Below are 222,708 nucleotides of genomic sequence, written 5' to 3' on the forward strand. Positions count from 1 at the left end.
CGGATTTCCCCTATTGATGAAGGAAGCCGTTGAACGAAAGGTGCTTTTCCCGGATTGTTTGGGGTGACTACAACTATTTGCCGCCGGAACGAGGCGCGGCGACCGCGAGGCAGCAGGCACCCCCATATGTCAGGCGACCGCAGCGGAACAAGGATTGACCGAGAGATGCACGAGTACAGCGAGCGGACGCGCCGCGCCGACGATCACCCCGGCCACCGGCCCCTGCCGGCGGGCTGTTTCCGGATGCAGCGGCTCATTCGCTTTTCCCACTGCGACCCGGCCGGCATCGTCTATTTCCCGGTCTATTTCGACATGTTCAACGGGGCGGTGGAGGACTGGTTCACCCAGGGGCTGGACATCGACTATGCGACGATGATCCTGCAGCGCCGCCTGGGCCTGCCCATCGTGCATGCCGAATGCGACTTCGTCATTCCCAGCCGCATGGGCGACACGCTGACGCTGGGCGTCCTCCTGGAGCGGCTGGGCCGCAGCTCGCTCCAGCTGCGCATCAACGGCGAGCATGAGGGGCAGGTCCGGCTGTCGGGCAGCCTGACCGTGGTCACCACCTCGCTGGACGATTTCGCCGCGGTGCCGATCCCGGACGACATCCGCGAGGCCATGAAGCGCTATCAGGCGGGCTGCGAGGGGTAAGGGGGGCTGGGCCTATTCCCCCTCTCCCCCCTGGGGAGAGGGCCGGGGTGAGGGGGATGCACTGCGTGCCTTTCCCGGAAAATTCTGCTACGCGACCCCCTCACCCTAACCCTCTCCCCGGGGGGGAGAGGGGATTATGCGTGCTCTTCCCCCGTGACGGACCATCATGGACGATTTCGACCAGCGGCTGATCGATCTGTTGACGGTGAATGCCCGCACCAGCACGGCGGCGCTCGGCCGGGCGCTGGGGCTGTCGCGCTCGACCGTGCAGGACCGCATCGCCCGGCTGGAGCGGCAGGGCGTGATTTCCGGCTATACCGTGAAGCTGGGCGATCCGGCGCCGCGGCGCGGCGTGTCGGCGCTGGTGATGATCAGCGTGAACGCCCGGCTGGCCGACCGCGCCGTCCATGCCCTGCGCAAGATGCCGGAGGTCCTCCGGCTGCACAGCATCAGCGGGCAGTACGATCTGTGCGCCACCGTCGGCACCGAAACCCATGACGCGATGGACGCCGCACTGGACGCCATCGGCCGCCTGCCGGGGGTGGAGCGGACGATGTCGTCCATCGTGCTGTCGACGAAGATGGAACGGTAAAAGCCAGCGGAGCGGCGGGGGTGCCGCCGCTCCGCAGCATCCTTACGCCTTGCCGTCCATGTGGATGACGCGCAGGTTGTTGGTGGTGCCGGCCTGGGCGAAGGGGATGCCGGCGACGACCACCAGGGTGCCGGTCTTGCCGGCCAGCTCCTCCGTCCGGCCGATGGCGATAGCGCGGTCGACCATCTCCTCGTAGGTGCGGATGTCGTCGGACAGCACGCTGTGGGCGCCCCACAGCAGGCAGAGCCGGCGCGACACCGCCGTGTCGGGGGTGATCGCCAGGATCGGCACCTCCGGCCGCTTGCGGGCGATGCGCGCCGCGGTGGTGCCGCTGGAGGTGAAGGCGACGATGGCCGAGGAATGCAGGGTGTCGGCCAGATCGGCGGCGGCGGCGGCCACCGCGTGGGGCGGCGTGTGCTCCTCGCCCGGATGGGTCGCCTGGATCAGCGAGCGGTAGAGCTTGTGCTGCTCGGTGGAGCGGATGATGCGGTCCATCATGGTGACCGCCTCGACCGGATACTGGCCCGACGCCGATTCGGCCGACAGCATCACCGCGTCGGCGCCGTCATAGATGGCGGTCGCCACGTCCGACGCCTCGGCCCGCGTCGGGGTCGGGGCGGAGACCATCGAATCGAGCATCTGGGTGGCGACGATCACCGGCTTCACCGCCAGACGGCAGGCGCGCACCAGCTCCTTCTGGCGGCCGGGCACGTCCTCGTGCGGGATTTCGACGCCGAGGTCGCCGCGCGCCACCATCACCGCGTCGGACAGGCGGATGATGTCGTCGATCTTCTCCAGCGCCTGCGGCTTCTCGATCTTCGCCATGATGCCGGCGCGGTCACCGATCAGGCCGCGGCCTTCCAGGATGTCGCCCGGCTTCTGCACGAAGGACATGGCGACCCAGTCGACGCCCAGCTCCAGCCCGAAGGCGAGGTCGGCGCGGTCCTTGGCGGTGAGCGGCGACAGGTCGAGCACGGTGCCCGGCAGGTTGACGCCCTTGCGGTTGGAGATGATGCCGCCGACGACGACCTTCGCCTCGATCCAGTCGTCGCCCAGCTCGGTCACCTCGACGCGGACGCGGCCGTCGTCGATCAGCAGATGGTGGCCCGGCATGATGGCGGCGAAGATTTCCGGGTGCGGCAGCGGGATGGACCGCTTGTCGCCGTCGGTCCCCTGGAGCACGAAGCGGATCTGCTCGCCGGTGGATACCGCGATCTTGCCGTCACGGATGGTGCCGACGCGGATCTTCGGACCCTGGAGATCCTGAAGGATGCCGATGGGGCGGCCGACCTCGGCCTCCAGCTCGCGGATGGCGCGGTGGACCTTGGCGTGGTCGTCGTGGGTGCCATGGCTGAAGTTCAGCCGGAAGGTGTCGACACCGGCCAGGAACAGGGTCTTCAGCATCTCGGGCGAGTTGCTGGCCGGTCCGACGGTGGCGACGATCTTGGCGCGGCGATGACGGCGCATGTGGTTCCGGCCGCGGGGGCCGTCCTCTGTTGGCTGGGCCGTCCGGTGCGCCGCCGGGGCGGCCACCATGGGAGGACGGCGTGGTGACTGGTCAGCGGCGCGAACGGCGGCGGCGGGCAACCGTTCGGGGCAGCCCGTCTACCGCTCGCGTGCCATACCAAGGTGTCGCCATTGCCGCCGGAAAGCAAGGCGGCAGGCAGGGGATGGGGGATGAAACGGCGGGCGGCGGCCGCCCTGCGGCACCGCAGCGCGGTTAGCCGCGCGCCCTGGTCAGCAGCCAGCGCAGGGCCGAATCGGTCGGATGGGTCAGGGTGAAGAGGAGCGCCGAGCGGACGATCCGTGCCGCCGACGGCGAAGCGCCGGGCCTGACCCGGATGTCCGCCTCCAGCAGGCCGACGATGCCGACGAGCAGATAGGCGCAGGTGCAAAACCACAGGAACGACATGAGGCCTCCAGTCGGAGAAGTCATGTCACCCCTGTGGTTAAAGAGGCTCTAACAGCGGATTTGCCGGCTGATGCCGGGCGTCAGTCGGCGACGACGAGGCGGTCGCGCCGCTGGGTGCCGATGCGGCCGCCGATCGCGGCGGCCAAGGCGCCGAGCAGCAGGGCGACGGTGCCCCAGATGCCGGCGGCGGACAGGGTGTTGCTGGTCGCCTTGGCGGCGTTGGTCGCCGTCTCGGCCGCCTGCTGCTTGGCCGACCCGACCTGCTGTTCGAGCTGCTGGAGCCGCTGGCGGGCCTGATCCTCGGGGATGCCGGCCTGCTGGGCGACGATGGAGACCGCCTGCTGGCGCGCCTGGTCGGCCTCGGGACCGCCGGCTGCCATCTTGGTCAGGGCGCTGAGCAGTTGCGTGCGGGCGTCCTCGCCGCTGCGCTGCTGGTCGGCCGGGCGCAGCAGATCCTCGGCCTGCCGGCGCAGGTCCTCGGCCGACACGCCGGACGCGCGGGCGACCTCCGGAACCGCCTGCTTCACCGTCTGGGCGACGCCCGAGGTGGCGCTGCCCAGCGCGTTGAACGCGCCGCCGGTGATGCTGCCCAGCGTGGTGGTGACGAGATAGGCGCTGATCAGCAGCGCGAAGGCCCAGGTCAGAAGACCGTGGATCAGGCCGTCGCCGCGGGTCGGCACCCCGGCGAGCCGGGCGGCGACATAGCCGCCGACGCCGAGCGCCGCCATGTAGCTGACCGTCCACCACAGCCCGGCGCTGATTCCGAAGGAACTCGCCTGCGGCAGGGAATCGCGCCCGGCGCCGGGATCGATGGCCGTCATGCCGATGCCCAGCCCGAGCATGCTGAGCAGCAGCTGGATCGCCAGGGCAAGGACAACGCCGGCAAAGACGCCCGCCCAGGAGACGCGGCGATGGACTCCCGGCCTCACCTCCACATCCGTGGCGGCCAGGACTGTGCGGCGTGGTCCCTGGTCGGGCGATGAGTAGGAACCGTGCTGTGTGATCATGCTCAAGGTCCTTAAGCCTGGAGGGGACGCAAAAGACTGGAGTCTCCGATTTCCAGGGTCGCAAATGACCGATCCTGGACTGTGGATATCGAACACTCTTCACGCCTTGAACATCATGCCGGCGGCAAAGGTTCCTCACGGGAACAGCAGGTTCCGGGTGTCTGGGAATGCGACGAGAAACCGGAATTCCTTTGGGAGTACAGTGGTGAAACGCAGCGAATAACGATCATTCTTTTGATGGAAATTATGTTTCCGCATTCTTTCCTGTGCCGGGTGCCTTGCGCAGCCAGCCGAAGGACAGGACCAGCCGTTCGCCGATCCCTTCGGTCACGCGGTGGGGATGGAGGTCCGGGCGGAAATACTTGATGCGGGGCCTGTCGATGATCGCCTCGTCGCACAGGAACAGGCCACCCGACGCCGGCTGGCGCAGGATGATGTTGACGCGGTGGTGTTCGAAGCCGTCCGGCGCCGGGTCGACATGCTCGTCCAGCCCGCTGGTCGTCGGATAACGCAGCAGATAGCAGTCGAAGCGCAGCCGGGCCGAGCGGGCCAGCAGCATCTTGAAATAGTCCCTGCCGCCATTCTCCTGGCGGCCGCGGTCCCACCGCAACCAAGCCATCGCCCCGCTCCCGACCGTAAATCGCGCCTCCGGTGGATGCCATCCGACCGCATCCGGGGCAATAGGCTCACAATTCGCCGAGCCGGTCATGCAGATCCTCGATGGCGCGGATGCGGGCGCGGCCGGCCTCGCCGGTCAGCGGGATCAGTTCGGCGGCGAGCGCGTGGATCACCGCCAGGGCGGCGACATGGGTGTCGAGTGCTGCGAGGCTGCGCGTCTCGCAGCGGAAGGTCAGCGGCGGCGGCGGGGCCTCTAGAACGGAATGGCTGTCGGCGATCAGGATGGTGGGGATGCCGCGCTCCCCCGCGATGCGCAACAGGCGGACGATGGCCGGCGGGCGGCGGCGGATGCCGACCAGGAACAGCAGGTCGCCCGAAGCCAGATTGCCCGAACCCAGATTGCCGGCAGCGAGATCGGCCAGCGTCTCCGCCATCGTCTCGCCGGAGGCCGCCAGCTGGTGGACCTCGCCGCGGACCTGGATGAACTGCCAGCGGGCATAGCCGGCCAGGAAGGCGCTGTTGCGGGCGCCGCAGACCCAGATGCGCCGGGCGTCGGCGAGCGCGCGGGCCGCCCGCGCCAGCATCGCCGGGTCGGTCTGGCGGGCGGTGGCGGCGAGCGCCTCCGCACTGCGCCGGAAATGCGCGTCGAGCGGCGCCGGGTCGCCGTCGGCAACCTCTGACGATGCGGTGGCGGATGTGGGGGCCGGGCCGCCGGGCGGCAGCAGGAACAGCGGCGAGCCCCAGTCGCCGCCGCGCCGGGCGGCCAGACGCGCCGCCTCGAAGCCGGCATAGCCGAGCCGGCGGACCAGACGCGACACCGTCATCTTCGACACGCCGGCCCGGCCGGCCAGCTCGGTCGCCGAATAGCCCGACAGCTCGCCCGGACAGGCGAGGATCACGTCGGCGAGCTGTCGCTCCATAGGGCTGAGGTCGCCGTAGCGGTCGCGGATGCGGGCGGTCAGCGACGGTTCGCCTGCCTCCGGTCCATCCGGGGCCTGTGCGGCGTGAATTGCCTGTTTCATGGGCTGATCGCCTCTCGGCTTCGGCTTTTGCACAAAAAATGGATTCCGGGGCTGCAACCAAAGCGATGTTACATCTGTAACGGCTCCTTGCGCTGGCGGGATAAGCGTAACATTCCCGCGCCTTTGCGGCACACCTGAATTCGTAGGACGAAAGTGGCACATGGTTTGAAAAGGAGGGTCCATCGTCTTTCGGTTCGGAGATCAGGTGCCATGCGGTTCGCGAAGATTCTGGGTGCTCTCGGCCTTGCCACGGCGGTTCTGGCCGGCGGTCTCACCGCCACCGCCCCGACATATGCAAAAGCCGACGCGCTTGAGCGCATCGCCAAGGAGAAGGTGCTGCGCGTCGCCGTCCCGCAGGACTTCCCGCCCTTCGGCTCGGTCGGCACCGACCTGAAGCCGGTCGGCTACGACATCGACGCCGCCACCCTGATCGCCAAGGAGATGGGCGCCAAGGTGGAGCTGGTGCCGGTGACCAGCACCAACCGCATCCCCTACCTGACCACCGGCAAGGTCGATCTGGTGATCTCCAGCCTAGGCAAGAATGCGGAGCGCGAGAAGGTCATCGACTTCTCCACCGCCTACGCCCCCTTCTTCAACGGCGTTTTCGGCCCTGACGACATCAAGGCGGAGAAGGTCGAGGATCTGGACGGCAAGACCGTCGGCGTCACCCGCGGCTCGGTCGAGGACATCGAGCTGTCGAAGATCGTGTCGGACAAGGTCACCGTCCGCCGCTACGAGGACAACAACGGCACCATCTCCGCCTTCCTGTCGGGTCAGGTGCAGCTGGTCGCCACCGGCAACGTGGTCGCCGCCGCCATCTTCGAGCGCAACCCGCCGCGCCAGCCGATCCTGAAGTTCCTGGTCAAGAACTCCCCCTGCTTCGTCGGGCTGAACAAGAACGAGGGTCCGCTCTTGGAGAAGGTCAACGCCATCATCGCCAAGGCGAAGGACGACGGTTCGCTGAACGACATCGCCAAGAAATGGCTGCACGCGCCGCTGCCGAAGGATCTGTGAGGTAAGGCTGCCCTCTCCCCCCTCTCCCCCCCGGGGAGAGGGTCGGGGTGAGGGGGGAGGCATGGGGTGGATTCGGTGGGGAACAGCAAGCGCGCGCTTCTTGAAGATCCTCGCCGCGCGACCCCCTCACCCTAACCCTCTCCCCGGGGGGGAGAGGGGATCCTTTCAGCTTCGCGAGATTCCGGCATCATCAATCCGGCACGGGACATCTTCACATGGCCTACAGTTTCGATTTCTCGTCCCTGCTGGACTATACGCCCGTGCTGGTGGACGGGGTGGCGACCACCGTGGCGCTGACCGCGGTCAGCACGGTGCTGGGGGTGGCGCTCGGCATCGGCGGGGCGGCGGCGCGGACCTCGACGGTGAAGCCGCTGGCGGTCGTCGTCGGCGCCTATGTCGAGCTGATCCGCAACACGCCCTTCCTGGTCCAGCTGTTCTTCATCTTCTTCGGCCTGCCGTCGCTGGGCATAAGGCTGGCGGAATGGCAGGCGGCGGTGCTGGCGATGGTGATCAATCTCGGCGCCTATTCGACCGAGATCATCCGCGCCGGCATCGAGGCGACGCCGAAGGGCCAGATCGAGGCCGGGGCCAGCCTGGGCATGACCGGGCCGCAGATCTTCCGCTATGTCGTGCTGGGGCCCGCGATGGCGAAGATCTGGCCGGCGCTGACCAGCCAGATCGTCATCGTCATGCTGGGCTCGTCGGTCTGTTCGCAGATCGCGGCGGAGGAGCTGAGCTTCGCCGCCAACTTCATCCAGTCCCGCAATTTCCGGCCCTTCGAGGTCTATTTCCTGGCGACCGCGCTGTATCTGGCGCTGGCGGTGGCCCTGCGCTGGATCTTCAGCCTGATGGGGCAGCGGATGTTCGCCAAGGGGGTGTCGCGTGCTTGAGTTCACCCTGTGGGACATCCTGTCCAACCTGCTGCTGGCGGCGCGCTGGACGGTGCTGCTGTCGCTGATCGCCTTCGTCTCCGGCGGGATCGCCGGGCTGCTGCTGCTGGTCGCCCGCGTGTCGCCGGCGCCGCCGCTGCGCGTCGCGGCAAAGCTGTTCATCGAGGTGTTCCAGGGCACGCCGCTGCTGATGCAGCTGTTCATCGTCTTCTTCGCTCTGCCGCTGATCGGCATCGAGACGACCGCCTGGACCTCGGCCGCCGTCGCGCTGACGCTGTTCACCGCCGCCTATCTCGCCGAGATCTGGCGCGGCTGCGTCGAGGCGGTGCCGAAGGGCCAGTGGGAGGCCTCGGCCAGCCTCGCGCTCAATTTCGGCGAGCAGATGCGCCACGTCATCCTGCCGCAGGCCCTGCGCATCGCCGTGCCGCCGACCGTCGGCTTCTCGGTGCAGGTGGTGAAGGGCACGGCGGTGACCTCCATCATCGGCTTCGTCGAGGTGACGAAGGCCGGGACCATGATCACCAACGCCACCTTCCAGCCCTTCCTGGTCTATGGGCTGGTCGGGCTGATCTATTTCGCCCTGTGCTACCCGCTGTCGCTGTCGGCCAAGGCGCTGGAAAGGAAGCTCAATGTCGCCCGTTAAGACGTCCCCCACCGGCCGGCCCCTGGTGAAGCTGTCGGCCATCCGCAAATCCTTCGGCCCGGTGGAGGTGCTGAAGGGCGTCGACATGGCGGTGGAGGAGGGGCAGGTCGTCGCCATGATCGGCCGCAGCGGATCGGGCAAGAGCACGCTTCTGCGCAGCATCAACGGGTTGGAGCGCATCGACGGCGGCGTGATCGAGGTCGACGGCGAATGCGTCGATCCCGGCCAGATCGACCTGCGGGCGCTGCGCCAGAAGGTCGGCATGGTGTTCCAGCAGTTCAACCTGTTCCCCCATCTGAGCGCCGGCGAGAATGTGATGCTGGCGCTGAAGGTGGTGAAGAAGCAGGACAAGGCCGCCACCCGCGCCGCCGCGGAATCGGCGCTGGCGAAGGTCGGGCTGGGCCACAAGTTCGACGCCTATCCGTCGCAGCTGTCGGGCGGCCAGCAGCAGCGCGTCGCCATCGCCCGCTCGCTGGCGATGGCGCCCAAGGTTCTGCTGTGCGACGAGATCACCTCGGCGCTCGACCCCGAGCTGGTGGCCGAGGTGCTGGGGGTGGTGCGCAAGCTGGCCGAGGAGGGCATGACGCTGATCCTGGTGACGCACGAGATGCGCTTCGCCCGCGAGGTCTGCGACCGGCTGGTCTTCATGCATGGCGGCCGCATCGCCGAACAGGGTCCGCCGGCCGAGCTGTTCGACCGGCCGTCCACGCCGGAACTGGCGCAGTTCATCGGCATGGTCGAGGCGCGCTGAGCGGCGCGCCGCCCCCCTTCCCTCCTCTCTCCGTTTTTCCCGACGCCGGGGTCCGGCCGCTGCTGCGGTCCGGCCGCCCGGCGTTCGGCGTTTCCGGACGGCGTGCTCTTGGTGCCTGTTTGGAAACGTCCAGCATGGGCAGACCCTTTTACGATCCGTCATTCCCGCGAAGGCGGGAATCCAGCCGTTCCAGCCGCCCGGACGCGGAGTTTCCTGGATCCCCGCCTTCGCGGGGATGACGATGGAAAAGCGTCGGATGTTCCAGGCAGGACTTTTCAAACAGGACCTGGGCTGGGCCATGGCTGTGACGGCTCACGGTCGCCTGCCGCTGTCCAAAAGGAATATAAACTTATAAAAAATCTCTTAACACTTTGCCCGCAGGCCCCTGTGGCCTCACGGGCATTAACTTTTTTGCGGGTGAAAAAGGTCGTTTGCGAATTTGTCTTACCCCCACGGCTGTAATTCTGCGTGCTAGGTTTCTATCAATCCAGTCCCCGGATGGATCAGTATATGCGGCTTATATCTGGCATCATCCCGCGGGGTTTTTGAAAGAATAATGCGTGAGCATGGTCATGTCCCCGAGTGAATTCGTCTATGTCTTTCGAGATCGACTTTCCAATATGGCGTGATTCACAGTGGATATTGGCTCTTTCAAAAGAAGACTGTGCGCAGGATCGCAAATCCTGTGACCATGATGGGATATAGTTCGCCGACCTGTTGCGGGGGCCTTGAACGGGCTTGTGACGATCTGGGCCAAATTTGCCACAAGGTTCGAGAAAAGTTAACCGGATTTGGAAAGGTTTCGTTAACCATTGGAGCCCCAGCATGGCTTCAACGAAACGGACATAGGATCGAAGTCATGAGCACGACCACCTCGCCGAGCAAGATTGTCGTCAACGCCTACGGCCAGTCCCTGGATGGCGTCACGCCGCATTTCAAGCTGCTGGTGGATGGTCAGGAGGTCGGTTCGGCCAATGCGGCCGACGCCTCGTCGAAGGCATACAGCTTCACCGCCGACCTTGCCGCGAACACGGCGCACAAGATTCAGGTCGTCTACGACAACGACACCGCGACCGACGCCTATCGCGACCTTTACGTCCAGTCGATCGAGGTCAACGGCCACACGCTGAAGCCGACCGACGCCATCTACGAACGCTATGACGATGCCGCCCCGGCGCCGACGCAGGCCGGCCAGGAAGCCATGTGGTGGGACGGCGCGCTGACCTTCAGCACCCCCGCCAACTACTATGGCGGTGCCCAGACCGCCGCCCCGGCCGCTCCCGCCATCCCTGCCGCTCCGGCCGCCGGCACCGCGCAGAACGTCATCACCGTGAACGCCGCCGGCAGCGAGGCGGGCGGCATCGGCGCGCACTTCACCGTGCTGGTCGACGGCAAGGCGATCGGCGAAGGCACGGCGACCGGCGCCGACGCCAAGGATTACAAGTTCACCGCCGACCTGACGCAGGGCGCCGCCCACGCGGTCGAGGTGAAGTACGACAACGACGGCATCGTCGACGGCGCCGACCGCAACCTGTTCGTCCACAGCGTCAGCGTTGACGGCAAGACCGTGGCGGCCACCGATGCCGCCATGTCGGTCCAGCGCACCGCCGATGGTGCCGAGCTGGGGGCGACCACCGACCTCTATTGGAACGCCACGCTGACCGCCAAGCTGGATGCCAGCCACTTCACCGCCTCCACCAGCTCGACGGGCGGCTCCACGGGCGGTTCCACCGATGCCGGCAAGGGCGGCACCGCCACGGGCGGCGCGACCGGCGGGTCCACCGGCGGTGCGACGGGCGGCGACAGCTCGCTGTCGCTGAAGGTCGGCAACGTCACGGTGTCCGATCCGGGCATGGTGCAGAGCAGCAGCTCGATCAACGGCTTCCTGCACACCGACGGCAACCAGATCGTCGACGAGAGCGGCAACAACGTCCGGCTGACCGGCGTTAACTGGTTCGGCGGCGAGGGCTACAACTACGTGCCGTCGGGTCTGTGGGCCGACAGCTACCAGCACCACATCGACAGCATGAAGGACCTGGGCTTCAACGTCATCCGCCTGACCTGGGCCGACGACATGTTCGACAGCACCGCGGTCACCAACGGCATCGACTATTCGAAGAACCCGGACCTGAAGGGCCTGACCCGGCTGGAGGTCTATGACAAGGTCATCGACTATGCCGGCAAGAGCGGCATCAAGGTGATCCTCGACCACCACCGCAACGACGGCGGCGCCGGCACCAACGAGCACGGGCTGTGGTACACCGACAAGAACCCGGAATCGAAGGTCATCGAAGACTGGAAGATGCTGGCCGAGCATTATGCCGGCAACAAGGCGGTGATCGGCGCCGACCTGCACAACGAGCCGAGCGTGTCCGCCACCTGGGGTGACGGCAACCAGGCCACCGACTGGGCCGCGGCGGCCGAGCGCATCGGCAACTCGATCCAGACCGTCAACAAGGACTGGCTGCTGCTGGTCGAGGGCACGGAGTGGAGCAGCACGCTGGCCGGCGTGAAGACTCATCCCATCGAGTTCGACACCCCCAACAAGCTGGTCTATTCGCCGCACGCCTACGGCCAGAGCGTCGGGCAGTTCAGCTGGCTGTCGGACCCGAGCTATCCGGACAACCTGCCGGCCCAGTACGACAGCATGTGGGGCTACATCTACAAGAACAACATCGCCCCGATCCTGGTCGGCGAGTTCGGCGGCCAGATGACCAGCGCCGCCGAGCAGACCTGGGCCAGCACGCTGATCAAGTACATGAACGGCGACTGGAACCTGGACGGCAAGAGCGATCTGGCCGCCGGCCAGCAGGGCATGAACTGGACCTACTGGGCCTGGACGCCGGAATCGGGCGACGTCGGCGGCCTGCTGGAGAACGACTACAAGACCGTCGATCCGACCAAGATGAACATCATCAAGGCGGGCCTCGCCGCCAACTCCGGCAACTCCGGCACCGTCGCCGGCAGCGACGAGGCGGTCTTCACCGTGCAGCTGGCCAAGGCGGTCACCACCGCCACCACCATCGAGTATGCGACCGAGGACGGCACCGCCAAGGCCGGCACCGACTACACCGCCGCCCATGGCAGCCTGACCTTCCAGCCGGGCGAGACCACCAAGACGGTCTCCGTCCACATCAACGGCACCAACACCAACGACGGCACGGAGAACTTCCTGCTGCACCTGACCCACGACAACGCCAACCTGGGCACCGCCACCGGCTTCATCACCGACCACGCGGCGTAAGGCGCAGCTTCTCTACCGCACTACCGGGCCGGTCCGCGTCGTCACTGACGCGGGCCGGCTTTTTTTGTTTGTCAGCTCTGCCGGCCGTCCCGGCCCCGTGTCCGGAAGAAGCCGTTCAGGGCGTCGAACGGCTCGGCCTCGGCCAGCGCGTCGAACCGGCCCTCGTCGGCCAGCATCCGCGCCGCCCGCAGGAAGCCGCCCCAGGCGGCGCGGCTGAGCGCGCTGCCCAGGCTGATCCGCCGCACGCCGAGATCGGCGATCTCCGCCACCGTCAGGCCGATCGGCGCCGAGACCAGCAGGTTGAGCGGCTTCGGTCCCACCGCCTCGACCGCCGCCCGGATGGTTTCCGGCGTGCGCAGGCCCGGCGCATAGAGGACGTCGGCCCCCGCCGCCGCATAGGCCGGCAGCCGGCGCATCGCCTCCTCGATGGCGGCCGGATGGTCGACCAGCACGGCCTCGCAGCGGGCGGTCAGCAGCACGCCGGTTCCGCGCAGGGCCTCCGCCGCCGCGGCGACGCGCTCGACGGCCAGATCGAACTCGTAGAGCGGCCGGGCCGGGTCGCCGGTGGCGTCCTCCACCGACAGGCCGGCGACGCCGGTGTCGGCGCAGAGCCGCAGGTTGCGGGCCAGCCCATCGAGGTCATGGGCATAGCCGGATTCGAAATCGGCATTCACCGGCAGTCCGGTCGCGCCGACGATGCCGGCGATGTGGGACAGCATGTCCGCGCAGGGCACCGCCCAATCGGTGTCGGGAAGCCCGCAGGAGAAAGCGAACCCCGCCGAGGTGGTCGCCAGCGCAGGGAAGCCGAGATGCTCCAGCATCAGGGCGCTGCCGACATCCCACGGGTTGGGGATGACGAAGCAGCCGTCCTTGTGGAGGTCGGCGAAGGCGGTGCGGGCCTGCTGGCGGTCGGTCATCACGGGTTTTCCTCTGAAGCGGCGGCACGGATTCGGTACAGGGTAAGGCGGCGCTCCGGCATCGGACCGCAGGCACCGCCCGTCCCTGCCCCGCCCGCTCCTTCCGCCCCGTCCTCAGGCGGCGAACAGGAAGTTGTCGGCGGTCAACTGGCTTGCCTGGACATTCTGCAGCTTCACTGTATCCGATGCCGAAAGCACGATTGTAAGGTCGTTGCCCTCCGCGACCATCGTCAAATCGGCCATCGAGTGCAGGTCGCCGAACTGCCCTATGGCGAGCCGGTCGCCGCCGGCACCGGCCTGGAAGTCGCCGATGACGTCCCAGCCGTCGCCATGGCCGAAGATGAAGGTGTCGGTGCCGCCGCCGCCCAGCATGTAGTCGTTGCCGCCATAGCCGATGATCAGCTCGTCCCCGATACCTCCGGCGAGGAAATTGTTCTGGTTTGTGCCGACAACCTGTGCGGGGGCATCGTCGTTGCTGATGGCGACGTCGGTCGTCTCCGACGGGTTGACGGTGTAGCCGTCGGACGGATTCTTCAGCGAAACCTGGAAATGCTCCTTGGAGTATTCGCCATTGTCGTCGGCCCACAAAGGCAGCCGGATGACGGCCTTGCTCTGGCCGGCCTCGAAGGTCACCGAACCGGCGAGGGCGCTCTGCCCGCCGACGAAATCACCGGCATCCGCCCGCTGGCGCAGATCGCTGGGGCCTCCGGCGAAGCCGACGGACCACTCTACGGTCGCGCTGCCCGACAGATCGCCGGTGCGGGTGACCGGCACCTCGACCATGGTGGTGCCGCCGCCGCTGCCCTCGACGACGGTCATCGCCGTCTCGTTGAGGTAGATGGCGTTGCCCGACGGGGCGTCGTGTTCCGGCGGATCGAGCAGCAGGCCGTACCAGCCGGAATCCACGCCGGTCTTGAACTGGGACAGGCTCACCCCCTCCAGGCGGATGGAGGAGTCCGGGGCCAGCGTGATGATCGTGTCGCCGCCGTCGGCGGTGGCGCGGGCAAGGACATCCGCGCTGGTCTTGATGTCGGAATAGGCGGTGAGATCGAGCGTGTCCTTCTCGCCGCGCATGTTCCCGTCGAAATCCGCAATGACGTCCCAACCGTCGCCCGGTCGGAACACGAAGATATCGTTTCCGCCATTGCCGACCATGTAGTCGTTGCCGCGCCCGCCGATGATGATGTCGTTGACCTGATAGTAGGTGGCGAATCCATTGCGCCCGGATATATAATCGCCCTCTTCGGAGCCAACGATATAGGGAAGGCCGGCCTTCAGATTATTGATGATCATTTCGTTTCCTCTTATTATGGGCTTCGACGGCATCGTCATGGCCGAGGCAGCGCGACGCTGTGCCCGACTACCGGAGCTTGAGGATCGACTGCGGTTGCATTCTTTTCAAAAGCGTATCGGACTTACCTTGGGGCGTATCGGGGTGTTTGGCACGTTCTGGTGGTGGTCATGCCTTTGCCGACCGGGCATTACGAAAGAGACCGGAACATCCATTCTCCACCTGCGACAGAATACTGCGGTGTCGTCACACCAAACGGCCGACGCCCGGCCATTCCACCGCCGGATGCCCGGCCAGCCGGTCGAGCAGGCGGTCGAGCAGCTCCCAGATCGCCGCGTCGTGGACGCGGTGGTGGGTCAGCAGGCCGATGGGCTCGGCGGGAATGCGGCGCCCTTCCCGGCGGTCTCGCAGTTCGCGGCACAGCAGGTCGAGCAGGGCGTCGAGCGGCACGGCGGAGCGGCTGCCGCGCCAGTCGATCAGGTCGAGGTGGGTGTTGATCCAGGCGATGCCGTCACGGGGCTGCGGCGACGGGCCGAAGGCCGAGACGGCGCGGTAGCCGGAGGCCGACAGGCGGGCCGGCATGTCGGCGGCCATGCGGTTCCAGGGCGGGACGAACAGCGGCAGCAGGCGGTCGCCGAACAGGCCGCGCAGGGTGGACAGGCCGCGCCCGGCTTCGGCCTGCCGGACCTCTGGCGGGCGCTCCGGGCCGAACTCGCACTTCTTCCGGCCGGGGGCGGCATGGTCGACGTGGGACCAGCCATGGACCAGCGGGGTGACGTGCGCGTGACCGGCGAGGGCCTCGGCGAGCGATGGTTCGGCGTCGGCCGGGATGACGGCGAGGCCGAGGGGGATGCCGGCCTGGGCGCAGCGGGTCAGCAATCCGTCGAGCTGCGGGCCGGCGGCAACCGCGTCGTCGTCGCGCAGCCACAGCGGGCAGCGGCGGCCGAGGCCGGTCCAGCGGGCGAGTTCCTCTTCTACGGCGGTCCAGCTTTGGGCGGTCCAGCTCGTCATGATGTCTTCTCCGCCAGCAGGGCTTCGACGATCTCGACGCTGCGCGCCGCCCCGGCCAGCGAAGCGGGGCTGAGCGGCGGGATGCGGACGCCCAGCACGGACTGCAAGGCTCGGGCGAGGCTGTCGGGGGTGAGGTCGGCCTCGCGCAGGGTGGCGATGCCGGGCTGGCGGGCCAGGATGGCGGCGCGGATGGTCTGCTCGACCTCCTTGCCGTCCTCGAAGGGGCAGAAGACGCTGGGCACGCCGGCGGTCAGGCAGTCGAGCGCGGTGTTGTAGCCGCAGCGGCCGACGCTGGCGGAGGCCCGGCCCAGCAGGGCGCGGAAGTCGGGGCGCACCGGCTCCACCAGCAGGCGCTCGGGCGGGGCCAGGGCGCGCAGCCGGTCGGCCAGCGCCGCGTCGCCCTTCGCCACCAGCAGGCGCCAGCGCTGCGGCAGGGCGCCGGAGGCGGCGCCCAGGGCGGCACATCGGGCTGCGGCCTCGAAGACCGGGCGGCCGACCGGGCCGCCGCCGGCGGTGACCAGGATCTCCCCCTGCCCGTCCGTGCCGTCGTCGGGGACGGGCGGCGGCGGCACGACGAAGCCGGTGTAGTGCAGCAGCGGCTTCATCGCTCGCGTCAGCGGCCAGCTGTCCTCCAGCGGGATCAGGGCAGGGTCGGAATGGACCAGCACGCCGTCATAGAGGCGCAGCAGGCGGTCTTCAGTCTCGGCCACCCGCTTGGGCTTGGAGGGCGGGGCCAGGATGTCGCGGACGGAGGCCAGCGTCAGCGGCGGCTGCTGTAGGGCGCGGGCGCGCTCCAGCAGGGCGTCGAACTCGGCGGCCAGCGCGCGGCGGCCGAAGGGGAAGAGTTCGGTGATCAGCACGTCGGGGCGGAGGCTGTCGAGCAGGCCGGTCAGCATCGCCCGCCGGGCGGCGAACAGGCCGGCGTCGGCGGGGGTGCCGTCGGCGCCCAGCAGGGTGGCGAAGTCGGCGCCGTCGCTCGCCAACGCCGGCAACTGGTGCAGGGTGGCGGTGCCGGTTTCGAGATGGGGGGCGGGACGGCCGCCGCTGGCGACATCGACGCGCCAGCCGCGGGCGGTGAAGGCCTCGGCCAGGGCCAGCGCGCGGCTGAGATGGCCGGTACCGAGCAGATGGGTGACGGCGATCAGCAGCCTCATGACAGGCGCAGGCCTTCTTTTGGACCGGTTGGGCGGAGCGTGCCGTCGGCGGCGAGCGTCAGGACGTAGAGGCGGTTGCGCTTGACCGGCACCGGCGGCGGACCGCGGAAGTCCCAGCCCCAGGCGAGCGCCAGCGCGACGCGCATCACGCCGATGTGGGTGACGACGAGGTGGGGACGCTGAATCTCCTTCTCCCCCCCGGGGAGAAGGTTGGGATGAGGGGGTTCGGCAACGCCGAAGAGATCCTCGCCGTGCGTCCCCCTCACCCTAACCCTCTCCCCGGGGGGGAGAGGGGATTGGCCCAGGGATTGGAGGGGCAAATCCATCAACCACCCCATCAACCGCTCCCGCACGTCGGCGGGGCTTTCGCCGTTGGGGGGGCGGAAGTCCCACCCCCAATGCTCCAGGTCGCGGTAGCCGCTGGCGGGGTCGGCGCGGAGGTCGCGGCCATGCAGGCCCTCCCAGGCGCCCCAGTCCATCTCGATCAGGCGCGGGTCAGTGTGGACGGGGCGGCTCTTGCCGGGGAGGTTGGGGCCGAGGAGGGCGGCGGTCTCCACCGCGCGCGACAGCGGGCTGGCGTGCAGGGTGGCGTCGCGCCAGTCCGGCGGCAGGGTCAGGGTGGCAAGCTGTTCGCGGCTTTCCGGGGCCAGCGGGATGTCGGTGCGGCCCTGGATGCGGCCCTCGCGGTTCCAGGCGGTGATGCCGTGGCGCAGGAAAGCGAGGCGGATCATGGCAGAAGACCGGTCAGCAGACCGCGCAGGCGTTCGGCGGCGGCGGTCAGGGCGTGGTGGGCCTCGACATTGGCGCGGGCGCTGCGGCCGAGGGTGCGCAGGGCGGCCGGGTCGGCCAGCAGGGCGGACAGGGCGGCGGCGAAATCCTCCGGGGCCGGGCCGGTCAGCCGGCCGCCGACGCCGTCGCTGATGACGGTGCCGGTGCCGGCATTGTCGATGGCGAGCACCGGCACGCCCTGGGCCTGCGCCTCGAGATAGACCATGCCGAACGCCTCGTTCAGGCCGGGCCAGACCAGCAGGTCGGCGGTGCGGTAATGGCCGGCGAGGCTGTCCGGCGGGCAGGCGCCGTGCAGCGTCACCCGCGGGCCGAAGGGGGCGAAGAGCGCTGCGACCTCCGCCGCCGCCGGGCCGGCGCCGACGATGTCGAGCGTCCAGGGCCGGGCCGCCACGAGGTGGAGGGCGTCGGCCAGCAGGCGGTAGGAGGCCAGCTTGTCGCCCGGCCGCATCATGGCGACGGTGAGCAGGCGGGGCGGCGATCCCGGCTCTCGGGCCTCCGGGGCCGGCGGCAGGTCGAGGAAGGGGGGCAGCATCGCCACCCGCTGGCCGGGCGGGCCATAGGCCTCCACCGCCTGACGGTCGCGGGCGCTGACGCAGAGGACGAGGGCGGCGGCCTCGATGGCGGCCTCGGCGGCGGCGGCGAAGGCGGACCAGGGGCCGGTCAGGCGCTTGCGGGCGCGGGTCGCCTCCACCACGACATAGGGAATACCGAGGCGGCGGGCGATCGCCGGGCCGATCAGGTCGGGCGCCTTGTAATAGACATGGTAGCTGAGCCACAGCGCCGGACGCCGCTCCGGCTCGGCGGCGTAGAGCGACAGCAGCCGGTCGCGTTCGGCGGCGGCGGCGGCGGTCAGGTGGGACTGCGCGGCAGGGTCGCCGGCACCGTCATAGATGCGCAGCCCGCTCGCCACCTCCACCGGGCCGGTTGCCTCCAGCGCCCGCAGGATCAGCCGCGCCATCTGGCGGTCGCCGGAGGGGATGGGGTGGTCCACCGGCTTCAGCGGGGCGTAGAAGGCGATCCGGGGGAAGGCGATGCGCGAGAGGGTGCTTTGAGGGGCGGTCACGCCGCGGCCTCCTCCAACCGGCGGACGAGGCGGTCGATGCCGGCGGTCATGCCGAACTCGGCGCGGAGCCGGCCATAGGCGGCGTCGGCCAGCCGCAGCCGCAGCGCCGGGTCGCTGGCGAGCCGTTCCAGCGCGGCGGCGATGGCGGGCGGGGTGCCGTCGGTCAGCAGGCCGTGGGTGCCGTCGGCGATGAATTCCGGGATGGCGGAAACGGCGGTGGAGAGGATGGCGAGGCGCTGGCTCGCCGCCTCCATTAGCACGTTGGGCAGGCCGTCGCGGTCGCCGTCGCCGGCCACCACGCTGGTCAGCACGAACAGGTCGGCATGGCGCAGCGCCTGGATCACCGTCGCCTGGTCCTGGGCGCCGCGCCACTCGATGCGGTCCGACACCCCCAGCCGCTCGGCCTGGGCGCGCAGGGCCTGCTTGAGGTCGCCGGAGCCGATATGGACCAGCCGCCAGTGCAGCCCGTCCGGCAGCGTCGCCAGCGCGTCGAGCAGCCGGTCATAGCCCTTCTTCTCCACCAGCCGGCCGACCGACAGGATCTCCACCGCGCGGTCGGCGCTGGAACCGTCTCGGGCGGGGGCGTCGCCGCGGTCCGGCGGGGCGGGGAAGCGCGAGAGGTCGAGGCCGTGATAGACGAGGTCGATGCGGGACGGGTCGGCGGCCAGCCCACGCAGATGTGCGGCGCCGACGGCGGTGCAGGTGGCGCCGAAGCGGGCGTCGGCCAGCTTCTCGCGCTTCTCCCACTCCGGTGTCGTCCAGATGTCCTTGGCATGGGCGGAAAAGCCCCAGCCGATGCCGCGGATCGCGGCGGCATAGCGCCCGACCGAGGCCGGCGTGTGCAGGAAATGGGTGTAGAGGAAGGGCACGTCGGCCGGCAGTTCCGCTGCCAGCACCAGCGCCTGCCCGAAGCGGCGTCCGCGGTTGGCGGTGCGGTCGCGCCTGAGGTCGCGCAGCCACCCCGCCGCGGTGCGCAGCAGGCCGGCCGGGTGGCGCAGGATCAGGCAGCCGAGCGCGCGCAGCACGCGGGCCGGCTCGTCGCGCAGATATTCCGGCAGGTAATGGACCGGGGCGGTGATGCGGTCGTGCAGGGCGTGGCGGCGGCTGTCGGTGGGGTGGCGCAGCGACCAGATCGCCAGATCGATGCCGCGCTGCTGGAGGGCCAGAAGCTCCTGCGCGATGAAGGTCTCCGACAGGCGGGGATAGCCCTTCACCACCACGGCGATTTTCAGCGGCACGGCTTTCGAAACCATGGAGGACGACGTCCGGCCGTCCGTTCCCTTGTCGGTCATGCGCGCTTGCCTGCCATGGCGCGGGACAGCCGTTCCGCCGCCCGGCGGATCGGGGTGACGGGGGTGGTGCGCGGGAGCACCGAGTCGGCCGCCAGCACCTCGCGCGTCAGATCGACGATGCGCTCCAACCCGCCGAGCAGGCCGGGAAGCGGGCTGGCCGAGGGCGGCGGCTGGCCCGGCAGGGCGCGGATGGCGTCGGCCATCGCCCGCGGGTCGGCGCCGTCGCGGTCGCTGTCCAGCGTGCGCAGCAGGCCCAGGGCCTCCGCCGCCTCGGCGCGGATGCGCTGTTCCAGCCGGGGGCGGGTGCGCGGGGCCAGCACCGACGGCTTGTCGAAGGACAGGATCTCGCAGAAGGTGTTGTAGCCGCCCATCGCCACCACGCCGACCGCGCCGGCATAAAGATCCTCCATGCGGGAATGGAAGTTGATGGTCTCCACCCTGCCCTTCAGCTGGCGGATGCGGGCGGCGAATTCCTGGCGGCGGGCATCCTCCAGGAAGGGGCCGTAGACGATCAGGGCGCGGGGGGAGAGGTCCGGATCGCTCTCGTAGGCGGCGATGGTCCAGTCGACCAGGGCCGCCCCGTCGCCGCCGCCGCCCGGCGTCACCAGCACGTAGGGGCCCGTCATCGGGCTGTCCGCGGCCTGGACGGCGCCGCCGCCCTCCGTCGGCTCGCGCTTCAGATAGCCGGTGTAGCGCAGCCGCGCCGCGATCTCCGCCGGCAAGTCGAGACCGTCGAGCGGGCGGTAGACCTCCGGCAGGCCGTAGATCCAGAGCTGGTCGTAATAGCGTTCGATGGCGGCGACCGCCTCCTTGCGCTCCCACTCCGGCTGGAGAGCCTCGGGCGCGTCCAGCACGTCGCGCAGGCCCAGCACGATGCGGGTGTTGCCGCTGGCCCGCATCTCGTCCAGCGCCGGCAGGAATTCGCCGTGCAGGCCGGTCGGCTCCTTGTCGACGATGGCCAGCGTCGGGCGGAAGGCGCGGGCGGTGGCCCGGATGATCTCCGCCCGGATCGCGGTGGTCTCCTCGATGGGCAGGCCGAGGTTGCGGGCGGTGTAGCCGCCGTCGGGCTGCTTCACCACGCCGGGCAGCCGCACATGGTCGACCCGCTCCGGAAAGTCGAAGCGGCCGGCGACCGGCGAGCCGGTGAGGATCAGCGCGGAAGCGTCGGGAAAGGCCGACACCAGGGCCTGGGCAATCGTCCGCGACCGCCGCAGATGGCCGAGCCCGAAGGTGTCATGGCTGTAGAGCAGGATGCGCGGCGGCGTCCGGTCGGGATGGAGGGACCGAAGGGGCGGCTGTGGCTGGTGCATGCTCGGACACTCCGCTTCAGCAATGCTTCGGAACCGACAATCCGTCGCGGAACAGATCGCTGTGCTTGTCTTTGGAACCGGTTCGGCGCCGGTGGTTGCGGGGTCGTCCAGGCACCGGCGGCGAAGCTCCAGCCTGGAGAGAACCCCTCACATGGATTTTGCCGCGCATCAATATGACTTCCGACCGGGTAAGAGCAACGCATCTATGCGCTGTGATATATATGAGCGCCGGACAGGCCGCCAGCCGGCGTCCAGCGGCGATGACGGGTCAGTCGCCATGATAGGGATCCAGGGCGTCGCGCAGGCCGTCGCCGAAGAAGTTGAAGGACAAGACTACCAGGATCACCGGCAGCATCGGCAATGACACCCAAGGATAGGTTTCCACCGCCATAAGGTTCTGGGCGTCGTTCAGCATCACCCCCCAGCTGGTGGCCGGCGGGCGCAGGCCCAGCCCCAGGAAGGACAGCGCCGTTTCGCCGAGGATCATCGCCGGGATCGACAGGGTGGCGCTGGCGAGCAGGTGGCTGGCGAAGTTGGGCAGCAGGTGGCGGCGGATGATGCGCGCCGGGCTGGCCCCCATCAGCTCCGCCGCCATGACGAAATCCTCCTCGCGCAGAGCCAGGAAGCGGGAGCGCACGGCGCGGGCCAGCGAGGGCCAGTCGAGCAGGCCGAGGATGACGGAGATGCAGAGGAACACCGTCACCGGAGACCATTGCGCCGGCACCGCGGCGGACAGCGCCAGCCACAGCGGCAGCTCCGGCAGGGATTTCAGGATTTCCGACAGGCGCTGCACCCCGGCGTCGATCCAGCCGCCGAAATAGCCGGCCATGCCGCCCAGCGTGATGCCGATGGCGAAGGACACCGCGATGCCGAGCAGCCCGACGGTCAGCGACAGCTGCGCCCCGATGGCGAGGCGCGAGAGCATGTCGCGGCCCAGCCGGTCGGTGCCCAAGAGATGCAGCGAGGCCCCCAGCGGCGGGCAGACCAGCCGGACCCGCGATTCGACCAGACCGAGGAAGCGGTAGGGCGCGCCGGGGCAGAGGAATTGCAGCGGCATCGGCCGGTTCACGTCGGTCTCGTAGCGCCAGCGATAGTCCTTCAGGTCGGGCCGCCCGGTGGTCGGATAGACGAAGGGGCCGATGAACTGGCCCTCGTGGAACAGGTGGACGCCCTGGGGCGGGGCGTAGAGATGCTCCACGTCGCGCTCGTTGGCGCTGTAGGGCACCAGGAAATCGACGAAGGGCAGGCTGAGATAGGACAGGCCCAGGAACAGCGCCCCCAGCACCGCCAGCCGGTGGCGCAAAAAACGGCGCAGCATCAGCCGCCCGGTCGAGGCGTTGGCGTCGAAGCGGGTGGCCGGCGCGTCGGCCGCGGCCGGATCGGGATAGGGCCGGTCGTCGACGTAATGCTTCCAACTGCCGCCCGTGCCGCCGCCCGTGCCGCCGCCCGTGCCGCCGCCCGTGACCGGAGCCTTCCTGCCCTCGCCGTTCATGCCCCCTTCCTTCATGCCCCTTTCTTTCATGATTGGGCCTTCCTCGCCTTGCCCAGGCGGATGCGGGGGTCGAGCAGGGCGAGCGCGATGTCGGAGACCAGCATGCCGACCAGCACCAAGAGCGAGATGAACATCAGGATGAAGCCGGACAGGAAGATGTCCTGCGCCCGCAGCGCCTCCAGCAGGGCCGGGCCGATGGTCGGCAGGCTGAGCACGACGGAGATCAGCACCGATCCCGACACCAGCGAGGGCAGAAGCGAGCCGATGTCGGAGACGAAGGGGTTCAGCGCCATGCGCAGCGGATAGCGGGTCAGCCGGCGCAGCGGCGGCACGCCCTTGGCCTTGGCGGTGACGACATAGGGCTTGCCCAGCTCGTCCAGCAGGTTGGCGCGCAGGCGCCGCACCATGGCGGCGGTGCCGGACAGGCCGATGACGATGGTCGGGATGATCAGGTGTTCCAGCACCGAGCCGGCCTTGGCCCAACTGAGCGGCTGGTCCTCGTACTGGGCATCCACCAGCCCGCCGATGGGCAGGCCCAGCCATTTCTGGCCGTAATAGAGCAGGATCAGCGCCAGCAGGAAGTTGGGCGTCGCCAGCCCGATATAGCCGACGGCGGCGGCGAGGTAATCGACCCAGCTGTTGGCGCGGATCGCCGCCAGCGCCCCCAGCGGGAAGGACACCAGATAGACGAACAGCACGGCGGCGAGGTTGAGGATGACGGTGAACCACAGCGTCTCCCCCACCACCGCGGCCACCGGCTTGTTGAACTCGAAGGACCAGCCGAGATCGCCCTGGAGCAGGCCGTGGAAGCCGTTCGGCCCCGGCCAGACGCCGATCCAGATCAGGTACTGTTCGGCCAGCGGGCGGTCGAGCGCATATTCGTGGCGCAGGAACTCCGCCTTCGCCAGCCCGGCCTCCTGGCCGGTGGCGCGCAGCTCGGCGATCTGGTTGGACAGGTAATCGCCGGGCGGCAGGTTGATGACGGTGAAGATCAGCATCGACACCACGAACAGCGTCGGCACCATCACCAGCAACCGGTGCAGGATGAAGCGCAGCATGGCCGTCAATCCTCCCCGCGGTGGATGCCGACCGGCTCGGGATCGGCCGGGCGGGCGTCGGTGAAATAGAACTCGTCGGGCCGGTAGACGCCGAGATAGGCGCCGGGATCCCACAGCCACAGCCCCTTGTCGGGGACGTTGCGCAGGCGGTTCGATACCGCGATGGGCTGCGGCGTCTTCGACACCACGCCGATGGCGTAGATCTGGTCGGCATGGATGTCGAGCAGGGCCGACCACAGGGCGCGGCGCTCGGTCTCGTCGGTGGTGTGGCGCCAGCGCCGGGCGATGTCCATCAGCTCCTGCGGGATCGGCATGTCGATGGGTTCGCCGGCGCTGCCGGAGGTCTGGTAATACTGCCCCCATTTCGGCCAGCTGAAATTCTCCTGCGTCATCGGGGCCAGCTCCTCCGGACTGCTGTCGGGGTCGGGGATGCCGTTGTCCCAGCCGCCCCACACCGCCATCATCGTCTGGCCGGCATAGACCCGGTTGCGCAGCACGTCGCGGTCGACCGTGCGCATCAGCAGCCGCACGCCGATGTCGCGCCAGGTCTCCGCGATGATCTGCATCGCGTCGGAGATCTCCGGCTTCTCGCCCGACGTCTCGACGATCACCTCCAGCGGGCGGCCGTCCGGCAGCTCGCGGTACAGCTCGCCGCGTTTGCGCTTCAGCCCGATCTCGTCCAGCAGGGCCGACGCCTGTTTCGGGTCGTAGCCGGTCCACACCCCCTTGCGTTCCGGCTTGAACAGCGGGCTGCCCGGCAGCACGTCGACGCCGCTTTCCTGCGCCAGCCCGAAGAAGAGCGAGCGGTTGACGATGCGGCGGTCGATCGCCATCGACAGGGCGCGGCGGAAGCGCACGTCACGCAGCAGGGTGCGCCAGACCGGGTCGTTGTAGTTCAGGTTGGGGTAGAGGGCGATTTCCGCCGCCTTGCCCTCCGGCCACAGCAGGGTGCGGTAGTCGGCCTGCCTCTCCCCCGACACCAGCACCGGCACCTGCGAGAAGGTCAGCCCCTCGGCCTGGAGGTCGGCCTTGCCGGTGGCGACCTGGGCCGGGATCAGCCCGCCGCCCATCACCGTCACGTCCAGCCCGTCGGCATAGGGAAGCTGTACGCCGCGCCGGTCGAAGCGGTGGTAATAGGGGTTGCGCTGGAACAGCAGGTGGTTGCCGGTGCCCTTCGAGATCGCCATCCAGGGCTGGAGCGTCGGCTGGTCCGGGTTCTCCATCCGGAACATGTCGTCCAGCGCGTTGTGCAGGGCCGCCCAGTTGCGGACCTTGTATTTGGCGAGCAGCGGCGCCAGCTCCGCCTCGCTGGTGTAGCGGGCGTGGTAACGTTTCAGGTAATGGGCCGGCCGGTAGATGAAGGGCGGCCGGGCGGCGGCCAGGGTCGGCAGGAAATAGGGGTTCGGCTCGTCCCAGTGGAAGCGGGCGGTGACGGCGTCGGGGAAGCTGACCTGCGGCGGCTTGCCGTCCACCAGCATGAAGCGCGGCGGGCCGGACGGCGACAGCATCGGGTTGTTGGCGATGTCCTCCCACCAGTAGCGGATGTCGTCGCTGGTGAAGGGGGCGCCGTCGGACCAGCGGTGGCCGGCTCGCAGGGTCAGGGTGAAGTCGCGGCCGTCGACGACCTGCACGTCCTTCAGGATGTCGGGCACGATCTCGCGCTTGGCGGTGTAGCCGACCAGCCGGGCATAGCCGTAGAGCACGGCGATGCGGCTGTTGCGCCGCTGGGTGATGAAGGTGCGGATCCAGCCGCCGGACAGGCCGAGGTCGCGGCCCTTGCCCTCCACATCGACGATCAGCGGCTCGTCCGGCATGCGCTGGCGGACGGGGGGGATGAGGCCGTAGCGCACCTGATCGCGCAGCATCGGCGGATCCTGCGGCGTGAAGGCGGCGGCGGGGGTGGCGAGGAGGAGGAGGAGGGTGACGAGGGTGAGGAGTGCGATCAATCCGGGCTTTTCCCCTCTCCCCCCCGGGGAGAGGGTCAGGGTGAGGGGGATGCATTGCAGGAGCTTTGTGAAAGGGCCGCCGCGCGTCCCCCTCACCCACCCCGCCGCTTTGCGGCGGGGCCCCCCCCTCTCCCCGGGGGGGAGAGGATGATTTTTCTCGGTGGGTTGAAAGAGCGTCCTCATGCCGCCCGCCTCACGAAATGGCCGGGGGCCGCTTCCACCAGGGGGGGCGGGGCGCCGTCGGGGGTGGGGCGGAAGGGTTCGGGCCACAGGTCGGGGCGGCCGGCGCCCAAGGCTACGGTGGCGACGTCGATGGGACGGTTCACGTCCGGCTCCGGCGAGGCGGCGATCAGCGCGCGGGTGTAGGGGTGCAGCGGGGCGGAGAACAGGATGGCGGGCGGCGCCTCCTCCATCACCCGGCCGGCGCGCATCACCGCGACACGGTCGGCCAGCCGCGCCACCACCGCCAGATCGTGCGAGATGAACATCAGGCTGAGGCCAAGACGCTGCTTGATCGATTCCAGAAGGTCGAGCACCTGCGCCTGGACCGACACGTCGAGCGCTGAGGTCGGCTCGTCGCAGATCAGCAGCTGCGGGTCGAGCGCCAGGGCGCGGGCGATGCCGATGCGCTGGCGCTGGCCGCCGGAGAAGGCGTGCGGATAGCGGTTGGCCCAGGCGGGGTCGAGCCCGACCTGCGCCATCAGCGCCCGCACCCGCTCGCGGCCCTCGCCGCGGCCGCAGACGCCGTGGATCGCCAGCGGCTCGGCGATGATCTCGCCGACGCTCATGCGGGGGCTGAGCGAGGCGTAGGGGTCCTGGAACACCATCTGGGCCCGGCGGCGGTAGGCGGTCAGCTCCGGCCCGGCGGCGGAAAGGAGGTCGAGCGGCGGTTCGCCGGCGGATGCCCGGAACAGCAGGCGGCCACCGGGATCCGGCCGCTCCGCCAGCATGGCCAGCCGCGCCAGCGTCGTCTTGCCCGATCCTGACTCGCCGACGATGGCCAGCGTCTCGCCGCGGCCGACCGACAGGTCGACGCCGGCCAGCGCGCGGATGCGGACGTTGCCGCGCTCGTAGGTCTTGGCGACGCCGTGGAATTCCAGGATGGGGTCGTGCACGGCGCCGTTGCCTTGCGCGCAGACCGTCTCCGGGATGGAGGGGGCGGCGGCCATCAGCTTGCGGGTGTAGCCGTGCAGCGGCCGGCCGAGAACGTCGGCGCAGGCCCCCGATTCCATCACCCGGCCGGCGCGCATCACCACCACCGCGTCGGCCATGTTGGCGACGACGCCCAGATCGTGGGTGACCAGCAGCACCGCCATGCCGGTCTCGCCCTGCAACTCCTTGATCAGGGCCAGCACCTGGGCCTGGAGCGTGACGTCGAGCGCGGTGGTCGGCTCGTCGGCGATCAGCAGCTGCGGGCGGGCGACCATCGCCATGGCGATCATCGCGCGCTGGCGCAGGCCGCCCGACAGCTGGAACGGATAGGAGCGGAAGGCGCGGACCGGATCGGGAAAGCCCACCCGCTCGAACATGGCGAGGCAGCGCTCGCGGGCACCGGCCCGGTTGCAGTTGCCGTGCAGCCGCAGCACCTCCATCGTCTGGTCGCCGATGGTGTGCAGCGGCGACAGCGCGCTCATCGGTTCCTGGAAGATCATCGAGATGCGGCTGCCGCGGATGTCGCGCAGGCGGGCCGGCGACAGGCGCAGCAGGTCGACCGCCTCGTCTCCCGCCTCGGCCCCTGGGCCGAACAGGATCGAGCCGCCGATGACCGTCGCCCCGCGCGGCAGGATGCCGAGGATGCTGCGGCAGGTCAGCGTCTTGCCCGATCCGGACTCGCCGACCAGCGCCACGCTCTGCCCGGCGCCGATGGAGAAGCCGACGCCGTCGACCACCGGATGGGGGGCGTTGCGGAAGCGGATCGTCAGGCCCTCAACCTTCAGCATCGGCGCGTCTCCAGGCTCATCGATCCTTGCCTCACCCCTCACCCTTCCCAGGCTCCGCCTGGGCCCCTTCCCTCTCCCGGGGCGGGAGAGGGATTTGGAGAGCCGGAGGCGGGACGGCCGGGGCTTCGCTGGTCAGGCGCTTGCCGATCTGCTGGATCACCCGCATCGGCAGGTCCGGCACCGACGACAGCAGGCGCAGCATGGTCGGCCCGTCCAGCCGCAGCAGCCGCAGGTCGGTGCGGGCGCGGATGGTGGAGAAGCGCCGGACGCCGGCCAGAAGCTCCAGCTCGCCGATCACCTCCGGCGGCTTGATGTAGGCGATGTGCAGCGGCGGCTGGCCATCCGGCATCAGCCGCACCAGCTCCGCCTCGCCTTCCGCCAGGACGAAGGCGAATTCCGACTGTTCGCCGCTGCGGTAGATGAAGTCGCCGGCCGCGACCGTGCGCCATTCCGACGCCGCCAGCAGCCGGCGCAGCACCGTTTCCGGCAGGTCGGAGAAGACGGGAGAGCGCGACAGCAGGCGCAGCGCCGGCTCGTCGGTGCCCTCCCCGTCTCCCGGCGCGGTGTCCTCGTCCTGGTCGGCGCCGTTCTGGCCGCGCCGGACCAGCCGGCCATCCTCCAGGTCGTAGAGCGCGTCGAAGGCGGGGTCGTCGGAAATCCGCTCCTCCAGCACGATCAGCGTCATGGTCGGCAGCAGTTTCTTCATGGCCTGGAAGATGCGCAGCCGCTCTTCCGGATCGTAGCTGTTCAGAGCCTGATAGATGACGAAGATGTCGGGTTTCTTCATCAGGCCGCGGATCAGCTGCACGCGCTGGCGCACGCTGATCGGCAGCAGCGAGCCGCCGATGCCGACCTCGCCCAGCGCCACCAGGATCAGCACGAAGGCCCGCGCGTCGGTCCGTTCCAGCGCCTCGTCCACCAATGCCCGCAGCTTGGTGATGGCGCGCGGATCCTCGGTGGTGATGCGGCCGAACAGAAGGTTGTCCATCACGTTCAGGCGCGGGTGGTAAAGGTCGGGATCGAAGACGGCGACCTTGTCGCGCAGCTCGTGCGGCATGTCGTCCAGCAGGCGGCGGCGGACCGCCATGATCGCCTCGCGCTCCTGCGGCGGGATGTAATCCATGCCGTCGCGCTTGGGCACGATCATCAGGAACATCGTGGCGAACAGCAGCGTGTCGGCCTCCTGATGGCGGCGCTGCGGCCGTTCGGACCGGCGCTTCAGCCGGGTGACCGCCTCCACCAGCTCCTCGAACAGGGCGTCGTCGATGTGCGGATAGCGCATGATCATGACGTCGCCGTCGTCGCTGTCGCGATAGACGCCGACCACCCGCATGGCGAAGCGGCGGCCGGTGCGCACCGCGGCGTCCCACAGCCCGTGCTCCTCCATCAGGCCGCGGACGGTGGGGTTGCAGACCATGCGGGCGACCGTCAGCCGCTTGCCGTCGGGCAGGCCGAACAGCATGTTCTCGGCGAGGCTGGCATAGGGGTTGAAGCGGTCGCGCTCGAAGCGGGCCAGCAGCGTGTCCATCCCGCGTTCGCTGATGGCGTCGCGCAGCCAGTGGCGGGCGCGCAGCAGCGGCTGGGCGACGAAGGGGTAATCGTCGGGGTCGAACACCTCGCGCAGGCCGCGCTGGTAGACCGCGCCCTCGCCGCCGGTGGCGGCCAGGCACTGCATGAACCAGGGGCGCAGGCTGGTCCAGTCGGTGGCGCCGATCATGGCGAAATCGGTCCAGATCCCATCCATGCTGTCGGTGGAATTGCCCGACGCCTCGGCCTCGACGATCTCGCGGCGGCGGGCCGGGGTCATGCTGTCCGGGTCGTCGGCCGGCGGGCGGTGGCGCAGGCCGTAGGTGATGTTCTGCATCATGCTGCCGGTGAACATGCGCGGCTCCGGGCTGGCATAGGCCATGCGGCGGCCCAGCAGATCCAGCGGCAGCTCGTCCAGCGTGCGGTCGCCGATGGCGATCCGGCCGGAGGTCGGCGGCGACAGCCGCACCAGCACCTCGGCCAGGCGGCGCAGCGCCAGCGCGTTCGTGCCGGCGATGCCGACGATGGCGCCCGGCGGCACCTCCAGCGACAGGCGTTGCAGCATGCGGTCGCCGTATTCGTTGGCCCAGGTCACCGCCTCCAGCCGCAGCGGGGCCTTCAGGTCGGTCGGGGTGGCGGGCGTCGGCGTGGCCCAGTCGAACAGGAAGGGGGGAGAGAACTGCTCGGCGATCTGCTCGTACTTGATCTGGGCGTCGATCATGTTCTGGTAATAGTCGAGCAGCTCCTTCCAGGGCGCCGTCAGGTCCTTGAAGGCGGAGAGTGCGGCCACCAGGGCACCGATGGTCATGTTGCCTTGCAGGACCAGATAGCCGCCGATGGAGAACAGGAAGAAGGGCGTGATCTGATTGATGAAGTTGTTCAGAAACTTGACGAAATACTTGCGCTTGTAGATCTCAAGCCTGATCCAGTAGATGCTGCCGAGGAACTGCGAGAATTCGGCCAGCACGTAGCGGACGGTGCCGTTGACGCGGACCTCGCGGATGTTCTCGACGCTTTCGCCGATGCGTTCGGACAGCTGGCGGACCTTGCGCACCCGCTCCTTGCCCAGCAGCTTCACCTTCAGCTGGAGCTTCGGGATGATGTAGGCCTGCACCGGGATGAGGGCGACCGACACCAGACCGATGGTCGGCTGCTGGATGAACAGGAACAGCAGGATGGTGAGCATCGTGCCGCCCTGGTAGAGCGGCTGGGCGAAGGAGTCGCCGATGAAGCCGGCCAGCGGTTCGGTCTCCGACGCGACGGTGGAGATCAGCTCTCCCTGGCTGACCTTGGAGAAATGCGGCAGCGGGAAGCGCAGCATGCGGTCGAGCAGGATGAAGCGCAGGCGCCGCACCTGCCGTTCGCCGACCACGCCCTTGAAGGTGTTGATCCGCATCTTGAAGGCGCCGTTGGCGAGCACCAGCGCCAGGAAGGTGAAGCACAGCACCAGGAGGTAGGTCACCGGCCCCATGGCGACGCCGAGGATCTCGCGTTCCGGCTGGGGGTCCGACAGGGCCCGGTTGATGATGATCTTCGGCAGTTCCAGCGAGGCGTAGAGCACCGGGAAGGAGGCGACCGTCAACAGGGCGAGCAGGATCTGCTGCCGCCCGCTGTGCTTCCAAATGAACTGAAAAATGTTGCGGTTCATCAATGGCCTTCAGCGTCGCGGCCTTCAGCGTCGCAGCCGTCGCCGGCCGCCCCTGTCATGCTGCGGAGGATGAGGGGAAATAAATTGGCGTGGCCCGGTCCGTTTTCCAACGGCGCTTTTGCCATCCTCCCCGCTTCGCTCAGCTTTCCACCCTCCAGGCATGGTAGGTCCAGCGCTCGTCGGGCGGCAGGTCGAGCCGGGTCCAGTTGGGCCGGTCCAGCGGCCGGTCGGACAGCACGACGCCGCCGGGCAGCACCAGCGCATCGATCAGCGGCGCCAGCCACGCCGCCTGCGCGGCGTCATGGTTGCGGTCGGTGCTGCCGAAATCGGCATGGGCCAGCCGGGCGCAGCGGCCGAACCGCTCCGCCGCCGCCGGCATGGTTTCCTTGAAATCGCCGACGAACAGGCGGTCCTCGTCGGGCGTCAGTTCCGGCGGCACGCGGACCCACATGTCGAAGACCAGGATGTCGCGCGGCGGGAACAGGTGGCGCAGATGGTCGAAGGTGCGGCCCTTGCCCAGGCCGACTTCCAGCACCAGACCGTCGCGGCCGGCGACGGCACGCTCCGCCCAGGCCAGCGCGTCGCGCTGCACCGTCATGCGGTCGATCATCCGGTCGAGCAGCGACCGGCTTTCCCCACCATTGCCAACATCGCCATTGCCAACACCGGCCGCCATCGGCCCCACTCCCCTTGCCAAGCGCCCGAATGGCACGGGTGCAGTGTGGAAGTCCGCGCGCGCGCCGTCGAGACAAATTGTCGCGTGATCGGGAGCCGGCGGCGGTCCTGTCGCCCTGCCCTGCTTCAGGGACGGCCCTTTCAGGGACGGTTGGGGTCGAAGCGCTTCGCCAGCCCCTGCCAGCAGCGGTAATAATCGTGCTGCAACTCCGCGGTTTCCAGTGCGTGCCGCGTCGGACGGATCACCGCACGGGTTTCGACCATGAAGGCCATGGTGTCGGCGACCCGCTGCGGCCGGCTGGTGTCGGCGGATGTCGCCTTGGCGAAGGTCTCGGCATCGGGGCCGTGGCCGCTCATGCAGTTGTGCAAGGACGCACCGCCGGGCAGGAAGCCCTCCTCCTTCGCGTCGTAGACGCCATGGATCAGGCCCATGAACTCGCTGGCGACGTTGCGGTGGAACCAGGGCGGACGGAAGGTGTCCTCCTGCACCAGCCAGCGCGGCGGGAAGATGACGAAGTCGATGCTGTCGACGCCGGGGGTGTCGCTGGGCGAGTGCAGCACCAGGAAGATCGACGGGTCGGGATGGTCGAAGCCGATCGAGCCGATGGTGTTGAAGCGGCGCAGATCGTATTTGCAGGGCGCGTGGTTGCCGTGCCACGCCACCACGTCCAGCGGCGAATGGTCGATGCGGGCGGTCCACAGAGCGCCGTCGAACTTCGCCACCAGTTCGAAGTCGCCGTCGACATCCTCGTACCAGGCGTCGGGCGTCAGGAAGTCGCGCGGGTTGGCAAGGCCGTTGGAGCCGATGGGGCCGAGATCCGGCAGGCGGAACGGCGCGCCGAAATTCTCGCAGACATAGCCGCGGCCCTCGCCGTCCAGCAGTTCGACGCGGAACCGGATGCCGCGGGGGATCAGCGCGATCTCCTGCGGCTCGACCTCCAGCACGCCAAGCTCGGTGAACAGGCGCAGGCGGCCCTGCTGCGGCACGATCAGCAGCTCGCCGTCGGCATCGTAGAAGAAGCGGCCCTCCATCGACCGGTTGGCGGTGTAGAGATGGATGCCGCAGCCGGTCTGCGCCTGCGGCCCGCCGTTGCCGCCCATGGTGACGAGGCCGGCGACGAAGTCGGTGGGGGCGTCCGGCATCGGCGGCGGGTTCCAGCGCAGCTGGGTCGGCGGCGCCGGCACCTCGTCGAAGCGGCTGGTCAGGCGGCCGGACTCCAGCGGGCGGAAGGGTTCGTGCACCACCGCCGGGCGGATGCGGTAGAGCCAGGAGCGCCGGTTGTGGGCGCGCGGCGCGGTGAAGGCGGTGCCGCTGATCTGTTCGGCATAGAGGCCGTAGGGCGGGCGCTGCGGCGAGTTGCGGCCGACGGGCAAGGCGCCGGGCAACGCCTCGGTCGCGAATTCGTTGCCGAAGCCGGACCGGTAGGTGAATGCGGAGGACGTCATGCGGGCTGCTCCCTTCTGCGAGGAGCGCCGGCGACAGGCGCCGGGCGCGACCATTTGCCGCTGATATAGTTTCTTTTGAAACTATGCGCCAGGGGAAAATGGGGGGTGCCGCTGCGGACGCCCCCTCCCCTCAGTTCATCGGGCGGTCGGGCAGGTCCAGCAGGAAGTCGCCGCCTTCGTCGTAGCCGGCGGTGCGGATCACGCCGTATTGCGGAGTCTGCGGCGCCTCGCTGGTCACGTCCTGGCGGACCTCCTGATAGAGGGCGTAGCCACTGCTGTCCTTCGGCAGGCCGAGCACCCGCGTCTTCAGCGCCACCGCGAAGGGGGAATTCACCTCGCCGTCGGCGACCGGCTCGTCGCCGCCCGACGACAGGGCCATGACCGAGCGGCGCTGCCGGATCTCCGTCTCGCTGGCGAGGCGGCTGGCATCGACCTTCTGCTCCTTGGTGAAGGCGCCGGAATAGCAGCTGTCGGACACCACCATCACATGCTTGGCCGGCATGCGGCTGAGGAAGCGGCCGATGTCGTTGTTCGACACCCAGTTGCGGGCGCTGGTCGTCTCCGCATCGGCCGGCAGCCAGTAGCCGGTGCCGGTCTCCGCCAGCTCATAGCCGTGGCCGGCGTAATAGACCATCACCTGATCCTGCTCGCCGACCTCGCGGCCGAGCTTGCGCAGCGCCTCGCCGATCTGCGCCTTGGTCGGGTTGCGCAGCACCCGCGTCTCGTAGCCGAGATGGTCGTTCAGCGCCTTGCCCACCGCCTTGATGTCGGCGCCGGGCGTGGCGAGCGCCGGGATGGCGCCGTCGCGGTAGCTGTCGACGGCGATCATCAGGGCGATCTTGCGCGGCTTCGGCGGGGCGGCCGGGTCGGGAGCGGCAGTGGCGCTGTCGATGGCGATGCGCTGCTCCGTCGTCTTGCCGTCCTCGTCGGTCATGGTCAGGGTGGCTTCCTTCGCCCCCGGCTCCACCGGGATGCTGGTGCGGAACTGGCCCTGTTCGTCGATGAAGACCCAGCGGCCGTTCACCCGTGCTTCGGCCAGATTGGCGCTGTCGGCGACGACGCCGCGGAGCGTCATGGTGCCGCCGCGGGTTCGGCCGCCCTGCGCCTGCCGCAGGCTGGGCAGTGCCGAGGCGGCGGACGCGCGGCCGAGCATGTCCGCCGCCGCCGGGTTCGCCACCAGCTGGCGCAGCGCGCCGGAGAAGGCCTGGGTGCGCTGTTCGCGCTCCACCCGCTGCACCATGGCGAGGTAGGTGCGGGCGACCTGGGGCGGCAGGCTGGCCTGCGCCGCCGCGGCGCGCACCTGGGCGTAGCCGCCGGGCTGGCCCGACGCGCTGTTCTGCAGGATGCCGCCGACGCGCGCCGCCACCGGATCGCTGCTGGCGGTCAGCCCGCCGATCAGGGTGGCCACCGGCACGCTGGCCAGCACCGCGCGCTGCTCGGCCAGCGACAGGCCGCCGCTCGCCAGCGCCGACACCGCCTGGACCATGCCGCCGTTGCCGGCCGCCTGGATGAGGGAGACGGCCGCCGCTTGCACCTGCGGGGAGGCCAGAAGCTGCGGCCCCGGCTGCGACAGGGTGGCGCCGGAGGAGTAGGCCGCCGCCGCGTCCGCCGTGAAGGAGACCGAACGGCCGGAGGCGAGCACCACCGTCGCCGGGCCCGGCGGCGGCGGCGGCGAGGCCGGGGCGCCGTTGGACGGGGTGTTGTTGGAGGCGGAACTGCCGCCAGGGGACTGGGTGCCCTGCCCTTCCGCGGTCTGGGACGCGGTTTGGCTGGCCGTGCCCTGGCTGGCCGTGCCCTGTTCCAGCGTCGCCAGCAGGGTCTGCGGCGTGGCCGCGCCCGCTTTGGCTCCGGTGGCCGTGGTGCCAGTCGCGCCGGTGCCGGTCGTTGCCGGGTTCGTGGCGATCTGGGCCACCGTTTGCAGCGCCGCCTGCACGGGGCTGGAGGCGGACGCGGCGGACTGGCTGCCGGCCGTCGCGGTGGTCGTGGTGGTGGTTTCTGTCCCCGGGGGCGCAGCGTCCGTCGTTCCCGTGCCTGTCGGTCCCGTACCCGTGGTGCCGGTCCCGGACGTGTCCGTCCCGGTCCCCGTTGACGGGGTGGTGGTGGTCGGCGTCGTCGGCGTGCTGGTGGACGGCGTATCGGTTCCGCCACCGCTGCCGGTGTCGGTGCCCGGACTGGTGGGCGTCGTCGGCGTTGTCGGCGTCGGGTCCGTCACCGGCGGCGTCACCGGCGGCGGAGGCGGTGGTGGGGGCGGAGGAGGCGGAGGAGGTGGCGGTGGCGGCGGCGGGGGCGGGGGCGGGGGCGGCGCCGGCGTGCTGCTGATCGTCACGGCGCCGTTCCTGTACAGGGCCGAGGCGGTGCCGTGGGGGCCGGCGGTTCCGGCGGTGCCTTGCAGGGTCACCTCTCCGGCGGCGGCGACGATCTGGATGTTGCCGTTGTTCTCGGCGTCCAGCCCGATGCCGGCGACCTCGAAATCGGCCCAGGACGCGCCGCCCTTGCCGGCGATGGAGACGCCGCCGGACGACAGCAGCCCCACCCTGCCCTGGAGCATGACGCCCCAGGACTCGATGGAGTCCGCTTCGCTGGCGTCGCCGTCGATCAGGATGGCGTCGGGGGCGGTGGAGCCCGCCGTGACGGTCGGCCCGCCCTGGTCGTTGCTTTCGATCAGCACGCCGGCGTTGCGCGTGTCGGACTGGGAGGTCGTCTTGCCATGGATGGCGATCTTGCCGGTGGCGGCGCCGATGGTCGAACCGCCGTTGATCAGGACGCCGTGGGTGCCGTTGCTGTACCCCTCGCCCTCGCCGCGGATCGAGATGGAGCCGCGCCCGGTGTAGAGCGAGCTGTTGGCGATCGACACGCCGGCCCAGTCGCCATAGTCGGCCTTGGCCGCCATGCCCGCCGGATCGCTGCCGCCGCCCAGGACGATGTCGCCGCCGGCGGTCGCGATGCTGCTGCTGCCCAGGCTGATGGCGCCGCCATAGCCGCTGCGGTTGCTGTTCAGCGTGACCGGCCGGTCGGCGGCGACGATGTGGCTGTCCATCAGGGAGATGCCGGACCCCGCCCTGAGCGTCACGGCGCCGTCGGAGGTCAGGCTGCTGTCGTAATCCAGCACGAGGTTGCCGCCCGACTCCACCGTGATCGGGGCGTTGCCGTTGCGGATCACGGCGCCGCTCAGCTGGATGTCGCGGCTGGAGTTGGCGCCCGCCCTGATGGCGATGGCTCCGTTGCCCTGCACCGTGATGGAGGAGTCGTCGGTGACGCGGATCGCATCGTTGCCTTGGGAACTCTCGCCATGCCCCTCGGTGCCGGTGATGGAAACGGCGCCCCCCCCGGTCTGGAGCGTGGAGGCGGACAGCAGCACGCCGACATTGTCGCCGTAATACATGCCGTTGCCGCCCTCGCCGTTCAGCGTGATCAAGCCGCTCCCGGTGGTCAGCTGGCTGTCGTACAGCGCGATGCCGTGGTTGCCGTCACCGTTGTTCTCGCCGCCGTTGCCGTTGATCAGGATGGAGCCGGCGCCGGTCGAGACGATTGTGTCGTGGAACTCCACGCCGACCCGGTCGGAGCTGGGCGAAAAGCCGCCGGACATGCCGGTGGCGGGCTTCATCGCCGGGTTGGAACCGCCGCCGACGATGAAGGCGCCGCCATTGGTGGTGATGGCGATGGGCGACGTGCCGGAGGTCCCCGCCATCCGGACGATGCCGTTGCCGGTGCCGGTCGCGGCGTTCAGGGTGAGGTTCAGGGCACCTGCGGTGGACACAATGCTCTGGTTGACGACGATGTTGCGGTGGGCCTTCAGCGTCAGCGACGCGTCCCCGCCCGCTGACTTCGTGATCGCCTGATCGACCGTGATGTCGCCGGCATCGATCCCCGTCGATTCGGTTTGCAGCGTGACGCTGGTTCCGCCGTTCAGCGCGGTCTGGATGGTGTCGGCGGTGATGGTGCCGCCGGTCGCCGATACCGTGATGTCGGTCGGGTCGAGCAGCCAGAAGCCGCCAGCCACTATCCCCTGCCCTGCCCGCGCCCCGGCATCGACGCTGCCGCGCACATGCAGCGACAGCTTGCCCGACGTCTCGACGAAGCCGCCGTTGCCGCCGGCCGCACCGCCGCGGGCGGACACGGCGCCGTCGAAACGGGTGCTGCCCTCGGCCCACACCACCACCTTGCCGCCCTTGCCGTTGTCGGTGGCGTCGGCGGCGATGGTCGCGCCCTGCGCCACCACCGTCTCGATGGACGGCGGCACCGGCTTGCGCGCCGGGCGGATGGTGTAGCCGGCCAGCGCGGCGGCCGCCGCCCTGCCGCCCTGCACGTCGCCGCCGATCAGCACCTCCCCGCCCCCGGCGGGACCGGAAGCGGTGACGCGGGCGGTGGCGGTCAGCGCCGTGCGGTTGCCCGACACGGTGACGGAGCCGCCGGTTTGCCCCTTGCCGTTCTGGCCGGCGCCGCTGCCGCTGGCGTCGAGGCTGCCCGACACCTCCACATCGCCGCCGTCGCCGAGCAGGACGATGTCGCCGCCCTGCAGCTCCACCCGGCGGGCCTGGACGGTGCCGGACATGTTGACGACGCGGTCCATCAGCCCCTTGGCGGCGCTCGCCGTCATCTGCACCCGGCCGCCGTCGGCGAAGATCCTGCCGCTGTTGCTGACCAGCGCGTCCACCGGCTTGCCGTCGGCGCCGACCGGACGGGCGTCGGTTTTGGCGTCCATCGCGATGTTGATCTTCTGGTCGCCGAACAGGTCGACGACGAAGCGGCGGCCCGAGGCCAGCGTCACCTCGCCCATGCGGGCCTGGATGGTGCCGCGGTTGGCGACGCCGGGGGCGACCAGCGCCGCCAGACCGGCCTGGGCCACCGTGATCGTGCCCTCGTTCTCCACCGTCGCGGTGGAGCCGGCGTGGCCCTCGAAGTTGTAACGGCCGGCCATGAAGTCGGCGTTGCGGATGTCGTGGGTGGTGGCGACCAGCCCGCCGACATCGACCCGGGCGTTCGGGCCGAACAGGATGCCGTTGGGGTTGACCAGCCAGACCTGCCCATTCGCCGTCAGCCGCCCCAGGACCGCCGACGGATCGGAGCCGGTGACGCGGTTGAGGGTGATGGCGCCGGCGTCGGGCTGCTGGAAGTTGGTGTGCTCGCCCTCGGCGATGCCGAAGCGCTGCCAGTCGATCACCGCCTTCGGCGTCGACTGGATGATGTCGAGCCGGCCGGGAGCGGTCGCGTGGATGGTGGCCGCACCGTCGGTGACCACGCCGCCTTCCGGGTTGGCGCGTGCGGGGAGGGGCAGGGCGAGGAAGGCGGTCAGGATCGCCAGGCGCGCCGCCCCGGCCAGAGCCGTGCTGTGACACAATGCCGCCCGCCGCCGTGCACCGTCCCGGCGGACCGCCGTCCTGCCGTGCACATCCAACTCCCGCCCCGATCCCCGCATCACCGACCCAACCCCCAATGCCGCCCCCGACTCTTGCGGGAAGGCAATACGCTGTTCAAAACCCTGGAATGCGAAACATTTTAGCGACGGAGGGCAGGTACGGAAATCCCGAAAGTGGTGACAGATTGTTTCGTGCCGGCAACAGAGGCGGTTGGACCGGGGCAGGGGGAAGCGTTACCGGTAACGGAAATGAGGGCGAGGCGTTACCGGTAACGGCTTTGGTGGTACAGAGATCGCCTATTTCCATGGCGCAGGTGCCGCCTTTGCCCTTTCGGGGACCGGGACGATCCGCTAAGAAGAAGGCCATCAGACGACTGGCACGCGATGCAGGGGGAACAGATGGCCGATCCGACCGCCGTCGCCACAAGGAAATCCGCGGGCAAATCCACAGGTAAATCAACCGGCAGGTCGGCAACCCAGGGCGCTGACGGTACGGTAAACAAGGCTGCGCCGCTGCCCGCGCGCTGGGTGGTGTACAGTGCGCCGAAGGGCGGGACCGGCAAGACCACCAGCTGCAAGAACACCGCCGTGGCCGCGGCCAAGGACGGCATGCGGGTGGCGACGCTGGATTTCGATCCGCAGCGCACGCTGGGCCAGTGGCACGAGCTGCGCCGTCCGCACGATGTCGCGTCCATCGACCATTACGAAGGGACGCTGGACGACATCGAGGCGGCGCTCGCCCAGATCGATCCCAGCCGCTACGACGTGGTCTTCGTCGACACGCCGCCGTCGGTGGAGCTGTATCCGGAGGCGACCAAGATCCTGCTGCGCCGCGCCGATCTGGTGCTGGTGCCGACCGGGGTCGGCCGCTTCGACAAGATGAGCGTCATCCCCTGGATGGAGTTCCTGCGCGACTATGGCCGCCCCGCCGCCTTCCTGCTGAACCGGGTCAAGCGCCGGTCGGTCAGCCTGCGCGAGGCGAAGCTGGAGCTGGGCCGGGTTGGCCGGCTGGTGCCGCACGAGGTGCCGGACATCGAGGACATGCACCGGGTCGACGATGTCGGCTGCTCCATCGTCGATGTCGGCGCGGTGAATGGCGCCGACGAATGCCTGGGCGCCTGGTACTTCATCCGGCACGAGCTGGGGATCTGAACCCCAGGGGGGATTTGAACATGGCCAACGTGAAGTCCTTCATGAAGAAGGTGGCGGAGCAGGGCAAGGCCGCCCCGCCGCCGGATGCCAAGACCGAGGTAGCGTCTACCCCAGTGCATGGTGGGGGGCGGTCGGGGGCCGCCGTGGCGCCGTCGAAGGCGGACCGCCGGGCGTCGGACATCAGCGATGCTATCGTGCCCTGCCACACCCGGCAGGAATTCGCCCAGGAAATCCGCTATCACTGGAACCGCAGCCGCAAGGAGTTCCTGTCGATCGGCCGGTACCTGAACCGCGCCAAGGAAATCCTGCCGCACGGCGACTTCGAGGCGATGATCGAGAGCGACATGCCGTTCTCGGTCGAGACCGCCTTCCGCTTCCGCGCGGTGGCGGAGGCGGTGGACACCGGCCGGCTGTCGCTGGACGTTCTGCCGGGGGCGGAAAGCGTCGCCTACCAGATCGTCACCATGACGCCGGACGAGCTGGAACGCGCCAAGGCGCAGGGGCTGATCCGTCCCGACGTGACCCGCCGCCAGTTGATCGACTTCAAGCGCTCGCTGCGCCCGCCGAAGGACGTGACGCCGAACGACCGGCGCCGGCAGCTGCTGGCGGACTATGCCCGGCTGCGCGTCCGCATGGCGGAAATCCGCGACGAGCTGCGGCGCGACCATGGCATCGACCCGGAGCATGACGATCATGTCCGCTCCGGCCGGGCCGGCGTCACCATCGATGTGGAGGCGGAGGATATCGGGGCGGAAGCCGAGGACGACCGGCGGTAAAGCGGGCTGATCAGCCCGTAAATCCGGTTTTCAGTGGTTGTGCGAGGTGTGGGAGGCGGGGCTGTCGTCGCTGCGGCGCGACGGCGGGCTGCCGCTGCCCAGCAGGTTGGTCAGGGACCGGAAATCCCGCTGGAAATTGCTGAAGAAGTCGCCGTCGCCGCCGCGCGACGCCCGCGCGGACGAACCGGCCATGCTGTGGCTTTCCGGGCCGCCAAAGCTGCGGCCGCTGCTGCGGGCGCGGCGGTCCGGGGCTTTCGGCTTGCGTGACGGCGTGACCAGCGGCGGGGGAGGGGCCTCCGGCAGCGCCGCGGTTTCGGGCGCGCGGGCGAAGGCATCGCCGCACAGTCCGCGGTCGGAGGCCTGCTCCAGGCGGCCCGGATCGAGCAGCCAGCAGTCGAAGGCGTCCGTCTGCGGCTTCGACGGGGCGGGGGAGGGCAGGGGGGCGGCGGACTGCTGGTGGACCTCCTGGACCTCCGGTGCCGACAGCAGCGGTTCCGCCGCGGCTGGGACTGCCGCAGGCATGGCGAGCAGGGCCGCAAGTGCCGCCGCCATCACCGCTCCGCTGCCTCTTACCGTCCGGCCTTCGCCCGGCATCCTGCATCCTCTCGGCCGTCGCATCCGCGTCGCTTAACAGATAAACGCAAGAGAGCGCCTGTTCGTCCGCACGAAATGGGGGCGCTGCCCCGGAAGATGCGGTACCCCTTCGGATCAGGCTCTTTCGGCCGTACATCTCCCATTGGCGTGCGACTCAGGGGATGGCCCCCGTGCGCGGCGTTGTCGCAGGGGCGGGTTGGCGCTCTTGTCAGGCGGGCGGCTTGATGGGAGAGTCCGGCCGCTCATTCACCCTGCAAGAACGGACGGCGCGCCGGCGGACATGGCCGATTTCAACTGGAACGACCTGCGCTTTTTCCTGGCGGTGGCCCGGGCCGGCACGCTGACCACGGCGGCTCAGCGGCTGCGCGCCGACCACACCACGGTCAGCCGCCGCATCACCGCGCTGGAGGACGCGTTGCGCGTCACCCTGTTCGAACGGCGGCCCAGCGGCTTTACCCTGACGCCGCAGGGCGAGCGGTTGAAGCAGACGGCGGAGGTGATGGAGAGTGCCGCCCTGCTGGCCCAGGGCATGGTGGCCGACGGCGATCTGGCGCTCGCCGGTGCGGTGCGGATCGGGGCGCCGGACGGCTTCGGCAGCTGTTTCCTGGCGCCGCGCATCGGCGCCTTGTGCGAACGCCATCCGGAACTGGAGGTGCAGCTGGTCGCCATGCCGCGCGTCTTCAGCCTGTCCAAGCGCGAGGCCGACATCGCCATCAGCCTGTCGCGCCCGCAGGAAGGGCGGCTGTTCGCGCGGAAGCTGACCGATTACCGGCTGGGGCTGTACGGGACCGCCGCCTATCTGGAGGCAAGACCGACGATCCGCAGCCGCGGCGACCTGCGCGGCCATTCCTTCATCGGCTATATCGACGATTTGATCTTCGCGCCGGAACTGGACTATGTCGAGACCATCGGCGAGGTGGCGCCGCGGATCAAGAGCAGCAGCCTCGTCGCCCAGCTGAAGGCGACGCTGGCCGGGGCCGGCCTGTGCATGCTGCCCGCCTTCATCGCGGCCGGCGAGCCGGATCTGGTGCCGGTGCTGCCCGACGAGCTGACGATCACCCGGTCCTTCTGGCTGATCGTGCACGAGGATCTGCGCTCGCTGGCGCGGATTTCGATGACCGCCGACTACATCGCCGATCTGGTGCGGCGGGAGCAGGCGCTGTTCCTGCCCCCGCCGGCCAGTTGATTTACCGCATCCTGATTTACCGCGTGGGTCAGCCTTCGCCGCGCAGCATGCGGATGATGCCGGAGAAGTCGGCGCCGCCCTCGCCTTGCGCGTTCATCATGGCGTAGAGCTGCGCCGCCGCGGCGCCCAGCGGGGTGGGAGCACCGGCACTTTGCGCCGCTTCCTGGGCCAGCTTCAGGTCCTTCAGCATCAGGGCCGCCGCGAAGCCGGGCTGGTAATCGCGGTTGGCCGGGCTGGCGGGGACCGGACCGGGGACCGGGCAGTAGCTGGTCAGTGACCAGCACTGGCCCGACGAGGTCGAGGACACGTCGAACAGCGCCTGATGCGACAGGCCGAGCTTCTCCGCCAGCACGAAGGCCTCGCAGACGCCGATCATCGAGATGCCGAGGATCATGTTGTTGCAGATCTTCGCCGCTTGGCCGGCACCGGCGCCGCCGCAATGGACGATCTTCTTGCCCATGGCCTCCAGGATCGGACGGGCGCGCTCGAAGGCGTCCGCCTCGCCGCCGGCCATGAAGGTCAGGGTGCCGGCGGCGGCACCGCCGACGCCGCCCGACACCGGCGCGTCGAGCGAGGCGGCGCCTTTGTCGGCGGCAAGCGCATGCGCCTTTCGGGCGGAGTCCACGTCGATGGTGGAGCAGTCGATCAGCAGCGCGCCCGGCCGGGCCAGCGGCGCGATGTCGCCATAGACGCCCAGCACGTGGCGGCCGCCCGGCAGCATGGTGATGACCACTTCGGCCGCCGCGGCGATGGCGGCGGGCGACTGGCCGATGGTGACGCCGGCTGCCTTGGCCGCCTCGATGGCGGCGGGCACGAGGTCGTAGCCCACCACCTGATGCCCCGCCTTCACGAGGTTCGCGGCCATCGGGCCGCCCATGTTGCCCAATCCGATGAAACCGATCACCGCCATCGTCGCGTCTCCCGTTGGTTTGGTTTTTATGGTGCTTCCCCCTCTCCCCCCCGGGGAGAGGGTCGGGGTGAGGGGGATGCACATGCTGGATTTATCAGGGTGTGAAGGTGCGCGCTTCTTGAAGATCCTCGCCGCGCGACCCCCTCACCCTAACCCTCTCCCCGGGGGGGAGAGGGGACTAAGGGTCGTGTCGGTCAGGCCATCCGCCCGATTTCGCTGCGCGAGACGATCAGGCGCATGATCTCGTTGGTGCCTTCCAGGATCTGGTGGACCCGCAGGTCGCGGACGATCTTCTCCACGCCGTAATCGGCCAGATAGCCGTAGCCGCCGAACAGCTGGAGCGCGTTGTTCGCCACCTCGAAGCCGGTGTCGGTGGCGAAACGCTTCGCCATCGCACACAGGCGTGTGGCGTCCTGGCTCTTCGCATCCAGCGCCGAGGCGGCGCGGTGGACGAAGGTGCGGGCGGCCTCAAGCTCCGTCGCCATGTCGGCGATGCGGAACTGCAGCGCCTGGAAGCGGTCGAGCGTCTGGCCGAAGGCCTTGCGCTCGCTCATGTAGGTCAGCGCCTTGTCCAGCGCCGCCTGGGCGCCGCCGATGGAGCAGGCGGCGATGTTGATCCGGCCGCCGTCCAGACCCTTCATGGCGAACTTGAAGCCCATCCCCTCCTGCCCCAGCAAGGCGGATGCCGGGATGCGGGCGTCCTCCAGGATGACGGCGCGGGTCGGCTGGGCGTTCCAGCCCATCTTGTGCTCGTTGGCGCCAAAGGACAGGCCAGGGGTGTCCCTGGGCACCAGGAAGGCACTGATGCCGCCAGGGCCGTCCTCGCCGGTGCGGGCCATGACGAGGTAGAGATCGGAGCTGCCGGCGCCGGAAATGAACTGCTTGGCGCCGTTCAGGACGTAACTGTCGCCGTCGCGCACGGCTTTGGTCCGCAAGGCCGCGGCGTCGGAACCGGCGTTGGCCTCGGTCAGGCAATAGCTGGCGAGCCATTCCATGCGGGAGAGCTTGGGCAGCCAATGGGCCTTCTGCTCGTCGCTGCCGAAATTGTCCACCATCCCCGCCACCATGTTGTGGATGGAGATGTAGGAAGCGATGGTCGGGCAGCCCTGGCTCAGCGCCTCGAAGATCACCACGGCGTCGAAGCGGCTGAGCGCCGAGCCGCCATGGTCCTCCGACACATAGATGCCGCCCATGCCGAGTTCGCCGGCGGCGCGCAGGGTGTCGACGGGGAAATGCTTCTTCTGGTCCCATTCGACGGCGTTCGGCGCCAGCTCCTCGCGGGCGAAGGACAGCGCCATGTCACGGATGGCGACCTGGTCTTCGGTCAGTTCAAAGGACATGCGTCACCTCCCTCCAAATCTCCCTCTCCCCCCCGGGGAGAGGGTCGGGGTGAGGGGGATGCACAGGATGGATTTTCCGAGAATCCTCGCCGCGCGTCCCCCTCACCCTAACCCTCTCCCCGGGGGGGAGAGGGGATAATATGCTTAACCCATCACTCCATGGTCGGGATGACGAAGCTGGCGCCTTCCTTGACGCCCGAGGGCCAGCGGGAGGTGACGGTCTTGGTCTTGGTGTAGAAGCGCACCGCGTCGGGGCCGTGCTGGTTCAGATCGCCGAAGCCCGACCGCTTCCAGCCGCCGAAGGTGTAGTAGGCGAGCGGAACCGGGATCGGAACGTTGATGCCGACCATGCCGACATCGACACGGCTGGCGAAGTCGCGGGCGGCGTCGCCGTCGCGGGTGAAGATGGCGACGCCGTTGCCGTACTCGTGGTCGTTCGGCAGCGACAGCGCTTCTTCGTAAGAGTCGGCGCGGACGACGGAGAGGACCGGGCCGAAGATCTCCTCCTTGTAGATGCGCATGTCCGGCTTCACCTCGTCGAACAGGCAGCCGCCCATGTAGAAGCCGTTCTCGTAGCCCTGCATCTTGAACTCGCGGCCATCGACCGCCAGCTTGGCGCCTTCCTTGACGCCGAGATCGACGTAGGACTTCACCCGCTCCAGATGCTCGGCGGTCACCAGCGGGCCGAAATCGGCGCTGCTGTCGGTCGAGGGGCCGACCTTCAGGCTTTCCACCCGCGGGATCAGGCGGTCCATCAGGGCGTCGGCGGTCTTCTTGCCAACGGGCACGACGACGGAGATCGCCATGCAGCGCTCGCCCGCCGCACCGAAGCCGGCGCCGATCAGCGCGTCGGTCGCCTGGTCGAGGTCGGCGTCCGGCATCACCAGCGCGTGGTTCTTGGCGCCGCCGAAGCACTGCACGCGCTTACCGGCCGCACAGCCGCGGTTGTAGATGTATTCGGCGATCGGGGTGGAGCCGACGAAGCCCACCGCCTTGATGTCGCGGTCGTCGAGGATGGCGTCCACCGCCACCTTGTCGCCATGGACGACATTCAGGATGCCCGCCGGCAGGCCGGCTTCCAACATGAGCTCAGCCAGCTTGACCGGCACGCCCGGCGTGCGCTCCGACGGCTTCAGGATGAAGGCGTTGCCGCAGGCGATGGCCGGGGCGAACTTCCACATCGGGATCATGGCCGGGAAGTTGAACGGCGTGATGCCGGCGACGACGCCCAGCGGCTGGCGCATCGAATAGATGTCGATGCCGGGGCCGGCGCCGTCGGTGAACTCACCCTTCAGCAGGTGCGGGATGCCGCAGGCGAACTCCACCACCTCCAGACCGCGCTGGATGTCGCCCTTGGCGTCGACGATGGTCTTGCCATGCTCCAGCGACAGCAGCAGCGCCAGCTCGTCGTAATCGCGCTGGACGAGGTCGAGGAAGCGCATCAGCACGCGGGCGCGGCGTTGCGGGTTGGTGGCGGCCCAGCCGCGCTGCGCCTGCTTGGCGTTCTCGACCGCGGCGCGCATCTCCTCGACGCTCGCCAGCGGCACGCGGGCGCGCACCTCGCCGGTCATCGGGGAGTAGACGTCGGCGAACCGCCCCGACGTGCCGGAAACCAGCTTGCCGCCGATCAGGTGCTGAAGTTCGGTGATCATCCTATTGTCCTCCCTCAGGATTGTTTGTCACCATGTGGACCTGAGCGGCCATGCGGATCGACCCGAAACTTTGCGCATCGGTTGTGCAGGAATGCGGCAAGGGGTGTGCAGGATGGCCGGGAGCGCCGTTTCCACGTCCGTCCGACCTGTCCCCAAAGGTGTGTGGAGAGTTGAAACCCCACCGCTTATAGTGCGCCCGCGCAGTCCGGACCGGAATCCGATCCGGGCCGTGCGGGGATTGCCGCAGAAACGGCGAAGCGGAATGGACATGACCAGCCACGAAGACGTCTTCGACACGCCGGAGACACGGCAGCCGACCATCCTGTCGGTCTACAATCAGAAGGGCGGCGTCGGCAAAACGACCACCTCGGTGAACCTCGCGCTCGCGCTGGCGGCGCTGGGCAAGAGCGTCGTGCTGATCGATTTCGACCCGCAGAGCAGCGCCACCAGCAACTTCCTGCTGCGCGACAAGGCCAAGGTCGGCATCAACGACCTGCTGCGCAAGGAAACCTTCGTCGAGGACGCCATCACCCCGACCGCCTTCGACGGGCTGTCGATGATCGTCGGCGCGCGCAAGCTCTACTCGCTGGAGCATGCGCTGGACAGCCGCGGCGGCTCGCAGCGGGGCCTGCGCAAGGCGCTGCATTTCTCGCGCAACCCGCCGGACTATGTCGTCATCGACTGCCCGCCGGCGCTGGGCCATCTGGCGGCCGGCGCGCTGGCGGCGTCGGACCGGCTGATCGTGCCGGTCTTCCCCGGCCGCTATGCGCTGGACGGGCTGCGGCGCACCTTGCAGGTGGTGGAGCATATCCAGAACGGGCTGAACCCCAGCCTGACGCTGGCCGGCATCCTGATGCTGTCGATCACCAACGACGAGGTCGGGCGCGAATCGCTGACGCAGCTGCGCAACGAGTTCCCCGAACAGATGTTCCGCACCGCTTTCCCCTATGACGTGGATGTGGTGAAGGCGACATACCGCCGTATGCCGGCGGCGATCTTCACGCCGGAAGGGCGGACGACCAGCCGCTTCGCGGCGCTGGCCTGGGAGATCGTCCATGGCCGTGGCGCCGCTCCCGACGAATCCCAGCTGAAGCCGGCGCTGGAGCGCATCCACTCCTGGCACGAGGCGACCGACACCTCCTACAGCGCGCGGCGTGCGTCCTCCATCGACGAGGGCGACGAGCCCGGCGGCAGTGCTGGCAATGGCGGGCGGCAGGCGGAGCGGGCGCAGTCCTCCGGCCGCGGCGGGATGGGGGCCGGCATCGTCGGGCTGGCGATCGGGCTGATCGGCGGCTTCGCGCTGGGGGCGGCCATCGGGCAGCCGATCCTGGGCAGGCTGCTTGGGCTGGGGGGCTGAGGCGCTTTTCCCGCCAGACCGCCGGCTAAGCGCCTGTTGGGCGCCTGCGCAGCGCTATGCGCAGCCATGCGGCGACCGGAGGGCGTTTGGCGGCCGGACGGGTTGGTCTGGAGCGGGGCGTGACATACATCTCGCCGATCCGCGGCGGGGCAGGGCAGACGCCTGGTCTTCCTTCTCCCTTGGCTCCCGCCGCCACCGATTAGATCGAGACGGGAATTCGCATGTCCGCTCTGTTCACGCCCTTCACGCTGAAGGACGTCACCCTGCGCAACCGCATCGCGGTTCCGCCAATGTGCCAGTACAGCGCCGTCGACGGCGTCGTCAACGACTGGCATCTCGCCCATTATCCCGGCCTTGCCCGCGGCGGCGCCGGTCTGGTGATCGTCGAGGCGACGGCGGTGTCGCCGGAAGGCCGCATCACGCCGGGCTGCACCGGGCTGTGGACCGACGCCCAGGCGGAAGGGATGGCGCGCATCGCCGCCTCCATCGCCGCCGCCGGTGCCGTCCCCGGCATCCAGATCGGCCATGCCGGCCGCAAGGCCAGCGCCAACCGCCCGTGGGAAGGCGACGACCACATCGCCGAGGGCGATCCGCGCGGCTGGGACACGATTTCACCGTCGGCGGTGCCCTTCGGCCATCACCTGCCCAAGGTGCCGAAGGCGATGACGCTGGACGACATCGCCCGCGTCCGCGCCGATTTCGTGGCCGCCGCCGTCCGCGCCCGCGATGCCGGCTTCAAGTGGCTGGAGCTGCATTTCGCCCATGGCTATCTGGGGCAGAGCTTCTTCTCGGTCCATGCCAACACGCGCACCGACCAGTATGGCGGCGACCTTGTCGGGCGCAGCCGCTTCCTGCTGGAGACGCTGGCGGCGGTGCGCGAGGTGTGGCCGGAAAACCTGCCGCTGACCGCCCGCTTCGGCGTGATCGAGTATGACGGGCGCGATGAGCAGACGCTGGCCGAGTCGATCGAACTCGCCCGCAACTTCCGCGCCGGCGGGCTCGACCTGCTGAGCGTCAGCGTCAGCTTCTCCACCCCCGACGCGCAGGTGCCGTGGGGGCCGGCCTTCCTGGCGCCGGTGGCGGAGCGGGTGCGGCGCGAGGCGGAGTTGCCGGTGGCGGCGGCCTGGGGCATCGACGCGCCGAAGATCGCCGACCGCACCGTCGCCGACGGGCAGCTCGATCTGGTGATGGTCGGCCGCGCCCATCTCGCCAACCCGCATTATCCCTACCGCGCCGCCAAGGAGCTGGGCGTCGAGCGTCCGTCCTGGGTGCTGCCGGCGCCCTACGCCCACTGGCTGGAGCGCTATCGCGCCACCGACACCGTCACGGCGGACTGAGGCCGAGCGACTTCGCGGTGTGAACGCACAGGAGCCCTCTCCCGTCCCGGGAGAGGGCGATTATCGCCACATGCGATGCTCGGTGAATGTTCGGTGAAGATTTGGTGACGGCGGCAACCGTCCCGTGTTCGGCGGGTTAAGCGATGGCCGTGCCGCGGACCGCATCCGGGCGGTTCCGGTGCCGCGATCTGACCCTCTCGAACAGCGAGCACGACCATGTCGGACACCACACTGCCGTCTGGCGCTTCGCCGCCGGTTCGCGGTCCCAATCTTCACCAGAAGCCGCACTCCGCCCTGCCGGTGGCGTTCCTCGTCGTGTTGGCCGCCGGTCTCGGCTATGCGGTCCATGGCTTCGTCACCGACCTGCAGCGGGTCGACCAGCCGCCGCTGGCGACGGGAGCTTTCCTGCTTCTCGGTCTGGCGCTGCTGATCGCGCTGGGCTTCGAGTTCGTCAACGGCTTCCACGACACCGCCAATGCGGTGGCCACCGTCATCTACACCCACAGCATGCCGCCGGTGCTGGCGGTGCTATGGTCCGGCGCCTTCAACTTCCTGGGCGTGCTGCTGTCATCGGGGGCGGTGGCCTACAGCGTCATCACCCTGCTGCCGGTGGAACTGATCCTTCAGGTCGGCAGCAGCGCCGGCTATGCCATGATCTTCGCCCTGCTGATCGCCGCCATCATCTGGAACCTGGGAACCTGGGCGCTCGGGCTGCCCAACAGCTCGTCCCATGCCCTGATCGGCTCGGTCATTGGGGTCGGCCTCGCCAACCAGCTGATGGCGCCGGAGGGCCAGGCGACCTCCGGCGTGGAGTGGGGACAGGCCTTCGGTGTTCTCCAGGCCCTGCTGTTCAGCCCGGTGATGGGCTTCGTGCTGGCCGCGATACTGCTGCTGGTCCTGAAGCGCGCGGTGAGGAACCGGCGCCTGTTCGAACCGGCCGATCCCAGCCGCCCGCCGCCGCTGTGGATCCGCGGGCTGCTGATCCTGACCTGCACCGCCGTGTCCTTCGCCCATGGCGGCAACGACGGCCAGAAGGGCATGGGGCTGATCATGCTGATCCTGATCGGCGCGGTGCCCACCGCCTATGCGCTGAACCGCACCATGCCCGACAGCACCACCCCCGCCTTCATCGAGACCACCCACCGCGCCGAAGCGATCCTGCGCTCGCACGCGGACGGACGCCAGCCGGCATCGGCGGAGGAGGCGAGGCGGATGGTCGGCGACGCCCTGCGGACCAAGGAGCTGAACCGGCCGGAGGTCTATGGCGCGCTCGCCGTGCTGTCCGCCGACATCGCCCAGGGCGTGCAAAGCTACGGCGCCATCAAGCATGTGCCGGCCGAGGCGACGTCCAACATGCGCAACGACATGTATCTGGCCGCCGATGCCGTCCGCCTGCTGCCGAAGGCCGGCGCCAGCCTGCCCGACGAAGAGGCCAAGACGCTGAAATCCTATCAGGAGGCGCTGAACGCCGGCACCCGCTTCATTCCCGACTGGGTGAAGTTCTCGGTCGCGGTGGCGCTCGGGCTCGGCACCATGGTCGGCTGGCGCCGCATCGTCGTCACCGTCGGCGAGCGGATCGGCAAGCAGCATCTGGCCTATGCCCAGGGCGCTTCGGCGGAGATCGTCGCCGCCGGCACCATCGGGCTGGCGGAGATCTACGGCCTGCCGGTGTCGACCACCCACATCCTGTCGAGCGGCGTCGCCGGCACCATGGCGGCGAACGGCTCCGGCCTGCAATGGAGCACGGTGCGCAACATGGCGATGGCCTGGGTGCTGACCCTGCCGGCCGCCATCACGCTGGCCGGCCTGCTGTACTACCTGCTGCGGCACCTGTTCTGAACCCTGGCCGGCGCGCGTCCCGCCGGTCTCCCCGCTGGCCTCAGGGCGTCGCGGGGCCGGCCGGGGCGGCCGGCGGAACAAGGCTCAGGCCCAACCGGCCGCGGGCGAAATTCAAATAACTGACGGCCTGCGCCCGATCACCCCGGCTCCAGTACCATTCGGCGGCGGACAGGGTGGTGCTGATGGTGCCGACCTCCGACGTCGAAGGAACCTTGCTCCGGGCCTCGTTGAGCAGCAGGGGAAAGCGTTGGGCAAGGTCGGTGGCGGCCGGCTGGGCCGCGGCGGCGGTGGACAGGACGATGCCGGCGGCGGCCAGGGCCGGGAAGAGCGTGTTCATGGGGCGTCCTCGATCTTGAGCAACCTGTACCGCCGCTTCGCCGTGAACCATCGGCCGGCGAAGACGGGGCGGTCGGAAAAAGACTCTCAGATCTCTGTTACGCTTCGGCGAACCGACCACCGCCCCGGAAGGACTAAAAGGGGAGGCAAAAGGGGTGGCGGCCCGAGGGTTTCCCCGCAGGCCGCTTTCTCCCGGCCGCTCCCCGTGCGCTCAGCCCGCTTCGGCTGCGGAGGAGGCGCTCCACAGGTTGATGCCAGCGTCGGCGACGGCGTGGGTGTCGATCTCCGCCAGCTCCTCCGGGCTGAAGGACAGGCTGTTCAGCGCGTCGAGCGAGTTGTCGAGCTGGTCGACGTTGCGCGCGCCGATCAGGGCGGAGGTGACGCGCGGGTCGCGCAGGACCCAGGCGATGGCCATCTGCGCCAGCGTCTGGCCGCGCCGCTTGGCGATGGCGTCGAGCGCGCGGATGCGCTCCAGATTCTCCGGCGACAGGAAATTGGCGCGCAGGCTGCCGCCCTTGGCGGCGCGGGCGTCGGTGGGCAGCCCGTTCTGAGTATTCCCGCCGAGGTACTTGTTGGTCAGCATGCCCTGGGCCATCGGCGAGAAGGCGATGCAGCCCATGCCGAGATCCTCCAGCGTGTCGAGCAGGCCGCCCTCCACCCAGCGGTTCAGCATCGAGTAGGAGGGCTGGTGGATCAGGCAGGGGGTGCCCAGCTGCTTCAGGATGCCCACCGCCCGCCGCGTCATCTCCGGCGAGTAGGAGGAGATGCCGACATAGAGCGCCTTGCCCTGGCGGACGATGTGGTCGAGCGCCCCCATCGTCTCCTCCAGCGGGGTGCGCGGATCGACGCGGTGCGAATAGAATATGTCGACGTAGTCCAGGCCCATCCGCGTCAGGCTCTGGTCCAGGCTGGAGACCAGATATTTGCGGGAGCCCCAATTGCCGTAGGGGCCGGGCCACATCTCGTAGCCGGCCTTGGTCGAGATGACCATCTCGTCGCGGTAGGGGCGGAAATCGGTGGCGAGGATGCGGCCGAAATTCTCCTCCGCCGAGCCCGGCGGCGGGCCGTAATTGTTGGCGAGGTCGAAATGGGTGACGCCGCGGTCGAAGGCCCGGCGCAGCACGGCGCGCCCGGTGGCGAACACGTCGGTGCCGCCGAAATTCTGCCAGAGCCCCAGCGAAATGGCCGGCAGGTCGAGTCCGCTGCGGCCGGTGCGGCGGTAGCTCATGCTGCCATAGCGCTGGTCGGCGGCGAGGTAGGGCGGCTGCATGGCGAACTCCCGATGTGATTTTTAGTGATATATCAGCATAGGGCGGCGGTGCGCCGGTGCGCAATGGCGCCGCCGGTCATATCACTCACGGCTTTCCGGCCCGGATGGCGAGGCGCAGACCTTGCGCACGCAGCCGCGCAGCCAGCGGTGGGCCGGGTCGGCGTCGAGGCGGGGGTGCCAGATCAGGGAAACCGTCACCTCCGGGGCGGGGAAGGGCAGGGCGAAGCCGTGGAGGCCGGCGCGCAGCCCCTCGGTGTGCCGTTCGGGGACGCTGACGATCAGGTCGGTGCCGCGCACCAGCGTCAGCGCCGCGGCGAAGCCGCCGACCGTGGCGACCACGTCGCGCCGAAGCCCGAGCCGCTCCAGCGCCTCGTCCACCAACCCGCGGTCATCGCCGCGCCGCGACACCAGCACATGGCGGCCGGCGGCATAACGGGCGGCGGTGATTTCGCCCGCGGCCAGCGGATGACCGGGGCGGACGACGCCGATGAAGCGGTCGTGGAACAGCGCCTGGGTGCGCAGTTCCGGCCCGCTGCCGGCGGAGACCACGCCGGTCTCCAGATCGACCGAGCCGTCGCGGAGCGGGCCGCTGTCCTTGTCCGGCTTGGGCAGAAAGCGGATGCGGACGCCGGGCGCCTCGGCGGCGACCAGGGTGAGCAGGGCCGCGCCATAGCTTTCGACGAAGCCATCGCTGGTCCGCAGGGTGAAGGTGCGGGCCAGCCGGGCGATGTCGAGATTTTCGGCCGGGCGCAGGGCGGCCTCCGCCTCCTGCACCAGCAGGCGGACGCGGTCGCGCAGGTCGAGCGCGCGCGGCGTGGGGACGAGGCCGCGCCCGGCCCGGACCAGCAGCGGGTCGCCGGTCGCCTCGCGCAGCCGCGCCAGCGCCCGGCTCATCGCCGACGGGCTGAGCCGCAGCCGGCGCGCCGCACCGGCGACGCTGCCCTCCGCCAGCAGGGCGTCCAGGGTGACGAGCATGTTGAGGTCGGGTGCGGTCATGCAGCGGAGCCTAGATCGGATCGCGTAAAATCGGACTCGATTTGAAGCGTAAATCCGATCGCCAAACATAAAGCTATAGCGTCGTGCGTTTCACAGCAAACGCACGACGCTATAGCACGGGCCGGCCGCCGCCGCTGCCGGGACATGGCGCCCAATGCACGAATACAGTGCGGATGCTGCGCGTTCCGCCCTGTCACCCCGCGCCCTAGCCTGGATGCCTGTCATTCGGGAAGGAGAGGCGTCATGAGGGAAGCGGTTGCGGAGCAGGCGGCGGGCGGGACGGCGCGAGGGCTGGTCGCGCAGGGGGGATTGGCGGGACTGGCGCTGGCGATGCTGCTGTCCTCGCTCGGCATCAGCATCGCCAATGTCGGATTGCCGGCACTGGCGCTGGCGTTCGACGTGCCGTTCCGCGAGGTGCAGTGGGTGGTGCTGGCCTATCTGCTGGCGATCACCACGCTGATCGTCGGGGTCGGGCGGCTGGGCGACATCGTCGGGCGGCGGCGCCTGCTGCTGGCCGGGATCGCCCTGTTCACGGCGGGCTCCGCCGCCTCCGCCGCCGCGTCCGGCCTGTGGATGCTGGTGGCCGCGCGGGCGGTGCAGGGGCTGGGGGCCGCCGCGATGATGGCGCTCGCCACCGCCTTCGTCGGCGATGCCGTGCCGAAGGAGCGGATCGGCCGGGCGATGGGGCTGATGGGAACGACATCGGCGGTCGGCACCGCGCTCGGCCCGACGCTGGGCGGCCTGCTGATCGCGGCCTTCGGCTGGCCGGCGATCTTCCTGGTCACCGTGCCGCCGGGCGTCGCGGCCTTCCTGCTGGTGCGGCGCTGCCTGCCGGCCGACCGGGGGGTGGAGACTGCAGGCGGAGCAGGGCGGGGGAGCTTCGATTTTCCCGGCACGCTGATCCTGGCCCTGACGCTGGGGACTTATGCGCTGGCGATGACCGGCGGTCGGGGCGGCTTCGGCTGGTCCGACCTGACGCTTGTGCTGGCGGCGGCCGGCGGGGCCGGGCTGTTCCTGGCGGTGGAGTCGCGGACGGCGTCGCCGCTGCTGCGGCTGGAGATGCTGCGCGACCGGACGCTGCGCGGGCGCCTGACGATGAGCATGCTGGTGGCGACGGTGCTGATGGCGACCCTGGTGGTGGGACCGTTCCATCTCGCCCGTGCCCTGGGGCTGGAGACCGGTATGGTCGGTCTCGCCATGTCGGCCGGTCCGCTGGTGTCGGCGCTGACCGGCGTGCCGGCCGGACGGGTCGTCGACCGCTTCGGCGCGGCGCGCATGACCATCCTGGGGCTGGGTGCCACGACGGGCGGCTGCGTGCTGCTGGCGCTGCTGCCGGCGACGTTGGGCGTGGCCGGCTATGTCGGGCCGCTCGTCGTCGTCACCGCCGGCTATGCGCTGTTCCAGACCGCCAACAACACGGCGGTGATGGCGGATGTGGAGAAGGACCGCCGCGGCGTGGTGTCGGGGGTGCTGAACCTGTCGCGCAATCTGGGGCTGATCACCGGCGCCTCGGTGATGGGGACACTCTTCACGCTGGGGGTGGGGACGGAGGTCGCCGTCGCGGCGCCGGAGGCCGTCGCGGCGGGCACCCGGACGACCTTCGCCGTCGCGGCCGGGCTGATCGCCGTGGCGCTCGTCCTCGCCGTCCGGACGGCGGGGCGGCGGTGAAGGTTGGGCCTGGCGCAGCGCGATTGCGCCCCTGTCATCGCTTATCGGTCATCGCTTATCGGTCAGTTGGCAGCGGCTTGCCATGAAGTCCACAAAGGCGCGGACGCGGGCGGGCAGGGGGCCCGGACCTCCGAGATAGACGGCGTGGATGTCCTCGCCGCCGCCGGGGTTCAGTCGGTCCAGCACCGGCACAAGCGCACCGGCGGCGATGTCGGTCTCGACCTGGAAGCGGGCCAGACGCGCCAGCCCGACGCCGCCCAGGGCAAGCAGGCGCGCGGCGTCCCCGTCGCTCGCCCGTGCGGCGATGGGCGGCACATGCTCCTCGATCCGTTGCTCGATCTGTTCTGCGCTTCCGCTTTCGGTCCTGAAAGGCCAGCCGCCGATGGCCCGCGGGAAGGTCCAGCCGATTCCCCTGTGCCGGGCAAGGTCCTCCGGATGTTCCGGCGTCCCATGCCGCGCCAGATAGGCGGGAGAGGCGACCACGACCATGCGCGTGCTGCCCAGCTTGCGGATCATCAGGCTGGAATCGCGCAGCGGGCCGGTCCGGATCGCGACATCGGCCCGCTCCTCCATCAGGTCGACCACCGCATCCGACAGCACGAGGTCGATGGTGACGCCGGGATGGGCGGCCAGGAACTCGGGCACCAGCGGGATCAGGTGGCGCATGCCGAAGGGGACGTTGCTGTTGACGCGCAGGTGTCCGCGCGGCTCCGCACCGGCCGAGGCCTCCCGCTCGGCCTCCTCCATTTCTCCCAGGATCCGCAGCGCGCGGGCGTGGAAGGCCTGACCTTCCGGCGTCAGGCTGAGGCGCCGCGTCGACCGGTGGAGCAGCCGCGTGCCCAGCCGTGTCTCCAGCCGCGTGATGAGCTTGCTGACGCCCGATGGCGTGAGGCCGCAGGCACGGGCCGCCGCGGTGAATCCGCCGAGATCGACGACCCGCGCGAACACCTCCATCTCGGCCGCCCGGTTGACCTCCATCCGCGTCACAATGATGCCCCCACGTCACAAGTCCTGAGACTGGAGGCAGCCTAATTCACAGCTGCTCCGTCGGCTATATCCTTGGCAATCGACCGTCGCCATCGGCGCGGCCGCGACAGCCCCGATCAGGGAAGGACAGGACATGGAGTACCGGACACTCGGCGCATCGGGCCTCAAGGTGCCCGCGCTCAGCTTTGGGACCGGCACCTTCGGCGGCAAGGGGCCGCTGTTCTCGGCTTGGGGGAACAGCGACGTCGGGGATGCCCGTCGGCTGATCGACATCTGCCTCGACGCCGGCGTCACGCTCTTCGACACCGCCGACGTCTATTCGGACGGAGGTTCCGAGGAGGTGCTCGGCGCCGCCATCCGCGGGCGGCGCGACACGCTACTGATCTCGACCAAGACCGGCTTGCCGATGGGAAACGGGCCGAACGACGCGGGTCTTTCCCGTCACCGGCTGATCGGTGCGGTGGAGGCGGCGCTCCGCCGGCTCGGGACGGATTACATCGACCTGCTCCAACTGCATGCCTTCGACGCCTTCACGCCGGTGGAGGAGGTGCTGCACACGCTGGACACGCTCGTCCGTGCCGGGAAGGTGCGTTACATCGGCGCCTCGAACTTCGCGGGCTGGCAGCTGATGAAGGCGCTCGCCGTCGCCGACCGCCATGGCTGGCCGCGCCATGTCGTGCATCAGGTCTATTATTCGCTGACCGGGCGCGACTATGAGTGGGAGCTGATGCCGCTTGGCCTCGACCAGAAGGTCGGCGCGCTGGTCTGGAGCCCGCTCGGCTGGGGCAGGCTGACCGGCAAAATCCGCCGTGGCCAGCCGATCCCCGAGGGCAGCCGCCTCCACGACACCGCCCAGTGGGGGCCGCCCGTCGATGAGGAGCGCCTCTACCGCATCGTCGACGCGCTCGACGTCGTAGCGGCCGAGACCGGGCGCAGCGTTCCCCAGGTCGCCATCGCCTGGCTGCTGGCGCGGCCGACCGTCTCCTCGGTGATCGTCGGCGCCCGCAACGAGGCGCAGCTGCGGGACAATCTGGGGGCCGTCGGCTGGACGCTCGAACCCGGCCAGATCGCGCGTCTCGACGCGGCCAGCGACGTGATGCCCGCCTATCCCTATTACCCGTACCGCACGCAGGAGGGCTTCGCCCGGCTCAATCCGATGCCCGTTTGAGGTCTTGGGATGCTTCTGGCGGCGTCTTCCGTCGGAACGGTGCCGACAAGCACAAGCCCGGCGATGCGCGTCCAGTGCAGAGGATGTCCGGCCGCCAACAGCAGCGCTCCGGTGGTCACCGAAGCCCGCTGTCCAGTCATGGCAGTCAACCGGTGCGTGCTGTACGGACGGCCAATCCGAAGATCTGCCCGCAAGGAATGTGCTGCATCCCTGTTGAGGTTGGCGCGCACTCGCCAACCGCCTTCACCGGAAACAGCCGTCAGGAGCACCCACATGTCCAAGGAAGCACTCAAGGATCTCCTCATCGAGGAGCTTCAGGATGCATACAGTTCCGAGACCCAAATCCTCGAGGCGCTGCCCGCGATGGCGGACGCGGCGTCATCTCCTCAGCTGAAGCAGGCATTCCAGACCCACCTCAAGGAGACGGATGGGCAGGTAAAGCGTCTGGAGCAGATCTTCCAGATCCTCCAGGCCGACCCCACCGGCAACACCTGCGAAGCCACCCAGGGGCTGATCGAGGAAGCCGAGGAGATCATGGAAGAGGGGCTCTCGCCGGAGGTTCTCGATGTCGCCCTGATCATGGCCGCCCAGAAGGTCGAGCATTACGAGATTGCCAGCTACGGCTCCCTCAGGACGCTGGCGGAGACGTGCGGACTGACGGACGTCGCCAAGCTGCTCGATGAGACGCTCAGCGAGGAAAAGGCAACCGACGAGAAGCTGACCCAGCTTGCCGAGGGCGAGGTCAATCAGCGCGCCTTCAAGGCGGCGTGACCGGTCGGCGGCGGCCGTGCCGGGCGCGGTCGCCGCTTGCCCATTACCTGCCAACCTCGGTGCCGAATGCCTTCGCCGTAGGCTGCGGGCAGAAGCGCCATCGTTCTGCTGTTCTTGACCCTGCCTATCGACCGCGCTGGCATGCGACCGGGCTTTGGCATTGACCGCCGACCGGTCGCGGCCCGCTGTTCTATCCGACCCCGCGTCACAAACCGAACGGCGCGGTCTTGCACGGCCATGGCGACGGGCCCAGCTGTGAAGGGCCTGAACCGCGAAAAGGCCCTCGTCATGATCGATCCGCCCCCGCCCTGCACCTGCTGCCAGCCCCCTTCGACGCGCGAGACGACGCGGGCGCGGACGCCGTGCTGACGGGGCTTCCGGATTTCACGGCCTATGGGGCCGCGCTCGCGGGCTTCATCGAAACGCACGCGGACTGGGCGGAGATCATCATCTTCCTGATGGCCTTCGCGGAGGGGCTGACGCTCGTCGGGCTTCTCATCCCCGGCGTCGTCATGCTGACCGCGAGCGGCGCGCTTGTCGCCGCGGGCGTTCTCGACTTCTGGTCGGTCTATCTGGCGATTGCGGGCGGGGCCATCCTGGGGGACGCCACCTCCTACTGGCTGGGCCGGCACTATGGCGAGCGCATGTTCCGGCTGTGGCCCCTCAGCAGGCATCCCGAACTGCGCGGCCGTGGCGAAGCCTTCTTTCTCCGGCATGGCAGCAAGAGCGTGTTCCTGGCGCGCTTCATCGGCCCGCTGCGTGCGGTGGTGCCGACGACGGCCGGCATGATGGCGATGCCCCACCGGAAGTTTCAGGCGTTCAACGTCCTGTCGGCCGTGATCTGGGCGCCGCTGCTGATGTCGCCGGGCCATCTCGCCTGGACCGGGTACGACAGGAGCGGCGTGGGCGACCGCCCCGCACCGGCCGCGGAGGGCGGCATCGGGCAAGGGGCGGCGAAATCCTGCGCGCCCGCTCCGCCCGTCGAGGGATCGCCGGAAACAACCGGCTGCTAGCTGTTTGGGCGGGGCTGACTGTTCGGAGTGACAACTCAATTTCAGGCGGCCGATTGTACCCCTTGTGCCGGTGAACGCTCCGCCGCCCTGTCCAGCCGTCCGCCCGACACCGGTGGAGGCGCCCAAAATTCAGGCGTTTCCTCGGTTCTGCCGCATTGTCCGACTGTCCCGTGCCTTGTCGCATTGTCCCTGTCACCCGGGCCATGCCGGCCTGTGGCCGAAAAGATACATCCGACATCGGAAATGTGATGGTGACAATGTTCCGTTTGACCCCGCCGATTTCGTCTCCATAATCCTGATTGTCTCGATTGTTCGAGCGTTGTGCGCCAGATTATGGAGGATCCGATGCGCCAGACCGATGTGACCCGCAGTTCCGGCCTTTACACGGCAGCCCAGAGCGCCGTTCCGGCCGCCAACCGCGTCACCCGTGTCTCCCGCCGTCCCCTCTGGCGGTTGCTCGACCTGTTGTTTTCCGCAATGGAACGGCGCAAACAACGTCATGCACTCATGGGGCTCGACGACTATCTGCTGAAGGACATCGGAATCAGCCGGTCCGAGGCGGAGCAGGAGGTGTCGAAGCCGTTCTGGCGGGGATGACACGATGGCCGGCAAATCCATTCAGGGCGACAGTGTTCAAATCGACTATGCGGTCGAACCGGAGTTGAGCGCGGACGCGTTCATCGACGTTCTGGAACGCTCCGGGCTGGCGGAACGCCGGCCCGTGGGCGACCGTCCCCGGGTGGAGGCGATGCTGCGCAACGCCGGCCTGATCATCACCGCAAGGCACGAAGGCCGGCTGGTCGGCGTCGCCCGCTCGATCACCGACTTCGTCTATTGCTGCTACCTGTCCGATCTCGCCGTCGACCGTGCCCTTCAGGGGCACGGCATCGGCAAGGAACTGATGCGCCGCACCCGCGACGCGATGGGGCCGGGCACCATGTGCCTGCTGCTGTCCGCGCCCAAGGCCATCAGCTTCTACGAGCAGGCCGGGCTGAAGCGGCACGAGCAGGCCTTCCTGTTCACCGATCTGGAATAGACCCCGGAGCCAAGACACCGGGGGGAGGGGGAGCACCGCCGCCATGCCCGACATCATGAGCAACAGCGCCGCGGCCAGTGGTGGGGCCGACAGCACCATCGACACTGCCGGCCTCGCCATCTCCTATGCCGACGTGGCGGGGGCGGCGGAGCGGATCGCCGGCGTCGCCCACCGCACACCGGTGCTGACCAGCCGCACCGCCGACACGCTGACCGGCGGCGAGCTGCTGTTCAAGTGCGAGAATTTCCAGCGCACCGGCGCCTTCAAGATCCGCGGCGCCTACAACGCGGTGTCGCGCTTCACCCCGGTTCAGCGCGCGCTGGGCGTCGTGGCCTATTCGTCGGGCAACCATGCCCAGGCGCTGGCGCTGGCGGCGTCGATGCTGAAGGTGAAGTCCACCATCGTCATGCCGCAGGACGCCCCGGCGGCCAAGCTGGCGGCGACGCGCGGCTATGGCGCCGACGTGGTGCTGTACGACCGTTATGCCGAGCCGCCGGACGCCGCCGTCGCCCGCGTGCTGGAGGAGCGGGGCGGCGTGCTGATCCCGCCCTTCGACCATCCGCATGTGATGGCCGGCCAGGGCACCGTCGCCAAGGAGCTGATCGAGGAGGCCGGCGGGCCGCTCGACCTGCTGGTGGTGCCGACCGGCGGCGGCGGGCTGCTGTCCGGCTGCGTCATCGCCGCCAAGACGCTGAACCCCGGCTGCCGCGTCGTCGGGGTCGAGCCGGAAGCCGGCAACGACGCCCAGCAGAGCCTGCGCAGCGGCGCCATCGTCCGCATCGACGCGCCCAAGACCATCGCCGACGGCGCCCAGAGCCGCGCGGTCGGCCAGCTGACCTTCCCGGTGATCCAGCGGCTGGTCGACGACATCGTGACCGTCACCGACGACCAGCTGGTCGAGTCCATGCGCTTCTTCGCCAGCCGGATGAAGATGATGGTGGAGCCGACCGGCTGCCTCGCCGCCGCCGCGGTGATGTCCGGCAAATTCGATGTGCGCGGCAAGCGCGTCGGCATCGTCGTCACCGGCGGCAACGTCGACCTCGCCCGCTTCGCCGCGCTGGTCCAGGCGGGCTGAGTTTTCTCTTCTTTCCGGGAACCGAGTTCCCCCAAGACGTAAGGATCCCCATTCATGACCGGGAAAGCCATGCGCCTGCCCATTTATCAGGTCGATGCCTTCACCGACCGCGTCTTCGCCGGCAACCCGGCGGCGGTGGTGCCGCTGGAGTCCTGGCTGCCCGACGCGCAGCTCCAGGCCATCGCGGCGGAGAACAATCTGGCGGAGACCGCCTTCTTCATCCGCAGCGGCACGGACTTCGAACTGCGCTGGTTCACCCCGGCGGTGGAGGTCGAGCTGTGCGGCCATGCCACGCTGGCGACCGCCTTCGTCATCTCCACCATCCTGGAGCCGGGCCGCGCGCGCATGGACTTCGCCACCCGGCAGGCCGGCACGCTGACGGTCACCCGCGACGGCGACCGCTACACGCTGGACTTCCCCAACCGCCCGCCCCAGCCGGCGGAGAGCCCCGACCCCAAGCTGTTGGCGGCACTGGGCGGGCCGGCGCCGGTCGCGATCCTGAGCGGGCGAGACTATCTGGTGGTGTACGAGTCGGCCGACGCGGTGCGGGCGCTGACGCCGGACATGGCGCTGCTGTCGACGCTGGACAAGTGGGCGGTCTGCGTTACGGCGCCGGGTGACGACGGGGTCGATTTCGTGTCGCGGCTGTTCGCCCCGGCCCAGGGCATCCCGGAGGATCCGGTCACCGGCTCCACCCACTGCATGCTGACCCCCTATTGGGCGGAGCGGCTGGGCAAGACCGTGCTGACGGCGCGTCAGGTCTCGGCCCGCGGCGGCGAGCTGCTGTGCGAACTGGCCGGCGACCGGGTGAAGATCGGCGGGCAGGCGGTGCTGTATCTCGAAGGCACGATCCTGCTGTGAGGCTGCAATGACTGTCCAGTTCAACCGGGTGGCGCCGATCCTGCCGGTGCGCGACGTGCGCGCGGCCCTCGCCCATTACTGGAGCCTCGGCTTCACGGTGACCGCCTATGACGAGGCCGCCGCGGATCCTGTCTATGGGTTCCTCGATTGGGGCGGGGTCGGCCTGCATCTGACCCGCGTTCCGGACCTCGATCCCGAACGCTCGGTTGTCGCCTGCTATCTCTATGTCAGCGACGCCGACGCCCTGCACGCGGCGTGGAAGGCGGCAGACGCCGGCGGCCGGCTGACGGCGGTGTCCGACACGCCTTATGGGTTGCGCGAGTTCGCCCACATCGATCCCGACGGCAACCTGCTGCGGGTCGGTTCGGAAGCGGGGAAGGGTGTCGATGGCTGAGGATAGGGTCCTTCTGTTCTCCTACGGCACCTTGCAGCAGGAGAATGTGCAGCTGGCGTCCTTCGGCCGGCTGCTCGCCGGGCGGGCGGACGCCATGCCGGGCTATCGCTGCGACATGCTGGAGATCACCGATCCCGAGGTGATCCGCACCAGCGGCAAGCGCTTCCATCCCGTGGTCAGCGAAAGCGGCGATCCAGCCGACGCGGTCGCCGGGACCCTGTTCGAGATTACCAAGCAAGAACTGGCCGCCGCCGATTCCTACGAGGTCGCGGATTACAGGCGCGTCATGGTCCGGCTGCGGTCGGGGGCGGATGCCTGGGTCTATGTGAAGGCGTGATGGGGCGTCAGGTCTGGCGGGGCCTGACGAAGGATTGCTCGGTCACCTCGGTGCCCCACTGGCTGCCCGGCGATTCGGCGGCAAGGACGAAGCCGGCGGCTTCATAGAGGCGCCGGGCGGCATCCAACCCGCGAAAGGTCCAGAGCCGGGTTTCGGCGACGCCGGTGCGGTCGGCGAAGGCCACCGCTTCATCGAGCAGCCGCCGGCCCAGCCCGCCGCCGCGCCGCCCATCCTCGACGATGAACCAGCGCAGATGGGCAATGCGGGGAGCGGAGCCGGCGCCGGACAGGTCCTCGCCGTCGATGGCGATGGTGCCGACGATGCGGTCGCCGTCCAGCGCCGTCCAGACGGCGTTGCAGGGACGGTCGAGCCGCGGCAGGAATTCCGCCAGCCCGGCGGCGACCCTGCTTTCGAAGACGGCGCCGAAGCCATGGGCACGGGCGTAGAACTGCGCATGCATGTCCACGGCCCGGCCAATCAGTCCGGGCCGGTAGCCAGGTTCGATGCGCAAGGCCGGGGGAGCCCCCGCCTTCGATTCGGTGCCCGGTGTGGCCCGGCGGGCTTGCAGGGCATCCGCGTACAGCCGCAGCCCCGCCACCACCATGGCACGGTCGGCGGCAGGCAGGCAGGCCAGGGCGCCGCCGACCTGTTCATGGGCGAAGGCGTCGATGGCGGCCAGCGTCCGCTTTCCCTGCCCGGTCAGGGTAAGGCGCTTCGACCGTCCGTCCGTATCGCTGCTCACCTCGGCCAGATCCCCACCGTCGATGAGCTTGCGCAGCATCCGGCTGACGCTCGATTTCTCCAGATTCAGCCGGTCGCACAGCTCCGTCGCGGTCAGGCCGCCCCGGTTGCCGATCTCGATCAGCGCATGCACTGCCGAGGCCGGCAGCTCCGTTCCCGCAAGGGTCGGCCTCATGAAGCCGAGTTCGCGCACGATCCGGCGCGACGCGTCGCGGATCGGCAGGATGGCGTCCCTGTGGGCGAGGGGGGCTGAGATGGAGGGCTGGGAAGCCATGGTGGTTCCAGACATAGTTGTATCATGCAACTATGTCTGGGCAGGCAGCGGCTGTAAAGGCGTCAGGCCGGTCTCACATGATCTTTTCGAAGCGGAACATTTCGCCGCCGCCGGGCAAACCGGAGGGTCCGGGCCAATGCGGGTCGGGGTGGTGGGCGCCGAAGAACTCGACGATCCTGAAGCCGCACTTGTTGACGTAGAAGTGGATGTTGCGCTTCTCGAAATAGGGCGTGTGCGTCTGCCAGACCTGGGTCTCGGGATAGCGTTGCTCGATGGCTTTCCAGGCCTTGAAGCCCAATCCCCGGCCATGTTGCGCCGGGGAGAGGAAGAAGAGGTCCAGCGAATTGCGCTGCGTCGCCTCGTCGATCACGACGACGGCGCCGCCGACCCGTTCATTTCCGCACAGGATGTGCAGAAGCTCGGTGCCCGGCGCGCCCATCGACTCGTCGAGATCGCTGCCGCGTGGGATCGAATCGTCGGGAAGGCACCCGAACGCCTCGATGACGGCGACCGCGAAGGACGCCTCCATATCGGCCTTGAAGGCCGGCAGATCGCCCGGCTCGACGGCCGCGAGCGTGACCTGTGTGTCCTCTGCGACTTGGGTATCCTGCATCTTCGTGCGCTCGAGCCGTCAGCGGTCCGGTCCCCGCCTTACGCCTCGCTCTCCATCTTCTGCTCCACCGCGGCGGCCTTGATCGCCTTTTGCAGCTTTTCGAAGGCACGGACCTCGATCTGGCGGACGCGCTCGCGGCTGATGCCGTATTTCTGCGACAGGTCCTCCAGCGTCGTCGGCGCCTCGCGCAGGCGGCGTTCGGTCAGGATGTCGCGTTCGCGGTCGTTCAGCGCGGTCATGGCGTTCGCCAGCAGCTTGCGGCGCTTGCCCAGCTCCTCGCGGTCGGCCAGCGTGATTTCCTGGCTGGCGGTCTCGTCGACCAGGAAATCCTGCCATTCGCCCTCGCTCTCCGCTCGGAGCGGCGCGTTCAGCGAATGGTCGGGGCTGGCCAGCCGCCGGTTCATGTTGACGACGTCCTGCTCCGGCACGTCCAGCTTGGTGGCGATGGCGTGGACCTGCTCGGGCGACAGGTCGCCCTCCTCGATGGCCTGCATCTGGCCCTTCAGCCGGCGCAGGTTGAAGAACAGCTTCTTCTGCGCGGCGGTGGTGCCCATCTTCACCAGCGACCAGCTGTGCAGGATGTATTCCTGGATCGCCGCGCGAATCCACCACATGGCGTAGGTCGCCAGCCGGAAGCCGCGGTCGGGGTCGAAACGCTTCACCGCCTGCATCATGCCGACATTGCCTTCGGAGATCAGCTCCGACAACGGCAGGCCGTAGCCGCGGTAGCCCATGGCGATCTTTGCCACCAGCCGCAGATGGCTGGTGACGAGCTGGTGGGCGGCGCCGGAATCCTCATGCTGCTGCCAGCTCTTGGCGAGCATGTATTCCTGCTGCGGCTCCAGCATCGGGAACTTGCGGATCTCCTGGAGATAGCGGGACAGATTGCTCTCGGACCCGATCGCCGGAAGGTTGGATGCCGTCGCCATGGTAAAACCCCTCTCCTGACAGCCGGCGTTCCCATCCGAAGGATTTCAGGGGCCGCCGCCGCTCTTCAGCGCGGGTTCCATAGGCCCCTCGCAATGAGCGGGCGAAGGAACCTCGCCATTGACGCCGAGTCTAACCAAGAAACATTTCCCGGTGTACCGTTTTAAACCGACTCCAGGGTGACAATTAGTTCATGAATGTCCGCCGGAATTGAGGAGCGGAATGCCACAATTTCGCCACTAATCGGATGCCGGAAGGTCAGGGCCGCGGCATGCAGCGCCTGACGCGGAAACCCAACAAGGCTGGACCGCGCCGGTTCCGGCAGCAGCGAGGCGAATTTGCCGCCCGGCCGCCCCGACCGCCCGCGGCCATAGAGCGGATCGCCGACCAGCGGATGGCCGATGTGGGTCAGGTGGACGCGGATCTGGTGGGTGCGCCCGGTCTCCAGCACGCATTCGACCAGCGAGGCGGCCATGCCGAAGCTCTTGACCACGCGGTATTTGGTGCCGGCCGGTTTCCCGCCGCCGGTGACCACCGCCATCTTCTTGCGGTCGGCGCTGCTGCGGCCGATGTTGCCCTCGATCCGGCCCTGGGTCGGGTTGGGCACGCCCCAGACCAGCGCCAGATAGGTGCGGCTGAGCGTGCGGTCGGCGAACTGGTCCGACAGGCCATGGTGGGCGCGGTCGTTCTTGGCGACCACCATCAGGCCGCTGGTGTCCTTGTCCAGCCGGTGGACGATGCCGGGCCGCCGCACCCCGCCGATGCCGGACAGGCTGTCGCCGCAATGGGCGAGCAGGGCGTTGACCAGCGTGCCGTCCGGGTTGCCGGCGGCCGGATGCACCACCAGCCCGGCCGGCTTGTCGATCACCAGCACGTCGGCGTCCTCGTAGACCACGTCGAGCGGGATGTCCTGCGCCAGCGGTTCGGCGGCCTCCGCGCCGGGAACCTGCACCTCGAAGGTCTGGCCGGGTTTGACCCTCAGGGACGCGTCCGTTATCGTCCGGCCGTCGCCGCGCACGCAGCCCTGTTCCAGCAGGGCCTGCACGCGCGACCGCGACAGGTCCGGCAGGCCCGCTGCCAACGCCTTGTCCAGCCGCTGGCCCGCCGCCTCGTCGGGGATGGTGTGGGCGAGCAGCTGGGGAGCGGCGTAGGCGGGGGTGCCGGCGTCGTCGTCCGCATCGAGGAAATCGTCGGACAGGTCATCTGGCATATCGGCTGGCATCGGCTTCGCGCATCGCGTCCTGTTTCAATCGTCCGGGAGTGGACCCCAAACCGTGCAGATCCTCAAGGCACTCATCGTCATCATGGGCGTTCTCATCCTCGCCGGCTTCACCTTTCTGGGGGTGGAGCTGTACAAGCGGATGTCGGACCCCAACCGCGCCTCGCTGACCGCCACCGCCCCGGCGCCCGTTCCGGCCGAGCGCCCGGCCGAGGTGACGCTGGACGTTCCGGCCGGCGCCCGCATCGGCGAGATGCTGGTGGCCGGCAACCGCGTCCTGTTCAAGGTGACCCTGCCGCAGGGGCCGGACCGCCTGTATCTGATCGACCCGCGCAACGGCGCCGTCACCGCGACGGTGACCGCCGGCAAGTGAGCGTTTTCCCCTATCCGGACACAGATGATGCATGATTTCCGCAGCGACAACGTCGCCGGTGCCGCCCCGCAGGTGATGACGGCGCTGGCCGCCGCGTCCTCCGGCACCGCGTCCCCCTATGGCAACGATCCCTGGACCGCGCGGGTGACCGAGCGGCTGTGCGCGATCTTCGAGACCGAGGTCGCCGTCTTCCCGGTCGCCACCGGCACGGCGGCCAACTCGCTGGCGCTGTCGGCGCTGGTGCCGCCCTATGGCGCGGTGCTGTGCCATGACGAGGCGCACATCACCATCGACGAGTGCGGCGCGCCGGAGTTCTTCACCGGCGGCGCCAAGCTGGTCCCGCTGGCCGGCGCTCATGGCAAGCTGACGCCCGACGCGGTGCAGCACCACATCGCCAAGGCCGGCGTCGGCGTCGTCCACCGCGTCCAGCCCGCCGCCCTCAGCCTGACCCAGGCGACGGAGGCCGGCACCGTCTATACCCCGGCGGAGGTCGAGGCGCTGGTCGAGGTCGCCCATGCCAACGGCATGGCCGTGCATATGGACGGCGCCCGCTTCGCCAACGCCATCGCCCGACTGGGCTGCAAGCCGGCCGAGGTGACGTGGCGCGCCGGGGTCGACGTGCTGACGCTGGGCGGCACCAAGGGCGGCTGCCTCGCCGCCGAGGCGGTGGTGTTCTTCAACCCGGCGATGGCCGAGGATTTCGGCTTCGGCCGCAAGCGCGGCGGCCATCTGGTGTCGAAGATGCGCTTCCTGACGGCGCAGCTCGACGCCTGGCTGGATGACGGGCTGTGGCTGCGTCTGGCCGCCCACGCCAACGCCATGGCCGACCGTCTGGCCGAAGGGCTGGTGGCGCTGCCCGGCGTCGAACTGGCCCACCCGGTGGAGGCCAACGAGCTGTTCGTCCGCCTGCCGGCGGCCTATGCGGAGGCGCTGGAGGCGGCCGGCTACGGCTTCTACCGCTGGGATGATGGCACGGCGCGCTTCGTCACGGCCTTCGACACGCCGGCGGCCGTGGTGGACGGGTTGCTGGGTATTTTGCGCCGACTCTAAGAAAAGGCTTGATCGGCGGGGCTGGCTTGGTTAGAAACCCGCCCACGCCGATGACGTCCCCATCGTCTAGAGGCCTAGGACACCGCCCTCTCACGGCGGTAACAGGGGTTCGACTCCCCTTGGGGACGCCAACCTTCCAGGGTTGGGTCGCGCGGCCGGTGGCAGCCTCCACCGCCGCATGCCATGCATCGGGACCAGACGTCCCCATCGTCTAGAGGCCTAGGACACCGCCCTCTCACGGCGGTAACAGGGGTTCGACTCCCCTTGGGGACGCCATCCACGCGCTGCCATCCAAGCAGTCGGATGCGTTTGTTGAGCGCAGGTTGAAGGTACAACGTCCCCGTCGTCTAGAGGCCTAGGACACCGCCCTTTCACGGCGGCGACACGGGTTCGACTCCCGTCGGGGACGCCACTTCTTCCTAATCCATAGCTTTCATTCTGCATCACGTATGATTTTGCTCCCGGAATGAGATGGGATCCTGGATTTCGTCTGCAAGGCTTGCAATTGATGAGACTATTATCGACAGCTCTTCATATGAAATTTCATGGTTTCTTGTAGAAATTCCGGAATTTGTAAGCCACATTGGTACTGTCTCCGTTTCCGCACAAGAGCCATTCCTTATTTCTCCCCCATAGTGCTTTATCTTGTTAGCGATTGAATAAGCTCTTGCCTCTTTTGAATTGTCTCCTTCGCAAAAGACCTTTTCTCCGTCAAATTCTAAGTTAATCTTGTTAAGAGTGTCGATAAATATCTGAGTGTTCAACAAGCAGGACTCCCAACGCGATAGTGCACGGAAATAAACGCGCACATGCGGAGCGCTAGGTTTTCCTGCTTCTATAAATTCTCTCGTTAATGCTCTTGCTTCATGGTAATCGGAGAACGCGACCTGCGCGCGGTATAAATGATTGATTGCGTATTGTTTAAATTTTCCGGAATAGCTTCCACGCAATATCGAATTAAGGAAGTGGTTTGCAATCCAGTGAGTTGATTGCGGATATTGTCCAGAAATGTCGGGTGCATCGAATTCAGTAAAATCTGCAATGCCTGGGGCAAGATATAAATTTAAGCATTCCCTGCTAAAGCTCGTGCTCATTCTCTATATCTTCCCTGTTTCTATAATGTAAAATTTATAGAATTCCCGACAGGTTTGTTTTTAGAATATAATGGATGGTTTTCACCCCAACACCCCCGTCTGATACAGCGTCACCCGGATCCCCCCGTTCGACACCGACACCCCGCCCTCCTGGAACGGCAGTTCGGTCGCCTTCGCCAGGGCGGCTTCGTTGGTGATGATGCCCACGCGCCAGCCGGCGAAGCGGGTTTTCAGCGTCTGGCCCATGGCGTGGTAGAGCGGGATCAGGGACTTGCCCTCGCCTATGCGGGCGCCGTAGGGCGGGTTGACGATGACGAGGCCGGGGGGACCCTCCGGCGGGGTCAGGTCGCTGATGGCGTGATGGGCGAAGTCGGTCCAGGCGCCGACGCCGGCCCGCTCCGCATTGGCGCGGCTCATCGCGACGGCGCCGGCGTCGCGGTCGCTGCCGTAGAAGCGCACCGCGGGCGGCGTCGCCGTGCCGGTGCTGCCGCGCAGGCTCTGCCAGCGGGCGGGGTCGAACGTGGCGAGCTGCTCGAAGGCGAAGGAGCGGGAGCGGCCGGGCTTCAGGCCGGCGGCGATCTCGGCGGCCTCGATGACGAAGGTGCCGGAGCCGCACATCGGATCCACCACGGGGACCGGCTCGCGCCCGTCATAGCCGCACTGGCGCAGGAACAGGGCCGCCAGCGTCTCGCGCATCGGCGCCTTGTTGACCGCCTCCTTGTGGCCGCGCTTGTGCAGCGACTCGCCGGAGCTGTCGACGCTGATGGTGCAGAGGTCGTCGTCGATCCGCGCCTTGATCTGGACGGCCCGGGTGTCGTCTTCCGGCGCATCCCTGTCGGCGGATTTCCCGGTCTTCTTGGGGGCGGCCTTGACGATGGGGGCGCCGAGTTCCTCGGCGATGGCGCGCTCGATGCGCTGGGCGGCGGCGCCGGCATGGTAGATGCGCGAGGCCTTGCAGGAGGCCTCGACCCGCACCGGCACGTCGGCGCGCAGGATCTCGGCCCAGGGAACGCGGCGGGCGCGCTTGTCCAACTGGGCGAGATGCAGGGCGCGGAAGCTGGCGATGCGCGCCAGAACGCGGGTGGCGCCGCGCAGTTCCAGATTGGCGCGCCAGACCTCCGGCCAGCCGCCGGTGACCGTCACCCCGCCCTTCACCATGGTGGGGTTGGTGAAGCCGCGGTCGCTGGCCTCCGCGCACAGCACGGGTTCCAGGCCGGGGGCGGCCACCAGGAAAATCTCGAAAGGCTGGGCGGGACTGGTCGGGTCGGTGTTCATGCGCCTACATAGCCCGAAGGGCCGGGTTCCATCGACAGGATTCTCGCGGAACGGCCAGCTGTTGACGCCGGACTGCCGGTCCCTATGATCGGATTGGAACACGAACAATCAAGCCGGCTTGCGATTCCGAACATGGACCGGGCCGGATGGCAGGGAGAACGCACACCATGACCGCCACCGACACCAGCCACTTGTCCGCCAACTGGCCCGCCGACCTGCTGGCGCAGGAGTTCCGCGGCAAACGGGTGCTGGTCACCGGCAGCAGCCGCGGCATCGGCGCGGCGGTGGCGGCGGCCTTCGCCCAGCTCGGCGCCCATGTCGCCATCCATGGCCGCGACCGGGCGGCGGTGGAAGCGGTGGCGGCGGCGATGGGAGACGGCGTGATCGGGCTGGCCGGCGACTTCGCTGACAAGGGGCAGACCCGCGCGGTGGTGGAGCAGGCAATCGACCGGCTGGGCGGGCTGGACGTGCTGGTCAACAATGCCGGCACCATGCTGGGCCGGGTGGCGCTGGCCGACATCGACGACGGCTTCCTGCAGGAGCAGTTCGACCTGAACGCCGCCTCGGCGGTCGTCGCCAGCCGCAGCGCCCTGCCGGCGCTGATCGCGTCCAGGGGGGCCATCGTCAACACCGGCTCGATCTCCGGCCGCACCGGGGGCAGCGCCGGCTCGTCGCTCTACAGCGCCGCCAAGGCCTTCCAGGCCAGCCTCGCCCGCTCGCTGGCGACGGAGCTGGCGCCGCACGGCATCCGCGTCAACGCGGTGTCGCCCGGCACCATCGACACCGACTTCCACCAGCGCTATTCGACCGCCGACAAGCTGGCGCAGACCGCGGCGCGCATTCCGCTGAAACGGCTGGGCACGGCGGAGGACTGCGTCGGCGCCTACCTGTTCCTGGCGTCAAACCGGCTGGCTGGATACATCACCGGCCAGACGATAGAGGTGAATGGCGGTCAGTTCTATAACTAATGGGAGAATTTTCGCAATTGCGAAGGTCGAGCTTTGGCAAAATGCAAAGCGATCTCAATGATTTTGGCAAATTGCGAAGGTTGATTGTGTCCCAACTCCAAGAATGGATCGATTTCACAGGATAAAAAAACATCCCAGCGTTAAGGGTGCATTGGCATTGTTCTTGTAGGGTAGCTCGTTGACAACCGATCCCTCGAAAGATCGGGACACCGCCAGCAGTCGGGTCAGAAGACGAGGTCCCCAGTCATGAACGCTCCCAGCCCCAGCACAGGCCCGCAGACCGCAGCCCGGCCGACCAAGGCCGGTCCCTTCGCCAACCTGCGCACGGCGACCAAGATCTACACCGGCTTCGGCGTCACGCTGGCGCTTCTGGTCGGGCTGGGGGCGGTATCGTGGAGCGGCTTGCGGTCCAGCGACGATGCGCTCCGCCGCTATGCGGCGCAGTCGCACGTCGCGATGGCGGTGGCGGAGGCCGATACCAACATCGCCGATGCGCTGGGGGCGGCGGAGGAGTTCGTCTCCAGCGGCTCCGGCGATGTGGCCGGCCGCTTCCGCGGCGAAATCGACAAGTTCCGCCGCAAGCTGGACGACGCCACGGCGCGGATGACCGATGCCGGCGACCGTCAGGCGGCGCAGGAGATCGCCACCCTGCACCAGACGCTGACCGCCGGTTTCGACCGGCTGGTCGCCGCGCGGACGGAGCGCGACTCCATCGTCGCGTCGGTGGTGAACACGCTGGGCGCCGACATCCGCCGCACGCTGAGCGAGACCGTCAAGGCGGAGAAGGACGGCGGCGATCTGGACCGCACGGTGCGGGCCGCCGACGTCAGCGAACAGTTCCTGCTGGTCCGCGTGCTGGTCGCCCGCTTCGTCGCCGAAACCAAGGCGGAGGATCTGGTCCGCATCCGCAAGGATCTGGGCGACCTGACGGGGAAGGCGGACGCGCTGCGCAACGGCATCGCCGACGGCCCGGTCAAGGCCAAGCTGTCGGACGCGGTGGCCAAGCTGCCGGCCTATGGCGCCGGCATCGACCGCATCGCCGTGCTGAGCGACCAGCTGAAGTCGCTGAACAACGAGACCCTGGGCAAGGCCGGCAAGCAGATCAACGACAAGATCGGCCTGATCCGCGACCATTCCACCAGCTTCCTGGCGCAGCTGGAGGTCACCGCCGCCGCCGAGGTGTCGGCGGCGGAAGCGCGCGGCACCGCCGTGACGGTGGTCGCCGTTCTGCTCGGCCTGCTGCTGGCCTGGGCGATCTCGCGGGCGATCACCCGGCCGCTCGGCAACACGACGCGGGAAATGGGCCGGCTGGCCGAGGGCGACCTGACGGTGACCGTCACCGACGACGACCGCCGCGACGAGATCGGCGCGCTGGCCCGCGCGCTCCAGATCTTCAAGACGAACGCGCTGGAGATGGAGCGGATGCGCAGGGCGCAGGAGGAGAGCGAGCGGCAGGCCGCCGCCCAGCGCCGCCAGACGATGATGCAGATGGCCGACACCTTCGAACGGACGGTGAAGGGCATCGTCGACACCGTCGCCACCGCCGCCACCGGCATGCGCGACGCCGCGACGGAGCTGACCGCCACCGCGCATGAGGCGAGCGAGCGCTCGCTGCTCGTCGCCTCGGCCTCCGAACAGGCCTCGGCCAACGTGCAGACCGTCGCCACCGCGACGGAGGAGCTGTCGGCCTCGATCTCAGAGATCGGCCAGCAGGTGGAGAACTCCACCCGCATCGCCACCCAGGCGGTGGCCGACGCCACCGGCGCCGACCGCACCATGCGCGATCTGGTCAGCGCCGCCGAGCAGATCGGCGCGGTGGTCGAGCTGATCAGCGGCATCGCAGCGCAAACCAATCTTCTGGCGCTGAACGCCACCATCGAGGCGGCGCGGGCGGGCGAGGCCGGCAAGGGCTTCGCCGTGGTGGCGAGCGAGGTGAAGGCGCTGGCCAACCAGACCGCCAAGGCCACCGACGAGATCCAGGCCAAGGTGCAGGAAATCCAGCAGACCACCGGCGGTGCCCAGAGGGCCATCGGCAGCATCGGCAAGACCATCGGCCACATGAGCGAGATCACCACCGCCATCGCCGCCGCCATCGAGGAGCAGGCCGCCGCCACCCGCGAAATCGCCTCCAGCGTGACCCAGGCCGCCCAGGGCACCGAAGAGGTGTCGAGCAACATTGCCGGCGTCAGCACGGCGGTGCACGAGACCGGCGACGCCGCCGGCCGCGTCCACGGCACCTCGCAGGAGCTGGCCGTCGAGGCCGAGCGCCTGCGCAAGGAGGTGGGCACCTTCATCGCGACGGTGCGGGCGGCGTAACGCCCGCACCGGGCGCTTGGCTTATCGGGCGAGTGCCTGCCTCGCCCACGCCACCAGCGCCGGCAAGGGCATGGCGCCGGCGGTGCGGGCGATCTCGTGGCCGTGATGGACCAGGATCAGGGACGGGATGCTGCGGATGCCGAAGCGGGCGGCGAGGTCCGGCGAGGCCTCGGTGTCGATCTTGGCGAGGCGGATTTGCGGTTCGAGCTGGGCCGCGGCCTGGGCGAAGGCGGGCGCCATCGCGCGGCAGGGGCCGCACCAGTCGGCCCAGAAATCGATCAGCAGGGGCAGGTCGCCACGCTCGGCATGGGCGGCGAAACGGCGGGCGTCGAGCGCCACCGGCTTTCCTTCGAACAGGGCTTGGCCGCAGCGGCCGCATTTGCCGCCGCCGAGCCGGGCCGGGGGCACACGGTTCAGCGTGTCGCACTGCGGGCAGGCGACGTGAAGGCTGTCGGCGCCGGATTGGGCGCCTGTGGAAGACTGGCCTGACTCTCGGGCGGTGGACGGCATGGCGGGGCTCCTTCCCCTGACAGCGTTTCCACCGTCGATGTATGGGCGCCGTTGCGTCCGCTCAAGATCCGCCTGTGGACGGGCGCGCCTACTCCTGCCGGCCCATCAGGCCTTCCAGCTTTGCGAAATCCACATATTGCGCCGGCCGGTCCTTCAACAGGTCCGGGGACGCCAGGGCATTCTCCCGCGCGCATTCGGCGACGTAGCGGGCCAAGAGATCGCGCATGACCTCGGCCAAAGGCGTCTGCCGCTGGCGCGCGTAATTCTTGGCGACATCTTTGACTCTGCGGTCAACCCGCAAAGAGATCGTCGCCTTCTTTGGATGAAACGGATCTCCGATCATGACGATCCCCCACCAATCTTGCTGATCCACGTTATTTGGATATGCCGGATCGGTGGTGGATACAAGGATCCATGGGAAGACGGGCGATAAAACCTGGGGATGATAGAATGTGAATTTGTGTGGATAAAATTTCTGCCGGTTTTCTTCTCCACAGAATCTGTGGATAGATGTGTGCGCAAACTCCGAACAGAATCTTCCGCATCCTTCCGGCGGGCGCATCCGGCCTGTGGATGAGTGGGTTTGCCTATTTTTTGGGCGTATCGGGGGTGCCGGCGGTTCCCCATCCTCCGACCATCCGCAGCCGTCCGGCAGGCGAGAGGTCGGGCAGCACGAGCAGCACGGTCTGCTCCGTCAATTCGCCGATCAGGCGGCGCTTGGCGCGGGCCGCGGCGATCGCGGCGTTCAGGGAGTCGAAATCCACAGGCTCCGCCTGAAGCAGGCTGCGCACCCGCTGCCCCTCCTCGCGATAATCCTCGGTCAGCGCGTCATAGCGCGGGCGCAGCGGCTCGAAAATGGCGCGCAGGCGGGCGGCGTCGGCGTCGGACATGCCGGCGGCCACATGCTCGACGAAGCGGTCGGGCATCGGCCGGTAGGGCGGGGGCGCCGGCTTGCGGGTGGTGCCGACCAGCATGGCGGCCAGGAACAGGTTCAGCGCCAGCGACAGCAGCGCCAGCCGGCGCAGGCTCATCCCTTGCCGGAGGCGGGCCAGGAGGGAGGGCTGCGGGCGATGGGGGGCAATGAGGCCGCTCATCGGGGCTCTCCGTCGAACAGGGTGACGACCTCGTCGTTCAGCAGGGCCAGCTCCTGGCTGCGCGGCGCTGAGGGGAGCGGGCTGGCGAGATGGCCGGCGAACCAGCCCCCGGTCAGCCAGCCCAGCGCCAGCAGGGCGACGCAGAAGCCGGCCACTCTCCGCCGCGGCATCCGGCCGAGCAGCAGCATGACGACGCCCTCCTGCGGCACGGCCCGCGCCGCGGCGCCGACGGCGGACAGCAGGCGGGCGACGCGGGCGTCCTCTACCGGCGCTGCGGGAACCGTCAGCAGCCGGTCGAAGGCGGCGGCGTCCGCCTGGGCGGCGCGCAGGGCGGGGGATCGGGCGAGCGCCGCTTCGGCCTCCGCGCGCAGCTCCGCCGGCCAGCGCTGCGGCGAGGCGCCGTAATCGTCGAGGTGGCGGAGGAAGTCTTCGTCGGTCATGGCATCCTCCCTCACAGGATCTCGGAGGCGGTGAGCGCCGTCTTCAGCGCGGCGCGGGCGCGGGCCAGCAGCGAGGCGAAGGCGCTTTCGCCCATGGTCAGGATCTCGGCGGCCTGACGCAGGCTGAGCCCCTCCTGATGGAACAGCACGACGGCGGCGCGCTGGCGGTCGGGCAGGGCCGCCAGCGCCCGGTTGACCCGCTCGGCGGTCTGGCGCTCGGCGATGCGGGTCAGCGCGTCGGGGGTCTGGTCGGGCAGGTCGCCGGCATCCTCCAGCGGCGACCAGCCGGGGCGGCGGCCACGGTCGATGGCGAGGTTCATCACGATGCGGTAGAGCCAGGTGGTGAAGGCGGCGCGCCCCCCGTCCCAGCGCCCGGCATGCTGCCAGACCCGCAGGAAGGCTTCCTGCGCGATCTCGTCGGCGTCGGACGGGTTGCCGGTCATCCGCTGGGCCAGCGCCACGGCGCGGCGCATGTGGCGGGCGGCCAGACGGTCGAAGGCGGCGGCGTCGCCGCCGGCCACGCGGCCCATCAACTCGTCGTCCGTGTCGCTCGCCTCGACCACCGGGGCTCCGCTCATGCCGTGGGCGAGAACTATGCCCAAGAGGGCAAGGGGGTGCCAGCGTTGGGATTTCTCCCAACCCGGCGGTATCCCCTTCTCCCCCCTGGGGAGAAGGTCGGGATGAGGGGGTTCGGCCCAGCCGAAGAGATCCATGAAGCGGCTCCCCCTCACCCTAACCCTCTCCCCGGGGGGGAGAGGGGATCTTGGCGGGTGGAGTAGGGTCAGGGCTCCCATCCTGCGCCCCCCTATTCCGCGGGTGCGGCGATGGCGTGGCGGCGGTTGCGCCGCAGGGCCAGCCGTTCCAGCGTCAGATAGACCACCGGCGTCGTGTAGAGCGTCAGCATCTGGCTGACCAGCAGACCGCCGATGATGGCGATGCCGAGCGGGCGGCGGATCTCGCCGCCGGTCCCGAAGTCGAAGGCGAGCGGAACCGCGCCCAGCAGCGCCGCCATCGTCGTCATCATGATCGGGCGGAAACGGACCAGCCCGGCCTCGCGGATCGCCTCCAGCGGCGTCAGGCCGCGCTCGCGCTCCGCCTCCAGGGCGAAGTCGATCATCATGATGGCGTTCTTCTTGACGATGCCGATCAGCAGGATGATGCCGATCAGGGCCACGATCGACAGGTCGTAGCCGGTCAGGATCAGCGCGATCAGCGCTCCCAGCCCGGCCGACGGCAGGGTCGACAGGATGGTCAGCGGGTGGATCAGGCTTTCGTAGAGGACGCCCAGCACGATGTAGATGGTGATCAGCGCCGCCAGGATCAGCAAAGGCTGGCTGGAGGAGGATTGCTGGAAGGCGCGGGCGTCGCCCTGGAAGCCGGCGCGGATGCTGGCCGGCATGCCGATGTCCTCGGCGGCGCGCTGGATCAGCTCGGTCGCCTGGGACAGCGAGACGCCGGGGGCGAGGTCGAAGGTCAGGTTGGCGACCGGGAAACCGCTCTGGTGCTGGATGCTGGCGGCCTGGTTGCCGATAACGACGCGCGACACCGCCGACAGCGGCACCATGCCGCTGCGGCCCGCGACATAGATGCGCTTGAGGTCGTCGGGGCCGAGCGCCTCCGACGGCTCGACCTCCAGCACCACCTTGTGCTGGTTCTGCGCCAGATACATGGTCGAGACCTGCCGCTGGCCGAAGGCGTCGTAGAGCGTCGATTCCAGGGCGCTCAAGGACACGCCGAGCCGGGTGGCGGCGTCGCGGTCGACGATGACGTTGGCCTGGATGCCGCCGTTTTGGCGGTCGTTGGCGACGTCGACCAGCTCCGGCAGGGTGCGCATCTTGTCGACCAGCTTGGGCGCCCATTCGTTCAGCGCGGCGATGTCGGAATCCTGCAGGCTGTAGCGGTACTGGCTGCGGCCCTGGAAGCCGCCGACGCGGATGTCCTGCACCGGCGTCAGGTAGAGCTGCACCCCCGGCACCCGGCCGGCGCGCTGGCGCAGCCGCTGGGTGACGGTGGCGAGGTCGTCGCGCTCCGCCTTCGGTTTCAGGGCGATGAAGATCTGGCCGGAATAGGTGCCGCCCGGACCGCCGCCGCCGACGGTGCCGCCGACGCTCTCCACCGCCGGGTCGCCGGCCACCGCGTCCTGAAGCGCGCGCTGGCGCGTCACCATGGCGCGGAAGGAGATGTCGGGCGGCGGGTCGCTGAAGCCGATCAGCAGGCCGGTGTCCTGCTGCGGCACGAAGCCCTTCGGCACCTGCCCGTAGAGCCAGACGCTGACGCCGATGATGGCGAAGGTCGCCACCAGCATGGTGCGGCGGTGGGCGAGAACCCAGTCCAGCCCGCCGGCATAGAGACCAAACAGCCGGTCGCCGATCCAGGCGAGCGCGCGGGCGAGCCGGCCGGGGGGCCTGCGCTCGGCCTCCGGTTGCAGCAGGTGGGCGCACATCATCGGGGTCAGGGTCAGCGACACCACCGCCGACACGGCGATGGCGACCGACAGCACCACGGCGAACTCGCGGAACAGCCGGCCCTGGATGCCGCCCATGAACAGGATGGGGATGAAGACGGCGATCAGCGACAGGCTGATCGACACCACGGTGAAGGCGACCTGCCGGGCACCCTTCACCGCCGCCTCGAACGGCTTGGCGCCCTTTTCGATGTGGCGGACGATGTTCTCGATGACGACGATGGCGTCGTCCACCACGAAGCCGACCGAGATGGTCAGCGCCATCAGCGAGAAATTGTCCAGGCTGTAGCCGACGATCCACATCACGCCGCAGGTGCCGGCCAGCGACAGCGGCACCGAGGCGGCCGGGATCACCGTCGCCCACAGCCGGCGCAGGAACAGCGCCATCACCATCACCACCAGCGCCACCGTGACCGCCAGCGTCTTCTGCACGTCGTCGATGGAGGCGCGGATGGTCGGCGTGCGGTCGGTGCGCACCGACAGGCTGACCCCCGGCGGCATCCAGCCGCGCAAGGTCGGCAGCTCCGCCCGGATGCGGTCCACCGTATCGACCACGTTGGATCCCGGCTGCTTCTGGATGTTGATCAGGATGGCGCGGTGGCCGTCCTGCCACGCCGCGGTGCGGCTGTTCTCCGGCGCCTCGATCACGTCGGCGACGTCGCCGAGCCGGATGGTGGCGCCGTTCTTCTCGGTCACGATCAGCTTGCGGTAGGCATCGGCGCCGAACAGCTGGTCGCTGGCGCCGATGGACCAGGATTCATGAGTGCCGTCGAAGCTGCCCTTGGCGCCGTTGGCATTCGCCTGGGAGATGACGGTGCGGATCGATTCCAGGCTGACGCCCATGTTGGCCGCGGCGGCGGCGTTGACGCGCACGCGCACCGCCGTCTTCTCCGCCCCGTTGATGGAGACCTGGGCCACCCCCTCGATCTGGCTCAGCCGCTGGCCGATGATGCTGTCGGCCAGATTGTAGAGGTCGGCCGGGGCCAGCGTGGTCGAGGTCATGGCGAGCGTCATCACCGGCGCGTCGGCCGGGTTGATGCGCCGCATCTTGGGCGGGCTCGGCAGGTCGGCCGGCAGGTCGCCGCCGGCGGCGTTGATGGCGGCCTGCACGTCGCGTGAGGCCGCCTCGACATTGCGGTTCAGGTCGAACTGCACGACGACGGTGGTGCTGCCGAGCTTGCTGTTGGAGGTCATCTCCGACACGCCGGCGATGCGGGAGAGCCGGCGCTCCAGCGGGGTGGCGACGGAGGCCGCCATCGTCTCCGGGCTGGCGCCGGGCAGCGCGGCGGTGACGATGATGGTGGGGAATTCGACCTGAGGCAGCGGCGCCACCGGCAGGAAGCGGTAGGCCACGGCACCGAGGATCATCAGCCCGACCATCAGCAGCGCCGTGCCGACCGGCCGCCGGATGAACAGGGCGGAGAGCGAGGCGGCCGAAGCCAGGGGGTTTATGTTGAGGGAGGCCATGGCCGGCTACTCCGCCGCCGCCCGGCCGGGGGAGGTGTCGTTGCCCGGTTCGGCCGCGTCCTTCCGGCGCCAGGGCCGCAGCCAGCGGCCGAGCCGGCTGCCGAGACGGTCCATGTAGAGATAGACGACCGGCGTGGTGTAGAGCGTCAGCACCTGACTGAACAGCAGCCCGCCGACGATGGCGATGCCCATCGGCCGGCGCAGCTCCGAGCCGGTGCCGTTCTCCAGCGCCAGCGGCAGGGCGCCGAGCAGGGCCGCCATGGTGGTCATCATGATCGGGCGGAAGCGCAGCAGCGACGCCTCGTAGATCGAGCGTTCCGGCGCCATGCCCTGGTTGCGCTCCGCCTCCAGGGCGAAGTCGATCATCATGATGGCGTTCTTCTTGACGATGCCGATCAGCAGCACGATGCCGACCAGCGCGATCAGCGACAGGTCGTGGCCGGTCGCCATCAGCGCCAGCAGCGCGCCGATGCCGGCCGACGGCAGGGTCGACAGGATGGTGATCGGGTGGATCGTGCTCTCGTACAGCACGCCCAGCACGATGTAGACCGCGACCACCGCCGCCAGGATCAGCCAGGGCTGGGTGTCGAGCGAGGCGCGGAACTCGGCCGCCGTGCCGGCGAAGCGGGCGGTCGCGGTGTCGGGCATGCCGATGCTGTCGCGCGCCTGCTGGATCGCCGCCACCGCCGCCCCCAGCGAGACGCCGTGCGCCACGTTGAAAGACAGGGTGACCGAGGGGAACTGGCCCTGGTGGGTGATGACCAGGGGTGCGGTCTTGCGCTCCACCGACACGATGGCGTTCAGGGGAACGACCGTGCCGCCGCTGGCCTTCACATAGATCTTGGACAGGGACGCAGGGTCCATCTGGAAGGACGGCTCGACCTCCAGGATCACGCGGTACTGGTTGGTCTGGGTGTAGATGGTCGAGACCTGACGCTGGCCGAAGGCGTCGTAGAGCGTGTCGTCGATGGCCTGGGGCAGCACATGCAGGCGGCTGGCGGCGTCGCGGTCGATGGTGAGATAGACCTGCAAGCCGTCCGGCTGCTGGTCGGTCGCCACGTCGGTCAGTTCCGGCCGGGCGCGCAGGGCATCGAGCAGGCGCGGGGTCCAGCTTTCCAGCTCGCGCGGGTCGGCATCCTGCAACACGTACTGGTACTGGGTGCGGCTGACCCGGCTGTCGATCTGGACGTCCTGCACCGCCTGCATGAACAGCGAGACGCCCTTCAGGTCGCCGGTGGCGGCGCGCAGCCGGGCGATGATCTCCTCCGCCGAGGATCTCCGCTGGTCGCGCGGCTTCAGCGCGATGGTCAGGTTGCCGGTGTTGGTGGTGGCGTTCACCGTGCCGGTGCCGACGAAGCTCGCCACCCCCGCCACGTCGGGGTCGCGCCGGACGATGTCGGCGACCTCGCGCTGGCGCTCCGCCATCGCCTTGACCGAGATGGAGGGGGCGGCATCCGTGACGCCGATGATGACGCCGGTGTCCTGCTGCGGCAGGAAGCCCTTGGGCACCACGTCGTAGAGGTAGAGGGTGGCGGCCAGCGTGGCGATGGTGAAGACCAGCGTCGCCGGCTGGTGGCGCAACACGAAGCGCAGCGAGGCGGCATAGCCGTTCAGCAGCGCGTCGAAGCCGCGCTCGGTCCAGCGGAACAGGCCGTTGGGCTTGGCTTCGGCCTCCGCCTTCAGCAGGCGGGCGCACATCATCGGCGTCAGCGTCAGCGAGATCACCGCGGACACCAGCACGGCGATGGACAGCGTGATGGCGAACTCGCGGAACAGCCGGCCCACCACCCCGCCCATGAACAGCAGCGGGATGAACACCGCGATCAGCGACAGGGTCAGCGAGACGACGGTGAAGCCGATCTGACGGGCGCCCTTGAGGGCCGCCTGCAACGGCTTCTCGCCCTTCTCGATGTAGCGGACGATGTTCTCGATCATCACGATGGCGTCGTCGACGACGAAGCCGGACGCGATGGTCAGCGCCATCAGCGACAGGTTGTCGAGGCTGAAACCGCACAGCGCCATGATGCCGAAGGTGCCGATCAGCGACAGCGGCAGCGCCGCCGCCGGGATCACCGTCGCCCACGCCTTCCGCAGGAACAGGAAGATCACCAGCACCACCAGCCCGGCGGTCAGCACCAGAGTCTTCTGCACATCCACCACCGAGGCGCGGATGGTCTCCGTCCGGTCGGTCAGCACCGCCATGTGGATCTGCGGCGGCAGGCTGGCCTGGAGCGAGGGCAGCAGCTTGTGGATGCGGTCCACCGTGTCGATGATGTTGGCACCGGGCTGGCGCAGCACGTTCAGCAGAACCGCCGGCTTGCCGTCATGCCATGCCGCCAGCCGGGTGTTCTCCACCGAATCGACCACGGTACCGATGTCGGTCAGCCGCACCGGGCCGCCATTCTTGTAGGCGACGATGATCGGGCGGTAGGCGGCGGCATTCTCGATCTGGTCGTTGACGCCGATGGACCAGGACTGGCGCGGGCCGTCGAAGCTGCCCTTCGGCGCGTTGACGTTGGCCTGGGTGATGGTGGTCCGCACATCCTCCAGCGTCAGGCCGAGACCGGCGACGGCGGCCGGGTTGACCTGCACGCGGACGGCGGGGCGCAAGCCCCCCTCGATCCCGACATAGCCGACGCCGTCGACCTGGGACAGCTTCTGCGCCAGCAGCGTGTCGGCGGCGTCGCTGACGGTCTCCAGCCGCAGGCTGTCCGAACTCAGCGCCAGCACCATCACCGGCGTGTCGGCCGGGTTGACCTTGTCGTAGACCGGCGGGTTCGGCAGCCCCTTGGGCAGCGTGCCCGACGCGGCGCTGATCGCCGACTGCACGTCCTGCGAAGCGGCGTCGATGTCGCGGGTCAGGTCGAATTGCAGGGTGATGACCGACAGCCCGAAGGAGCTGGTCGACACCATCGAGGAGATGCCGGCGATCTGGCCGAGCTGGCGTTCCAGGGGTGCCGTGACCGAGGAGGCCATCACGTCGGGGGCGGCGCCCGGCAACTGGGTGGTGACGCGCACCGTCGGGAAATCGACCGTCGGCAGCGAGGAGATCGGCAGGGTGCTGTAGCCCAGCAGGCCCAGCAGCACCACCGCCAGCATCAGCAGGCCGGTGGCGACCGGCCGCAGGATGAAGGGGGCGGAGATGTTCATGAGGGCTGCCGCCCCTCACGCGGGGCGGGCTGGCCGGGAGGGGTGCCGGGAGGGGCGCCGCCGTTGTTCTCGCGCTGCTGCTGCCGTTCGCGCCGCCGTTCCTCGCGCGCGGCCGGGTCACGCGGCTGGCGGTCGGCGGGGGCGGCCTCCGGTGCTGCGGCGGGGGTGGAACCGGCGGGGGCCGCCGAGGCGATGGGCTCGACGATGCGGATCTTGGATCCGGGCTGCAAACGGTACTGGCCGTCCACCACCACCCGCTCGCCGGGGGTCAGCCCCTCCTCGATGATCGCCTTGGTCTCCTCCTGGCGGGCGACCTTGATCGGGCGCTGTTCCACCGTCATGTCGTCCTTGATGACATAGGCGTAGGTGCCCTGCGGCCCGCGCTGCACCACGGTCGCGGGCACGGTGGTGGCGCCGCGGCGGATGGTGGCGAGCAGGCGGACATTGACGAACTGGCCGGGCCACAGCTTCTGCGGGTCGTTCGGCATCTCGGCCTTCAGGCGGATGGTGCCGGTGCCGCTGTCGATCAGATTGTCCACCACCGACAGCTTGCCGGTGTCGAGCACGCGGCGGCCTTCACGGTCCTGCGCCTCCACCGTCACGGGGCCCTGCGCCTGAGCGGCGAGCACTGCCTGGAGCTGTTTCTCTGGCAGGGTGAAGAGGACGGCGATGGGCTGGATTTGCGTGATGGTGGCGATGCCGTTCTGGTCGCTGGCCCGCACCACGTTGCCCTGGTCGACGTTGCGCAGGCCGATGCGGCCGCTGAGCGGGGCGGTGACGGTGGTGTAGTTCAGCTGGACCTGCACCGCCTCGATGGCCGCCTCGTCGGCGCGGATCTGCGCCTCGTACTGGGCGACCAGCGCGCGCTGGGTGTCGACGGTCTGGCGGGAGGCGAACTCCTTCAGGTTCATGTTGCGCTCGAGGTCGCGCCGCGCGTTGGCGAGTTGCGCCTCGTCCTGCGCCTTCTTCGCCTGGGCCTGGGCAAGCTGGGCCTGGAGCGGGCGGGCATCGATGGTCGCCAGCAGGTCGCCGGCCTTGACCAGCTGCCCTTCCTGAAGCGAGACGCGCTGAAGCTCGCCATCGACGCGGGCGCGCACGGTGACCGTGTTGAAGGCCTGGACCGTGCCGATGCCGTCGAACCAGATCGGCACGTCCTCGCGCGCAACGGTGCCGGCCTGGACCGCCACCACGTTGTTGCGCGGGCCGCCCGGACCACCGCTTGGACCGCCGCCGGGAGGGCCGCCCGGCTGTGTCGCCGCCGGAGGGGACAGCTTGTGCTGAACCGCGTAGCCGACGCCGCCGACCAGTCCGGCAAGAACAACGCCGGTGACCACCGGCTTCCAACGAATCGTCATGACCTGTTCCGACGCTTGTCCCGACATCCGACCGGACGGCGTCTTTGGCCGCCCTGGTCTTTCTGTCCGTCCCTGATACGGGGCGGCGGGGCGGATTCGTCGGGAGCGGCGAAGATTTTTTCGGGAGGCCTGCCGCCCTTTCCGGAATGAGGGGAGGGGTGAACAGCATTGTCGCGTCACATACGCGAATAGGTATTGAAGATAAGAATCATTTGCATTATCAGGGCCAATAACTGCGAATGATTCTTATTCGTGCCGGGGGCAATCGACGTGAAGAGACAAGTGGACGGCGGCCGGATGTCGCGCGGGGCGGCGTTCGGCGCCATGGTGTTGAGTGGGCTGATGGTGCCGGCGGTAGCGGGGGCGCAAAGCACCGGCGCCACCACCAGTGGCGCCGCGGTGCAGATGCCGGCGGTGACGGTGACCGGGCAGGGGGAAACGGCGCTGACGCCGGTGACCGGCTATGTCGCCAACCAGCAGGCGACCGGCACCAAGACCGACACCCCGCTGATCGAGACGCCGCAGTCGATCTCCGTCATCCCGGCCGACCAGATCCGCGACCAGAATGCCCAGACGCTGAATCAGGTGGTGCGCTATACCGCCGGTGTCACGGCGGAGACCCGCGGCGCGGTGGCGACCCGCTATGACCAGCTGAAGATCCGCGGCTTCGATGCCGACACCTATCTGAACGGGCTGAGGCTCCAGTCGCTCTATTACGCGGCACCGCAGATCGACCCCTATCTGCTGGAACGGGCGGAGGTGCTGAAGGGCCCGACCTCCGTGCTGTACGGGCAGGCGCAGCCCGGCGGCCTGATCAATCAGGTTTCCAAGCGCCCGACCGCCACCGCGCTGAACGAGGTCGGGATCGAATACGGCACCGACAACCATTGGCGCGGCACCGCCGACTTCTCCGGCCCCATCGACAAGGACGGCAAGTTCCTCTACCGCCTGACCGCCGTCGGCCTCAGCGAGGACGGCCAGATCCGGATGACGGAGAACGAGCGCATCGCCGTCGCGCCGTCCTTCACCTGGAAGCCGGATGCCGAGACCAGCCTGACCCTGCTGGGTTTCTACCAGCACGATCCGAAGGGCAACTCCTATGGCGGCATCCCGCCGCAGGGCACGGTGCTGGCGAACCCGCTGGGCAAAATCCCGGTCGATTTCTATGACGGCGACCCGAATTACGAGAAGTTCGACCGCCGTCAGGCCTCGGTCGGCTACGCCTTCGACAAGAAGATCGGCGACGCCTGGACCGTCCGGCTGAACGGGCGCTGGCTGAACGCCAAGGTCGCCTATGACAGCCTGTACGCCAATGGCCTCGACACCGACAACCGCAGCCTCTTCCGCGGTGTCGCCACCTCGCGGGAGGAGATGAACGCCTACGCCTTCGACAACCAGATCGAAGGGCGCTTCGCCACCGGTCCGGTCGGCCACACCGTGCTGGCCGGCGTCGATCACCAGCGGCTGGACGGCCATTACACCGCCGGCTTCGGGATGGCGCCGTCCATCGACGTGTTCAACCCGGTCTACGGCATCGCCGTCACCCCGCCGGCGGTCTACCGCACCGACATCGACGGCCGCCAGACCGGCGTCTACCTTCAGGACCAGATGAAGCTGGGCGGCTTCGTCCTGACGGTCGCCGGCCGCCGCGACTGGGCGAAGACCACCTCGACCACCGCGTCGGGCAGCAGCACTCAGTCCGATCAGGCCTGGACCGGCCGCGCCGGCCTGACCTACGTCTTCGAGAACGGCATCGCCCCCTATGTCAGCTATGCCGAATCCTTCACGCCCAGCAGCGGCGTCGATTTCGGCGGCAAGCCCTTCAAGCCGGAGGAGGGGACCCAGTACGAGGTCGGCGTGAAGTACCAGCCGCCCGGCCTGAACAGCCTGTTCACCGCGGCAGTGTTCGACCTGACCCGCAGCAACCTGCTGACCAGCGACCCCGTCCACCCCGGCTTCTCCATCCAGAGCGGCGAGGCGCGGTCGCGCGGCGTCGAGCTGGAGGCCAAGGTCGGCGTCACCAAGGAGCTGGAGCTGATCGGTGCCTACACCTACCTCGACACCAAATACACCAAGGACAATGACGGGCTGCAGGGCAAGCGCCTGGCCGCGGTGCCGCGCCATCAGGCGTCGGCCTGGGCGATGTACCACATGCCGGAGGGAACGGCGCTGACCGGCCTCGGCGTCGGCGCCGGCCTGCGCTACACCGGCAGCACGGCCAACACGGCCAACACCTTCAAGGTGCCGTCCTTCACCCTGGTCGACGCCACCGTGTCCTACGATCTGGGCGCGCTGTCGCCGAAGCTCCAGGGGGCGGAGGTCACGGTCAACGGCAAGAACCTGTTCGACAAGGAGTATGTCGCCTCCTGCTACTATGGCGAGTGGTGCGCCTACGGCTATCGGCGGACGGTGACCGCCGGCCTGCGCTATCGCTGGTAAGCCACCGTTGCCGTCCCTCCTCCCCCACTGGCCAAGGAAGCCGTCATGACGCCTGCGAGCCTGCGGGGCTGGCGCCTCGTCCACCGCTGGACCAGCCTGATCTGTTCGGCGAACCTGCTGATCCTCTGCGTGACCGGGCTGATCCTGGTGTTCCACCACGAGATCCAGCATCTGATGGGGGAGGATCTCGACAGCAGCTATACCGAGGGGCAGGCCCGCCTGCCGCTCCAGACGCTGGTCGACATCGCGCAGAAGGCCGACCCGGCGCTGGTGCCGAAGCTGCTGTCCTTCGATCCGGAGGACAAGGCGGTCAATTACATCTATCTGGGCAAGCCGGAGGAACGCGGTTTCGACCTGGGACGCTGGGTGGTGCTGAACGGCTTCACCGGGGCCAACCAGATGCTGAAGCAGCCGGAGGAGACGCTGGTCGGCTTTCTTTTGAAGCTGCATGTCGACCTGTTCACCGGCTTCGCCGGGCAGATGTTCGTCGGGGTGATGGGGCTGCTGTTCGTGGTCAGCACGGTCAGCGGGCTGGTGGTCTACGGCCCCTTCATGAAGAAGCTGGCCTTTGGCATCCTGCGCTGGCGCCGGGGAACGCGGATCGGCAACATCGACCTGCACAATCTGTTCGGCGTCGCGACGCTGGTCTGGGCCTTCGTCGTCGGGCTGACCGGCGCCATCCTGTCCTTCTCGCCGCTGATCACCGGCTATTGGCAGAAGACCGAGCTGGCGGCGATGACCGCCCGCCATCCCGAACCGATGACCGGGCCGGCGGTGCCCATCGACCAAGTGGCCGCGGCCGGGCTGGCCGCCTTCCCCGGCAAGGATCTGGCCTTCATCGCCTATCCCGGCAACGAATATGCCGGCAGCCGCCATTTCAGCGTGCTGGTGCGCGGCCACACCGAACTGACGCAGCGGCTGCTCAGCGTCGCGCTCGTCGATGCCGAGACCGGCGTGGTCGCCGAGGCGGCCGGAACGCCCTGGTACATGACGGTGCTGATGCTGTCGGGGCCGTTCCATTTCGGCGATTACGGCGGGCTGCCGTTGCAGATCATCTGGGCGCTGTTCACCATCGTCACCGGCGTGGTCACGGTGACCGGCTTCGTCGTCTGGCTGAAACGGCCGCGGGCGCGGTCGGCATCCGACAGAAGTGCATCGGGCGCCAAGCTGGGGAGTAAGGCATGAGCGGGATTTGGCGCGTTCCGGCCACGCTGGCCGTGCTGTCCATTTTCGGATTGGCCGCCGCCATCCTGGGCGACGGCATCTGGGACTGGCTGTGCTGGGCGACCCTGTCGGTGCCGCTGGCCGTCTGCGCCGTCAAGCTGTGGCGGCAGCGGCCGGGCGGGCCGGCCATGTGAGGGAGAGGGGCGAAAGGAAAGATTTTCACCTGTCAGTTTTTCTTGACGGTATGTCGGCCCACCTGTAAGTAAATCCTTACTGGTGGGTGGCGGAGCGGACATGACCTGCAGCGGCGACCAATTGCTCGAGATGCTGTCGGCGCTGGCGAACCCGCACCGGCTGCGCATCGTGGCGACGCTGAGCACCATGGGGCGGACCTATGTCAGTCAGCTGGCGCGCGAGATCGGCATCAGCCGTCCGCTTCTGCACCTTCATCTGCGGAAGCTGGAGGAGGCGGGGCTCGTCACCAGCCGGCTCGAGGTCTCTCCGGATGGAAAGGCCCTCAATTTCTTCGAAGTCGCCCCGTTCGCGATCGAGCTGACACCCACGGCGATTGCCGAAGCCGCGCCTTCCCTGACCGCAACCAGCAGACATTCCGACTCCTGAAGGAGCGCCCGATGACCGGCAGAGAATCCTATTTCCTTCTCGTTACGATCCTCGTCCTGGTGACGATCCTCCTGATTTTCGCGATGAAGTATTTTTCGTCGGCCCGTCGGGGCCGGGCACAGACCGCCGGCGAGGCGGCATACCGCGACCTTGCCGAGAAGACGCTCAAGGCGCAGGAGGAACTGACCGCGGCCCTGGTTTCGATCAGGGGCAGCGTCACGCAGATCGAGGGGCGGCTCGCCGGGGTGGAAAAAGTCCTGAAGGACGTCGGGTGATGGAGCCGCAGTCCGATAAGGAGGATCGCAGGCAGATGCTGCGGATGCGGACGGCCTGCCTCGTCGAAGGCGGCACGCTGATCCTCCTGCTCTTCGTGGCCGTGCCGTTGAAGCATCTCGCCGGTTTTCCCGATGCGGTGAAGGCGATGGGGCCAGTCCACGGCCTCGCCTTCCTGACCTATTTCTGGATGCTGACCCGGATGGTGTCGTCCGGCGGCTGGTCGCGGGGCGAGACGATCAAGCTGTTCGCTGCCGCCATGGTGCCCTTCGGCGCCTTCTTCAGCGCACGCACCCTGACCCGGCGGGCGGCGCTCGCCTCCACCCCGTGAGGCGCAGCCATGATCTACCTGTGGCTGAAGGCGTTCCACATCGTCTCGGTGACGGTCTGGATCGGCGGGATGTTCGTCGCGGCCATCGCCGTGGCCGCCCTGTCCGCCCCGAAGAGCCTGCCCGGCGTGCCTGGGCCTGCCGGCATCGCCCAACCTGACATCATCGGGGCGGTGCGGCGTTTGGACCATTGGGCGACCTCGCCGGCGATGCTGCTGGCCTGGCTCTTTGGACTGGCGGTGGCGACCGAAGGCGGCTGGTTCGGCGCACGCTGGCTGATGATGAAGCTGGTGTTCGTCGTCGCCCTGTCCGGCCTGCACGGGATTCTGTCAGGCACGCTCCGCAAACTTGCCCGGCCCGATGGGCGGCCTTCGCCGGCATCGGGCCACGCGCTGCCGGTCATCGTCGGCGCGGTCGTCGTGATCGTGCTTCTCGTGGTCCTGAAACCGCTCTGAGAGGCTGTACTGTATCACGCCCCCATCACGCCCGGATCATGACGACTGCCGATTCGGGTCTGACAGGCTCCTCATCATGTCGATGAAGCCCGACGGCGCGTCGTCGCCGAGGCAGAGCTCCAACATCCGATGGGCGTCCACGGCTTCCAGGGCGGCGCGGGCGAACATCGGCTCCTCATAGGCGGCAAGCGCCGCCTCGACGTCGCCGGGATGCCGAACCAGGGCGTCGGCCAGTTCGGCGCCGTCCAGCATCGCCAGATTGGCACCTTCGCCGGACGGCGGCATCAGGTGCGCGGCATCTCCCAGCAGCGTCACGCCGGGAACCCGCCGCCAGCGGTGTCCGATGGGAAGCGTGTGGACCATGCGGGGAACCGGCGGCGTGTCGCCCCCGGCGATGAGGGCGGTCAGTTCCGGCGCCCAGCCGTCGAACTCCGCCGCGATGAGCTTCTTCGCCGCCGGAGCGGCGAAATCGATCCCGGCGAACCACTCCGCCGGCCGCTTCAGCTCGACATAGACATGCAGCACGTCTCCGGCCTCCCGATGGGCGAAGATGGCTCTGCCCGGCGCGAGGGCGAACATCGCTCCGGCGCCGACCGCCGCCGCGGACCGGGGATGCCGGCTGTCCACATCGTGCAGGTAGGTCTCGATGAAGGTCGCGCCGGCATAGCGGGGCGTGGCATCGGACAGCAGCGGCCGCACCCTGGACCATGCGCCGTCCGCCCCGACGAGAAGGCCGGCGGTCGCGGTGCTTCCATCCGCGAACAGGACCTCGTGCCGCCCATCTCCGAGGGGCGAGACGCCGGCGAGTTTCCTGCCCCACCGCACCGTGCCCTCCGGCAGGGAGTCGAGGAGCAGCCTGCGCAGATCGCCGCGCAGGACTTCGGGACGTCTGTGCTGCCCGTCGTCGGGCATGTCGATGAGCACGCTGCCGGTCCGGTCCAGCACGCGCGTCGCCTCGGCGCCTTCATGGATGATCGACCGGAACGCCTCGGTGAGGCCGGCGGCGGCGAGCGCACGCTGGCCGTTGTGGTCGTGGATGTCGAGCTGGCCGCCCTGGGTCCGGCTTTCCGCCCCGGCCTCCGCCTCGTAGACGATTGAGGGGATGCCGTGGACATGGAGGACGCGGGCCAGCGTCAGTCCACCCAATCCAGCACCGATGATGACGACGGCTTGCTCCATGGCGCTCTCTCCCTGCTCTGGAACGACGTTCCATGACTATTCATTGGAACGTTGTTCCAGGCATGTCAAGATGAGACATGGACCCAAGACCCAAGACTCCCGAGCGGCGGGAGGATGCGCTTTCCAAGGAGCGGATCGTTGCGTCCGCCATCGGGCTTCTCGATGAGGAGGGGGAGCGCGCCCTGACCTTCCGCGCGCTGGCGAACCGGTTGTCGACCGGAAGCGGGGCGATCTACTGGCATATCCCGGACAAGGACGCGCTGCTTTCCGCGGCAACCGAGACCGTGCTGTCGCGTGCGCTGGCCGAAACCGCGGGCGGGTCCGATCCGGCGGACGCCCTGCGCGCCATCGCTCTGAGCGTCTTCGACGCCATCGAGGCGCATCCATGGATGGGGACCCAGCTCGCCCGAGAACCGTGGCAGCCGGCCATGGTGGAGGTTTTCGAGCGCAGTGCCGCGCAGTTCGATCTGCTGGGCGTTCCGCGCGGGTCGCTTTTCCACTGCGTGTCGGCGTTCGTCCAGTATCTGCTGGGCAGCGCCGCGCAGACCGCGGCTGCGGCGCGCCACAAATTCCGCGCGTCGGAGCGGCCGGCCGTCCTTGCTGCAATCGTCGAGCGCTGGACCCGGCGCGATCCTGGGGAATACCCGTTCGTTCACCTGCTGGCGGAGCAGGTGCGGACGCATGACGAGCGGGAGGCGTTCCTCGCCGGCCTTGACCTGATCCTGGCAGGGGCGAAACCCGCGCGGTAGTGCCGTGAAGTCAAAAGTGGAGCGGCGGCGGGGCGGCTTCCTGCCGTCCCCGCCGCCGCTCCATTTTACTGACCGATCTTCACTTCATCGACGGGAAGGCAAACTGGGCGCCTTCGCGGACGCCGCCGGTCGGCCAGCGCTGGGTCACGGTCTTGCGGCGGGTGTAGAAGCGCACGCCGTCCGGACCGTAGGCCGACAGATCGCCGAACAGCGACCGCTTCCAGCCGCCGAAGCTGTGATAGGCGACCGGAACCGGCAGCGGCACGTTGATGCCGACCATGCCGACCTTGATCATGTCGCTGAAATAGCGGGCGGCCTCGCCGTCACGGGTGAACAGGCAGGTGCCGTTGCCGTATTCGTGGGCGTCGATCAGGTCCATGCCCTCCTGCATCGTCTTGACCCGGACGAGGCAGAGCACCGGGCCGAAGATCTCCTCGCGGTAGATGGTCATGTCCGGGGTGACGCGGTCGAACAGGCAGCCGCCGAGGAAATTGCCGTTCTCATGGCCGGGCACCACCAGCCCGCGGCCGTCCACCGCCAGCTCGGCGCCCTCGGCGACGCCCTGGTCGACGTAGGCCTTCACCTTCTCGTAATGGGCGCGGGTGACCAGCGGCCCCATCTCGCAGCCGGCCGAGGTGCCGGCGCCGACCTTGAGGTCGTGGAGCGCCACCGACAGCTTGTCCTTGAGCCGGTCGGCCACCTCGTCGCCCACCGCCACCACGACGGAGATCGCCATGCAGCGCTCGCCGCAGGAGCCGTAGGCCGCCCCCATCAGCGCGCTGACCGCGTTGTCGAGGTCGGCGTCCGGCATGACGATGGCATGGTTCTTGGCCCCGCCCAGCGCCTGTACCCGCTTTCCATGGGCGGTGGCGGTCGCATAGACATATTCGGCGATGGGGGTGGATCCGACGAAGCTGACGCCCTGCACCCGCGGGTCGGTCAGCAGCATGTCCACCGCCTCCTTGTCGCCGTTGACGACGTTCAGCACGCCCGGCGGCAGCCCGGCCTCCAGCGCCAGCTGGGCGATCAGCAGGGCCGAGCTCGGGTCGCGCTCCGACGGCTTGAGGACGAAGGTGTTCCCGCAGGCGATGGCGATCGGGTACATCCACAGCGGGACCATCGCCGGGAAATTGAAGGGCGTGATGCCGGCGACGACGCCCAGCGGCTGGAATTCCGACCAGCTGTCGATGCTGGGGCCGACATTCTTGGAGAACTCGCCCTTCAGAAGCTCCGGCACGCCGCAGGCATATTCGACATTCTCGATGCCACGGGTCAGCTCGCCGAAGGCGTCGTCCAGCACCTTGCCGTGTTCCTGGGTGATGAGCGCGCAGACGCGCTGCGCATTCTCCTCCAGCAGCTGCTTGAAGCGGAACATGACGCGGGCGCGCTTGGCCGGCGGCGTCGCGCGCCAGGCCGGGAAGGCGGCCTCGGCGGCGGATATCGCCTCCTCGACCGTCTTGCGGCTGGCGAGCGCCACCTGACCGGCGATCTCGCCGGTGGCGGGATTGACGATGTCGGCGGTGCGGCTGTCGGCCGGGGCGTCGGTCTTGCCGCCGATCAGGTGCGGAACGATGGGCATGGAGCGCTTCCTGGGGAGAGTTCGATGTGCGGAGTGCGCGGCCTCTCCGGTCCCCCGCCGTGCGGGAGAGGAAGGGCCGCGCCGATGGCGCGCCGTTACGCCGTCGCCTGGATCGCGTCGGCGACGACGTTGAACAGCCGGTCGAGATCCTCGCGCTCGCTGATGAAATGCGGGCCGAACTGGAGGGTGTCGCCGCCGTAGCGCACGTAATAGCCGGCGTCCCAGCACTTCATGGCGATCTCGTAGGGCCGGCGCGCCGGCTCGCCCGGCAGGGCTGCGATGGTGACGGCGCCGGCAAGGCCGCAGTTGCGGATGTCGGCGACGTTCTTCAGCCCCTTCAGCCCGTGGATCAGCCCTTCGAAATGCGGCATCAGTGCCGCCGCCTTGTCGGCCAGCTTCTCGCGCTCGAACAGCTCCAGCGCGGCCAGGCCGGCGGCGCAGGCGACCGGGTGGGCGGAATAGGTGTAGCCGTGCGGGAACTCCACCAGATACTCAGGGCCGCCATTGTCCATGAAGGTCTGGTAGATCTCGTGGCTGGCGACCACCGCACCCATCGGCACGGCGCCGTTGGTCAGGCCCTTGGCGACGTTCATGATGTCGGGGACCACGCCGAAGTAATCGGCGCCGAAGGCGGTGCCCATGCGGCCGAAGCCGGTGATGACCTCGTCGAAGATCAGCAGGATGCCGTGCTTGGTGCAGATCTCGCGCAGGCGCTGGAGATAGCCCTTGGGCGGCGGCAGCACGCCGGCCGACCCGGCCATCGGCTCCACCACCACCGCGGCGATGTTGGAGGCGTCGTGCAGCGCCACCAGATCTTCCAGCGCGTCGGCCAGATGGGCACCCTCGTCCGGCATGCCCTTGGTGAACAGGTTCTGCGGCAGCAGGGTGTGCGGCAGATGGTCGGCATCGACGCCGGTGCCGAACAGCTTGCGGTTGCCGACGATGCCGCCCAGGCTAGTGCCGCCGAAATTGACGCCGTGATAGCCCTTCACCCGGCCGATCAGCTTGGTCTTGGCCGGCTGGCCCTTCATCCGCCAATAGGCCCGCGCCATCTTCAGCGAGGTGTCGGCGGCTTCCGACCCGGAATTGACGAAGAAGACATGGTCGAGCCCGGCCGGCGTCATCGAGGCCAGCTTGTGCGCCAGCTTGAAGGCGGCGGTGTGGCCGTGCTGGAAGGCCGGGCTGTAGTCGAGCGTGGCGATCTGCTGCGCCACCGCGTCGGCGATCTCGCGGCGGCAATGGCCGGCGCCGCTGCACCACAGGCCGGACAGGCTGTCATAGATCTTGCGGCCCTGCGCGTCCCAGTACCAGGCGCCCTCCGCCTTCGTCATGATGCGCGGGTTCTTCTTGAACTCGCGGTTGGCGGTGAAGGGCATCCAGTGCGCGTCAAGCTCCTCGCGCGTCAGTCCGGCAGCCGTGCCGAGGGCATGGGCTTGGTCGTTGTCGAGGGGGGCCATCCGCTGTTCTCCCGGTTCGATTGGGGGGGCGCATTGTCAGGGGCGCGTTCGGCAGCCAGTGTGAGCGGTTCCCGGTTGCCATCAAATCCAAAGTGGAAGAACTTCACGTAACCATCCGCTTAACTTTCCTTAGGCGACAGCATGAGCAAGCCGGCCCGGTCGATGGCCCCGATCAGCGATGCCGACATCCGGCTGCTGCGCGTGTTCCGGACGGTGGTGGAGTGCGGCGGCTTCTCCGCCGCCGAGGTGGAGCTGAACATCAGCCGCGCCGCGATCAGCCAGCATATGGCCGATCTGGAGCGCCGGCTCGGGCTGACGCTGTGCTGGCGCGGGCGGGCTGGCTTCCGGCTGACGGAGGAGGGGCGGCTGGCCTATGAGGCGAGCTTGCGCCTGCTTGCCAGCACCGAGAGCTTCCGCAGCGAGATCAACACGGTCCATCGCCGCCTGCGCGGCGAATTGAACATCGGCATCACCGACAACCTCGTCACCATGCCGCAGATGCGGGTGACCCACGCGCTGCGCGGCCTGAAGCAGCTGGCGCCGGAGGTCCGGGTCAACATCCGCATGATCCCGCCCAACGAGATCGAGCGCGGCGTGCTGGACGGGCAGCTGCATGTCGGCGTCGTCCCGGTCCGCCGGGGGCTGCCGGGGCTGGCCGGCCTGCCGCTCTACAGCGAGGAATCGCTGCTCTATTGCGGTGACGGCCATCCGCTGTTCGACCGTCCCGAGGACGCGGTGACGCGCGAGGATGTCGAGGCGGCCGACGCGGTGGCGCCGACCCAGGCGCAGCTTCCCCACGAGCTGAACAACACCGCGACGGCCACCGACCGCGAGGGGGTGGCGTTCCTGATCCTGACCGGATGCTATGTCGGCTTCCTGCCCATCCATTACGCGCGGCAATGGGTCGAGCGCGGCATGATGCGGGCGCTGCTGCCCGGCACCTACCGCCATGCCCTGGAGTTCCAGGTGGTGACCAAGAAGGGGGCCCAGCCCAATCTGGTGCTGGACCGCTTCCTGGAGGTCCTGCGCGGCAGCGGGACCGGGGAGGGCGTCTAGCTCTTCAGGCGCCGTGCGGCTGCGGGCTTGGCGTCCGGCACGTCCTCGCCCAGCGCGTGCAGGACGGCGCCGGCGGCCAGGGTGCGTTCCTCCTCGCCGATCTGCATCGTCACCGGGTCGCCGGTGGGGGGATCGCCGGTGGCGCCGGTCGCCGTCGCCTCGCGGGCGAAGCGGACCGTCACCTCGCGGTTGGCGAAGCGGATGCCCTCGCGGCGGAACAGGGCGTTGAGTTCCTGATAGACCCGCTTGCGGATCTCCCACTGGTCGCCGGGCCGGGTCATGAACTTGACGCGGAGGATCATCGCGGAATCCTCCATCTGGATGACGCCCTGCGATTTCAGCGGCTGGAGGAATTTCGGGCCCAGATCGGGGTCGTCGAGCAGCATCTGGCCAAGCTGCTTGATGTGCTTGCGCACCTTCTCGACATCGGTGTCGTAGGTGATGCGCAGCGGCAGCTTCATGATCACCCAGTCGCGCGAATAGTTGGTCAGCTGGTGGATCTCGCCAAAGGGCACGGTGTGCAGCGGGCCGCGATGGTGGCGCAGCTGCATCGAACGCACCGAGATCTTCTCCACCGTGCCGCGGATGGCGCCGATCTCGATGTATTCACCCTTGCGGAAGGCGTCATCGATCAGGAAGAAGGCGCCGGAGAAGATGTCGCGGATCAGCGTCTGCGCGCCGAAGCCGATGGCGATGCCGGCCACGCCCGCCCCGGCGAACAGCGGCGCGATGTTGACGCCGAGATCCATCAGGACGCTGAGCAGGATCGCGCCGAGGATCGACAGCAGGATGAAGTTGCGCACCAGCGGCAGCAGCGTCGCCAGCCGGCTGGCCGAGCCGTGGCCGCTGCCCTCGTCGCCGGGAATGACGCCGGGGGTCGGCCCCTCCTCGGCGATCCGGCGGTCGATCCAGATGCGGACGCCGTGATAGGCGACATAGCCGATCAGGCAGACCGTCATGATGCTGATGAGCTTGTCCGCCGCATCGCCGTGCATGCGCGGGATGTTCCACACCGACAGGGTCACCGCCACCCCGGCGGCGGCGGCGAGGATGCCCGCCACCCGCCGGGCCAGCGCCTCGTAGCTGTCGATGGCCGCCGGCCGGGGAGTGTCGGGGAATTGGCCGTCGCCGTCCGGCGCGCCCTCGCGGCCTTCCTCCAGCGGCCGCCACAGGGTGCGGCGATGGTGGAACAGCCATTCGGTGGCATAGGTGACGGTGGCATAGACGGCGAGGATCGCCGCGGCGACGGCATAGGCGCCGAGCAGCAGCGGCAGCTCGGTCGGCCAGCCCAGGATCAGGCGGTTGACCAGCGTCGCCAGGGCATAGGCGAAATAGACCAGGACGGCCGGAAACCACAGGCGCAGGGTCAGCCGCTCCAGCGGCGCCACCGTCGCCGCCGGCCGCCCGGCCAGGAAGGCGCGCTCCACCGTCTGGCGGTTGGCATAGAGCGCGCCGACCGTCGCCAGCACGGTGAGCAGCCCGAACAGCGCGACCAGCACCGCGTGCGGGTCGTAGGGCATGCCCAGCGCCTCCAGCCAGATGGTGCCGATCATCAGGGCGACGCCCACGGCGCCGCTGGCGGTCAGATCGCGCCGCAGCCGGCGCACCGCCGGGGCCACGCCGGCATCCGCCGCCGCCCCGGGCGGCATCACCAGCCGCCAGAACAGGGCGATGGCCCAGACCAGCAGATAGCCGGCCCCGGCGAGGATGACCGTCTTCTCGGTCATCGGCGTCGGTTCCGGCACCAGCGCGGTGGCGAGCCCGAACCCGATCAGCGTGGCAAGCAGCATGCCGACCAGCGTCAGCAGCGCGTGCGCCACCAGACGGGGAAAGCGGGCGGCCAGGATGGAGCCGCCCGGCCTCGGCTCGGCCGGGGGCGGCAGCAGGCGGCGGGCGACCGGCCGCTGATAGACCAGATGCTGCACCCCGTGGCCTGCCGCCATCAGGGCGAAGGTCAAGGCGATGACCTGGAGGAAATAGGCGGGCTCGCCGGTCGGGCTCTGGGCTTTCAGGGTGGCGACGATGGCCGATGGGATCGCCGGTGTGGCGCGCAGCCGCTTGGCGAGCTTGCCGCGGAACCCCGCCATGCGGTCGCGCCCCTCGCTGAGCATCAGCATCATCATGCCGTCGGCCGCAGTGGCGGCTGCGGAGGGCGGGGCGGGTGCGGCTGGGGCGGTAGTGGCGGGGGCCGTGGCCGGCGCCGGCGCAGGTGTGGCAGGCGGCGCCGCGGTCTGGGCCGACGCCTCGGCGAACGCCAAGCCGAGCGACAGCAACCCCAGCAGCATAATCAGCGTCGCCGCCCGGAGCCGTACCGGCCAGCGGAGACGCAAGGGAAAGGCGCGGGCGGGGAACGGAGGGGTCGGCATGGCCTTGCGTCGCGAAGCGTGGCGTTCGATCCGATGAGAGTAGCGTAGATCGCGCTGCCGGGAAGGGTCTCCGAAGGCTCCATCGCAGCAATTGCGACAGGGCGGGGTGGCCTCAGCTGACCAGCCCGGCGGCCAGATTGACGCCCAGCGCCAGCACCGCGGTGTTGAACAGGAAGGAGAGCGCGCCGTGCATCAGCACCAGACGGCGCATGCCGGCGCCGCGGGTGGTCACGTCGGACACCTGCGCGGTCATGCCGACGGTGAAGCTGAAATAGAGGAACTCCAGGTAATCCGGCGCGTCGTTGCCGGGAAAATCCAGGCTGCGTTCCTCGACCGACTTCCCACCCAGCCAATAATCATGGGCGTAATGCTGGGCGAAGAAGACATGCAGGAAGCCCCAGGACAGCAGGACCGTCACCCCCGACAGCACCGCCGCCATCCCTTCGTGCGGGGAGCCCTTGGCCGACACCAGTTCCGCCACGATGGCGACCAGCGCCGCGAGCGAGGCCAGCACCGCCCCGGCCAGCACCCCCCATTTGCCGGGATCGAGCAGTCTGGCCCGCCGGCGCATCGACGCCACCGTGGCCCGGCTCATCAGGATGCCGGCCAGCAGGATGTAGGCGGCGATCCCGCAATCCCAGCCGGTCAGCACCGCGGTGGTGGGGCGCAGCCAGACGGCGGCGAGGCCCCCGGCCAGCAGTGCTACGGCCAGCGCCCCGCTCAGCGACGGGCGGTTGCGCAGATGGGTCAGGCTGCCGCGCATGTGGTCTCCAGCGATGGCGTGCGGCGATGCGCACGCCCGTTCAGTTGGAGGCGGGGTAGAGCGGAAGCAAGGTCTGCTGGCGGCGCTGATAGCGTACCAATTCCAGCGCGGTCAGCGGCTGCGCCCCGGCCGCCCGGCAGGCATCGGCCACCTCGAACATCAGCGCCTGCTGGTGGAACAGGGTGGCGTAGGCGTCGCCCAGCTTGAACTCCGGGTCCCACATGTGGATGGCCTCGGCCCCGGCGCCGTTCACCTCGATGATGCGGAAATCCTCGCCCACCGCCAGCCGCTCCACCGAGGCGAAGCGCACGTCGAAGCGGCCGAAATGGAAGCCCGGCATCTGGTCGGCGATCTCGTCGAAGCGCGCGGTCAGGGTCGCGGTGACATGGCCGCAGGCATCCTTGTAGAGGCCGCCGACACGGCTGCTGCCGACCAGCGACAGCCGCACCGTGCGCCCGGCCTCCGGTACCTCGTCCAGCCGGTCGGCCAGCGCCTCGTGGTGCAGCTCGGATTTCCAGGAGGCGCGCGGATCGGCGGCGATCAGCTGGCGCAGGGTGGAGCGGCCGTCGCCCACCACATGCGGGTAATAGCGGAAGGTCATGGAGAAGATGCGCCCGTGCCGTTCCCCCGGCTTGCGGACGTAGAAGATGCCGGCCTCGCCGGCGTAAGCCACATGCTCCTGCAGGATCAGCTTAACGTCGGCCGGGAAGCCGCGGAGATAGGTGTGGAGATCGGCGGCGTCGCGCACCAGCCGCACGCCGATGCCGCGCCAGCCGATGTCCGGCTTGGCGACCAGCGGGAAGGACAGGCCGGCGCCCGACGCCAGCGACTCCAGTTGCGCCGGGGTCAGCGACGGGCGGTTGACCAGGGCGACGGATTTCGCCGCCCATTGGCGCGCTTGCGGTCCGATCAGGTCCATGCAGGCGATCTTCGACTCGCCGAGCAGCCCGCCCGCCTCGATCGACGGGTTGGCGGCGGTCGGCAGCGACAGGCTGCGGTAGCGGACGCCGAGCGCCAGCCACTGTGCCACCAGCGGGATGTAGAACAGCAGCGGCGGGATGCGCTCCGCCCAGCCGATGGTCGGGGCGCCGGCCGGCACCACCGGCAGGCCGGGCAGGGCGATGGCGCGCGGGGTCGGGCTGCCGTGCAGCGCGTCGCGCAGGGCCTCGGGCAGCAGCGGTTCCAGCACCGCCCGGATGCGGGCGAACAGCGCGCGGACGATGGACTGTGCCCGCTTGGTGCGCAGGATCATCAGCAGCGCGGCGCAGCCGATGCCGATCACCTGCACCTGGATCGCCGCCGCTTCGAGCGACGAGGTCATCAGGGTCAGCAGCAGCCCGACATGCACCCCGGCGGTCGCCAGCGTGATGGCGATGAAGCGCAGGAACGGCACCCGCATCACCCCGCAGGCGAAGTAGGTCGGGAACAAGACGCCGGGAACCAGCCGGCAAGTCACCAGGGTCGGCAACAGGTTCCTCTGCAAGGCTCCGCGGCAGCGTTCAAGCATAGGACCTTCGGTCCGCCGCCGGATCCAATTGATCCGCAGGGACAATAGTCCAAGGACATAAATGAACAAATCGCCGATAACAATCCCACACAGCAGGGTGATGGCGGTCACGCCGATGCTGACGGTGCCGACGCTGACGAGGCTCGCTCCAACCGCAATTGCAACGTCTTCGTGCAGAAGCGTAAGCAAAGCAAGGCCCAGCAACAGGGGAAAACCGGCGAAAGCGGTTATTGGTTGCAATGCAGCAAACACGTGCGGTCTGTCCGTTGGGTAGGGGGCGGTTACGGTGCCGTCGGCAAAATTGCATAGGAAATGGTAAGCTTCACGTTAAAACTTTTATGGAACCGTGCGACATAGCGACTGTTTCTTTTGAGCCATATAGAAAAGTTATGGCTATGATAGAAAATATGTGTTTGCAGCTATGGCGCCGGCGCGGCAGAGTGCGTTTCAATCGATGGCCGGCCGACCGACTGCCCGATGACCAGCCGGTTGGACGGTGGCCCATCGATGACCGGCGGATCAACCGCCCTGTGACACGACCAGGAGACGCACCGTGCAGAGCATCCAGTGGGACGACGCCTTCCTCCTTGAAGCCCAACTGACCGAGGATGAGAAGCTGGTGCGCGACAGCGCCCGTGCCTACTGCCAGGACCGGTTGCAGCCCCGTGTCATCTCCGCCTTCCGCGAGGAGCGGTTCGACCGCGAGATCATGACCGAGATGGGCGAGCTGGGCCTGCTCGGTCCGACCATCCCGGAGGAGTATGGCGGGCCGGGCGTCAGCCACGTCGCCTACGGTCTGGTTGCACGCGAGGTCGAGCGGGTGGACAGCGGCTACCGCTCCGCCATGTCGGTGCAGTCCTCGCTGGTCATGCACCCGATTTATTCGTACGGCAGCGAAGAGCAGAAGAAGAAGTGGCTGCCGCGTCTGGCCACCGGCGAGCTGATCGGCTGCTTCGGCCTGACCGAGCCGGACCACGGCTCCGACCCCGGCGGCATGAAGACCCGCGCCACCAAGGTCGACGGCGGCTATCTGCTGTCGGGCTCCAAGATGTGGATCACCAACTCCCCCATCGCCGACCTCGCCGTCGTCTGGGCGAAGTCGGACGCCCATGACAACAAGATCAAGGGCTTCGTGGTCGAGCGCGGGACCAAGGGCTTCTCCACGCCGAAGATCGAGGGCAAGCTGTCGCTGCGCTCGTCGGTCACCGGCGAGATCGTGCTGGACGAGGCCTTCGTCCCCGACGAGAACCTGCTGCCCAACGTGTCGGGCCTCGGCGGTCCGTTCGGCTGCCTGAACAAGGCGCGCTACGGCATCGCCTGGGGCGTGCTGGGGGCCGCGGAGTTCTGCTGGCACGCCGCCCGCCAGTACACGCTGGACCGCAAGCAGTTCGGCCGTCCGCTGGCCCAGACCCAGCTGGTCCAGAAGAAGCTGGCCGACATGATGACGGAGATCACGCTGGGCCTCCAGGCCTGCCTGCGCGTCGGCCGCATGATGGACGACGGCAGCTGGTCGCCGGAAGCGATCTCGCTGATCAAGCGCAACAACTGCGGCAAGGCGCTCGACATCGCCCGCGTCGCCCGCGACATGCACGGCGGCAACGGCATCTCCGAAGAGTTCCAAGTCATCCGCCACATGGTGAACCTGGAGACGGTGAACACCTACGAAGGCACCCACGACGTCCACGCCCTGATCCTGGGCCGGGCGCAGACGGGCCTCCAGGCGTTCTTCTAAGGCTGTAAGGTCGCAAAACCCCTCCCCCGCCCCGGGAGAGGGAGGGACCCGCCGTGAAACGGCGGGAGGGTGAGGGACGCTCCGAGGATCGGTGTGGTTGCGGGTCGCTCGGAGCGATCCTGTCCTTTCCCGCCCGACAGCGTCGGGTCTTCCCTCCTTCTCCCGGGGCGGGAGAGGGCGTCTTTACGCCGCTCTCACCTCTCCGTTCGCCTGCTGGCGCACCTCGGTCAGGAAGCGCTCCACCTCGGCGGCCAGGGCGCGGGTCTGGCCGGACAGGCCGCGGGCGGCATCCTGGACGCCGAGCGCGGTGCTGCCGGCGCTCTCCGCCGTCTGGGCCAGGGCTGCGATGGTGGCCGACACGTCCTGGGTGCCGAGTGCGGCCATCTCCACCGCCCGCGCGATCTCCTGGGTGGCGGCGTTCTGTTCCTGCACCGACTGGGTGATGGTGCCGGAAATGCCGTCGATCTCGGTGATGGTCGAACCGATGGCGCCGATGGCGTCGGCGGCTTCGCGGGTCACCGACTGCATAGCGTTGACCTGGGCGGCGATCTCGTCGGTGGCCTTGGCGGTCTGGTCGGCCAGACCCTTCACCTCGGTCGCCACCACGGCAAAGCCCTTGCCGGCCTCGCCCGCCCGCGCCGCCTCGATGGTGGCGTTCAGTGCCAGCAGGTTGGTCTGCTTGGCGATGGCGTGGATCAGCCCGATCACCTGACCGATGCGCTCGGCGTTGGCGATCAGCCCCTGGACGGTGGCGTTGGTGCGGTCGGTGTGGGACACCGCCTCGCCGGCGATGCGGGCGGAATGGCCGACCTGATCGGAAATGCCGCCAATGGAGCTGGCGAGTTCGGTCGCCGCCGCCGCGGCGGAGCGGACGTTGGACTGGATGTCGTCGGATTCGCGGGCGACGTTGCGGGTCTGGCTGGTCGCCTCGCCCACCACCGCGGCCATGCGGTCGGCGCTGTCGGCCATGCCGGCGGACGACTCGGCGATGCCCTCGACCAGACGCTTCACCGTGCCCTGGAACCGGTCGGCGAGGTCGAGCAAGGCGGCCCGCTTGGCGGCTTCCGCCTTGGCGTCGGCTTCGGCCTGGGCCGCGTGCATGCGCTCGATGGCGCGGGCGTTGTCGCGGAAGACGGTGACCGAGCCGGCCATGGCGCCGATCTCGTCGGAGCGGCCGTTGCCGGGCACCTCGACCGTCGTGTCGCCGTCGGCCAGCTTCGCCATCGCCGCCGACATGGCGCGCAGCGGGCGGATGACGATGCGGCCGAGCAGGACGTTGAGCAGGGCGATCTGCACCACCAGCGCGATCAGGCAGATGGCGATCTGGTTGCGCATCTGGGTGGCGATGGCGTCGATCTGCTGGTCCAGGCTCCAGGCGATCTGGAGGGCGCCGACCAGCCGGTTGCTCTTGCCGGTCACCACCGGCACCGTCACCACGATGTGGCCGTTGGCCGGGCGGGTCTGCGCGCCCTTGCCGGCCAGCACCGCCTCGATCAGGTCCTGGTCGGCCTTCAGGTCGTATTTGGCGAAGCGCTGGTTGGAGAAGTCGGCGAGCGTGCCGCCGGATGTCGCCGCCCGCAGCGAGGCGAGTTGCACCTCGCTGCTGTCGGCCAGCGGCATGAACTCCGTCTCGATGGAGGCGCCGTCTCCGGCGACGAAGCTGGTCTTGGTGGCGTTGGCCAGCATGTCCGTCTTGACGCGGGCGTCGTGCGTGGCGAGCCGCACCGCGTCGTCATACTGCATCTTGGCCTGAAGCCCCATGATGACGATGAAGCCGCCGACGATGGCGGCGACGAAGGCCGCCGTCACCTTCCGCCCCACGCTCCAGAACCGTCGCGGCCGGGATGCGGCCGCCTTGTCCACTGCCATGCTCTTGCCCCTTCCCGTGCCGCCTCCGCTTCCCGCCCGGCCGCCTGCCACGGAGGCACCCGCAAAGGCACCCATGGAGGCACGACGCAGGGCACGGCGAAGCACCGCCGGCAAGGCCGGCGTCCGCCACAAAAGCGTCAACGAATTGCAAAATTTAAATGATATTGTAACCGCATATCATGGTCTGCACCATGATCTTCTTCTCTGACTTTCGGAAGATTGCCAGTTGTCGCGGCAATCCCAAAGTCTTGGTCCAGCCTGGACAAAGTGAAGGCGCCGCCGTCGCTTGGACGAAGCGGCGCCTTTTCATGCCGGAAATTTCAAAAATCCGGCTTCAGTTCTTTTTATCTGTGCTTTTCCGGAGCGGATTCAGCCGCGGGCCGGGGTGCGCTCACGCCAGCCGAAGGGGCCGGCAGTCTCGTACAACCAAGGATACTGGTTGACCATGCGCCGTGCGATGGCGATGCGGTGTGCGGTCAGCGTGATCAGCCCGATCACCACCGTGTGGACGATAAAGCCCCACAGCGATAGGAGCTGCTCGCCGAACAGGCCCCAGGCGAGGAAGCGGTCGCCCACCCCCAGCAGCAGCGAGTAGGCCAGCACGCTGGAGACCGGCTTCCACCCCTCCGCCAGCGTCTGCCCGGTCAGCACGCCGCAGCCGCCGAACACCAGAAGCGTCAGGAACACGAACACCGGAACGGAGGAGCCAAGGATCGTTTCCATCTCAGTGTCCCCCTTCCAGATAGGCCGCGCGAACCTCCGGGTCGGCCAGAAGCTGCGCCCCCGTCCCCGTCATCGTGATCTTGCCCGTCACCATCACATAGGCCCGGTGCGCCAGCTTCAGCGCATGGAAGGCGTTCTGCTCGACCATGAACACCGTCATCTTCTGTTCCCGGTTGATCTCCTGGATCACCTGGAAGATCTGCTTCACGATCAGCGGCGCCAGTCCCAGCGACGGCTCGTCCAGCAGCAGCAGACGCGGCTGGCTCATCAAGGCCCGGCCGATCGCCAGCATCTGCTGCTCGCCGCCCGACATCGTCCCGGCGCGCTGGTTGATGCGCTCCTTCAGCCGCGGGAACAGCGTCAGCACCCGCTCAAGCTCGCGCTCGAAGCTGCCGGGCTGGGCGACGATGGAGCCCATCTGCAGGTTCTCCAGCACCGTCATGCGCGGGAAGATGCGACGGCCTTCCGGAGACTGGGCGATGCCGCGCCGCACGATCTCGTGGGTGGGCAGGTCGGTGATGTCCTCGCCCTCGAAGAACACCCGGCCCTGGCGCGCCCGCGGACTGCCGCAGATCGTCATCAGCAGCGTCGACTTGCCGGCCCCGTTGGCGCCGATCAGCGAGACGATCTCGCCGGCGCCGATCTCGATGTCGATGCCCTTCAGCGCCTCGATGGCGCCGTAGAAGGTGTGGACGCCCGATACCTTCAACATGGCTCAGGCTCCCTTCTGGCCGGCGGTGGGCGCGATGTTCAGGTCGGCGGCGATCTCCGGCGGCAGGGCTTCGTCCTCGTCCTCGCCCAGATAGGCGCGGATCACCGCCGGGTCGTTCTTCACATGCTCCGGATCGCCGTCGGAAATCTTCCGGCCATAGTCCAGCACCACCACATGGTCGGAAATGCGCATCACCACGCTCATGTCATGCTCGATCAGCAACACGCCGGTGCGGTGGCCCTGCGGCGTCTGCACGTCGCGGATGAAGGTCAGGATCTCGGCCAGCTCCCCCGACTCGCGCGGGTTCAGGCCGGCCGCCGGCTCGTCCAGGCACAGCAGCACCGGCTCGGTGCACATCGCCCGCGCGATCTCCAGCCGGCGCTGGGCGCCGTAGGGCAGGTTGCCGGCTTCCCAGTCGGCGAACTCGGTCAGGCGGACCCGGTCCAGCCAGTATTTCGCCAGCTCCACCGCCTCATGCTCGGCCTTGCGGAAACCGGGCAGGCCGAGCAGGCCGGCGATGGCGAAGCCCGACGCCCGCATCAGCTTGTTGTGCTGGGCGACGATCAAATTCTCCAGGACGCTCATGCCGCTGAACAGCCGGATGTTCTGGAAGGTGCGCGCCACGCCCGCCAGCTGGGCGATGCGGTAGCCCGGCATCCGCTCCAGCAGGAACTCCTTGCCGGCCGGGTGGCGTAGCGTCAGCCGCCCCACGGTCGGGGTGTAGAAGCCGGTGACGCAGTTGAACAGCGTCGTCTTGCCGGCGCCGTTCGGGCCGATCAGCGCGGTGATCTCGCCCGCCCGCGCCTCGAACGACACGTCGTTGTTCGCCACCAGACCGCCGAAACGCATGGTCAGGTGTTCGACGCTCAGCAAGGGCTTATCGGTATTCATCGCGGCGCTCATTTCGCGGCTCCCGCCGGGATCGGCTTCTTGCCCCCATGCAGGAGGATGGTCGGGTCGCGGTGGGCCAGCAGGCCGCGCGGACGCCACAGCATGATCACCACCATGCCGGCACCAAACGCCAGCATGCGGTAGTCGGCCAGCTCGCGGAACGCTTCCGGCAGGCCGATCACCAGCAGGGTGGCGACCACCACGCCGATCTGGCTGCCCATGCCGCCCAGCACCACGATGGCCAGGATGATCGCCGACTCGATGAAGGTGAAGCTCTCCGGGCTGATGAAGCCCTGGCGCGTGGCGAAGAAGGAGCCGGCGAAGCCGCCGAACATCGCCGCAATCGCAAAGGCCGCCAGCTTCATGTTGGTGCGGTTGATGCCCAAGGACGCGCAGGCGATGTCGTCCTCGCGCAGCGCCTCCCAGGCCCGGCCCAGCGGCAGCTTGCGCACCCTGAGCGTGAACAGGTTCACCACCAGCGCCAGCGCCAGGATGAGGTAATAGAGGAAGACGATGCGGTGGAGCGGCGAGAACTCCAGCCCGAACAGCTCGTGGAAGGCGGCCATGCCGTCGGAGGGCGTGCGGGAGAAGTCGGCGATGCCGAAGAAGCTCGGCCGCGGAATGCCGGAGATGCCGTTCGGGCCGCCGGTGAACTGGTACCAGTTGACCAGGATGATGCGGATGATCTCGCCGAAGCCCAAGGTCACGATGGCGAAATAGTCGCCGCGCAGCCGCAGGACCGGGAAGCCGAGCAGCACGCCCGAGCAGGCGGCGAGCAGGCCCGCCAGCGGCAGGCAGAGCCAGAAGCTGAGCCCGAAGTAATGCGCCAGCAGCGCGTAGCTGTAGGCGCCGACGGCGTAGAAGGCGACATAGCCGAGGTCGAGCAGGCCGGCGAGGCCGACCACGATGTTCAGGCCCCAGCCCAGCATGATGTAGGTCAGCAGCAGGATGCCGATGTCCAGCAGCATGCGGTCGGCCAGCGGCGTCATCGGCAGGATGGCGGCGAAGACCACGGCGACCGGGCCGATGTATTTGCTGGCGTGCTGCACCTTGGCGGCGACGCGGTCCATGCGCTTGTCGCGGTCGGCCTGGGACAGCTTGGAACGGCCGGTGGCGACCGTCATGGCGGCGCGCAGCGCGATGACGCCGCCGCCCAGCACCAGCACCAGGCGCAGCACCTGGGTCGGCATCGGCAGCACCAGCCCGACGCCGGCGCAAAGGACCGCCAGGATCAGCACCGGCAGCGCCATGCCCTGGCGGATCAGCCCGAGCCCGAGCCGGCCGAGGAAGACCAGCAGGATGGAGGCGACGACCTCCTCCGGCCGGGCTTCGATGCCCAGCCCGGTGGGGCGGTCCACCGTGCGCAGTCCCACCAGCGGCACGGTCAGCAGCAATGCCACGAAGGCGGCGAGGCCGGCGTCCTTGATCGTGGCGGCCCAGTCGACGCCGCGCGTGGCGCCGCGCCCGGCGGAGAGGGTGTTGGAATGGGTGGTCATGGCGCTTACACCTTCTCGATCTCGGGCCGGCCGAGCAGGCCGGTGGGCCGGAAGATCAGGACGAGGACGAGGATGGAGAAGGTTGCGACGTCCTTCCATTCGGACCCGACATAGCCGGACCAGAAGGCCTCGATCAGGCCGATGACCACGCCGCCGAGCATGGCGCCGGGCAGCGAGCCGACCCCGCCGAGCACGGCGGCGGTGAAGCTTTTCACCCCGGCCAGGAAGCCGATGTAGAAGTCGATGACGCCATAGATCAGCAGCACCATCATGCCGGCGACGGCGGCGAGCGCGGCACCCATGACGAAGGTCAGCGAGATGACGCGGTCGACGTTGACGCCGAGCAGGCCGGCCATCTTCTTGTCCTGCTCGCAGGCGCGCTGGGCGCGTCCCAGCGAGGTGCGGTTGATCAGCATGGTGAAGCCGACCATCAGGACCAGGGTGATGATGATGGTGGCGAGGCGGACGTAGCTGACCGAGACGGCGCCGTCCATCAGGGTGAGGTTGCCGGGCAGGATGGGCTGCAGCGGCTTGGAGCGGGCGCCCTGGAGGATCTGGATGTAGTTCTGCAGGAAGATCGACATGCCGATGGCGGAGATCAGCGGCGCCAGCCTTGGCGAGGAGCGCAGCGGCCGGTAGGCGATGCGCTCGACCGTCCAGCCATAGACGCTGGTGAACAGCATGGAGGCGAGCAGCATGATCAGCAGCGCCAGCGGCACCCAGGTGATGCCGAGCGCGCCGATGGCCAGGAAGGTAATCAGCGCCACGAAGGAGCCGATCATGTAAATCTCGCCATGGGCGAAGTTGATCATCCCGATGATGCCGTACACCATCGTGTAGCCGATCGCGATCAGGCCGTAGATCGCTCCAAGCGACAAGCCGTTGATCAATTGCTGAAGAAAATATTCCATCAGGCAGGCTTCTCCCACTCTCCCAGATCAACGAATAGGCAGGCACGCGAAAACCGGGCAAAAACTGGATTTAAGCCGTGTGCGGCAGCGGAGTTCCGATCCGGATGAACGGGGGAGAACATCCAGGACCGAGGCAGGGGACGCTTGGAACCCCGCCGCCGCACCCGGTTCTTGCCGAAGCCCCGCCGGATGCGGGATCCGGCGGGGCTTCGGGCGAATTCGTTACAGGGGACCGCTGCGGGCCGGCATGCCGGGAGCCGGGACAAGGCCGGCCTTCATCCGGACGGGCGCCCAGGCATGCATCTTCCGGATACGCGACGAGGTCGCGGGGGTGCGGTCATGCACCCGAGCGGCATTCCGTCGTTCGACCATGGTCAACAGCTCCCACTTGCGCGGCACGGGCTTGCAGCCGTGGCGTCCCCACCGGCATCGCTGCCGGACATCCTGCTTGTGAATCGCGGGCCAGTTCGGACGGAATGACCGTCCGGACAGCACCAGTCGGCGAAAGGCGCCGCGCCTTACCCTGTTCAAAACTGTTCTTGGTCTTTGGCCCCGGCACTTAAGCGCCGGTTGCATATGTTACCCTTTTTCTTGTGACAGACAGGTAATGCAACTTGATCCGTAGGCGCAACACTCTCTTTCCAAGGGTTGAAAAAAACAACAATCGTTCCGAAGCGTCGCGCCTTTTCCGTTCAAAATTTCTGTCCTTGGCGGTTCCGAGAAATATCGTTCAGTTTATTGTCAACAGCTGTTCACATTATCCGCCGACCAGTTCGCGCGGGTCGGTGAAGGGCTGTCCCAGGGCTTCGGCGACCGCCGGATAGGTCAGCCGGCCGGCCTGGACGTTCAGCCCGGCCAGCAGGTGCGGATCCTCGGCCAGCGCTCGTTTCCAGCCCTTGCCGGCCAGCGCCTGGACGAAGGGCAGGGTGGCGTGGTTCAGCGCCTCGGTGCTGGTGCGGGCGACCGCGCCCGGCATGTTGGCGACGCAGTAATGCACCACGCCGTCCACCACATAGGTCGGGTCGGAATGGGTGGTGGCGTGGCTGGTCTCGAAGCAGCCGCCCTGGTCGATGGCGACGTCCACCAGGACCGAACCGCGGCGCATGCCGGCCAGCTGGTCGCGGCGCACCAGTTTCGGCGCCGCGGCGCCCGGCACCAGCACGGCGCCGATCACCAGATCGGCATCGGCGACCAGCCGGTCGAGCGTGTCGGCGGAGGCATAGACGGTCTTCAGCCGCGGGCCGAACAAATCGTCCAGCTGGGCCAGCCGCGGCATGGAGCGGTCGGCGATGGTCACGTCGGCGCCCAGCCCCATCGCCATGCGGGCGGCGTTGGCGCCGACCACGCCGCCGCCGATGACCAGAACCTTGCCGGGCAGCACGCCGGGCACGCCGCCCAGCAGGATGCCGGAGCCGCCGTTGCTTTTCTGCAAGGCGACGGCGCCGACCTGGATCGCCATGCGGCCGGCGATTTCCGACATCGGCGCCAGCAGAGGCAGGCGGCCGGCGCGGTCGGTGACTGTTTCATAGGCGATGGCGGTGCAGCCGCTGTCCATCAGCAGCCGGGCCTGTTCGGGATCGGGGGCGAGGTGCAGATAGGTGAAGAGCACCTGATCCGGCCGCAGCCTGCGACATTCCGCCGGCTGCGGCTCCTTGACCTTCACGATAAGCTCGGCCTTTGCAAAGACCTCCTCGGCGGTTTCGGCGATCTCGGCCCCCGCCGCGCGGTAGGCCTCGTCGGAAAAGCCGATCTCGGCGCCGGCGCCGCTCTGCACCAGCAGGGAATGGCCGTCCGCCGTGAGTTCGCGGACAGATGCCGGCGTCAGCCCGACGCGGTATTCGTGGTTCTTGATTTCCTTGGGAACGCCGATGCGCGTGACCATGCGAGATCTCCCCGATCCGAACGCCCGTTTCCGTCAATCCGGCCAATCGAATCCAGCAGAACCATTGGTATCCAAGGAAACCATCGGTGGAGCGGATTGTCTCAGCAATGTCACTATACGGCCGGCGAAGCGGGTGAATCTCTGCAAAGCCTTGCATGAATCCCCCATAGTGTGGTGGTGCTTTCGCACGATCCACCACGTCTTCGAATAAAGTTGCATGCACGCCCTGGACGCTCTGGACCACAAGATCCTGCGCCTTCTCCGCAAGGACGGCCGGATGAGCAACGCCAAGCTGGCGGCGGAGGTCGGGCTGTCGCCCTCGGCCTGCCTGCGCCGCCTGCACATGCTGGAGCATTCCGGCGTCATCCGCGGCTATACCGCCATCATCGAGACGGTGGACGAGGAGCGGTCGGTGACCGTCCTCGTCCAGATCACGCTGGAACGGCAGACCGACGAGTATCTGCGCCGCTTCGACGCCGCCGTCCGCCGCTGTCCGGAAGTGCGGGAGTGCTATCTGTTGTCCGGCAGTTCCGACTATCTGCTGCGGGTGGTGGCACAGGATCCGGGCGATTACGACCGCATCTACAAGGATTCGCTGTCGCGCCTGCCCGGCGTGGTGCGCATCCAGTCGAGCTTCGCCATCCGCAGCATCGTGCGCCCCGGCAGCCTGCCGGCGCTGGAGGATCGGGCGGACTGACCGTTGAGGGAACGTCTTCCTTTTGCCGAAGGAGGCACGTTCGCTCAGGAAGGGCCGCGTGCCACCGCCCGTGCCACCGCCGTGATCGTGTAATCCTTGAATTCCGGAGCGAACCTGTCCAAGTTCGGGGAACCATGACACTGCCGCCCCGCCATATCCGTAACCTCCTGCGTGCAGGCCGCGTTCACGCAGGCTCGCCCGCCCCGGATCTGGTCGCCTGAGGCAAGGCTCCCGGACCGTCCGGGGCCGACATCGTCTCCAAATCCAAGAGAGCCGCTCGAACCGCATCCATGCGGTCGCGGGTTTATCGCGTGCAACCGCCGCATGACCGATGAGGCGCCCACCGGGGGGGCGTCGCCTGGCGGCCGGTTGTGCGCATGCCGAGAAAAGCGAAGGAAGACCTCGATGCGTCCCGCAGACCAGTTTCCGCCCATCGTGCTGACCGCCACCGACCATGACCGCCTCTCGGCTCTGGTAGAGGCGGTTTCCGAGAGGTTGCCCGATGTATACGCGTACCTCACGGTCGAACTGGAGCGCGCTTCGGTGGTCGATGCCGGCGAACTGGTGACGACGGTGGTCAGGATGGGCGCGCGCGTGGCGTTCCGGGATGAGGTGACCGGGCAGGAGCGGACCGTCACCCTGGTTTATCCGGGCGATGCCGACCTCGCGGCCGGTCGGGTGTCGGTGCTGACCCCCATCGGCGCGGCCCTCATTGGCGTCGCGGAAGGACAGTCGATCACATGGTACACGCGCGAGGGCGAGGCGAAGACCCTTACCGTCTTGGCCGTCGAGCCTCCCATTGCGGACGGGCGCGCCGTCGCCGCATGATCCGCGGTCGGAAGAGCGACTGCACGCAAGACGCTTCACAACCGCTTCGTCGGCTGGGCGGCTATGGGAAATACAGCCCTGCGCCAAGGCCGCCGATCTTTCCTGTTCCCTCTCACCCGAACAGGTCGAGTTCCGGGTCGGGGGCGGTTTCCGGGTGGGTCAGGTCGGTGCAGCCGATGCCGATCAGGCGGAAGGCGCGGCCGTCGACCTCGCGTTCCAGGAGCGCGAGGCCGGCCGCCAGGATCGCCTCGGCCGAGCGGGTCGGCTCCACCCGGCGGGAGCGGGTCAGCTGCTGGAAATCCTTGGTCTTCAGCTTCAGCACCACGCTGCGGCCGAGCAGCCCCTCGCGCTCCAGCCGGCGGGCGACCTTGTCGGCCAGCGGGCGCAGCTCCTGCGCCAGGGCGGGCAGGGTGGTCACGTCCCAGTCGAAGGTCTCCTCCGACGAGATGCTCTTGCTCGGCGACTCGGGATGGACCCGGCGGGAATCCTCGCCGCGGGCGTAGCTGTAGAGCACCCGGCCCATGGCGCCGTAGCGCTTGACCAGCCAATGCTCGTCCCTGTCCTGCAGGTCGCCGACACGGGTGATGCCGTCGGCGAACAGCTTGCGCTCCAGCGCCGGGCCGACGCCCCACAGGATGGTGACCCGCTTGGGCGCCAGGAAGGCCGCCGCCTCCGCCCGGCCCAGCGCGGAGAAGCCGCGCGGCTTGTCGAGGTCGGACGCGATCTTCGCCAGCAGCTTGTTGTAGCTGAGGCCGATGGAGGCGGTGATGCGCAGTTCCCGCTCGAAGCGGCGGACGATCTCCACCAGCGCCTGGGCCGGGCTGATGCTGAGGCGGTCTTCCACGCCGGTCAGGTCGAGATAGGCCTCGTCGATGCTGATCGGCTCGACCAGGGGGGTGAAGGCCTCCATGATCTCGCGGGCGCGATGGCCGACCTCTTTGTATTTGGCGATGTTGGGGCGGATGATGGTGGCGTCGGGGCAGCGGTCCAGCGCCTCGCGGATCGTCATGGCCGAGCGCACGCCCGATATCCGCGCGACATAGCAGCAGGCGGCGACCACCCCGCGATGGTCGTCGCCGCCGACGATCACCGGACGGCTGGCCAGCTCCGGCCGGTCGCGCTTCTCAACGGTGGCGTAGAAACTGTCGCAGTCGATGTGGCCGATGGGCAGGCTGTGCAGCTCGGCATGGCGGAACAGCCGCCGGCTGCCGCATTTCGGGCAGCGCGTCATTTCACCCGATCCTGCGCCGGGGAGGGCGGCGGCGCAGTCGCGGCAGACGCTGTGCAGGGCGGTGGTCATGATGGTTGACCCGTGGCCTTCTCGGTCCGGCGGTATGATAAGGCCGAGAGTAGCAAGACGTGGCGGTAGGGGCCAGTCTTTGGGTACGTATGGTGAACGGAACTGACAATCGGTGTCAGGTCAGGGCTTGCCGTCGGCCGGCGGGTGGGACGCCGGCAGATGGTCAAGCGGCAACGCACCGCCGGCCTTGACCGTCTGGATCGCGAAGTTGCTGCGGATGTCGGCGACGCCCGGCAGCTTCAGCAGGGTTCCCAGCAAGAATTTCTCGTAGCCGGCCAGTTCGGGAACGACGACCTGAAGCAGAAAGTCGGACTCCCCCGAGACCAGATGGCAGGAAACGACCTCCGGCAACGCCTTCACCGCTTCGCGGAAGGCGGTCGCCTCGCGGTCGTGGTGGCGCTCCACCTTGATGCCGACGAACACCGTCAGGCCAAGGCCGACGGCCTTCCGGTCGAGCGAGGCCTGGTAACCGGCGATGACGCCGGCTTCCTCCAGCAGACGGACCCGGCGCAGACAGGGGGACGGCGACAATCCGACTTCCTCGGCCAGCTCGACATTGGTCAGCCGGGCGTCACGCTGCAAAGCCGCCAGGATGCGGCGGTCGATGGCATCGAATTTCATGATTGGCACGACCTTCATGTTGATCGCCAGTTTCTTGGCATGATTCACCAGAATGCTGCGCTCTAGCAGCGCAACTCGCAAGGACCTGCCAGCGTTCCCGGAGCTAGACTCGGTCATCGATTTCGGGCGAGGGAGGCGGGAATGCCGGGACTTTCGATCTTCATCGGCGCGCTGGCGGTGGCCTATCTGGTGCCGGGAGCCGACATGCTCCTGCTGTTGCAGACGGGGGCACGGCAGGGGCGGCGGCATGCGTTGGCGACGGCACTGGGGCTGGCGATGGCGCGGGCGGCCCATGTGGCGCTGGCCGCCCTGGGGCTGGCGGCGCTGCTGCGCACCGCGCCCGCGGTCTTCGACCTCGTCCGCATCGCCGGAGCCGCCTATCTGGTATGGCTGGGCATCGGCGTCCTGCGCATGCCACCCCTCAGCCCCGCTGCCGCTGGCGGTGCGGCGGGACCGCAAGCGGGGAGGGGCGCTGCGTCCTACCTTGCGGACATGCTGCGCGGCCTGCTGACCAACCTGCTGAACCCCAAGGCGCTGCTGTTCTGCTCGGTCCTGCTGCCGCAGTTCATCCAGACCGAGGCCGGCGGCGTGTCCGGGCAATTCGCCATGCTGGGTGCGATCCTCGTCGGCGTCGGGATGGCCTTCGACAGCCTCTATGCCCTGGCCGGAGCGGCCCTTGCCGGGCTGGTCGCCCGTCACCGTGTCGTGGAGGCGGTGCAGCGCTGGAGCTTCGCCGCCCTGCTGATCGGCTTCGGCGTGCGGCTCGCCGCCGTTCAGCGGCTGTAGGGCCTATCTCAGCACATCCCCACCCACCGCCAGACGGCCGGCGACGACGGCGGCCTGGGTGCGGCTGACCACGTTCAGTTTGCGCAGGATGCTGGAGACGTGGACCTTCACCGTCTGCTCCGACACGTTGAGATCTCCGGCGATCTGCTTGTTCAGCTTGCCGTCGACGATCATCGTCAGGATGCGCAGCTGCTGCGGCGACAGCGAGGCGAAGCGGCGGGCAGCGTCGGCCTCGTCGGCTTCCGATGACACCGCCGACAGCGGCGGCGCCCAGGTCTCGCCGGACAGGATGGCGCGGATGGCGTCGGCCATCGCCGGCATCGACAGCGATTTCGGGATGTAGCCCGAGGCGCCATAGGCCAGCGCCCGGCGGATGGTGTCGGGATCCTGCAAGGCCGACAGGATGGCGACCGGCACGGTGGGGTGATGGGCCAGCATCAGGAACAGGCCGGCGAAGCCGTGGGTGCCGGGCATGTTCAGGTCGAGCAGGACGAGGTCGATCCCGTCCGGCCGCTGCCCCACCGCGGTCATCACCGACTCGAGGTCCGGGCATTCGATCACCCGCACCTCCGGCATCGCCCTGCCCAGCGCGTCGCGCAGCGCCGCCTGCACCAGCGGATGGTCGTCGCCGATGACGATTGTCGTCTGTCCGGCCACCGTTTGCCCGGCTGCCGTTTCGGCCGCCGTCTGCCCAGCCGTTTCCGATGCGCCTGCTACGCTGTCCTCGCCCATGGCTTCCGCACTCCCCCCATTTGCGGCCGCCCGGCTTTTGTCCGGTTCCAGCCTTAACGCTCGGCCACGGCCGCCGTCTGCAAGGCCGCCCCGTTCAGGAAGCGGCGCAGCGACGCCGGCTTCACCGGTTTGTAGAGCACCCCGCAGCCGCAACGCTCCGCTTCCGCCCGCACCGCTTCGGAACGGTCGGCGGTCAGCAGCAGCCCCTTGACCGGGCGGTCCCACAATTCCCGCAACCGCTCCAGAACCGCAAGCCCCGTCTGGCCGTCCCCCACGTGATAATCGACACAGACCACATCGGGAAGCGCCCCGTCGAAGGGGGTGAGCGCCGCCAGCGCCCCGGCGACGTCCGACGCCGTCGCCACCCGGCAGCCCCATTGGCCGAGAAGGGCGCGCAGGCCGGCGAGGATCGGTTCCTCATTGTCGATGCACAGCACCAGAAGCCCGGCCGACAGGGCGGCGGGGGTGGAGACCGGGCGGGTGACCGGGGTGGCGCGGGCCTGCTCCATCGGCACCTCCACCGCGAAGCCGGTGCCGCGCCCGACGGTGGAGCGCAGGGTGACGGGGTGGTCGAGCAGCCGGGCGATGCGGTCGACGATGGCGAGGCCGAGGCCCAATCCCTTGTCGGCGGGGTTGCCGCCGCCGTTTTCGCCGCCCAGCCGGCGGAACTCCTCGAACACCTCGTGGCGCTTGGCCTCGGGGATGCCGGGGCCGGTGTCCCACACCTCGATGCGCAGCCGGTCGCCGTGAAGAGGGTCGCGGCGGCGCCGGCAGCCGAGCAGGACGCGGCCCTTCGGCGTGTAGCGGATGGCGTTGGACAGGAAATTCTGCAACACCCGGCGCAGAAGCTGCGGGTCGGAGCGCACCACCGCACCGCAGCCCACCACCTTCAAGGTCAGCCCGCGTTCCTGCGCCAGGGCGGAGAACTCCACCCCCAGCCCGCCCAGCAGCTCGTCGATGGCGAAGCTGCGCAGCGTCACGCGGACATTGCCGGCGTCGAGCGAGGAGATGTCGAGCAGCCCGCCCAGCAGCATCTCGGTCGAGCGCAGGGAGGCGGCGGCGTTGTCGATCATGCCGCATTCCGACTCCCGCTGGCCGGGCGTCGGCAGCGGTCCCCGCATGCTCTCCTCCAACGCCGAGACGAACAGGCGGGCGGCGTTCAGCGGTTGCAGCAGATCGTGGCTGGCGGCGGCGAGGAAGCGGGTCTTGCTGGCATTGGCCGCCTCGGCCTCCGCCTTCGCCTGTTGCAGGGCGTCGGTGCGCTCCTGCACGCGGTGCTCCAGGCTCTCGTTGGCCTCGCGCAGGGCCTCGGCGGCGCGGTAGCGCTCGGTCACGTCGGTGTAGGTCGAGACATAGCCGCCTTCCGGCAGCGGATTGGCGACGATCTCCAGCACCGTGCCGTCGGGGCGCCGCCGCTCGTAGCGGTAGGGCCATTGCTGGTTGGCGGTGTCGCGGTTGGTCAGCAGCGCCGTCATGTCGTGGGCGCTGTATTCGCCGCGCCGCTCGTTGAAACGGATCAAATCGGCGAAGGGCACGCCAACCCGCACCATGTCGGCCGGCAGGTCGAGCAGTTCCAGATAGCGGTGGTTCCAGGCGGCGATGCGGTGGTCGGCGTCGATCACGCAGATGCCCTGGCCGATGTTCTCCAGCGTCGCCTGGAGAAGCTTGCGGTTGAAGCGCAGCGCCTCCGACGCCTCGTCCAGCATCGCCATGGCGTCGCCGCGCGACAGCGTGCGGCCCTGGAGCGAGGCGGCCATCACCACCCGCGCCGACGCCGCGCCGATGGCGCCGGCGATCAGCGTCTCGGTGAAGCGGACGGCGTCGAGGTCGGCGGGGCCGGTCTCGCCCTTGCGGCCGGCCGGATGGAGCAGGCCGCCCCTGGCGGCGTACGCATCGAAGGCGGCGTTGCCGCGCTCCGCCCCGACGAAGCGGATGGCGAGCGCCCGCAGGTCGGCCAGCTTGGCCAGCGCCTGGGGGGTGTCGTCCTCGTCCCGGTCGGCGCTGGCGCTGGTGTAGAAGACGGCCTGGGTGCGCTCCACCGCGCTGGGCCGCGCCAGCAGCGAGCCGGCGACGAAGGCGATCAGGTTGGCGAGCAGGCTCCACAGGCTGGCGTGGGAGATGGGGTCCAGCCCCTCGATCCCGAACAGGGCCTGCGGGCGCAGCCAGCCGATGCCCCAGGGGCCGTGATCGAGGAAGGCGTCCGGCACCGGCACGATGCGCGCCATCGACGGCACCAGCAGCGTGTAGACCCACAGCAGGAAGCCGGCGCCCAGCCCGGCCAGCGCCCCCACCCGGTTGGCCCGCCGCCAGTAGAGCCCGCCGAAGAAGGCCGGCCCGAACTGCGCCACCGCGACGAAGGACAGGAGGCCGATGACGGTCAGCGGGTAGTCGTGGTCGACCAGCCGGTGCATGGCATAGGCCAGCAGCAGGATGCCCACCACCGACAGCCGCCGCACCAGCAGGAGCGTGCCGACCATGTCGCGCCGGCCGACGCGGGCGGCGAAGCGCTTGCGCCTGAGCAGCAGCGGCATCACCACGTCGTTGCACAGCATGGTGCTGAGCGACACCGCGGCGACGATGACCATGCCGGTCGCCGCCGACAGGCCGCCGATGAAGGACAGCAGGCTGAAACCGCTCGCCCCCGCCGCGATGGGCAGGGTGATCATGAAGGTGTCGGGATTGATGCCGTCTTCGAAGGTGATCAGCCCGGCGACCGCGATGGGGATCATCAGGGCGCTCAGCGCCACCAGATAGGAGGGGTACATCCAGGCGGCGGCGCGCAGATGGCGGGGATTGTCGTTCTCCACCGTCATCACATGGTACATCTGCGGCAGGCAGAGGAAGGCGATGATCGAGATCGCCGTGTTCGACCACCAGGTCGGGTCGGTGAAGTCGGGCGACAGCAGCGGTTCGGCCTGCGGCCGGGCGATCAGGTCGGTGTAGCCGTCGAACATGCCCCAGACGATGAAGGCGGCCACCGCCAGAAAGACGGTCAGCTTCACCAGGCTCTCGAACGCAATGGCCAGCATCAGGCCGCGGTGATGCTCGCTGGCGTTGATGTGGCGGACGCCGAACAGGATGGTGAAGACCGCCATCGACAGCGCCACGGCGAAGGCGGTGTCGCCCCAGACCGGCGGCGGCAGCGCCGCCGGGGCCGCCAGCGACGGGGCCGTCAGCACGTCGAAGCTGGCGGCGACCGCCTTCAGCTGCAAGGCGATGTAGGGCAGCACGCCGACCAGCGCCGTCAGCGTCACCAGCGCCGCCACCGCCTGGCTCTTGCCGTAGCGGGCGCCGATGAAGTCGGCGATGGAGGTGACGTTCTGCGCCTTGGTGATGGCGATGGTCTTGGTCAGCACCGGGCGGGCCGCCAGCAGCAGGATCATCGGCGCCAGATAGATCGGCAGGAAATCGAACCCGCTGGCCGAGGCCCGGCCGACCGAGCCGTAGAAGCTCCAGCTGGTGTTGTAGATGCACAGCGTCAGCGCAAAGAGGATGCCGGTCGCCCGCGGCGAGGCCGACAGCAGCGCGCCGCCGGCGGTGCGCCGGTCGCCCCACCAAGCGATGGCGAACAGAACCCCCAGATAGGCCGCCGAAACGGCCAGCACCAGCCAACTCTGCACGACCGACGGACCTCTTTGGGGTGGGACGGGGGACCTGTGCGACGACCCTATCGCAATGCTCCCGCCGCCGCCAACGGGCGGGCTGGGAATTGCTCAAGAACTGTGCAGGGCTGAACGAAGGTAGGGGGCGCAAATGGTTTGTTTATCGAACTATTCTGCGCCTGCCGGACGCCGCCGTCCCGGTCGCCGCTGGTGCGACGGCTGGCGTTCCCGCCCCGGTCCCGGGCATCCGCCAAAGGGGCCGGGGACCGCCGAATCGGCCGTTTCCGTCTCCTCCCTCGGACGGGAACGGCCGCTTCCGCGCCCGCCGTCCGGCCCCGCCGGCAATGGGACAAACGGGGGTCCCTGTCGGTTTACTGCGTCGTCATCGCTGGGAAAGCGTCGCGAACGGCCCAATCTATGGCAAGATGGTCCATCGTAAGGGAGCCCGGCCGTCGGTGCCGGCCCCGGTGCGTGGCCTGAAACGGAAGACGGACGCCCAAGAGAATGCTGATCGACGCCTATTTGGGGTTCCGGGTCGGGGACGTGGTCCTGGACCGTGCGGAGCTTGCGGCCGGCACCGCCACCATCAAGGAAATCCACGTCGTTCCCTGTGACTGGGCGCATGGCCTGACCGGCATCGCCGTGATGGAGAACGGCGCCGAGCGTTTCATCGTCCAGCTGAAGAAGGTGCGCCCCACCGAGGAAGAGGTCGAGACCGAAAGCAACGTCCGGCCGCTGCGCCACCGCGCGCGCTGAACCCTGTCTCTGACAGGGCAAGGCCCGCCGCTCCGGATCGGAGCGGCGGGCCTTTGCTTTTTCGGCAGTTGCGGTGGGCGCCGATCATGCTCTTTTCTCGGCCGTCATTCCCGCGAAGGCGGGAATCCAGCCGTTTCAAGCGCTTGACCGGGAAGCCTGGATCCCCGCCTTCGCGGGGATGACAGCCGACAATCGCCCCTAGAGAGACAAGCAGCCCCGTCAGTGACGAAGCTGGACGCGCCCGCCGTTCCTGCGCGCGTCATCGACGCTGGCGATGGCGGGCAGGCCGCGGAGGAAGGCGGCGCCGGTGTCGGTCGCCTCGAACAGGACATGGCCCTGACGGTCCTGGCCGCGGAGCCGGGCCTCGGTCGCCATGCCGGCACTGCGGACGGCGGCCGACAGGTCGGACACGGCCTTCCAGATGCGGGCACGGTGTTCGGCGGCGCTGGAACATCCGGTCGCATCCGCGACGGCCAGCGTTACGGTAAAGGAATGAAGCTCGATCGCCATGGTGGCACCACGGAACTTGGAGTGCGGGGTTTGGAAAACCCGGAACGTTCCGGCCATCGGCCGGATACGGCGCCGGCCCTTGGGATCGAGAAACTCAGTCGTAACGGGGAAGCTTCGACAGGACGATGTCGCTGATGAGGCCGCGGAGCTGGCTGACCGGGAGCTGTTCCACCGGAATGCTGACCGCGCGGGCATAGGTCTCGCAAACGTGCCAGGCGTGGTCGGGTTCGACCAGGATGTGCCGGGCGAGATCATGTTCGTCGGCGTTCGCCCGTCCGGGGAGCGCCTTTTCACAGGCCAGAGCGGTTTGCACCATATCGCTGGCCAGATTGTGCAGGTTCATGGATGGCACCTTCCCATGCTCGGGAAATCGTTGGGGGCACAAACAAACTAGACCTTCGTTCCGGATTCCGCAATGGCGCCTATGACGTTCGGCTGTGACAATTCGACGATGGAGCCACAACCAGCGCCTGGGCGATGCCGCCGCGGACCGGCCGATACCGGGACCAACATAGGTCGCAGCGAATTATTCCGCCTGTGACCGTTTCGCGGGTCTGACGCGGCAAATTTCGGCCGGCTCCGCCGCCACTGCGCTCTTGCGCCGGGATGGCTTTTGCTTATGGGGGCCATAGTCCGTCCCGCTCCCAACACCATTGCGTAGGCCTGCCGGTTGTGGATTGATGAGTGGGTCACAATCAATACCGGAGATCCGCACCATGTCCGCCGACCTTTGGCTCGCCTTCGCCGCCGCCTCCGCCATCATGCTGATGATTCCGGGGCCGACGGTGCTGATCGTCGTGTCCTATGCCTTGGGCCATGGGCGGAAATCGGCCATGGCGACGGTGGCCGGGGTGGCGCTGGGCGACTTCACGGCGATGACAGCCTCCATGCTGGGGCTTGGGGTGCTGCTGTCGACCTCGGCGGCGCTGTTCACCCTGCTGAAATGGGCGGGCGCAGCCTATCTCCTCTATCTCGGCATCAAGCTGTGGCGGGCGCCGGTCAAGGACGCCGAGGCGGTGGCCGACGACTCGGACGTCAAGCCGTGGCGCATGATGCTGCACACCTATGCCGTCACCGCGCTGAACCCCAAGAGCATCGTCTTCTTCGTCGCCTTCCTGCCGCAGTTCCTCGACACCGGCCGGCCGCTGGCCGGGCAGATGGTGGTGATGGAGGCGACCTTCCTGGTGCTGGCGACGCTGAACGCCGCCGGCTATGCCCTGCTGGCCTCGGCGGCGCGGCGCGCGGTCAGGACCCCGTCGGTGCAGCGGACGGTCAACCGGGTCGGCGGCTCGCTGCTGATGGGCGCCGGGCTGCTGACCGTGGCCTGGAAGCGGACGGCCTGAGCCGGTTCATTGACAAATCATTATAACTTCACCGAAAATTGTCTGCGAATGAGGTGGTGCACGCGCCGGTAACCGTCTTGGGGCCGGCGAAAGCGAATCGATCCGCGGGGGCGGTGATGGTCGACGGGGGCAAAGGGGCCGGCATGGCGGACATTCTCCGGCGGGACTCCGCCGGGGATGTCCTGGAATTCGCCGCCGAGGCGGAGGAATCCGCCGACGGCGGGCGGCGCAATCCGCCCTGGCTGATCCTGATCGTCGACGACGACCACGAGGTCCACGCCATCACCCGCGTCGTGCTGGGCGAGATGATGTTCGAGGAGCGGCCGGTCCGCTTCCTGTCCGCCTACACCGCAAGGCAGGCGCGGTCGCTGCTGGCCGAGCATCCGGGCATCGCCGCCATCCTGCTGGACGTGGTGATGGAGACCGACGATGCCGGGCTGAAGCTGGTCCGCCACATCCGCGAGGAGATGGGCAACCGGCAGATCCGCATCATCCTGCGCACCGGCCAGCCGGGTCAGGCGCCCGAACGGCAGGTGATCGCCGCCTACGACATCAACGATTACAAGGCGAAGAGCGAACTGACGGCGCAGAAGCTCTACACCGCCGCCGTCGCCGCATTGCGCTCCTACCAGCACATCGCCACCATCGAGCATGGCCGCCAGGGGCTGGAGCGGGTGATGGAGGCGGCCGACCATCTGGCCGGACTGCGCTCGCGCCCGCAATTCCTGGCCGGGCTGGTCGGGCGGGCGGCGGCGCTGGCGACCGGCGCCCACTCCGCCCTGCTGTGCGCCGCCGGGGAGGACGGGCAGCCGTCCATCGTCGCGGAGGCTGGCTTGCCGGCCGAGCTGCCGGCGGAGGCCGCGGCCACGATCATGGCGGCGCTGGCCGACGGGCACACGCGTTGGAGCGAGCGCTGCGGAGTCGCCGTGCTGCGCGGCCGCGATGCGCCGATGCTGGCGCTCTGCCTGCTGGGCGGCCCCTTCGCCGCTGGCGACCGGCCGCTGGTGGAACTGCTCTGCACCAAGGCGGCGGTCGGGCTGGACAATCTGCGGCTTTACGAGCGGTTGAACCAGGCGCAGATCGCCACCGTCCATGCGCTGGGCAAGCTGGCCGAATACAAGGACGAGGTCACCGGCGACCATGTGAAGCGGCTGGGCCGCTGGGCCACCGCCATCGCCCGCGAACTCCAGGCCCGCAACGCTTTCGCGCACGAGCTGGACGACTGGTTCTGCGACACCATCGGGCTGGCCAGCGTGCTGCACGATGTCGGCAAGGTCGGCATCCCCGACGCCATCCTGCGCAAGCCGGGCCGGCTGGACGAGGCGGAGATGGCGGTGATGCGCGAGCATGCCGCCATCGGCGGCAGCATCCTGCGCGATGCCTGCGGCGGCGACCGCCACGGCTACCTGTCGATGGGCGCGGAGATCGCCGAGAGCCATCACGAGAAGTTCGACGGCAGCGGCTATCCGAAGGGTCTGGCCGGCGACGCCATCCCGCTGGCCGGCCGCATCGTCGCCGTCGCCGACGTGTTCGACGCCCTGCTGCACCGCCGCCCCTACAAGAAGGCGTGGGACATCGCCGAAGTGCTGGACCTGCTGCGGGCGGAGGCCGGCAGCCATTTCGACCCGCGGGTGGTCGACGCTTTCCTGGCGGTGCTGGAACGCGACGGGGCAGGGGCGTAACGCCCGCCGCCCCGCCTTCAGGAGCCGGTTTTCAGACGCCCAGCACGTCGCGCATGCTGTAGAGGCCCGGCGTCTTATCCTGCGCCCACAGGGCGGCGCGGACGGCACCCTTGGCGTAGATCCCGCGGCCCGACGCCTTGTGGGTCAGCTCGACCCGCTCGCCCTCGCTGGCGAAAATCACGGTGTGGTCGCCGATCACGTCGCCGCCGCGTAGCGTGGCGAAGCCGATCTCGCCGCGCGGGCGGGCGCCGGTGTGGCCGTCGCGCACCTTCTGCCAGACATCCTCCAGCGCCACCGCGCGCCCGGCCGCCGCGGCGCGGCCGAGACCCAGCGCGGTGCCCGACGGCGCATCGACCTTGCGGCGGTGGTGCATCTCAAGGATGTCGATGTCGTAGTCGTCGTCCAGCGCGTGGGCGACCTGCTCCACCAGAGCCAGCAGCAAATTGACGCCCAGCGACATGTTGGGCGACTGGACGATGGCGGTGTGGGTGGCCGCGGTGGCGATGGCCGCCTGCTGCGACGGGTTCAGGCCGGTGGTGCCGACGACCAGCACGGTTTCCGACTGGGCGGCGAGCGCGGCGTGCCGCTCCGTCGAGTCCGGGCTGGTGAAGTCGATCACCGCGTCGGCCTCGGCGAAGAGCGCTGCCGGGTCGTCGATGGCGGTCACGCCCAGCGGGTCGATCCCGGCCAGGATGCCCAGATCCTTGCCCAGCGCCGGACCGCCCAGCCGCTCGGTCCCGCCGGCCAGCGTGCAGCCCGCGGTCGCCGCGATCTCGCGCACCAGCATCTGGCCCATGCGCCCCGCGCACCCGACGACACCGATCTTCATGACGCCCATCCTCCGTTCAACGCTTGCGGGCGCACCTTCCCGCCCTCCTGCGGTTTAGCACAGGCCCGGCCGTGGCTTAAGCGCCAAGGCAGCCGCGCAGCGATGCGGCGAGGTTGCGCATCAGAGTGGGATACAGCGCCTCGCCTTCCGGCAGGTCGGCGCCTTCGGGGTCGAGCACGCCGGTTCTGGCATTGGTGCCTTCCACCACCGTGCGGACCAGCGTCGGCTCGAACTGCGGTTCGGCGAAGACGCAGGCGGCGTTCAGCCCGGCGATTTTGGCGCGGATCGCCGACAGGCGCTTGGCCGACGGGCGGCGGTCGGGGCTGACGGTGATGGAACCGACCGCCGAGAGGTCGTAGCGCGCCTCGAAATACTGGTAGGCGTCGTGGAAGACGACGAAGGGCTTGTCCTTCAACGGCGCCAGCGTGGCTTTCAGTTCGGCGTCCAGCGCGTCGATCGCCTGGAGCGTGCGGTCGGCGTTGCTGCGGTAGGCCTCCGCATCGGCCGGATCCCTGGCGGCCAGCGCGTCCGCCGTCGCGGTGACAATGGCGCGGGCGTTGGCGGGATCGAGCCAGATGTGGCTGTTCAGCTCGTCATGGTCGTCATCATGATCCTTGTGGTCGTGGTCCTTGTGGCCGTGCCCGTCATGGCCGCCCTCATGGCCGCCCTCGTGGCCATGGTCATGCGGCTCCCAGGCGCCGCCTTCGCGGGCTTGCAGCAGGGTCATGCCCTTCTGCTCCATCAGGGTCAGCCGTGTCGCCTTCGGCGCGTTGGCCTTCAGCGGCTTTTCCAGGAACCCTTCCAGCTCGGGACCGACCCAGACCACCAGATCGGCAGCCGACAGCGCCTTCGCGTCCGACGGCTTCATCGTGTAGCTGTGCGGCGAGGCGCCGCCGCGGACCAGCAGGACCGGCTCGCCCACCCCATGCATGACCGAGGCGACCAGGGAATGGATCGGCTTGATCGACACCACGACCTTCGGTGCCTCGGCCCAGGCCGGCAGGGCGGCAGTGGCGCCGGCGGTGGCGACAAGAGCGCTCAGGGTGCCGGCCACGAAGCCGGGCAGCGCGAATCGACGCATGGGAGGGATCCTCTCGACTTGCTGGACAGGTCGCTGGTTTCAGCGCATAGGGAAGTCACGCTCAACTGGTGTCACGTTATAACATAACATGTCAACATCCAGCTTCTCCGACGGCCGGTCCCGGGATGCGTCCGCGCTGTTCGCCGGCCCGCTCGCCTGGACCGAGGATCTGACCGTCCGTTTCGGCAGCCGCACAGTGCTGGACCGCGTCAACATCGCCGTCCAGCCGGGCGAAGTGGTGACGCTGATCGGCCCGAACGGTGCCGGCAAGACGACGCTGGTGCGCGCCGTGCTGGGGCTGACGGCGCCCGATGGCGGGCGGGTGCTGCGGCGCCCGAACCTGCGTGTCGGCTACATGCCGCAACGGCTGTCGGTGGACCAGACGCTGCCGCTGACCGTGCGCCGGTTCCTGGCGCTGTGGCGGCCGGTGACCGCCGATCAGGTGGCGGCGGCGCTGGAGGAGGCCGGGGTGACGCGGCTTGCCGACTCGGCGGTGCAGACGATTTCCGGCGGCGAGATGCAGCGGGTGCTGCTGGCCCGCGCCCTGCTGGGCGAGCCGGACCTGCTGGTGCTCGACGAGCCCGACCAGGCGGTGGACGTGCATGGGCAGGCGGAGCTGTTCAACCGCATCGCCCAGGTGCGGCAGCGGCGCGGCTGCGGCGTGCTGCTGGTCAGCCACGACCTGCACACGGTGATGGCGCGTACCGACCGGGTGATCTGCCTGAACGCCCATGTCTGCTGTTCCGGCCGGCCGGAGGATGTCAGCCGGCACCCGGAATATCATGCCCTGTTCGGCGGCCACGCCCGCGACCTCGCCGTCTATGTCCATCACCACGACCATGCCCATGCCGAGGACGGCAAGGTCGTGCACGACCATGACGGGGACTGCTGCCATGGATGAGTTCGTGATCCGCGCCCTGCTGGCCGGCGGCGGCATCGCCCTGCTGGCCGGGCCGCTGGGCTCCTTCGTGGTGTGGCGGCGCATGGCCTATTTCGGCGACACGCTGTCCCATTCTGCCCTGCTGGGGGTGACGCTGGGCTTCCTGCTCGGCGTCAACCCGATGATCGGCGTCATGGTGGTCTGCGTGTCGCTGGCGCTGGCGCTGGTGGCGTTGCAGCGCCGCCGCCATCTGGCGGCCGACACGCTGCTGGGCATCCTGTCGCACGGTTCGCTGTCGCTGGGGCTGGTGGCGCTGGCCTTTCTGGAGACGCTGCGCGTCGATCTGATGGCCTATCTGTTCGGCGACATCCTTTCGGTGACCGACGGCGACCTGATGGCGATCTATGGCGGCGGCGCGGTGGCGCTGACCGGTCTGGCGCTGCTGTGGCGCCGCCTGCTGGCGGTGACGGTGGACGAGGATCTGGCGCGGGTGGAGGGCATGCCGGTCGACGCCCTGCGGCTGGCCTTCATGCTGCTGATCGCGCTGGTGATCGCCATCGCCATGAAGATCGTCGGCATCCTGCTGATCACGTCGCTGCTGATCATCCCGGCGGCATCCGCCCGCCGCTTCGCCCGCACGCCGGAAGGGATGGCGGCGCTGGCCTCGGTCCTGGGCATCCTGGCGGTGATCGCCGGGATCCTGGCTTCGCTGAACTGGGATTTGCCGGGGGGGCCGAGCGTGGTGGTGGCTGCCGCCGCGCTGTTCCTGCTGGGATCGCTGGTGCCGTTGCGGCGCTGAGTGCAATCAGAAAAATATTATACCCGCATGTAATTCCCGTTTTCCGACGTGCTCGCCTGCCCCATAGTCCGCCGGCGGACGCGATGGCGGAAGGGCCGCCATCGCCGCCGTACCAAGGGAGGGCTGGAGGATGGAAAAGATCCTCACTCTCCTGATCCTGGTGCTGGAGATCGTCAAGCGGCTGCTTGACCTTCTGACGCACTAAGATCGGGCGGGCGGGCCGGGGAGTAGCAGTCCTCGGCCTGCCTACCCCCGATATTGGTGTTGCACCCGCCCGCTGTCAACGGGGTGTCCGAAAACACTCATTCGTCGATGTTGCGCGCCAGCACTTCGCGCTTGCCGGAGTGGTTGGGCTTGCTGACCACCCCTTCGGTCTCCATCCGCTCGATCAGGCGGGCGGCGGAGTTGTAGCCGATGCGGAGTTGGCGCTGGATGAAGCTGGTCGAGGCCTTGCGCTCGCGGCAGACCACCGCCACCGCCTTGTCGTAGAGGTCGTCGCCCGATCCGCCGCCGGTGCCGGGCAGGGCGCCGTCGTCGAAGGACTCCTCGCCCTCCTCGTCCTCCAGGATGGCGTCGACATAGTTCGGTTCGCCCTGCGCCTTGAGGAACCGGACGATCTGCTCGACCTCGTGGTCGGAGACGAAGGGACCGTGGACGCGGGTGATGCGGCCGCCGCCGGCCATGTAGAGCATGTCGCCCTGGCCCAGAAGCTGTTCGGCGCCCTGTTCGCCGAGGATGGTGCGGCTGTCGATCTTGCTGGTGACCTGGAAGCTGATGCGGGTCGGGAAGTTGGCCTTGATGGTGCCGGTGATGACGTCGACCGACGGGCGCTGCGTCGCCATGATCAGGTGGATGCCGGCGGCGCGCGCCATCTGGGCGAGGCGCTGGATCGCCGCCTCGATGTCCTTGCCGGCGACCAGCATCAAGTCGGCCATCTCGTCGACGATCACAACGATGTAGGGCAGCTCGGTCAGGTCGAGCGGCTGCTCCTCGAACAGCGGCTTGCCGGTGTCGGGGTCGAAGCCGGTCTGGATCCGGCGGGTCAGCGACTCGCCGCCCTCGCGTGCCTCGCGCAGGCGGGCGTTGTAGCCCTCGATGTTGCGGACGCCCAGCTTGGACATGTTGCGGTAGCGGTCCTCCATCTCCCGCACCGTCCATTTCAGCGCGACCACCGCCTTCTTGGGGTCGGTGACGACCGGTGTCAGCAGATGGGGGATGCCCTCATAGACCGACAGCTCCAGCATCTTGGGGTCGATCATGATGAAGCGGCAGCGCTCCGGCGGCAGGCGGTAGAGCAGCGACAGGATCATGGTGTTGATCGCCACCGACTTGCCCGAGCCGGTGGTGCCGGCGACCAGCAGGTGGGGGAAGCGGGCGAGGTCGGCGACCACCGGCTGGCCGCCGATGTCCTTGCCCAGCGCCAGCGCCAGCTTGCCGCCATGCTTGTCGAAGCCTTCGGCCGCCATCAGCTCGCGCAGCAGAACGGTCTCGCGCTTGGCGTTCGGCAGCTCGACGCCGATGACGTTGCGGCCGGGGACCACGGCGACGCGGACCGACACCGCGCTCATCGAGCGGGCGATGTCGTCGGCAAGGCCGATGACGCGGGAGGATTTGGTGCCGGGGGCCGGTTCCAACTCGTACAGGGTGACGACCGGGCCGGGATGGACCTTCTGGATCTCGCCGCGCACGCCGAAATCGCCCAGCACGCCTTCCAGCTGGCTGGCATTGCGCTGAAGCGCCGCCTCGTCCAGCTGTTCGCCGCGGATGCCGGTGGGCGGCACCTGCAGCAGGTCGAGCGGCGGCAGCTCGTAGCCCGGTGGACCCTCCTCCTCGCCCAGTGGCAGGCGGCTCTGGCGCGGGTCGTTCTTCGCGGCCTCGCGCTCCGATGCGGGGGATTTGGGCGGGGTGACAATGGGGACGGTGCGGGCCGGCTTGTCGGCTGTGCTGGGGGCGTTTGTGCTGGCGGTGGCCGGGCTTGCCGCCGGTCCGGCCGTCGGCGGAATCCGGCCGGCATCGAGGCCGGCGGTGGGACGCGGGGGCACCTGAACGGCTTCGTCGAAACGCGGGATGTCGCGTTTGTCGCCGCGCAGCGAGGCATCAACCGCGACCGAGGCGGCCTGTGCGGCCGTGCGGCCGTGGCGGCGCAGGGAGTCCACGCCGTTGCGGGTCCCCTGGCGGATCAGGCGGACGCCGTTGACCATGCCGCGGCCGAGCGCGCGGAAGCTGGCGATCCATTCGCCGATCGACAGGCCGGCCGCCAGGAACAGCACCAGCCCGCCGCCCACCGCGGCGACGGTCGCCACCATCGGCTCGGCCCCGAACAGGTTGCCGACCCCGCGCAGCAGCACCTGGCCGATGCTGCCGCCCGGAAGCGGAGCCAGCGGGTCGGTGGAGGCGTCGGTCAGGCCGGCCAGCGCCATCGCCACCAGGAACACGCCCCACAGCGCCAGGACGGTGCGGAACAGCGGGTTGCCGAGCTTGCGCTGGGCACCCAGCCGCCAGCCCCAGAACATCGGCACCAGCGCGATGACGAAGGCGGCCCAGCCCAGCGACTGGATCAGCAGGTCGGCGGCATAGGCGCCGGGGATGCCGAACAGGTTGTGCGTGCCTCCCGCCGTGGCGGGGACCGAGTTCAGCGAGGCGTCATGCGGGTCGTAGCTGCCCAGCAGCACCATCAGCAGCAGGCCGAACAGCCCCAGCACGAAGCCCATCGCCTCGCGCGCGCGGGCGACGACGAAGGCGCGCATGGCCGGCGAGAAGAAGGGCGGCTTTTCCTGCCGGTTGCGGCCGGAGCGGATGCGGTCCTTCCCCGGCTCCTTCGCGGCCTCGCGGGGGGCTCCCTTGCGCGGGCTGGGGGCGGGCCGTCCCAGGCTGGGCCGGGGGCGCGCGGAGGAGGGGCCGGCGGGTCGGGCCATGGGACGGAAACCTCGTGCTGTAGAAACCGAAAAAGGGGCTGACCGGAACCGGGTGCCGGAACCGCTCAGCCGAGAATGCGGACGATGGACGCGCAGGCCTGGGCGACGGTGTCGGTGTCCTGCACCAGGGCGACGCGGATGAAGGCCTCGCCGGGGTTCGGCTCGCCGGGGTTGCTGCGCGACAGATAGGCGCCGGGCAGGACGCGGACCGCGCCCTCCGCCCACAGCCGCTTGGCGGCCTCCTCGCCGTTGCCGACCTCCAGCCAGAGGAAGAAGCCGCCGGCCGGGCGCCGATAGCCGTAGCGGCCGCCCAGCTCCGCCTCCGCCGCCGCGAACTTGGCGCGGTAGGCGGCGCGGTTCTCCTCCACATGGGCCTCGTCGCGCCACAGCGCGGTGCTGGCGGCCAGGATCGGCAGCGGCATGCCGGCACAGCCGTAGCTGCGCAGGCGGGAGAAGCGGCCGATCAGCGCCGGGTCGCCGGCGACGAAGCCGGAGCGCAGGCCGGCAGCGCTCGACCGCTTGGATAGGGAATGGAAGACCAGCAGGTTGGACCAGGGCTTGCCGTCCTGATAAGGCAGGCCGGCCGCGACCTGGAGCGCGCCGGCCGGCGGGGCGTCCAGCCAGATCTCGGCATAGCATTCGTCGACCGCCAGCACGAAGCCGTACTGCCGCGCCAGACCGATGGCCTTGGCGAGATAGGCCGGCGTCGCCGCCGCCCCCTGCGGGTTGGCGGGGGTGCAGAGGTAGAAGAGCGCCGTGCGTTCCAGCAGCTCCGGCGTCAGGGCGTCGAGGTCGGGCAGGAAGCCGGTCTCGCGCGTCGCCGACAGGAACACCGGCTCCGCCCCGGCCATCACGGCGGCCCCCTCATAGGGCGCGTAGAAGGGGTTGGGCATCAGAACCGCCGGCTGGCGCCCGGCCTTCTGCGTCGGCACCGCCAGCAGGGCCAGCATGAACAGCGCCTCGCGCGTGCCGGACAGCGGCAGGATGGAGCTGTCGGCCTGCAACAGCCCGGCCGGCAGATCGTAGCGGCGGTTCAGCCAGTCGCCGGTCGCGGCGCGGAACTCCGGCGTGCCGCCGACCGGCGGATACTTGTTCCAGCCGGATGCGCTGGCGCGCAGAGTCTCCTCGATGATGGCGGGCGGGGTGTGCTGGGGCTCGCCTACCGTCAGCACGACGGGAGCGACATTGGCGCGCGGGGTGATCGGCGCCAGCAGATTGGACAGCCGGGTGAAGGGATAATCGGTCAGCAGGTCGAGCCGGTCGTTGCCGATCGCCTCGGTGAAGACGGCACCGCTGTTGACGCTGAAATCCGCAGAAACCATGGCGACCGCAACCCTCTTCGCAACCCCGGATGCCGCACCCCGGCCCGGGGAGGCGGCCATGTCTTCGATTGAGCGACCGATCCTATCGGCGGGGCACGGGGGGCACAAGCGCCCAGAACCTTTGGGCGCGGCGGGTGGCCGAACGGTCACAGCGGACGGAAGACAGTGTCCTTACGGGTCGCCCTCCTATTTCATCCGGGTGATATTGACGCCCGGTTTTCATCCGGGTAAAATGCGCCCCTTACAACAGGAGTTCCGACCATGTCCGTCACCGCCGAAACCCTCTGCACCGCCTTCCGCGGCGAGCGCCGCCTTGCCGCCGGGGATGCGCTGAGCGTCGCGCGGGCGGTGCGGACGGCACTGGAGGCGGAGCCGGATGGGCCGCCGGTGCTGGTGTTCGACGATGCCACCGGCAAGGTGGTCGACCTCGACCTGCGGGGAAGCGATGAGGAGCTTGCGTGGCGTCTCTCGCCACCGCCACGGGGGCCGGGGCGGCCGAAGCTGGGCGTGGTCGCACGGGAGGTGACGCTGCTGCCGCGCCATTGGGAGTGGCTGAACGCCCAGCCAGGCGGCGCGTCGGTGGCGCTGCGCAAGCTGGTGGACGAGGCGCGCAAGGGCGGCGAGGCGAAGGACCGGGTGCGCCGGGCGCAGGAGACCGCCTACCGCGTCATGCTGGAACTGGCCGGCGACCGGCCGGGCTATGAGGAGGCGGTACGGGCGCTCTATGCCGCGGACAGCGCGCGGTTCGAGGCGCTGACGGCGGACTGGCCGGCCGACGTGCGCGACTATGCCGGTGCGATGGCGGCGGATGTCTTCGGCGACTGAGAGTGATGGCGACTGAGATAAAAGTCCGGCTGAAGATGTGAGGACAGGCGCGCAGGAAGCGCGCCCGCCGGGTCCGTTCCCGCCGGAAGGAGCGGACCCCGAGGGTCGGCAGCCTTACAGCGCCTCGGCGTTGGTCTCGCCGGTGCGGATGCGCACGGCCTGGGCGATCTCCAGCACGAAGATCTTGCCGTCGCCGATGCGGCCGGTGTTGGCGGCCTTCTGGATCGCCTCCACCACCTGCTCGTACTGGTCGTCGGACACGGCGACCTCGACCTTCACCTTGGGCAGGAAGCTCACGGAATATTCGGCGCCGCGGTAGATTTCCGTCTGGCCCTTCTGGCGGCCGAAGCCCTTGACCTCGCTGACGGTCAGGCCCTGGATCCCGAGCGACGTCAGCGCCTCGCGCACTTCGTCGAGCTTGAACGGCTTGATGATGGCCATAACCAGTTTCATGTGGCTTCCCCTTAAAGCGTTGTTCCGGCCGCGTGCAAGGCTGTGGCAGCCCCGTTGCGGTTCCAGTCCGGCCCGACACCGTACCGTTCCCCCGCCGTTGGCCCAAGCCTGTTCGCGTCGACCGCAAAAATCAACGATTACAAGAATCGTGCCGGTTGAAATGCGCTGCAACGATGGGAATATGCCTGTTGATTGGGCGCCCAAAAAGGCGGCATTTGCCCAAAATCCGTTCAGCGACAATCTGTCCGGCGGTCTGCCCGTGCCGGGCGGGGACTGGACACTGGACAGGACGCCGCAGTGCGACAATTGTCTGATCGCGGCGTTGCCGGCAGGGTCCAGGGGCAAGGAAGGCTCAAGCTCCCGCCGGCGGCCGGCACAGGCATTGTAAGGCGAGAAGGCAGCGAGCATCATGGCCGTACCGGGCACCGAATCGGGCAACGCGACCGTCCCCCCGCAGGGCGGCGACATCACCACGGAGGTCGTGGTGCTGGGCGGCGGCCTGGCCGGGCTGACCATGGCGGCGGCGCTGGCCGGTGCCGGCGTGCCGGTGGTCTGCATCGACCAGGACAGCCCCGAACGCATGGGCGAACGGGATTTCGACATCCGCACCACGGCGATCTCCTACGCCTCCAAGATGGTGCTGGATGCGGCGGGCGTCTGGCACCACATGGCCGACAAGGCCGGCCCGATGCTGGACATCCGCATCGCCGACCAGTTCTCGCCGCTGTTCATCCATTACGACCACACCGAACTGGCGGTGGAGGGCAAGCACCAGCCCTTCGGCTGGATCCTGGACAACAAGGACATCCGCCACGCCCTGTTCACCCGCGCGGCCGAGTTGCCGGGGCTGGTCCATCTGGCGCCGGCCAAGGCGGTGACGGTGGAGCGGACGCGGTCCGGCGTCTCGGTCCGGCTGGCGGACGGGCGGACCGTGCGCGGCCGGCTGCTGGTCGGCGCCGACGGGCGGCGGTCGATGGCGCGCGACAGCGCCGGGATCAGGGTGCGGCGCTGGTCCTACGACCAGAGCGCCATCATCTGCACCATCCGCCACACCGAGCCGAACAAGGGCGTCGCGGTCGAGCATTTCCTGCCCAACGGCCCCTTCGCCGTCCTGCCGATGACGGACAACCGCTGCTCCATCGTGTGGAGCGAGAAGACCTCGCTGGTCGACACCTATCTGAAGCTGCCCGACGACCAGTTCGTCGACGAGCTGCAACGGCGCTCCGGCGGCTATCTCGGCGAGATCACGCTGCTGACCAAGCGCGAGGCCTGGCCGCTGTCGGTCCTGCTGGCCGACCGCTTCATCGCCGACCGGCTGGCCCTGGTGGGGGAGGCGGCGCACGCCATCCACCCCATCGCCGGGCAGGGGCTCAATCTCGGCATGCGCGACGTCGCGGCCCTGGCCGAGGTGGTGGTCGATGCCTATCGCCTGGGGCTGGATGTCGGCGGGCCGGAGGTGCTGGCCCGTTTCCAGCGCTGGCGCCGGTTCGACACCGTGCTGCTGGCGGCGGTGTGCGACGGGCTGGTCCATCTGTTCTCCAACAGCATCCCGCCGGTGAAGCTGGCGCGCGACCTGGGCATGGCGGTGATCAACCGGCTGCCGCCGGTCAAGCGCTTCTTCATGAAGCACGCCATGGGCGTGGTCGGCGACCTGCCGCGGATGATCAAGGGCCAGCCTCTTTGAGCCGCCACTTTAAGCAGCCACGTTGACCCGGTACCGGTAATCCTTGGCAGCGGGGGGCGGACGCCTTATGTCCGCCATACCGGCCGGTTGAGGAGCCGGGCTCCGAACGACCGAGGATGAAGACCGTGCTTCGCCGCCTTTCCGCCGCCCTGCTGTCCGCTCCCCTGCTTTATGGCGCTCTCCTGGCCCCGCTGCCGGCCGCCTTCGCCCCGCCCGTCCTCGCCGCGCCGGCCACGCCCGTCTCGCTGACGGCGCAGGACCAGGCGGTCGTCGCCAAGGTGGAGGAGTATCTGAACGGCATCACCACCTTGCAATCGAAGTTCCTGCAGGTGGCGCCGAACGGACGGCAGGCGACCGGCACCTTCTCCCTGTGGCGGCCCGGCAAGATGCGGCTGGAATATGACCGGCCGCTGAAGGACTTCATCGTCGCCGACGGCAGCTTCGTCTTCTATTGGGACGGCGAGATGCGCCAGCAGTCGAGCGCCCCCATCGGCTCGACGCTGGCCGATTTCATCCTGCGCAAGAACATCCGCCTGTCGGGCGACGTCACCGTCACCGACGTGTTCCAGGCCCCCGGCGTGATCGAGGTCAGCCTGCTGGAGACCAAGGACGCCGGCAAGGGCACCCTGACCCTGGTGTTCGAGGACCGCCCCTTCCAGCTGCGCAAGTGGCGGGTGCTGGACGCCCAGGGACTGACCACCGAGGTGGCCCTGCTGAACCCGCGGACCGACGTCACCTTCGACCGCGAGATGTTCTATTTCAAGGAGCCGGCGCGCGGGTCGGACTTCGGCCGCAACAACTGAGCGGCCGGCGGCAGGCGGGCAACAAAACCCTTCGCCTTCTGTTGTCATTGCACAGGGTGACAGCGGGAGGCTTTTCATGGCTTACGATCAGGTTGGCCGGCCCGGACCGGCGGGCCGCCTGCGCAGCATGAACAGGGTGCTGGCACGCAACTGGTGGGCGCTGGCCCTGCGCGGGGCGGCGGCGATCCTGCTGGGGGTGCTGGCCCTGCTGATGCCGGGGGTGACGGTGGCGACGCTGGCGCTGACCTTCGCCGCTTACCTGCTGCTCGACGGCGTCTTCGCCATCCTGGCCGGCCTCCGCGCCTCCCGCCACCATGAACGCTCGCTGCCCTTCATCCTGGAGGGGGTGGTCAGCCTGATCGCCGGCATCGTCGCGGCGCTGTGGCCGGCTGCCAGCCTGTTCGCGCTGGTGTTCCTGATCGCCGCCTGGTCGGTCATCACCGGCTTCGCCGAGGTGATGGGGGCATGGCGGATGGAGCGCACCCACGGCAAATGGGCCTGGGGCGTGGCCGGCGCGCTGTCGATCCTGTTCGGGCTCAGCATGTGGATCCTGCCGGCGCTGGGCCTGCTGGCGCTCGCCTGGGGTGTCGCGGCCTACCTGATCGCCTTCGGCGTGCTGGCGCTGGTGACCGCCTTCCGGCTGCGGCACTGCCATCGCGGGAACGGCGCCTCCGGTGGCGGGATGGCGGCGGCTTGAGCGGGGCGTTGCGGAACGCCACTCCCAATTCATAGCTCCATCGTACAATTTCCCATACGAACGGTCTCTGGCAGCCTGAAGTCCGGCACGATGTTTGCTGCGTTGCGGCAAAACGGCTGCGAGGGGCTGTGTCATGACGCCGCACCGACCGACTCTTGGGCAAACTGCCGGCCAGCCCGGCGGGGGCCGCACAGGAACTGTGCAACACAACATCCTGGCCGCCGCCGCCTGTGGGGTTTCGGACTTCATCGCCGCACAGGGCGGCTGTCCCGATCAGGTGTTCCATCGGGCGGGCGTGGAGGAGCGCGCGCTCGGCCAGCCGACGCTGGCGCTCGATCTCCGCGCTTATGTGGCGATGATGGAGGTGGCGGCGGCGGAGACCGGCAACGACAATTTCGGCCTGATGTTCGGCCGCCAGTTCCAGCCGGAGATGCTGGGGCTGATCGGTTCCATCGCGCTGGCCGCCCCGACCTTGGGGTCGGCGCTCGATCATCTGGCCCGGCTGTTCCCCTTCCACCAGCAGGCGACCGAGACCCGCTTCGTCCGCGAGGGCGAGCTGCTGCGGCTGGAATACCGCATCCTCGACGGCTGCATCGTCGAGCGGCGGCAGGATGCCGAGCTGACCATGGGCATGTTCGCCAATGTGGTGCGCGCCTGCCTCGGCCCGGCCTGGATGCCGGAGGAGGTGCATTTCGAGCATCCCAAGCCGGAAGGCTGGCGCCAGCATGAATCGCTGTTCGACGCCCCCGCCCATTTCGGCCAGCGCACCAACGCCATCCTGCTGCGCGACCGCCAGCTCGACCGCCGCATGCCCGGCGGCGACATGGCGCGGCTGACCGGGCTGTGCGGCACGCTGATCGACATCGCCCGCGGCACCGGCACGCCGCCGCTGCTCGACCGCGTGAAGGCTGAGGTGCGGGCGCGGCTGCCGGAAGGCCCGACTTACGTCGAGGACATCGCCGACCGGCTGGGCATCGCCCGCTGGACCCTGCAACGCCGGCTGGCCGACGAGGGGCTGAGCTTCTCCGATCTGGTCGAGGGGGTGCGGCGCGATCTGGCGGCGGTCTACATCCGCCAGCGCCATGTTCCCGTCGCCGACATCGGCGCGCTGCTGGGCTATTCGGAGGTCAGCGCCTTCAGCCGCGCCTTCCGCCGCTGGTTCGGCATGTCGCCGGCGAGGATGCGGGGCTAGTGACCCTCACATCCAACGGGCCATTGCCTGTTCCAAATAGAGGCATCGGTTCGGCGACAGCCACCGGCTGGTTGTGTTCACCGGACCGATGAATGCCGGGCGCGCAATAATTGCGTGTCTTCTATCATATTATTACGCTATTTGGTATTACCGACAAGGGTGAGGGGGCTTTTGCCGCCAGCCATGGCGATGCGGCACCGATCATCCGGCAAAAATGATGCTGGGGAAAAACAATGATATCGCAAAGACTTCGTGCGTCGCTCTTGGCGATAGGCACGCTGCTGTTGCTCAGCGCCTGCGCCAGCCCGCATATGCGGGATGCTTCGGAGCCCGTCGCGGCCGTCAAACCCGCTGAAAATGCAGCAACGCTTGTCCTGATGCGCCCATCGATGTTCGGAGGCGCCATTCAATCGTCGGTCTACGACATAACGTCGGGCAAGTCCGAATTCATCGGCATTGTGTCCGCTGGGAAGAAACTTGCCTACGGAACGCCCGCCGGCAAGCGTCGCCTGATGGTGGTCGGTGAGTCGGCCGATTTCATGGATGCGGATTTTGCGACGGATCAAATTTACTACGCCCGCATTGCTCCCCGCTTCGGAATGTGGAAAGCGCGCTTTTCTCTGGAGCCGGTTCCCGCCTCCTCGGCTGACCTGGAGAGCGACTTGAAGGCTTGCACCTGGGTGGAGAATACCCCCGCTTCGCATGATTGGGCGCGCGCAAACATGCAAAGCGTGGATATGAAGAAGGCAGAGTATTTGCCAGACTGGGAGAAGGGCTCGGACAAGCCCTTCATCGCCCAAGATACCGGCAAGAAGGCTCAGCGATAGCCGGAGGTCATCAAAACGGGCGTCGTCGCTGGTGACGGGTGTTCGCCCGCACTGTCGCGGATCGCGGGCGGCGCCCGGTATTGCAGGAAATCACTCCTCGGCCAGAACAGGCCGGGGCAGGGGACACGGAAGGATCAGATGCCGACCTCCACCGCCGCATTGACGACATAGATCTGCTCGTTGCGGTCGTTCTTGTCGGCCAGGAAGATGCCGCTCGGCGCCAGCATGCCGCCGCCGGTGACGTGGATGCTGACCGCGCAGGGGAAGACGGCCTTTACCGCTTCGTGGTCCAGCTGCTCGGCGTCGGCCGGCACGGCGAGGTGGACGCGCACCTGCATCCTGCTGGTGTCGCCGTCCACCAGCGCCCGCATGCCCGGCATCGAGTTGCGCTCTATGGCGTTGCGCACGGCGCGGACGGCGGCCTTGGTCACGTCCTGGCCATGCAGATCCACCCCCATGCCGAGTTCCACGAACATCACCTGTTTCATCGTGCCGGGCTTTCCTGTCGGTGTCGGATGACGGGGATGATGGCGCGGGACTGCGGTAAGGGCCAGGGAGCGGCGGCGGATTTTTGGGGGGTGGAAGGTGCCGGCCGTCAGCCGCTCACTCCATCGGCAGGCCGACGTAATTTTCCGCCAGCGCCGTCATGGCGGCGCGGGACTGCACCAGATAGTCCAGCTCGGCCAGATGCACGCGCTGCTCGAAGGGCGATTCCCGCTCGTTCCGGTGCAGCATGGTGGTCATGTACCAGGAGAAGCGCTCCGCCTTCCAGATGCGGCGCAGGCAGGTGGCGCTGTAACCGTCCAGCCCCTCGGTGGTGCCGGATTTGTAATAGGCGGTCAGGGCGCACGACAGCACTGCTACGTCGGCGACCGCGAGGTTCAGTCCCTTGGCGCCGGTCGGCGGCACGATGTGGGCGGCATCGCCGGCGATGAACAGGCGGCCATGCTGCATCGGGTCGCAGACGAAGCTGCGCATGGCGATGATGCCCTTCTGGAAGATCGGCCCTTGGGTCAGGGTCCAGCCGTTGTCGTCCTCCAGCCGGCGGTGCAGTTCGGACCAGATGCGGTCGTCCGACCAGTTGGCGATGTCGTCCTTGGGATCGACCTGGATGTAGAGCCGCTGCACCTCCGGCGAGCGGGTGCTGAGCAGGGCGAAGCCGCGCTCGTGGTTGGCGTAGATCAGTTCGGGATGCGACGGCGGCGCCTCGGTCAGGATGCCGAGCCAGCCGAAGGGATAGACCATCTGGTATTCGCTGCGGGTGGCGGCGGGGATCGCCTGCCGGCTCGGCCCGTGGAAGCCGTCGCAGCCGGCGACGAAGTCGCAGCGCAGTTCCTCAAGTGGTCCGTCGGCGCTGCGGCGAAACCGCACGCGCGGCGCTTTGCCGTCGAGGTCGATGAACTGAACGTCGGACACGCCGAACAGGATGGTGCCGCCATCCTCCAGCCGGGATGAGACGAGGTCGCGGATCACCTCGTGCTGGGCATAGACTGTGACGCGCTTGCCGCCGGTCAGCTCCGCCATGTCGATGTGGTGGCTGCGGCGGTCGAAGCGCAGGGTGATGCCGGAATGGAAATGGGCTTCCCGCATCATGCGGTCGCCCAGCCCCATGTCGTTCATCAGGTCGACCACCCACTGCTCCAGCACGCCGGCGCGGATGGTGCCCTCGATCTCCTCGCGGCTGCGGTGTTCGAGGATGATCGATTCGATGCCCTGGCGGTGGAGCAGATGGGACAAGAACAGGCCGGCCGGGCCGGCCCCGACGATGGCGACCTGGGTACGGGCGATTGGGGTACGGGTCGGTTTGGTGGGGTGCATATCTCTTGCCCTCCTTGGGGACCAGGGGCAGGTGTGTTCCGCAAATTGTTGCTCACACCAATCATTGGTGTTCATGCTATTCCCGGTCGGGAGGGCCGGACATAGACGAACCGGCGAAAGGCTTGTACTTTTCAACGCCTGCCCGACGGAGCCCCGTGCGATGTCCGCCCACCCCGCTCCCAGTGCCGAACCCATTCCCCGCTATTGGCTGTACGGCGAACCGCCGGCGGTGCCGGAGCTGCGCTTCGTCCATATCGAGACGATCCCGGAGCGGATGCGCTTGTACAATTGGGAGGTCCGTCCGCATCGCCATGATGGGCTGAGCCATGCCCTGCTGGTCGGGAAGGGCGGCGGGCGGCTGACCGCCGACGGGGTGGAGGTGGCATTCCGCGCCCCGGCGCTGATCGTCGTGCCGGCGCAGGTGGTGCACGGTTTCCGCTTCGATCCCGGCACCGACGGGCATGTGCTGACCATGTCGGAGGGGTTCCTGGCCGGCGTTCTGGCCGCGGCTCCGGAGGCGGAGCTGCGCGACGCCGTGGCCCTGCCGCAGGCCTGGACCCTCGATGCCGGGTCGGACGAGGCGGCGGCGCTGGACCGCTGCTTCGCCGAGATCAGGCGGGAGTTCCGCGCCCACCACATCGGCCGGGCCAGCGCCATCGCGGCGCAGGTGATGCTGCTGCTGGTCGCCGCCGCGCGGCTGGCGGCCGACCGGCGGCGGGACAGCGCGGATCGCGACGGGCAGGGGGTGTCGCCCGACCTCAGGCTGCTCGCCCGGCTGCGGCCGATGGTCGACGAGCGGTTCAGCCAGCATTGGCCGGTGGAGCGCTATGCCGCGGCGCTGGGCGTCACGCCGGGCCGGCTGAACGCCGCCTGCCGCCGGGTCACCGGCCTGTCGACCCTTCAGCTGGTGCATGCCCGGCTGATGCTGGAGGCGCGGCGCTCGCTGATCTACACCGGCCATGGCATGGCGGAGATCGGCTATGCGCTGGGGTTCGAGGATCCGGCCTATTTCTCCCGCTTCTTCACCAAGCGCGAGGGGCGGTCGCCGCAGGCCTTCCGCCGGGCGCATGCGGAGGGCGGAACGGGAGGCAGCCTTGACGGGAACGGCCTTGACCGGACCGGGGGCGTCTCACCACAGTAACAGCCTTGCGTCCCATGGCGGGGATGCCGACCGATTCAATGCTTGGGCCCGGTTTGCCGGAGAGGGTGGTGGCGATGGACAGCCTGGACGTCACGATGCGCAAGCCGGCCGAAACGGTCGAACAGTCGCTGTGGCGCCGCCTGCGCGCCGATGCCGTCCGGGTGGCGGAGGAGGAGAGCGGCCTGGCCCCCTTCCTCTATGACGCGGTGCTGGCGCGCGACGGCTTCGGCCCGGCGCTGGCCGCCCTGCTGGTGCGCAAGCTGGCCGACCGCGCCATGCCGGAGGACCGGCTGGCCGCCGTGGTGCGCGATGCGATGGAGGCCGACCCGGCCATCGTCAAGGCCGCCGCCGCCGACCTTGCCGCCATCCTGGCGCGCGACCCCGCCGCCGACGGCTGCCTGACTCCCTTCCTCTATTTCAAGGGCTACCATGCCCTGCAATGGCACCGCGTCGCCCACTGGCTGTGGCGGGGCGGCCGGCACGACCTTGCCCATTTCCTGCAAAGCCGGGTGTCGGAGGCCTTCGCCGTCGACATCCACCCGGCGGTGCCGGTCGGGCGCGGCGTGTTCATCGACCACGGCACTGGCGTGGTGATCGGCGAGACGGCGGTGATCGGCAACGATGTCTCGATCCTGCAGAACGTCACGCTGGGCGGCACCGGCAAGGAGCATGGCGACCGCCACCCGAAGGTACGCGACGGTGTGCTGCTGTCGGCCGGGGCCAAGGTGCTGGGCAACATCACCATCGGTGCCCATGCCAAGGTCGGCGCCGGCAGCGTCGTGCTGAAGGACGTTCCCGGCTGCGCCACCGTCGCCGGCGTGCCGGCCAAGGTGGTCGGCTGGTGCCGCGACGAACCGGCCCCGGCGCTCACCATGGACCAGAGCCTGCAACAGGGCGACTACAGCATCTGAGCAACCCCGTCCGCGCGCTGTCCCCGGAAATCCGGCTTCGCTGTACCTATATGGAGGAAGGCGGGCGGCAAGCCCGGAGCTGAGGGCAGGGCGCGAGGGCCGTGAGGGTGTTGCTGGCATTTCTGTTGACGCTGGTCCTGCTGCTGGCCGGGCCGGTGTTCCTGCTCGCCTCCGGTGCGGTGCCGACCGCCGTAGACTGGAGCCGCATCGACCGCAGCCCGGTCGGCCTCGCCCCCGATGCGGCGACGACGCCGGAGGCGGTGGTCCAGGTCTATGCCGCCCGCGTGCTGTCCTGGCGCGGCGCCTTCGGTGTGCATCCCTGGTTCGCGGTGAAGCCGGCCGGCGCCCGCAGCTATACGGTCTACGAGGTGATCGGCTGGCGCGCCTATCGCGGCCTGTCGGTGGTGTCCGTCAGCAACCGCGACCCCGACGGCCGCTGGTTCGGCGCCCAGCCCGCCCTGCTGGCGGAACTGCGCGGCCCCGCCGCCGAAGCCGCCATTCCCAAGATGCCAAGGCCGCCGCCGGCTACCCCTATGCCGGCGAGTACCGCGTCTGGCCCGGCCCCAACAGCAACACCTTCGCCGCCTGGGTCGCCCGCGCCGTGCCGGACCTGCGTCTCGACCTGCCATCGACGGCGCTGGGCAAGGATTACCTGGGCCGGGCCATGTTCGCGCGGGCGCCGAGCGGCACCGGCTGGCAGATCAGCCTGTTCGGCGTCGCCGGCCTGCTGCTGGCTGTGGAGGAGGGGGTGGAGGTCAATGTGCTGGGGCTGACCATCGGCATCGACCCGCTGGACCTTGCGGTGAAACTGCCGGGAATCGGACGGGTGGGATGGTTCGAGTCGAAGCCGCTTTGAAAGTAGCGGAAGAATTCGATGGGAAGGGGGAAGAGTACGGCCACCTGTCTTGACCGGAGAACACCATCCATACCTTGAACGTGTAAGGGAGGATGGTGCCCAGGGACGGAGTCGAACCGCCGACACGGGGATTTTCAGTCCCCTGCTCTACCAACTGAGCTACCTGGGCATCTCGGCGCCGCTTGGTGGGTGACCGTTTCGGTCGGTGCGGCGCGTCGTGTGGGGCGCTTTTTAGAGAGGTTCGGAGGGGCTGTCCAGAGGAAAATTCAAAAAATTTTCGACCCCTCTCACAGCCCCTCGTCAGGGTCGGATCCGCCCGGCACATCGGCGGTTTCCGGGCCTTCGATGCGGTAGACTCCGCCCAGCCAGCGCGACAGGTCGATGTCGGCGCAGCGCTTGGAACAGAAGGGGCGGGTGGCCGGCTCGGTCGGGCGGCCGCAGATCGGGCAGTTGCTGCCCGCCTTGGTGCCGGCCTGGGCATGGGGCTGGGAGCGCTGCGGTGCGCCGGGGGAGCGGGAGTCGGTCAAGGGAAGGCCTCCGTAACGAACTGTAAGCAGTCAGGGCCGCAGCAGGGCCGCCAGCGGCGTGCCGCGGCGGGCCCGGGTCAGTTCGACCAGGCCCAGTTTGGACATGCCATAAACCTGGGTCTGCACCGGGTCGCTTTCCACCGCCTGCGACAAGGCGGCCAGAACACGCTCGGCATCGCCGCGGCTGCGCATGTTGACGAAATCCACCACCACGATGCCGCCGACATTGCGCAGGCGAAGTTGGCGGGCGATCTCCGTCGCGGCGTCGAGGTTGACGTCCAAGGGGTTGCCGCGCTCCCCGGCATTCACGTCGACCACCGTCAGCGCCTCCGTCCGCTCGATCACCAGCGAACCGCCGAGCGGCAGCGGCACTCGGATGTCGAGAAGCTCGGCAATCGCAGAGTCGAGGTCGCGCAGGTCGAACAGGCGCTGGGCGTCCGTATGGCCGCCGAGGCGCGGCAGCAGGTCGGGGGCGTGGTTGCCGCACCAGTCGCGCAAGCCCGACAGCAGCGGCCCGTCGCCGATCCTGATCCCGTCTGCGGGAGGCGGGTCGTCGACCAGGATGGCGGCCGGCGCGGCGGCTCCCTGTTCGATCAGGGCGCGGGTGGGGGCGTCGGGGCCGGGATGCAGCAGGCGCGGGGCGGAGCCGGCGCGGGCGTCGTCGCGGATGGCGCGCCATTGCAGGTGCAGCGCCTCCGATTCGGCGGCCAGAAGATCGTCGGATATCTGGGCGGCGCCGGCGCGCACGATCCAGCCGGCGCCGGTGGCGAGCTGTTCGATGCGGCGGGCCAGCGTGGCACGCTCCGGACCGGAGCCGAGGCGCTTCGACACCGCGATGTCGCGGCCGAGCGGGGCATGCACCAGGAACCGGCCGGGCAGGGTGATGTCCATCGTCAGCGACGGACCCTTGGCCCCGGCGGCATCGGCCTTCACCTGCACCAGCACCGGCTGGCCGGTGCGCAGCAGCGCGCCGATGGGGGCCTGCTTGGCGCCCGGCCGATGGGGACGCGAGTGAGGGGGGGCGTCGTCGAGGATGGGACGGCGCACGTCGGCGGCCGGCAGCAGGCCGGATAAGCCGTTCCCGAGGTCGACGAAGGCGCCGTTCAGGCCGGTGGCGATGCGCTCGACCCGGCCGAGGATGATGGCGCCGAGCAGCGACGGGCGGCCGGCATGGTCGATGTGCAGGTCGGTCAGGCGGCCATCGGTCAGCACCGCCGCCCGCGTCAGCGGGCCGTCGCGGTCGACCAGCAGCTCAAGCCTGCTCATCGTTCGGATGGGGGATCGGAGGGTGCGGGAAGCCGGCGCCGTGCAGCATGCCGGCGACCTCGTGCAGCGACAGCCCGACGACATTGCTGTAGGAGCCGCCGATCCAGCGCACCAGCGCCCCCGCCCGGCCCTGGATGGCATAGCCGCCGGCCTTGCCCTTCCATTCGCCGGACGCGATGTAGGCGTCGGTCTCCGACCGGTCGAGCACCTTGAAGGTGACGTCGGTGCGGACCAGCCGGTCGATCCGGCGGGGACCATCCCCGTCGGGCACCAGCAGCACGATGCCGCCGATCACCCGGTGCCGCCGGCCGGACAGCAGGGACAGGCAGCGTCGCGCCTCTTCCTCCCGTTCGGCCTTGGGCAGGATGCGGCGGCCGCAGGCGACCACGGTGTCGGCGGCGAGAATCCACAAATCGGGATGGCGCGCGGCGACGCACGACGCCTTCTCCGCCGCCAGACGCAGAGCGTGCTGGGGCGGGAGTTCGTCGCGCAACGGCGTTTCATCGAGATCGGCGGGATCGACCGCGTCGGGCACGATGCCGATCTGGCGCAGCAGGTCGAGCCGGCGGGGCGAGGCCGAAGCCAGCACCAGCCGGGGCGCCTTGGACGGGATCGTCACGGGGAACCGCGATGCAGCAAGGATGCTACTTGAACCGGAAGGTGATGCGGCCCTTGGTCAGGTCGTACGGCGTCATTTCCACATTGACGCGGTCGCCCGCCAGGACGCGAATCCGGTTCTTACGCATCTTGCCGGAGGTGTGCGCCAGAACCTCGTGATCGTTGTCGAGCTTCACCCGGAACATCGCGTTCGGAAGCAATTCGACGACGGTCCCGGAAAACTCGATCAAATCTTCCTTTGCCATAGGCCCTTATGTCCGTCCTAATAGTTTCGCGGCAATAACTGACCTTCCAAGGCCGCCGGGTCAAGGGGGATTCCCACCGCCGATGCGTTCGGCCGCAGCCATTCGCGCGGGGCAGACCCGCGTTGCGTGCCGGAAATGCCCCCTGAGCCGCGCCCCGTCAGACCGACTGGTAGGGGTTGAGTGGCGATGCACCGCCTTCTTCCAGGCGGCGCGGCTGGTCCATCGCCTTGCCAATCGCCGCGAACATCTCGCGCTGGTCGATCTCCATGCGGCGGGTCAGGCGGCCGACGGTTTCCGCCGCACTCAGCGCACGGCCGCTCAATATGTCGTGGAACAGGTTGTGATTGGCCTTCGCGGCACTGGGCAACAGGTCGGCGGCGACCGCGCCAGGTGTCGATTCGGCGGCGCGGATCAGCTTCGCCGCCCCGCCGGAGCCCAGAACATAGGCCATGCGGCTTTCCAATTCGCTGGCCGGGCGGCCCAGCCGCTTCTCCAGCGCCTCGCGCCCTTCGGCCAGATAGCGGGCGGCCATGCCGGCCGACAGGTCGACGTCGTGGCGCAACTCCAGGATCTGGCGGCGGATCGCCGGGTCCTTGACGCTGGACACCCCGTTGCGGACCTGGATGTGCGAGGCCAGATCGCCCTGGCCATAGGCGGCGCCATGGCGGCGGAACAGGTCGAGCCAGGTCAATTCGAGGAACTGGAACGGGCCGGCGGCGGAGCTGCGGCTGTTCTTCGCGGCACTGTCCAGCCCGCTTTCCTGGGTCGCCTGGGCCAGGATGGCGGTGAAGCTGTGGCCCGACAGGCCGGCGACCTGCTGCGAGGCGACCAGCACCCGCGTGGCGGTCGGATCCTCGGCAGTCACGGCCTTCACCGCCTCCGCCACCTTCGCGGAGCTTGGGGGCGGTGTTTGGGGGGCCGGGACCGCCGGCTTCAGTCCCGGCAGGGGCGCGCGCGGCGCGGCGGTCTCCGCGGACGCGGAGTCGGAGGCCAGCAGGACCGGCGCGTCGGGCTTTGCGGCGGGAACCGGCACCGTGCTGCCGTCGGCGAGGCGGATGGGGGTGACCGGCTTGGCGGCGGGCAGGGGAACCTGGGTCCCGTCGCCCAGCAGGATCGGGGCCGGCGGCTTTGAGGTCGGCAGGGGGGCGGCCGGTAAGGGCGGCGTCTTCTGGCCGTTCGCCGGCCGGCCGACCGGCACGGCCCCGGCGCCGGTCCGGCTGGTCTGGACCAGCGTGTCGCGGAAGGACGGCTCGCCGACACTGCCGTCGGTGAGCGCAGGGGAAGCGTCGGGCTTGCGCTCCGGAACGGGGGCGAGAGGGGGCTGCGCAACCTTCATGGCACACACTTCGCTACGAACCGGCCGGGCCTGCCGGGAGAAAGCCCCGCCCGCCGATGCCCCACGAGCGTGGGCATGGCCGGACGGATGCAGGCACTATAGCACCGACTCGTCAGCGATGTGCGATCAACTGTGGGCGCGGGGCCTCGTCCTTGGCGCCGTTCTCGCCCTCGCCGTGCAATGGATCGTCGGCCAGCGGATCGTCGGGATACGCGACGCGGGCCCAACGGCCGATGGCGGCCAGCAGCTTGGATTTTTCCAGCGGCTTGGCCAGATGGGCGTTCATGCCGGCCTGCAGGCAGCGTTCGACCTCGATCTGCATCACGCCAGCGGTCAGAGCGAGGATCGGGATGCGGCTCACCGGGCCGGGCAGGGCGCGGATGCGGCGGGTGGCCTCCAGCCCGTCCATCACCGGCATCTGCACATCCATCAGCACGAGGTCGTAGGGCTGTTCCTGCACCGCGGCCACCGCGGCGGCGCCGTCGTCCACCGCATCGACCCGATGGCCGGCCCTGGTCAGCATGGTCACCGCCAGATCGCGGTTCATCGCCAGATCCTCCGCCAGCAGGATGCGGGCGCTGGCGGCGCCGGACTCCAGAGGGGACAGGATGGCGCTGTCGGGCTGGATCGCGGCGCTGCCGGCGGGCAGCAGAGGCAGCGAGAACCAGAAGGTGCTGCCGGTGCCGAGCTGGCTTTCCATGCCGATCTCGCCACCCATCAGTTCCACCAGCCGGCGGCAGATGGCCAGCCCCAGCCCGGTGCCGCCGCGCCCGCGCTCCAGCTGGGTGAAGCGCTGGAACAGGTCGCGCTGCCGTTCGGGGGCGATGCCGATCCCGCTGTCTGTGACGGTGAAGGTGCAGATGCGGCCTCCGCTTTTTCCGCTGTCCTCGATCGCCTTCACCGTCAGGCGGACCGAACCGCGGTCGGTGAACTTCACCGCGTTGCTCAGCAGGTTCAGCAGGAGCTGGCGCAGCCGGTCGGGGTCGCCCATGACGAAGCCGCGGGCGGTCGCCGAGATGCTGGTCTGCAGCTCCAGCCCCTTCTGTTCCGCGGCCAGCCGGACGATGGCGACGCAGCGGTCGGCCAGATCGTCCAGCCGGAAGGGCACGCTGACCAGATCGAGCCGCCCCGCCTCCAGCTTCGACAGGTCGAGCACGTCGTTGATGACGGTCAGCAGCGACCGCCCGGCATCGCGCACCTGCGAGGCGTAGCGCCGCTGCTCCGCCGTCAGCGGGGTTTCCAGCAGCATTTCCGCGAACCCGATCACGCCGTTCATCGGCGTGCGGATCTCGTGGCTCATGGTGGCGAGGAATTCCTCCTTGGCACGGCTGCCGGCCCGCGCCTCCTCCATGGCGGAGCGCAGCTCCTGCTCGCGCTGCTTCAGGCGGCGCGACATGTTGTTGAAGGCATGGGAGACGACGCGGAATTCATGGGGCGCGCGGTCCGCCTCGATCACGGTGCCGCCGCCGCCGTCGCCGATGCGGGTGGCCGCGGTGCCGAGTTCCCACACCCAGCGCAGGACCGAGGCGCGCAGCAGCACCCACAGGGCGGTGACGCTGACCAGCGCCGCGATGGCGAGCAGGCCCAGGCTCTGCCACAGATCGCGCCGGGCCTCCGCCATGATCGGGCCGGTCGGCATGCCGACGGCGAAGACGGTGTCGGTCTCGTCCGAATGGCGGAAGGCCCACAGCCGGCCGCGGCCGTCGGCGCTTTCCGCATCCAGCGTGCCGTCCTTCTCCGTCAGCATCTGGCGGATATGCGGCATGTTGCCGATGTTGCGGTTCAGCCAGCCTTCCGGGTCGGGCTGGCGGGCCACGATCACGCCGTGGCGGTCCAGCACCATGACGCGGGCGTCGGGCTGCTTCAGCACCTTCACCAGGTCGGTCAGCCAGGTGAGGTCCACCGCCACGCCCATGACGCGGATGATCCGCCCATCCTCGATGATCGGGCTGGCGACGATGATCAGCGGCTTCAGCGAGCGCTTGCCGATGATGAAATCGCTGACCACCCAGCTTCTGGTGTCCAGCACGCGCTGGAAATACTCGCGTTCCCGCAGGGTGATGCCGGCACCGGGGCCGGTGGTGTCGCAGATGATGTTGCCGTCGGCGTCGGTGAGCCAGACGCCGGTGGTCCAGCGGTGCTGGCGCGGCATCGGCGCCAGGGTGGCGACGCAGGCGTCGGTGTGGTCCATCGTCGCGTTGCGGATGGCCGGCACCAGCGACAGCACGCCAAGCAGGTTGCGCGCCTCGCCGATCAGGTCGTGCTGGCGCTCCACCCCGTCGTCGGCCAGATGCTGCACCAGTTCGCGCGCCGCGTCGATGTGGTCGTCGAGCTGCTGGTCGGCGAGATAGAGCGTCCCCCCCAGCGGCAGCGCCAGCGAGGCCAGCACCACGCCCATCAGGCGGGCGCGCAGGCTGCGCGGGCTGAAGGCGCGGAGCAGGCGGTGCATCGGACCTGCGGGCATGGATGACGGCTTCCGCGGGAATGTTCGCTCACGCCCCCCGAGCCTAAGGCGGCGCGCGGCGCGTTGCGATGACACAGCTCAATAGCACTGGCGGGGATGCGAAGTGAACACGGAGCCGCGCAAAAAGTTGCAGAATACCAAATTTATTACCGACCATCCCGTGTGGTGGGCGGTCCGACAGGGCCGAGCCTGTGCGAGCATTTGACGGCCGTCAAGGCCGCTGGGGTGTGCTTCGGGGATGTTTCCGGCATTGCGCCGACCTGGGGGCAGGAGAACGTCCGTCATGCACACGGAAAGCGAGCGTAGGGTCATGCCGGCACGGCCGGGCAGCGTCGCACCGGCCGGCTGGGAGATCGGCATCTTTTCCGGCGTTTCACGACAGCGGGTGCGCCGCTTTCTGCTGACGATGCACCTGACGCTGGGACTGGCGGTGGGGGCGCTGCTGGCGCTGACCGCGCTGACCGGCAGCCTGCTGGTCTTCTATGTCGACATCGACCGCATGCTGACGCCGGAACTGGTGCTGTCGGCCTGGCAGAAGACCGGGCAGAATGCTTCGGTTCCGCTTGACCGGGTGGTGCAAGCCCTGCGCGAGGCCCATCCGGCCCGTGGCGGCGGCTGGCGGCTGGAGCTTCCCGACGGGCCGGACCATCCGATCATGGCCCGCTACATGAAGCCGGAGGAGACCGCGGGCAAGTCCTTCGCCCCGCTGATGGTGGCGGTGAACCCTTACAGCGGCGAGGTGCTGTCCTCCCGCTTCTGGGGCCGGACGGCGATGACCTGGGTCTACGACCTGCATTACCTGCTGCTGGCCGGCGAGAGCGGACAGCTGGTGCTGGCGCTGGGCGGGATCGGCAGCCTGCTGATCCTTGCCAGCGGGGTCTATCTATGGTGGCCGGCGGCGGGAAAATGGGGTCGGGCCCTGCAACCGCGCCTGCGCTCCGGCTTCGTCCGGCAGGTGTTCGACATCCATGTACTGGCGGGCGTCTATGGCCTTGTCGTCCTGTTGCCGCTGATCGTGACGGGGATCGTCATGGAGCGGCCGGACTGGGTGAAGCCGGTGGTGGAGTGGCTGTCGCCGATGACCGCACCTCCCGTTCTCCTATCCGCCCAGAATGGTAAGGCAGTGGGAGCCACAGTGGGGGCCGATGCCGCGCTTGCCGCGGCGCTCGCCCGTTTCCCGCAGGCCGAACCGCGCTGGGTCGAGGTGCCGGGGCAGGGCGGCGGCGCCTACCACATCCGCCTGTTCCAGGCCGGCAAGCCCGGCTGGCGCTTTCCCAAGACCAGCGTGTGGGTGAATGGCGGCGACGGCACGGTCATGGATGTCCGCGACCCCACCCGCTGGACCTTCGGCGACGCCTTCTTCGGCTGGCAGCATCCGCTGCACAACGGCGAGTGCTTCGGCCTGTGCTGCCGCATCCTGGTGGCAGTGGCCGGTCTTTTGCCGGCAGTGTTGCTGGCGACCGGGACGGTGCGCTGGCGGCAGAAGAAGCGGACGCGGCCGGCGCGGGCCGGCTGACCGCCGGACGGTCACACCGTCGGCCCGCGGGACAGCGGGAAGCGTTGCTTCATCTTGGCCATCAGGCCGTCGCGGACCTGGCGGTAGGCTTCCAGCATGGCGTCGCGGGTGCCGTCGACCAGGGTGGGGTCGAAGGTGTTCCAGAACTCCACGTCGCAGGCCATGGTGCGCGTCATCTCGATGGCGCGGTGCTGCGCCTCCGGCGACAGCGAGACGATCAGGTCGAAGTTGGTGTCTTCCAAATCCTCGAAGGTGCGGCAGCGGTGCTTGGACAGGTCGATGCCGATCTCCTCCATCACCGCGACGGCGAAGGGATCGACCTCGTCGCCCTCGCGGACGCCGACGGAATCCACATAGACACGGGTGCCGTGGTAATGGCGCATCATCGCCGCCGCCATCGGCGAACGGATCATGTTGTAGGTACAGGCGAACAATACGCTCGTGACCGGCAGAGGGGTGAGGACCGGGGTCGCCGCCATGGCCTTGCCCGGTCCGTCAGCCGCGAATGTGCAGGACGCAGATCAGCGTGAACAGCCGGCGCGCGGTCTGCAGGTCCATCTCCACCTTGCCGGCCAGCCGTTCGCGCAGCATCTCGGACCCCTCGTTGTGCAGGCCGCGGCGGCCCATGTCGATGGCTTCGATCTGCGACGGCGTCGACCGCTTGATGGCGGCGTAATAGCTCTCGCAGATCAGGAAATAGTCGCGGACGATGGAGCGGAAGCCGGTGATCGGCAGCATCAGCCGGTCGAGTTCGCTGTTGTCCTCGCGCCGGATGTCGAAGACCAGCCGGTTGTCCTCGATCGACAGATGCAGGTGGTACGGCCCGTCCTCTGTGAAATCGCAGGGACAGAACTCGTTGTCCTCCAGCAGGTCGAAGATGGCGACGGCGCGCTCATGCTCGACCTCCGGCTTGTGGCGGACGACACTCCGCTCGTCGAGCGTCACATGGGTGATGCGCCGCTTGCTCTTCGCCGTCGTCACGCCCCGCCTCCCCGTTCTTTCTTCAGTCTTTATAGCCCGGCAGCCGCTGGGCGACGGAGCGCGCATGCGCCTCCAGCCCCTCGGCCATCGCCAGCGTCACCGCCGCCGGGCCGATGGCCCGCAGGCTGTCGGCGTCGCAGGCGACGAAGGTCGTCCGCTTCATGAAGTCCAGCACGTTGAGGCCGGAGGAGAAGCGGGCGCTGCGTGCCGTCGGCAGCACATGGTTGGGACCGGCGACGTAATCGCCGATGGCCTCCGGCGTGTAGCGGCCGAGGAAGATGGCGCCGGCATTGCGGATCTTCGCCGCCAGCACGTCGGGATCCTCCACCGCCAGTTCCAGATGCTCCGGCGCCAGCCGGTCGACCAGGGCGGGAGCGTCGGCCATCAGGTCGCCGACCAGCACGATGGCGCCATGCTCGCGCCAGCTTTCGCCGGCGATTGCCGTGCGCGGCAGCGTCTCCAGATGCTTGTCCACCGCCGTAGCGACCGCATCGGCGAAGGCGGCATCGTCGGTGATCAGGATCGACTGGGCCGAGCTGTCGTGCTCGGCCTGCGACAGCAGGTCCATGGCGATCCAGGCCGGATCGTTATGGCCGTCGGCGACCACCAGGATCTCCGAGGGGCCGGCGATGCTGTCGATGCCGACGAGGCCATAGACCTGCCGCTTGGCGGTGGCGACGAAGGCGTTGCCGGGGCCGACGATCTTGTCGACCGGCCGGATCGTCGCCGTGCCGTGGGCCAGCGCCGCGACCGCCTGCGCACCGCCGATGCGGTAGATCTCGTCGATGCCGCAGCGCTTGGCGGCGGCCAGCACCAGCGGGTTGATCGCCCCGTCCGGCGTCGGCACCACCATGACGACGCGCTCGACGCCCGCCACCTTGGCCGGCAGGGCGTTCATCAGCACCGAGGACGGGTAGGAGGCGGTGCCGCCCGGCACATAGAGGCCGACGGCGCCGACCGCCGTCCAGCGCGCACCCAGCCGCACGCCGGCGGCGTCGCGGTAGTCGGTGACCTCCGGGATTGGCGGCGGTGGAACGCCTCGATCCGCGCCGCGGCGAGGTCGAGCGCCTCCAGCGTTTCCGCCGAGCATTTGGCCGTCGCCGCGTCGATCTCGTCCCGGCCGATCCGCAGGGTGTCGGCGGTCAGGGTCTGGCGGTCCCAGCGGGCGGTGTAGTCGATGAGCGCCGCGTCGCCGCGGCTGCGGACCTGATCGATGACGCCGGCGACCAGCGTCTGGACATCCTCGCTGGCCTCGCGCTTGGCGTGCAGCAGCGCCTCGAACCCGGCGGCGAACTCCGCGTCGCGAATATCAAGCCTGACGGGCATTCACCGCCTCCCGGAACTTGTCGATCCACTGAGAAATCTCGGCCGTCCGCGTCTTGAAGGCGGCGCGGTTGACGATCAGGCGCGAGGTGACGTCGGCGATATGCTCCACCTCCACCAGCCCGTTGGCCTGCAGCGTCGAGCCGGTGGAGACCAGATCGACGATGCGGCGGCACAGGCCCAGCGTCGGCGCCAGCTCCATGGCGCCGTTCAGCTTGACGCATTCGGCCTGGACGCCGCGCGCGGCGAAGTGACGCTTGGTCACCTCCGGATATTTGGTGGCGACGCGCACATGGCTCCAGCGCGACGGATCGTCGCTCTCCAGCATCTCCGCCGGTTCGGCGACCGACAGCCGGCAGGCGCCGATGCCGAGGTCGAGCGGGGCGTAGATCTCCGGATAGTCGAACTCCATCAGCACGTCGTTGCCCGCCACGCCGAGATGGGCGGCGCCGAAGGCGACGAAGGTCGCCACGTCGAAGGAGCGCACGCGGATGATGCTGAGGTTCGGCACGTTGGTGGCGAAGCGAAGAAGCCGGCTCTTGTCGTCGTCGAAGGCCGGCTCCGGATGGATGCCGGCATGGGACAGCAGCGGGCGCAGCTCTTTCAGGATGCGGCCCTTGGGCAGGGCCAGCACGAGCTGGTCGTCGACAGGAACCTCGGCGGCCGGCAAGCCCAGGGCGCTGGTATCGGCGGACAAAACACTCTCCTCGCATCGCTCGCCGGGGCGGTGTGGGGGCCCCGGATGAACCATCGACGCGATAGATAGCACATTCCAGGCGCCCGTCACCTGTCACTGTCGCGCCCGCAAGATTTAACGGAGAAAATATGCTCAATGAGGAATTTCACACAAACTGCAAAAATGGATTTGACCAAACCCCATCGAAAGGGTAGATAAAAATCCATGGACGCCCCGCCGGGCATCCCGCGGCAATTTGACTTCTGCAGCTTGCGCCGCGTCACCAAACGCTAAAGCGCCACGATACCGGTCGTGGACCTCTTCAAGAAGGAGAGACCGGAATGACATCGCGAGTTTCCGCTCCCCCATCCGTGCTTCGGATCGCTTTTTCGGCCTGCATGATGCGTTCGGGCCTGTGTTGCCGCTGACCTCGCGGCCCAGAAACACAGCGCCCATCCCGCACATCCGCCGATCCTGACGATCAGGTCCTGAACGCAGTCGCGCCGCCGCCCCGCATCCGCCAGGGGTCTGCCGCGCCGAGGGGAGCATTCCGCCATGTCCCACGCCAACGCCTACGCCATCGAAGTCCAGGGCCGCTCCGCCGGCATCGTCGTCGCCGAACGCGGCGGCTTCACCTTCTTCGTGTCCGATTGGGCTTTCCGCGATCTCGACCGCCGCGTCTTCCGCAATGTCGGACAGGCCCAGCGCGCCGCCCACCAGCATTTCAGCCGGCTGCCGGACACCCGCCGCCGCTGACGCTCCATCAAGAAGCCCGCTGCCAAGAAGCCCGCCCCAAAAGCCTGCTGCTGAAAATCCTGAGGAAAGACCCGATGAAGCGTATCCTGATGTCGGTGGCCGTCGCCGCCGGCCTGCTGACCGCCGCGACCTCCGCCTTCGCCGCCCCGCTGAAGCTGGGCGTGTCGGCCGGCCCCTATGGCGAGATCCTGGAATTCACCGCCAAGCTGGCCGCCAAGGAGGGCATCGAGGCGCAGGTGATCGAGTTCACCGACTGGAACATGCCCAATGCGGCGCTCCAGGCCGGCGACATCGACGCCAACAACTTCCAGCACCAGCCCTTCCTCGACAATCAGGTCAAGCAGCGCGGTTACGACATCGTCGCCGTCGCCAAGAGCGTCGTGGTGCCGATGGGCGTCTACAGCAGCAAGGTGAAGGCGCTGGCCGATCTGAAGCCGGGCGCGTCGGTGTCGATCCCCAACGATCCCACCAACGGCGCCCGCGCCCTGTTCCTGCTGGCCAAGGCCGGCGTGATCGGGCTGAAGGACGGCGCCGGCCTCAACACCACCATCGCCGACGTGGTGAACCCGAAGGGCATCAAGCTGGTGGAGCTGGACGCCGCCCAGCTGCCGCGCTCGCTCGACGACGTGGATGCGTCGGTCATCACCCTCAACTATGCCGTGCTGGCCGGGCTGGAGCCGAAGAAGGCCCTGGTGCTGGAGGATGACCAGTCCAAGTGGAACCTGGTGTGGGCGGTCCGCAAGGATCGCATAGAAGACCCGACGATCAAGCGCTTCATTGCGCTGTATCGTTCGCCCGAAGTGCGGCAGTTTATCGAAACGCGCTTCAACGGTTCCATCATTCCGACGTGGTGAGGGAGGCTGGGGGACGCTGGACGTCCCCTTTTGCCGAATAAATGATGATAACGCTAACAAACATTCATAAGACTTACGCGGCACGCGGCGGCGGGGCTCCGGTCCATGCGCTGGCCGACATCGACCTTTCCATCGAACGCGGCGAGGTCTTCGGGATCATCGGCCGGTCCGGCGCCGGCAAATCGACGCTGCTGCGCACGGTCAACCTGCTGGAAAGCCCGAGTTCGGGCAGCGTCACAGTGGACGGGGTGGAGATGACCGCCCTGTCGGCGGCGGAACTGCGCAAGGCCCGCCATTCCATCGGCATGATCTTCCAGCACTTCAACCTGCTGTCCTCGCGCACCGTCTTCGACAATGTGGCGCTGCCGCTGGAACTGGCCGGCATGGGCAGAGCGGAGATCCGCAAGACGGTGGAGCCGCTGCTCGACCTCGTCGGGCTGGCCGACAAGCGCGACCGCTATCCGGCGGAGCTGTCGGGCGGGCAGAAGCAGCGCGTCGGCATCGCCCGCGCGCTCGCCAGCAAGCCGAAGGTGCTGCTGTCGGACGAGGCGACCTCCGCGCTCGACCCGGAAACGACGACGCAGATCCTGCATCTGCTGGGCGACATCAACCGGCGGCTCGGCCTGACCATCGTGCTGATCACCCACGAGATCGCGGTGATCAAGGAGATTTGCCACAAGGTGGCGGTGATGGAAGGCGGCCGGGTGATCGAGCAGGGGCCGGTCTTCGACATCTTCGCCCACCCGAAGCACCCGACCACCCGCAGCTTCGTCGATCCCGTCATCAACCGCGGCATCCCCGACAGCCTGCGCGACCGGCTGTCGCCCCAGCCGGGGCCGGGCAGCAACCCGGTGCTGCGCATCACCTTCACCGGCGCGAAGGCGACCACCCCGGTCATCAGCGCCATCAGCCGCCAGCTGAACCTGGACCTGAACATCTGGCACGGCCAGATCGACGAGATCCAGGGCGCGCCCTTCGGCACGCTGGTGGTGGAGGCGCTGGGCGACACGGCCAGGGTCGATGCCGCCATCGCGCTGGTCAAAGAGAACAATCTGGGTGTCGAGGTGTTGGGCCATGCTCTCCCCGCAAATCATTGACCTGCTGATCAAGGGGCTGATCGACACGCTGCAGATGGTGGCGGTGTCGGGCGCCATCGGGACGCTGATCGGCCTGCCCATCGGTGTGATGCTGGCCGTCACCGGCCGGGGTGAGCTGTTGCAGAACTTCGCCTTCAACAAGGTGATGGGGGCGGTGGTCAACATGACCCGCTCCACCCCCTTCATCATCCTGGTGGTGGCGATCATCCCCTTCACCCGGCTGATCGCCGGCACCTCCATCGGCACCAACGCCGCCATCGTGCCGCTGACCGTCGCCGCCGCCCCCTTCATCGCCCGCGTGGTGGAGAATGCGGTGCGCGAGGTGGATCGTGGCTTGGTCGAGGCGGCGCAGGCGATGGGCGCCACGCCGTTCCAGATCATCCGCAAGGTTCTGCTGCCGGAAGCCCTGCCGGGCATCGTCGCCGGCCTGACCCTGTCGGCGGTCAGCCTCGTCGGCTATTCCGCCATGGTCGGCGCCGTCGGCGGCGGCGGCCTGGGTGACCTCGGCATCCGCTACGGCTATCAGCGCTTCCTGCCGGAGGTGATGCTGGCGGTGGTGATCGTGCTGATCGTGCTGGTGCAGATCGTCCAGTCGACGGGCGACCTGATCGCCCGTCGCGTCAACAAACGCAATCTGAAGTCCTGACCCCCCAAAGACCTGACCCAAGAAACCGAGGAGTGTTCGAGATGCTGCGCTTCCGTTCGCTGGCTTCGCTGCTGGCCGGTGCCGCCACCATGGCCGTTGCTTTCGGCGTGTCGGCCGAAACGATCAAGGTCGGCGTCACCGCCGGTCCGCATGCCCAGATCCTGGAAGCGGTGAAGCCCATCGCCGCCAAGGACGGGCTGGACATCCAGATCCTGGAATTCACCGACTACGTCATCCCGAACCAGGCGCTGGCCGGCGGCGACCTCGACGCCAACAGCTTCCAGCACCAGCCCTATCTGGACAACCAGGTGAAGGACCGCGGCTTCGATCTGGTCAGCGTCGGCAAGACGGTGGTCTATCCCATCGGCATCTATTCCAAGAAGGTGAAGAGCCTGGAAGAGCTGCCGGTCGGTGCCAAGTTCGCCATTCCGAACGACCCGACCAACGGCGGCCGCGTCCTGCTGCTGCTCCAGGCCAAGGGCCTGATCAAGCTGAAGGACGGCGGCACCCTGAAGGCCTCGCCCATCGACATCGTCGAGAACCCGAAGAAGCTGGAGATCGTCGAGCTGGACGCCGCCCAGCTGCCGCGCTCGCTGGACGACGTGACCGCCGCCGCCATCAACACCAACTTCGCGCTGGAAGCCGGCATCGACCCCGTCAAGGACGCCATCGCCCGCGAGGCGGCCGACAGCCCCTATGCCAATGTCATCGCCGTCCGCAAGGCCGACAAGGACAAGCCCTGGGTCGCGAAGCTGGTGAAGGCCTACAACAGCCCCGAGGCGAAGGAGTTCATCCTCACCAAGTTCAAGAACGCCGTGGTTCCTGCGTTCTGAGACCGATGAGGGCACGCCCGGCGGCGCTGAGCGCGTCGCCGAGCGACCCGCCCGCTTTCGGGCAGACCAGCCGCATCGACGGATACCAGGGCCGGCAGCCGGTGCCGAGCGCCGTCCAGTCCCCCGCCGGCCCGATCCGCCAGACCGGCACGCCCAGCGCGCCGGCCATCTCCGCCACCGAGGTTCCGGCGGAGATCACCAGATCCAGCGCCGCGGTCAGGGCGGCGGCACCGTCGAGGTCGTTCCTCAAATCGAGCGGCGGGCGGTGGATCGCGATGCCGAACCGCCGTTCGGCGTCGGCGAGTTCGGCTTCGCACTCGTCATATTGCAGGTTGATCAATCGCAGGCCGGGCAGGGTCAGGATCGGCGCCCAGTCGGTCAGCGGGGCGTAGTTGGCGTCGCGCAACGCGCCGCGCAGGCCGCTGCGCCAGCAGAGGCCGACGGTCAGGGCGGAGCCGGTGCCGCCCAACCAGCCCCGCCACCGCTCCACCGCCGCCTCGTCGGGGCGCAGCCATCCGCCCTGCGTCGCAAAGCTCTCCAGCCCCCAGCCCAGCCGCAATGGCAGCGACCCGGCCGGGACGTGACAGTCGGCATCCGCCGGATCCTCCGTCGCTGCGCGCACCGTCGCCTGTGGGAAGGAGCGCGCGAACAGCGCCACCAGCCGCGGCTTGCATTCCACGATGACCCGGCCTGCGGCTGAGAGAGTGCGTGCGATCAGGGCGGGGTAGCAGGCGCTGTGCATCAGCTCGTCGCCCACCCCCTGTTCGCGCCAGACCAGCAGCGTCTTTCCCGTCAGGTCGCCGCCGTCCCAGGCGGGCAGGCGGAAGCGGCGGTCGGGTAGTGCCTGACCGGCGGCGAAGCGCGCCTCCAGAGCGGTCCAGCCGGTGACGAGGTCGCCCTGCGCCAGCGCCGCGTAGCCGCGGTTGAAGGCGGCGAGCGTCAGGGCCGGGTCGTCCTCCACCGCCTGCCGGTAGGCCGCATCGGCCTCGACCGGCCGGCCGGCGGCATGCAGGGCGTTGCCCTGGTTGTAGCGCCACTCCGCCCGCTTGGGCTCCAGCGCCAGGGCGCGGCCCCAGCCCTTCAGCGCGGCGTCGAGCCGGCCCTGCCGCTGCCGCAGATCGGCCAGCCCGGCCCAGCCGGCACCGGTTCCGGGCGCGAACAGGATAACCCGCCACCAGGCCAGCCCGGCGGCGGCGCCGTCGCCCGCCCGCTCCAGCGCCAGGGCGAGGTTGCCCAGCGTCGCGAGATCGCCGGGACGGGCCTGGAGCGCCAGACGCAGATGGGCGACCGCCTCCGCCGGCCGGTCGAGCGCCAGGGCCGCCAGCCCCAGGTTGCTGACCGCCGCCGGGTCGCCGGGGCGCAGGCGTAGGGCCCGGCCGGCGGTGCGCTCCGCCTCGGCGGCATGGTCGGGGTTGCGCAGGGCCTCGGCCGACAGGGCGGTCCAGGCCTCCGCGACCGCGGGGTCGAGGGCGAGGGCGCGCAGGAGGAAGGGCTGCCCCGCTTCGCCCATCGCCTGCCGCGCCAGCCCGGCATTGATCCACAGCCCGGCATGGAAGGGGGCAAGGCGCCGTGCCGCGTCGGTCGCCTCAGCCGCGTCGGCGGCCGCCCCGCGGGACAGCCGCAGCGCGCCGAGATTGCCGAGCGCCTCGACATCCTCGGGTGCCAGCGTGGCGGCGGCCTGCCAGTCGGCCTCGGCGTCGGCCAGCGCGCCCATCTCCTGCCGGGCCAGGGCGCGGCGCTTGTGGCGGTCGGCGCTCGGCTCCGCCGCGATGGCGCGGGTCAGCAGGGTGTCGGCGATGTCGGGCCGGCCGGCCTGCTGGCCGAGCATGGCGTAGCCTTCCAGCGCCGCCGGCACCTCGCCGCCCTGGTCGAGGATACGCTGATAGGCCTTCTCCGCCTCCGGCCAGCGGCCGGATCCATGCAGGTCGCGCGCTTCGGCCAGCCACTCCTCTATAGGCGGAGCAGGGATCAGCCGGCGCAGGTCCGCCGCCATGCGCGCCAGCACGTCCGGCAGATCTTGGCCGGGGCGGGTGCTCCACAGCCGCATCGACGGGAACCAGGGGCGCACCCCGGTGCCCAGCGCGGTCCAGTCGCCGGCCGGACCGAAGCGCCACACCGGCACGCCAAGCGCACCTGCCATCTCGCCGACCGAACTCGCCACCGTCACCACGAGGTCGAGACCGGCGATCAGCGCCGCCACGCCTTCCAGATCGTTCTTCAGGTCGGTGCCGGGCCAGCGGTGGATGCGCAGGCCCAGCTGCGCCTCGACGGCGGCGATCTCCGCCTCACGCCCGTCATATTGCAGGGTGACCGGGATCAGGCCGGGCAGGGTCAGCAGCGGTGCCCAGTCGGCGAGCGTGGTGTAGGAGGCCTTGCGCTCCCCCAGCATGTTCTGGCTGCCCCAGCAGATGCCGACGCGCAGGCCCGGCCCCAGCGCCGCCAGCCGGTCGCGCCACTCCGCCAGCCGCTGCGGATCGGGCGTCAGCCAGGAGGGCCGGGCCGGAAAGTCGGCGAGGCCGGGGCGCAGCAGCCGGGGCAGCGATCCCATCGGCAGATGGGCGTCGGCGTCTGTCGGGGCCGCCGTCTGCGCCCGCACGGTGACGCCGGGCAGGGCGCGGCCGACCAGACCGGTCAGGCGGGCATCGACCTCGACGACCAGCGTTTCCGGCTCGAACCGCTGCGCAAGGTCGGGCAGCGCGGTGCCGAACATCAGCTCGTCGCCCAGCCCCTGCTCGCGCCAGACCAGCAGGCGCTTCCCCGGAGTTCCGTCCCAGGCCGGCAGGGAAAAGCTGCGTCCGGCCGACACGCGGCGGGAGGCGAAGCGCGCTTCGTACTCCTCCCAGCCGTCGGCCAGCCGGCCGCGGCCGAGCAGCCGCAAGGCGAGGTTCCAGCGGGCCAGGGCGAAGCCGGGGGCATGGATCATGGCCTGGGCGTAGAGCGCCTCCGCCTCGTCGCCGCGGCCCTGGGCCTCGCGCAGCAGGGCGAGGTTCACCATGGTCTCGGCATCGCCGGGGGCGAGCCGCAGGGCGTCCAGATGCGCCGCCTCGGCCTCGGCGGCGCGGCCGGTCTCCTTCAGCACGACACCGAGGTTGGTCAGGGCGGTGGCATGGCCGGGGTCGAGCCGCAGGGCATGGCGCAGCGCCGTTTCCGCCTCGGCATAGTCGTCCTGCGCCCGCAGCAGCGTGCCGAGATTGGCCCAGGCCTCGGCATAGCCGGCATTCAGGTCGAGCGCGCGGCGGTAATGCACGCCGGCCTCCGCCAGCCGGTCCTGCTCCTGGAGCGCGCTGCCCAGGCTGTTGTGCGCCTCGGCATAGGCGTCGCGGAGCGCGAGCGCCCGGCGGTATTCCGCCTCCGCCTCCGACAGCCGGCCCAGCGCATGGAGGGCGAGGCCGAGGTTGGCGTGCTGTTCGGCGACGCCGGGGCGCCGCGCGACGGCCTGCCCGATCAGGCGGACGGCGTCGGCATCCAGGCCGCGCTGGTGGTGCAGCACGCCCAGCAGATGCAGCGCGTCGGCGTTCCGCCCATCGGCAGCCAGCATGGCGCGATAGGCGCGCTCCGCCCCGTCCAGATCGCCGGCGCGGTGGTGGGCCAGCGCCTCGCGCAGGAGGGCGGCCAGTCTGGCCGAGAGTCTGGAGGCGGCGGAAGGCGGCATGGGGCGGCGGCCGGATCGGAAAAGAGGCGTCGTTTCGATAGCATGAGTTGGCCGGATGGCGCGCAGGCAAAATCCCAAGAACATTTAAGGGGACTGGCGCGGCACATTTCATTCTGTATACTTGCGCTCAATTCGGTCCAGGTCAGGCTTCCTCGACTGATCTCCATCCAAAAGGCGTATATCTTGAGTAAGACTGCAATCATTGTCGACGACAGCAAGCTTTCGCGCATGCATGTGCGGGCCATGGTCTTGCGCAACAAGCCGGACTGGACGGTGGTCGAGGCTGCGAACGGCGACGAACTCTTCAAGACGTTGCAGAACACGCCGGTCGATGTTGCCATCATCGATTACAACATGCCCGGCGACAACGGCGTGGAGACCGCGGCCAAGCTGCGCCAGAGCCATCCGGGCATCCACATCGCCATCATCACCGCCAACGCCCAGGACGCGGTGGTGTCCGGCATCCGCGGCGTCGGCGCCGCCTTCATGCCCAAGCCGCTGGAGGAGGAGCAGGTCGTCCGCTTCCTGAACTCCACCGCCCTGCCGCCGCGCCGCCCCACACAGCCGCAGCAGGAGTGACCAGATCCCCATGCTGAGCGATCTGGAGCGCGACGCCCTGGCCGAACTGGGCAACATCGGCATCGGCCGGGCATCGACGGCGCTCGGCCGCATGCTGGGCGGGCTGGTGACCCTGTCGGTCCCGACGGTGGACATGGTGCCGCCGGACACGGTGGCCGGGCTGCTGGACCGGGCGCTGACGCCGCCGCTGGTCGGCATCTCCGAAACGCTGGGCGGCCTGTTCGCGGGCTGCGCCCTGCTGGTCTTCCCCCAGGCCGGCAGCATGGCCCTGGTGCGCGCCGCCCTGCCGCCCGACGTTCCCGCCGAGGAGGTGTCGGAGCTGGAGGACGAGGTGCTGGCGGAGCTTGGCAACGTCGTTCTGAACAGCGCGCTGGCCCTGGTCGCCAATTTGCTGGGCGAACCGGTCGACACCGGCCTGCCGGCGGTGTTCCGCGGCGATGCGGCGGAGGTGCTGCGGGGCTGTTCGGGAACGGCTCCGACGGCGGAGGGGGCCGCGGTGCTGTTCCACATCGATCTGCGCACCAGCCTGCCGGGCGGCGAGGGCGTCGTGGTCGGCGGGCGGGTGGTCCTGCTGCTCGACGCCGGCTCGGCAGGCGCGCTCCAGGCGACGCTCGGCCGCTATATCGGCCGGCTCGTGGCGTAACGGCAACAAGAACAACCGGCCGGTCGGACAGGCGGGTTGAGGAAAACGGGCAAGGACCATGGCACTCATCAAGAAGACCAAGATCGACACGGCGCGCACCGCCCGGACCAGGTCCGGCGCCGACGACGAGGGTCCGGACCGGTCCGCTCCCGTCTCCGCACAAACGGCCGCCCCGCCCGCCGCCCCCGATTCCGCCACGGGCGCGCCGCAGCGCCGCCGGGCGCGCGCCGATTCGCGCCGCCGGCAGGCCGCCACCGGCATCGCCGCCGCCTCGACCGAGCTGGCCAGCGGCATCACCCAGGCGGCGTCGGCGGCGGAGGAACTGCGCCGGGCGATGGAGCAGATCGCCGCCGGAGCCGAGCAGTCGGCCGGCGCCACCCAGCAGTCGCAGCGCATGATCGGCCGCGCCTCGGAGCTGCTGATCCGCTCGCGCAGCACGGCGGAGCAGGCGGTGCTGCGGGTCGAGGCGTTGCAGGCGACGCTGAAGGACGTCAGCGGCCAGATCCTGTCCTCCATCGAGGGCATCGTCCGCGCCGCCGAACGGCAGGAAGCCTCGGTGCGTCTGGTCCGCGACCTGGAAGCCCAGGCCCGCGAGATCGGCACCATCGTGCAGAGCGTCGCCGCCATCGCCGACCAGACCAACCTGCTGGCGCTGAACGCCGCCATCGAGGCGGCCCGCGCCGGGGAGGCCGGCAAGGGCTTCGCCGTCGTCGCCGACGAGGTGCAGGCGCTGGCCGAACGATCGGAGCGCAGCGCCAACGGCATCCAGGCGATGGTCGGCGAAATCCAGGACGCGGTGGCCGCCATCGCCGCCGGCATCGTCGCCTCGTCGGACGCGGCCAAGGCGGAGGTGGAGCGCGGTCGCAGGATCGTCGAGCAGCTGGAGGGCGTGCGGTCGGACATGACGACCCTGGTCCAGGGCGCGCAGGAGACGATCCGCGCCGCGGTCGAGGCCGATCAGGCGGCGCGCGAGGCCCTGCGCGGGGCGGAGACCATCGCCGCCAGCGCCGAGGAACAATCCGCCGCCGCCGAGGAGGCGCTGCGGACCGCGGGCGAGCAGGCCGTGGCGTTGGCCCAGAGCCAGCGCGCCGCCGGCCAGCTGTCCGAAGTGGCCGAGGATTTGGAGGGCACCGCCGACCTCGCCGCCACCGCCGACGAGCTGGCGTCGGCCGCCGAGGAGCTGTCGGCCGCCATCGAGGAGATCAACCGCGGGGCGGCCCAGATCATGACCGCCATCGGCCAGATCTCCGGCGGGGCGCAGTCGCAGAGCGCGGCCACCCACCAGCTTGCCTCCGCCATCGCGGAAATCGACGCGGCGGCGACGCTGGCCGCCGGCCGGGCCGGAGACTTGGTGGAACGCTGCGGTTCGATGGAAGCGCTGCTGGGCGAGACGCGGGACACCATCGGCCGGCTGGCCGACGGCATGCTGGAGGCGGTGGACTCCTCCCGCCGGGCGGGGGACCGGCTCGACGCGCTGGACCGGATCGGCCGGCGCATCGACAAGGTGGTGGACGCCATCGCCACCGTCGCCATCCAGACCGGCATGCTGGCGGTCAGCGGCTCCATCGAGGCGGCGCGGGCGGGCGAGTTCGGCCGCGGCTTCACCGTGGTCAGCGGCGACATCCGCAAGCTGGCCGGCGACAGCGCCGACAGCGCGGAGCGGGTGAAGGACATCGTCCGCGACATCCAGGACCAGATGCTGCGGGTTCGCCGCGACGTGGAGGAGGTGTCGGCCACCGCGGTGACGGAGATCGCGCGCCACCGCGCCTTCGGCGTCACCCTGACCGCCAGCGCGCAGGAGCTGCGGGTGGTCACCGCCGGCAGCCGTGAAATCCTGGAGGCCGCCACCGAGACGACCATGGCGCTCCGCGAGACCCGCGTCGGCGTGGAGCAGGTGGCCACCGCCGCCGCCGCGGCGAACCTCGCCGGCACCGAAGCGGCCAAGGCCGCGCGCGAGCAGGCGAAGGGGGCCGAGGAACTGGCGTCGGCGATCGAGGAGATCGCGGCGATGGCCGACAGCCTGCTGGGCGCGGCTTGACCGCCGTGGCCGGAAAGCGGGAGGGGGACAGGGAAACGGACGGCGCCCTCGACTTCGTCACGGTGACGGTCGCCGACCTGCGCCTCGCCCTGCCGCTGCCGGCGGTCCGCGCGGTGATCCGGCTGCCGGAGCTGGTGCGCATTCCGCTGGGGCCGCCCAGCCTGGACGGGCTGGCGCACTGGCATGGCGACGCGGTGCCGGTGCTGGACCTCGCCAGGGCGCTGGGCAGGCCGGGCGGTGCGGAGCCGACGCGGGAGACGCGGGTGGTGCTGGTCGGGCATCGCGGCCAGACGGGCAGCCAGACGGTGGGTCTGCGGGTGGATGCGATGGCCGGCATCCTGCGCAGCGAGCCCGACCGCATCGATCCGGTGACGCAGGAGGAGGGCGGGCTCGACCCCGCCATGCTGGACGGACTGCTGCGCGACGGCCCGGCCACCATCCTGAAGCTGGATGCGCTGATCGACCGCCAGTTCGGCGATCCGGCGGAGACGGAGCGGACGGACCGGGGAACTGCGTCGGCCGGCTTCGGTCCCGTGCCGGCCGGCGGAACCGGCGCCGCGGGTGGCGTCAAGGGCACTGTCGACCGGCAGGCCCTGCTGGTCTTCGAGGTCGCGGGACAGGAATTCGCCCTGCCGGTGGACCGGGTGCGCGAGGTTCTGCCGGCCCCGCGCGAGGTCACCCGCATGGCGCGCTCCAGAGCGCATCTGCTGGGCGTGATGGCGGTGCGCGACCGGCTGCTGCCGCTGGTGGGCTTGCGCGCCCTGTTCGGGCTGGAGGCTGGCGAAGGGCATGAATCCAGCGGATTGGCCGCCGGGCGCCGCGTCGTCGTGGTGCGCTCCGGCGGTGGGCAGGCGCCGGTCGGCGTGCTGGTGGACGAGGTGCGCGAGATCCTGCGGCTCGACCCGGCGCTGATCGACCCGGTGCCGCCGCTGCTCGCCCGCGAGCCGGAATTCGAGGATTTGGACGGCATCGCCAGAGCCGATGGTGGCGCTGCCGGCGGCGGGCGGCGGCTGGTGTCGGTGCTGTCGGCGGAGCGGCTGTTCCGCCATGGCGCCGCAATCGGCGCAGAGGCCGGCGCAGAGGAAGCGGTTGTGGAAAGGGACGGGATGGAACCGGCGCGGCCTGCGGATGGCTCCAACGGGATCGGCGGTGCGGGGGAACGCTTCGTCGTTTTCCGCCTTGCCGGGGCGGAATATGGCCTGCCGGTCTCCGCCGTGCGCGAGGTGTTGCGCCGGCCCGACAGCATCACGCCGTTGCCCAATGCGCCCGACTTCGTCGCCGGCGTGCTGACCCTGCGCGGCGAGGTGCTGCCGCTGATCGACCAGCGCCGGCTGCTGAACCTGCCGGCCGCCGACACCGCTACCGCACTTTCCAAGAGCGGGCCTGCCGGGGTGGAGCGCGGGCGGGTGGTGGTGGTCGGGCGCGACGGGCTGCTGGTCGGGCTGCTGGTCGACGGGCTGTCCGGCCTGCTGACCGTCCCGGCGGAGCGGATCGGTCCGGCCCCGGCGGTGTCGGCGGCGCAGCGCCGGCTGATCCGCCGGGTGGCGACGCTGGATGTCGCTGGGGATGTCGCCGGGGATGCGGCCGGCGCCGCCCGCCTGATCCTGCTGATGGATGCGGACAGCCTGCTCGACATGGACCGACTGGCGGACCTGCCCGTTACCCCGCGGTGACGGACGGATGGGGGGCGGCGTGCTGACGGTTCTGGTGGTGGACGATTCCGCGCTGATGCGCCGGCGCATCGCGGATTTGCTGGGCGAGGCCGGTTTCCGGGTGGAGACCGCGGCGACGGGGGAGGAGGCGCTGGCGCGCCTGCCGGAGGTCGATCCGGATGTGGTGACGCTGGACATCACCATGCCCGGCATGGACGGGCTGACCTGTCTTGCCCGCATCATGGTGGAGCATCCCAAGCCGGTCGTCATGGTCTCCGCCCTCACCGGGGCGGGGGCGGGCGAGACGCTGGAGGCGCTGCGGCTGGGAGCGGTGGAGGCGGTGCAGAAACCGGCCGCCGGCTCCATCGGCCGCATCGGCGAGGAGCTGGTGGAGACGGTGCGCGCCGCCGCATCCTCCCGCCCGCGTCGGGTGCACGGCCTGCGCGAACGGCTGCGCCTGGCCCGCGCCCGCATCGTGGGTGAGGATTTCGTGGCGCCCGCACCGCCACCGCCGCCCTCCGTGGCGGTGGTGGCGGCGGAGGGGGAGGTCGAGGGCGTGGTGCTGGTCGGCGTGTCCACCGGCGGGCCCAGCACGCTGGAGGACATCCTGCCGCTGCTGCCGGCCGGCTTCCCCTGGCCGGTGGTGGTGGCGCAGCATATGCCGGTCGCCTTCACCGCGACGCTGGCGCGGCGGCTGGACGAGATGTGCGCGCTGAGCGTGGTGGAGGTGGAGCGGGCGGCGGTGCTGGAGCCGGGCACGATCTGCATCGCCCGCGGCGGCGCCGACGTGGAACTGGCGCGGCGCGGCGGGCGGTTGCAGGCGGTCTGCGTGCCGTCCTCGCCCGACCGGCCCTGGCACCCCAACGCCGACCGGCTGGTGACCAGCGCCATGCGGCTGCTGCCGCCGGACCGGCTGGTCGGGGTGCTGCTGACCGGCATGGGCAACGACGGGGCGGCGTCCATGGCCGAGCTGCACGCCCGCGGTGGCCGCACCATCGCGGAATTGGAAGACAGCGCCGTGGTCTTCGGCATGCCGCAGGAGCTGATCCGGCGGGGCGGTGCCGGCGTCGTCCTGCCGTCGGACCGGATCGCCGGCCAGCTCACCCGCTGGCTGTCGCCCGCCGCGCGGCGGGCCGGACCCGCGCCGGGCAGGAAGGATTAGGGAGTGACGCCATGGGACTTGTGAAGAAGAAGGCCGCTCCGGAGGCTCCCCCGGCGGAGGTCGCGCGCGATCCGCTGGCCGCGCTGGAGGATGCCGACGCCGCGGTCCGCCGCGATGCCGCCCACGGGCTGGGCCACAGCCCGCCGCCGGGTGCCGAAGCGGCGCTCGCCCGCCGGCTTCAGGCCGACGGCGACGCCGGCGTGCGCGAGGCCATCCTGACGGCGCTCGCCCGCATCGCCACGCCCGCGGCGGCGGCGGCCATCGTCCCCTTCCTCGACCGCGAGGATGCGGCCTTGCGCAACGCGGCGCTGGAAAGCCTGCAGCAGATGCCGGCGGAGGTCGCCGCCCCGGCGCTGCTGCCGCTGCTGGACCATGCCGACGCCGACCTGCGCATCTTCGCGGTGCAGGGGCTGGGCATCCTCGCCCATCCGGACCGCACCGACTGGCTGGTGCGGGTCATGGAGCGCGATTGCGACGTGAATGTCGGCCTCGCCGCGGTGGAGGCGCTGGCCGAGGCCGGCAGTCCGGAAGCGCTGTCCAGCCTGTAAATTCTGGCCCGCCGCTTCCCCGACGACGCCTTCGTCGCCTTCGCCGTCGATGCCGCGCGTTCCAGCTTCCGCGGACGGTGAACGGAGTGAGCGATACCGACCCGCAAGGCCTGTCGCCGGAGGATTATGCCACCCTGTGCGGCTTCCTGCGGGAGCGCACCGGCCTGTCCTTCACCGAGGCCAAGCGCTATTTCGTCGACCGCCGCGTCGCCGCCCGCATGCAGGCGGTCGGGGCGACGGATCTGCGCGCCTACATGAACCTGCTGCGCTTCCAGGCGTCGGGAGAGGAGCTTCAGCGGCTCGTCAACCTGATGACGGTGAACGAGACCTATTTCTTCCGCGAGAAGTACCAGTTCGACTGTCTGGTGAATTCCGTCCTCGACGAGCTGGTGCGGGGGCGGCCGAAGGGTTCGCGGCTGCGCATCTGGTCGGCCGGCTGCGCCACCGGGGAGGAGCCCTATTCCATCGCCATCATGCTGCTGGAGAACTGGAGCCGGGTGGACGATTACGAGATCGAGCTGCTGGCCTCGGACATCGACAGCGCGGTGCTGGAGCGCGCGCGCGCGGGCATCTATGACGAGCGCGCCCTGCAAGGGCTGCCGGCGCATCTGCGCGCCAAATATTTCCAGCCCCTGCGCAGGGCGGCCGCGGAGTTGGGACCGCGCTGGCAGATCGTCGAGGATTTGCGCGACTTGGTCGATTTCTCGCTGGTCAACCTCACCGACCCGCAGCAGGTGCGGGGTTTCCGCGGGATCGACGTGATCTTTTGCCGCAACCTGCTGATCTATTTCGACGACCTTGGCCGACGGGAGACGGCGAGCATGTTCCACGATGCGCTGGCGCCGGGCGGCTTCGTCTGTCTCGGCCATTCGGAAAGCATGAGCCGCATGTCCTCGCTGTTCGTGCCGCGCCGCTTCCCCGACGCCATTCTCTACCAGAAGCCGGTCGACGGAGGTGCCGCATGAGCGCAAACGATACCGGCGGGCCCCGCGTCCTGGTGCCCCGCGTCCTGGTGGTGGACGACGCCGTGACCGTCCGCGCCTTCAGCCGCCGCGTGCTGGAGGGTGCCGGCTTCGTGGTGGACGAGGCGGTGAACGGCATCGAGGGGCTGGAGCGCGCCATGGCCGTCCCGCCCGATCTGGTGATCGTCGACGTCAACATGCGCAAGATGGACGGCTACACCATGCTGCGCGTCCTGCGCCGCGATCCGGCGCTGCGCGACGTGCCCGCCATCATGATCAGCACCGAATTGAAGGACAGCGACCGCGAGCAGGCCCTGCTGGCCGGCGCCAACTGGTACATCGTCAAGCCGCCGCGGCCGGAGGTGCTGGTGGAGGCGGCGCGGCTGCTGACCGGGCAACCTCTCACCACGGAGGGCGCGCCATGAGCGAGCTGTTCGACCAGTTCGTCGTCGAGGCGCAGGAGCTGCTGGAGACGGCCGGCGGCGCGCTTCTGGCGCTGGAGCGCGATCCCGCCGACCGCGCGTCGGTGGACGAGCTGTTCCGCGCCTTCCACACGCTGAAGGGGGCGAGCGGCCTGTTCGATATGGCGGCCTTCACCCGGCTGGTCCATGCGGGGGAGGACACGCTGTCGCTGCTGCGCGACGGCCGGCGCAGCATGACGCCGGAGCTGGCCGACCGGCTGTTCCGCGCGCTCGACCAGTGCGCCCGCTGGGTGGCGGCGCTGGAGGACAGCGGCGCGCTGCCCGCCGACGCGGCGCAGGCGGCGGACACGCTGGTCCGTGGGCTGTCCGGGGTGTCCGCGGAGGGGGCGGCCGGTGGCGGCGAGGCCGCCGGGGAGGCGGACGCCTTCCCCTGGGTGGCGGCGCTGGCCGGCGAGGACCGGGATGCGGCGGGTATGGCCGGCGACGTGCTGACCGCCATCGACTACAGGCCCGATCCGGACTGCTTCTTTACCGGCGACGATCCGCTGGCCCTGTTCCGGCGGGTCCCCGACCTGCGGTGGCTCCGGATCGAACCGGCGGAACCGCTGCCGCCCCTGGCGCAGATGGACCCCGACCGCTGCCTGCTGCGCTTCCGCGCGCTGAGCGGTGCGGCGGTGGAGGCGGTGACGCCGGCCTTCCGCAGCGTGCCCGATCAGGTGCGGATCGGCAGCGTCACGCTGGCGCCCGCGGTTGTCCCTGCTGCGCTCTCCGCCAAGCCGATCACCATGGCACCGCCCGGCTCGCTGGCGGTGGCGATGCTGGAGGAGCAGGCGCGCATTCTCGATCTGCCCGGCAACGCCGCCGAGTGCCAGTCCCGCAGCGCCGCGGTGGCGCGTGCGGTCGTCGCGATCCTGACGGCGCTGGGCCGACCGGCCGACCGGGCCGTCGTGGCGGCGGCCTGCGCCGATGCCGGGACGTTGCGGCGCTTCCTGGCTGACGGCCCTCCGGAAAACGGGCCTCCGGAAAAGCCGGCGGCGGCCGAGGCGCGGCCTGCCTCGCCGCGCCGCGCCCTGCGGGTGGAGCCGGAGCGGATGGACGCGCTGATGGCGCTGGTCGGCGAGCTGTCGGTGGTGAAGGGGCAGTTGGGGCCGCTGGTCCGCCGTGTCGGGGACGGCGAGCTGACGCGCGACATGAAGGCGTTCTCCGCCCGGCTGGACAGTCTGGTCGACGACCTGCGCCATGCGGCGCTGCGTCTGCGGCTGCTGCCGCTCGCCCGCGTGTTCGATCCGCTGCCCCGGCTGGTGCGCGACACCGCCCGCCGGCTGGACAAGACGGTCGAGCTGGTGCTGGACGGGGCGGAGACGGAGGCCGACAAGGACATCCTCGACGTGCTGGGCGAGCCGCTGCTGCATCTGGTGCGCAACGCGCTGGACCATGGCATCGAGGCGCCGGAGCGCCGGGCCGCCTTGGGCAAGCCGCCGGGCGGCACCTTGCGGGTCCGTGGCTTCCAGGACAAGGGCGGGGTGGTGGTGGAGGTGTCGGACGACGGCGCCGGCATCGACCCGGCGGCGATGCGCAAGGCCGCCGTCGCCAAGGGGCTGCTCGCCCCGGATGCCGCCGCGGCGCTCGGCGACGACGAGGCCGTGCGGCTTGTCTTCGCTCCGGGCTTCAGCACCGCCGGCAGCGTGTCCGACCTGTCCGGCCGCGGGGTCGGCATGGATGCGGTGCGCGCGGCGGTGGAGCGGGCCGGCGGCCGGGTGGAGATCGCCTCCACCCCCGGCAGCGGCACGCGGGTGCGGCTGTCGCTGCCGCTGACGCTCAGCATCACCCGGGTCGTGGTGGTGGAGGCGGCGGGATCCTTTTACGGCATCCCGGTGGCGGTGGTCGGTGGCGTCCAACGGGTGCCGCGGACCGAGATCCGCGGGGTAAAGCGGGCGGAAAGCATCGTGCTGCGCGACCGGGTGGTGCCGCTGGTCCGCCTGCGCCGCCTGCTGGGCCAGCCCCCCGACGACGGGGGCGAGCACAGAAGCGGGCATGGGGGCGGGCACAGGGGCGAGGCCGACTGCGTCGTGCTCGCCGAACTGGGCGACGGGCCGGTCGCCGTGGCGGTGGACGATGTCGGCGAGCGCGCCGACGTGGTTCTGCGTCCGATGACCGGGGTTCTGCGGGGGCTGCGTGGCTATGCCGGCACGGCGGTGCTGGGCGATGGCCGGCTCATTCTGGTGCTCGATCTGCGGGAGCTGCTGTGATGCCGATCCGTTATGACGCCGACCTCGCCCGCTTCGAGGCTGCCTGCACCGTCGAGGACGCCCTGCCGCTCGCCGAATGGCTGGAGGCGACGGCGGCGCCGCGCGTCGATCTGTCGGCCTGCACCGACCTGCACACCGCACTGCTGCAACTGCTGCTGGCGGCGCGGCCGACGATGACGGCGGGGCCGGAGGACGCGTTCCTGGCGCGCTGGGTGGGGCCGGCGCTGGGCGGAGCAATCCCCCTCTCCCCTCCGGGGAGAGGGCTGGGGTGAGGGGGATGCACCGCGTGGAGTCGGTGGGGTTGGGGAGTGCGCGATGCTTGAAAATCTTTGCTGCGCGACCCCCTCACCCTAACCCTCTCCCCGGGGGGAGAGGGGATCTCTGGCGCTCTTCTCTCCCACCGGTCCCTGAACACCAGATCCTCCAGCGGCAGGCGCTTGCGCCAGCCCTTGGTTTCCAGCTCCGGCGTCGCTTCGAAATGGGTGACGTGGCCGAGGCAGAGATAGGCGATCGGCACGATCCGCTCCGGGATGCCGAGCGCCTCCCTCAGCGCATCCTCGTGCAGGATGCTGACCCAGCCGACCCCGAGCCCTTCCGCCCTGGCGGCCAGCCACAGGTTCTGCACGGCGCAGACGCAGCTGTAGAGGTCCATCGCCGGCATGTGGGTGCGGCCGAGCACCACAGAGCCGGAGCGCTCGCGGTCGCAGGTGATGCACAGGTTGACCGGCGCCTCGCGGATGCCTTCCAGCTTCAGGCGGCTGTAGAGGCTGCGCCGCTCGCCGTCGAACATCGCCTCCGCCTCCTCGTTGGCGCGGGCGAAATCGGCGTGGATGCGGGACTTCACCTGCGGATCGGTGACGACGATGAAGTTCCAGGGCTGCATGAAGCCGACCGATGGCGCATGGTGGGCGGCCAGCAGGATGCGGGTCAGCACCTCGTCCGGGACCGGATCGGGGCGGAACTGCCCGCGCACGTCGCGGCGGGAGAAGATCGCCTTGTAGAGCGCGTCGCGCTCCGCCGCGGTGAAATCCTCCTCCATCGTCACCCCCGCGCGATCAGATGGACGAAGGAGCCGAGCGCCAGCCCGCGCCGGCTGCCGAGCGCGCCCAGGTCGCTGCCGTCCGCCGCGGTCGCCTGCAGCAGCGGCACGTCGTCGCCGCGGGACAGGGTGGAGGCGTAATGGAACTCATGCCCCATCAGCGGCGATCCTGCCGCTCCCAGCGGCCCGTCGGCCAGCAGGGACGCCCGGCGATAGCCCAGATGCAGCCGCCGCTTGGCGAAGGAGGTGCGCACCCCCAGCAGCCCGGTCATCGGGTGGGTGACGCCGTCAGCATCCTCCAGCGTTTCGCCCATCACCATGTAGCCGCCGCACTCGCCATAGACCGGCACCCGCTCCGCCGCCGCGCGCAGCCCGTCGCGGAAAGTGGCGTTGGCGGCGAGGCGGCCGGCATGCAGCTCCGGATAGCCGCCGGGCAGATAGACGGCGTCCGAGCCCGGCGGCGGCGCCTCGTCGGCCAGCGGGGAGAAGACGCGCAACTCCGCGCCTGCCGCCTGCCAGCCGGCGGTCAGGTGCGGATAGACGAAGGTGAAGGCGGCATCCTGTGCGACGGCGATGCGCTGGCCCGGCGGCGGCAGGGCCGGGGCATCGCTGCCCTGCCCGGCCTGTGACGGCTTGGCGAGCGCAACGATGCGGTCGAGATCGACATGCTCGGCGATGAAGCGGCCGAGGGCGGCCAGCCGGTCGGACAGCCCCTCCGTCTCGTCGGCCTGGACGAGGCCGAGATGACGTTCGGGCAGGCTGAGATCCGGCGCGCGTGGCAGGGCACCCAGCAGCGGGATGCCCAGCGCCTCGATGGCGCTGCCGGCCAGCGCGGTGTGGCGCGGGCTGCCGACATTGTTCAGTACGACCCCGCCGATGGTCACGTCGTCGCGGTAGGTGGCGAAGCCCTTCACCAAGGCGGCGGCCGATTGCGACTGGCCCTTGGCGTTCACCACCAGCACGACCGGCCAGCCGGTGCGGGCCGCGATCTCCGCCGTCGAGCCGGTGCCGGTGGCGCCGACGCCGGCAACGCCGTCGAACAGGCCCATCAGCGCTTCGCAGACCAGCAGATCGGCGCCCTCGGCGGCACGGGCGGCCAGACCGTCCAGCAAATCCGGCCCCATCGCCCAGGTGTCGAGATTGACGCTGGGCCGGCCGGTGGCGGCGCGGTGGAAGGCCGGGTCGATGTAGTCAGGCCCCGACTTCACCGCCCCCACCGCCACGCCGCGGGCACGGAGCGCCGCCAGCAGGCCGAGCGTCAGCGTCGTCTTGCCGGTGCCCGACGCCGGCGCCGCGATGATGAGGCCATTAGTCATGTCGAAGCGCCGTCTGGGCCGGCAGCCAGTCCAGCGCCGGGCGCAGCCGCACCACCTCGCCGATCACGATGATGGCCGGCGGCTCCAGCCCGCTCGCCGCCAGATCGGCGACGCAGGTGCCGAGGCTGGTGACGAGGCTCTTCTGGTTGGCAGTCGTCGCCTCCGTCACCACGCCGACGGGGGTGTCGGCGGACAGGCCGCCGGCCATCAGCTCCGCCGCGATGGTCGGCAGCGCCTTCCATCCCATATAGAGGATCAGCGGCGCCCTGGTGGCCGCCAGCGCCCGCCAGTCCGGCCCGCCGCCCAGCGAATGGCCGGTCGCCAGGATCACCGCCTGGTTGGTGTCGCGGTGGGTTGCCGGGATGCCGGCATAGGCCGGGCCGGCGATGCCCGACGTGATGCCGGGCACGATGCGGAAGGGGATGCCCTCCGCCGCCAGTGCCTGCGCCTCCTCGCCGCCGCGGCCGAAGACGAAGGGGTCGCCGCCCTTCAGGCGCAGGACGCGGTGCCCCTCCTTCGCCAGTTCGATCAGGCGGCTGGTGATGTCGTCCTGATGGGCGGAGGGGCGGCCGCCGCGCTTTCCGGCGAACTCCAGCCTTGCCGACGGGCTGGCGAGCGCCATGATCCGTTCGTTGACGAGCGCGTCATGGACGATGACGTCGGCTTGCCTTAGACCTTGCAGCGCCAGCAGGGTGAGCAGGCCGGGGTCGCCGGGGCCGGACCCGGCCAGCCAGACGCTGCCGGGGGCGAAGGGAACCAGGACGCTTTCGGGAATGGACGACTCAAACGACATGAACGCGGACTCTGGCTCGGAGAAGACGGAAGGCGGTGCGGAGGATGCTACACCCTTGCGCCGCGGCTGGACGACGGGAACCTGCGCCACCGCCGCGGCGCGGGCGGCGGCGGATGCCCTGTTCGGCGGGGAGTTCCCCGACCCGGTGACGGTGACCCTGCCCGGCGGCCAGACCCCGGCCTTCGCGCTGGCGGTGACCGAACGGGGGGAGGGGGCGGACGGCTCCCCCGGCAAACCCTGGGCCATGGCCGGCATAATCAAGGATGCCGGCGACGATCCCGACGTGACCCATGGCGCGCTGGTGCGGGCGCGGGTGTGGCGCGGTGCGCCCGGCAGCGGCGTGACGTTCCGCGCCGGTCCCGGCGTCGGCACCGTGACCCTGCCCGGCCTGCCGCTGCCGGTCGGCGAGCCGGCGATCAACCCGGTGCCACGCCGCATGATCGCGCAGGCGGTGGGGGAAGCAGCCGCCGCCGCCGGCCAACCGGCGGATCTGGTGGTCGAGGTCGGGGTGGAAAAGGGCGAGCAGCTCGCCAAGCGCACGATGAACGGGCGGCTCGGCATCCTCGGCGGGCTGTCGATCCTGGGAACCACGGGGATCGTCGTGCCCTATTCCTGCGCTGCCTGGATCGCCTCGATCCAGCGCGGGGTCGATGTGGCGCGGGCGGCCGGGCTGGCCCATGTCGCCGCCTGCACCGGCGATCTGTCGGAAAAGGCGGTGGTGGCGCGCTATGGCCTGTCGGAGCAGGCTCTGCTCGACATGGGCGATTTCGTCGGCGGCACGCTGAAATACCTGCGCCGACACCCGGTGCCCCGCCTGACCCTGTGCGGCGGCTTCGCCAAGTTCGGCAAGCTGGCGCGCGGGCTGATGGATTTGCACAGCAAGCGCAACAGTGTCGATTTCGACTGGCTTGCGGAACGGCTGGCCGATCTCGGCGCCGGGCCGGAACTGGTCGCTCAGGCGCGCGGCGCCAACACCGCGGCGCAGGTGCTGGGCATGGCGGACGCCGCCGGCTTGGCCCTGGCCGACCATGTGGCCGAGCTGGCCCGCCGTGCCGCGCAGGAGGTGCTGGAGGATGCGCCGGTCGCGGTCGAGGTGCTGGTCACCGACCGCCAGGGACGCATCGTCGGCGAGGCTCACTCCCCCAACCCCCGGTAACGCCGCACATGGCTGCCGTCATAGAGCGCGCTGCAGCGGAACTCCTCATGGCCCAGCGCCGGGCCGACCAGGATCAGCGCGGTCCGCTCCATCGGTGAGGCCGCGACCTGTGCCGCGATGTCGGCCAGCGTGCCGCGCAGCACCCGCTCGTCCGGCCAGGTGGCGCGGTAGACCACCGCCGCCGGGCAGTCGGCGCCGTAGAGCGGGGTCAGCCGCTCCACCACCCGGTCGATGACGTGGATCGACAGGTGGACCGCCAGCGTCGCCCCGGACGCGCCCAGCACCTCCAGCGTCTCGTTCGCCGGCATCGCCGAGGCACGCCCCTCGGTGCGGGTCAGGATCAGCGTCTGGCTGACCTCCGGCAGCGTCAGCTCCCGTCCCAGCGCGGCCGAGGCGGCGGCGAAGGCCGGCACGCCGGGGGTGATGGTGTAGGGGATGCCCAGCTCCCGCAGCGCGCGGGTCTGCTCGCCCAGCGCGCTATAGACCGACAGGTCGCCGGAATGCAGCCGGGCGACATCCTGGCCGGCGGCATGGGCGGACTGGAACTCGGCGACGATCTCCTCCAGCGTCAGCGGCGCGGTGTCGACGATCCGCGCGCCGGCCGGCGCATGGGCGATGATCTCCTTCGGTACCAGCGAGCCGGCATAGAGGCAGACCGGGCAGCGCGCGATCAGGTCGCGGCCGCGGAGCGTCAGCAGGTCGGGAGCGCCCGGTCCGGCACCGATGAAATGGACGGTCATGAACGGGTCTCCGACAAAGCAACGGCAGGCAGGGCGAGCGCGACGGTGGCGCGGGGGGTGGAGCGGCGCGGCAGCAGCAGGCGCGATCCCGGCCCGGCGGCGGCCAGTGCCGCGGCCTCCGCCACCGAGGCCAGCCCGACCGCGGCCAGCACGGTGGCGGAGCGGGTGTGGACGCGGTCCTGCGCCGCCAGCATCGCCTCCTCCTCGATGAAGCGCAGCGGCAGGCCGAGCGCGCGGGCGGCTTCGGCCAAGCCCGCCTCGTCGGCCTTCATCGCCGGGGCGGCCAGCGCCGCCAGCTGGCGCGCGGCATCGGGCAGGGCCGCTTCGTCGAAGGCGACGACGACCAAGTTGGCGATCTCCTCCCAACCGCAGCCGCGGCGGCAGCCCAGCCCGACAAAGACTGGGCCGAACAACAGGGCATCGGGGGTCAGACGGTCCATGCGCCCTCCGCATAGGGCTTTTCCGCATAAGGCTTTTCGGCCCGCCACAGCGTGACCGGCATCGACGCGCGCCAGCCGCGGAAGCCGCCGACCGCCGAGGCGCGGGCCACCGAGATTTGGGTCAGTTCGCCGCCCAGCCGCTTGTGCGCGTCGAACAGCACGGCCTCGCTTTCCAGCGTCACCGCGTTGGCGGCGATCCGGCCGCCGGGGGGCAGGGCGTCCCAGCAGGCAGCCAGCAGGCCGTCCGCGGTCAGCCCGCCGCCGATGAAGACGGCGTCCGGCCGCTCCAGACCCTCCAGCGCCGCCGGTGCCTTGCCGCGCGCCAGCATCAGGCCGGGCACGCCGAGGGTGGCGGCATTGGTCAGGATGCGGGCGATCCGCTCCGGATGATGCTCGACGGCGATGGCGCGGTTGGCCGGGTCGCGCAGCATCCATTCGATGCCGATGGAGCCCGAACCGGCGCCGACATCCCACAGCAGTTCGCCCCGGCGCGGCGCCAGGAAGGACAGGGTGACGGCGCGCACCTCGCGCTTGGTGATCTGGCCGTCATGCTCGAACCAGTCGTCGGGCAGGCCGGGCGCCAGCGGCAGGATGCGGGCGCCGGGGGCGGCGACGCAGTCGAGCGCGATGGTGTTGAGGTCGGCGGCCCGCTCGGTTTTCCAGCCGTCGGCGGTGGCCTCCAGCCGGGCCTCGCGCGGGCCGCCCATCGCTTCCAGCACCGTCAGGCGCGAGGCGCCGAAGCCGCGGGAGCGCAACAGGGCGGCCAGCTTTGCCGGAGTCTTTCCGTCCCAGGAAAGAAGCAGCAGCTTGGCGTTGGGTTGCAGATGCGGAACGACCTGCTCCAGCGGGCGGCCGTGAACGGTCAGGCAGCGGCAGTCCTGCAACGGCCAGCCTCGCCGGGATGCGGCGAGGCTGAAGGCGGAGGCCGCCGGGATCACTGTCATTTCCGCAGCCGGAACGAGTCGCGACAGGGTGGCGCCGACCCCGTACCAGGACGGATCGCCGCTCGCCAGCACGCAGACCCGCTGGCCGCGGCGGGCGAGCAGGCCGGGGAAGGCGTCGGTCATCGGCGACGGCCAGGGCAGCCGTTCCTGTCCCGCAACGACCGGTACCAGATCAAGGTGGCGGCTGCCGCCATGGAGGATGGCCGCGCTTTCCACCGCCGCGCGGGCGGCAGGCGACAAACCGTCCCAGCCATCCTCGCCGATGCCGACGATGCTGAGCCAGCGGGCCGTTCCCATGCTATCCATGGCGCCGATCCTGACGGGTGGGGAGGGGGAGTTGGTCAAGGCGCCGATTTTGGGCGGCACGACGGAGGCGACGGCGCTGGCCAAGCGGCTGGCCGGCCATCCGCGCATCGACGCCCGTGTCTCGCTGGCCGGCCGTACGAAGAACCCGGTGCTGCCGCCGCTGCCGACCCGCATCGGCGGCTTCGGCGGGGTGGCGGGGCTGGCCGAGTACCTGCGTGACGAGGGCATCGGGGCGGTGATCGATGCCACGCATCCCTTCGCCGACCAGATCTCCGCCAATGCCGCCGCGGCCTGTGCGCGGGCCGGCGTGCCGCTGCGTCTCCTGACCCGTCCGGCCTGGGTGGCGGGGCCGCGCGACTGCTGGATCGCCGTGCCGGACATGGCGGCTGCGGCGCTGGCGCTGCGCGGCCTGGGCGACACCGTGTTCCTGACCATCGGCCGGCAGGAGGTCGCGGCCTTCGAGGCGGTGCCGGACAAGCGCTACCTGATCCGCGCCGTCGACCCGCCGGAGCCGATGCCGGCCCTGCCGCGCATGAGCCTGATCCTCGACCGCGGGCCGTTCACCGTCGAGGGCGAACTGGCGCTGATGCGCGGGCAGGGCGTGGAGGTGGTCGTCAGCAAGAACAGCGGCGGACGCGCCACCGACGCCAAGCTGGAGGCGGCACGTGCGCTGGGCCTGCCGGTGGTGATGGTCGAGCGGCCGGCCGGCAACGGCGTGGCGGAGCTGCACGACGTGGAGGACGCGGTGGGGTGGCTGGAGGGAATGTGAGGCGAGGATTTTCGGGAAATCATGCCGCGCATCCCCCTCACCCAGCCCTCTCCCCGGGGGGGAGAGGGTTACTCGCGGCGGGTAGGTCGCGGGCATCCCAGCCCACTCTGCCGTCACACCCATCCTCATCCCCGGTAATGCCGGGGGGTGTAGACCCAGCGCCCGCCGTCCGCCCGCGCCACGAAGCGGGTGTGCGAGGCGCCGATGATGACCAGCGTGCGCATGTCGGCCTGCTCCGCCCGCACCTCGCCCAAAGTCGTCACCGTCAACTGCTCGTCGGGGCGGCCGACGGCGCGGCCCAGTACGATGGGGGTCTCGGGCGCGCGAATGTCGCGCAGGGCGTCGAAGGCGGCGCCCAGCTGCCAGGGCCGGGCCTTGGAAATCGGGTTGTACAGCGCGATGACGAAATCCGCCTCCGCCGCCAGACGCAGGCGCCGCAGCACCACCTCCCACGGCTTCAGATTGTCGGACAGCGAGATGGCGCAGAAATCATGACCCAGCGGCGCGCCGGCCCGCGCGGCGGCGACCTGCATGGCGGAAACGCCGGGATCGACCGAGAGATGCACCGCTCGCCACGCCTCGGGCGCATCGGGATCGTCCAGCGCCTCGAAGATGGCGGCGGCCATCGCGAAGATGCCGGGATCGCCGCCCGACACCACCGCCACCCGCCGGCCCTGCGCCGCCAGATCGAGCGCGAAGCGGGCGCGGTCCAGCTCCACCCGGTTGTCGGAGGCGTGGCGCACCTGATCGCCCGGCGGCACGCGCTCGACATAGGGGAAATAGCCGACGAGGTCGGTCGCCTCGGCCAGATCGCGCCGGGCCTCCGGCGTCAGCCAGTCCTCGGGACCCGGCCCTAACCCCACCACTTTCAACCAGCCATTGCTCTCGGGGCCGCTCATCCGCGCTTGCCCTCGCCCGGAATGACGATCTGCGAGAAGTAGGGGGCGACGTCCGGCGCCTCCAGGAAGGGCATGAAGCGCTGCTCGTCCATGCTGGCGCGCTCGACATACCACGCCCGCTCGGCCAGCCCGGCGGCGGCGATGGCGCGGCGGACCTTGGGCAGGTTCTGGCCCAGCTTCATCACCACGCAGGCATCGGCGGCGGTCAGGGCGCGGACCAGCGCCGCCTCGTCCAGCGTGCCGGGGATCACCGACAGCACGTCGTCGCGCAGCATCAGCGGCCGCGGCAGCAGCGAGGCGCTGCACACCATGCTGGTGACGCCGGGAATGACCTCCGCCTTGAAACGGCCGGACAGCCGCAGGAACAGGTGCATGAAGGAGCCGTAGAAGAACGGATCCCCTCGTTCAGCGCCGCGACCGAACGGCCGGCGGCGAGATGCTCCGCGATGCGCCCGGCGAACTCGTCGAAGAAGGCCTCGATCTGGCGGCCATAGTCCGGATGGGTCGGCGGCAGTTCCACCGTCACCGGATAGACCATCGGCAGCTCGATCTGATCGGGCCTGATCGCTTGATCGGCGATGCGGCGGGCCTGCCCCCGCGTGCCGCGCTTGCAGAAATAGGCGACGACCGGGCAGGCGCCGATGGTGCGCACCGCCTTCAAGGTCATCAGCTCCGGATCGCCGGGGCCGACGCCGACGCCGAACAGGGTGCCGGGGGGGAGGACGCCGCCGTTCATTCGACGTCGCTCGCCAGCGCGTTGACGGCGGCTGCGGCCATGGCGCTGCCGCCGCGCCGGCCGCGGATCGCCAGATAAGGCACGCCGAAAGGGTTTTCCGCCAGCGCCTCCTTGCTCTCCATCGCCCCGACGAAGCCGACGGGGAAGCCGAGGATCGCCGCCGGTTTCGGCGCACCGGCCGCCAGCATCTCCAGCAGGTAGAACAGGGCAGTCGGCGCGTTGCCGATGGCGACCACCGAGCCGCCGAGCCGCTCGCCCCACAGGTCGAGCGCCGCTGCCGAGCGGGTGTTGCCGATGGTCTTCGCCAGATCGGGCACGGCGGCGTCGCGGAGCGTGCAGACCACGGCGTTGCCGGCCGGCAGGCGGGCGCGGGTCACGCCATGGGCGACCATTTCGCTGTCGCACAGGATGGGAGCGCCGGCGCGCAGGGCGGCGCGGGCGGCGCTGCCGACATCGGTGGAGAACAGCAAATCCTGGGCCGCATCGACCATGCCGCAGGCGTGTATGACGCGCACGGCCACCGGCTTCAGGTCGTCGGGAATGGACGACAGGTCGGCCTCCGCCCGGATGGTGGCGAAGGACTGGCGGTAGATGGCCGCTCCGTCGTGGATATAGTCGTAGAGCGGCTTAGGCACCGGTGGACTCCTTGGTCAACGAATCCGCGACGCGGGCCACGGCGTCGGCGGGGGACAGGCCGGTGTACGGGGAAGCGTCACCGGGTTTTGCGTTCAGGGCGACGTCATACACCCCGTCGCGGGCGGTCAGGGTGACATCGGCGATGGCGGGATGGGCGCAGCCCTTGGCGCAACCCGACACATGCACCATTCGCACCGGGTCCAGCAAGGGGCCTGCGCGCTCAGCGATGGCGAGCGCCGTCGCATGGGTGTCGGTGGTGCCGACATCGCAGCCGCCCGCCCCGCTGCAGGCGGTCAGCTTCAGCCGGCGGTCGGTGTGCGACAGGATGGCGCCGTGCGCTTCGGCGATGCGTTCGGCGTCGGCGGAGGGGGCGACGAGGATGAGGGCGCGCCAGGGGGTGATGCGGATCTCGGCGCAGGCGGAAGTGAGGGCGGCAAGGGTGGCCGCGGTGAGGCGGCCGAAGGGGAAGGCGATGGTGAGGAAGGCCGGCGCTCCCCCAACGCGAGATTCCTTCTCCCCCCGGGGAGAAGGTTAGGATGAGGGGGTTCGGCATCGCCGAAGACATCCATGAGGTGCGTCCCCCTCGCCTTGATCCTCTCCCCGGGGGGGAGAGGAGAAATCGAGGGGGCGAGGCGCGTTCCTATCTCTTCGACTTCAATCGCGGCGACCAACCCCGCCATGCGGCGCGGCGGTTCCGGCAGCGACGCGCGCAACTCCAGAAACGCCCGCCCCAGCGCCGACGCCACATCCGCCACGTCGTCCACCCGGCAAAGCCCCAGCGGCACCGCCTTCGCCAGCGTCCCGCCCAAGGAAACCTGGAACCGTTCGCCATCCACCGCGTCGAAGCGTACGTCCGTGCTGCTGTCCGCCAAATGGCCGACGCCGCCGCCGCAGACCAGCCAGCCGAACTTCGGCGGTAGGCGGTGCAGTTCCGCATCCTCCGCCAGCCGCGCATCCAGCGTACGCGCCACCCCCCGTACGTCCATCGCCGCCGTCGCATCCAGCCCGGCGGTGGGGGAGCGCAGGACATTGCGCACCGCCTCGCTCGCCGCATCGCCGAAGTTGTAGCCCATGCCGCGCAGGGCCTCGGTCACCGGCTCGAGCCCGTCGGCGGCGATGCCGCGCAGTTGCAGGGTGCCGCGCTGGCTGAGGTCGATCAGACCGTTGCCGTAACGATCCCCCAACTCCGCGATACCGTGCGCGTGGTCGGCGGGCAGCACGCCGGCCGGAACGCGGACGCGCAGCAGGAAGCCGTCGCCGACCTGCATCGGCGCCAGCACGCCGGGGCAGGCGCCGCGGCGGCGCGGCTGGTTGGCGACGGACATGGTCATGCGGCGCTCTCCCGGAGCCGGCGCAGGTCCTCCGCGGTGGAGTTGCGGCGGGGATGCCACAGGCCGCGGTCGAGTGCCTCGCTCATGCGCGCCAGAATGTGCCGGGCGGCGGCAGGGTTGTCCTGCGACAGGAAGTCCCAGACCTCCGCATCCTCGACGTACGCGTCGAACAGCTGGTCGAAATGGGTGGGACGTACGGCATCGGTGGTGGCGGCGAAGGCGAACAGCGTGTCGACGCTTGCCGCCAGTTCCGCAGCGCCGCGATAGCCGTGGCGCATCATGCCCTGGATCCAGCGCGGGTTGGCCGCCCGGCCGCGCAGGGTGCGGGCGATCTCCTCCGCCAGGGTGCGGACGGCAAGCCTGTCGGGATCGGCGCTGTCGAGATGGTAGAGCGCCGGTTCGGAGTCCTCCAGCGCGGCAGCCGCAGCGAAGCCGCCCTCGAACTGCATGAAGCCGTCGGTGGACAGCACGTCATGCTCGCGCTGGTCCTGATGGTGGACAAGGGCGTCGGCACCCCCCACCCGGCAGCGGAACAGGGCCGGCAGCGGCACCCCCTCAAGCCCGGCGCCATAGGCGTGGCAGCCGCCCTCCAGATAGGCGGCACCGAAATCGGCCCGCGCGGTCCAGTCGCCGCGCGCGATCATGCCGGACAGCGCCGTGCCGTAGATGCCGGGGGCGGCGCCGAAGATGCGGGCGGTGGCCCAGCGGCGGGCGTCCGCCGTCTCGGTGCCGGCTGCGGCGAGGCGCTGTTCCTCGGCCCGTGCGGTGGCGGCCAGCGGGTTGGTGTCGTCGGGCTCGTCCAGCCCGGCGACGGCGCACACCGCCTGATCGAACAGGGCGATCTGCTGCGGGAAGACGTCACGGAACAGGCCGGAGATGCGCAGCGTCACATCGACCCGCGGCCGGCCCAGCACGCCGGCCGGCATGATCTCGTAGCCGGTGACGCGGCCGGAGCCGTTCTCCCAGATCGGGCGGACGCCGAGCAGGGCCAGCGCCTGGGCCAGCTCGTCGCCGCCGGTGCGCATGGTCGGGGTGCCCCAGCAATCCACCACCAGCCGGCGCGGCCAGTCGCCATGGTCCTGGAGATAGCGGGTGATCAGCGCGTCGGCTGCCTGCCAGCCGAGAGTCCAGGCGGTCGGCGTCGGCACGCCGCGCGGGTCGAGTGCATAGAGGTTGCGGCCGGTCGGCAGCGTGTCGGCCCGGCCGCGCGCCGGCGATCCGCCGGGACCAGGGCGGACGAAGCGGCCGTCCAGCCCGTCGAGCAGCGCCCGCATCTCCGCCTCGCCGCAGGCATCGACGGCCGTGGCGACCATGGCCGGATCGGCGGAGCGGGCAACGGCGGCGGTCAGCCGGTCGCGGCGCTCGCCGGCCGGGCTGTGGCCGAAGACATGCAGGCCGTCGCGGATCTGCATCTCCTTGACGTCGCAGAGATGGGCGTCCAGCCGCGACAGGATGGCGTCGGGATCGTCGTCGGGCCGCAAATTGCAATCGGCGGCGACGCCGGATTTCCAGGCGAGGTCGAGGATGGTTTCGCGCAGTATGCCCAGCCGGCGCGGGTCGAGCCCGGTCGCCTGCGAATATTCGTCGATGGCGGTTTCCAGCGAAGCGAGGTCGCCGTGGAGACCGGCCTCCACCGGCGGCGGGGTCAGATGGCCGATCAGCACGGCGCCCAGCCGGCGGCGGGCCTGCACACCCTCGCCGGGGTTGTTGACGATGAAGGGATAGAGGGTCGGCAGGGCACCGCCGACGATCTCCGGCCAGCACTCCGCCGACAGTGCGACCGCCTTGCCGGGCAGCCATTCCAGCGTGCCGTGGGCGCCGATCTGCACCAGGGCATGGATGCCGACGGCATGGCGAAGCCACAGGTGGAAGGCGAGATAGCCGTGGCTGGGCGGGGCGTCGGGATCGTGGTGCTGGGCGGTGGTCAGGGGACCGTGACCGCGGCTGGGCTGCACCGCCACGATGGCATTGCCGCAGGGCAGGGTGCGGAAGGCGAAGGCGCCGTCGCGGCAGGCCGGGTCGGCGGCGGGCTCGCCCCAGGTTCCGGCGATGCGGGCGCGCAAGCTCGGCGGGGCCAAGCGCAGATAGTCGGCGACCGGCAGAGTCGCGGTGGGCGTGCCGGTCAAGGACTCCATCAGTCGGGCGCCGCTGTCCGGAACGGCGGACAGGCTGTAGCCCTCGACGGACAGGCGGTGGAGCATCGCCACGGTGCTGGCCGGGCTGTCGAGGCCGACGGCATGGCCGATGCCGCCGCCGGGGCCGGGATAGTCGGACAGCACCAGCGCGACCCGCCGCTCCGCCCGTGGGGTGCGGGACAGGCGGACCCAGCTTGCTGCGAGGTCGGCGGTGAAGGCCACCCGGTCGGGGATTGGGCGCAGGGCCGGGGCGGCGAATTGCAGGTCGGGGTCGGGCTCACCCGCCGTCTTGAAAGCGATGGCGCGGGCGATGATGCGGCCATCCATTTCCGGCAGCACGACATTCATCGCGAGGTCGGACGGCGCCAGCCCGCGCGAGGACGCCTGCCAGCCGGCTTTGGGGGTGGTGGCGAGGATGGCTTGCAGAACCGGGCTGCCGTTGGCTTCCAGCGGCGAACCGTCCTCGCGCGCCGCCGAGAAGGCGGTGGTGTTGACGACGATGGCGGCGTTCTGTGCGGTCAGGCTGGCCCGCATCCAGGCGGCGCAGTCCGGCTCCTTCAGGCTGGCGACGAACAGCGGCCGGGGGGCGAGGCCGCGGGCGGCCAGCGCGTCGCACAGGGCATGGACCGGGGCGAGGTCGCCGGCCAGCAGGTGGGAGCGGTAGAACACGATGGCCGCGACCGGCGCCCCGGCGGCTATGGGGGCGGCTACGCGGGCGGCTGCGGGGCCGGTCCAGCCGTCATAGGCGCCGAAGCGCGGGACGGGGGCCGGGTCCTCATGGGGCAGCGGCGTTCCGGCCAGCGTCGTGGCGCAGGCCAGCAGATGGCCCATGTTGGCCGGGCCGCCCTCGGTGAAATAGCGCCACAGCCGGTCGGCGGTGGCCGGCGGAACGGTGCCGTAGGCGGTCAGGTTCGGGTCGGGCTGCGCCTCTCCCGACAGGACGGCGAGCGGGATGCCGCGCTCGCGGCAGAGGGCGGACAGGCGGTCGAGGCCGTAGCGCCAGTAACCGCTGCCGCCGAGCAGGCGCAGGACCACCAGCTTGGCCTTGGCGACCACAGTGTCGGCGTAGAGATCGACCGACAGCGGATGGCCGAGCCGGTTGAGGTTGGCGAGGCGGAGACCAGGCAGCCGCTCGCGGCCCGCCCGCCATGCGGCGGCGAGCGCGGTCAGGTCGCTGTCGGAAAAGGACAGCATGACGAGGTCGGCCGGCGTCTGCCCCAAATCTTCCGCCTGGGGGCCGGCGTCCAGTTCGTCCTGGCGGGCGGCAAGCAGGTGCATGGTCTGATGTCCAGGGGCGACCGCCCCCTCCCCCTCGAAAAACGGTGAAGGTCAAGGAGGGGGCGGTCGCCGCACTACTCTAACTCTTACCCGAAACTTTTACCCAACGACCGCCCGCGTCACCGCATCGCGGTCCAGCCCGGTCTCGCCGATCACCACCAGACGGCTGCGGCGCTCCTCGCCCGCCTTCCACAGCCGGTCGTAGTGGGTCTGGATGCGGGTGCCGACACCCTGGACCAGCAGGCGCATCGGCTTGCCGGGCACGTCGATGAAGCCCTTCAGGCGCAGAACGCCATGCAGGCCGGCGACCTTCTCCAGCGTCATCGCCAGGGCGGCCGGATCGGGCTGCGCCGGCAACTCCATCACGAAGCTGGTGAAGTCGTCGTGGTCGTGGCCCTCTTCACCGTCATGATGGCTGGGACGGTTGGCAAGATCGTCCTCCACCGCCGCACCGACACCGAGCAGAACCAGCGGATCGACCGCACCCTGGGAGGCACGGACCAGCTTGGCGTCGCGGCCGACCGTGTGGGCGAGGGCGCCGCGGATCAGCTCCTCGACACGGGCGAGGTCGCCGTCGGCCAGCAGATCGGTCTTGTTGACGACGATCAGGTCGGCGCAGAGCAGCTGGTCCTCGAACACCTCCTCGATCGGCGTTTCGTGGTCGACGGTGCCGGCGGCGTCGCGCTGGGCCTCCAGCGCGGCCGGATCGGGGGCGAAGCGGCCCTCCGCGGCGGCCGAGGCGTCCACCACGGCGATGACGCCGTCGACCGTGACCCGCGTCTTGATCGCCGGCCAGTTGAAAGCCTGGACCAGCGGCTTGGGCAAGGCGAGGCCGCTGGTCTCGATCACGATGTGCTCGGGCGGGTCCGGGCGGGCCAGCAGCTTCTCGATGGCCGGGACGAAGTCGTCGGCGACGGTGCAGCACAGGCAGCCGTTCGCCAGTTCGATCACGTCGTCTTCGGTGCAGGTCGGGTTGCCGCAGGCGCGCAGGATGTCGCCGTCGATGCCGACATCGCCGAACTCGTTGATGATCAGCGCCAGCCGGCGGCCGTCGGCCTTTTCCAGCAGGCCGCGGATCAGCGTGGTCTTTCCGGCGCCGAGGAAGCCGGTGATGACGGTCGCCGGAACCTTGCCGGCGGCCGTTTTCGCAAGAGCGGACATGGGATGGAGCCTCCTTAACGCGCGCCGGGCTGAACCCGCAGGGCCGGCTGCCGTTCGGCCGGTTCGACCACGCCGCTCATCAGCCAGCCGCAGACGGAGCCGAGGATCGCCCAGAACAGGGCGGCGGATCCGAGCGAGGCGGTGACGAAGCGGGCGGCCAGTTCCGGCGGAACGGCACCCTCGGCGCTTTCCGGATGGGGGGCGCCGATCAGATGGGGCAGCGCTGCGGCCAGAACGGCGACGGCGATGACCAGACGGTTGCGGGCGAAGGCGAGGGTGGCGATGCCGACGCCGGCACCGGCCGCGGCGGTCAGCCACCAAAGCTGACGCAGCTCCAGCTCGGCCCCGGCCATGCCCGGCAGCTCCGGGGCCAGACCGAAGGACGGGGCCAGCGAGACGGCGACGAAGCCGCCCATGCCCCAGACCAGCCCGCGGCGGGCATCGACCGGCCGGCCGGCCAGCAGGATCGCGGCCGCCAGCAGCAGCGCATAGGCGACACCGGCGATCAGGTTGGTGGCGATGGTCAGGCCGATGCGCTGCATCGCCTCGTCCAGGGTGACCGGCACGCCTTCGCCGATCTCGCGCACGGGGCCATGCTGGTGGCCTTCGGCGTGGCTGGCGGCCGGAGCCCCAGCCGGAGCGGCAGTCGTAGGCGCGGCGGTTGCGGGAGGCGGGGTCACCACCTCGTATTTCTCGGCTTCGAGGATCAGCGGGACGGTCGTCGCCTGCTGAACGACGGAAGCGGCCGTGCCGGAGAGCACGCCCGCGACCAGAGCGGCTGTGAACAGCCGCCGGATCAAATCCATGACCCGCTGCTTAGTGGCAGGGGAACGCGAAGGAATGACGGGCGTCGTGCGCCGCATCGTGGATTTGCTGCGGCTGGGCGAAGCCGACGCCGTACAGCAGGAAGCTGCCGAGCAGGATCGCGGCAAAGGCGGCGACCGCAGTCTGGGCGGCGCTGCGGGTCGCGGAACTGGCGGCAGCGGCGTTCATCGAACGGGCATTCATAGAAAACATCCTTGTTCTCCCGCCACACCCGGCGGGGTTGGAAAAGGTCGGTCAAGTCCGCCGGCAGGTTTCCTGGCTTGCGGGTCGCTGCATCGCCGTCCGCCTTCCCGGCCGCGGAGGGCCAGTGGCATGATGGACGGGATGCTCGCCGCTTACAGTTGCGGGGGCAGCCGCGGCATTGGCGCTTCCGGGGATCCCGGAAAGCTCCGCACCGCATTCCCTATTATCCCCGCCGCCCGTCAGGACGGGCAGGGCACCGTTGGACAGCCACCATCGCAGTGCCGCGCCCGTTTGGCAAGCCCACAATAAGGCGTCTGCCACACGGACGATCTTGCATGCAGACACTTTGGATGCTGTCATGTTTTGTAGACAGAGTGTCCAGGGATCCGACACTTTCCGACGCAAGGGTGTCGGCCAGGGGGAGGACGCCGCAGCGAAACCCGCGGAGAAACAATGGGTCAGGCGGCCCGGCCGAAGCGACCCCGCATGTGGCATGCTTCGTGCGTACAACAATCGGTGAAACGTCCCGCCGCACGGCGGCCGCCGGGCATATGCCCGGGACATAAGGACGAACGGGAGGAGAATTCGCGACCGATGAACGCCGCACCGAACGACGACATCATCCTGGAAGCGCGTGGTCTGACGAAGGAGTTCAAGGGCTTCGTGGCGGTTCGGGATGTGAACCTTCAGGTTCGCCGCGGCACCATCCACGCGCTGATCGGCCCGAACGGCGCCGGCAAGAGCACAGTGTTCAACCTGCTGACCAAGTTCCTCACCCCACCCGCGGCCGAATCCTCTACAAGGGCCGCGACATCACCCGCACCAAGCCGGCCGACATCGCGCTGATGGGGCTGGTCCGCTCCTTCCAGATCTCCGCCGTCTTCCCGCACCTCAGCGTGCTGGAGAATGTCCGCGTCGCGCTCCAGCGGCCGCTCGGCACCAGCTTCCATTTCTGGAAGTCCGAATCGTCGCTCCACGACCTGCACGACCGGGCTTTGGAGCTGATCGAGGCGGTCAACCTCACCCCCTGGGCCGGCCATCTGGCGGCCGAGCTGCCCTATGGCCGCAAGCGCGCGCTGGAGATCGCCACCACCCTGGCGCTCGACCCGGAGGTGATGCTGCTCGACGAACCGCTGGCCGGCATGGGCCATGAGGACATCGAGGGCACCGCCGCCCTGATCAAGCGCGTCGCCGCCGACCGTACCGTGCTGATGGTGGAGCACAACCTGTCGGTCGTCGCCCACCTGTCGGACACCATCACCGTGCTCCGCCGCGGCGAGATCCTGGCGGAGGGGCCGTACGAGGTCGTCTCGAAGAACCCGCAGGTGATGGAAGCATATATGGGGACCGGACATGCCTGACGGGATGAACACCAAGACGGCCATGCTGGAGATCGCCGACCTGCACGGCTTCTACAGCGAAAGCCATGTGCTGCACGGCGTCAGCCTGGAGGTGCGGCAGGGCGAGGTGGTGACGCTGCTGGGCCGCAACGGCGCCGGCAAGACCTCGACCATGCGCGCCATCATGGGCATCATGGGCAAGCGCACCGGCTCGATCCGCTTCCAGGGCAGCGAGTTGATCGGCATGGCGCAGCACAAAATCCCGCGCCTCGGCATCGGCTATGTGCCGGAGGAGCGCGGCATCTTCTCAAGCCTCAGCGTGGACGAGAACCTGACGCTGCCGCCGGTGGTCAGGGAGGGCGGGATGACGGTCCCGCAAATCCATGAGCTGTTCCCCAACCTGAAGGGCCGCGGCTCGACGCAGGGCACGCGGCTGTCGGGCGGCGAGCAGCAGATGCTGGCCATTGCCCGCATCCTGCGCACCGGTGCCACGTTGATCCTGCTGGACGAGCCGACCGAAGGGCTGGCTCCGGTCATCATCGAGCAGATCGGCGTCGCGGTGCGCGCCCTGAAACAGCGCGGCTTCACCATCGTGCTGGTGGAGCAGAATTTCCGCTTCGCCACCACCATCGCCGACCGCCATTACGTGATGGAGGAAGGCCATGTGGTCGACATGATCCCCAACGACCAGCTCCACGCCAACATGGACAAGCTGCACACCTATCTCGGCGTGTGAGCGGGAGAGGACAGTCCGATGTCGCACCTGTTCGGCATTCCGCCGCAAGCCCTGTTCGGCCAGCTTCTGCTCGGCCTGATCAACGGCTCCTTCTATGCGCTGCTCAGCCTGGGGCTGGCGGTGATCTTCGGGATGCTCAATGTCGTCAACATGGCGCATGGCGCCTTGTACATGGTCGGCGCCTTCGTGGCGTGGCTGCTGCTGACCTACCTCGGCATCGGCTATTGGGGGGCGCTGGTGCTGGCGCCGCTGGCGGTCGGGGCGGTCGGGCTGGTGCTGGAGCGCACCATGCTGCGCCGGCTCTACAAGGTCGACCACCTCTATGGCCTGCTGCTGACCTTCGGGCTGGCGCTGATCTTCGAGGGCGCCTTCCGCCACCAGTATGGCGTGTCGGGGCAGCCTTACCCGATCCCCGACCTGCTGAAGGGCGGCACCAACCTCGGCTTCATGTATCTGCCGACCTACCGCGGCTGGGTGGTGGCGGCGTCGCTGCTGGTGTGCCTGGGCACCTGGTTCGCCATCGAGCGGACCAAGCTGGGCGCCTATCTGCGGGCGGCGACGGAGAACCCGACGCTGGTGCAGGCCTTCGGCATCAACGTTCCGGTGATGGTGTCGCTGACCTACGGTTTCGGCGTGGCGCTGGCCGGTCTGGCAGGCGTGCTGGCGGCGCCGATCTATCAGGTGTCGCCGCTGATGGGGTCGAACCTGATCATCGTGGTGTTCGCGGTGGTGGTGATCGGCGGCATGGGCTCGATCCTCGGCGCCATCGTCACCGGGCTGGGTCTGGGGCTGCTGGAGGGGCTGGCCAAGGTCTTCTACCCGGAGGCCTCCAACATCGTGGTGTTCGTGATCATGGCCGTGGTGCTGATGGTGAAGCCGGCCGGTCTGTTCGGACGGGAGAGATAAGCCATGACCATGCAAACCCAGGCACTGCCGCGGGCGGGTATCGGGACGGCGTCGCGCCGGGCGTTGCTGATCGGCGGCGGCCTGCTGCTGGCCCTGGCGGCACCCTTCCTGCTGTATCCCGTGTTTCTCATGAAGGTGCTGTGCTTCGCGCTGTTCGCCTGCGCCTTCAACCTGCTGATCGGCTTCGCCGGGCTGATGAGCTTCGGCCATGCCGCCTTCTTCGGCTCGGCGGCCTATGTCACGGCGCATGCCGCCAAGGTCTGGGCGTTGCCGCCGGAACTGGCGATGCTGGCGGGCGTGCTCGTCGCGGCCGGTCTGGGTCTGGTCTTCGGCCTGATCGCCATCCGCCGCCAGGGCATCTATTTCGCCATGATCACGCTGGCGCTGAGCCAGATGGTGTTCTTCCTGGCGTTGCAACTGCCCTTCACCCATGGCGAGGACGGCATCCAGGGCGTGCCGCGCGGCACCCTGTTCGGACTGTTCGACCTCAACCAGCCGCTGACCATGTACTACACCGTGCTGGCGATCTTCGTCGCCGGCTTCGCCCTGATCTGGCGCACCGTGCACTCGCCCTTCGGCCAGGTGCTGAAGGCGATCCGCGAGAACGAGCCGCGCGCGGTGTCGCTCGGCTACCGCACCGACCGCTACAAGCTGGTGGCCTTCGTGCTGTCGGCCTCGCTGGCAGGGCTTGCCGGCGGGACCAAGGCTTTGGTGTTCCAGCTCGCCAGCCTGACCGACGTGACGTGGCAGATGTCGGGCGCGGTGGTGCTGATGACGCTCTTGGGCGGCATGGGCACTTTGTTCGGTCCGGTGGTGGGGGCCGGGCTGGTGGTGACCTTGGAAAGCTACCTCGCCGCGACCAGCCTGCCGGTGCCGGTGGTGATCGGCTGCATCTTCGTCGTCTGCGTGCTGGTCTTCCGCCGCGGCATCATCGGCGAGCTGCTGGCCCGCCTGCCGAAGTGACGCCGGGCCATCTCAAACCCTCTTCAACGGGATATCGATCATGACGGAATGGGCGGTCGTCACCGGCGGCAACCGGAACATCGGCGCGGGTATCGCCCGCCGGCTGACCGAGGACGGCTTTCAGGTGATCGTGGCGTCGCGCACCCCGCCGGAGCATGATTTCCATGCCGGCCATGTGCCGCTGGACCTTGCCGACCCGGACGCCTCGGCGGCGGCGCTGGCTGAAGCGGTCGGCGACCGGCCGGTGACGCGCTTCGTCCATAACGCGGCCATCGCCCCGCTGGCGCCGGGAGCCGAACTGTCGGTCGCCGAACTTGCGCGGGTCTATGCCGTCAATGTCGGGGCGTTCGTCGCGCTGACGCAGGTGCTGCTGCCGTCGATGCGCCGCCAGGGGGTCGGGCGCATCGTCGCCATCGGCAGCCGTGCCGCGCTGGGCAAGGAGGGGCGCACCGCCTATGCCGCCAGCAAGGCGGCGCTGTCCGGTCTGGTCCGCACCTGGGCGCTGGAACTGGGAAGCGACGGCATCACCGTCAATGTGGTGGCGCCCGGACCGGTGCGGACGTCGCTGTTCGATGCCGCCAATCCGCCCGGCCATCCGATGACCGAGAAGCTGATGCACGGCGTGCCGGTCGGCTTCATCGGCACGCCGGACGACATCGCCCATGCGGTGTCCTTCTTCACCAGCGACGCCGCGCGCTTCGTGACGGGACAGGTGCTGTTCGTCTGCGGCGGCACCTCCATCGCCTTCAAGGAGCCTGACGGCCGCCCGCCGGTGATTCACCGGCACGCCGCGACCTTCCCGGGGACGGGCCGGTGACCGGATTTGCCGGTTTCACTTCTGGCGGTTCCGCGGCCGATCCGCCGGGCGGCCGGATGGCGGCCGTCGAGATCGAACAGCCCGGCGGGCCGGAGGTGCTGCGCCTGACGGAACGGCCGATCCCCGTGCCGGCCGATGGCGAGGTTCTGATCCGGGTGGTCGCCGCCGGACTGAACCGGGGCGACCTGCTGCAAAGGCAGGGGCTCTATCCGCCGCCGCCCGGTGCCTCCGACCTGCCGGGTCTGGAGGTGTCGGGGCTGGTGGCGGCCTGCGGCGGCGGGGTGGAGGGATTTGTGCCGGGCGACCGCGTCTGCGCGCTGGTGGCCGGCGGTGGCTATGCCGGGTTCTGCGCCGCCCCGGCGGCGCAATGCCTTCCGGTTCCCGACGGGCTGGATTGGCGACGGCTGCGGCGCTGCCCGAGGCGCTCTGCACGGTCTGGACCAATCTGGTCGAGCGGGGAGCCCTGCGCTCCGGCGACGGCGTGCTGATCCATGGCGGGGCCAGCGGGATCGGCAGCATCGCCATCCAGGCCGCCCGCCTGCTGGGCGCCGCCTCGGTGTTCGCCACCGCCGGCAGCCCCGACAAGCTCGCCCTGTGCAGCGAACTCGGCGCCGACCGCGCCATCGACCACCGCAACGAGGATTTCGTCCGCGCCGTCAAGGACGCCACCGGCGGACGCGGGGTGGACGTGATCCTCGACATGGTCGGCGGCGACTATCTGGAGCGCAACATCGAGGCGCTGGCCGTCGGCGGACGCCTCGTCCACATCTCCTTCATCGCCGGGTCGCGCATCTGCGCGGATTTGCGTCCGGTGATGACCAAGCGGCTGACCATCACCGGTTCGACCCTGCGCGGACGCAGCACCGCCGACAAGGCGGCCATCGTCGCCGGGGTCAGGGCCGCGCTGTGGCCGCATGTCGCCGACGGCGGCCTGCGTGCCGTGCTCGACCGCGGCTTCGCGCTGTCGGCCGCCGCCGACGCCCACCGCTACATGCATGAGGGCCGCCACCGGGGCAAGATCCTGCTTCACACCGGCTGGCACCCGTCCGGAAACGATCCAGGGGAGGAAACAGGGACATGACCAAGCGAGCGTTGTTCGCCAAGGCTACCGCCGTTACCGCCACCGCCACTGTCTGCGGCCTGCTGGCGGTTGGGAGCGGAAGCGCCGAGGCGGCCGAGGATGCGGTCGTCATCGGCCTGCTCGACGATCTGTCGGGTCCGACCGCCGACCTGTCGGGCAAGGGCAAGGTGGTCGCCGCCCAGATGGCCATCGACGATTTCGGCGGCAGCGTGCTCGGCAAGCCGGTCAGGCTGCTCGCCTCCGACCACCAGAACAAGCCGGAGATCGCCAGCACCCAGGCGCGCGAATGGTACGACCGCGGCGGGGTGGACATGATCACCGGGATGTCCAATTCCGCCGTCGCGCTGGCGGTTCGCGCCATCGCCCGCGAGCGCGGCAAGGTCGACGTCATCGCCGGCGGCACGGCGGATTCGCTGGTCGGCGCCGACTGTTCGCCGACCGGCATCCTGTGGACGGCGACCGCGCATGCCATCGCCGGCACCACGGCGTCCGTGGTGTCGGAAACCGAGAAATCCTGGTTCATGCTGACCGTCGACTATTCGGGCGGCAAGTCGCTGGAGGCGGCGGCGGTCGAGGTGCTGAAGGCCAAGGGGGCCACAATCGCCGGCGTCGCCCGCCATCCCTTCAACACCGCCGATTTCTCGTCCTTCCTGCTCCAGGCGCAAAGCTCCGGCGCCAAGGTGCTGGCGCTGTCGAACACCGGCGCCGACACGCTGACCGCGCTGAAGCAGGCCAACGAGTTCGGCATCCGCGAAAGCGGCATGAAGATCGTCGGGCTCTATTTCGACACCACCCAGATCAAGGCGCTGGAGGATGCGGCGGTCAAGGGACTGGTCTACACCTCCAGCTTCTACTGGAACCGCGACGCCCAGGCGACGGCCTGGGCCAAGCGCTTCATGGACCAGCGCGGCGTCCTGCCGTCGCAGAGCCAGGCGGCGACCTATTCCAGCGTGCTGCATTACCTGAAGGCGGTGAAGGCGGCGGGGACCACCGGCTCGGCGAAGGTCATCGCCGAGATGCAGAAGATCCCCGTCGAGGATCCGGTTACCGGCAAGGGTTGGATCCGCGCCGACGGCCGGGTCATGTACGACATGTATGTGATGAGGGCGAAGGCGCGCGACGCCATGACGGGTCCGCTCGACGTCGTCGATCTGGTGAAGATCGTGCCGGCGGAGGAGGCCTTCGGGCCGATCAGCCCGGACTGCCACGTGAAGAGCTGAACGAAGCCGGGCCTCCTTCCGGTTCTGCGGGAAGGAGGCCCGATCCTCGATCAGGACAATGGAGGATCGGGCAATGGGGTATCGGCGGCCCCGGCGCCCATCCCCGGCCCCCAGGTGGAGAGCGAGCCGGTGAAGCCGGACACCGACCGGCGGTGCAGGAAATGGCTGTGCTGCACCGGAGCCAGCGTAAAGGCGGGGTCGACCCCAAGCTTCTGCGCGGCGTCGAGCGGCCAGTTCGGGTTGTAGAGCAGCTCGCGGGCGACGGCGACCAGATCGGCGCAGCCGTCGCGGACGATGGCCTCGGCCTGATCGGCATGGATGATCAGGCCGACCGCCATGGTCGGCAGTCCGGCCTCGCGGCGCACCCGCTCGGCGAAGCCGACCTGATAGCCGTAGGCGAGCGAAATCCGCGTCTCGATGGGCGAGGCGCCGGAGATGCCACCCGACGAGCAGTCGAAGGCATCCACCCCCAGCGGCTTCAGGATGCGGGCGAGCGCCACGCTGTCCTCGACCTCCCAGCCGCCGTCATCCTCGGTGGAGACGCGCAGGACCAGCGGCTTGTGCTCCGGCCAGGAGGAGCGAACCCGCTGCACCACCTCGACCGCGAAGCGGATCCGGTTTTCGAAGGAGCCGCCGTAGCCGTCCGTCCGCCGGTTGGAGGCGGGCGACAGGAACTCGTGGATCAGATAGCCGTGCGCGGCATGCAGTTCCATCACCTCATAGCCGGCGCGGTCGGCCCGTGCCGCGGCGGCGCCCCACGCCTCGACGCAGTCGTCGATGTCCCGGCGCGTCATCTCGCGCGGCATCGGATAACCCTCGTCCTGCGGAATGGCGCTGGGCGCCACCACGTCCCAATCGTCCCAGTCGGCGATCTGCGGGTCGCGCGGCAGGGCGCCGCGCCCGTCCCAGGGAAAGCGCTGGCGCGCCTTGCGGCCGGCATGCATGAGCTGGATGCCGGGAACGGCGCCGCAGGATTTGACGAAGCCGACGATGCGCCGCAGCGGCTCGACGAAGCGGTCGTCCCACAGGCCGAGATCGCCGACGGTGCCGCAGCCGCGCCGCTCCACCGTGGTCCCCTCCTGAAAGACCAGCCCGGCCCCGCCGGCGGCGAAGCGGCCGAGATTCATCAGGTGCCAGTCGGTGGGAAAGCCGTCCACCCCGCAATACTGCCACATCGGGGCGACCACGATCCGGTTCTTCAGCGTGACGCCGCGCATGGTGTACGGCGTGAACAGCGCGCTCTGGCCCAAGGCCTTCTCCTCCCGATTGTGGGTGTTTCGTCCGGTGGCGGGGCGTGGGCGGTTCACGCTGTGGCGGTTTCGCCGGATGGGGTCATCCAGGCCGTCGCCATGTCGCGCAGGACGTTCTTCTTGACCTTGGCGCCGTTCGGCCCGTCGGTGACCGGCATGGCCTCTATCGCGAAGATGCGCGCCGGCACCTTGTAGACGGCGAGTTGAGCCCGGCAGGCGGCCAGCGCTGCCGCCTCGTCGAGCGCCGTGCCCGGCTCCATGACGACGAAGGCGATGGGACGGACGCCGGCCGGGCAGCTGGCGGCGACGGTCTGGCAGACGGTGACGCCGGGCAGCGCCAGGATGACCTCTTCGATCTCGGTCGGGCTGACCAGATAGCCTGCGATGCGCAGCACGTCCTTGATGCGCGAGACGAAGATCATCCCGCCATCGGCCAGCCGGTACCCGTAGTCGCCGGTCCGCAGATAGCCGTCCTCTGTAAAGACCGCGGCCGTCGCCTGCGGGTTGTCGAGATAGCCGATCATGGCGTTGGGGGTCCGCACCTCCACCTCGCCGATCTCGCCGTCCGGCAGCAGGGCGCCGCTGTCCGGGTCGCGCACCCGCAGGTCGGCGGTGGGGCAGACCGGCCGGCCGCCGCCCTGGGCGCGGCGCTCCAGGGGGGCGTCGGCGGGCTGGGCGGCGAACATGGCCAGCGTCTCCGTCATGCCGAAGAAGCCGCGCAGCAGCACGCCGTGCGCCTCCGACTTGGGCGGCAGGATGGCGGTCAGGGCCGGCGTGAAATTGGCATGGCCGAACATGCGCAGATCCGGGAAGGGCTTGCCCTCCGGCACCACCGACAGGATCTTGTCGAGCATGTCGTCGGTGCCGAGCATGTGGGTGATGCCATGTTCCACCAGCAGGCGGGCGGCATCCTCCGGCACGAAGGCTTCCATCAGGACCAGCGGGCGCTGCGCCCGGATGGTGGTGATCGCCAGCGTGTATCCGAAGGCGCCGCACATCGGGATTCCGAGCAGCAGGCTGGTCCCCGGCCCGGTCAGCCCGACCGCAGCGGCGGCGTCCCCGGCATGGCGGGTGTTGCGTTCCTGCGTGTGCTGAACCAGCTTGGGCGCGCTGGTGGTGCCGGAGGTGGCGAGGATCAGACTGACATCCTCCGGCCGACCGTCGGCGACCTCCGGCAAGGGGAGCGGCGATTCCGCGATCAGGTCGGCGAACCGGGTCTGGCGCACGCCGTCGAGCGGCGCCGCCTCGGCCTCGCCCAGCGTCACCACCAGATCAAGGGCCGCGCGCTCGGCGGGATCGACGGCGCGCAGAACGTCGGCGCAGGCGCCGTTGCGGTAGCCGGGGGCGAGCACCACCGCCCGGCAGCGGGCGCGCGACAGCAGGAAGGCGACCTCATGGGCGCCCAGCCGCACATTCATCGGCACCACGGCGACACCGAGACGCGAACAGGCGAGCGCCGTGGTCAGCCATTCCGGGATGTTGGGCAGCCAGAGCGCCAGCCGGTCGCCGCGCCGCAGGCCGAGATCCTTCAGCCGCGCGGCGAGCCGGGCGGACTCGGCGCGCATCCGGCCGTAGGTGACGGGCCCTTGCTGTCCCACCACCATGGTTGCGTCGTCGGGCGCGCCGTCCAGCATTTCGAAAAGCCGGGACGGCGCGCACGCGCCGCTCCGGGCTGTATCGCTGTCGGGGCTGCCGGCGGGGACGCCGCTGTCGATCATGCCGCTTTCGTTCATCGGAAAGGCTCCAAACGGCGGGGCCGGCCGGCGGCGGGCGGTTGGGGGACATTGAAACCGCGGGGCCGCGACGGACCGGGGGGCTGCCGGCACCGGCCGGAAGCGCCAATGCGCCGGCCGGGGTTGTTGGTCGGTTCAATACAATCACACACGAATTATTTTATCTGTCAATCCGCTTCTCGGCTCCTGGCCCGCCGGCGGCTTGGCGACACACCTCTCAGCCGAAGGGTGGAGAGCGGCGGCGGAGCCGGGCGCACATGAAGCACCGCTAAAAATCAATCCTGCGTGATTTTTTATGTTCCATGTTCGTTAGGCTTATGATTGACTTGTCCAGCAATAAACGGTGTGCGAAGCGCGGACCTCGCCGCGCCGGCTCCGACACCCGCCGGGATGGCGGCGGAAGGATCGGCGGCGCCGGTTCGTTTCCCGGCCGCTCATCCGACGTTCACGAGAGGACCGAATGACCGAGACCAAGAGCGGCACGCAGAGCGCGATCCTGCCTTCGGCGGACCCGAACTGGCTGGCCCTGCGGGAAGAGGCGATCCTGGAGCCGGATCTGCCGATCATCGACCCGCACCACCATCTGTGGGACTCTCCGCGGTCGCCGCGCTACCTCGCCGAGGAATTGCAGCGCGACGCGCAGGCGGGCCACAACGTCGTCGCCACCGTCTTCGCCGACTGCACCGAGGGGTACCGCACCGACGGGCCGGAGAACATGCGGCCGGTCGGCGAGACCGAATTCGTCACCGCCATCGCCGACCGGTGCGAGGCGGGGGTCTACCGGCCGGCCGGCCTGTGCGCCGGCATCATCAGCTATGCCGACCTGCGCGAGGGCGAGGGTGTGCGCGCCGTGCTGGAGGCCCACATCGCCGCCGGCAAGGGGCGCTTCAAGGGCATCCGCCAATCGACCTCCTGGGACCCGAACCCGGAAATCCGCACCACCATGCGCACCCCGCCGGAAGGGCTGCTGCGCGACGGGCAGCTCCGCCGCGGCTTCGCCTGTCTGGCGCCGCTGGGCCTGACCTTCGATGCCTGGGTCTACCATCACCAGCTTTCCGATGTCGCCGATCTGGCGGCGGCCTTCCCGGAAACGTCCATCGTCCTCGACCATGTCGGCGGCCCGGTCGGCATCGGTCCCTACGCCGGCCGGCGCGACGAGGTCTTCGCGCAATGGAAGGCCGGCATCCTGGAGGTGGCGCGCCGTCCCAACGTGACCGTCAAGCTGGGCGGGCTGGCGATGCGGCTGGGCGGTTTCGGCTTCCACGAACGGCCGGTGCCGCCGTCCTCCGAGGATTTGGCCGCGGCATGGCGTCCCTACATCGAGACCTGCATCGAGGCCTTCGGTCCCGACCGCGCGATGTTCGAAAGCAACTTCCCGGTGGACCAGCTGTCGTGCAGCTACGCGGTCCTCTGGAACGGCTTCAAGCGGCTTGCCGCCGGGGCGTCGGCCGACGAGAAGGCGGCACTGTTCAGCCGCACCGCGGCCAGGGTCTACAGCATCGAGCATGTTCTGCGCTGAGCCGCGCCGGCCGGCGGGCATGGACCGGCGAGAAAAGCCGGCAGCCAGAATCCAAAAGCGAAAAATCCGAATTCCGGGGAGGAAAGCCATGTTGTTCGCCAAGTCGCTTCGTGGTGCCGTGTCCTGTCTGGCCATCGCCGCCGCCCTGTCGGCGGTGACGGCCGCCGCGCCCACCGCCGCCGGGGCCGAGACCCCGGTCAAGGAGGTGAAGATCGGCGTGCTCACCGACATGAGCAGCATCTATTCCGATCTGGTCGGACCCGGCTCGGTGCTGGCGGCGCAGATGGCAATCGACGACTTCACCGCGGCGGAGAAGCCGGGCTTCAAGATCTCGCTGGTGTCCGCCGACCACACCAGCAAGGCCGACGTCGCCTCCAGCATCGCCCGGAAGTGGATCGACGAGCAGGGCGTCAACGTGCTGACCGACGTGGCCGGCGCCTCGGTCACGCTGGCGGTGTCGAACATCGGCGCCGAGAAGAACACGCTGGTGCTCGCCACCGCCTCCGGCCAGAACAGCCTGTCCGGCGAGGACTGCAAGCCGACCACCCTGCACTGGAGCTACAACACCCGCGCGGTCGCCGCCACGACGGCGAAGGCGGTCACCATGGACGGCGCCAAGACCTGGTATTTCGTCACCGCCGATTATGCCGGCGGCCGTTCGCTGGAGGAGGATGCGACCAAGGGCGTGCTGGCGGCCGGCGGCACGGTGCTGGGCTCGGTCAAGCATCCCTTCAACAACAACGACTTCTCCTCGCAGATCCTGATGGGGCAAAGCTCGGGCGCCAAGGCCATCGGCTTCGGCAACTCCGGTCCCGACACCATCAACGCGGTGAAGCAGGCCAACGAGTACGGCCTGAACGGCAGCGTCGCCCTGACGCCGCTCCTGCCGATGATCACCGACATCGACGCCATGGGGTTGCCGATGGCCAAGGGGATGTACGTCACCGAATCCTTCTATTGGGACCTGAACGACCAGACGCGGGCATGGTCGAAGCGCTTCTTCGACAAGCGCGGCAAGATGCCGACCATGGTGCAGGCCGGCCTCTATTCGGCGGTGAACCATTACCTCAAGGCCGTCAAGGCGGCGAACAGCACCGACACCGCTCCGGTCCTGAAGGCGATGAAGGAGACGACGATCAGCGATGCGGTGACCAAGCCGTCGCATCTGCGCGCCGACAACATCGTGCTGCGCGACATGTACCTGTTCAAGGTCAAGGCGCCGTCGGAGAGCAAGCAGCCCTGGGACTATTACACCCTGCTGAAGACCATCCCCGGCGAGGAGGCTTTCGCGCCGCTGTCGGAGAGCAAGTGCCCGCTGGTGAAGAAGTGAGCGCATGACGGCTCTCGCCCCCTCCCTCACCCTTCTCCCAACGGGGGAGGGGGCCTTTTACCGCAATTCGCCGGGCCGGTTTCGGCTTTCACGCCATCATTGCCCGTGAGGGGACCGTTCGATGCCATCCCTGCACACCGGCGGCACGGCGGGGCGCCTGATCGCCGACGCCGTCGCCCGCTTCGCCGACCGCCCGGCGCTGGCCGACCGCCGGACGCGCTGGACCTATGCCGAGCTTGGCGGCTGGATCGGCCGCTTCGTCACCTGTTTCCGCTCCCTCGGTCTCGGCAAGGGCGACGGCGTCGCCATCCTGACCGGCAACCGGGTGGAGCCCTGGGCCGCCATCTGCGCCGCCAACATCCTCGGCATCCGCTACACGCCGCTGCATCCGCTGTCCGGCGAGGACGACCACGCTTTCATCCTGGCCGACTGCGAGGCGCGCGCCCTGATCGTCGATGCCGAACGGTTCGGGCCGCGCGCGCTGGCGCTGCGCGCGCGGGTGCCGGCGCTGGACCATCTGCTGTCCCTCGGTCCATTGGGCGGACCGGACGGCGGCGTCCGGGATCTTCTGGAGGAACTGCCGCGGCTGGAGCCGGCACCGCTCGACCCGCAGGTGGAGGCGGAGGACATCTCGCTGCTCTGCTACACCGGCGGCACGACCGGCCGGTCCAAGGGCATCATGCTGCCGCACCGGACCATCGCCGCCATGGCCTCCACCATCGCCGCCGAATGGGAATGGCCGGCCGAGCTGCGCTATGCCGCGGTCACGCCGATCAGCCATGCCGGCGGCATCATGCTGTACCCGATCATGCTGATGGGCGGCTCGGCCCGGCTGCTGCCCGGCTTCGACGGCCCGGAGTTCTGCCGCACGGTGGAGGAGGAGCGCATCACCGCCGCCTTTCTGGTGCCGACCATCGTCAACACGCTGGTGGAGGATCCGGCCCTGCTGGCCCGGCACGACCTGTCGTCGCTCGGTCTGATCGTCTACGGGGCGGCCCCGATGGCGCCGGACCTGCTGCGCCGGGCCATCGACGCCTTCGGCCCCGTCTTCCTCCAGCTCTACGGCCAGTCGGAGGCGCCGCAATGCGTCACCACGCTGCGCCGGGTCGACCATGACCTGCGCAGGCCGGAGCGGCTCGGCTCCTGCGGGCGGCCGACCGCGCTGTGCGACGTGAAGCTGTTCGACGCCGACATGCGCGAGGTCGCGGTCGGCGAGCCGGGCGAGCTGTGCGTGCGCGGACCGCTGGTGATGGCCGGCTACTGGCGTCAGCCGGACCTGACGGAGCAGGCCTTCCACGGCGGCTGGCTGCACACCGGCGACGTCGCCCGGCGCGATGCCGAGGGGTTTCTGCACATCGTGGACCGCACCAAGGACATGATCATCTCCGGCGGCTTCAACATCTATCCGCGCGAGGTCGAGGATGCGCTGATGGCGCATCCGGCGGTGTCGCTGGCCGGGGTGATCGGCATCCCGGACAGCAAATGGGGCGAGGCGGTGAAGGGATTCGTCACCCTGCGCCCCGGCGCCGCGGTGGAACCGGCGGACCTCCAGGCGCATGTGAAGGCAGTGCGCGGCGCGCCCTGGTCGCCGAAATCCATCGACATCGTCGCCGACATGCCGCTGACCGGCCTCGGCAAGGTGGACCGCAAGGCGTTGCGCGAACCCTACTGGCGCGGCAGAACGCGCGGGGTGAACTGAAGCGGAAGGGAGCGGACCATGCTGGATCATGCGGCGATCATGGCGCTGAGGACCCAGGATCCGGTGTCCTGGACCGAGCGCGACGTGATGCTTTACGCGCTGGGGGTCGGGGCGGGGGCCAGTTCCATGGACGAGAAGGAATTGCCCTTCGTCTACGAACGCGGCCTGAAGGTGCTGCCGACCTTCCCCATTGTCCCGACCTTCGCCGGGGGGCCGCTGTTCCAGATCGGGCTCGACACCCGCTACCTCCTGCATGGCGAGCAGTCCATCACCCTGCACGGGCCGATTCCGCCGAGCGGCAGGGGCATCGTCGAGGGCCGCATGGTCGGCGCCTGGGACAAGGGGGCAGGGAAGGGCGCGGTCTTCGCCCAGGAGAAGATCCTGCGCCTCGACGGCGACCCCGAGCCGCTGGCGACCGTCGTCACCACCGCCTTCGGCCGGGCGGAAGGCGGCTTCGGCGGGCCGGCCGACGGACAGCCGGCGCCGCATCCGGTGCCCGGCCGTGCACCCGACCTGTCGCTGGACATGCCGACCACGCCGTCGCAGGCGCTGCTCTACCGGCTGTCCGGCGACCTCAACCCGCTGCACGCCGACCCGGAAGCGGCGCGCACCGCCGGCTTTCCACGCCCGATCCTGCACGGGCTCTGCACCTATGCGATCACCGCCCGCGCCGTGCTGGCGGCCTGCTGCGATTTCCAGCCGGAGCGCATGCTGCACCATCAGGCGCGCTTCTCGGCCCCGGTCTTTCCGGGGGAGACGATCACCGTCGATCTGTGGGTGGACGGCGACGCCGTGTCCTTCCAGGCGCGGGTCAAGGCGCACGAAATCGTCGTGGTCAAGAATGGCCTGAGCCGGCTGCGCGGGGGGGCCATCCGATGAAGGCGTTGCAGTGCCTGTCCTACGGCGATCCGCCCGAATTGCGCATCGCCGAGACCGCCGGACCGGAGCCCGGCCCCGGCGAGGCGCTGATCGCGGTCGAGGCGGTCGGCATCGGCGGCTTCGACGCGGTCCTGCTGGGCGGACGCTACCAGGAGCGCCCGGCCCCCCCCTTCGTTCCGGGCCGCGAACTGGCCGGGCGGGTGCTGGCGGTGGGGGAGGGCGGCGATCCGGCGCTGGTCGGCCTCCGGGTCGCCGCCATCGCCTTCACCGGTGCGCTGGCCGAACGCGCGGTGGCCCGCTGCGACCATTGCATGGCGACGCCGCCGGACATGGACGCCGCCACCGCCGCCTCGGTCCTCAGCGCTTACGCGACCAGCCTCTATGCGCTGGAGACCTGCGGGCGGATGCGCGCCGGCGAGACGGTGCTGGTGCTCGGCGGTGCCGGGACGGTGGGAGCGGCTGCCATCGACATCGCGCGCGGGCTTGGCGGCCGGGTGGTCGCGGCGGCCTCCTCGGCGGAGAAGCTGGCCTTCTGCCGGGCGCGCGGCGCCGATCTGGCGGTCGATTACGGCGCCGCGGACTGGCGCCGCGCGATGACGGAAACGCTGGGCGGCGGGGTCGATCTGGTGCTGGACCCGGTGGGCGGCGCCCTGTCCGAACCGGCCTTCCGCAGCCTCGCCCCCGGCGGGCGCCATCTGGTCGTCGGCTTCGCCGCCGGTGAGATCCCGCGCCTTCCGCTCAACCTGCCGCTCCTGAAGCGGGCGAGCGTCGTCGGGGTGGATTGGGGCGGCTTCATGCAGCAGGAGCCGGCGGCCAACCGGGCGCTGCTGGCGCGCCTGCGCACGCTGTTCGAGGCCGGTATTCTCCGGCCGGAACGACCCATCGTTCATCCGCTGTCCGCGCTGGTCGGGCTGCTGGACGATTTCCGGAACCGGCGCAGCGTCGGCAAGCCGGTGATCCGGCTCGATTTCGACACCGTGCGCTGACCGGGACGCCGCACGCCCTGAAAAACGGCGCGCGGGCTGCGGCGAATGAGCAGAAACCTTGTGGAGCGGGATGCGATGGAGAATGGGAAGCCGACGGGGCCGCTGGCGGGCCTGCGCGTCATCGAGATCGCCGGTATCGGGCCCGGCCCGTTCTGCGCCATGATGCTGTCCGACATGGGGGCGGAGGTGATCCGCATCGACCGCGCCTCGGCGCCCGACCAGGGCATCGACATTCCGGTCCCCAGCAACGTCACCAACCGCGGCCGGCGCTCGGTCGTGCTCGATCTCAAAAGTCCGGAAGGGGCGGCGGCGCTGAAGCGGCTGGCGGTCCGGGCCGACGCCCTGATCGAAGGCTTCCGGCCCGGCGTGATGGAGCGGCTCGGCCTCGGTCCCGACGAGCTGCTGGCTGTCAACCCGCTGCTGGTCTATGGCCGGATCACCGGCTGGGGTCAGGAGGGGCCGCTGGCGAAGGCCGCCGGGCACGACCTGAACTACATCGCGCTCAGCGGCATGCTGCACGCCATCGGCCCGGCCGACCGGCCGCTGCCGCCGCTGAACCTGATCGGCGATTATGGCGGCGGTGCCATGTATCTGGCGTTCGGCATCGTCTGCGCCCTGCTCGAACGCCAACGGTCGGGGCGCGGGCAGGTGGTCGACGCGGCGATGGTCGACGGGGCGGCCTCGCTGGGCGCTGCGCTCTACGGGCTGCTGGATGCCGGGCTGTGGCGGGACCGCCGGGCGGGGAACCTGCTCGACGGCGGCGTTCCCTGGTACGACAGCTACGAGACCAGCGACGGCAGGCATGTCGCCATCGGCCCGCTGGAGCCGCGCTTCTACGAGAGACTGCTGGAACTCCTCGGGCTGACCGACGCGGCCTTGCGCGACCGCAGCGAAGCCAATTGGCCCTGTCTGCGCAAGGCCTTCGCCGAGGCCTTCCGGACGCGGACGCGCGACGAGTGGTGCGCTCTGCTGGAGGGGACCGACGTCTGCTTCGCCCCCGTCCTGTCGATGGCGGAGGCGCCGCACCACCCGCACATGGCTGCGCGTGGAAGTTTCGTCCAACTGGACGGCGTGGTTCAGCCGGCGCCGGCCCCGCGCTTCAGCCGCAGCCGGCCGGCGGTCCAGGGGCCGCCGCCGGAGCCGGGAGAGCACACGCGGAGCGTCCTGGAGGAGTGGGGGTTTTCGGCGGAGGACATCTCCCGCCTGGATCGGGTCAGTGCGCTTCCAGATCGGCCAGTCCGGACTCCGGGAACAGGACGTCGATGAAGCCGAACTTGGTCATGTCCACGATCCGCTGGGGATAGAGGAAGCCGTCGAGGTGGTCGAACTCGTGCTGGAAGACCCGCGCGTGGAAGCCTTTCGCTTCGCGGACGAGCGTCGTGCCGTCCTCCAGGGTGCCGCCATAACGGATGTGCGTGCAGCGCGGAACCATCCCGCGCAGACCCGGAACCGACAGGCAGCCCTCCCAGGATTCCTCCACCTCTTCGGTGAGTTTTTCGAACCAGGGATTGATCAGCGTGGTGACGGGGACGGGAGGCACGTCCGGGTAGCGCGGATTGGCGTCGAAGCCGAAGACGATCACCCGCAGGTCGACGCCGATCTGCGGAGCGGCCAGCCCGGCGCCGCTGGCGGCATGCATGGTTTCGAACATCTCGGCGATCAGCGACGTCACCGCCGGGTCGTGGATATCCTCGACCGGCCTCGCCACCCGCTGCAAGCGGGGATCGCCCATCTTCAAGATTTCGCGCATGATGTGTCCGTCACTCCGCTCGATAGCCGCTCCATTGAGTCATCGGGATCGGCCGCGGTGCAAGTGCGATCTGCGATGTCTGGAGCTGTTCAGCAGCCGTGGCTTCGGTCGTAGCCATTGATGGCCGGTGCGCGCCATCCCTCCGGCAGTCGGGCGGGCTTGTAGATCTCGACGAGGAGCGGATGGCAACTGGCCGCGTCCGAGGAATGCTCCGACGAGCAATCGCCGCCGGGGCAGGCGGACATGCAGCCGAGCAGGTCGACTTCGGCGAAAAACTCGAGATAATCGCCCGGCCGCACCGGGCTGGCCTTCATGAAATACTGCCCGGTGTCCCGGCTGAAGCCCGTGCACATGAAGACGTTCAGCACATCGTGGATGTGGGGTTCGGCCTCGGGCAGGGTCATGCCGGTGGCTTTCGCCAGGGCGCGGGTGAGATTCGAATGGCAGCAGTGGTGGTAATGGTCCCCGGCGCTGAGCAGATTGTGCGTGTAGGGGTCGCAGCGGGTGCCGATGACGTCATGCACCGACCCGCCGAATTCGTCGAAACCGTACCAGTCGAGCGTGTCGTGCGTGATGGTGGCGATGGGGCGGAGATAGGGGAGGTTGGAAAACAGCTGATCGCCAAGCCCGACATGGGTGCCGTTCAGCGCGCGGGTCTTGCCGGTATAGAGCCGCTCCTTCAAATCGTTGGCGTTGAAGAGGTTGAGGTCGCCAACCTGTGCGCCCTCGGTCGAGACGATGCGGCAGAAATGGCCGGCGGGCACGGTCCAGGTGGCCGCATCGCGCGGCGGGACCACCGCCGTCCCGACCAGCTCCATCCCGTCCCGCACCGCGCGGTAGGCCGCCAGATCGGCACGCGGCAGGCTCTGCGTCGGATAGCAGATGACCGGCCTGACCGCCTTGCGTGCAGCGGCATCTGCGGGGGGCGCGGTGATGGGGGCGGGCTTCATTGGCTTTTCCGTTCGATTGTGCCCTCTCGCGGCGAGGGCTGTTCAGGGACTGTTCAAGGATTGTTTAGGGGCTGGTGCGCAATCGGGGTGCGCCCTGGGCCGAAGCCTTAACCGGGATCACCACCGACAACACCATTGAAATCGGTAACGGCCATATGGAAACCATCACGCCTCTTCCGTCGCGACGGTGAAGTTCCGGTCCCTCCGCCTCAGCTCGTCCAGCAGGCCGTCGATGATGCGCAGCGCCTCTGCCGTGGCGGCATTCACGTCGGTTCCGGCGGGATGGATGAGGAACAGCGTGCGCATCAGCGCCGGGTCGCAGATCGGCCGGATCACCAGGGCGCCGGACTGGATGTCTTCCGCGACGGCGCTGTGCGGCAGGATCGCGCAGGCCAGCCCGCGCCGGACCATGTCCTTGATCGCCTGCATCGATTCGAGTGAGAAGGCGATGTTTGGCACCAGCCCGCGCGCCGTCATCGCGTCGGTGACCAGACGCCTGACCAGATCGCCCTCGTTGGGCATCGCCAGTTCGGCGTCGGCGATGGCCGCCAGTGACAGCGGGCCGCTCCCGTCGAACCGCGAACCCGGATGGGTGATCAGGCACAGCGCCTCGTTCAGCCGCGGTTCCCGGTGCAGCAAGCGGCTGCGCGGCACCGTGTAGGCCAGCGCCAGATCCAGCTTGCCCGATGAGACATGGCCGATGAGGGCATGGCTCAGCTCTTCGAACAGCTTCAGTTCCACCCCCGGCAGGGCGCCGTGCAGCCGTTCCATCAGCCTGCCGGCCAGCAGCCCGGACAGGCTGGGGGTCAGTCCCACGGCCAGCGTTCTCGGGACCTGCCCGGCGACCTCGCGCAGCGACCGTTTCAAATCCTGCAGGCGCCGCACCATCAGCCGCGCCTCTTCCAGAAAGAGCAGGCCGGCCGGGGTGGGGTGGGTTCCGGTGACGGTGCGGACCAGTAGCGGCACGCCGAACTCCCGCTCCAACGCCTTGATCTGCACCCCCAGCGCCGGCTGCGCGATGTTCAGCGCCAGCGCCGCCTTGCTGATGCTGCCGAGTTCGCAGACGAGGATGAAGCTTTCCAACTGGCGGCTGCGCATCGGTCGGGATCCATCGTTGCGGCCCATCCTGGCAGCCCAGGTGGGGCGGCCCAAGTGGGGCAGCCGTGGGGCACGCCACCGGCAGGGACAGAAGCCTCGCATCGGCGGCGGGGGAGGGCAAACAATTTTTGTATGGGGGTGGTCCAAAGCTGTCCTAGACAGGGCCGGCGGGCTGCATTTGTATGCTTACAAAACAAACAGAATTCAGGCGCAACGCCGAATGCCCGACACCGGGAGGGAGATGCAGCCCATGCGTGGCCTATCGTCAGAAAGAGCACCGATCCCCCAGGATCCTTCCAAGGATCTCTCCCAAGGTCCGGCAGGTGCGTCCCATCCGGCGCAGCCCATTCCCTTCGGCCGCGCCCAGGGTCCGAACGGTGCCCAGAGTTCCAACGGCCTCGCGGCCGGCGCCCACGCGGTGATGACCGGCGTCACCCGCATCTTCGGATCGGCGGTCCATGCGCTGGGTCCGGTCGATCTTGAACTGCGCCGGGGAGAGTTCTTCTCCATCGTCGGGCCGTCCGGCTGCGGCAAATCCACCCTGCTCGACGTGCTGGCCGGGCTGAGCAGCCCAACCGACGGCACCATCACCTTCGAAGGCAAGCGCGTGCGCGGCACGGTTCCCGACGGGGTCGGCGTGGTCTTCCAGGAGGATGCCTCGTTCCCCTGGCTGTCCGTGCGCGACAACATCGCCTTCGGCCTGCGCCGCGCCGGCTTCCGCGGTGCGGAGGCGGAAGAGCGCGTCCGCCATGCCATCGATTTCATGGGGCTGAACGATTTCGCCGACGCCTATCCCAACCAGCTGTCCGGCGGCATGCGCCAGCGCGTCTGCATCGCCCGGACGCTGGTGATGCGCCCGCGCCTCGTGCTGCTCGACGAGCCGTTCGGCGCACTCGACCAGCAGACCCGCCTGCTGATGGGGGACGAGCTGCTGCGGCTGTGGCGGGCCAGCGGGGCGACCGTCCTGCTGATCACCCACGCGCTGGACGAGGCGGCGATGCTGTCCGACCGCATCGGCGTGATGTCGTCACGCCCCGGCCGCTTCATCGAGATCGTCGAAACCGGCTGGCCGCGCGACCGCACCAGCGCCATCGCCGCCCAACCGGCCTTCGGTGAGGTCACCACCCGGCTGTGGAACACGCTGCGCGAGGAATTGCTGAAGGCGATGGCCAGCCAGCGGAGGGTCATGGGATGACGCGGGCCGGCATCCAGCGCCTGCTGATCACCGCCGCGGCCGTCCTGGCGCTGGAGGCGTCCTGCCGGCTGGGCTATGTCGGGCGCGCCACAATGATCCCGCCGTCGGAGATGCTGGCCGAGCTGGTCCGGCTGATGGGAACCGACGGCTTCTGGTCGCAGATCGGCTTCACCCTGCGCAACATCCTCGCCGCCGCCGTCGCCGCGATGGTTGCAGGTTTTGCCGGCGGCGTCGCGCTCCACGCCCTGCCGCGGGTCCGCCGGGCGGTCGAGCCGCTGATCGCCAGCTACTACGCCCTGCCGTTCTTCGTGCTGTATCCGCTGTTCATCGTGCTGCTCGGCATGAACGCGCTGCCGATCATCGCCATGGGCTTCCTTTATGCGGTGATGGCGATGGTGACGGCGACGCTGTCCGGGCTGGACCGCATCCCGCCGGTGCTGCGCAAGGTCGGCCGCACCTACCGCCTCGACCGCGTCCAGGACGCGCTGCTGATCCAGCTTCCGGCGGCCGGGCCGCACATCTTCACCGGGGTGAAGCTGGCGTTGAGCTATTCGGTGACCGGCGTAATCGGGGCGGAGTTCATCCTGGCCGGCAGCGGGCTCGGCTACTCCATCGCCTTCGCGTACAACAATCTCCAGGACCGGACGATGTACGCGCTGCTGCTGTTCGTCGTGGTCTTCGTGTCCAGCCTGACCGTGCTGCTGCACTGGGCGGAACAGCGCGTGCGCCACCGCTCGGGCGCCGGCCGCGTCGGCGCCGCCCGCGACACCGCCGGGGCGGGGGAGAAGCTGGTGGCTGCCGCCGTCATCGCCCTGCTGATCCTGGGCGGCTGGCAGCTGTTCCACGGGCTCGCCGGGGACGAGGCGCTGGCTTCGCCCACCGTCACCCTGAACCGGATGACCGTCCTGTTCGGCAACCCGTCCTTCTGGGAAAACGTGGCGGAGACCGCCAAGGCGCTGGGGCTGTCGCTGCTGATCTCCTGCATCGGCGGTGGGCTGGCGGGTGTGCTGATCGGTGCCAACCGCGCGCTGTCGGACGTGCTGGAGCCGCTGTTCGTCACCCTCTACGCCATTCCCAAGGTCACGCTCTATCCGGTGATCCTGCTGCTGTTCGGGCTCGGCATGCCGGCGAAGGTCGCCTTCGGCACGCTGCACGGCTTCATCCCGATGATGCTGGTGACCATGGGCGCCATCCGCGCCATGAACCCGGTGCTGCGGCGCTCGGCCCGCGCCATGCGGCTGACGCGGATGCAGACGCTGATCGCAGTCCTGGTGCCGGCGACGGTGCCGGAGATCGTGACCGGCCTGCGCATCAGCTTCTCCATCACCCTGCTGGGCGTGATGGTCGGCGAGATGTTCGCGTCCAAGCGCGGGCTGGGCTTCATGATCATGAACGGCATCAGCGTCAACGACACCGCGACGATGATGAGCGTCACCGTGCTGATCGGCCTGTTCGCCCTGGCGGTCAACAGCGCGCTGCTCGCGCTCGACAACCGGATGCACCGGGCCGCCTGAGCCATCCGGCACCTCCGTTCACCTCCTTCCCGGCCGCCGGCCCGCCCGGCGGAAAGGACCTTCCCATGCCCATCGAAACCGCGACGCTGATCGACGTCCATGCCCATGTCCGCCTGGAGGCGACCAACGGTGCCGCCGGCATCCACGGGCCGGAGCATGGCGTCGACGAGACCGGCCAGCCCTGGTACCGCGTCGGCAATTACCGGCTGAGCGGCGTCCGCCACCTGAACAGCCCCTTCACCGATCCGGAGCTGCGGCTGCGCCGCATGGACCAGGCCGGCATCGATTTCCAAGTGCTGTCGGCCAGTCCGCTGAACTACTTCCACCACATCGACGTGCCCTCGGCCGTCTCCTTCTGCCGCCGGCACAACGACGCGCTGGCCGAGCTGGTCGCGCGCTATCCCGACAGGCTGGCCGGGCTGGCCGCCCTGCCGATGCAGGACCCGCGCGCCGCGACGGAGGAGCTGGAGCGCTCCGTCGGCGAACTGGGACTGTGGGGGGCGGCGACCGGCACCGAATTCGCGGGCGAGCCGCTGCACAGCCCGGAGTTCGACAGGCTCTACGAGGCGTTCGTCCGGCTGGACGTGCCGCTGTTCCTGCATCCGGCCCCGGCCGGCATCGACGGGCCGCCCGGCGACCCGGCGCTGAAGCGCTTCGACCTCGACGTCATCATCGGCTTCGCCGCGCAGGAGACCATCGCCGTCGCCACCCTGATCTTCGGCGGCGTGCTGGAGCGTCATCCCCGGCTGGACGTCTGGATCAGCCATGGCGGCGGGGCGGCCGCCTTCACCGCCGGGCGGCTGGCGCAGGCCGGCATGAAGCGGCCCTGGGCCAGCCAGTCGATGAAGAAGGACGGCGCCTTCGAGGAGATGCTGTCGCGCCTGTGGTTCGACACGCACCTGAACGACGACCGGGCGTTGGCGCTGCTGACGCAGGTGGTGGGGCCGGACCGGCTGGTCTTCGGCACCAATTTCGCCGGCTGGGACCAGCCGGAGGACGGGCATCACGGCGCCGTGTCGCCCGCGCTGGCTGGCAACGCCCGCCGCCTGCTGAGAAAAGACAAAACTGACAACGGAGGGACGCCATGACCATCACCCGTTTCCTGACCCGCGCGCTGGCGGCGGTGCCGCTGATCGGCGGCCTGCTGGCCTCCGCACCGCAGGCCCATGCGCTGGAGATCATGGCGTCCCACTATGGCGCCCTGCTGAACACCGCCCCCATCGCGGTGGCGCTGGAGCGCGGCGACTACAAGAAGAACGGCGTCGACGTCACCGACGTGATGAGTTCGGTCGGCGGCGGCACCGGCATCCGCAACATGGTGGGCGGCGGCCTCGGCTACGGCATCGTCAGCACCTCCACCGCGCTGGCCGGCATCAGGCAGGGCATGGACATCCGCATCGTCCATACCGCGATCCGCCGGGTGGACGACCTGCTGTGGGTGACGCGGCCGGACAGCGGCGTGTCCTCGGTCAAGGATCTGGTCGGCCGCAAGGTCGGCATCACCGCGCCGAAATCGTCGAGCGAGCTGATGGTCGTCATGGCCTTCGAGGCGGCCGGCTATCCCGGCAAGGCCGACATGGTGGCGCTGGGATCGGTCGGCTCGGGCCTGTCGGCGCTGGAACAGGGCGGGGTGGACGCGGCGCTGATCCTGGAGCCGCTCTACAGCGCCCGCAAGGACCGCTACAAGGTTGCCTTCTCGCTGGAGAACCTGCCGTCGATGACGCCGACCGTCGGCGTCGCCACCGGCGACTTCATGCGCAAGAGCCCGGACCAGCTGCGCGGGCTGCTCGCCGCCTGGCGCTCGGCGGTGAACTTCATCTACGAGAACCCGGAGGAGGCCGCGAAGATGGTCGCCAAGCGCTATGGCGACACGCTGCCGGTCGATGTCGCCACCGCCTCGATGAAGCGCATGGCGGCGATCAAATACTGGAGCCAGGGCGATTTCGACATGGACGCCCTGAACATCTGGGTCAAGGGCATGGAGCGCATGGGCGAATGGTCCGGCCCGGTCGACTGGTCGAAGGTGCTGGACAGCTCCTTCCTCGCCGCCGACCTGCGCAAGTGACGGAGGCCCCCGCCATGACGCAGCAGACCTCGACCGCGGACGGCGCGCTGGCCGTCGTCATCGGCGGCGGCAACGGCATCGGCGAGGAGACCGCCCGGCTGATGGCGGCGCGCGGCTGGCGGCTGGCGGTCGCCGACCTCGACTTGGACGCCGCGGAACGGGTTGCCGGCGACCTCGGCGGCGCCGCGCTGGCGCTCGACATCGCCGATGCCGGCGCGGTGGAGCGGGCGGCGGCGGCCATCGAGGCGGCGCATGGCCCGGTCGGCGCGCTGGTGGTCGCCGCCGCCGTCTTCCAGCCGGTGCTGCCGCCGGCCGAGCTGCCGCTGGAGGTGTGGGAGCGCACAATCCACGTCAACCTGACCGGCACCTATTACGCCAACCGCGCCTTCGGCACCCGCATGGCGCGGCAGGGGCGGGGCAGCATCGTCAACATCGCATCGATTGCCGCCATCGGCTCGGTGCCGGTCCATGCCTATGCGTCGAGCAAGGCGGGGGTGGTCAGCCTGACGCTGAACCTCGCCGGGGAGTGGGGCCGCGCCGGGGTCCGGGTCAACTGCGTCTCGCCCGGCTCGACGCTGGTCCCTCGGGTGGTCGAACGGATCCGGTCGGGCCGCTACGCCGCCGATCCGGCCGAATTCACCGCGCTCGGCCGGATCGTGCAGCCGCGCGAGGTGGCGGAGAGCATCGAGTTCCTGGCCTCCGACCGGGCGTCGGCGATCACCGGCGTCAATCTGGTGGTGGATGCCGGATGGCACGTTGCCGGAACCTGGGCGCAATATGGAGGTGTCCGTCCGGCTCCCTTCCCCCTCCAGGCGGCGGGAGGCGCGGCATGAACCCGCTGTCGCTCTCCTACTACACGGTGCCGGAGCTGTCGCCGACCGACATGGTGACGGTGGCGGCGGACCAGGGCTGCGCCCATGTCGGCCTGCGCCTGCTGGGCGGCCAGCCCGACGGCGATCCGATGCCGCTGCTGGCCGACCCCGCCCTCAGGCGCGAAATGAAGCGGCGCATGGCCGACCGCGGCGTCACGGCGCTCGACGCCAACACCGCCCGCATCCTGCCCCACACCGACCTCGACGCCTTCCGCTCCTTCCTGGAGGCGGCGGCCGAGCTGGGCGCCCGCCATGTTCTGGCGACCGGCGACGACCCCGACGAGGGGCGGTTGGCGGCAAGGCTGGGGCGGCTGTGCGACGATGCCGCCGGCTTCGGCCTGACCGTGCAGTTCGAGTTCGTGCCCTGGATGAGCGTGCCGAACGCCACCGCCGCCGCCCGGCTGATCGGCCGGGTGGGGCGCCTGAACATCGGCATCGCGCTCGACGCCTTGCATTACGACCGCTCCGGCGGCACGCCGGCCGAGGTGGCGGCGATCCCGCCCGGCCTGTTCGCCTACATGCATCTCTGCGACGCCCCGCGCGATTATGGGACCGACCGCGACTCCCTGCTGCACACCGCGGTGAAGGAGCGGCTGTTTCCCGGCGACGGCGGCATCGACCTGACCGGGCTGCTGCGCGCGCTTCCGCCCGGCCTGCCGCTCGCCCTCGAAATCCCCACCGCCGCCCTGGCGCGGACGATGGACGCGCCAGCCCGCGTGGCGCGGGCGGTCGCCGCCACCCGCCGCCTGCTGGCGTCGCTCTGACCACCGCCCACCCAGGAGGAACCATCATGGCCGCCAGCCCCGAGACCGGCACCGCCATCCGCGCCTGCGCCCAGGCGGTCATCCGGGCGATCGAGACGCACGGACACGACACCGCCCGCCTGACGGAGGCGCTGCGCGAACCGTTGGCCGCGCTCGCCGCCCGGCCCGACCTGTGCACGGCCGGCGTGCCGCGCATCGGCAACCACGTCGCCAATTCCCAGTACCTCTACTATGACGGCGACCTGTCGATCCTGCTGTTCGAGCTGCCCGACGGCCAGCCCATCGCCGTCCACGACCATGGCAACTGGGAAAGCATGGCGATCTACCGGGGGCGGGTGAAGCACACCGTCTACGAGCGGCGCGACGACGGCTCGGTTCCCGGCAAGGCCGACCTGACCATGGTCGAGGACCGCGTGCTGGAGCCGGGCGACAGCGTGGTGATCGCCCCGCCCGCCGACATCCACGGCTTCATGGCGCTGGCGCCGGGAAGCTGGGGCATCACCGTGGCGAGCGGAACCTACAAGCCCGAGCGCAGCTATTTCCAGCCCGAGGCTGGAACCGTTGTCAGCAGGCGCCCGCGCGGCTGATGGGCCGCCGCATCCGGAACAAGGAAGACCACAGCGATGGATATGGCACTGAAGGGCAAGGTCGCGCTGGTGCTTGGCGACAGCCAGGGCATCGTGCAGAGCACGCTGTGATGAGTGCGGAGCGCGCTGTGATGAGTGACCCGTCAAGCTTCGAAACCCGTTTTTCCGGGAGGATCGCATGACCAAGACCGCTCTGGTGACCGGAGCCGGCGGCGGACTGGGCGCGGCCATCGCGCGCCGTCTGGCCGGCGAAGGGTACCGCGTGGCACTGCTCGACCTCGATGCCGCCGGGCTGGAGGTCGAGGCCGCGCGCATTCCCGGTGCCCTGGCCTTCACCGCCGACGTGACCGACGAGGCGCAGATCGACGCGGTGGTCGCCGCGATGACCGAGGCGTTCGGCGACGGCCCCGACCTGCTGGTCAACAATGCCGGCATCGTCCGCTTCGGCGACCTGCTGGAGCACAGCGTCGCCGATTTCCGCCGCGTGGTGGACGTGAACCTGACCGGCACCTTCATCGTCACCCGCGCCGTCGCGCGGCGGATGGCGGAACGCGGGTCGGGCGCCATCGTCAACATCACCTCGCTGAACGCCGTCGCCCCCAGTCCCGACGCCGGGGCCTATCCGGCGACCAAGCGGCGGTCGCGCTGCTGACCGAACATCTGGCGCTGGCGCTGGCGCCGCGCGGCGTCCGGGTCAACGCCGTCGCCCCCGGCTTCATCGACGCCGGCATGTCGGCGCCGATCTATGCGGATGCCGAGGTGCGCGCGGTGCGCGGCGCCGCCGTCCCCGCCCGGTCGCTCGGCACCGCCGACGATATCGCCGACGCGGTGCTGTTCCTGGCCTCGGACCGGGCGCGCTACATCCACGGACAGCATCTCATGGTCGATGGTGGCGTGTCCTTCAGCCTGAAGATGCACCTGCCCCGCCGCGCGCCGGCGGTGAAACCCCTGGCGGGCGACCGATGAGCGGGGCGGTCCGCAACCTGATCCTGACCGGCGGCATCGGCCACCCCTTCGCCGACGCCGCTCCGGCGCTGGAGGGGATTCTGGCCGGTGCCGGAGTTGTCTCGACCGTCACCGACGACATCGAAGGCGGGCTGGCGGCGTTGGAACAGGGCGGCTTCGACCTGCTCACCGTCTATGCGCTGCGCTGGCGGATGCTGGGCAGCGAGAAATACGCCCCCCACCGCGAGCGCTGGGCCTTCTCGCTGTCGCCCGACGGGCGGCGGAGGCTGTGGAACTTCGTCACCGGCGGGGGGGGCTGCTGGGCCTGCACACCGCGCTGATCTGCTTCGACGACTGGCCGGACTGGAAGGATCTGCTGGGCGGCGCCTGGGTGTGGGGCCGCTCCGCCCATCCGCCGCGCGGTCCGGTCACCCTGGTTCCCACCGACCTTCCCCATCCGCTGACCGCCGGCCTGCCGCCCTTCACCGTCACCGACGAAGCCTACGGCGACTTCGATCTGGCCGGCGACGTCCGGCCGCTGGCGCTCGTGGCACCGGAAGGGGGACGCGCCTGGCCCGCCCTGTGGGCGCGCGACGTCGGGCTGGGGCGGGTGGTGGCCGACACGCTGGGCCATGACCACGCGTCCCTGGAACACCCGGTCCACCGCCAAATCCTGACGCGTGCCGCCCTCTGGGCCTGCCGCCGACCGCTTTGAAAACCAACCGACCTGCACGAGGAACCGTCCCGATGACCAGCCTCCATGCGCCAGCCGCCTCTTCCGCCGCTCCTTCCGCCTCCTCGGCCGCGACCGTCCCCCTGTTCACGCCGCTCGACGGCATCATCGGGGCAGAAACCGACAGGCTCGACCTGTCCCGCCCGCTCGACGACGCAACGGTCGATGCGGTGCGGACGGCCTTCCGCGACCATCATCTGCTGGTGATCCGCAACCAGTCGCTGGACAAGGAGCGCATGTACCGCTTCGCCGAACTGTTCGGCCCAATCGAGGGCCACATGATCCGGCTGGCCGACGGGTCGAAGTGGGACGCGGTCCACACCATCACCAACCTGGACGCCGCCGGCAACCCGGTGGCCAAGCCCTTCATCAGCTCCAACTATTTCTGGCACACCGACAAGTCCTTCCTGCGCAAGCCGTCGCTGCTGACGATGCTGCAGGCGGTGGAACTGCCGCCCGACGGCGGCGACACCCAGTTCGCCGACATGACCGCCGCCTACGAGGCGCTGCCGGAGGCGACGCGCCGGCGGATCGACGGGCTGAAGTCGGTACAGAGCCTGGAGTTCATGCGCCGCTACACCAGCAGTGCCCCGCCGACCGAGGACGACATCGCCGCCGCTCCGCCCATCGCCCATCCGCTGGTCCGCACCCATCCCGAGACCGGGCGCAAGAGCCTCTACATCGGCATGTACAGCTCCCACATCGAAGGCATGCCGGAGGAGGAGGGGCGCGCCCTGCTGGAGGAGCTGCTGGAGCATGCGACGCAGGACCGCTTCATCCACACCCACCGTTGGCGGCACGGCGACCTCGTCTTCTGGGACAACCGCTGCCTGCTGCACCGCGCCACCGCCAATTACGAGATGGGCAAGCACCGCCGCGTGCTGATGCGCGTCGTGGTGAAAGGCTCCGTGCCGGAGTGACGGGTGCGGTCCCGGCGGCAAGGCGATGCCACCGCCGGGGCCGATCCCCCATGCGTGGGCGCGAATTCCAAAAATAAGTCTCAGACGCGGGTGCCCGGCCTCACCCGTGCGCCCCTGCACGGTAACGCTCATGTCTGCGATGCTCCGGGCTGGCTGCGCCGACGGGCGACCTCCTGGCGCGTGACCGTCCATTCCTCCGTCGGGAAGCACCCCGGCAGGGCCAGGCTGAGCCTCGCCAGCAGCCTGGAGCGCCGGCGCGTCCGGCGACCTTAAATCGCCTGCTCGAGCCTGCCGGGATCGAAGCCGGCCCATTCGCCGGCAGGCTGGAACAGGTTCGAAAAGCAGACGGGGTGGATCTCCTCGCGAAGGATGGCGTCCATCTCCTCCAAGCTGTAGGGCGAGGCCGAAAGGACCTGCACCCGCCATGCGCGGGACAGCGAAACGTCGGTGTCCAGATACATCGCCGACAACGCTTCCCAGACCGGGCGGCGCTCGTCCAGCTGTGAGTCCGAAAAGCGGATGGCGCTGCTGTTCATGGGGATGACGGCTGGTGACGACCGGGAGTTCCGGCAGCCTAACCCATCCGTCCATCCTGTCGAGGCTGTTCGCCATGCGGTCAGATCCGATGCCGCCAAGCCTGCCGGGAGGTCCAGAATGGTCCAAGGTCGTGCCGATGCGACAAGACCATGCCGGCTGCGGCCGCCGATACTGCCCTCTTCGCCCGAAGAAACCGCAGGAAACGACAGCCATGTCCGCACCGGCCGCATCCGGCACCTCCCCACTGCCCATCCTCCTGCTGCTGCTGTCGGTGACGACGGGGCTCGTCGATGCCGTCAGCGTGCTCGGCCTGGGCAAGGTCTTCACTGCCAACATGACCGGCAACATCGTCTTCCTCGGCTTCGCCGTCGTCGGGACGCCGGGTTTCCGGGTTCTGCCGGCGGTGGCGGCGCTGCTGTCCTTCCTGAGCGGCGCCCTGATCGCCGGCCGGCTCGGCAGGACATTCGCCGGCCGGCCGATGCGGCATTGGCTGCTGACCGCCGCTTTGTTCGAAACGGCCCTGTTCTGGATCGCCGCCGCCGTCGCCGCCGGCTTCGATGTCGGGACGCAGGCTCCGGCGGCCGCTCTCTATGCGATCATCGTCCTGACCGGTTTCGCCATGGGATTCCGCAACGCCACGGTCCGGCAGATGAAGGTTCCCGACCTGACGACGACGGTCCTCACCCTGACCCTGACCGGACTGGCCGCCGATTCCGGCCTTGCCGGCGGGCCGAACACCAATGCGCGACGCCGGATGGCCAGCGTGGCGGCGATTTTCCTCGGTGCCGCGCTCGGTGCCGTCATGGTCATGCAGAGCGGGCTGGTGCTGCCCCTGGTCGTCGTCGGCGCGCTGGTGCTGGCCGGCACCGCGTTCTGCGCACTTCACCCGGCCTCGACCGCGCCGGTTGCGGCCTGATGCCGGATTGACGATGCCGGGAACCGTCCGTCAGAGGTCGGTGAAGCCGTCCTCCTCACGGTCGCCGGCTCCCAACTGCACGAACTGGGCGAGCAGCCAGGAGGCGGCCGGGCCGGGTGGCGTGTCGCGCCGCCAGACGCCGGAGAAGCGATAGGTGCCGCCCGGATGGTCGGGCATGGCGAGCCGCACCAGGGTGCCGGCGACCAGGTCGGGCTCGACCATCGGCAGCGGCATGTTGCCCCAGCCGATCCCTTCGCGCAGCAGCGCGTGCTTGGCGCCCAGGTCGGCGAGCCGCCATGTGCGCGGATTCATCACCGAGAAATCCTGCCCCTCGGTGGCACGCGACCGGTCGGTGAGGACCAGCTGCACATGGTCGCGTCCGGCGCCGGGGGCGATCTGCGCCATGCGGCCCAGCGGATGGTCGGGGGCGGCGACCGGCACCATCGGCACCGATCCGGCGGTCGTGCGGTCCAGCCCGTCCATGCCGGCCGCCACCGGGCCGGAAATGCCGAGCACCGCCCGGCGGTCGAGCACCAGGGCGGCGACCGCGCCCAGGGTTTCGACATGCAGGCGCAGCGAAACCGTCGGATGGCTGCGTGCGAAGTCCCGCAGCACCCGGCCCAGACGGTCGGCCGGCAACATCACGTCGACGGCGAGATCGACCTCCGCCTCCAGCCCCTCGTGCAGGCCCCGCACCTTTGCGCGCAAGCCGTCCATCCCCTGTGCAATCGTCCGGGCTTCGGCCAGCAGCGCCCGCCCGGCGGCGGTCAGCGTCGGCTTGCGCGACCCTTCGCGGTCGAACAGCGCCAGACCGAGCTGGGCTTCGAGGTTGGCGATGCCGTAGCTGACGACGGAGACCGCCCGGTTGAGCCGCCGTCCGGCCCCGGCGAAGCTGCCGGCATCCACCACGGCGAGGAAGATGCTGAGTTGGTCGAAGCTGGGGGTCCCGACGCTGCTCATCATTCAACTTTCTTGAACATCTTGCGGCGTTTTATAGGGGTAAACCTGAAAGGAGACCAAGGCTATTGTCCTCTCAAGCGAAACACGGCGGCCGATGCGGCAAGGACCCATCGGTCGCACAATCAGGAGACGGACCATGATCGACCTGCGTCCCTTCGAGACCCTGGGTGGCGAGAACCATGGCTGGCTGGATGCCAAGCACCACTTCTCCTTCGCCAACTACTATGACCGCAAGCGGATGAACTGGGGCAACCTGCGCGTCTGGAACGACGACACCATCGCCCCCCACACCGGTTTCCCGACGCACCCGCACCGCGACATGGAGATCATCACCTATGTCCGCGAGGGCGCCATCACCCACCAGGACAATCTGGGCAACAAGGGCCGTACCGAGGCGGGCGACGTCCAGGTGATGTCCGCCGGCACCGGCATCGCACATTCCGAATACAATCTGGAGGACGTCACCACCCGCATCTTCCAGATCTGGATCATGCCGACGCGCAGCGGCGAGAAGCCGGGCTGGGGCAGCAAGCCCTTCCCCAAGGGCGACCGCAGCGGCCATTTCGTCACACTGGCGTCGGGCTATTCCGATGACGGCGACGCCCTGCCGATCCGCACCGACGCCCGTGTGCTGGGGGCGACGCTGAAGGCCGGCGAGACGGCGACTTACCCGCTCGGCAAGGACCGCCGCGCCTATCTGGTTCCGGCCAGCGGCGCCGTCGAGATCGACGGGGTGCGGGTGAATGCCCGCGACGGTGCGGCCATCGCCGATCTCGACACCCTGACGGTGACGGCGCTGGAGGACAGCGAAATCGTCATGGTGGATGCCGCCTGACGAGACCGATGCCGTGCCGGGGCTTTGCCGCCCCGGCACGGCGTCCTCTGCAAAGACAGGAGTTCGGAGCATGAAGGCCGGCCGGCTGGAAGCGTTCACCGATGGCGTGGTGGCGATTGCCATCACCATCATGGTGCTGGAGTTGAAAGTGCCGGAGGATGGCAGCCTCGCCGCCCTGGCGGAGCGCGTCCCCATCCTGCTGGCCTATGTGCTGTCCTTCATCAATGTCGGGCTCTACTGGAACAACCATCACCATCTGCTGCAAGCCACCACGCGCATCGACGGGCGGGTGCTGTGGGCCAACCTGTTCCTGCTGTTCTGGCTGTCGCTGGTCCCCTTCGTCATCCGCTGGCTCGATGCCAGCGACTTCTCGCCGGTGGCGACGGCATCCTACGGGGTCGTCCTCGGCATGGCGGCCATCGGCTACAGCCTGACCGAACGCGCGATCATCGCCTGCGGCGGACGCGAGTTGGTGGTGGCGCGGGCGGTCGGGTCCGATCGGAAGGGCAAGATCAGCCTGGGGCTGTATGCCCTGGCCATCCCGCTGGCCTTCGTCCTGCAATGGCTGTCCATCGCTCTCTACATCCTGGTGATCCTGCTGTGGCTGGTGCCGGACCGGCGGATCGAACGCATCGTGGAGGAGTGAGGGAAAACCGGCGACAATGCGGTTGTCATCGGCGGCCTGACGGCCGGTGCTGGCTGGCTCCCCCGACCCTGTGCTACAGCATGCCGAAACTGATGGGGACGCCGGCATGCCAACATTGACGGACTGGACGATTCGGCACGCGGTGACGCGGGTTCACGGGTGCGACCTTGCCGTGATCTGGCGGGGGCCGGAGATGTGGGCGTGGGTCGTCACCGTCGCCGGCGAGCAGGTCCGCTCCGGAACCGCGCGCACCATGGCCGGGGCCCAGGATGCCGCATTGCGTGCCGCGAAAGCCCATGCGGACGACGGCGGCCGCGTCCAGCTCCCGCTGTTCTGACGGCGTCGATGCCGCGCGCGGAAGGGGCCGGCCGCCTGCCTTCACGCCTGCCTTTACAAGGCCGCGGCCTTGGGGCGCCGCTTGCGGACCGGCTTTCCGGACTTCGCCTCGCCGTCGGCCAGCGTGGCGTCGGTGTTGCCGTCGCGGCGGTAATGCTCGTAGGACTTGTCGATGTGCTGCTTCATCAGCTTTTCGGCTTCGTCGGGCTTGCCGCTCTCGATGGTGGCGATGATCGCATCGTGCTCGTTGGCGGCGGCATGCATGCGGCCGTCCTTGTAGGTGGCGTGCTGGTGCGAGAAGCGGAGCACGTCCGGTCCCATCAGGGCGATCAATGAGCGGAGCAGGTTGTTGTTGGTCGCTTCGGCAACCTTCAGATGGAACAGCAGATCCTCTTCCAGCGTGTAGGCGTTGGCCTCCGCCTGCTCGCGCATGCGCTGCTGCGCCTTGCGGATTTCGGCGATCTGGGCGCCATGGGCGCGTTCGGTCGCCAGCCGGGCGGACAATGCCTCCAGCGCGCCGCGCACCTCGATCAGCATTTCCGGGCTGGTGTCGCCGGCATTCAGGATGTTGCTGATCAGGCCGATCAGCACATGCTCGCTGAGATTTTCCACCACCGTCCCGCTCTGCGGCGATGTGCGGACGATCCCGAAGAACTCCAGGCGGCGCAAGGCCTCCCGGACCGTGCCGCGGCTGACGTCGAAGCGCTCCGCCAGCACCCGTTCGGCCGGCAGCTTCTGGCCGGCCTTGATGATCCGGCGGGCGATCAGGTCGCTGATCTGCTCGATGATGATGTCGGGCGGGCGCCGGATTTGATCTTCTGAAAGTGGCGGGAGACGTCGAAATCAGGATCATCCATGCCGCTCTCCGATCACCGAACTGGTTCTCTGGTTTATGATCACTCCAGTTGTTTAGGCATCCTTGACGGCCGAGTAATCGCAGGCCCCGCCGGGCATTTCCACCCGGCGGGAGGGCGAGATCGGACGGATCAATAGACGGCCATGATACCGCCATCGACGAAGATCAGCTGTCCATTGACGAAATCGGAGGCCGGCGAGGCGAGGAACACCGCGGTGCCGACGAGGTCCGCCGGGTTGCCCCAGCGGCGGGCGGGCGTGCGCTTTTTCACCCAGCCGTCGAACTCCTCGTTCTCGATCAGCGGCTTGTTCATCTCGGTGACGATGTAGCCCGGACCGATGGCGTCGATCT

Annotated in this window: 200 protein-coding genes, 4 tRNA genes, 5 pseudogenes and 1 riboswitch (1 of these 210 cut by a window edge); of the genes and pseudogenes, 104 read left to right on the forward strand and 105 right to left on the reverse strand. The window is 69.4% G+C overall.

All coding sequences use genetic code 11. The annotated features are described in order from the left end of the window. Window positions 1-165 precede the first annotated feature (165 nt). Window positions 166-651 (forward strand): acyl-CoA thioesterase, encoded by a 486-nt coding sequence (locus ABNQ39_RS32685; protein WP_376966389.1) that lies wholly within the window; start codon window positions 166-168, stop codon window positions 649-651. Between the two features lie 166 nt (window positions 652-817). Further along, complete coding sequence (locus ABNQ39_RS32690) at window positions 818-1,243, forward strand: Lrp/AsnC family transcriptional regulator (RefSeq protein ID WP_376966392.1); 426 nt, start codon at window positions 818-820, stop codon at window positions 1,241-1,243. 42 nt (window positions 1,244-1,285) lie between these two features. Here the strand turns inward: ABNQ39_RS32690 and pyk are convergent, their stop codons facing one another. The 5 genes from pyk to ABNQ39_RS32715 all read right to left on the reverse strand — a co-directional run bounded on the left by pyk (window position 1,286) and on the right by ABNQ39_RS32715 (window position 5,802). Further along, a complete protein-coding gene (gene pyk, locus ABNQ39_RS32695; RefSeq protein ID WP_376966394.1) occupies window positions 1,286-2,710 on the reverse strand; it encodes a pyruvate kinase in 1,425 nt (474 codons plus the stop codon). 253 nt (window positions 2,711-2,963) lie between these two features. Next, window positions 2,964-3,155 carry a hypothetical protein gene (locus tag ABNQ39_RS32700; RefSeq protein ID WP_376966396.1) on the reverse strand — a complete coding sequence of 64 codons (192 nt, stop codon included), beginning with the start codon at window positions 3,153-3,155 and terminating at the stop codon, window positions 2,964-2,966. Between the two features lie 80 nt (window positions 3,156-3,235). After that, entirely contained in the window at window positions 3,236-4,162 is a 927-nt protein-coding gene (locus ABNQ39_RS32705) for a hypothetical protein (protein ID WP_376966398.1), read from the reverse strand. 244 nt (window positions 4,163-4,406) lie between these two features. Next, window positions 4,407-4,781, reverse strand: coding sequence for a hypothetical protein (locus ABNQ39_RS32710; RefSeq protein ID WP_376966400.1), 375 nt, complete (start codon window positions 4,779-4,781; stop codon window positions 4,407-4,409). A 67-nt stretch (window positions 4,782-4,848) separates the two neighbouring features. After that, a complete protein-coding gene (locus ABNQ39_RS32715) occupies window positions 4,849-5,802 on the reverse strand; it encodes a MurR/RpiR family transcriptional regulator (protein ID WP_376966402.1) in 954 nt (317 codons plus the stop codon). A 210-nt stretch (window positions 5,803-6,012) separates the two neighbouring features. Between ABNQ39_RS32715 and ABNQ39_RS32720 the strand changes: the two genes are divergently transcribed. The 5 genes from ABNQ39_RS32720 to ABNQ39_RS32740 all read left to right on the forward strand — a co-directional run bounded on the left by ABNQ39_RS32720 (window position 6,013) and on the right by ABNQ39_RS32740 (window position 12,344). Further along, window positions 6,013-6,816, forward strand: coding sequence for a transporter substrate-binding domain-containing protein (locus ABNQ39_RS32720; RefSeq protein WP_376966404.1), 804 nt, complete (start codon window positions 6,013-6,015; stop codon window positions 6,814-6,816). A gap of 215 nt (window positions 6,817-7,031) precedes the next feature. Further along, window positions 7,032-7,706 (forward strand): amino acid ABC transporter permease, encoded by a 675-nt coding sequence (locus tag ABNQ39_RS32725; protein ID WP_376966406.1) that lies wholly within the window; start codon window positions 7,032-7,034, stop codon window positions 7,704-7,706. Then, on the forward strand, window positions 7,699-8,349 hold the full coding sequence (locus ABNQ39_RS32730) for an amino acid ABC transporter permease (protein ID WP_376966408.1): 651 nt from the start codon (window positions 7,699-7,701) through the stop codon (window positions 8,347-8,349). The genes ABNQ39_RS32725 and ABNQ39_RS32730 overlap by 8 nt, the downstream gene beginning before the upstream one ends. Then, a complete protein-coding gene (locus ABNQ39_RS32735; protein ID WP_376966410.1) occupies window positions 8,336-9,100 on the forward strand; it encodes an amino acid ABC transporter ATP-binding protein in 765 nt (254 codons plus the stop codon). The genes ABNQ39_RS32730 and ABNQ39_RS32735 overlap by 14 nt, the downstream gene beginning before the upstream one ends. 859 nt (window positions 9,101-9,959) lie before the next feature. After that, window positions 9,960-12,344 (forward strand): cellulase family glycosylhydrolase, encoded by a 2,385-nt coding sequence (locus ABNQ39_RS32740; protein WP_376966412.1) that lies wholly within the window; start codon window positions 9,960-9,962, stop codon window positions 12,342-12,344. A 71-nt stretch (window positions 12,345-12,415) separates the two neighbouring features. Here ABNQ39_RS32740 and ABNQ39_RS32745 read toward each other — a convergent pair whose 3' ends face one another. The 16 genes from ABNQ39_RS32745 to ABNQ39_RS32820 form a co-directional block, all read right to left on the reverse strand. Next, the gene (locus tag ABNQ39_RS32745; protein ID WP_376966414.1) at window positions 12,416-13,261 is read right to left on the reverse strand and encodes an isocitrate lyase/PEP mutase family protein; all 846 of its coding nucleotides are present in this window, start codon (window positions 13,259-13,261) and stop codon (window positions 12,416-12,418) included. A gap of 114 nt (window positions 13,262-13,375) precedes the next feature. Then, entirely contained in the window at window positions 13,376-14,554 is a 1,179-nt protein-coding gene (locus ABNQ39_RS32750) for a hypothetical protein (RefSeq protein WP_376966416.1), read from the reverse strand. A 244-nt stretch (window positions 14,555-14,798) separates the two neighbouring features. Continuing rightward, window positions 14,799-15,563, reverse strand: a complete 765-nt coding sequence (locus tag ABNQ39_RS32755; RefSeq protein ID WP_376966418.1) for a polysaccharide deacetylase family protein — start codon at window positions 15,561-15,563, stop codon at window positions 14,799-14,801. Further along, complete coding sequence (locus tag ABNQ39_RS32760) at window positions 15,560-16,717, reverse strand: glycosyltransferase family protein (RefSeq protein WP_376966420.1); 1,158 nt, start codon at window positions 16,715-16,717, stop codon at window positions 15,560-15,562. The genes ABNQ39_RS32755 and ABNQ39_RS32760 overlap by 4 nt, the downstream gene beginning before the upstream one ends. Next, window positions 16,714-17,448 (reverse strand): histidine phosphatase family protein, encoded by a 735-nt coding sequence (locus tag ABNQ39_RS32765; protein WP_376966422.1) that lies wholly within the window; start codon window positions 17,446-17,448, stop codon window positions 16,714-16,716. The genes ABNQ39_RS32760 and ABNQ39_RS32765 overlap by 4 nt, the downstream gene beginning before the upstream one ends. Further along, entirely contained in the window at window positions 17,445-18,569 is a 1,125-nt protein-coding gene (locus ABNQ39_RS32770; RefSeq protein WP_376966424.1) for a glycosyltransferase family 4 protein, read from the reverse strand. The genes ABNQ39_RS32765 and ABNQ39_RS32770 overlap by 4 nt, the downstream gene beginning before the upstream one ends. Continuing rightward, a complete protein-coding gene (locus ABNQ39_RS32775) occupies window positions 18,566-19,822 on the reverse strand; it encodes a glycosyltransferase family 4 protein (RefSeq protein WP_376966426.1) in 1,257 nt (418 codons plus the stop codon). Before ABNQ39_RS32775 ends, ABNQ39_RS32770 begins: the two co-directional genes overlap by 4 nt. 35 nt (window positions 19,823-19,857) lie before the next feature. Continuing rightward, window positions 19,858-21,171 (reverse strand): glycosyltransferase family protein, encoded by a 1,314-nt coding sequence (locus ABNQ39_RS32780; protein ID WP_376966428.1) that lies wholly within the window; start codon window positions 21,169-21,171, stop codon window positions 19,858-19,860. Between the two features lie 268 nt (window positions 21,172-21,439). After that, complete coding sequence (locus ABNQ39_RS32785) at window positions 21,440-22,693, reverse strand: ABC transporter permease (RefSeq protein ID WP_376966430.1); 1,254 nt, start codon at window positions 22,691-22,693, stop codon at window positions 21,440-21,442. Further along, window positions 22,690-23,721: an ABC transporter permease gene (locus ABNQ39_RS32790; RefSeq protein WP_376966432.1), complete on the reverse strand. Its 1,032-nt coding sequence runs from the start codon at window positions 23,719-23,721 to the stop codon at window positions 22,690-22,692. The genes ABNQ39_RS32785 and ABNQ39_RS32790 overlap by 4 nt, the downstream gene beginning before the upstream one ends. Before the next feature lie 5 nt (window positions 23,722-23,726). After that, entirely contained in the window at window positions 23,727-25,667 is a 1,941-nt protein-coding gene (locus ABNQ39_RS32795; protein ID WP_376966434.1) for an ABC transporter substrate-binding protein, read from the reverse strand. 179 nt (window positions 25,668-25,846) lie between these two features. After that, window positions 25,847-27,607 (reverse strand): ABC transporter ATP-binding protein, encoded by a 1,761-nt coding sequence (locus ABNQ39_RS32800; protein ID WP_376966436.1) that lies wholly within the window; start codon window positions 27,605-27,607, stop codon window positions 25,847-25,849. Between the two features lie 31 nt (window positions 27,608-27,638). Then, window positions 27,639-30,782, reverse strand: coding sequence for an ABC transporter transmembrane domain-containing protein (locus ABNQ39_RS32805; protein ID WP_376966438.1), 3,144 nt, complete (start codon window positions 30,780-30,782; stop codon window positions 27,639-27,641). A gap of 139 nt (window positions 30,783-30,921) precedes the next feature. Beyond that, the gene (locus ABNQ39_RS32810; protein ID WP_376966440.1) at window positions 30,922-31,458 is read right to left on the reverse strand and encodes a class I SAM-dependent methyltransferase; all 537 of its coding nucleotides are present in this window, start codon (window positions 31,456-31,458) and stop codon (window positions 30,922-30,924) included. 140 nt (window positions 31,459-31,598) lie between these two features. Further along, window positions 31,599-32,903 carry a homogentisate 1,2-dioxygenase gene (gene hmgA, locus ABNQ39_RS32815; protein ID WP_376966442.1) on the reverse strand — a complete coding sequence of 435 codons (1,305 nt, stop codon included), beginning with the start codon at window positions 32,901-32,903 and terminating at the stop codon, window positions 31,599-31,601. A 130-nt stretch (window positions 32,904-33,033) separates the two neighbouring features. Beyond that, window positions 33,034-38,292, reverse strand: coding sequence for a two-partner secretion domain-containing protein (locus ABNQ39_RS32820; RefSeq protein ID WP_376966444.1), 5,259 nt, complete (start codon window positions 38,290-38,292; stop codon window positions 33,034-33,036). Window positions 38,293-38,658: 366 nt separating this feature from the next. On the opposite strand from ABNQ39_RS32820, the gene ABNQ39_RS32825 reads away from it, so the two are divergent. Then, a complete protein-coding gene (locus ABNQ39_RS32825; RefSeq protein WP_376966446.1) occupies window positions 38,659-39,411 on the forward strand; it encodes a ParA family protein in 753 nt (250 codons plus the stop codon). A gap of 20 nt (window positions 39,412-39,431) precedes the next feature. After that, window positions 39,432-40,187 carry a DUF3102 domain-containing protein gene (locus tag ABNQ39_RS32830; RefSeq protein WP_376966448.1) on the forward strand — a complete coding sequence of 252 codons (756 nt, stop codon included), beginning with the start codon at window positions 39,432-39,434 and terminating at the stop codon, window positions 40,185-40,187. Window positions 40,188-40,217: 30 nt separating this feature from the next. On the opposite strand, the gene ABNQ39_RS32835 is transcribed toward ABNQ39_RS32830, so the two are convergent. Further along, the gene (locus ABNQ39_RS32835) at window positions 40,218-40,739 is read right to left on the reverse strand and encodes a hypothetical protein (protein WP_376966450.1); all 522 of its coding nucleotides are present in this window, start codon (window positions 40,737-40,739) and stop codon (window positions 40,218-40,220) included. Between the two features lie 322 nt (window positions 40,740-41,061). Here ABNQ39_RS32835 and ABNQ39_RS32840 point away from each other — a divergent pair, with 322 nt between their 5' ends. Then, window positions 41,062-41,967 (forward strand): LysR family transcriptional regulator, encoded by a 906-nt coding sequence (locus tag ABNQ39_RS32840; protein ID WP_376966452.1) that lies wholly within the window; start codon window positions 41,062-41,064, stop codon window positions 41,965-41,967. 28 nt (window positions 41,968-41,995) lie between these two features. Here the strand turns inward: ABNQ39_RS32840 and mmsB are convergent, their stop codons facing one another. The 3 genes from mmsB to ABNQ39_RS32855 all read right to left on the reverse strand — a co-directional run bounded on the left by mmsB (window position 41,996) and on the right by ABNQ39_RS32855 (window position 45,869). Continuing rightward, window positions 41,996-42,877 (reverse strand): 3-hydroxyisobutyrate dehydrogenase, encoded by an 882-nt coding sequence (mmsB, locus tag ABNQ39_RS32845; protein WP_376966454.1) that lies wholly within the window; start codon window positions 42,875-42,877, stop codon window positions 41,996-41,998. A gap of 194 nt (window positions 42,878-43,071) precedes the next feature. Beyond that, window positions 43,072-44,217 carry an isobutyryl-CoA dehydrogenase gene (locus tag ABNQ39_RS32850; RefSeq protein ID WP_376966456.1) on the reverse strand — a complete coding sequence of 382 codons (1,146 nt, stop codon included), beginning with the start codon at window positions 44,215-44,217 and terminating at the stop codon, window positions 43,072-43,074. 152 nt (window positions 44,218-44,369) lie between these two features. After that, window positions 44,370-45,869, reverse strand: a complete 1,500-nt coding sequence (locus ABNQ39_RS32855; protein WP_376966458.1) for a CoA-acylating methylmalonate-semialdehyde dehydrogenase — start codon at window positions 45,867-45,869, stop codon at window positions 44,370-44,372. A gap of 268 nt (window positions 45,870-46,137) precedes the next feature. Here ABNQ39_RS32855 and ABNQ39_RS32860 point away from each other — a divergent pair, with 268 nt between their 5' ends. From ABNQ39_RS32860 to ABNQ39_RS32870, 3 genes are all read left to right on the forward strand, one after another. Beyond that, window positions 46,138-47,226: a ParA family protein gene (locus ABNQ39_RS32860; protein WP_376966460.1), complete on the forward strand. Its 1,089-nt coding sequence runs from the start codon at window positions 46,138-46,140 to the stop codon at window positions 47,224-47,226. A 221-nt stretch (window positions 47,227-47,447) separates the two neighbouring features. Next, window positions 47,448-48,563: an NADH:flavin oxidoreductase/NADH oxidase gene (locus tag ABNQ39_RS32865; protein ID WP_376966462.1), complete on the forward strand. Its 1,116-nt coding sequence runs from the start codon at window positions 47,448-47,450 to the stop codon at window positions 48,561-48,563. Between the two features lie 216 nt (window positions 48,564-48,779). Continuing rightward, window positions 48,780-50,402 (forward strand): inorganic phosphate transporter, encoded by a 1,623-nt coding sequence (locus ABNQ39_RS32870; RefSeq protein WP_376966464.1) that lies wholly within the window; start codon window positions 48,780-48,782, stop codon window positions 50,400-50,402. 40 nt (window positions 50,403-50,442) lie between these two features. Here ABNQ39_RS32870 and ABNQ39_RS32875 read toward each other — a convergent pair whose 3' ends face one another. The 3 genes from ABNQ39_RS32875 to ABNQ39_RS32885 all read right to left on the reverse strand — a co-directional run bounded on the left by ABNQ39_RS32875 (window position 50,443) and on the right by ABNQ39_RS32885 (window position 53,004). Continuing rightward, on the reverse strand, window positions 50,443-50,739 hold the full coding sequence (locus tag ABNQ39_RS32875) for a hypothetical protein (RefSeq protein WP_376966466.1): 297 nt from the start codon (window positions 50,737-50,739) through the stop codon (window positions 50,443-50,445). Between the two features lie 210 nt (window positions 50,740-50,949). After that, window positions 50,950-52,008, reverse strand: coding sequence for an L-glyceraldehyde 3-phosphate reductase (gene mgrA, locus ABNQ39_RS32880; RefSeq protein WP_376966469.1), 1,059 nt, complete (start codon window positions 52,006-52,008; stop codon window positions 50,950-50,952). An 81-nt stretch (window positions 52,009-52,089) separates the two neighbouring features. Continuing rightward, window positions 52,090-53,004, reverse strand: coding sequence for a LysR family transcriptional regulator (locus ABNQ39_RS32885; RefSeq protein WP_376966471.1), 915 nt, complete (start codon window positions 53,002-53,004; stop codon window positions 52,090-52,092). A 243-nt stretch (window positions 53,005-53,247) separates the two neighbouring features. Here ABNQ39_RS32885 and ABNQ39_RS32890 point away from each other — a divergent pair, with 243 nt between their 5' ends. Further along, window positions 53,248-54,672 carry an MFS transporter gene (locus ABNQ39_RS32890; protein ID WP_376966473.1) on the forward strand — a complete coding sequence of 475 codons (1,425 nt, stop codon included), beginning with the start codon at window positions 53,248-53,250 and terminating at the stop codon, window positions 54,670-54,672. A 48-nt stretch (window positions 54,673-54,720) separates the two neighbouring features. On the opposite strand, the gene ABNQ39_RS32895 is transcribed toward ABNQ39_RS32890, so the two are convergent. Beyond that, on the reverse strand, window positions 54,721-55,650 hold the full coding sequence (locus tag ABNQ39_RS32895; RefSeq protein ID WP_376967167.1) for a LysR family transcriptional regulator: 930 nt from the start codon (window positions 55,648-55,650) through the stop codon (window positions 54,721-54,723). 142 nt (window positions 55,651-55,792) lie between these two features. On the opposite strand from ABNQ39_RS32895, the gene ABNQ39_RS32900 reads away from it, so the two are divergent. The 9 genes from ABNQ39_RS32900 to ABNQ39_RS32940 all read left to right on the forward strand — a co-directional run bounded on the left by ABNQ39_RS32900 (window position 55,793) and on the right by ABNQ39_RS32940 (window position 62,314). Continuing rightward, on the forward strand, window positions 55,793-56,827 hold the full coding sequence (locus ABNQ39_RS32900; RefSeq protein WP_376966474.1) for an aldo/keto reductase: 1,035 nt from the start codon (window positions 55,793-55,795) through the stop codon (window positions 56,825-56,827). 273 nt (window positions 56,828-57,100) lie between these two features. Then, window positions 57,101-57,598, forward strand: a complete 498-nt coding sequence (locus ABNQ39_RS32905; protein WP_376966475.1) for a ferritin-like domain-containing protein — start codon at window positions 57,101-57,103, stop codon at window positions 57,596-57,598. A 362-nt stretch (window positions 57,599-57,960) separates the two neighbouring features. Further along, window positions 57,961-58,611 carry a DedA family protein gene (locus ABNQ39_RS32910; RefSeq protein ID WP_376966477.1) on the forward strand — a complete coding sequence of 217 codons (651 nt, stop codon included), beginning with the start codon at window positions 57,961-57,963 and terminating at the stop codon, window positions 58,609-58,611. Window positions 58,612-58,956: 345 nt separating this feature from the next. Then, entirely contained in the window at window positions 58,957-59,208 is a 252-nt protein-coding gene (locus tag ABNQ39_RS32915) for a DUF1127 domain-containing protein (RefSeq protein WP_376966479.1), read from the forward strand. 4 nt (window positions 59,209-59,212) lie between these two features. Beyond that, the gene (locus ABNQ39_RS32920; RefSeq protein ID WP_376966481.1) at window positions 59,213-59,647 is read left to right on the forward strand and encodes a GNAT family N-acetyltransferase; all 435 of its coding nucleotides are present in this window, start codon (window positions 59,213-59,215) and stop codon (window positions 59,645-59,647) included. A 43-nt stretch (window positions 59,648-59,690) separates the two neighbouring features. Then, the gene (locus tag ABNQ39_RS32925; RefSeq protein WP_376966483.1) at window positions 59,691-60,722 is read left to right on the forward strand and encodes a threo-3-hydroxy-L-aspartate ammonia-lyase; all 1,032 of its coding nucleotides are present in this window, start codon (window positions 59,691-59,693) and stop codon (window positions 60,720-60,722) included. Window positions 60,723-60,776: 54 nt separating this feature from the next. After that, window positions 60,777-61,583 carry a PhzF family phenazine biosynthesis protein gene (locus ABNQ39_RS32930; protein WP_376966485.1) on the forward strand — a complete coding sequence of 269 codons (807 nt, stop codon included), beginning with the start codon at window positions 60,777-60,779 and terminating at the stop codon, window positions 61,581-61,583. 7 nt (window positions 61,584-61,590) lie between these two features. Continuing rightward, entirely contained in the window at window positions 61,591-61,977 is a 387-nt protein-coding gene (locus tag ABNQ39_RS32935; protein ID WP_376966487.1) for a bleomycin resistance protein, read from the forward strand. After that, a complete protein-coding gene (locus tag ABNQ39_RS32940; protein ID WP_376966489.1) occupies window positions 61,970-62,314 on the forward strand; it encodes a gamma-glutamylcyclotransferase family protein in 345 nt (114 codons plus the stop codon). Before ABNQ39_RS32935 ends, ABNQ39_RS32940 begins: the two co-directional genes overlap by 8 nt. A gap of 7 nt (window positions 62,315-62,321) precedes the next feature. On the opposite strand, the gene ABNQ39_RS32945 is transcribed toward ABNQ39_RS32940, so the two are convergent. The 4 genes from ABNQ39_RS32945 to ABNQ39_RS32960 all read right to left on the reverse strand — a co-directional run bounded on the left by ABNQ39_RS32945 (window position 62,322) and on the right by ABNQ39_RS32960 (window position 66,079). Continuing rightward, window positions 62,322-63,329: a GNAT family N-acetyltransferase gene (locus ABNQ39_RS32945; RefSeq protein ID WP_376966491.1), complete on the reverse strand. Its 1,008-nt coding sequence runs from the start codon at window positions 63,327-63,329 to the stop codon at window positions 62,322-62,324. A gap of 73 nt (window positions 63,330-63,402) precedes the next feature. Further along, window positions 63,403-63,942 carry a GNAT family N-acetyltransferase gene (locus ABNQ39_RS32950; RefSeq protein WP_376966493.1) on the reverse strand — a complete coding sequence of 180 codons (540 nt, stop codon included), beginning with the start codon at window positions 63,940-63,942 and terminating at the stop codon, window positions 63,403-63,405. 38 nt (window positions 63,943-63,980) lie between these two features. Beyond that, the gene (rpoH, locus tag ABNQ39_RS32955; protein ID WP_376966495.1) at window positions 63,981-64,871 is read right to left on the reverse strand and encodes an RNA polymerase sigma factor RpoH; all 891 of its coding nucleotides are present in this window, start codon (window positions 64,869-64,871) and stop codon (window positions 63,981-63,983) included. A 161-nt stretch (window positions 64,872-65,032) separates the two neighbouring features. After that, on the reverse strand, window positions 65,033-66,079 hold the full coding sequence (locus ABNQ39_RS32960) for an RluA family pseudouridine synthase (protein ID WP_376966497.1): 1,047 nt from the start codon (window positions 66,077-66,079) through the stop codon (window positions 65,033-65,035). A gap of 64 nt (window positions 66,080-66,143) precedes the next feature. Here ABNQ39_RS32960 and ABNQ39_RS32965 point away from each other — a divergent pair, with 64 nt between their 5' ends. The 5 genes from ABNQ39_RS32965 to ABNQ39_RS32985 all read left to right on the forward strand — a co-directional run bounded on the left by ABNQ39_RS32965 (window position 66,144) and on the right by ABNQ39_RS32985 (window position 67,923). Then, entirely contained in the window at window positions 66,144-66,461 is a 318-nt protein-coding gene (locus ABNQ39_RS32965; protein ID WP_098735696.1) for a hypothetical protein, read from the forward strand. Between the two features lie 27 nt (window positions 66,462-66,488). Beyond that, entirely contained in the window at window positions 66,489-67,511 is a 1,023-nt protein-coding gene (locus ABNQ39_RS32970; RefSeq protein WP_376967169.1) for a threonine aldolase family protein, read from the forward strand. A gap of 55 nt (window positions 67,512-67,566) precedes the next feature. Continuing rightward, window positions 67,567-67,642, forward strand: a tRNA-Glu gene (locus ABNQ39_RS32975). A gap of 69 nt (window positions 67,643-67,711) precedes the next feature. Further along, window positions 67,712-67,787 (forward strand) — tRNA-Glu (locus tag ABNQ39_RS32980). A gap of 60 nt (window positions 67,788-67,847) precedes the next feature. Continuing rightward, window positions 67,848-67,923, forward strand: a tRNA-Glu gene (locus tag ABNQ39_RS32985). 31 nt (window positions 67,924-67,954) lie between these two features. Here ABNQ39_RS32985 and ABNQ39_RS32990 read toward each other — a convergent pair. Both ABNQ39_RS32990 and ABNQ39_RS32995 read right to left on the reverse strand, forming a co-directional pair. Beyond that, window positions 67,955-68,605: a hypothetical protein gene (locus tag ABNQ39_RS32990; protein WP_376966499.1), complete on the reverse strand. Its 651-nt coding sequence runs from the start codon at window positions 68,603-68,605 to the stop codon at window positions 67,955-67,957. Window positions 68,606-68,686: 81 nt separating this feature from the next. Continuing rightward, a complete protein-coding gene (locus tag ABNQ39_RS32995; protein ID WP_376966501.1) occupies window positions 68,687-69,880 on the reverse strand; it encodes a THUMP domain-containing class I SAM-dependent RNA methyltransferase in 1,194 nt (397 codons plus the stop codon). 167 nt (window positions 69,881-70,047) lie between these two features. On the opposite strand from ABNQ39_RS32995, the gene ABNQ39_RS33000 reads away from it, so the two are divergent. Both ABNQ39_RS33000 and ABNQ39_RS33005 read left to right on the forward strand, forming a co-directional pair. Beyond that, the gene (locus tag ABNQ39_RS33000; protein WP_376966503.1) at window positions 70,048-70,848 is read left to right on the forward strand and encodes an SDR family NAD(P)-dependent oxidoreductase; all 801 of its coding nucleotides are present in this window, start codon (window positions 70,048-70,050) and stop codon (window positions 70,846-70,848) included. Window positions 70,849-71,094: 246 nt separating this feature from the next. Further along, window positions 71,095-73,164, forward strand: a complete 2,070-nt coding sequence (locus ABNQ39_RS33005; protein WP_376966505.1) for a methyl-accepting chemotaxis protein — start codon at window positions 71,095-71,097, stop codon at window positions 73,162-73,164. 21 nt (window positions 73,165-73,185) lie between these two features. Here ABNQ39_RS33005 and trxC read toward each other — a convergent pair whose 3' ends face one another. From trxC to ABNQ39_RS33045, 8 genes are all read right to left on the reverse strand, one after another. Then, window positions 73,186-73,674, reverse strand: a complete 489-nt coding sequence (trxC, locus tag ABNQ39_RS33010) for a thioredoxin TrxC (RefSeq protein ID WP_376966507.1) — start codon at window positions 73,672-73,674, stop codon at window positions 73,186-73,188. Between the two features lie 88 nt (window positions 73,675-73,762). After that, complete coding sequence (locus tag ABNQ39_RS33015; protein WP_109048527.1) at window positions 73,763-74,017, reverse strand: hypothetical protein; 255 nt, start codon at window positions 74,015-74,017, stop codon at window positions 73,763-73,765. Window positions 74,018-74,261: 244 nt separating this feature from the next. Beyond that, window positions 74,262-74,768: a periplasmic heavy metal sensor gene (locus ABNQ39_RS33020; protein ID WP_376966510.1), complete on the reverse strand. Its 507-nt coding sequence runs from the start codon at window positions 74,766-74,768 to the stop codon at window positions 74,262-74,264. Then, window positions 74,765-75,208 (reverse strand): hypothetical protein, encoded by a 444-nt coding sequence (locus ABNQ39_RS33025; RefSeq protein WP_376966512.1) that lies wholly within the window; start codon window positions 75,206-75,208, stop codon window positions 74,765-74,767. Before ABNQ39_RS33025 ends, ABNQ39_RS33020 begins: the two co-directional genes overlap by 4 nt. Window positions 75,209-75,219: 11 nt before the next feature. Then, window positions 75,220-75,786, reverse strand: a complete 567-nt coding sequence (locus ABNQ39_RS33030) for an RNA polymerase sigma factor (RefSeq protein WP_376966514.1) — start codon at window positions 75,784-75,786, stop codon at window positions 75,220-75,222. A gap of 227 nt (window positions 75,787-76,013) precedes the next feature. Further along, entirely contained in the window at window positions 76,014-79,139 is a 3,126-nt protein-coding gene (locus tag ABNQ39_RS33035) for an efflux RND transporter permease subunit (protein WP_376966516.1), read from the reverse strand. A gap of 6 nt (window positions 79,140-79,145) precedes the next feature. Beyond that, a complete protein-coding gene (locus tag ABNQ39_RS33040; protein WP_376966518.1) occupies window positions 79,146-82,289 on the reverse strand; it encodes a multidrug efflux RND transporter permease subunit in 3,144 nt (1,047 codons plus the stop codon). Beyond that, complete coding sequence (locus ABNQ39_RS33045; protein WP_376966520.1) at window positions 82,286-83,644, reverse strand: efflux RND transporter periplasmic adaptor subunit; 1,359 nt, start codon at window positions 83,642-83,644, stop codon at window positions 82,286-82,288. Before ABNQ39_RS33045 ends, ABNQ39_RS33040 begins: the two co-directional genes overlap by 4 nt. A 270-nt stretch (window positions 83,645-83,914) precedes the next feature. Between ABNQ39_RS33045 and ABNQ39_RS33050 the strand changes: the two genes are divergently transcribed. The 7 genes from ABNQ39_RS33050 (at window position 83,915) to ABNQ39_RS33080 (ending at window position 88,925) form a co-directional block, all read left to right on the forward strand. Beyond that, window positions 83,915-86,083, forward strand: coding sequence for a TonB-dependent siderophore receptor (locus ABNQ39_RS33050; RefSeq protein ID WP_376966522.1), 2,169 nt, complete (start codon window positions 83,915-83,917; stop codon window positions 86,081-86,083). A 45-nt stretch (window positions 86,084-86,128) separates the two neighbouring features. Continuing rightward, entirely contained in the window at window positions 86,129-87,268 is a 1,140-nt protein-coding gene (locus tag ABNQ39_RS33055; protein WP_376966524.1) for a PepSY-associated TM helix domain-containing protein, read from the forward strand. Beyond that, window positions 87,265-87,441, forward strand: coding sequence for a hypothetical protein (locus tag ABNQ39_RS33060; protein WP_376966526.1), 177 nt, complete (start codon window positions 87,265-87,267; stop codon window positions 87,439-87,441). The genes ABNQ39_RS33055 and ABNQ39_RS33060 overlap by 4 nt, the downstream gene beginning before the upstream one ends. Window positions 87,442-87,541: 100 nt before the next feature. Further along, window positions 87,542-87,868: an ArsR/SmtB family transcription factor gene (locus tag ABNQ39_RS33065; protein ID WP_376966528.1), complete on the forward strand. Its 327-nt coding sequence runs from the start codon at window positions 87,542-87,544 to the stop codon at window positions 87,866-87,868. Between the two features lie 11 nt (window positions 87,869-87,879). Then, window positions 87,880-88,143: a hypothetical protein gene (locus tag ABNQ39_RS33070; protein WP_098735714.1), complete on the forward strand. Its 264-nt coding sequence runs from the start codon at window positions 87,880-87,882 to the stop codon at window positions 88,141-88,143. A 35-nt stretch (window positions 88,144-88,178) separates the two neighbouring features. Then, window positions 88,179-88,472, forward strand: a complete 294-nt coding sequence (locus tag ABNQ39_RS33075) for a DUF3817 domain-containing protein (protein ID WP_376966530.1) — start codon at window positions 88,179-88,181, stop codon at window positions 88,470-88,472. A gap of 9 nt (window positions 88,473-88,481) precedes the next feature. Then, complete coding sequence (locus ABNQ39_RS33080) at window positions 88,482-88,925, forward strand: CopD family protein (RefSeq protein ID WP_376966532.1); 444 nt, start codon at window positions 88,482-88,484, stop codon at window positions 88,923-88,925. A 36-nt stretch (window positions 88,926-88,961) separates the two neighbouring features. Here the strand turns inward: ABNQ39_RS33080 and ABNQ39_RS33085 are convergent, their stop codons facing one another. Then, window positions 88,962-90,104: an FAD-dependent oxidoreductase gene (locus ABNQ39_RS33085; protein WP_376966534.1), complete on the reverse strand. Its 1,143-nt coding sequence runs from the start codon at window positions 90,102-90,104 to the stop codon at window positions 88,962-88,964. 77 nt (window positions 90,105-90,181) lie between these two features. Here ABNQ39_RS33085 and ABNQ39_RS33090 point away from each other — a divergent pair, with 77 nt between their 5' ends. Then, window positions 90,182-90,853: a TetR/AcrR family transcriptional regulator gene (locus ABNQ39_RS33090; RefSeq protein ID WP_376966536.1), complete on the forward strand. Its 672-nt coding sequence runs from the start codon at window positions 90,182-90,184 to the stop codon at window positions 90,851-90,853. A gap of 79 nt (window positions 90,854-90,932) precedes the next feature. Here the strand turns inward: ABNQ39_RS33090 and ABNQ39_RS33095 are convergent, their stop codons facing one another. Further along, the gene (locus ABNQ39_RS33095) at window positions 90,933-92,432 is read right to left on the reverse strand and encodes a CoA-acylating methylmalonate-semialdehyde dehydrogenase (RefSeq protein WP_376966538.1); all 1,500 of its coding nucleotides are present in this window, start codon (window positions 92,430-92,432) and stop codon (window positions 90,933-90,935) included. A gap of 95 nt (window positions 92,433-92,527) precedes the next feature. Beyond that, window positions 92,528-93,889: an aspartate aminotransferase family protein gene (locus ABNQ39_RS33100; protein ID WP_376966540.1), complete on the reverse strand. Its 1,362-nt coding sequence runs from the start codon at window positions 93,887-93,889 to the stop codon at window positions 92,528-92,530. Between the two features lie 141 nt (window positions 93,890-94,030). Here ABNQ39_RS33100 and ABNQ39_RS33105 point away from each other — a divergent pair, with 141 nt between their 5' ends. Beyond that, window positions 94,031-94,945, forward strand: coding sequence for a LysR family transcriptional regulator (locus ABNQ39_RS33105; RefSeq protein ID WP_376966542.1), 915 nt, complete (start codon window positions 94,031-94,033; stop codon window positions 94,943-94,945). On the opposite strand, the gene ABNQ39_RS33110 is transcribed toward ABNQ39_RS33105, so the two are convergent. From ABNQ39_RS33110 to ABNQ39_RS33120, 3 genes are all read right to left on the reverse strand, one after another. Beyond that, on the reverse strand, window positions 94,942-97,311 hold the full coding sequence (locus tag ABNQ39_RS33110) for a mechanosensitive ion channel domain-containing protein (protein ID WP_376966544.1): 2,370 nt from the start codon (window positions 97,309-97,311) through the stop codon (window positions 94,942-94,944). The two genes, ABNQ39_RS33105 and ABNQ39_RS33110, sit on opposite strands and share 4 nt — an antisense overlap. Window positions 97,312-97,423: 112 nt before the next feature. Further along, window positions 97,424-98,074, reverse strand: coding sequence for a DUF1345 domain-containing protein (locus ABNQ39_RS33115; RefSeq protein WP_376966546.1), 651 nt, complete (start codon window positions 98,072-98,074; stop codon window positions 97,424-97,426). A 40-nt stretch (window positions 98,075-98,114) separates the two neighbouring features. Further along, the gene (locus ABNQ39_RS33120; RefSeq protein WP_376966548.1) at window positions 98,115-99,833 is read right to left on the reverse strand and encodes a VTT domain-containing protein; all 1,719 of its coding nucleotides are present in this window, start codon (window positions 99,831-99,833) and stop codon (window positions 98,115-98,117) included. Window positions 99,834-100,134: 301 nt separating this feature from the next. Between ABNQ39_RS33120 and ABNQ39_RS33125 the strand changes: the two genes are divergently transcribed. Beyond that, on the forward strand, window positions 100,135-101,313 hold the full coding sequence (locus ABNQ39_RS33125; RefSeq protein ID WP_376966550.1) for an acyl-CoA dehydrogenase: 1,179 nt from the start codon (window positions 100,135-100,137) through the stop codon (window positions 101,311-101,313). 183 nt (window positions 101,314-101,496) lie between these two features. On the opposite strand, the gene ABNQ39_RS33130 is transcribed toward ABNQ39_RS33125, so the two are convergent. The 7 genes from ABNQ39_RS33130 to ald form a co-directional block, all read right to left on the reverse strand. Then, window positions 101,497-103,182, reverse strand: a complete 1,686-nt coding sequence (locus ABNQ39_RS33130) for a methyl-accepting chemotaxis protein (protein ID WP_376966552.1) — start codon at window positions 103,180-103,182, stop codon at window positions 101,497-101,499. Between the two features lie 369 nt (window positions 103,183-103,551). After that, a complete protein-coding gene (locus ABNQ39_RS33135) occupies window positions 103,552-103,905 on the reverse strand; it encodes a DUF6867 family protein (protein ID WP_376966554.1) in 354 nt (117 codons plus the stop codon). Window position 103,906: 1 nt separating this feature from the next. Next, window positions 103,907-104,617 carry an ABC transporter ATP-binding protein gene (locus ABNQ39_RS33140; protein ID WP_014189439.1) on the reverse strand — a complete coding sequence of 237 codons (711 nt, stop codon included), beginning with the start codon at window positions 104,615-104,617 and terminating at the stop codon, window positions 103,907-103,909. A gap of 3 nt (window positions 104,618-104,620) precedes the next feature. After that, complete coding sequence (locus ABNQ39_RS33145) at window positions 104,621-105,508, reverse strand: ABC transporter ATP-binding protein (RefSeq protein ID WP_376965401.1); 888 nt, start codon at window positions 105,506-105,508, stop codon at window positions 104,621-104,623. 8 nt (window positions 105,509-105,516) lie between these two features. Next, a complete protein-coding gene (gene livM / locus ABNQ39_RS33150; protein WP_376965399.1) occupies window positions 105,517-107,004 on the reverse strand; it encodes a high-affinity branched-chain amino acid ABC transporter permease LivM in 1,488 nt (495 codons plus the stop codon). A 5-nt stretch (window positions 107,005-107,009) separates the two neighbouring features. After that, window positions 107,010-107,915 carry an ABC transporter permease subunit gene (locus ABNQ39_RS33155; protein WP_109491242.1) on the reverse strand — a complete coding sequence of 302 codons (906 nt, stop codon included), beginning with the start codon at window positions 107,913-107,915 and terminating at the stop codon, window positions 107,010-107,012. Window positions 107,916-108,672: 757 nt separating this feature from the next. Next, window positions 108,673-109,797 (reverse strand): alanine dehydrogenase, encoded by a 1,125-nt coding sequence (gene ald, locus ABNQ39_RS33160; protein WP_376966556.1) that lies wholly within the window; start codon window positions 109,795-109,797, stop codon window positions 108,673-108,675. A gap of 217 nt (window positions 109,798-110,014) precedes the next feature. On the opposite strand from ald, the gene ABNQ39_RS33165 reads away from it, so the two are divergent. Together ABNQ39_RS33165 and rnk are read left to right on the forward strand one after the other, a co-directional pair. Further along, window positions 110,015-110,494, forward strand: a complete 480-nt coding sequence (locus tag ABNQ39_RS33165; protein WP_376966558.1) for an Lrp/AsnC family transcriptional regulator — start codon at window positions 110,015-110,017, stop codon at window positions 110,492-110,494. 405 nt (window positions 110,495-110,899) lie between these two features. Beyond that, on the forward strand, window positions 110,900-111,322 hold the full coding sequence (gene rnk, locus ABNQ39_RS33170; RefSeq protein WP_376966560.1) for a nucleoside diphosphate kinase regulator: 423 nt from the start codon (window positions 110,900-110,902) through the stop codon (window positions 111,320-111,322). Between the two features lie 112 nt (window positions 111,323-111,434). Here rnk and ABNQ39_RS33175 read toward each other — a convergent pair whose 3' ends face one another. Together ABNQ39_RS33175 and ABNQ39_RS33180 are read right to left on the reverse strand one after the other, a co-directional pair. Beyond that, the gene (locus ABNQ39_RS33175) at window positions 111,435-112,622 is read right to left on the reverse strand and encodes a DNA polymerase IV (protein WP_376966562.1); all 1,188 of its coding nucleotides are present in this window, start codon (window positions 112,620-112,622) and stop codon (window positions 111,435-111,437) included. Window positions 112,623-112,742: 120 nt separating this feature from the next. Next, window positions 112,743-113,243: an Lrp/AsnC family transcriptional regulator gene (locus tag ABNQ39_RS33180; RefSeq protein ID WP_376966564.1), complete on the reverse strand. Its 501-nt coding sequence runs from the start codon at window positions 113,241-113,243 to the stop codon at window positions 112,743-112,745. Between the two features lie 141 nt (window positions 113,244-113,384). Between ABNQ39_RS33180 and ABNQ39_RS33185 the strand changes: the two genes are divergently transcribed. After that, window positions 113,385-114,029: a LysE family translocator gene (locus ABNQ39_RS33185; protein ID WP_376966566.1), complete on the forward strand. Its 645-nt coding sequence runs from the start codon at window positions 113,385-113,387 to the stop codon at window positions 114,027-114,029. Between the two features lie 3 nt (window positions 114,030-114,032). On the opposite strand, the gene ABNQ39_RS33190 is transcribed toward ABNQ39_RS33185, so the two are convergent. Both ABNQ39_RS33190 and ABNQ39_RS33195 read right to left on the reverse strand, forming a co-directional pair. Continuing rightward, entirely contained in the window at window positions 114,033-114,761 is a 729-nt protein-coding gene (locus ABNQ39_RS33190) for a LuxR C-terminal-related transcriptional regulator (RefSeq protein ID WP_376966568.1), read from the reverse strand. Between the two features lie 53 nt (window positions 114,762-114,814). Next, window positions 114,815-118,381 (reverse strand): hybrid sensor histidine kinase/response regulator, encoded by a 3,567-nt coding sequence (locus tag ABNQ39_RS33195; RefSeq protein ID WP_376966570.1) that lies wholly within the window; start codon window positions 118,379-118,381, stop codon window positions 114,815-114,817. 486 nt (window positions 118,382-118,867) lie between these two features. On the opposite strand from ABNQ39_RS33195, the gene ABNQ39_RS33200 reads away from it, so the two are divergent. After that, window positions 118,868-119,119, forward strand: coding sequence for a hypothetical protein (locus tag ABNQ39_RS33200; RefSeq protein ID WP_109048879.1), 252 nt, complete (start codon window positions 118,868-118,870; stop codon window positions 119,117-119,119). 219 nt (window positions 119,120-119,338) lie between these two features. Here ABNQ39_RS33200 and ABNQ39_RS33205 read toward each other — a convergent pair whose 3' ends face one another. Next, window positions 119,339-119,629 (reverse strand): hypothetical protein, encoded by a 291-nt coding sequence (locus ABNQ39_RS33205; protein ID WP_376966572.1) that lies wholly within the window; start codon window positions 119,627-119,629, stop codon window positions 119,339-119,341. A 94-nt stretch (window positions 119,630-119,723) separates the two neighbouring features. After that, window positions 119,724-119,972, reverse strand: a complete 249-nt coding sequence (locus ABNQ39_RS33210) for a hypothetical protein (protein ID WP_098736097.1) — start codon at window positions 119,970-119,972, stop codon at window positions 119,724-119,726. A gap of 373 nt (window positions 119,973-120,345) precedes the next feature. On the opposite strand from ABNQ39_RS33210, the gene ABNQ39_RS33215 reads away from it, so the two are divergent. After that, entirely contained in the window at window positions 120,346-120,972 is a 627-nt protein-coding gene (locus ABNQ39_RS33215) for a LysE family translocator (RefSeq protein WP_376966574.1), read from the forward strand. Window positions 120,973-121,115: 143 nt separating this feature from the next. Then, complete coding sequence (locus tag ABNQ39_RS33220; protein WP_376966576.1) at window positions 121,116-122,654, forward strand: HD domain-containing phosphohydrolase; 1,539 nt, start codon at window positions 121,116-121,118, stop codon at window positions 122,652-122,654. 31 nt (window positions 122,655-122,685) lie between these two features. Here the strand turns inward: ABNQ39_RS33220 and dapB are convergent, their stop codons facing one another. Next, entirely contained in the window at window positions 122,686-123,483 is a 798-nt protein-coding gene (gene dapB, locus ABNQ39_RS33225) for a 4-hydroxy-tetrahydrodipicolinate reductase (protein ID WP_376966578.1), read from the reverse strand. A gap of 76 nt (window positions 123,484-123,559) precedes the next feature. Then, complete coding sequence (locus ABNQ39_RS33230) at window positions 123,560-124,564, reverse strand: zinc ABC transporter substrate-binding protein (RefSeq protein WP_376966579.1); 1,005 nt, start codon at window positions 124,562-124,564, stop codon at window positions 123,560-123,562. An 88-nt stretch (window positions 124,565-124,652) separates the two neighbouring features. Between ABNQ39_RS33230 and znuC the strand changes: the two genes are divergently transcribed. Continuing rightward, entirely contained in the window at window positions 124,653-125,465 is an 813-nt protein-coding gene (gene znuC, locus ABNQ39_RS33235) for a zinc ABC transporter ATP-binding protein ZnuC (protein ID WP_376966581.1), read from the forward strand. Beyond that, window positions 125,458-126,243 (forward strand): zinc ABC transporter permease subunit ZnuB, encoded by a 786-nt coding sequence (znuB, locus tag ABNQ39_RS33240; RefSeq protein ID WP_109050349.1) that lies wholly within the window; start codon window positions 125,458-125,460, stop codon window positions 126,241-126,243. Before znuC ends, znuB begins: the two co-directional genes overlap by 8 nt. A gap of 302 nt (window positions 126,244-126,545) precedes the next feature. Here the strand turns inward: znuB and ABNQ39_RS33245 are convergent, their stop codons facing one another. Together ABNQ39_RS33245 and ABNQ39_RS33250 are read right to left on the reverse strand one after the other, a co-directional pair. Next, window positions 126,546-129,158 carry a DNA translocase FtsK gene (locus ABNQ39_RS33245; protein ID WP_376966583.1) on the reverse strand — a complete coding sequence of 871 codons (2,613 nt, stop codon included), beginning with the start codon at window positions 129,156-129,158 and terminating at the stop codon, window positions 126,546-126,548. 65 nt (window positions 129,159-129,223) lie between these two features. Next, on the reverse strand, window positions 129,224-130,480 hold the full coding sequence (locus tag ABNQ39_RS33250) for an aminotransferase class I/II-fold pyridoxal phosphate-dependent enzyme (RefSeq protein WP_376966585.1): 1,257 nt from the start codon (window positions 130,478-130,480) through the stop codon (window positions 129,224-129,226). Between the two features lie 261 nt (window positions 130,481-130,741). Between ABNQ39_RS33250 and ABNQ39_RS33255 the strand changes: the two genes are divergently transcribed. Beyond that, a complete protein-coding gene (locus ABNQ39_RS33255; protein WP_376966587.1) occupies window positions 130,742-131,305 on the forward strand; it encodes a DUF2239 family protein in 564 nt (187 codons plus the stop codon). Between the two features lie 114 nt (window positions 131,306-131,419). Here the strand turns inward: ABNQ39_RS33255 and glnK are convergent, their stop codons facing one another. Next, the gene (gene glnK / locus ABNQ39_RS33260; RefSeq protein ID WP_012977707.1) at window positions 131,420-131,758 is read right to left on the reverse strand and encodes a P-II family nitrogen regulator; all 339 of its coding nucleotides are present in this window, start codon (window positions 131,756-131,758) and stop codon (window positions 131,420-131,422) included. Between the two features lie 409 nt (window positions 131,759-132,167). Here glnK and ABNQ39_RS33265 point away from each other — a divergent pair, with 409 nt between their 5' ends. The 5 genes from ABNQ39_RS33265 (at window position 132,168) to ABNQ39_RS33285 (ending at window position 136,961) form a co-directional block, all read left to right on the forward strand. Beyond that, a complete protein-coding gene (locus tag ABNQ39_RS33265) occupies window positions 132,168-133,442 on the forward strand; it encodes a UbiH/UbiF/VisC/COQ6 family ubiquinone biosynthesis hydroxylase (protein ID WP_376966590.1) in 1,275 nt (424 codons plus the stop codon). A 116-nt stretch (window positions 133,443-133,558) separates the two neighbouring features. Then, the gene (locus ABNQ39_RS33270) at window positions 133,559-134,245 is read left to right on the forward strand and encodes a LolA family protein (protein ID WP_376966592.1); all 687 of its coding nucleotides are present in this window, start codon (window positions 133,559-133,561) and stop codon (window positions 134,243-134,245) included. A 76-nt stretch (window positions 134,246-134,321) separates the two neighbouring features. Further along, a complete protein-coding gene (locus ABNQ39_RS33275; RefSeq protein ID WP_376966594.1) occupies window positions 134,322-134,942 on the forward strand; it encodes an HdeD family acid-resistance protein in 621 nt (206 codons plus the stop codon). 199 nt (window positions 134,943-135,141) lie between these two features. After that, window positions 135,142-136,134 (forward strand): AraC-like transcriptional regulator QhpR, encoded by a 993-nt coding sequence (gene qhpR, locus ABNQ39_RS33280; protein WP_376966595.1) that lies wholly within the window; start codon window positions 135,142-135,144, stop codon window positions 136,132-136,134. 263 nt (window positions 136,135-136,397) lie between these two features. Further along, window positions 136,398-136,961, forward strand: coding sequence for a hypothetical protein (locus ABNQ39_RS33285; RefSeq protein WP_376966597.1), 564 nt, complete (start codon window positions 136,398-136,400; stop codon window positions 136,959-136,961). Between the two features lie 134 nt (window positions 136,962-137,095). Here ABNQ39_RS33285 and ABNQ39_RS33290 read toward each other — a convergent pair whose 3' ends face one another. Both ABNQ39_RS33290 and pobA read right to left on the reverse strand, forming a co-directional pair. Then, complete coding sequence (locus tag ABNQ39_RS33290) at window positions 137,096-137,449, reverse strand: Lin0512 family protein (protein ID WP_376966599.1); 354 nt, start codon at window positions 137,447-137,449, stop codon at window positions 137,096-137,098. 115 nt (window positions 137,450-137,564) lie between these two features. Next, window positions 137,565-138,779: a 4-hydroxybenzoate 3-monooxygenase gene (pobA, locus tag ABNQ39_RS33295; protein ID WP_376966601.1), complete on the reverse strand. Its 1,215-nt coding sequence runs from the start codon at window positions 138,777-138,779 to the stop codon at window positions 137,565-137,567. A gap of 160 nt (window positions 138,780-138,939) precedes the next feature. Here pobA and ABNQ39_RS33300 point away from each other — a divergent pair, with 160 nt between their 5' ends. From ABNQ39_RS33300 to ABNQ39_RS33315, 4 genes and pseudogenes are all read left to right on the forward strand, one after another. Beyond that, the gene (locus ABNQ39_RS33300; protein ID WP_376966603.1) at window positions 138,940-139,920 is read left to right on the forward strand and encodes a helix-turn-helix domain-containing protein; all 981 of its coding nucleotides are present in this window, start codon (window positions 138,940-138,942) and stop codon (window positions 139,918-139,920) included. A 74-nt stretch (window positions 139,921-139,994) separates the two neighbouring features. After that, on the forward strand, window positions 139,995-140,831 hold the full coding sequence (cysE, locus tag ABNQ39_RS33305; RefSeq protein WP_376967171.1) for a serine O-acetyltransferase: 837 nt from the start codon (window positions 139,995-139,997) through the stop codon (window positions 140,829-140,831). Between the two features lie 311 nt (window positions 140,832-141,142). Then, window positions 141,143-141,423, forward strand: a pseudogene (locus ABNQ39_RS33310) (DUF3750 domain-containing protein); the annotation flags it as partial. Window positions 141,424-141,432: 9 nt separating this feature from the next. Further along, complete coding sequence (locus tag ABNQ39_RS33315; RefSeq protein ID WP_376967192.1) at window positions 141,433-141,687, forward strand: hypothetical protein; 255 nt, start codon at window positions 141,433-141,435, stop codon at window positions 141,685-141,687. Between the two features lie 93 nt (window positions 141,688-141,780). Here the strand turns inward: ABNQ39_RS33315 and ABNQ39_RS33320 are convergent. The 7 genes from ABNQ39_RS33320 to ABNQ39_RS33350 all read right to left on the reverse strand — a co-directional run bounded on the left by ABNQ39_RS33320 (window position 141,781) and on the right by ABNQ39_RS33350 (window position 148,143). Next, window positions 141,781-141,856: transfer RNA gene (locus tag ABNQ39_RS33320), tRNA-Phe, on the reverse strand. A 118-nt stretch (window positions 141,857-141,974) separates the two neighbouring features. Further along, window positions 141,975-142,214 carry a DNA gyrase inhibitor YacG gene (gene yacG, locus ABNQ39_RS33325; protein WP_428846422.1) on the reverse strand — a complete coding sequence of 80 codons (240 nt, stop codon included), beginning with the start codon at window positions 142,212-142,214 and terminating at the stop codon, window positions 141,975-141,977. Between the two features lie 30 nt (window positions 142,215-142,244). Next, window positions 142,245-143,480, reverse strand: a complete 1,236-nt coding sequence (locus tag ABNQ39_RS33330; RefSeq protein WP_376966605.1) for a ribonuclease E/G — start codon at window positions 143,478-143,480, stop codon at window positions 142,245-142,247. Next, a complete protein-coding gene (locus ABNQ39_RS33335) occupies window positions 143,467-144,099 on the reverse strand; it encodes a Maf family protein (protein ID WP_376966607.1) in 633 nt (210 codons plus the stop codon). The genes ABNQ39_RS33330 and ABNQ39_RS33335 overlap by 14 nt, the downstream gene beginning before the upstream one ends. A 25-nt stretch (window positions 144,100-144,124) precedes the next feature. Then, window positions 144,125-144,343 carry a translation initiation factor IF-1 gene (infA, locus tag ABNQ39_RS33340; RefSeq protein WP_012977999.1) on the reverse strand — a complete coding sequence of 73 codons (219 nt, stop codon included), beginning with the start codon at window positions 144,341-144,343 and terminating at the stop codon, window positions 144,125-144,127. A gap of 157 nt (window positions 144,344-144,500) precedes the next feature. Then, complete coding sequence (locus ABNQ39_RS33345; RefSeq protein ID WP_376966610.1) at window positions 144,501-145,679, reverse strand: lytic transglycosylase domain-containing protein; 1,179 nt, start codon at window positions 145,677-145,679, stop codon at window positions 144,501-144,503. A gap of 112 nt (window positions 145,680-145,791) precedes the next feature. Next, complete coding sequence (locus tag ABNQ39_RS33350; RefSeq protein WP_376966612.1) at window positions 145,792-148,143, reverse strand: hybrid sensor histidine kinase/response regulator; 2,352 nt, start codon at window positions 148,141-148,143, stop codon at window positions 145,792-145,794. Between the two features lie 283 nt (window positions 148,144-148,426). Here ABNQ39_RS33350 and ABNQ39_RS33355 point away from each other — a divergent pair, with 283 nt between their 5' ends. Beyond that, the gene (locus ABNQ39_RS33355) at window positions 148,427-149,659 is read left to right on the forward strand and encodes a PepSY-associated TM helix domain-containing protein (RefSeq protein WP_376966614.1); all 1,233 of its coding nucleotides are present in this window, start codon (window positions 148,427-148,429) and stop codon (window positions 149,657-149,659) included. An 11-nt stretch (window positions 149,660-149,670) separates the two neighbouring features. On the opposite strand, the gene ABNQ39_RS33360 is transcribed toward ABNQ39_RS33355, so the two are convergent. From ABNQ39_RS33360 to hisG, 4 genes and pseudogenes are all read right to left on the reverse strand, one after another. Beyond that, window positions 149,671-150,138, reverse strand: coding sequence for a low molecular weight phosphatase family protein (locus tag ABNQ39_RS33360; protein WP_109450592.1), 468 nt, complete (start codon window positions 150,136-150,138; stop codon window positions 149,671-149,673). Between the two features lie 16 nt (window positions 150,139-150,154). Further along, on the reverse strand, window positions 150,155-150,640 hold the full coding sequence (locus ABNQ39_RS33365) for a UPF0262 family protein (protein WP_376966616.1): 486 nt from the start codon (window positions 150,638-150,640) through the stop codon (window positions 150,155-150,157). A gap of 22 nt (window positions 150,641-150,662) precedes the next feature. Continuing rightward, window positions 150,663-151,966 (reverse strand): annotated as a pseudogene (gene hisD, locus ABNQ39_RS33370) (histidinol dehydrogenase). Further along, the gene (gene hisG / locus ABNQ39_RS33375; protein WP_425290399.1) at window positions 151,950-152,660 is read right to left on the reverse strand and encodes an ATP phosphoribosyltransferase; all 711 of its coding nucleotides are present in this window, start codon (window positions 152,658-152,660) and stop codon (window positions 151,950-151,952) included. Before hisG ends, hisD begins: the two are co-directional and overlap by 17 nt. Window positions 152,661-153,194: 534 nt before the next feature. Here hisG and ABNQ39_RS33380 point away from each other — a divergent pair. The 5 genes from ABNQ39_RS33380 to ABNQ39_RS33400 all read left to right on the forward strand — a co-directional run bounded on the left by ABNQ39_RS33380 (window position 153,195) and on the right by ABNQ39_RS33400 (window position 156,825). Continuing rightward, window positions 153,195-153,395, forward strand: coding sequence for a hypothetical protein (locus ABNQ39_RS33380; protein ID WP_376966619.1), 201 nt, complete (start codon window positions 153,195-153,197; stop codon window positions 153,393-153,395). A 74-nt stretch (window positions 153,396-153,469) separates the two neighbouring features. Further along, window positions 153,470-154,249, forward strand: a complete 780-nt coding sequence (locus ABNQ39_RS33385; protein WP_376966621.1) for a MetQ/NlpA family ABC transporter substrate-binding protein — start codon at window positions 153,470-153,472, stop codon at window positions 154,247-154,249. Window positions 154,250-154,293: 44 nt separating this feature from the next. Further along, window positions 154,294-155,346 carry a methionine ABC transporter ATP-binding protein gene (locus tag ABNQ39_RS33390; protein WP_376967174.1) on the forward strand — a complete coding sequence of 351 codons (1,053 nt, stop codon included), beginning with the start codon at window positions 154,294-154,296 and terminating at the stop codon, window positions 155,344-155,346. Continuing rightward, window positions 155,324-155,992, forward strand: a complete 669-nt coding sequence (locus tag ABNQ39_RS33395; RefSeq protein ID WP_098736071.1) for a methionine ABC transporter permease — start codon at window positions 155,324-155,326, stop codon at window positions 155,990-155,992. The genes ABNQ39_RS33390 and ABNQ39_RS33395 overlap by 23 nt, the downstream gene beginning before the upstream one ends. A gap of 41 nt (window positions 155,993-156,033) precedes the next feature. Next, entirely contained in the window at window positions 156,034-156,825 is a 792-nt protein-coding gene (locus ABNQ39_RS33400) for a MetQ/NlpA family ABC transporter substrate-binding protein (RefSeq protein WP_098736070.1), read from the forward strand. Here ABNQ39_RS33400 and ABNQ39_RS33405 read toward each other — a convergent pair. After that, entirely contained in the window at window positions 156,797-160,477 is a 3,681-nt protein-coding gene (locus ABNQ39_RS33405; RefSeq protein WP_376966624.1) for a tetratricopeptide repeat protein, read from the reverse strand. The two genes, ABNQ39_RS33400 and ABNQ39_RS33405, sit on opposite strands and share 29 nt — an antisense overlap. Window positions 160,478-160,660: 183 nt before the next feature. Here ABNQ39_RS33405 and ABNQ39_RS33410 point away from each other — a divergent pair, with 183 nt between their 5' ends. The 9 genes from ABNQ39_RS33410 to ABNQ39_RS33450 all read left to right on the forward strand — a co-directional run bounded on the left by ABNQ39_RS33410 (window position 160,661) and on the right by ABNQ39_RS33450 (window position 170,732). Next, on the forward strand, window positions 160,661-161,056 hold the full coding sequence (locus ABNQ39_RS33410; RefSeq protein ID WP_098736068.1) for a response regulator: 396 nt from the start codon (window positions 160,661-160,663) through the stop codon (window positions 161,054-161,056). 10 nt (window positions 161,057-161,066) lie between these two features. Then, window positions 161,067-161,699 (forward strand): chemotaxis protein CheC, encoded by a 633-nt coding sequence (locus tag ABNQ39_RS33415; protein WP_376966626.1) that lies wholly within the window; start codon window positions 161,067-161,069, stop codon window positions 161,697-161,699. Between the two features lie 58 nt (window positions 161,700-161,757). Next, window positions 161,758-163,737, forward strand: a complete 1,980-nt coding sequence (locus ABNQ39_RS33420; protein WP_376966628.1) for a methyl-accepting chemotaxis protein — start codon at window positions 161,758-161,760, stop codon at window positions 163,735-163,737. Window positions 163,738-163,742: 5 nt separating this feature from the next. After that, window positions 163,743-165,410, forward strand: coding sequence for a chemotaxis protein CheW (locus ABNQ39_RS33425; protein WP_376966630.1), 1,668 nt, complete (start codon window positions 163,743-163,745; stop codon window positions 165,408-165,410). 19 nt (window positions 165,411-165,429) lie between these two features. Next, a complete protein-coding gene (gene cheB / locus ABNQ39_RS33430) occupies window positions 165,430-166,551 on the forward strand; it encodes a chemotaxis-specific protein-glutamate methyltransferase CheB (protein ID WP_376966632.1) in 1,122 nt (373 codons plus the stop codon). 11 nt (window positions 166,552-166,562) lie between these two features. Further along, window positions 166,563-167,099: a HEAT repeat domain-containing protein gene (locus ABNQ39_RS33435; protein ID WP_376966634.1), complete on the forward strand. Its 537-nt coding sequence runs from the start codon at window positions 166,563-166,565 to the stop codon at window positions 167,097-167,099. 86 nt (window positions 167,100-167,185) lie between these two features. Further along, on the forward strand, window positions 167,186-168,064 hold the full coding sequence (locus ABNQ39_RS33440) for a CheR family methyltransferase (protein WP_376966636.1): 879 nt from the start codon (window positions 167,186-167,188) through the stop codon (window positions 168,062-168,064). Further along, complete coding sequence (locus ABNQ39_RS33445; protein WP_376966638.1) at window positions 168,061-168,486, forward strand: response regulator; 426 nt, start codon at window positions 168,061-168,063, stop codon at window positions 168,484-168,486. The genes ABNQ39_RS33440 and ABNQ39_RS33445 overlap by 4 nt, the downstream gene beginning before the upstream one ends. Continuing rightward, window positions 168,483-170,732 (forward strand): chemotaxis protein CheA, encoded by a 2,250-nt coding sequence (locus tag ABNQ39_RS33450; RefSeq protein WP_376966640.1) that lies wholly within the window; start codon window positions 168,483-168,485, stop codon window positions 170,730-170,732. The genes ABNQ39_RS33445 and ABNQ39_RS33450 overlap by 4 nt, the downstream gene beginning before the upstream one ends. A 10-nt stretch (window positions 170,733-170,742) precedes the next feature. Here the strand turns inward: ABNQ39_RS33450 and bluB are convergent, their stop codons facing one another. The 3 genes from bluB to cobA are packed head-to-tail and all read right to left on the reverse strand — an operon-like array spanning window position 170,743 to window position 173,880. Next, window positions 170,743-171,771, reverse strand: coding sequence for a 5,6-dimethylbenzimidazole synthase (bluB, locus tag ABNQ39_RS33455; protein WP_376966642.1), 1,029 nt, complete (start codon window positions 171,769-171,771; stop codon window positions 170,743-170,745). Window positions 171,772-171,773: 2 nt separating this feature from the next. After that, window positions 171,774-173,087 carry a cobyrinate a,c-diamide synthase gene (locus tag ABNQ39_RS33460; protein ID WP_376966644.1) on the reverse strand — a complete coding sequence of 438 codons (1,314 nt, stop codon included), beginning with the start codon at window positions 173,085-173,087 and terminating at the stop codon, window positions 171,774-171,776. Then, window positions 173,080-173,880, reverse strand: a complete 801-nt coding sequence (cobA, locus tag ABNQ39_RS33465; protein ID WP_376966646.1) for a uroporphyrinogen-III C-methyltransferase — start codon at window positions 173,878-173,880, stop codon at window positions 173,080-173,082. The genes ABNQ39_RS33460 and cobA overlap by 8 nt, the downstream gene beginning before the upstream one ends. Here cobA and ABNQ39_RS33470 point away from each other — a divergent pair. Continuing rightward, complete coding sequence (locus ABNQ39_RS33470) at window positions 173,879-175,036, forward strand: cobalt-precorrin-5B (C(1))-methyltransferase (protein ID WP_376966648.1); 1,158 nt, start codon at window positions 173,879-173,881, stop codon at window positions 175,034-175,036. The two genes, cobA and ABNQ39_RS33470, sit on opposite strands and share 2 nt — an antisense overlap. Here the strand turns inward: ABNQ39_RS33470 and cobM are convergent. Genes cobM through cbiE form a run of 3 tightly spaced genes read right to left on the reverse strand, consistent with a single transcriptional unit; the run spans window position 175,015 to window position 177,457 of the window. Beyond that, window positions 175,015-175,776, reverse strand: a complete 762-nt coding sequence (cobM, locus tag ABNQ39_RS33475) for a precorrin-4 C(11)-methyltransferase (protein WP_376966650.1) — start codon at window positions 175,774-175,776, stop codon at window positions 175,015-175,017. The two genes, ABNQ39_RS33470 and cobM, sit on opposite strands and share 22 nt — an antisense overlap. Further along, entirely contained in the window at window positions 175,773-176,216 is a 444-nt protein-coding gene (locus ABNQ39_RS33480; RefSeq protein ID WP_376966652.1) for a cobalamin biosynthesis protein, read from the reverse strand. The genes cobM and ABNQ39_RS33480 overlap by 4 nt, the downstream gene beginning before the upstream one ends. Further along, window positions 176,204-177,457, reverse strand: coding sequence for a precorrin-6y C5,15-methyltransferase (decarboxylating) subunit CbiE (gene cbiE / locus ABNQ39_RS33485; RefSeq protein WP_376967176.1), 1,254 nt, complete (start codon window positions 177,455-177,457; stop codon window positions 176,204-176,206). The genes ABNQ39_RS33480 and cbiE overlap by 13 nt, the downstream gene beginning before the upstream one ends. A 7-nt stretch (window positions 177,458-177,464) precedes the next feature. Between cbiE and ABNQ39_RS33490 the strand changes: the two genes are divergently transcribed. After that, window positions 177,465-178,235, forward strand: a complete 771-nt coding sequence (locus ABNQ39_RS33490; protein ID WP_376966654.1) for a cobalt-precorrin-6A reductase — start codon at window positions 177,465-177,467, stop codon at window positions 178,233-178,235. Window positions 178,236-178,360: 125 nt separating this feature from the next. Here ABNQ39_RS33490 and cobJ read toward each other — a convergent pair whose 3' ends face one another. The 9 genes and pseudogenes from cobJ to ABNQ39_RS33535 form a co-directional block, all read right to left on the reverse strand. Then, the gene (gene cobJ / locus ABNQ39_RS33495; protein WP_376966656.1) at window positions 178,361-179,134 is read right to left on the reverse strand and encodes a precorrin-3B C(17)-methyltransferase; all 774 of its coding nucleotides are present in this window, start codon (window positions 179,132-179,134) and stop codon (window positions 178,361-178,363) included. Then, a pseudogene (locus tag ABNQ39_RS33500) lies at window positions 179,131-179,870 on the reverse strand (precorrin-2 C(20)-methyltransferase). Before ABNQ39_RS33500 ends, cobJ begins: the two are co-directional and overlap by 4 nt. Further along, the gene (locus tag ABNQ39_RS33505; protein ID WP_376966658.1) at window positions 179,867-180,505 is read right to left on the reverse strand and encodes a precorrin-8X methylmutase; all 639 of its coding nucleotides are present in this window, start codon (window positions 180,503-180,505) and stop codon (window positions 179,867-179,869) included. Before ABNQ39_RS33505 ends, ABNQ39_RS33500 begins: the two are co-directional and overlap by 4 nt. Continuing rightward, window positions 180,498-180,695, reverse strand: a complete 198-nt coding sequence (locus ABNQ39_RS33510) for a hypothetical protein (RefSeq protein WP_376966660.1) — start codon at window positions 180,693-180,695, stop codon at window positions 180,498-180,500. Before ABNQ39_RS33510 ends, ABNQ39_RS33505 begins: the two co-directional genes overlap by 8 nt. Before the next feature lie 110 nt (window positions 180,696-180,805). Continuing rightward, window positions 180,806-181,837: a hypothetical protein gene (locus ABNQ39_RS33515; RefSeq protein ID WP_376966662.1), complete on the reverse strand. Its 1,032-nt coding sequence runs from the start codon at window positions 181,835-181,837 to the stop codon at window positions 180,806-180,808. Beyond that, the gene (gene cobN / locus ABNQ39_RS33520) at window positions 181,834-185,250 is read right to left on the reverse strand and encodes a cobaltochelatase subunit CobN (protein ID WP_376966664.1); all 3,417 of its coding nucleotides are present in this window, start codon (window positions 185,248-185,250) and stop codon (window positions 181,834-181,836) included. Before cobN ends, ABNQ39_RS33515 begins: the two co-directional genes overlap by 4 nt. A gap of 99 nt (window positions 185,251-185,349) precedes the next feature. Then, window positions 185,350-186,411, reverse strand: a complete 1,062-nt coding sequence (cobW, locus tag ABNQ39_RS33525) for a cobalamin biosynthesis protein CobW (RefSeq protein ID WP_376965755.1) — start codon at window positions 186,409-186,411, stop codon at window positions 185,350-185,352. A 14-nt stretch (window positions 186,412-186,425) separates the two neighbouring features. Further along, window positions 186,426-187,217 (reverse strand): CbtA family protein, encoded by a 792-nt coding sequence (locus ABNQ39_RS33530; protein ID WP_376966666.1) that lies wholly within the window; start codon window positions 187,215-187,217, stop codon window positions 186,426-186,428. 10 nt (window positions 187,218-187,227) lie between these two features. After that, on the reverse strand, window positions 187,228-187,419 hold the full coding sequence (locus tag ABNQ39_RS33535; protein ID WP_376965759.1) for a CbtB domain-containing protein: 192 nt from the start codon (window positions 187,417-187,419) through the stop codon (window positions 187,228-187,230). A gap of 45 nt (window positions 187,420-187,464) precedes the next feature. Further along, window positions 187,465-187,695: riboswitch (cobalamin riboswitch) on the reverse strand. Between the two features lie 318 nt (window positions 187,696-188,013). Between ABNQ39_RS33535 and ABNQ39_RS33540 the strand changes: the two are divergent. The 8 genes and pseudogenes from ABNQ39_RS33540 (at window position 188,014) to ABNQ39_RS33570 (ending at window position 194,482) form a co-directional block, all read left to right on the forward strand. Then, window positions 188,014-188,780: pseudogene (locus tag ABNQ39_RS33540) on the forward strand (ABC transporter ATP-binding protein). Further along, a complete protein-coding gene (locus tag ABNQ39_RS33545; RefSeq protein ID WP_376966668.1) occupies window positions 188,773-189,495 on the forward strand; it encodes an ABC transporter ATP-binding protein in 723 nt (240 codons plus the stop codon). Before ABNQ39_RS33540 ends, ABNQ39_RS33545 begins: the two are co-directional and overlap by 8 nt. Before the next feature lie 18 nt (window positions 189,496-189,513). Further along, window positions 189,514-190,401: a branched-chain amino acid ABC transporter permease gene (locus ABNQ39_RS33550; RefSeq protein ID WP_376966670.1), complete on the forward strand. Its 888-nt coding sequence runs from the start codon at window positions 189,514-189,516 to the stop codon at window positions 190,399-190,401. A gap of 9 nt (window positions 190,402-190,410) precedes the next feature. Next, the gene (locus ABNQ39_RS33555; protein ID WP_428846427.1) at window positions 190,411-191,364 is read left to right on the forward strand and encodes a branched-chain amino acid ABC transporter permease; all 954 of its coding nucleotides are present in this window, start codon (window positions 190,411-190,413) and stop codon (window positions 191,362-191,364) included. Between the two features lie 40 nt (window positions 191,365-191,404). Beyond that, window positions 191,405-192,181: an SDR family NAD(P)-dependent oxidoreductase gene (locus ABNQ39_RS33560; protein WP_376966674.1), complete on the forward strand. Its 777-nt coding sequence runs from the start codon at window positions 191,405-191,407 to the stop codon at window positions 192,179-192,181. Continuing rightward, on the forward strand, window positions 192,178-192,669 hold the full coding sequence (locus ABNQ39_RS37280; protein WP_428846423.1) for an alcohol dehydrogenase catalytic domain-containing protein: 492 nt from the start codon (window positions 192,178-192,180) through the stop codon (window positions 192,667-192,669). Before ABNQ39_RS33560 ends, ABNQ39_RS37280 begins: the two co-directional genes overlap by 4 nt. Beyond that, complete coding sequence (locus ABNQ39_RS33565) at window positions 192,576-193,262, forward strand: zinc-binding dehydrogenase (protein WP_428846424.1); 687 nt, start codon at window positions 192,576-192,578, stop codon at window positions 193,260-193,262. The genes ABNQ39_RS37280 and ABNQ39_RS33565 overlap by 94 nt, the downstream gene beginning before the upstream one ends. After that, window positions 193,259-194,482, forward strand: coding sequence for an ABC transporter substrate-binding protein (locus tag ABNQ39_RS33570; protein WP_376966676.1), 1,224 nt, complete (start codon window positions 193,259-193,261; stop codon window positions 194,480-194,482). The genes ABNQ39_RS33565 and ABNQ39_RS33570 overlap by 4 nt, the downstream gene beginning before the upstream one ends. 50 nt (window positions 194,483-194,532) lie before the next feature. Here the strand turns inward: ABNQ39_RS33570 and ABNQ39_RS33575 are convergent, their stop codons facing one another. Beyond that, window positions 194,533-195,732: an NADH:flavin oxidoreductase/NADH oxidase gene (locus tag ABNQ39_RS33575; protein ID WP_376966678.1), complete on the reverse strand. Its 1,200-nt coding sequence runs from the start codon at window positions 195,730-195,732 to the stop codon at window positions 194,533-194,535. Between the two features lie 53 nt (window positions 195,733-195,785). Next, window positions 195,786-197,465, reverse strand: coding sequence for an AMP-binding protein (locus tag ABNQ39_RS33580; RefSeq protein WP_376966680.1), 1,680 nt, complete (start codon window positions 197,463-197,465; stop codon window positions 195,786-195,788). 460 nt (window positions 197,466-197,925) lie between these two features. On the opposite strand from ABNQ39_RS33580, the gene ABNQ39_RS33585 reads away from it, so the two are divergent. The 6 genes from ABNQ39_RS33585 (at window position 197,926) to ABNQ39_RS33610 (ending at window position 205,144) form a co-directional block, all read left to right on the forward strand. Next, complete coding sequence (locus ABNQ39_RS33585; RefSeq protein WP_376966682.1) at window positions 197,926-198,984, forward strand: amidohydrolase family protein; 1,059 nt, start codon at window positions 197,926-197,928, stop codon at window positions 198,982-198,984. An 88-nt stretch (window positions 198,985-199,072) separates the two neighbouring features. Then, on the forward strand, window positions 199,073-200,314 hold the full coding sequence (locus ABNQ39_RS33590; RefSeq protein WP_376966684.1) for an ABC transporter substrate-binding protein: 1,242 nt from the start codon (window positions 199,073-199,075) through the stop codon (window positions 200,312-200,314). A gap of 121 nt (window positions 200,315-200,435) precedes the next feature. Then, window positions 200,436-202,013 (forward strand): AMP-binding protein, encoded by a 1,578-nt coding sequence (locus ABNQ39_RS33595; RefSeq protein ID WP_376966686.1) that lies wholly within the window; start codon window positions 200,436-200,438, stop codon window positions 202,011-202,013. Between the two features lie 18 nt (window positions 202,014-202,031). After that, entirely contained in the window at window positions 202,032-202,892 is an 861-nt protein-coding gene (locus tag ABNQ39_RS33600) for a MaoC/PaaZ C-terminal domain-containing protein (protein ID WP_376966688.1), read from the forward strand. Then, window positions 202,889-203,878 (forward strand): NADPH:quinone oxidoreductase family protein, encoded by a 990-nt coding sequence (locus tag ABNQ39_RS33605; RefSeq protein WP_376966690.1) that lies wholly within the window; start codon window positions 202,889-202,891, stop codon window positions 203,876-203,878. Before ABNQ39_RS33600 ends, ABNQ39_RS33605 begins: the two co-directional genes overlap by 4 nt. A gap of 45 nt (window positions 203,879-203,923) precedes the next feature. Then, complete coding sequence (locus ABNQ39_RS33610) at window positions 203,924-205,144, forward strand: CaiB/BaiF CoA transferase family protein (protein ID WP_376966692.1); 1,221 nt, start codon at window positions 203,924-203,926, stop codon at window positions 205,142-205,144. Here ABNQ39_RS33610 and def read toward each other — a convergent pair. From def to ABNQ39_RS33625, 3 genes are all read right to left on the reverse strand, one after another. Then, window positions 205,092-205,628 (reverse strand): peptide deformylase, encoded by a 537-nt coding sequence (def, locus tag ABNQ39_RS33615; protein WP_376966694.1) that lies wholly within the window; start codon window positions 205,626-205,628, stop codon window positions 205,092-205,094. The genes ABNQ39_RS33610 and def overlap by 53 nt on opposite strands. Before the next feature lie 89 nt (window positions 205,629-205,717). Next, window positions 205,718-206,578, reverse strand: coding sequence for an urea carboxylase-associated family protein (locus tag ABNQ39_RS33620; RefSeq protein WP_376966696.1), 861 nt, complete (start codon window positions 206,576-206,578; stop codon window positions 205,718-205,720). A 165-nt stretch (window positions 206,579-206,743) separates the two neighbouring features. Beyond that, on the reverse strand, window positions 206,744-207,676 hold the full coding sequence (locus tag ABNQ39_RS33625) for a LysR family transcriptional regulator (RefSeq protein WP_376966698.1): 933 nt from the start codon (window positions 207,674-207,676) through the stop codon (window positions 206,744-206,746). Between the two features lie 250 nt (window positions 207,677-207,926). Between ABNQ39_RS33625 and ABNQ39_RS33630 the strand changes: the two genes are divergently transcribed. The 11 genes and pseudogenes from ABNQ39_RS33630 (at window position 207,927) to ABNQ39_RS33680 (ending at window position 217,271) form a co-directional block, all read left to right on the forward strand. Next, a complete protein-coding gene (locus tag ABNQ39_RS33630) occupies window positions 207,927-208,871 on the forward strand; it encodes an ABC transporter ATP-binding protein (RefSeq protein ID WP_376966700.1) in 945 nt (314 codons plus the stop codon). Then, complete coding sequence (locus ABNQ39_RS33635) at window positions 208,868-210,385, forward strand: ABC transporter permease (protein ID WP_376966702.1); 1,518 nt, start codon at window positions 208,868-208,870, stop codon at window positions 210,383-210,385. The genes ABNQ39_RS33630 and ABNQ39_RS33635 overlap by 4 nt, the downstream gene beginning before the upstream one ends. A 65-nt stretch (window positions 210,386-210,450) precedes the next feature. Further along, window positions 210,451-211,473 (forward strand): amidohydrolase family protein, encoded by a 1,023-nt coding sequence (locus ABNQ39_RS33640; RefSeq protein ID WP_376966704.1) that lies wholly within the window; start codon window positions 210,451-210,453, stop codon window positions 211,471-211,473. After that, entirely contained in the window at window positions 211,470-212,450 is a 981-nt protein-coding gene (locus ABNQ39_RS33645) for an ABC transporter substrate-binding protein (RefSeq protein ID WP_109050181.1), read from the forward strand. Before ABNQ39_RS33640 ends, ABNQ39_RS33645 begins: the two co-directional genes overlap by 4 nt. Window positions 212,451-212,464: 14 nt before the next feature. Further along, entirely contained in the window at window positions 212,465-213,283 is an 819-nt protein-coding gene (locus tag ABNQ39_RS33650) for an SDR family NAD(P)-dependent oxidoreductase (protein WP_376966707.1), read from the forward strand. Beyond that, window positions 213,280-214,086: a sugar phosphate isomerase/epimerase family protein gene (locus ABNQ39_RS33655; protein ID WP_376966709.1), complete on the forward strand. Its 807-nt coding sequence runs from the start codon at window positions 213,280-213,282 to the stop codon at window positions 214,084-214,086. Before ABNQ39_RS33650 ends, ABNQ39_RS33655 begins: the two co-directional genes overlap by 4 nt. Before the next feature lie 26 nt (window positions 214,087-214,112). Next, window positions 214,113-214,673: a hypothetical protein gene (locus ABNQ39_RS33660; protein WP_376966711.1), complete on the forward strand. Its 561-nt coding sequence runs from the start codon at window positions 214,113-214,115 to the stop codon at window positions 214,671-214,673. A 178-nt stretch (window positions 214,674-214,851) separates the two neighbouring features. Beyond that, window positions 214,852-215,639 (forward strand): annotated as a pseudogene (locus tag ABNQ39_RS33665) (SDR family NAD(P)-dependent oxidoreductase). After that, entirely contained in the window at window positions 215,636-215,959 is a 324-nt protein-coding gene (locus ABNQ39_RS33670; RefSeq protein ID WP_376966713.1) for a hypothetical protein, read from the forward strand. The pseudogene ABNQ39_RS33665 and the gene ABNQ39_RS33670 overlap by 4 nt, the downstream one beginning before the upstream one ends. Then, complete coding sequence (locus ABNQ39_RS33675; RefSeq protein WP_376966715.1) at window positions 215,908-216,333, forward strand: ThuA domain-containing protein; 426 nt, start codon at window positions 215,908-215,910, stop codon at window positions 216,331-216,333. Before ABNQ39_RS33670 ends, ABNQ39_RS33675 begins: the two co-directional genes overlap by 52 nt. Before the next feature lie 32 nt (window positions 216,334-216,365). Beyond that, window positions 216,366-217,271 carry a TauD/TfdA dioxygenase family protein gene (locus ABNQ39_RS33680; protein WP_376966717.1) on the forward strand — a complete coding sequence of 302 codons (906 nt, stop codon included), beginning with the start codon at window positions 216,366-216,368 and terminating at the stop codon, window positions 217,269-217,271. A gap of 269 nt (window positions 217,272-217,540) precedes the next feature. Here ABNQ39_RS33680 and ABNQ39_RS33685 read toward each other — a convergent pair whose 3' ends face one another. Beyond that, complete coding sequence (locus ABNQ39_RS33685; RefSeq protein WP_376966719.1) at window positions 217,541-217,807, reverse strand: DUF7079 family protein; 267 nt, start codon at window positions 217,805-217,807, stop codon at window positions 217,541-217,543. A 212-nt stretch (window positions 217,808-218,019) separates the two neighbouring features. On the opposite strand from ABNQ39_RS33685, the gene ABNQ39_RS33690 reads away from it, so the two are divergent. Further along, complete coding sequence (locus ABNQ39_RS33690; RefSeq protein WP_376966721.1) at window positions 218,020-218,724, forward strand: YoaK family protein; 705 nt, start codon at window positions 218,020-218,022, stop codon at window positions 218,722-218,724. 30 nt (window positions 218,725-218,754) lie between these two features. Here the strand turns inward: ABNQ39_RS33690 and ABNQ39_RS33695 are convergent, their stop codons facing one another. Continuing rightward, window positions 218,755-219,687 (reverse strand): LysR family transcriptional regulator, encoded by a 933-nt coding sequence (locus ABNQ39_RS33695; RefSeq protein WP_376966723.1) that lies wholly within the window; start codon window positions 219,685-219,687, stop codon window positions 218,755-218,757. Window positions 219,688-219,820: 133 nt separating this feature from the next. Between ABNQ39_RS33695 and ABNQ39_RS33700 the strand changes: the two genes are divergently transcribed. The 3 genes from ABNQ39_RS33700 to ABNQ39_RS33710 all read left to right on the forward strand — a co-directional run bounded on the left by ABNQ39_RS33700 (window position 219,821) and on the right by ABNQ39_RS33710 (window position 221,502). Then, on the forward strand, window positions 219,821-220,519 hold the full coding sequence (locus tag ABNQ39_RS33700; protein ID WP_376966725.1) for a pirin family protein: 699 nt from the start codon (window positions 219,821-219,823) through the stop codon (window positions 220,517-220,519). Between the two features lie 70 nt (window positions 220,520-220,589). Then, window positions 220,590-221,165 (forward strand): TMEM175 family protein, encoded by a 576-nt coding sequence (locus tag ABNQ39_RS33705; RefSeq protein ID WP_376966727.1) that lies wholly within the window; start codon window positions 220,590-220,592, stop codon window positions 221,163-221,165. 106 nt (window positions 221,166-221,271) lie between these two features. Continuing rightward, window positions 221,272-221,502: a hypothetical protein gene (locus ABNQ39_RS33710; RefSeq protein WP_098735113.1), complete on the forward strand. Its 231-nt coding sequence runs from the start codon at window positions 221,272-221,274 to the stop codon at window positions 221,500-221,502. 53 nt (window positions 221,503-221,555) lie between these two features. Here ABNQ39_RS33710 and ABNQ39_RS33715 read toward each other — a convergent pair whose 3' ends face one another. Then, on the reverse strand, window positions 221,556-222,311 hold the full coding sequence (locus ABNQ39_RS33715; RefSeq protein WP_376967178.1) for a FadR/GntR family transcriptional regulator: 756 nt from the start codon (window positions 222,309-222,311) through the stop codon (window positions 221,556-221,558). Window positions 222,312-222,487: 176 nt separating this feature from the next. Continuing rightward, on the reverse strand, window positions 222,488-222,708 hold the final stretch of the coding sequence (locus ABNQ39_RS33720) for an SDR family oxidoreductase (protein ID WP_376966730.1). It continues 544 nt past the right edge of the window; the window shows 221 of its 765 coding nt (coding positions 545-765); its start codon lies off the right edge, out of view — the gene reads right to left on this strand; it ends in the stop codon at window positions 222,488-222,490.

This window comes from Azospirillum sp. A26 (assembly GCF_042604635.1).
GTDB classification, from domain to species: Bacteria; Pseudomonadota; Alphaproteobacteria; order Azospirillales; family Azospirillaceae; genus Azospirillum; species Azospirillum palustre.

What these genes read in the sequence shown, in the direction of transcription:
- ABNQ39_RS32685 (WP_376966389.1), top strand. Translation starts at nt 166, where the DNA reads ATGCACGAGTACAGCGAGCGGACGCGCCGCGCCGACGATCACCCCGGC.
- ABNQ39_RS32690 (WP_376966392.1), top strand. Translation starts at nt 818, where the DNA reads ATGGACGATTTCGACCAGCGGCTGATCGATCTGTTGACGGTGAATGCC.
- pyk (WP_376966394.1), bottom strand. Translation starts at nt 2,710, where the DNA reads ATGCGCCGTCATCGCCGCGCCAAGATCGTCGCCACCGTCGGACCGGCC.
- ABNQ39_RS32700 (WP_376966396.1), bottom strand. Translation starts at nt 3,155, where the DNA reads ATGTCGTTCCTGTGGTTTTGCACCTGCGCCTATCTGCTCGTCGGCATC.
- ABNQ39_RS32705 (WP_376966398.1), bottom strand. Translation starts at nt 4,162, where the DNA reads ATGATCACACAGCACGGTTCCTACTCATCGCCCGACCAGGGACCACGC.
- ABNQ39_RS32710 (WP_376966400.1), bottom strand. Translation starts at nt 4,781, where the DNA reads ATGGCTTGGTTGCGGTGGGACCGCGGCCGCCAGGAGAATGGCGGCAGG.
- ABNQ39_RS32715 (WP_376966402.1), bottom strand. Translation starts at nt 5,802, where the DNA reads ATGAAACAGGCAATTCACGCCGCACAGGCCCCGGATGGACCGGAGGCA.
- ABNQ39_RS32720 (WP_376966404.1), top strand. Translation starts at nt 6,013, where the DNA reads ATGCGGTTCGCGAAGATTCTGGGTGCTCTCGGCCTTGCCACGGCGGTT.
- ABNQ39_RS32725 (WP_376966406.1), top strand. Translation starts at nt 7,032, where the DNA reads ATGGCCTACAGTTTCGATTTCTCGTCCCTGCTGGACTATACGCCCGTG.
- ABNQ39_RS32735 (WP_376966410.1), top strand. Translation starts at nt 8,336, where the DNA reads ATGTCGCCCGTTAAGACGTCCCCCACCGGCCGGCCCCTGGTGAAGCTG.
- ABNQ39_RS32740 (WP_376966412.1), top strand. Translation starts at nt 9,960, where the DNA reads ATGAGCACGACCACCTCGCCGAGCAAGATTGTCGTCAACGCCTACGGC.
- ABNQ39_RS32745 (WP_376966414.1), bottom strand. Translation starts at nt 13,261, where the DNA reads ATGACCGACCGCCAGCAGGCCCGCACCGCCTTCGCCGACCTCCACAAG.
- ABNQ39_RS32750 (WP_376966416.1), bottom strand. Translation starts at nt 14,554, where the DNA reads ATGATCATCAATAATCTGAAGGCCGGCCTTCCCTATATCGTTGGCTCC.
- ABNQ39_RS32755 (WP_376966418.1), bottom strand. Translation starts at nt 15,563, where the DNA reads ATGACGAGCTGGACCGCCCAAAGCTGGACCGCCGTAGAAGAGGAACTC.
- ABNQ39_RS32760 (WP_376966420.1), bottom strand. Translation starts at nt 16,717, where the DNA reads ATGAGGCTGCTGATCGCCGTCACCCATCTGCTCGGTACCGGCCATCTC.
- ABNQ39_RS32765 (WP_376966422.1), bottom strand. Translation starts at nt 17,448, where the DNA reads ATGATCCGCCTCGCTTTCCTGCGCCACGGCATCACCGCCTGGAACCGC.
- ABNQ39_RS32775 (WP_376966426.1), bottom strand. Translation starts at nt 19,822, where the DNA reads ATGGTTTCGAAAGCCGTGCCGCTGAAAATCGCCGTGGTGGTGAAGGGC.
- ABNQ39_RS32780 (WP_376966428.1), bottom strand. Translation starts at nt 21,171, where the DNA reads ATGCACCAGCCACAGCCGCCCCTTCGGTCCCTCCATCCCGACCGGACG.
- ABNQ39_RS32785 (WP_376966430.1), bottom strand. Translation starts at nt 22,693, where the DNA reads ATGAAAGAAAGGGGCATGAAGGAAGGGGGCATGAACGGCGAGGGCAGG.
- ABNQ39_RS32790 (WP_376966432.1), bottom strand. Translation starts at nt 23,721, where the DNA reads ATGCTGCGCTTCATCCTGCACCGGTTGCTGGTGATGGTGCCGACGCTG.
- ABNQ39_RS32800 (WP_376966436.1), bottom strand. Translation starts at nt 27,607, where the DNA reads ATGCTGAAGGTTGAGGGCCTGACGATCCGCTTCCGCAACGCCCCCCAT.
- ABNQ39_RS32805 (WP_376966438.1), bottom strand. Translation starts at nt 30,782, where the DNA reads ATGAACCGCAACATTTTTCAGTTCATTTGGAAGCACAGCGGGCGGCAG.
- ABNQ39_RS32810 (WP_376966440.1), bottom strand. Translation starts at nt 31,458, where the DNA reads ATGGCGGCCGGTGTTGGCAATGGCGATGTTGGCAATGGTGGGGAAAGC.
- hmgA (WP_376966442.1), bottom strand. Translation starts at nt 32,903, where the DNA reads ATGACGTCCTCCGCATTCACCTACCGGTCCGGCTTCGGCAACGAATTC.
- ABNQ39_RS32825 (WP_376966446.1), top strand. Translation starts at nt 38,659, where the DNA reads ATGGCCGATCCGACCGCCGTCGCCACAAGGAAATCCGCGGGCAAATCC.
- ABNQ39_RS32830 (WP_376966448.1), top strand. Translation starts at nt 39,432, where the DNA reads ATGGCCAACGTGAAGTCCTTCATGAAGAAGGTGGCGGAGCAGGGCAAG.
- ABNQ39_RS32835 (WP_376966450.1), bottom strand. Translation starts at nt 40,739, where the DNA reads ATGGCGGCGGCACTTGCGGCCCTGCTCGCCATGCCTGCGGCAGTCCCA.
- ABNQ39_RS32840 (WP_376966452.1), top strand. Translation starts at nt 41,062, where the DNA reads ATGGCCGATTTCAACTGGAACGACCTGCGCTTTTTCCTGGCGGTGGCC.
- mmsB (WP_376966454.1), bottom strand. Translation starts at nt 42,877, where the DNA reads ATGGCGGTGATCGGTTTCATCGGATTGGGCAACATGGGCGGCCCGATG.
- ABNQ39_RS32850 (WP_376966456.1), bottom strand. Translation starts at nt 44,217, where the DNA reads ATGTCCTTTGAACTGACCGAAGACCAGGTCGCCATCCGTGACATGGCG.
- ABNQ39_RS32855 (WP_376966458.1), bottom strand. Translation starts at nt 45,869, where the DNA reads ATGATCACCGAACTTCAGCACCTGATCGGCGGCAAGCTGGTTTCCGGC.
- ABNQ39_RS32860 (WP_376966460.1), top strand. Translation starts at nt 46,138, where the DNA reads ATGACCAGCCACGAAGACGTCTTCGACACGCCGGAGACACGGCAGCCG.
- ABNQ39_RS32865 (WP_376966462.1), top strand. Translation starts at nt 47,448, where the DNA reads ATGTCCGCTCTGTTCACGCCCTTCACGCTGAAGGACGTCACCCTGCGC.
- ABNQ39_RS32870 (WP_376966464.1), top strand. Translation starts at nt 48,780, where the DNA reads ATGTCGGACACCACACTGCCGTCTGGCGCTTCGCCGCCGGTTCGCGGT.
- ABNQ39_RS32875 (WP_376966466.1), bottom strand. Translation starts at nt 50,739, where the DNA reads ATGAACACGCTCTTCCCGGCCCTGGCCGCCGCCGGCATCGTCCTGTCC.
- mgrA (WP_376966469.1), bottom strand. Translation starts at nt 52,008, where the DNA reads ATGCAGCCGCCCTACCTCGCCGCCGACCAGCGCTATGGCAGCATGAGC.
- ABNQ39_RS32885 (WP_376966471.1), bottom strand. Translation starts at nt 53,004, where the DNA reads ATGACCGCACCCGACCTCAACATGCTCGTCACCCTGGACGCCCTGCTG.
- ABNQ39_RS32890 (WP_376966473.1), top strand. Translation starts at nt 53,248, where the DNA reads ATGAGGGAAGCGGTTGCGGAGCAGGCGGCGGGCGGGACGGCGCGAGGG.
- ABNQ39_RS32895 (WP_376967167.1), bottom strand. Translation starts at nt 55,650, where the DNA reads ATGGAGGTCAACCGGGCGGCCGAGATGGAGGTGTTCGCGCGGGTCGTC.
- ABNQ39_RS32900 (WP_376966474.1), top strand. Translation starts at nt 55,793, where the DNA reads ATGGAGTACCGGACACTCGGCGCATCGGGCCTCAAGGTGCCCGCGCTC.
- ABNQ39_RS32905 (WP_376966475.1), top strand. Translation starts at nt 57,101, where the DNA reads ATGTCCAAGGAAGCACTCAAGGATCTCCTCATCGAGGAGCTTCAGGAT.
- ABNQ39_RS32915 (WP_376966479.1), top strand. Translation starts at nt 58,957, where the DNA reads ATGCGCCAGACCGATGTGACCCGCAGTTCCGGCCTTTACACGGCAGCC.
- ABNQ39_RS32920 (WP_376966481.1), top strand. Translation starts at nt 59,213, where the DNA reads ATGGCCGGCAAATCCATTCAGGGCGACAGTGTTCAAATCGACTATGCG.
- ABNQ39_RS32925 (WP_376966483.1), top strand. Translation starts at nt 59,691, where the DNA reads ATGCCCGACATCATGAGCAACAGCGCCGCGGCCAGTGGTGGGGCCGAC.
- ABNQ39_RS32930 (WP_376966485.1), top strand. Translation starts at nt 60,777, where the DNA reads ATGACCGGGAAAGCCATGCGCCTGCCCATTTATCAGGTCGATGCCTTC.
- ABNQ39_RS32935 (WP_376966487.1), top strand. Translation starts at nt 61,591, where the DNA reads ATGACTGTCCAGTTCAACCGGGTGGCGCCGATCCTGCCGGTGCGCGAC.
- ABNQ39_RS32940 (WP_376966489.1), top strand. Translation starts at nt 61,970, where the DNA reads ATGGCTGAGGATAGGGTCCTTCTGTTCTCCTACGGCACCTTGCAGCAG.
- ABNQ39_RS32945 (WP_376966491.1), bottom strand. Translation starts at nt 63,329, where the DNA reads ATGGCTTCCCAGCCCTCCATCTCAGCCCCCCTCGCCCACAGGGACGCC.
- ABNQ39_RS32950 (WP_376966493.1), bottom strand. Translation starts at nt 63,942, where the DNA reads ATGCAGGATACCCAAGTCGCAGAGGACACACAGGTCACGCTCGCGGCC.
- rpoH (WP_376966495.1), bottom strand. Translation starts at nt 64,871, where the DNA reads ATGGCGACGGCATCCAACCTTCCGGCGATCGGGTCCGAGAGCAATCTG.
- ABNQ39_RS32960 (WP_376966497.1), bottom strand. Translation starts at nt 66,079, where the DNA reads ATGCCAGATGACCTGTCCGACGATTTCCTCGATGCGGACGACGACGCC.
- ABNQ39_RS32970 (WP_376967169.1), top strand. Translation starts at nt 66,489, where the DNA reads ATGCATGATTTCCGCAGCGACAACGTCGCCGGTGCCGCCCCGCAGGTG.
- ABNQ39_RS32990 (WP_376966499.1), bottom strand. Translation starts at nt 68,605, where the DNA reads ATGAGCACGAGCTTTAGCAGGGAATGCTTAAATTTATATCTTGCCCCA.
- ABNQ39_RS32995 (WP_376966501.1), bottom strand. Translation starts at nt 69,880, where the DNA reads ATGAACACCGACCCGACCAGTCCCGCCCAGCCTTTCGAGATTTTCCTG.
- ABNQ39_RS33000 (WP_376966503.1), top strand. Translation starts at nt 70,048, where the DNA reads ATGACCGCCACCGACACCAGCCACTTGTCCGCCAACTGGCCCGCCGAC.
- ABNQ39_RS33005 (WP_376966505.1), top strand. Translation starts at nt 71,095, where the DNA reads ATGAACGCTCCCAGCCCCAGCACAGGCCCGCAGACCGCAGCCCGGCCG.
- trxC (WP_376966507.1), bottom strand. Translation starts at nt 73,674, where the DNA reads ATGCCGTCCACCGCCCGAGAGTCAGGCCAGTCTTCCACAGGCGCCCAA.
- ABNQ39_RS33015 (WP_109048527.1), bottom strand. Translation starts at nt 74,017, where the DNA reads ATGATCGGAGATCCGTTTCATCCAAAGAAGGCGACGATCTCTTTGCGG.
- ABNQ39_RS33020 (WP_376966510.1), bottom strand. Translation starts at nt 74,768, where the DNA reads ATGAGCGGCCTCATTGCCCCCCATCGCCCGCAGCCCTCCCTCCTGGCC.
- ABNQ39_RS33025 (WP_376966512.1), bottom strand. Translation starts at nt 75,208, where the DNA reads ATGACCGACGAAGACTTCCTCCGCCACCTCGACGATTACGGCGCCTCG.
- ABNQ39_RS33030 (WP_376966514.1), bottom strand. Translation starts at nt 75,786, where the DNA reads ATGAGCGGAGCCCCGGTGGTCGAGGCGAGCGACACGGACGACGAGTTG.
- ABNQ39_RS33035 (WP_376966516.1), bottom strand. Translation starts at nt 79,139, where the DNA reads ATGGCCTCCCTCAACATAAACCCCCTGGCTTCGGCCGCCTCGCTCTCC.
- ABNQ39_RS33040 (WP_376966518.1), bottom strand. Translation starts at nt 82,289, where the DNA reads ATGAACATCTCCGCCCCCTTCATCCTGCGGCCGGTCGCCACCGGCCTG.
- ABNQ39_RS33045 (WP_376966520.1), bottom strand. Translation starts at nt 83,644, where the DNA reads ATGACGATTCGTTGGAAGCCGGTGGTCACCGGCGTTGTTCTTGCCGGA.
- ABNQ39_RS33055 (WP_376966524.1), top strand. Translation starts at nt 86,129, where the DNA reads ATGACGCCTGCGAGCCTGCGGGGCTGGCGCCTCGTCCACCGCTGGACC.
- ABNQ39_RS33060 (WP_376966526.1), top strand. Translation starts at nt 87,265, where the DNA reads ATGAGCGGGATTTGGCGCGTTCCGGCCACGCTGGCCGTGCTGTCCATT.
- ABNQ39_RS33065 (WP_376966528.1), top strand. Translation starts at nt 87,542, where the DNA reads ATGACCTGCAGCGGCGACCAATTGCTCGAGATGCTGTCGGCGCTGGCG.
- ABNQ39_RS33070 (WP_098735714.1), top strand. Translation starts at nt 87,880, where the DNA reads ATGACCGGCAGAGAATCCTATTTCCTTCTCGTTACGATCCTCGTCCTG.
- ABNQ39_RS33075 (WP_376966530.1), top strand. Translation starts at nt 88,179, where the DNA reads ATGCTGCGGATGCGGACGGCCTGCCTCGTCGAAGGCGGCACGCTGATC.
- ABNQ39_RS33080 (WP_376966532.1), top strand. Translation starts at nt 88,482, where the DNA reads ATGATCTACCTGTGGCTGAAGGCGTTCCACATCGTCTCGGTGACGGTC.
- ABNQ39_RS33085 (WP_376966534.1), bottom strand. Translation starts at nt 90,104, where the DNA reads ATGGAGCAAGCCGTCGTCATCATCGGTGCTGGATTGGGTGGACTGACG.
- ABNQ39_RS33090 (WP_376966536.1), top strand. Translation starts at nt 90,182, where the DNA reads ATGGACCCAAGACCCAAGACTCCCGAGCGGCGGGAGGATGCGCTTTCC.
- ABNQ39_RS33095 (WP_376966538.1), bottom strand. Translation starts at nt 92,432, where the DNA reads ATGCCCATCGTTCCGCACCTGATCGGCGGCAAGACCGACGCCCCGGCC.
- ABNQ39_RS33100 (WP_376966540.1), bottom strand. Translation starts at nt 93,889, where the DNA reads ATGGCCCCCCTCGACAACGACCAAGCCCATGCCCTCGGCACGGCTGCC.
- ABNQ39_RS33105 (WP_376966542.1), top strand. Translation starts at nt 94,031, where the DNA reads ATGAGCAAGCCGGCCCGGTCGATGGCCCCGATCAGCGATGCCGACATC.
- ABNQ39_RS33110 (WP_376966544.1), bottom strand. Translation starts at nt 97,311, where the DNA reads ATGCCGACCCCTCCGTTCCCCGCCCGCGCCTTTCCCTTGCGTCTCCGC.
- ABNQ39_RS33115 (WP_376966546.1), bottom strand. Translation starts at nt 98,074, where the DNA reads ATGCGCGGCAGCCTGACCCATCTGCGCAACCGCCCGTCGCTGAGCGGG.
- ABNQ39_RS33130 (WP_376966552.1), bottom strand. Translation starts at nt 103,182, where the DNA reads ATGGCAGTGGACAAGGCGGCCGCATCCCGGCCGCGACGGTTCTGGAGC.
- ABNQ39_RS33135 (WP_376966554.1), bottom strand. Translation starts at nt 103,905, where the DNA reads ATGGAAACGATCCTTGGCTCCTCCGTTCCGGTGTTCGTGTTCCTGACG.
- ABNQ39_RS33140 (WP_014189439.1), bottom strand. Translation starts at nt 104,617, where the DNA reads ATGTTGAAGGTATCGGGCGTCCACACCTTCTACGGCGCCATCGAGGCG.
- ABNQ39_RS33145 (WP_376965401.1), bottom strand. Translation starts at nt 105,508, where the DNA reads ATGAATACCGATAAGCCCTTGCTGAGCGTCGAACACCTGACCATGCGT.
- livM (WP_376965399.1), bottom strand. Translation starts at nt 107,004, where the DNA reads ATGACCACCCATTCCAACACCCTCTCCGCCGGGCGCGGCGCCACGCGC.
- ABNQ39_RS33155 (WP_109491242.1), bottom strand. Translation starts at nt 107,915, where the DNA reads ATGGAATATTTTCTTCAGCAATTGATCAACGGCTTGTCGCTTGGAGCG.
- ald (WP_376966556.1), bottom strand. Translation starts at nt 109,797, where the DNA reads ATGGTCACGCGCATCGGCGTTCCCAAGGAAATCAAGAACCACGAATAC.
- ABNQ39_RS33165 (WP_376966558.1), top strand. Translation starts at nt 110,015, where the DNA reads ATGCACGCCCTGGACGCTCTGGACCACAAGATCCTGCGCCTTCTCCGC.
- rnk (WP_376966560.1), top strand. Translation starts at nt 110,900, where the DNA reads ATGCGTCCCGCAGACCAGTTTCCGCCCATCGTGCTGACCGCCACCGAC.
- ABNQ39_RS33175 (WP_376966562.1), bottom strand. Translation starts at nt 112,622, where the DNA reads ATGACCACCGCCCTGCACAGCGTCTGCCGCGACTGCGCCGCCGCCCTC.
- ABNQ39_RS33180 (WP_376966564.1), bottom strand. Translation starts at nt 113,243, where the DNA reads ATGAAATTCGATGCCATCGACCGCCGCATCCTGGCGGCTTTGCAGCGT.
- ABNQ39_RS33185 (WP_376966566.1), top strand. Translation starts at nt 113,385, where the DNA reads ATGCCGGGACTTTCGATCTTCATCGGCGCGCTGGCGGTGGCCTATCTG.
- ABNQ39_RS33190 (WP_376966568.1), bottom strand. Translation starts at nt 114,761, where the DNA reads ATGGGCGAGGACAGCGTAGCAGGCGCATCGGAAACGGCTGGGCAGACG.
- ABNQ39_RS33200 (WP_109048879.1), top strand. Translation starts at nt 118,868, where the DNA reads ATGCTGATCGACGCCTATTTGGGGTTCCGGGTCGGGGACGTGGTCCTG.
- ABNQ39_RS33205 (WP_376966572.1), bottom strand. Translation starts at nt 119,629, where the DNA reads ATGGCGATCGAGCTTCATTCCTTTACCGTAACGCTGGCCGTCGCGGAT.
- ABNQ39_RS33210 (WP_098736097.1), bottom strand. Translation starts at nt 119,972, where the DNA reads ATGAACCTGCACAATCTGGCCAGCGATATGGTGCAAACCGCTCTGGCC.
- ABNQ39_RS33215 (WP_376966574.1), top strand. Translation starts at nt 120,346, where the DNA reads ATGTCCGCCGACCTTTGGCTCGCCTTCGCCGCCGCCTCCGCCATCATG.
- ABNQ39_RS33220 (WP_376966576.1), top strand. Translation starts at nt 121,116, where the DNA reads ATGGCGGACATTCTCCGGCGGGACTCCGCCGGGGATGTCCTGGAATTC.
- dapB (WP_376966578.1), bottom strand. Translation starts at nt 123,483, where the DNA reads ATGAAGATCGGTGTCGTCGGGTGCGCGGGGCGCATGGGCCAGATGCTG.
- ABNQ39_RS33230 (WP_376966579.1), bottom strand. Translation starts at nt 124,564, where the DNA reads ATGCGTCGATTCGCGCTGCCCGGCTTCGTGGCCGGCACCCTGAGCGCT.
- znuC (WP_376966581.1), top strand. Translation starts at nt 124,653, where the DNA reads ATGTCAACATCCAGCTTCTCCGACGGCCGGTCCCGGGATGCGTCCGCG.
- znuB (WP_109050349.1), top strand. Translation starts at nt 125,458, where the DNA reads ATGGATGAGTTCGTGATCCGCGCCCTGCTGGCCGGCGGCGGCATCGCC.
- ABNQ39_RS33245 (WP_376966583.1), bottom strand. Translation starts at nt 129,158, where the DNA reads ATGGCCCGACCCGCCGGCCCCTCCTCCGCGCGCCCCCGGCCCAGCCTG.
- ABNQ39_RS33250 (WP_376966585.1), bottom strand. Translation starts at nt 130,480, where the DNA reads ATGGTTTCTGCGGATTTCAGCGTCAACAGCGGTGCCGTCTTCACCGAG.
- ABNQ39_RS33255 (WP_376966587.1), top strand. Translation starts at nt 130,742, where the DNA reads ATGTCCGTCACCGCCGAAACCCTCTGCACCGCCTTCCGCGGCGAGCGC.
- glnK (WP_012977707.1), bottom strand. Translation starts at nt 131,758, where the DNA reads ATGAAACTGGTTATGGCCATCATCAAGCCGTTCAAGCTCGACGAAGTG.
- ABNQ39_RS33265 (WP_376966590.1), top strand. Translation starts at nt 132,168, where the DNA reads ATGGCCGTACCGGGCACCGAATCGGGCAACGCGACCGTCCCCCCGCAG.
- ABNQ39_RS33270 (WP_376966592.1), top strand. Translation starts at nt 133,559, where the DNA reads ATGAAGACCGTGCTTCGCCGCCTTTCCGCCGCCCTGCTGTCCGCTCCC.
- ABNQ39_RS33275 (WP_376966594.1), top strand. Translation starts at nt 134,322, where the DNA reads ATGGCTTACGATCAGGTTGGCCGGCCCGGACCGGCGGGCCGCCTGCGC.
- ABNQ39_RS33290 (WP_376966599.1), bottom strand. Translation starts at nt 137,449, where the DNA reads ATGAAACAGGTGATGTTCGTGGAACTCGGCATGGGGGTGGATCTGCAT.
- pobA (WP_376966601.1), bottom strand. Translation starts at nt 138,779, where the DNA reads ATGCACCCCACCAAACCGACCCGTACCCCAATCGCCCGTACCCAGGTC.
- ABNQ39_RS33300 (WP_376966603.1), top strand. Translation starts at nt 138,940, where the DNA reads ATGTCCGCCCACCCCGCTCCCAGTGCCGAACCCATTCCCCGCTATTGG.
- cysE (WP_376967171.1), top strand. Translation starts at nt 139,995, where the DNA reads ATGGACAGCCTGGACGTCACGATGCGCAAGCCGGCCGAAACGGTCGAA.
- ABNQ39_RS33330 (WP_376966605.1), bottom strand. Translation starts at nt 143,480, where the DNA reads ATGAGCAGGCTTGAGCTGCTGGTCGACCGCGACGGCCCGCTGACGCGG.
- infA (WP_012977999.1), bottom strand. Translation starts at nt 144,343, where the DNA reads ATGGCAAAGGAAGATTTGATCGAGTTTTCCGGGACCGTCGTCGAATTG.
- ABNQ39_RS33345 (WP_376966610.1), bottom strand. Translation starts at nt 145,679, where the DNA reads ATGAAGGTTGCGCAGCCCCCTCTCGCCCCCGTTCCGGAGCGCAAGCCC.
- ABNQ39_RS33350 (WP_376966612.1), bottom strand. Translation starts at nt 148,143, where the DNA reads ATGCCCGCAGGTCCGATGCACCGCCTGCTCCGCGCCTTCAGCCCGCGC.
- ABNQ39_RS33355 (WP_376966614.1), top strand. Translation starts at nt 148,427, where the DNA reads ATGCACACGGAAAGCGAGCGTAGGGTCATGCCGGCACGGCCGGGCAGC.
- ABNQ39_RS33360 (WP_109450592.1), bottom strand. Translation starts at nt 150,138, where the DNA reads ATGGCGGCGACCCCGGTCCTCACCCCTCTGCCGGTCACGAGCGTATTG.
- ABNQ39_RS33380 (WP_376966619.1), top strand. Translation starts at nt 153,195, where the DNA reads ATGTCCCACGCCAACGCCTACGCCATCGAAGTCCAGGGCCGCTCCGCC.
- ABNQ39_RS33385 (WP_376966621.1), top strand. Translation starts at nt 153,470, where the DNA reads ATGAAGCGTATCCTGATGTCGGTGGCCGTCGCCGCCGGCCTGCTGACC.
- ABNQ39_RS33390 (WP_376967174.1), top strand. Translation starts at nt 154,294, where the DNA reads ATGATAACGCTAACAAACATTCATAAGACTTACGCGGCACGCGGCGGC.
- ABNQ39_RS33395 (WP_098736071.1), top strand. Translation starts at nt 155,324, where the DNA reads ATGCTCTCCCCGCAAATCATTGACCTGCTGATCAAGGGGCTGATCGAC.
- ABNQ39_RS33400 (WP_098736070.1), top strand. Translation starts at nt 156,034, where the DNA reads ATGCTGCGCTTCCGTTCGCTGGCTTCGCTGCTGGCCGGTGCCGCCACC.
- ABNQ39_RS33405 (WP_376966624.1), bottom strand. Translation starts at nt 160,477, where the DNA reads ATGCCGCCTTCCGCCGCCTCCAGACTCTCGGCCAGACTGGCCGCCCTC.
- ABNQ39_RS33415 (WP_376966626.1), top strand. Translation starts at nt 161,067, where the DNA reads ATGCTGAGCGATCTGGAGCGCGACGCCCTGGCCGAACTGGGCAACATC.
- ABNQ39_RS33420 (WP_376966628.1), top strand. Translation starts at nt 161,758, where the DNA reads ATGGCACTCATCAAGAAGACCAAGATCGACACGGCGCGCACCGCCCGG.
- ABNQ39_RS33435 (WP_376966634.1), top strand. Translation starts at nt 166,563, where the DNA reads ATGGGACTTGTGAAGAAGAAGGCCGCTCCGGAGGCTCCCCCGGCGGAG.
- ABNQ39_RS33445 (WP_376966638.1), top strand. Translation starts at nt 168,061, where the DNA reads ATGAGCGCAAACGATACCGGCGGGCCCCGCGTCCTGGTGCCCCGCGTC.
- ABNQ39_RS33450 (WP_376966640.1), top strand. Translation starts at nt 168,483, where the DNA reads ATGAGCGAGCTGTTCGACCAGTTCGTCGTCGAGGCGCAGGAGCTGCTG.
- bluB (WP_376966642.1), bottom strand. Translation starts at nt 171,771, where the DNA reads ATGGAGGAGGATTTCACCGCGGCGGAGCGCGACGCGCTCTACAAGGCG.
- ABNQ39_RS33460 (WP_376966644.1), bottom strand. Translation starts at nt 173,087, where the DNA reads ATGACTAATGGCCTCATCATCGCGGCGCCGGCGTCGGGCACCGGCAAG.
- ABNQ39_RS33470 (WP_376966648.1), top strand. Translation starts at nt 173,879, where the DNA reads ATGAACGCGGACTCTGGCTCGGAGAAGACGGAAGGCGGTGCGGAGGAT.
- cobA (WP_376966646.1), bottom strand. Translation starts at nt 173,880, where the DNA reads ATGTCGTTTGAGTCGTCCATTCCCGAAAGCGTCCTGGTTCCCTTCGCC.
- cobM (WP_376966650.1), bottom strand. Translation starts at nt 175,776, where the DNA reads ATGACCGTCCATTTCATCGGTGCCGGACCGGGCGCTCCCGACCTGCTG.
- ABNQ39_RS33480 (WP_376966652.1), bottom strand. Translation starts at nt 176,216, where the DNA reads ATGGACCGTCTGACCCCCGATGCCCTGTTGTTCGGCCCAGTCTTTGTC.
- cbiE (WP_376967176.1), bottom strand. Translation starts at nt 177,457, where the DNA reads ATGGGAACGGCCCGCTGGCTCAGCATCGTCGGCATCGGCGAGGATGGC.
- ABNQ39_RS33490 (WP_376966654.1), top strand. Translation starts at nt 177,465, where the DNA reads ATGGCGCCGATCCTGACGGGTGGGGAGGGGGAGTTGGTCAAGGCGCCG.
- cobJ (WP_376966656.1), bottom strand. Translation starts at nt 179,134, where the DNA reads ATGAGCGGCCCCGAGAGCAATGGCTGGTTGAAAGTGGTGGGGTTAGGG.
- ABNQ39_RS33510 (WP_376966660.1), bottom strand. Translation starts at nt 180,695, where the DNA reads ATGGTGCATGTGTCGGGTTGCGCCAAGGGCTGCGCCCATCCCGCCATC.
- ABNQ39_RS33515 (WP_376966662.1), bottom strand. Translation starts at nt 181,837, where the DNA reads ATGACCATGTCCGTCGCCAACCAGCCGCGCCGCCGCGGCGCCTGCCCC.
- cobN (WP_376966664.1), bottom strand. Translation starts at nt 185,250, where the DNA reads ATGCACCTGCTTGCCGCCCGCCAGGACGAACTGGACGCCGGCCCCCAG.
- cobW (WP_376965755.1), bottom strand. Translation starts at nt 186,411, where the DNA reads ATGTCCGCTCTTGCGAAAACGGCCGCCGGCAAGGTTCCGGCGACCGTC.
- ABNQ39_RS33530 (WP_376966666.1), bottom strand. Translation starts at nt 187,217, where the DNA reads ATGGATTTGATCCGGCGGCTGTTCACAGCCGCTCTGGTCGCGGGCGTG.
- ABNQ39_RS33535 (WP_376965759.1), bottom strand. Translation starts at nt 187,419, where the DNA reads ATGAATGCCCGTTCGATGAACGCCGCTGCCGCCAGTTCCGCGACCCGC.
- ABNQ39_RS33545 (WP_376966668.1), top strand. Translation starts at nt 188,773, where the DNA reads ATGCCTGACGGGATGAACACCAAGACGGCCATGCTGGAGATCGCCGAC.
- ABNQ39_RS33550 (WP_376966670.1), top strand. Translation starts at nt 189,514, where the DNA reads ATGTCGCACCTGTTCGGCATTCCGCCGCAAGCCCTGTTCGGCCAGCTT.
- ABNQ39_RS33555 (WP_428846427.1), top strand. Translation starts at nt 190,411, where the DNA reads ATGCAAACCCAGGCACTGCCGCGGGCGGGTATCGGGACGGCGTCGCGC.
- ABNQ39_RS33560 (WP_376966674.1), top strand. Translation starts at nt 191,405, where the DNA reads ATGACGGAATGGGCGGTCGTCACCGGCGGCAACCGGAACATCGGCGCG.
- ABNQ39_RS33570 (WP_376966676.1), top strand. Translation starts at nt 193,259, where the DNA reads ATGACCAAGCGAGCGTTGTTCGCCAAGGCTACCGCCGTTACCGCCACC.
- ABNQ39_RS33580 (WP_376966680.1), bottom strand. Translation starts at nt 197,465, where the DNA reads ATGAACGAAAGCGGCATGATCGACAGCGGCGTCCCCGCCGGCAGCCCC.
- ABNQ39_RS33585 (WP_376966682.1), top strand. Translation starts at nt 197,926, where the DNA reads ATGACCGAGACCAAGAGCGGCACGCAGAGCGCGATCCTGCCTTCGGCG.
- ABNQ39_RS33590 (WP_376966684.1), top strand. Translation starts at nt 199,073, where the DNA reads ATGTTGTTCGCCAAGTCGCTTCGTGGTGCCGTGTCCTGTCTGGCCATC.
- ABNQ39_RS33595 (WP_376966686.1), top strand. Translation starts at nt 200,436, where the DNA reads ATGCCATCCCTGCACACCGGCGGCACGGCGGGGCGCCTGATCGCCGAC.
- ABNQ39_RS33600 (WP_376966688.1), top strand. Translation starts at nt 202,032, where the DNA reads ATGCTGGATCATGCGGCGATCATGGCGCTGAGGACCCAGGATCCGGTG.
- ABNQ39_RS33605 (WP_376966690.1), top strand. Translation starts at nt 202,889, where the DNA reads ATGAAGGCGTTGCAGTGCCTGTCCTACGGCGATCCGCCCGAATTGCGC.
- ABNQ39_RS33610 (WP_376966692.1), top strand. Translation starts at nt 203,924, where the DNA reads ATGAGCAGAAACCTTGTGGAGCGGGATGCGATGGAGAATGGGAAGCCG.
- def (WP_376966694.1), bottom strand. Translation starts at nt 205,628, where the DNA reads ATGCGCGAAATCTTGAAGATGGGCGATCCCCGCTTGCAGCGGGTGGCG.
- ABNQ39_RS33620 (WP_376966696.1), bottom strand. Translation starts at nt 206,578, where the DNA reads ATGAAGCCCGCCCCCATCACCGCGCCCCCCGCAGATGCCGCTGCACGC.
- ABNQ39_RS33625 (WP_376966698.1), bottom strand. Translation starts at nt 207,676, where the DNA reads ATGCGCAGCCGCCAGTTGGAAAGCTTCATCCTCGTCTGCGAACTCGGC.
- ABNQ39_RS33630 (WP_376966700.1), top strand. Translation starts at nt 207,927, where the DNA reads ATGCGTGGCCTATCGTCAGAAAGAGCACCGATCCCCCAGGATCCTTCC.
- ABNQ39_RS33635 (WP_376966702.1), top strand. Translation starts at nt 208,868, where the DNA reads ATGACGCGGGCCGGCATCCAGCGCCTGCTGATCACCGCCGCGGCCGTC.
- ABNQ39_RS33640 (WP_376966704.1), top strand. Translation starts at nt 210,451, where the DNA reads ATGCCCATCGAAACCGCGACGCTGATCGACGTCCATGCCCATGTCCGC.
- ABNQ39_RS33645 (WP_109050181.1), top strand. Translation starts at nt 211,470, where the DNA reads ATGACCATCACCCGTTTCCTGACCCGCGCGCTGGCGGCGGTGCCGCTG.
- ABNQ39_RS33650 (WP_376966707.1), top strand. Translation starts at nt 212,465, where the DNA reads ATGACGCAGCAGACCTCGACCGCGGACGGCGCGCTGGCCGTCGTCATC.
- ABNQ39_RS33655 (WP_376966709.1), top strand. Translation starts at nt 213,280, where the DNA reads ATGAACCCGCTGTCGCTCTCCTACTACACGGTGCCGGAGCTGTCGCCG.
- ABNQ39_RS33660 (WP_376966711.1), top strand. Translation starts at nt 214,113, where the DNA reads ATGGCCGCCAGCCCCGAGACCGGCACCGCCATCCGCGCCTGCGCCCAG.
- ABNQ39_RS33670 (WP_376966713.1), top strand. Translation starts at nt 215,636, where the DNA reads ATGAGCGGGGCGGTCCGCAACCTGATCCTGACCGGCGGCATCGGCCAC.
- ABNQ39_RS33680 (WP_376966717.1), top strand. Translation starts at nt 216,366, where the DNA reads ATGACCAGCCTCCATGCGCCAGCCGCCTCTTCCGCCGCTCCTTCCGCC.
- ABNQ39_RS33685 (WP_376966719.1), bottom strand. Translation starts at nt 217,807, where the DNA reads ATGAACAGCAGCGCCATCCGCTTTTCGGACTCACAGCTGGACGAGCGC.
- ABNQ39_RS33690 (WP_376966721.1), top strand. Translation starts at nt 218,020, where the DNA reads ATGTCCGCACCGGCCGCATCCGGCACCTCCCCACTGCCCATCCTCCTG.
- ABNQ39_RS33695 (WP_376966723.1), bottom strand. Translation starts at nt 219,687, where the DNA reads ATGATGAGCAGCGTCGGGACCCCCAGCTTCGACCAACTCAGCATCTTC.
- ABNQ39_RS33700 (WP_376966725.1), top strand. Translation starts at nt 219,821, where the DNA reads ATGATCGACCTGCGTCCCTTCGAGACCCTGGGTGGCGAGAACCATGGC.
- ABNQ39_RS33705 (WP_376966727.1), top strand. Translation starts at nt 220,590, where the DNA reads ATGAAGGCCGGCCGGCTGGAAGCGTTCACCGATGGCGTGGTGGCGATT.
- ABNQ39_RS33710 (WP_098735113.1), top strand. Translation starts at nt 221,272, where the DNA reads ATGCCAACATTGACGGACTGGACGATTCGGCACGCGGTGACGCGGGTT.